The organism is Microbacterium sp. NPDC076911, from assembly GCF_040687125.1.
In the GTDB taxonomy this organism is placed as follows: domain Bacteria; phylum Actinomycetota; class Actinomycetes; order Actinomycetales; family Microbacteriaceae; genus Microbacterium.
On the sequence record NZ_JBFBMP010000005.1, the window covers coordinates 113649 to 336637 of the forward strand.

General features: G+C 63.0%; 188 protein-coding genes, 1 pseudogene and 1 riboswitch (1 of these 190 only partly in view). Of the genes and pseudogenes, 113 read left to right on the top strand and 76 right to left on the bottom strand.

All coding sequences use genetic code 11. The features are described 5' to 3' along the window. Nucleotides 1–149 carry the final stretch of a mechanosensitive ion channel domain-containing protein gene (locus AB0O81_RS09465; protein WP_363583943.1) on the top strand. Its footprint begins 559 nt before the window's first position, so the window shows 149 of its 708 coding nt (coding positions 560–708); its start codon lies off the left edge, out of view; it ends in the stop codon at nucleotides 147–149. Nucleotides 150–188: 39 nt separating this feature from the next. Here AB0O81_RS09465 and AB0O81_RS09470 read toward each other — a convergent pair whose 3' ends face one another. Then, complete coding sequence (locus AB0O81_RS09470; RefSeq protein ID WP_363583581.1) at nucleotides 189–710, bottom strand: MarR family transcriptional regulator; 522 nt, start codon at nucleotides 708–710, stop codon at nucleotides 189–191. An 87-nt stretch (nucleotides 711–797) separates the two neighbouring features. Here AB0O81_RS09470 and AB0O81_RS09475 point away from each other — a divergent pair, with 87 nt between their 5' ends. Together AB0O81_RS09475 and AB0O81_RS09480 are read left to right on the top strand one after the other, a co-directional pair. After that, on the top strand, nucleotides 798–1145 hold the full coding sequence (locus AB0O81_RS09475; protein ID WP_363583583.1) for a hypothetical protein: 348 nt from the start codon (nucleotides 798–800) through the stop codon (nucleotides 1143–1145). A 34-nt stretch (nucleotides 1146–1179) separates the two neighbouring features. Beyond that, complete coding sequence (locus AB0O81_RS09480; protein WP_363583585.1) at nucleotides 1180–1794, top strand: GyrI-like domain-containing protein; 615 nt, start codon at nucleotides 1180–1182, stop codon at nucleotides 1792–1794. A gap of 86 nt (nucleotides 1795–1880) precedes the next feature. Here the strand turns inward: AB0O81_RS09480 and AB0O81_RS09485 are convergent, their stop codons facing one another. Further along, nucleotides 1881–3206: a peptide synthetase gene (locus tag AB0O81_RS09485; RefSeq protein WP_363583587.1), complete on the bottom strand. Its 1326-nt coding sequence runs from the start codon at nucleotides 3204–3206 to the stop codon at nucleotides 1881–1883. Between the two features lie 61 nt (nucleotides 3207–3267). Between AB0O81_RS09485 and AB0O81_RS09490 the strand changes: the two genes are divergently transcribed. From AB0O81_RS09490 to AB0O81_RS09520, 7 genes are all read left to right on the top strand, one after another. Then, the gene (locus tag AB0O81_RS09490) at nucleotides 3268–4062 is read left to right on the top strand and encodes an alpha/beta hydrolase (RefSeq protein ID WP_363583589.1); all 795 of its coding nucleotides are present in this window, start codon (nucleotides 3268–3270) and stop codon (nucleotides 4060–4062) included. 15 nt (nucleotides 4063–4077) lie between these two features. Further along, on the top strand, nucleotides 4078–4770 hold the full coding sequence (locus AB0O81_RS09495) for a GNAT family N-acetyltransferase (protein WP_363583591.1): 693 nt from the start codon (nucleotides 4078–4080) through the stop codon (nucleotides 4768–4770). Beyond that, the gene (locus AB0O81_RS09500; RefSeq protein ID WP_363583593.1) at nucleotides 4770–5753 is read left to right on the top strand and encodes a hydroxyacid dehydrogenase; all 984 of its coding nucleotides are present in this window, start codon (nucleotides 4770–4772) and stop codon (nucleotides 5751–5753) included. The genes AB0O81_RS09495 and AB0O81_RS09500 overlap by 1 nt, the downstream gene beginning before the upstream one ends. 8 nt (nucleotides 5754–5761) lie before the next feature. Next, a complete protein-coding gene (locus AB0O81_RS09505; RefSeq protein WP_363583595.1) occupies nucleotides 5762–6577 on the top strand; it encodes a sugar phosphate isomerase/epimerase family protein in 816 nt (271 codons plus the stop codon). 94 nt (nucleotides 6578–6671) lie between these two features. Next, nucleotides 6672–7805, top strand: a complete 1134-nt coding sequence (gene menC / locus AB0O81_RS09510) for an o-succinylbenzoate synthase (protein WP_363583597.1) — start codon at nucleotides 6672–6674, stop codon at nucleotides 7803–7805. A gap of 50 nt (nucleotides 7806–7855) precedes the next feature. Then, a complete protein-coding gene (locus AB0O81_RS09515) occupies nucleotides 7856–8332 on the top strand; it encodes a DUF4870 domain-containing protein (protein WP_363583599.1) in 477 nt (158 codons plus the stop codon). Between the two features lie 108 nt (nucleotides 8333–8440). Next, the gene (locus AB0O81_RS09520; RefSeq protein ID WP_363583601.1) at nucleotides 8441–8911 is read left to right on the top strand and encodes a hypothetical protein; all 471 of its coding nucleotides are present in this window, start codon (nucleotides 8441–8443) and stop codon (nucleotides 8909–8911) included. Between the two features lie 10 nt (nucleotides 8912–8921). Here AB0O81_RS09520 and AB0O81_RS09525 read toward each other — a convergent pair whose 3' ends face one another. Beyond that, nucleotides 8922–11543 (bottom strand): MMPL family transporter, encoded by a 2622-nt coding sequence (locus AB0O81_RS09525; RefSeq protein ID WP_363583603.1) that lies wholly within the window; start codon nucleotides 11541–11543, stop codon nucleotides 8922–8924. Between the two features lie 165 nt (nucleotides 11544–11708). Between AB0O81_RS09525 and AB0O81_RS09530 the strand changes: the two genes are divergently transcribed. Continuing rightward, nucleotides 11709–13097, top strand: a complete 1389-nt coding sequence (locus tag AB0O81_RS09530; protein ID WP_363583605.1) for a glycine--tRNA ligase — start codon at nucleotides 11709–11711, stop codon at nucleotides 13095–13097. A gap of 96 nt (nucleotides 13098–13193) precedes the next feature. Here AB0O81_RS09530 and AB0O81_RS09535 read toward each other — a convergent pair whose 3' ends face one another. From AB0O81_RS09535 to AB0O81_RS09545, 3 genes are all read right to left on the bottom strand, one after another. Next, nucleotides 13194–14636: a flotillin family protein gene (locus AB0O81_RS09535; protein ID WP_363583607.1), complete on the bottom strand. Its 1443-nt coding sequence runs from the start codon at nucleotides 14634–14636 to the stop codon at nucleotides 13194–13196. Nucleotides 14637–14777: 141 nt separating this feature from the next. After that, nucleotides 14778–15200 carry a DUF1801 domain-containing protein gene (locus AB0O81_RS09540; protein WP_363583609.1) on the bottom strand — a complete coding sequence of 141 codons (423 nt, stop codon included), beginning with the start codon at nucleotides 15198–15200 and terminating at the stop codon, nucleotides 14778–14780. 1 nt (nucleotide 15201) lies between these two features. Further along, a complete protein-coding gene (locus AB0O81_RS09545) occupies nucleotides 15202–15795 on the bottom strand; it encodes an HhH-GPD-type base excision DNA repair protein (RefSeq protein WP_363583611.1) in 594 nt (197 codons plus the stop codon). Between the two features lie 37 nt (nucleotides 15796–15832). Between AB0O81_RS09545 and AB0O81_RS09550 the strand changes: the two genes are divergently transcribed. From AB0O81_RS09550 to AB0O81_RS09580, 7 genes are all read left to right on the top strand, one after another. Further along, nucleotides 15833–17311 carry an FAD-dependent oxidoreductase gene (locus AB0O81_RS09550; protein ID WP_363583613.1) on the top strand — a complete coding sequence of 493 codons (1479 nt, stop codon included), beginning with the start codon at nucleotides 15833–15835 and terminating at the stop codon, nucleotides 17309–17311. A 99-nt stretch (nucleotides 17312–17410) separates the two neighbouring features. After that, nucleotides 17411–17839 carry a hypothetical protein gene (locus AB0O81_RS09555; protein ID WP_363583615.1) on the top strand — a complete coding sequence of 143 codons (429 nt, stop codon included), beginning with the start codon at nucleotides 17411–17413 and terminating at the stop codon, nucleotides 17837–17839. 1 nt (nucleotide 17840) lies between these two features. Next, nucleotides 17841–18242 carry a phage holin family protein gene (locus tag AB0O81_RS09560; RefSeq protein WP_363583617.1) on the top strand — a complete coding sequence of 134 codons (402 nt, stop codon included), beginning with the start codon at nucleotides 17841–17843 and terminating at the stop codon, nucleotides 18240–18242. Beyond that, nucleotides 18232–18510 (top strand): hypothetical protein, encoded by a 279-nt coding sequence (locus tag AB0O81_RS09565; RefSeq protein ID WP_363583619.1) that lies wholly within the window; start codon nucleotides 18232–18234, stop codon nucleotides 18508–18510. The genes AB0O81_RS09560 and AB0O81_RS09565 overlap by 11 nt, the downstream gene beginning before the upstream one ends. A 183-nt stretch (nucleotides 18511–18693) precedes the next feature. Further along, nucleotides 18694–19494, top strand: coding sequence for a uroporphyrinogen-III synthase (locus tag AB0O81_RS09570; RefSeq protein ID WP_363583621.1), 801 nt, complete (start codon nucleotides 18694–18696; stop codon nucleotides 19492–19494). Beyond that, on the top strand, nucleotides 19491–20474 hold the full coding sequence (gene cofD / locus AB0O81_RS09575; protein WP_363583623.1) for a 2-phospho-L-lactate transferase: 984 nt from the start codon (nucleotides 19491–19493) through the stop codon (nucleotides 20472–20474). Before AB0O81_RS09570 ends, cofD begins: the two co-directional genes overlap by 4 nt. 1 nt (nucleotide 20475) lies before the next feature. Further along, nucleotides 20476–21222 (top strand): sulfite exporter TauE/SafE family protein, encoded by a 747-nt coding sequence (locus AB0O81_RS09580; protein ID WP_363583625.1) that lies wholly within the window; start codon nucleotides 20476–20478, stop codon nucleotides 21220–21222. Here the strand turns inward: AB0O81_RS09580 and cofC are convergent. From cofC to cofG, 4 genes are read right to left on the bottom strand one after another with little or no spacing between them, the layout of a single operon-like run. Beyond that, the gene (gene cofC, locus AB0O81_RS09585; RefSeq protein ID WP_363583627.1) at nucleotides 21201–21857 is read right to left on the bottom strand and encodes a 2-phospho-L-lactate guanylyltransferase; all 657 of its coding nucleotides are present in this window, start codon (nucleotides 21855–21857) and stop codon (nucleotides 21201–21203) included. The genes AB0O81_RS09580 and cofC overlap by 22 nt on opposite strands. Beyond that, complete coding sequence (gene fgd, locus AB0O81_RS09590; protein WP_363583629.1) at nucleotides 21854–22873, bottom strand: glucose-6-phosphate dehydrogenase (coenzyme-F420); 1020 nt, start codon at nucleotides 22871–22873, stop codon at nucleotides 21854–21856. Before fgd ends, cofC begins: the two co-directional genes overlap by 4 nt. Then, nucleotides 22870–24357 carry an NAD(P)/FAD-dependent oxidoreductase gene (locus tag AB0O81_RS09595; RefSeq protein WP_363583631.1) on the bottom strand — a complete coding sequence of 496 codons (1488 nt, stop codon included), beginning with the start codon at nucleotides 24355–24357 and terminating at the stop codon, nucleotides 22870–22872. Before AB0O81_RS09595 ends, fgd begins: the two co-directional genes overlap by 4 nt. Then, a complete protein-coding gene (cofG, locus tag AB0O81_RS09600; protein ID WP_363583633.1) occupies nucleotides 24354–26729 on the bottom strand; it encodes a 7,8-didemethyl-8-hydroxy-5-deazariboflavin synthase CofG in 2376 nt (791 codons plus the stop codon). The genes AB0O81_RS09595 and cofG overlap by 4 nt, the downstream gene beginning before the upstream one ends. A gap of 103 nt (nucleotides 26730–26832) precedes the next feature. Between cofG and AB0O81_RS09605 the strand changes: the two genes are divergently transcribed. After that, nucleotides 26833–27303, top strand: a complete 471-nt coding sequence (locus AB0O81_RS09605; RefSeq protein ID WP_363583635.1) for a hypothetical protein — start codon at nucleotides 26833–26835, stop codon at nucleotides 27301–27303. An 8-nt stretch (nucleotides 27304–27311) separates the two neighbouring features. On the opposite strand, the gene AB0O81_RS09610 is transcribed toward AB0O81_RS09605, so the two are convergent. Beyond that, nucleotides 27312–28130 (bottom strand): ABC transporter permease, encoded by an 819-nt coding sequence (locus AB0O81_RS09610; RefSeq protein WP_363583637.1) that lies wholly within the window; start codon nucleotides 28128–28130, stop codon nucleotides 27312–27314. Next, a complete protein-coding gene (locus tag AB0O81_RS09615) occupies nucleotides 28127–29365 on the bottom strand; it encodes an ABC transporter ATP-binding protein (RefSeq protein ID WP_363583639.1) in 1239 nt (412 codons plus the stop codon). The genes AB0O81_RS09610 and AB0O81_RS09615 overlap by 4 nt, the downstream gene beginning before the upstream one ends. A gap of 160 nt (nucleotides 29366–29525) precedes the next feature. Between AB0O81_RS09615 and AB0O81_RS09620 the strand changes: the two genes are divergently transcribed. Together AB0O81_RS09620 and AB0O81_RS09625 are read left to right on the top strand one after the other, a co-directional pair. Next, nucleotides 29526–30587, top strand: a complete 1062-nt coding sequence (locus tag AB0O81_RS09620; RefSeq protein WP_363583641.1) for an enoyl-CoA hydratase/isomerase family protein — start codon at nucleotides 29526–29528, stop codon at nucleotides 30585–30587. A gap of 1 nt (nucleotide 30588) precedes the next feature. After that, entirely contained in the window at nucleotides 30589–31518 is a 930-nt protein-coding gene (locus tag AB0O81_RS09625) for a DnaJ domain-containing protein (protein ID WP_363583643.1), read from the top strand. A gap of 5 nt (nucleotides 31519–31523) precedes the next feature. On the opposite strand, the gene AB0O81_RS09630 is transcribed toward AB0O81_RS09625, so the two are convergent. Next, a complete protein-coding gene (locus AB0O81_RS09630) occupies nucleotides 31524–33083 on the bottom strand; it encodes a D-alanyl-D-alanine carboxypeptidase (protein WP_363583645.1) in 1560 nt (519 codons plus the stop codon). Between the two features lie 38 nt (nucleotides 33084–33121). Beyond that, nucleotides 33122–33231: riboswitch (TPP riboswitch) on the top strand. Here AB0O81_RS09630 and AB0O81_RS09635 point away from each other — a divergent pair. From AB0O81_RS09635 to AB0O81_RS09660, 6 genes are all read left to right on the top strand, one after another. Further along, a complete protein-coding gene (locus AB0O81_RS09635; protein ID WP_363583647.1) occupies nucleotides 33225–33881 on the top strand; it encodes an ECF transporter S component in 657 nt (218 codons plus the stop codon). It overlaps the preceding riboswitch by 7 nt. A gap of 4 nt (nucleotides 33882–33885) precedes the next feature. Then, complete coding sequence (locus AB0O81_RS09640; protein WP_363583649.1) at nucleotides 33886–35352, top strand: ABC transporter ATP-binding protein; 1467 nt, start codon at nucleotides 33886–33888, stop codon at nucleotides 35350–35352. A 71-nt stretch (nucleotides 35353–35423) separates the two neighbouring features. Continuing rightward, entirely contained in the window at nucleotides 35424–36137 is a 714-nt protein-coding gene (locus tag AB0O81_RS09645; protein ID WP_363583945.1) for an energy-coupling factor transporter transmembrane component T, read from the top strand. Nucleotides 36138–36341: 204 nt separating this feature from the next. Then, nucleotides 36342–37103 (top strand): SDR family NAD(P)-dependent oxidoreductase, encoded by a 762-nt coding sequence (locus AB0O81_RS09650; protein WP_363583651.1) that lies wholly within the window; start codon nucleotides 36342–36344, stop codon nucleotides 37101–37103. A gap of 7 nt (nucleotides 37104–37110) precedes the next feature. Continuing rightward, nucleotides 37111–37908: an enoyl-CoA hydratase-related protein gene (locus tag AB0O81_RS09655; RefSeq protein WP_363583653.1), complete on the top strand. Its 798-nt coding sequence runs from the start codon at nucleotides 37111–37113 to the stop codon at nucleotides 37906–37908. Further along, nucleotides 37908–38753, top strand: a complete 846-nt coding sequence (locus AB0O81_RS09660; RefSeq protein WP_363583655.1) for an NAD(P)-dependent oxidoreductase — start codon at nucleotides 37908–37910, stop codon at nucleotides 38751–38753. Before AB0O81_RS09655 ends, AB0O81_RS09660 begins: the two co-directional genes overlap by 1 nt. An 11-nt stretch (nucleotides 38754–38764) precedes the next feature. Here AB0O81_RS09660 and AB0O81_RS09665 read toward each other — a convergent pair whose 3' ends face one another. Then, nucleotides 38765–39397 carry a LysE family translocator gene (locus AB0O81_RS09665; RefSeq protein WP_363583657.1) on the bottom strand — a complete coding sequence of 211 codons (633 nt, stop codon included), beginning with the start codon at nucleotides 39395–39397 and terminating at the stop codon, nucleotides 38765–38767. 16 nt (nucleotides 39398–39413) lie between these two features. After that, nucleotides 39414–40259: a hypothetical protein gene (locus AB0O81_RS09670; RefSeq protein ID WP_363583659.1), complete on the bottom strand. Its 846-nt coding sequence runs from the start codon at nucleotides 40257–40259 to the stop codon at nucleotides 39414–39416. A gap of 114 nt (nucleotides 40260–40373) precedes the next feature. Between AB0O81_RS09670 and rlmN the strand changes: the two genes are divergently transcribed. Continuing rightward, entirely contained in the window at nucleotides 40374–41636 is a 1263-nt protein-coding gene (rlmN, locus tag AB0O81_RS09675) for a 23S rRNA (adenine(2503)-C(2))-methyltransferase RlmN (protein WP_363583661.1), read from the top strand. 2 nt (nucleotides 41637–41638) lie between these two features. Here the strand turns inward: rlmN and AB0O81_RS09680 are convergent, their stop codons facing one another. Continuing rightward, nucleotides 41639–43273: an L-lactate permease gene (locus AB0O81_RS09680; RefSeq protein ID WP_363583663.1), complete on the bottom strand. Its 1635-nt coding sequence runs from the start codon at nucleotides 43271–43273 to the stop codon at nucleotides 41639–41641. A 90-nt stretch (nucleotides 43274–43363) separates the two neighbouring features. Between AB0O81_RS09680 and AB0O81_RS09685 the strand changes: the two genes are divergently transcribed. After that, nucleotides 43364–44374: an aldo/keto reductase family protein gene (locus AB0O81_RS09685; protein ID WP_363583665.1), complete on the top strand. Its 1011-nt coding sequence runs from the start codon at nucleotides 43364–43366 to the stop codon at nucleotides 44372–44374. Between the two features lie 63 nt (nucleotides 44375–44437). Here AB0O81_RS09685 and AB0O81_RS09690 read toward each other — a convergent pair whose 3' ends face one another. The 3 genes from AB0O81_RS09690 to AB0O81_RS09700 all read right to left on the bottom strand — a co-directional run bounded on the left by AB0O81_RS09690 (nucleotide 44438) and on the right by AB0O81_RS09700 (nucleotide 48066). Next, entirely contained in the window at nucleotides 44438–45415 is a 978-nt protein-coding gene (locus tag AB0O81_RS09690) for a zinc-binding dehydrogenase (RefSeq protein ID WP_363583667.1), read from the bottom strand. A gap of 99 nt (nucleotides 45416–45514) precedes the next feature. Continuing rightward, on the bottom strand, nucleotides 45515–47128 hold the full coding sequence (locus AB0O81_RS09695; protein ID WP_363583669.1) for a polyketide antibiotic transporter: 1614 nt from the start codon (nucleotides 47126–47128) through the stop codon (nucleotides 45515–45517). Continuing rightward, nucleotides 47125–48066 (bottom strand): ABC transporter ATP-binding protein, encoded by a 942-nt coding sequence (locus AB0O81_RS09700; RefSeq protein ID WP_363583671.1) that lies wholly within the window; start codon nucleotides 48064–48066, stop codon nucleotides 47125–47127. Before AB0O81_RS09700 ends, AB0O81_RS09695 begins: the two co-directional genes overlap by 4 nt. 157 nt (nucleotides 48067–48223) lie before the next feature. Here AB0O81_RS09700 and AB0O81_RS09705 point away from each other — a divergent pair, with 157 nt between their 5' ends. Genes AB0O81_RS09705 through AB0O81_RS09720 form a run of 4 tightly spaced genes read left to right on the top strand, consistent with a single transcriptional unit; the run spans nucleotide 48224 to nucleotide 52512 of the window. Further along, complete coding sequence (locus AB0O81_RS09705; RefSeq protein WP_363583673.1) at nucleotides 48224–48904, top strand: GntR family transcriptional regulator; 681 nt, start codon at nucleotides 48224–48226, stop codon at nucleotides 48902–48904. Further along, on the top strand, nucleotides 48901–50427 hold the full coding sequence (locus AB0O81_RS09710; RefSeq protein ID WP_363583675.1) for an MmgE/PrpD family protein: 1527 nt from the start codon (nucleotides 48901–48903) through the stop codon (nucleotides 50425–50427). The genes AB0O81_RS09705 and AB0O81_RS09710 overlap by 4 nt, the downstream gene beginning before the upstream one ends. Next, nucleotides 50427–51329 carry a methylisocitrate lyase gene (gene prpB, locus AB0O81_RS09715; protein ID WP_363583677.1) on the top strand — a complete coding sequence of 301 codons (903 nt, stop codon included), beginning with the start codon at nucleotides 50427–50429 and terminating at the stop codon, nucleotides 51327–51329. The genes AB0O81_RS09710 and prpB overlap by 1 nt, the downstream gene beginning before the upstream one ends. 1 nt (nucleotide 51330) lies before the next feature. Next, a complete protein-coding gene (locus AB0O81_RS09720) occupies nucleotides 51331–52512 on the top strand; it encodes a bifunctional 2-methylcitrate synthase/citrate synthase (protein ID WP_363583679.1) in 1182 nt (393 codons plus the stop codon). A gap of 177 nt (nucleotides 52513–52689) precedes the next feature. Here AB0O81_RS09720 and AB0O81_RS09725 read toward each other — a convergent pair whose 3' ends face one another. Further along, complete coding sequence (locus AB0O81_RS09725) at nucleotides 52690–54171, bottom strand: HNH endonuclease (protein WP_363583681.1); 1482 nt, start codon at nucleotides 54169–54171, stop codon at nucleotides 52690–52692. A 302-nt stretch (nucleotides 54172–54473) separates the two neighbouring features. Further along, the gene (map, locus tag AB0O81_RS09730; RefSeq protein WP_363583683.1) at nucleotides 54474–55250 is read right to left on the bottom strand and encodes a type I methionyl aminopeptidase; all 777 of its coding nucleotides are present in this window, start codon (nucleotides 55248–55250) and stop codon (nucleotides 54474–54476) included. Nucleotides 55251–55320: 70 nt separating this feature from the next. On the opposite strand from map, the gene AB0O81_RS09735 reads away from it, so the two are divergent. The 9 genes from AB0O81_RS09735 to AB0O81_RS09775 all read left to right on the top strand — a co-directional run bounded on the left by AB0O81_RS09735 (nucleotide 55321) and on the right by AB0O81_RS09775 (nucleotide 64643). After that, a complete protein-coding gene (locus AB0O81_RS09735) occupies nucleotides 55321–55575 on the top strand; it encodes a helix-turn-helix transcriptional regulator (protein ID WP_363583685.1) in 255 nt (84 codons plus the stop codon). Nucleotides 55576–55873: 298 nt separating this feature from the next. Next, complete coding sequence (locus AB0O81_RS09740; protein WP_363583687.1) at nucleotides 55874–56443, top strand: dihydrofolate reductase family protein; 570 nt, start codon at nucleotides 55874–55876, stop codon at nucleotides 56441–56443. Between the two features lie 83 nt (nucleotides 56444–56526). After that, complete coding sequence (locus AB0O81_RS09745; RefSeq protein WP_363583689.1) at nucleotides 56527–56922, top strand: hypothetical protein; 396 nt, start codon at nucleotides 56527–56529, stop codon at nucleotides 56920–56922. Nucleotides 56923–56963: 41 nt separating this feature from the next. Beyond that, nucleotides 56964–57518, top strand: a complete 555-nt coding sequence (locus tag AB0O81_RS09750; RefSeq protein ID WP_363583691.1) for an AAA family ATPase — start codon at nucleotides 56964–56966, stop codon at nucleotides 57516–57518. A 30-nt stretch (nucleotides 57519–57548) separates the two neighbouring features. Beyond that, nucleotides 57549–57686: a hypothetical protein gene (locus tag AB0O81_RS09755; RefSeq protein WP_363583693.1), complete on the top strand. Its 138-nt coding sequence runs from the start codon at nucleotides 57549–57551 to the stop codon at nucleotides 57684–57686. Nucleotides 57687–57729: 43 nt separating this feature from the next. Continuing rightward, nucleotides 57730–58893 carry an acetyl-CoA C-acyltransferase gene (locus AB0O81_RS09760; protein ID WP_363583695.1) on the top strand — a complete coding sequence of 388 codons (1164 nt, stop codon included), beginning with the start codon at nucleotides 57730–57732 and terminating at the stop codon, nucleotides 58891–58893. A gap of 216 nt (nucleotides 58894–59109) precedes the next feature. After that, a complete protein-coding gene (locus AB0O81_RS09765) occupies nucleotides 59110–61281 on the top strand; it encodes a YhgE/Pip domain-containing protein (RefSeq protein ID WP_363583697.1) in 2172 nt (723 codons plus the stop codon). After that, complete coding sequence (locus AB0O81_RS09770; protein WP_363583699.1) at nucleotides 61278–63452, top strand: YhgE/Pip domain-containing protein; 2175 nt, start codon at nucleotides 61278–61280, stop codon at nucleotides 63450–63452. Before AB0O81_RS09765 ends, AB0O81_RS09770 begins: the two co-directional genes overlap by 4 nt. A 102-nt stretch (nucleotides 63453–63554) precedes the next feature. Further along, nucleotides 63555–64643, top strand: a complete 1089-nt coding sequence (locus AB0O81_RS09775) for an FUSC family protein (RefSeq protein ID WP_363583701.1) — start codon at nucleotides 63555–63557, stop codon at nucleotides 64641–64643. Between the two features lie 68 nt (nucleotides 64644–64711). Here the strand turns inward: AB0O81_RS09775 and AB0O81_RS09780 are convergent, their stop codons facing one another. Next, nucleotides 64712–68398 (bottom strand): choice-of-anchor I family protein, encoded by a 3687-nt coding sequence (locus AB0O81_RS09780; protein WP_363583703.1) that lies wholly within the window; start codon nucleotides 68396–68398, stop codon nucleotides 64712–64714. Nucleotides 68399–68555: 157 nt separating this feature from the next. Between AB0O81_RS09780 and AB0O81_RS09785 the strand changes: the two are divergent. The 4 genes and pseudogenes from AB0O81_RS09785 to AB0O81_RS09800 all read left to right on the top strand — a co-directional run bounded on the left by AB0O81_RS09785 (nucleotide 68556) and on the right by AB0O81_RS09800 (nucleotide 72891). Continuing rightward, nucleotides 68556–69333, top strand: a pseudogene (locus tag AB0O81_RS09785) (enoyl-CoA hydratase). 105 nt (nucleotides 69334–69438) lie between these two features. Further along, a complete protein-coding gene (locus AB0O81_RS09790) occupies nucleotides 69439–70215 on the top strand; it encodes an electron transfer flavoprotein subunit beta/FixA family protein (RefSeq protein WP_363583705.1) in 777 nt (258 codons plus the stop codon). Between the two features lie 9 nt (nucleotides 70216–70224). After that, complete coding sequence (locus AB0O81_RS09795; RefSeq protein ID WP_363583707.1) at nucleotides 70225–71193, top strand: electron transfer flavoprotein subunit alpha/FixB family protein; 969 nt, start codon at nucleotides 70225–70227, stop codon at nucleotides 71191–71193. A gap of 6 nt (nucleotides 71194–71199) precedes the next feature. Next, nucleotides 71200–72891 (top strand): cytochrome b/b6 domain-containing protein, encoded by a 1692-nt coding sequence (locus tag AB0O81_RS09800; protein WP_363583709.1) that lies wholly within the window; start codon nucleotides 71200–71202, stop codon nucleotides 72889–72891. A gap of 62 nt (nucleotides 72892–72953) precedes the next feature. On the opposite strand, the gene cofE is transcribed toward AB0O81_RS09800, so the two are convergent. Both cofE and AB0O81_RS09810 read right to left on the bottom strand, forming a co-directional pair. Further along, nucleotides 72954–73763, bottom strand: a complete 810-nt coding sequence (gene cofE, locus AB0O81_RS09805) for a coenzyme F420-0:L-glutamate ligase (protein WP_363583711.1) — start codon at nucleotides 73761–73763, stop codon at nucleotides 72954–72956. Nucleotides 73764–73770: 7 nt separating this feature from the next. Continuing rightward, nucleotides 73771–74277 carry a GNAT family N-acetyltransferase gene (locus tag AB0O81_RS09810; protein WP_363583713.1) on the bottom strand — a complete coding sequence of 169 codons (507 nt, stop codon included), beginning with the start codon at nucleotides 74275–74277 and terminating at the stop codon, nucleotides 73771–73773. A gap of 185 nt (nucleotides 74278–74462) precedes the next feature. Here AB0O81_RS09810 and AB0O81_RS09815 point away from each other — a divergent pair, with 185 nt between their 5' ends. The 5 genes from AB0O81_RS09815 to AB0O81_RS09835 are packed head-to-tail and all read left to right on the top strand — an operon-like array spanning nucleotide 74463 to nucleotide 80649. Then, nucleotides 74463–75023, top strand: coding sequence for an acyl-CoA thioesterase (locus AB0O81_RS09815; protein WP_363583715.1), 561 nt, complete (start codon nucleotides 74463–74465; stop codon nucleotides 75021–75023). A gap of 57 nt (nucleotides 75024–75080) precedes the next feature. Then, nucleotides 75081–78899: a proline dehydrogenase family protein gene (locus AB0O81_RS09820; RefSeq protein WP_363583717.1), complete on the top strand. Its 3819-nt coding sequence runs from the start codon at nucleotides 75081–75083 to the stop codon at nucleotides 78897–78899. Nucleotides 78900–78959: 60 nt separating this feature from the next. Further along, nucleotides 78960–79427: a hypothetical protein gene (locus tag AB0O81_RS09825; protein WP_363583719.1), complete on the top strand. Its 468-nt coding sequence runs from the start codon at nucleotides 78960–78962 to the stop codon at nucleotides 79425–79427. Then, entirely contained in the window at nucleotides 79427–79651 is a 225-nt protein-coding gene (locus AB0O81_RS09830; protein ID WP_363583721.1) for a helix-turn-helix transcriptional regulator, read from the top strand. The genes AB0O81_RS09825 and AB0O81_RS09830 overlap by 1 nt, the downstream gene beginning before the upstream one ends. Then, entirely contained in the window at nucleotides 79648–80649 is a 1002-nt protein-coding gene (locus AB0O81_RS09835) for an NAD(P)-dependent alcohol dehydrogenase (RefSeq protein WP_363583723.1), read from the top strand. The genes AB0O81_RS09830 and AB0O81_RS09835 overlap by 4 nt, the downstream gene beginning before the upstream one ends. Here the strand turns inward: AB0O81_RS09835 and AB0O81_RS09840 are convergent, their stop codons facing one another. The 4 genes from AB0O81_RS09840 to AB0O81_RS09855 are packed head-to-tail and all read right to left on the bottom strand — an operon-like array spanning nucleotide 80650 to nucleotide 84975. After that, a complete protein-coding gene (locus AB0O81_RS09840) occupies nucleotides 80650–82005 on the bottom strand; it encodes a DUF6716 putative glycosyltransferase (RefSeq protein WP_363583725.1) in 1356 nt (451 codons plus the stop codon). Continuing rightward, nucleotides 82002–82874: an N-acetylneuraminate synthase family protein gene (locus AB0O81_RS09845; RefSeq protein WP_363583727.1), complete on the bottom strand. Its 873-nt coding sequence runs from the start codon at nucleotides 82872–82874 to the stop codon at nucleotides 82002–82004. The genes AB0O81_RS09840 and AB0O81_RS09845 overlap by 4 nt, the downstream gene beginning before the upstream one ends. Next, complete coding sequence (locus AB0O81_RS09850) at nucleotides 82871–84061, bottom strand: acylneuraminate cytidylyltransferase (RefSeq protein ID WP_363583729.1); 1191 nt, start codon at nucleotides 84059–84061, stop codon at nucleotides 82871–82873. The genes AB0O81_RS09845 and AB0O81_RS09850 overlap by 4 nt, the downstream gene beginning before the upstream one ends. Then, complete coding sequence (locus AB0O81_RS09855) at nucleotides 84058–84975, bottom strand: hypothetical protein (protein WP_363583731.1); 918 nt, start codon at nucleotides 84973–84975, stop codon at nucleotides 84058–84060. The genes AB0O81_RS09850 and AB0O81_RS09855 overlap by 4 nt, the downstream gene beginning before the upstream one ends. A gap of 265 nt (nucleotides 84976–85240) precedes the next feature. Here AB0O81_RS09855 and ddaH point away from each other — a divergent pair, with 265 nt between their 5' ends. Continuing rightward, nucleotides 85241–86116 carry a dimethylargininase gene (ddaH, locus tag AB0O81_RS09860; protein WP_363583733.1) on the top strand — a complete coding sequence of 292 codons (876 nt, stop codon included), beginning with the start codon at nucleotides 85241–85243 and terminating at the stop codon, nucleotides 86114–86116. 11 nt (nucleotides 86117–86127) lie between these two features. Then, nucleotides 86128–87348 (top strand): ornithine--oxo-acid transaminase, encoded by a 1221-nt coding sequence (gene rocD / locus AB0O81_RS09865; protein ID WP_363583735.1) that lies wholly within the window; start codon nucleotides 86128–86130, stop codon nucleotides 87346–87348. Nucleotides 87349–87368: 20 nt separating this feature from the next. Here the strand turns inward: rocD and AB0O81_RS09870 are convergent, their stop codons facing one another. Next, entirely contained in the window at nucleotides 87369–88982 is a 1614-nt protein-coding gene (locus AB0O81_RS09870; RefSeq protein ID WP_363583737.1) for a molybdopterin-dependent oxidoreductase, read from the bottom strand. Nucleotides 88983–89119: 137 nt separating this feature from the next. Here AB0O81_RS09870 and AB0O81_RS09875 point away from each other — a divergent pair, with 137 nt between their 5' ends. From AB0O81_RS09875 to AB0O81_RS09885, 3 genes are read left to right on the top strand one after another with little or no spacing between them, the layout of a single operon-like run. After that, nucleotides 89120–90868 carry a circularly permuted type 2 ATP-grasp protein gene (locus AB0O81_RS09875; RefSeq protein ID WP_363583739.1) on the top strand — a complete coding sequence of 583 codons (1749 nt, stop codon included), beginning with the start codon at nucleotides 89120–89122 and terminating at the stop codon, nucleotides 90866–90868. Continuing rightward, complete coding sequence (locus AB0O81_RS09880; RefSeq protein WP_363583741.1) at nucleotides 90862–91794, top strand: alpha-E domain-containing protein; 933 nt, start codon at nucleotides 90862–90864, stop codon at nucleotides 91792–91794. Before AB0O81_RS09875 ends, AB0O81_RS09880 begins: the two co-directional genes overlap by 7 nt. Continuing rightward, nucleotides 91791–92636 carry a transglutaminase family protein gene (locus AB0O81_RS09885; RefSeq protein WP_363583743.1) on the top strand — a complete coding sequence of 282 codons (846 nt, stop codon included), beginning with the start codon at nucleotides 91791–91793 and terminating at the stop codon, nucleotides 92634–92636. Before AB0O81_RS09880 ends, AB0O81_RS09885 begins: the two co-directional genes overlap by 4 nt. A 14-nt stretch (nucleotides 92637–92650) precedes the next feature. Here the strand turns inward: AB0O81_RS09885 and AB0O81_RS09890 are convergent, their stop codons facing one another. Together AB0O81_RS09890 and AB0O81_RS09895 are read right to left on the bottom strand one after the other, a co-directional pair. Then, entirely contained in the window at nucleotides 92651–92797 is a 147-nt protein-coding gene (locus AB0O81_RS09890; RefSeq protein ID WP_363583745.1) for a hypothetical protein, read from the bottom strand. A gap of 50 nt (nucleotides 92798–92847) precedes the next feature. Then, nucleotides 92848–93411: a helix-turn-helix domain-containing protein gene (locus AB0O81_RS09895; RefSeq protein ID WP_363583746.1), complete on the bottom strand. Its 564-nt coding sequence runs from the start codon at nucleotides 93409–93411 to the stop codon at nucleotides 92848–92850. An 80-nt stretch (nucleotides 93412–93491) separates the two neighbouring features. Here AB0O81_RS09895 and AB0O81_RS09900 point away from each other — a divergent pair, with 80 nt between their 5' ends. Beyond that, complete coding sequence (locus AB0O81_RS09900) at nucleotides 93492–93851, top strand: DsrE family protein (protein WP_363583748.1); 360 nt, start codon at nucleotides 93492–93494, stop codon at nucleotides 93849–93851. 91 nt (nucleotides 93852–93942) lie between these two features. On the opposite strand, the gene AB0O81_RS09905 is transcribed toward AB0O81_RS09900, so the two are convergent. The 3 genes from AB0O81_RS09905 to AB0O81_RS09915 are packed head-to-tail and all read right to left on the bottom strand — an operon-like array spanning nucleotide 93943 to nucleotide 96948. Beyond that, nucleotides 93943–95379, bottom strand: coding sequence for a rhamnulokinase family protein (locus tag AB0O81_RS09905; protein WP_363583750.1), 1437 nt, complete (start codon nucleotides 95377–95379; stop codon nucleotides 93943–93945). 7 nt (nucleotides 95380–95386) lie between these two features. Then, nucleotides 95387–96553, bottom strand: a complete 1167-nt coding sequence (gene rhaI / locus AB0O81_RS09910) for an L-rhamnose isomerase (protein WP_363583752.1) — start codon at nucleotides 96551–96553, stop codon at nucleotides 95387–95389. Continuing rightward, entirely contained in the window at nucleotides 96550–96948 is a 399-nt protein-coding gene (locus AB0O81_RS09915) for an L-rhamnose mutarotase (RefSeq protein WP_363583754.1), read from the bottom strand. The genes rhaI and AB0O81_RS09915 overlap by 4 nt, the downstream gene beginning before the upstream one ends. Before the next feature lie 170 nt (nucleotides 96949–97118). On the opposite strand from AB0O81_RS09915, the gene AB0O81_RS09920 reads away from it, so the two are divergent. From AB0O81_RS09920 to AB0O81_RS09935, 4 genes are all read left to right on the top strand, one after another. Continuing rightward, nucleotides 97119–98126 (top strand): LacI family DNA-binding transcriptional regulator, encoded by a 1008-nt coding sequence (locus AB0O81_RS09920; RefSeq protein ID WP_363583756.1) that lies wholly within the window; start codon nucleotides 97119–97121, stop codon nucleotides 98124–98126. Between the two features lie 497 nt (nucleotides 98127–98623). Continuing rightward, nucleotides 98624–99328 (top strand): ThuA domain-containing protein, encoded by a 705-nt coding sequence (locus AB0O81_RS09925; protein WP_363583947.1) that lies wholly within the window; start codon nucleotides 98624–98626, stop codon nucleotides 99326–99328. Further along, nucleotides 99307–100425, top strand: coding sequence for a Gfo/Idh/MocA family oxidoreductase (locus AB0O81_RS09930; protein ID WP_363583758.1), 1119 nt, complete (start codon nucleotides 99307–99309; stop codon nucleotides 100423–100425). Before AB0O81_RS09925 ends, AB0O81_RS09930 begins: the two co-directional genes overlap by 22 nt. 2 nt (nucleotides 100426–100427) lie before the next feature. Then, nucleotides 100428–101663 carry a D-arabinono-1,4-lactone oxidase gene (locus AB0O81_RS09935; protein WP_363583760.1) on the top strand — a complete coding sequence of 412 codons (1236 nt, stop codon included), beginning with the start codon at nucleotides 100428–100430 and terminating at the stop codon, nucleotides 101661–101663. A 42-nt stretch (nucleotides 101664–101705) separates the two neighbouring features. On the opposite strand, the gene AB0O81_RS09940 is transcribed toward AB0O81_RS09935, so the two are convergent. The 3 genes from AB0O81_RS09940 to AB0O81_RS09950 are packed head-to-tail and all read right to left on the bottom strand — an operon-like array spanning nucleotide 101706 to nucleotide 105212. Next, nucleotides 101706–103049, bottom strand: a complete 1344-nt coding sequence (locus tag AB0O81_RS09940; RefSeq protein ID WP_363583949.1) for an MFS transporter — start codon at nucleotides 103047–103049, stop codon at nucleotides 101706–101708. A gap of 44 nt (nucleotides 103050–103093) precedes the next feature. Beyond that, entirely contained in the window at nucleotides 103094–103549 is a 456-nt protein-coding gene (locus AB0O81_RS09945) for a MarR family transcriptional regulator (RefSeq protein WP_363583762.1), read from the bottom strand. A 40-nt stretch (nucleotides 103550–103589) separates the two neighbouring features. After that, nucleotides 103590–105212 (bottom strand): DHA2 family efflux MFS transporter permease subunit, encoded by a 1623-nt coding sequence (locus AB0O81_RS09950; protein WP_363583764.1) that lies wholly within the window; start codon nucleotides 105210–105212, stop codon nucleotides 103590–103592. 67 nt (nucleotides 105213–105279) lie between these two features. Between AB0O81_RS09950 and AB0O81_RS09955 the strand changes: the two genes are divergently transcribed. The 4 genes from AB0O81_RS09955 to AB0O81_RS09970 are packed head-to-tail and all read left to right on the top strand — an operon-like array spanning nucleotide 105280 to nucleotide 109126. Further along, a complete protein-coding gene (locus AB0O81_RS09955; protein WP_363583766.1) occupies nucleotides 105280–106131 on the top strand; it encodes an alpha/beta fold hydrolase in 852 nt (283 codons plus the stop codon). Between the two features lie 45 nt (nucleotides 106132–106176). Further along, nucleotides 106177–107226, top strand: coding sequence for a biotin/lipoate A/B protein ligase family protein (locus AB0O81_RS09960; protein ID WP_363583768.1), 1050 nt, complete (start codon nucleotides 106177–106179; stop codon nucleotides 107224–107226). After that, nucleotides 107223–108179 carry a DNA methyltransferase gene (locus tag AB0O81_RS09965; protein WP_363583770.1) on the top strand — a complete coding sequence of 319 codons (957 nt, stop codon included), beginning with the start codon at nucleotides 107223–107225 and terminating at the stop codon, nucleotides 108177–108179. Before AB0O81_RS09960 ends, AB0O81_RS09965 begins: the two co-directional genes overlap by 4 nt. Continuing rightward, the gene (locus AB0O81_RS09970) at nucleotides 108140–109126 is read left to right on the top strand and encodes an LLM class F420-dependent oxidoreductase (RefSeq protein WP_363583771.1); all 987 of its coding nucleotides are present in this window, start codon (nucleotides 108140–108142) and stop codon (nucleotides 109124–109126) included. The genes AB0O81_RS09965 and AB0O81_RS09970 overlap by 40 nt, the downstream gene beginning before the upstream one ends. A gap of 24 nt (nucleotides 109127–109150) precedes the next feature. Here AB0O81_RS09970 and AB0O81_RS09975 read toward each other — a convergent pair whose 3' ends face one another. Further along, the gene (locus tag AB0O81_RS09975) at nucleotides 109151–109516 is read right to left on the bottom strand and encodes a DUF2510 domain-containing protein (protein WP_363583773.1); all 366 of its coding nucleotides are present in this window, start codon (nucleotides 109514–109516) and stop codon (nucleotides 109151–109153) included. A 123-nt stretch (nucleotides 109517–109639) separates the two neighbouring features. On the opposite strand from AB0O81_RS09975, the gene AB0O81_RS09980 reads away from it, so the two are divergent. Next, entirely contained in the window at nucleotides 109640–111202 is a 1563-nt protein-coding gene (locus AB0O81_RS09980) for an SLC13 family permease (RefSeq protein WP_363583775.1), read from the top strand. Here the strand turns inward: AB0O81_RS09980 and AB0O81_RS09985 are convergent. Both AB0O81_RS09985 and AB0O81_RS09990 read right to left on the bottom strand, forming a co-directional pair. Beyond that, on the bottom strand, nucleotides 111199–112620 hold the full coding sequence (locus AB0O81_RS09985; protein ID WP_363583777.1) for a DUF2252 domain-containing protein: 1422 nt from the start codon (nucleotides 112618–112620) through the stop codon (nucleotides 111199–111201). The genes AB0O81_RS09980 and AB0O81_RS09985 overlap by 4 nt on opposite strands. A gap of 55 nt (nucleotides 112621–112675) precedes the next feature. Next, nucleotides 112676–113146, bottom strand: a complete 471-nt coding sequence (locus AB0O81_RS09990) for an Lrp/AsnC family transcriptional regulator (protein WP_363583779.1) — start codon at nucleotides 113144–113146, stop codon at nucleotides 112676–112678. Between the two features lie 153 nt (nucleotides 113147–113299). Between AB0O81_RS09990 and ald the strand changes: the two genes are divergently transcribed. Next, a complete protein-coding gene (gene ald / locus AB0O81_RS09995) occupies nucleotides 113300–114385 on the top strand; it encodes an alanine dehydrogenase (RefSeq protein ID WP_363583781.1) in 1086 nt (361 codons plus the stop codon). 59 nt (nucleotides 114386–114444) lie between these two features. Here ald and AB0O81_RS10000 read toward each other — a convergent pair whose 3' ends face one another. Then, on the bottom strand, nucleotides 114445–115848 hold the full coding sequence (locus AB0O81_RS10000; protein ID WP_363583783.1) for an aspartate aminotransferase family protein: 1404 nt from the start codon (nucleotides 115846–115848) through the stop codon (nucleotides 114445–114447). Between the two features lie 292 nt (nucleotides 115849–116140). Between AB0O81_RS10000 and AB0O81_RS10005 the strand changes: the two genes are divergently transcribed. The 4 genes from AB0O81_RS10005 (at nucleotide 116141) to AB0O81_RS10020 (ending at nucleotide 125563) form a co-directional block, all read left to right on the top strand. After that, the gene (locus AB0O81_RS10005) at nucleotides 116141–117856 is read left to right on the top strand and encodes a histidine kinase (RefSeq protein WP_363583785.1); all 1716 of its coding nucleotides are present in this window, start codon (nucleotides 116141–116143) and stop codon (nucleotides 117854–117856) included. Further along, the gene (locus AB0O81_RS10010) at nucleotides 117844–118491 is read left to right on the top strand and encodes a response regulator transcription factor (protein WP_363583787.1); all 648 of its coding nucleotides are present in this window, start codon (nucleotides 117844–117846) and stop codon (nucleotides 118489–118491) included. Before AB0O81_RS10005 ends, AB0O81_RS10010 begins: the two co-directional genes overlap by 13 nt. Nucleotides 118492–118785: 294 nt before the next feature. After that, entirely contained in the window at nucleotides 118786–124914 is a 6129-nt protein-coding gene (locus AB0O81_RS10015) for a ThuA domain-containing protein (RefSeq protein ID WP_363583789.1), read from the top strand. 79 nt (nucleotides 124915–124993) lie between these two features. Continuing rightward, entirely contained in the window at nucleotides 124994–125563 is a 570-nt protein-coding gene (locus AB0O81_RS10020; protein ID WP_363583791.1) for a hypothetical protein, read from the top strand. A 126-nt stretch (nucleotides 125564–125689) separates the two neighbouring features. Here the strand turns inward: AB0O81_RS10020 and AB0O81_RS10025 are convergent, their stop codons facing one another. Next, nucleotides 125690–126739 (bottom strand): ABC transporter permease, encoded by a 1050-nt coding sequence (locus tag AB0O81_RS10025; protein WP_363583793.1) that lies wholly within the window; start codon nucleotides 126737–126739, stop codon nucleotides 125690–125692. Next, nucleotides 126736–128253, bottom strand: coding sequence for a sugar ABC transporter ATP-binding protein (locus AB0O81_RS10030; protein ID WP_363583795.1), 1518 nt, complete (start codon nucleotides 128251–128253; stop codon nucleotides 126736–126738). Before AB0O81_RS10030 ends, AB0O81_RS10025 begins: the two co-directional genes overlap by 4 nt. Nucleotides 128254–128483: 230 nt before the next feature. Between AB0O81_RS10030 and AB0O81_RS10035 the strand changes: the two genes are divergently transcribed. The 4 genes from AB0O81_RS10035 (at nucleotide 128484) to AB0O81_RS10050 (ending at nucleotide 133132) form a co-directional block, all read left to right on the top strand. Next, nucleotides 128484–129533 (top strand): substrate-binding domain-containing protein, encoded by a 1050-nt coding sequence (locus tag AB0O81_RS10035; protein ID WP_363583797.1) that lies wholly within the window; start codon nucleotides 128484–128486, stop codon nucleotides 129531–129533. 121 nt (nucleotides 129534–129654) lie between these two features. Beyond that, nucleotides 129655–130812, top strand: coding sequence for a Gfo/Idh/MocA family oxidoreductase (locus tag AB0O81_RS10040; protein ID WP_363583951.1), 1158 nt, complete (start codon nucleotides 129655–129657; stop codon nucleotides 130810–130812). 48 nt (nucleotides 130813–130860) lie between these two features. Then, nucleotides 130861–131865, top strand: coding sequence for a sugar phosphate isomerase/epimerase (locus AB0O81_RS10045; protein ID WP_363583799.1), 1005 nt, complete (start codon nucleotides 130861–130863; stop codon nucleotides 131863–131865). 16 nt (nucleotides 131866–131881) lie between these two features. After that, complete coding sequence (locus AB0O81_RS10050; RefSeq protein ID WP_363583801.1) at nucleotides 131882–133132, top strand: ROK family transcriptional regulator; 1251 nt, start codon at nucleotides 131882–131884, stop codon at nucleotides 133130–133132. A gap of 13 nt (nucleotides 133133–133145) precedes the next feature. Here the strand turns inward: AB0O81_RS10050 and AB0O81_RS10055 are convergent, their stop codons facing one another. After that, entirely contained in the window at nucleotides 133146–134324 is a 1179-nt protein-coding gene (locus tag AB0O81_RS10055) for an ROK family protein (protein ID WP_363583803.1), read from the bottom strand. A gap of 109 nt (nucleotides 134325–134433) precedes the next feature. Between AB0O81_RS10055 and xylA the strand changes: the two genes are divergently transcribed. The 7 genes from xylA to AB0O81_RS10090 all read left to right on the top strand — a co-directional run bounded on the left by xylA (nucleotide 134434) and on the right by AB0O81_RS10090 (nucleotide 141301). Then, nucleotides 134434–135621 carry a xylose isomerase gene (gene xylA, locus AB0O81_RS10060; protein WP_363583805.1) on the top strand — a complete coding sequence of 396 codons (1188 nt, stop codon included), beginning with the start codon at nucleotides 134434–134436 and terminating at the stop codon, nucleotides 135619–135621. A 30-nt stretch (nucleotides 135622–135651) separates the two neighbouring features. Then, nucleotides 135652–136959, top strand: a complete 1308-nt coding sequence (xylB, locus tag AB0O81_RS10065) for a xylulokinase (RefSeq protein ID WP_363583807.1) — start codon at nucleotides 135652–135654, stop codon at nucleotides 136957–136959. A gap of 46 nt (nucleotides 136960–137005) precedes the next feature. Continuing rightward, nucleotides 137006–137848 carry a transposase gene (locus AB0O81_RS10070; protein ID WP_363583809.1) on the top strand — a complete coding sequence of 281 codons (843 nt, stop codon included), beginning with the start codon at nucleotides 137006–137008 and terminating at the stop codon, nucleotides 137846–137848. A gap of 42 nt (nucleotides 137849–137890) precedes the next feature. Then, complete coding sequence (locus AB0O81_RS10075; protein ID WP_363583811.1) at nucleotides 137891–138643, top strand: GTP pyrophosphokinase family protein; 753 nt, start codon at nucleotides 137891–137893, stop codon at nucleotides 138641–138643. A gap of 51 nt (nucleotides 138644–138694) precedes the next feature. Then, complete coding sequence (locus AB0O81_RS10080; protein WP_363583813.1) at nucleotides 138695–139897, top strand: cation:proton antiporter; 1203 nt, start codon at nucleotides 138695–138697, stop codon at nucleotides 139895–139897. A gap of 14 nt (nucleotides 139898–139911) precedes the next feature. Next, the gene (locus AB0O81_RS10085; RefSeq protein WP_363583815.1) at nucleotides 139912–140406 is read left to right on the top strand and encodes a glutaminase; all 495 of its coding nucleotides are present in this window, start codon (nucleotides 139912–139914) and stop codon (nucleotides 140404–140406) included. A gap of 73 nt (nucleotides 140407–140479) precedes the next feature. Further along, nucleotides 140480–141301: a tryptophan-rich sensory protein gene (locus tag AB0O81_RS10090; RefSeq protein ID WP_363583817.1), complete on the top strand. Its 822-nt coding sequence runs from the start codon at nucleotides 140480–140482 to the stop codon at nucleotides 141299–141301. Here AB0O81_RS10090 and AB0O81_RS10095 read toward each other — a convergent pair. Next, complete coding sequence (locus AB0O81_RS10095) at nucleotides 141255–142022, bottom strand: GMP synthase (RefSeq protein ID WP_363583819.1); 768 nt, start codon at nucleotides 142020–142022, stop codon at nucleotides 141255–141257. The two genes, AB0O81_RS10090 and AB0O81_RS10095, sit on opposite strands and share 47 nt — an antisense overlap. Before the next feature lie 96 nt (nucleotides 142023–142118). On the opposite strand from AB0O81_RS10095, the gene AB0O81_RS10100 reads away from it, so the two are divergent. From AB0O81_RS10100 to AB0O81_RS10115, 4 genes are read left to right on the top strand one after another with little or no spacing between them, the layout of a single operon-like run. Continuing rightward, nucleotides 142119–142736, top strand: coding sequence for a sigma-70 family RNA polymerase sigma factor (locus AB0O81_RS10100; RefSeq protein WP_363583821.1), 618 nt, complete (start codon nucleotides 142119–142121; stop codon nucleotides 142734–142736). Then, nucleotides 142726–143193, top strand: coding sequence for a hypothetical protein (locus AB0O81_RS10105; protein ID WP_363583823.1), 468 nt, complete (start codon nucleotides 142726–142728; stop codon nucleotides 143191–143193). The genes AB0O81_RS10100 and AB0O81_RS10105 overlap by 11 nt, the downstream gene beginning before the upstream one ends. Before the next feature lie 15 nt (nucleotides 143194–143208). Beyond that, nucleotides 143209–144810 (top strand): S8/S53 family peptidase, encoded by a 1602-nt coding sequence (locus AB0O81_RS10110; protein WP_363583825.1) that lies wholly within the window; start codon nucleotides 143209–143211, stop codon nucleotides 144808–144810. Nucleotides 144811–144820: 10 nt separating this feature from the next. Next, nucleotides 144821–147316: a CHAT domain-containing protein gene (locus tag AB0O81_RS10115; RefSeq protein WP_363583827.1), complete on the top strand. Its 2496-nt coding sequence runs from the start codon at nucleotides 144821–144823 to the stop codon at nucleotides 147314–147316. Between the two features lie 202 nt (nucleotides 147317–147518). Here AB0O81_RS10115 and AB0O81_RS10120 read toward each other — a convergent pair whose 3' ends face one another. Then, a complete protein-coding gene (locus tag AB0O81_RS10120; protein WP_363583829.1) occupies nucleotides 147519–148274 on the bottom strand; it encodes a LysR family substrate-binding domain-containing protein in 756 nt (251 codons plus the stop codon). Nucleotides 148275–148309: 35 nt separating this feature from the next. Here AB0O81_RS10120 and AB0O81_RS10125 point away from each other — a divergent pair, with 35 nt between their 5' ends. Continuing rightward, nucleotides 148310–148708, top strand: a complete 399-nt coding sequence (locus AB0O81_RS10125; RefSeq protein ID WP_363583831.1) for a DUF1304 domain-containing protein — start codon at nucleotides 148310–148312, stop codon at nucleotides 148706–148708. On the opposite strand, the gene AB0O81_RS10130 is transcribed toward AB0O81_RS10125, so the two are convergent. The 4 genes from AB0O81_RS10130 to AB0O81_RS10145 all read right to left on the bottom strand — a co-directional run bounded on the left by AB0O81_RS10130 (nucleotide 148705) and on the right by AB0O81_RS10145 (nucleotide 152761). Further along, entirely contained in the window at nucleotides 148705–149310 is a 606-nt protein-coding gene (locus AB0O81_RS10130) for a thermonuclease family protein (RefSeq protein ID WP_363583833.1), read from the bottom strand. The genes AB0O81_RS10125 and AB0O81_RS10130 overlap by 4 nt on opposite strands. A gap of 36 nt (nucleotides 149311–149346) precedes the next feature. Continuing rightward, nucleotides 149347–149754, bottom strand: a complete 408-nt coding sequence (locus AB0O81_RS10135; protein ID WP_363583835.1) for a transferase — start codon at nucleotides 149752–149754, stop codon at nucleotides 149347–149349. A gap of 127 nt (nucleotides 149755–149881) precedes the next feature. Beyond that, a complete protein-coding gene (locus AB0O81_RS10140; protein WP_363583837.1) occupies nucleotides 149882–151240 on the bottom strand; it encodes an aspartate aminotransferase family protein in 1359 nt (452 codons plus the stop codon). Between the two features lie 33 nt (nucleotides 151241–151273). Then, on the bottom strand, nucleotides 151274–152761 hold the full coding sequence (locus AB0O81_RS10145) for a CoA-acylating methylmalonate-semialdehyde dehydrogenase (RefSeq protein ID WP_363583838.1): 1488 nt from the start codon (nucleotides 152759–152761) through the stop codon (nucleotides 151274–151276). Between the two features lie 89 nt (nucleotides 152762–152850). On the opposite strand from AB0O81_RS10145, the gene AB0O81_RS10150 reads away from it, so the two are divergent. Continuing rightward, on the top strand, nucleotides 152851–154515 hold the full coding sequence (locus AB0O81_RS10150) for a PucR family transcriptional regulator (RefSeq protein ID WP_363583840.1): 1665 nt from the start codon (nucleotides 152851–152853) through the stop codon (nucleotides 154513–154515). A gap of 7 nt (nucleotides 154516–154522) precedes the next feature. On the opposite strand, the gene AB0O81_RS10155 is transcribed toward AB0O81_RS10150, so the two are convergent. The 11 genes from AB0O81_RS10155 to AB0O81_RS10205 all read right to left on the bottom strand — a co-directional run bounded on the left by AB0O81_RS10155 (nucleotide 154523) and on the right by AB0O81_RS10205 (nucleotide 169635). Continuing rightward, nucleotides 154523–154873: a cupin domain-containing protein gene (locus AB0O81_RS10155; protein WP_363583842.1), complete on the bottom strand. Its 351-nt coding sequence runs from the start codon at nucleotides 154871–154873 to the stop codon at nucleotides 154523–154525. Further along, a complete protein-coding gene (locus AB0O81_RS10160) occupies nucleotides 154870–156306 on the bottom strand; it encodes an FAD-dependent oxidoreductase (RefSeq protein WP_363583953.1) in 1437 nt (478 codons plus the stop codon). Before AB0O81_RS10160 ends, AB0O81_RS10155 begins: the two co-directional genes overlap by 4 nt. A 129-nt stretch (nucleotides 156307–156435) precedes the next feature. Further along, complete coding sequence (locus AB0O81_RS10165; RefSeq protein ID WP_363583844.1) at nucleotides 156436–158091, bottom strand: amidohydrolase; 1656 nt, start codon at nucleotides 158089–158091, stop codon at nucleotides 156436–156438. A gap of 78 nt (nucleotides 158092–158169) precedes the next feature. After that, nucleotides 158170–159078, bottom strand: a complete 909-nt coding sequence (locus AB0O81_RS10170) for an ABC transporter permease (protein ID WP_363583846.1) — start codon at nucleotides 159076–159078, stop codon at nucleotides 158170–158172. Further along, nucleotides 159075–160013 (bottom strand): ABC transporter permease, encoded by a 939-nt coding sequence (locus tag AB0O81_RS10175; protein WP_363583955.1) that lies wholly within the window; start codon nucleotides 160011–160013, stop codon nucleotides 159075–159077. The genes AB0O81_RS10170 and AB0O81_RS10175 overlap by 4 nt, the downstream gene beginning before the upstream one ends. After that, nucleotides 160003–161187, bottom strand: coding sequence for an extracellular solute-binding protein (locus AB0O81_RS10180; protein ID WP_363583848.1), 1185 nt, complete (start codon nucleotides 161185–161187; stop codon nucleotides 160003–160005). The genes AB0O81_RS10175 and AB0O81_RS10180 overlap by 11 nt, the downstream gene beginning before the upstream one ends. Nucleotides 161188–161238: 51 nt before the next feature. After that, nucleotides 161239–162414 (bottom strand): ABC transporter ATP-binding protein, encoded by a 1176-nt coding sequence (locus AB0O81_RS10185; protein WP_363583850.1) that lies wholly within the window; start codon nucleotides 162412–162414, stop codon nucleotides 161239–161241. A 263-nt stretch (nucleotides 162415–162677) separates the two neighbouring features. After that, nucleotides 162678–163493: a DNA-formamidopyrimidine glycosylase family protein gene (locus tag AB0O81_RS10190; protein WP_363583852.1), complete on the bottom strand. Its 816-nt coding sequence runs from the start codon at nucleotides 163491–163493 to the stop codon at nucleotides 162678–162680. Continuing rightward, a complete protein-coding gene (locus AB0O81_RS10195) occupies nucleotides 163486–168210 on the bottom strand; it encodes a crosslink repair DNA glycosylase YcaQ family protein (protein ID WP_363583854.1) in 4725 nt (1574 codons plus the stop codon). Before AB0O81_RS10195 ends, AB0O81_RS10190 begins: the two co-directional genes overlap by 8 nt. A gap of 95 nt (nucleotides 168211–168305) precedes the next feature. Continuing rightward, complete coding sequence (locus tag AB0O81_RS10200; protein ID WP_363583856.1) at nucleotides 168306–168974, bottom strand: alpha/beta hydrolase-fold protein; 669 nt, start codon at nucleotides 168972–168974, stop codon at nucleotides 168306–168308. A gap of 40 nt (nucleotides 168975–169014) precedes the next feature. Next, the gene (locus tag AB0O81_RS10205; RefSeq protein ID WP_363583858.1) at nucleotides 169015–169635 is read right to left on the bottom strand and encodes a hypothetical protein; all 621 of its coding nucleotides are present in this window, start codon (nucleotides 169633–169635) and stop codon (nucleotides 169015–169017) included. A 95-nt stretch (nucleotides 169636–169730) separates the two neighbouring features. On the opposite strand from AB0O81_RS10205, the gene AB0O81_RS10210 reads away from it, so the two are divergent. Together AB0O81_RS10210 and AB0O81_RS10215 are read left to right on the top strand one after the other, a co-directional pair. Next, complete coding sequence (locus AB0O81_RS10210) at nucleotides 169731–170315, top strand: NUDIX hydrolase family protein (protein WP_363583860.1); 585 nt, start codon at nucleotides 169731–169733, stop codon at nucleotides 170313–170315. Nucleotides 170316–170462: 147 nt separating this feature from the next. After that, a complete protein-coding gene (locus tag AB0O81_RS10215; protein ID WP_363583862.1) occupies nucleotides 170463–171995 on the top strand; it encodes a hypothetical protein in 1533 nt (510 codons plus the stop codon). Here the strand turns inward: AB0O81_RS10215 and AB0O81_RS10220 are convergent. From AB0O81_RS10220 to AB0O81_RS10230, 3 genes are all read right to left on the bottom strand, one after another. Then, nucleotides 171988–173055, bottom strand: a complete 1068-nt coding sequence (locus AB0O81_RS10220; RefSeq protein WP_363583864.1) for a low specificity L-threonine aldolase — start codon at nucleotides 173053–173055, stop codon at nucleotides 171988–171990. The genes AB0O81_RS10215 and AB0O81_RS10220 overlap by 8 nt on opposite strands. 108 nt (nucleotides 173056–173163) lie before the next feature. Then, nucleotides 173164–173832 carry an SDR family NAD(P)-dependent oxidoreductase gene (locus AB0O81_RS10225; RefSeq protein ID WP_363583866.1) on the bottom strand — a complete coding sequence of 223 codons (669 nt, stop codon included), beginning with the start codon at nucleotides 173830–173832 and terminating at the stop codon, nucleotides 173164–173166. Continuing rightward, nucleotides 173825–175237, bottom strand: coding sequence for a DUF6421 family protein (locus AB0O81_RS10230; RefSeq protein WP_363583868.1), 1413 nt, complete (start codon nucleotides 175235–175237; stop codon nucleotides 173825–173827). Before AB0O81_RS10230 ends, AB0O81_RS10225 begins: the two co-directional genes overlap by 8 nt. A gap of 104 nt (nucleotides 175238–175341) precedes the next feature. Between AB0O81_RS10230 and AB0O81_RS10235 the strand changes: the two genes are divergently transcribed. Next, nucleotides 175342–175842 (top strand): Lrp/AsnC family transcriptional regulator, encoded by a 501-nt coding sequence (locus AB0O81_RS10235; RefSeq protein ID WP_363583870.1) that lies wholly within the window; start codon nucleotides 175342–175344, stop codon nucleotides 175840–175842. A 67-nt stretch (nucleotides 175843–175909) separates the two neighbouring features. Here the strand turns inward: AB0O81_RS10235 and AB0O81_RS10240 are convergent, their stop codons facing one another. From AB0O81_RS10240 to AB0O81_RS10275, 8 genes are all read right to left on the bottom strand, one after another. Further along, nucleotides 175910–177091 (bottom strand): ABC transporter substrate-binding protein, encoded by a 1182-nt coding sequence (locus AB0O81_RS10240; protein WP_363583872.1) that lies wholly within the window; start codon nucleotides 177089–177091, stop codon nucleotides 175910–175912. 59 nt (nucleotides 177092–177150) lie between these two features. Then, nucleotides 177151–177915, bottom strand: coding sequence for an ABC transporter permease subunit (locus tag AB0O81_RS10245; protein WP_363583875.1), 765 nt, complete (start codon nucleotides 177913–177915; stop codon nucleotides 177151–177153). Between the two features lie 17 nt (nucleotides 177916–177932). Next, nucleotides 177933–178739: an ABC transporter ATP-binding protein gene (locus tag AB0O81_RS10250; RefSeq protein WP_363583877.1), complete on the bottom strand. Its 807-nt coding sequence runs from the start codon at nucleotides 178737–178739 to the stop codon at nucleotides 177933–177935. Continuing rightward, on the bottom strand, nucleotides 178736–179707 hold the full coding sequence (locus AB0O81_RS10255; RefSeq protein ID WP_363583879.1) for an ABC transporter permease subunit: 972 nt from the start codon (nucleotides 179705–179707) through the stop codon (nucleotides 178736–178738). Before AB0O81_RS10255 ends, AB0O81_RS10250 begins: the two co-directional genes overlap by 4 nt. Further along, nucleotides 179704–180720, bottom strand: a complete 1017-nt coding sequence (locus AB0O81_RS10260) for a TIGR03842 family LLM class F420-dependent oxidoreductase (protein ID WP_363583881.1) — start codon at nucleotides 180718–180720, stop codon at nucleotides 179704–179706. The genes AB0O81_RS10255 and AB0O81_RS10260 overlap by 4 nt, the downstream gene beginning before the upstream one ends. A gap of 101 nt (nucleotides 180721–180821) precedes the next feature. Next, nucleotides 180822–182258: a dihydropyrimidinase gene (hydA, locus tag AB0O81_RS10265; protein WP_363583883.1), complete on the bottom strand. Its 1437-nt coding sequence runs from the start codon at nucleotides 182256–182258 to the stop codon at nucleotides 180822–180824. An 18-nt stretch (nucleotides 182259–182276) separates the two neighbouring features. Continuing rightward, nucleotides 182277–183125 carry a nitrilase-related carbon-nitrogen hydrolase gene (locus AB0O81_RS10270; protein ID WP_363583885.1) on the bottom strand — a complete coding sequence of 283 codons (849 nt, stop codon included), beginning with the start codon at nucleotides 183123–183125 and terminating at the stop codon, nucleotides 182277–182279. 248 nt (nucleotides 183126–183373) lie between these two features. Continuing rightward, nucleotides 183374–183883: a hypothetical protein gene (locus AB0O81_RS10275; RefSeq protein WP_363583887.1), complete on the bottom strand. Its 510-nt coding sequence runs from the start codon at nucleotides 183881–183883 to the stop codon at nucleotides 183374–183376. A gap of 66 nt (nucleotides 183884–183949) precedes the next feature. Between AB0O81_RS10275 and AB0O81_RS10280 the strand changes: the two genes are divergently transcribed. After that, nucleotides 183950–184624 carry a 2-phosphosulfolactate phosphatase gene (locus AB0O81_RS10280; RefSeq protein WP_363583889.1) on the top strand — a complete coding sequence of 225 codons (675 nt, stop codon included), beginning with the start codon at nucleotides 183950–183952 and terminating at the stop codon, nucleotides 184622–184624. On the opposite strand, the gene AB0O81_RS10285 is transcribed toward AB0O81_RS10280, so the two are convergent. The 3 genes from AB0O81_RS10285 to AB0O81_RS10295 all read right to left on the bottom strand — a co-directional run bounded on the left by AB0O81_RS10285 (nucleotide 184621) and on the right by AB0O81_RS10295 (nucleotide 186655). Then, a complete protein-coding gene (locus AB0O81_RS10285) occupies nucleotides 184621–185109 on the bottom strand; it encodes a SprT-like domain-containing protein (protein WP_363583891.1) in 489 nt (162 codons plus the stop codon). The genes AB0O81_RS10280 and AB0O81_RS10285 overlap by 4 nt on opposite strands. A 59-nt stretch (nucleotides 185110–185168) precedes the next feature. Then, complete coding sequence (locus AB0O81_RS10290; protein ID WP_363583893.1) at nucleotides 185169–185696, bottom strand: hypothetical protein; 528 nt, start codon at nucleotides 185694–185696, stop codon at nucleotides 185169–185171. 92 nt (nucleotides 185697–185788) lie between these two features. Next, on the bottom strand, nucleotides 185789–186655 hold the full coding sequence (locus AB0O81_RS10295) for a fused MFS/spermidine synthase (protein WP_363583895.1): 867 nt from the start codon (nucleotides 186653–186655) through the stop codon (nucleotides 185789–185791). 61 nt (nucleotides 186656–186716) lie between these two features. Here AB0O81_RS10295 and AB0O81_RS10300 point away from each other — a divergent pair, with 61 nt between their 5' ends. The 5 genes from AB0O81_RS10300 to AB0O81_RS10320 all read left to right on the top strand — a co-directional run bounded on the left by AB0O81_RS10300 (nucleotide 186717) and on the right by AB0O81_RS10320 (nucleotide 197495). Next, nucleotides 186717–187472 (top strand): 5-oxoprolinase subunit PxpA, encoded by a 756-nt coding sequence (locus AB0O81_RS10300; protein WP_363583897.1) that lies wholly within the window; start codon nucleotides 186717–186719, stop codon nucleotides 187470–187472. A 7-nt stretch (nucleotides 187473–187479) separates the two neighbouring features. Continuing rightward, a complete protein-coding gene (locus tag AB0O81_RS10305) occupies nucleotides 187480–189027 on the top strand; it encodes a 5-oxoprolinase/urea amidolyase family protein (RefSeq protein ID WP_363583899.1) in 1548 nt (515 codons plus the stop codon). Between the two features lie 291 nt (nucleotides 189028–189318). Continuing rightward, nucleotides 189319–192813, top strand: coding sequence for a DNA-directed RNA polymerase subunit beta (locus AB0O81_RS10310; RefSeq protein WP_363583901.1), 3495 nt, complete (start codon nucleotides 189319–189321; stop codon nucleotides 192811–192813). Nucleotides 192814–192854: 41 nt separating this feature from the next. Next, nucleotides 192855–196721, top strand: a complete 3867-nt coding sequence (gene rpoC, locus AB0O81_RS10315) for a DNA-directed RNA polymerase subunit beta' (protein ID WP_363583903.1) — start codon at nucleotides 192855–192857, stop codon at nucleotides 196719–196721. Between the two features lie 138 nt (nucleotides 196722–196859). Further along, on the top strand, nucleotides 196860–197495 hold the full coding sequence (locus tag AB0O81_RS10320) for a hypothetical protein (RefSeq protein WP_363583905.1): 636 nt from the start codon (nucleotides 196860–196862) through the stop codon (nucleotides 197493–197495). 15 nt (nucleotides 197496–197510) lie between these two features. On the opposite strand, the gene AB0O81_RS10325 is transcribed toward AB0O81_RS10320, so the two are convergent. Beyond that, a complete protein-coding gene (locus AB0O81_RS10325) occupies nucleotides 197511–198122 on the bottom strand; it encodes a hypothetical protein (protein ID WP_363583907.1) in 612 nt (203 codons plus the stop codon). Nucleotides 198123–198295: 173 nt separating this feature from the next. Between AB0O81_RS10325 and AB0O81_RS10330 the strand changes: the two genes are divergently transcribed. The 16 genes from AB0O81_RS10330 (at nucleotide 198296) to AB0O81_RS10405 (ending at nucleotide 222905) form a co-directional block, all read left to right on the top strand. Further along, nucleotides 198296–199369, top strand: coding sequence for an ABC transporter (locus AB0O81_RS10330; RefSeq protein WP_363583909.1), 1074 nt, complete (start codon nucleotides 198296–198298; stop codon nucleotides 199367–199369). Between the two features lie 14 nt (nucleotides 199370–199383). Next, nucleotides 199384–199878: a hypothetical protein gene (locus tag AB0O81_RS10335; protein WP_363583911.1), complete on the top strand. Its 495-nt coding sequence runs from the start codon at nucleotides 199384–199386 to the stop codon at nucleotides 199876–199878. Nucleotides 199879–199937: 59 nt separating this feature from the next. Continuing rightward, the gene (locus tag AB0O81_RS10340) at nucleotides 199938–200594 is read left to right on the top strand and encodes a spermidine/putrescine ABC transporter substrate-binding protein (RefSeq protein ID WP_363583913.1); all 657 of its coding nucleotides are present in this window, start codon (nucleotides 199938–199940) and stop codon (nucleotides 200592–200594) included. 153 nt (nucleotides 200595–200747) lie between these two features. Further along, nucleotides 200748–201887: a serine/threonine-protein kinase gene (locus AB0O81_RS10345; RefSeq protein WP_363583915.1), complete on the top strand. Its 1140-nt coding sequence runs from the start codon at nucleotides 200748–200750 to the stop codon at nucleotides 201885–201887. Then, complete coding sequence (locus AB0O81_RS10350) at nucleotides 201887–207844, top strand: Ig-like domain-containing protein (RefSeq protein WP_363583917.1); 5958 nt, start codon at nucleotides 201887–201889, stop codon at nucleotides 207842–207844. Before AB0O81_RS10345 ends, AB0O81_RS10350 begins: the two co-directional genes overlap by 1 nt. A 32-nt stretch (nucleotides 207845–207876) precedes the next feature. Next, nucleotides 207877–208842 (top strand): MoxR family ATPase, encoded by a 966-nt coding sequence (locus AB0O81_RS10355; protein ID WP_363583919.1) that lies wholly within the window; start codon nucleotides 207877–207879, stop codon nucleotides 208840–208842. Next, on the top strand, nucleotides 208839–210212 hold the full coding sequence (locus AB0O81_RS10360; RefSeq protein ID WP_363583921.1) for a DUF58 domain-containing protein: 1374 nt from the start codon (nucleotides 208839–208841) through the stop codon (nucleotides 210210–210212). Before AB0O81_RS10355 ends, AB0O81_RS10360 begins: the two co-directional genes overlap by 4 nt. Further along, a complete protein-coding gene (locus AB0O81_RS10365) occupies nucleotides 210209–212716 on the top strand; it encodes a transglutaminase-like domain-containing protein (RefSeq protein WP_363583923.1) in 2508 nt (835 codons plus the stop codon). The genes AB0O81_RS10360 and AB0O81_RS10365 overlap by 4 nt, the downstream gene beginning before the upstream one ends. After that, nucleotides 212713–214005: a DUF5684 domain-containing protein gene (locus AB0O81_RS10370; RefSeq protein WP_363583925.1), complete on the top strand. Its 1293-nt coding sequence runs from the start codon at nucleotides 212713–212715 to the stop codon at nucleotides 214003–214005. The genes AB0O81_RS10365 and AB0O81_RS10370 overlap by 4 nt, the downstream gene beginning before the upstream one ends. Continuing rightward, nucleotides 214002–214517, top strand: a complete 516-nt coding sequence (locus AB0O81_RS10375; protein WP_363583927.1) for a hypothetical protein — start codon at nucleotides 214002–214004, stop codon at nucleotides 214515–214517. The genes AB0O81_RS10370 and AB0O81_RS10375 overlap by 4 nt, the downstream gene beginning before the upstream one ends. A gap of 326 nt (nucleotides 214518–214843) precedes the next feature. Further along, nucleotides 214844–215212: a 30S ribosomal protein S12 gene (rpsL, locus tag AB0O81_RS10380; RefSeq protein ID WP_017201609.1), complete on the top strand. Its 369-nt coding sequence runs from the start codon at nucleotides 214844–214846 to the stop codon at nucleotides 215210–215212. Between the two features lie 5 nt (nucleotides 215213–215217). Further along, nucleotides 215218–215688 carry a 30S ribosomal protein S7 gene (gene rpsG, locus AB0O81_RS10385; RefSeq protein ID WP_337339001.1) on the top strand — a complete coding sequence of 157 codons (471 nt, stop codon included), beginning with the start codon at nucleotides 215218–215220 and terminating at the stop codon, nucleotides 215686–215688. Nucleotides 215689–215795: 107 nt separating this feature from the next. Then, the gene (gene fusA / locus AB0O81_RS10390) at nucleotides 215796–217907 is read left to right on the top strand and encodes an elongation factor G (protein WP_363583929.1); all 2112 of its coding nucleotides are present in this window, start codon (nucleotides 215796–215798) and stop codon (nucleotides 217905–217907) included. A gap of 209 nt (nucleotides 217908–218116) precedes the next feature. Continuing rightward, nucleotides 218117–219310 (top strand): elongation factor Tu, encoded by a 1194-nt coding sequence (tuf, locus tag AB0O81_RS10395; RefSeq protein WP_337339003.1) that lies wholly within the window; start codon nucleotides 218117–218119, stop codon nucleotides 219308–219310. 174 nt (nucleotides 219311–219484) lie between these two features. Further along, a complete protein-coding gene (locus AB0O81_RS10400) occupies nucleotides 219485–219700 on the top strand; it encodes a hypothetical protein (RefSeq protein WP_363583932.1) in 216 nt (71 codons plus the stop codon). Between the two features lie 283 nt (nucleotides 219701–219983). After that, nucleotides 219984–222905 (top strand): vWA domain-containing protein, encoded by a 2922-nt coding sequence (locus tag AB0O81_RS10405; RefSeq protein ID WP_363583934.1) that lies wholly within the window; start codon nucleotides 219984–219986, stop codon nucleotides 222903–222905. Nucleotides 222906–222989 lie beyond the last annotated feature (84 nt).

The following is a 222989-nucleotide window of genomic DNA, read 5'->3' on the forward strand; positions in this document are numbered from 1 at the left end:
CCTACAACTGGGCGCTACACGACGCCCTCATCGCGAACGGCATTGAAATCCCGTTCCCTCAGCGAGATCTCAATGTGCGTGGCTTGTTCGGCTTGCACGACAAAGAGGCGCGTAGATCTGCGGGATTCGCTGAGGATTCTTCCCCCTGACCTCGAGTTTTTCCAGTCGGGGGGATGCTCGGGGTCGCTCTAGGCGACGCTATCCGGGTGCGAGTCGATCTCATCGACCGCCTGCGTCATGGATTCGAGAAAGCGCACGATGGCTACCGCGTCATCATCAGAGAGGCCATGAGTAGCATCCATCATCCGCTTGTGCATCTCACCGAGGGTTTTGCGGACCTCATCGTTCGTGCGTTCGGTGGGGTGAAGCACCACCCGGCGCCGGTCTGTGGGGTGAGGGCTGCGCACCACGTGACCAGAGCTTTCGAGTCGGTCCAGGAGGCTCGTCGTAGACGCCGTAGTGATGCCTAGGTAGTTGGCGACTTCGGAGGGCGTGGTGGGAGTGCCTTTGCCGTCTTGGCGCAGAATGAGCCGCAGTGCGAGAAGCTCGTTGTCGCCCATCGCCATCTCATTGCGAGTGCGCCTGCGCATGGCTACGTCAGCAGCACGACAAACACGCATCGCCTCAAGCACGCGGCGTCCTCGTTCGATCTGCTGGTCTCGACCGGTGTCGTACCAGTAGCCGGAACCGGTGGAATCATCGTTCACCATTGATTAAACATATCCCATCTGGCTTATTGCTAGTTTGTCTAGTAGCTTTCTCATCAAGACAAAATCATCCTCTGCGAGGAGTTTCACATGGGCGCGCTCTTCTATGGCAACGACATCGAGCCGATCACCATCCCCGACCACGCTCTTAGTCACCTGAAAGTTCTTTTCGCATCAAAGCTGCGGCGGGGTGAGAGTTTCTCGTTCACCTGGAAGCACACTGCCGATCAGGTGCGTGGACGATCCACGATCTGGATTCATCCGGCGATCCCCATGCGCTTCGTCTTCGAAGAAGAAGCGGCTGCACCATTGGACCAGGAGTTGCTGCAAGATTTCGCGAGACGAGCAAATTCGTCGACTGGTCTCGCGATCGACTTCAGCGAGTTTGATTCTTCAGCTGACATCGAGCGGCGAGGCGATCTCAGACGCGTGGCGTAGCTCGTAGCGCCGCTGAGCCGGTATTCTCGGGCGCGTGAAGGTCGATCTCAAGAAGAGCCTCGACTCGTACCGAGCCAAGGCGAACGTGTTTCGCGTTGTTGACGTGCCTGAGGCGCAGTACCTTGCGATCGATGGTCATGGCGCGCCGCTGAACCCCGAGTTTGCCACCGCGATCGGCGCACTTTACCCGGTGGCGTACGCGATGAAGTTCGCGAGCAAGAACGACCTCGATCGCGACTACGTCGTTATGCCGCTTGAAGGTTTGTGGTGGGCTGATGACATGTCATCGTTCACCACCAATCGCGATAAGTCGCAGTGGGAGTGGACGCTCCTGATCATGGTTCCCGATTGGACCACGCGAGAGATGTTCGATGCGGCAATCGCAAAGATCGCGCGTAAAAAAGATCGGCCGGCCAAGCTTGACGAGGTGCGACTCGAGACGTTCGCGGAATCACGTTGCGTGCAGACGCTGCATGTCGGCTCCTTCGACGACGAGGCGAGCGTGCTCGCCGAGATGCACGATCGGTTCATCCCCGAACACGGATTCGCGATGACGGGAAAGCACCACGAGATTTACCTCAGCGACTTCCGTCGAGTCGAACCCGCCAAGCTGCGCACAATTTTGCGTCAGCCGGTGCGAAACGCCTAGCTCGCTGACGCTCGCGTTGCTTTCGACTGGGGCTATTCAGGCAACGAGGGATGCCGCTCAGAGGCAGCGCGAGAATCTGCCCATCGTCACAGGCTATCTGTCACCAGGTCCCTCAGCGTCGTCGCGGGAGCGAGGCTCGCATCGTGGATGCTGGACTGAACGGCATCGATCCACGCACCCACGTTCTTGCGCGCTTCCGGCGTATCGGGATACCGACAGCGCAAGTGCAGGCCGGTGTCATTCACGATGAACCAGATCATCACGCCGTCGGTGGGGACCACGGCCGATACGTACTGCACTTCGTACTCGGGCGAGACCTGCACAGGCAACCTGCGGGTGTCGAGCCACGAGAACGCGAACATCCCGGGTGTCGCGGGCATGCCGCCGTAGGGCTCGAGGATCGGAGCGAGCGGGTAGGAGCCGAGCGTGATGGCTTCCTTGACCGCTGCCGTTGCCGACTCGGGATCAGCGCACTCGAGGATAGCGTTGGTGATAAACCACCCGACGGAGTCATGCCAGCGAACGTCATGCCTGCTGTGCACGGGAAACACCGCTCGCAACGGCGCACCGGTCATCTCTCGAGTAACCGTCGCGATCAGGCTGACAGCGAGCGAGATCAGTCGAACCCCGTTCAGCTCGGCGCGGGCGGTGAAACGCTGCACTCCTGCGCTGTCGAGCACATCGCGCACTTCAACCACCTCTTGCCGCGCGGTTGAGATATCGCCGAGCGAAAGGGGAAAGACGGGCATCAGGTCATCCCCTGCTGCCAGAAGCTCATGCCAACGCTCAGCGACGCTGGCGGGCGCCGCGGGCATCTGTTCGAGCGCTGCGGTGTGTTCAGCGAATGGCGAGGCAGCATCCATCGGCTCAGAAGATGGATCGAGCTCGATCGTAAGATCGCGCAGGAGCACGAGCAGTGACCACATGTCGACGTGTGAATGGTCGCTGGCGATGACCAGCGCCGGGCGAGGGTCGGATGCTGATTCGTCGGGTTCGATCAGGCAGATTCGGTGCGACGGCGCAGCGAACGGGCGACAATTCGCGTCGAGTATGGCGCGCACAACTTCGCGGGTGGGTGCACCTGCCGGGACGTCGTGCTCATGCCATGCGCCGCTCGTGACGGTGATGCGGTTCAGGGCAAGGGTGCTGCCGTCGAGTGAGAAAGCCGTGCGCAGCGTGTCATGGCGTGCAACGACCGCCATCCACGCCTCGCCGATTGATTGGCGTGTCACATCGGCAGGGAGTCGCGCGGCGAGTGCCATCCACGACCCTGCACGATCGCCTTCGCCGACGTGGCGGCCTTGATCGAACGACACCGGAAGGGCGCCATCGACCGCGCCGTTCGTGATGACGGCGTAGCTGTGCACCCGGCCGTGGGGGAGCACCATTTGGGCGATATTTGTCAAGCGCATTGCGCCGTAGTCTAGGTGCACCGCGTTACACAGCATTTCGCAGAGCGCTCGCTGGAGGATCATGCCCACACTCGACGTCTCGAACGCGCGAATCGACTATGACATCACCGGCGATGCGGGCCCGCTTGTCGTGCAACTTCACGGACTGACATCTTCACGTGCTCGCGACGCGCACATGGGCCTTGACCTCGGGCGTGCTCTTCGTGAACATCGGGTGTTGCGCTACGACGCACGCGGCCACGGCGGCTCTACAGGGTCGAGCGTTGAAGCAGACTACGGCTGGGACGCGCTCGCCGACGATCTGCTGACGCTGCTGGATCACGTCGCCCCTGGGGAACCCGTGCACGCCGTCGGTCCATCGATGGGAACCGGCACATTGCTGCATGCGGCGGTGCGTGATCCCGAGCGATTCAGCACGCTGACCCTCGTCGTGCCGCCCACCGCCTACAAGTCGCGCGTCGCCCAGGCCGAGCACTATCGGCTAGGCGCCTCGCTGATCGAGAGCCATGGGCTGTCAGCGTTTATCGAGTTGGGTGACACCGCTCCTGTGCCGCCGGCGCTCGCCGATGCGCCCCAGAGTGGCCCTGAGATTTCAGATGCGCTGCTGCCCATCGTGCTCCGCGGGGCAGCGGCGACAGATTTCCCTGCCCGCGAAGCCGTTGCCAGCATCGCTACGCCGACGCTGATACTCGCGTGGAGCGGCGACCCTGCGCACCCGGTGCGCACCGCGACACGCCTTCACGAACTCATCGACGGCAGTCGGATTGTGGTCGCCCGCACGCCCTACGGCGTGATGGCTTGGCCCGGCTTATTCGCCGAGCACGTCATCATGGGGGGCGTGGCGGCGCACGGGTAGGTGCACACTGGTTTCATGGGCATCCAGATTCTTCCGCTCGAAGCCGTCGACGAAGTGCACACCGCCTCGCAGGTCCTTGCCGACGTCTGGGGCGGCGACCGCGGCGGAATGCCGCCGAATCTGCTGCGGGCGCTCGCACACTCGGGCAACTACGCGGTGGGTCTCTATGACGAAGGTCGTATGATCGGCGCCTCGGTTGCCTTCTTCGCGGCTCCCGGCGAGCGTTCGATGCATTCGCACATTACCGGAGTCCTTCCCGGTCAGCAGGGGCACGGGCTTGGCCGTGCGCTCAAACAGCACCAGCGCGAGTGGGCGCTTGCCAGGCAGGTCGGCCACATCACCTGGACGTTCGACCCGCTTGTCGCTCGCAACGCGCACTTCAACTTGCGCACTCTTGGTGCACGCGTCACCGAGTATCTCGTAGATCACTACGGCCCGATGGATGACGGCGTGAACCGAGGTGACGAAACCGATCGCATCATGGTCTCGTGGGCACTGGCGTCGCCGCCGGTGCCGACGCCGAGTGACGATCGCGTTGTGACGACGATTCCGATCCCGCACGACATCGAGGAGCTTCGGCGCGTAGACCCCGGTGCTGCTGCTGACTGGCGATTCCGGGTGCGCGAGGAATTCGTCGGCTTGCTTCAGGACGGGCTCGTGATCGGCGGATTCGATGACCAGCACGGCTACCTTGTCGTGGCGCGCTGATGGCTCCGAAGCAACTCGATATCGTTCTCGACCTCTCTGCGCAACGCGAGTCTGAGTTCTTTGACGAGCACCTTCGCGACAGGCTGCGCGCGGTCGGTCAGGTGCGCCGAGTCGAAAGAAGTGAAGACCGTTGCGTCGCCGATGTCGTGATCACTGGCTGGGAATCGCAACGGCTCCCTGACCGCCGCACTGAAGGCGGCACGCTGGGCCTGGTAGCGCATACCGGGGGAACCGTGCGGTTTCTCGTACCGAAGTCGCTCATTGAAGATGGTGTGCAAGTAACGCAGACGGCCGCTGCGATGGCACCGTCGGTCGCTGAACTGTGCTTGATGCAGACCATTTCTCTGCTGCGCGGGTTCCATCTCGTGACCACGCATATGACCGACAGCCGAGACTGGGCGGCGGCGATCGCGGTCCCGACGGGAGATTCGGTCGTTGGCACGCGCATCGGGGTCGTGGGGGCGAGCAGAGTAGGCCGCATCTACATCGCCTACCTTCGAGCGCTCGGCGCCGAGGTGTTGGTGCATGACCCGTACCTATCGGCGGCGGATGCAGAGGCGCTGGGGGTGTGCGCAGCACCACTCGACGACTTGTTCGCAACGTGCAGGCTCGTCGCGCTGCATGCTCCCGTTACCGACGAGACGCGCGGCATGGTTGATGCGCGCAGACTTGCTCTGATCCCTGACGGCGGTGCGCTCATCAACACGGCCCGTGCCGCCCTCGTCGACAGCGCAGCACTTGTCAATGAGCTCCGCAGCGGCCGGATATCGGCGGCTCTCGACGTGTTCGACGAGGAGCCATTGCCGCTCGATGATCCGCTATGGGGTTTGAGCAACGTATTACTCACGCCGCACCGAGGCGCGATCACACGCCAAGCGCAGCTTGCGATGGGCGCAATGGTGGTCGATGAGATTGAGCGATTCGCGCGCGGTGATCAGCTTGTTTCGGTTGTAACCGCAGACCGATACGACACGATGGCGTAGGCGTGCGCATGATGAAACTCTCGTTCAGCACACGCGGCTCGCCCGAGTACACGATCGACCAGATCATTGAGATCGCGTCTGCCAATGGATACGACGGAGTCGAGTTGCGCGCCGCGCAGGGAACCGTAGATCTCACGACGCTCGCGGCATTCTCCGATCGCGAAGTGGCACAGACCCGCGAGAAGTTTGAGGATGCGGGCATCGCGGTGGCATGCCTCGGCTCCAGCGTGCACATCAATGGTCGTGCCGGCGACGCGCTCGACGACCAGATCGAGACGGCAAAGACCTCGTTCGACCTCGCAGCGCGGCTGGGCGCAGGTTTGGTGAGAGTGTTCGCTGGGCCGCCCCCCGAGCACCCGAGACCCGAATCCACCTACGGTGAGGTGGCAGACGGTCTCGCACAGCTCGCTCAACTGGCCGAACAGTGTGAAGTCACGGTGGCCGTTGAGACTCACGGCACGTTGTCGAAGGCGCGCGCGCTCGCCGCCGTGCTTTCCCAGGGGGTACCCGAGACCGTGCGGGTCATTTGGGATGTCATGCACACCGTGCGCGCGAGGGAGCAGCCCTCCGACTCGTACGCGCTGCTTCAGCCGCTCATCGCGCACGTGCATCTCAGGGATGCTGTTAGCGCCGGACCGGCTCATGACTATGTTCTCACCGGCGAGGGCACAATGCCCATCGCGAGCGTTGTCACTATGTTGCAATCGAGTGGCTTCGACGGATTCTTCAGTTTCGAGTGGGAGAAATTCTGGCACCCCGAGATCGCAGAACCAGAGACAGCGATCCCTCAGTTCGCCAGGTATATGCGCAAACTCGAGAGCTGAGGACTTCATTCGCGGCGCCGAGTCAGGGTGTGTCTGGTGTCTGCTGCGCATTGACCGAGGGGCTCCTGCACGCGGCGGGGCGTAGCCTGGCGATATGCCGATTGCTCACCCGTCTGTGCCAGTCACCCTCGAGTCCGTTGAGTTGCGGGTGCTTCACCTGCCGCTCGTGTCACCGTTCACGACGTCTTTCGGCACCGAACACGTGCGTGAGGTGATCGTCGTTCGCGCGGTCACGACTGATGGTGAGGGCTGGGGTGAGATCGTCACCAGCGAGGCGCCGCTGTACTCGAGCGAATACACACACGGCGGCTGGGACGTTGCCCGCCGCTGGCTCATCCCGGCGTTGCTCGCCAAGCGCACTTTCGCTCCAGAAGAGATCCCCGCCATTCTCGAACCCTTCAAAGGGCATCGGATGGTCAAAGCCGGGCTTGAGCTTTCAATACTGGATGCTGCGCTTCGCGCTGAGGGCCGTTCGTTCGGCCAGTACGTTGGGGCAGAGCGCGACATGGTTCCCTCTGGAGTGTCGGTGGGAATCCAGCGTGACCCGCAGGCGCTCGTTGACGCCGTTGCTGGTTACCTCGACGAGGGCTACGTGCGCATCAAGATCAAGATCAAGCCGGGTCGTGACATCGCCGACACGGCTGCCGTGCGCGAGGCATTCGGAACGATTCCGTTTCAGGTCGACGCGAACTCGGCGTACACGCTCGCCGATGTAGAGACCCTCGCCCAACTCGATCAGTTCGACTTGCTGCTCGTGGAGCAGCCACTGCAAGAAGACGACATCGTCGATCACGCCACCCTCGCGCGCCAGTTGAAGACACCGGTGTGCCTCGACGAATCGATCGTGTCGCACAAGGCAGCGATGGATGCGCTGGCGCTTGGCGCAGCATCCATCATCAACATCAAAGCCGGCCGAGTCGGTGGCTACCTTGAGGCCATGAAGATTCACGACCTCTGCCGAAGTGCGGGGATACCGGTCTGGTGTGGAGGAATGCTGGAAACCGGAATCGGCCGCGCCGCGAACGCAGCGCTCGCCGCCCTGCCCGGTTTCGAACTGCCGGGGGACATTTCTGCGTCGGATCGCTTCTACACGCGTGACATCGTGACCGAACCTGCTGTGCTCGAAGGCGGACACGTTCGCGTGCCGACCGGTCATGGCCTTGGCATCGAGATCGATCACTCCGCACTCGAAGACTTCACCGTGGCGCGTGAGGTCGTCACGGCTTAGCAATCGAATGCGGCGCCCGGCATCGCAGTAGTGGGAAGTAGGCTGGGCGAATGTCGACACCATCGCCGTACGTGCCGCCGCAGCCCCCACCCGGATCACCACGCGCGGGCTACACTCAGCCGGCCTACTCGCCCCCCGTACAGTCGTCTGACATGCAGTCGCCTGATGTGCAGCAACCTGCGTATGCGGCAGCGCACCCGTCGATGAGCCCCGATGACGAGAAGATGTGGGCTACTCTCACCCACCTCGGCGCCCTCTTCTTCGGCTGGATCGTTCCGCTCATCGCTTTCTTGATGATGAAAGATCGAGGACCTTTCGTACGGGAGCACACTGCAGCTGCGCTCAACTTTCAGCTCACAATGGTTATCGGCTACATCATTGGCGTGCTGCTGATCATTGCGCTTGTCGGCTTCGTCATACTGATCGCCCTGCCCGTTCTCAATCTGGTGTTCTGCATCGTTGCCGCAGTCAAAGCAAACAGAGGTGAGTGGTACACCTACCCGCTGACCATTCGTTTTGTGAGCTGAGACTCACCCGACTCCGCGGATTGTGGAGCCCCCCTTGCGGGCCGTGGCCTCCTGCGTGAGACTGCTCATGGAAACACTTTGGGGAGTGACCGACATGGGGGACAAGCGATGAGAGTTCGTCTATTCGTAGCCGCATCTGTGCTGGGGGCATCGGCGCTGGTGATCACCGGTTGCGCAAACCCGCTTGAGCAACTGGTGCAGGGCGGGATTCAAGAGGGAATCGAACAGGTCGTTGAAGAAGCAGCGGGCGGCGACGTCGACTTCGACGTCGATGCTGGTGGAGGCGCGAGCGTTCCCGATAGCTTCCCCTCAGACGTGCCGCTCCCACCCGGAGACCTGATGGCATCGTTCTCGGCTGCTGGCTCGTATCAACTGACCTACTCGATCGATAGCCTCGACCAGGTGTCGGCCTTCGCTGACTCGCTGATCGCCGACGGTTACGAAGTCGTGTCAGAGAGTGACATGGGCGAAATGAAGATCTGGGCGTTGCAGAACGACAAGTGGCTAGTCACGCTGGGTTCTTTCGACGCAGAAGGTGAATCTGGCCTCTCATACACGGTGTCGCCCGTCGAGGGCTGACCGCAAACCGCTATAAACCGCCGCGTTCTCGAAGCTGACGGCGAGTGAGAGGAGCGGTCTTCTCGTCAGTGTCAGTAGGCGCGCTTTCGTCTTCTTCCACCCAGGGTGCGTGGTGAGCGCGCTCGAGTGCCGCACCCTCGACGTCGACGTTCGGAATGATGTGATCGAGCCACTTCGGCAGCCACCATGCCGATCGGCCGAGCAGATGCATGAGCGCTGGCATCAGCAGCATCCGCACCACAAAAGCGTCAATCAGAATGCCGAACGCGAGCCCGAACCCAATCGAGCGAATCATGGTCGAGTCGGCGAAAATGAACCCGCCGAATACCGCCACCATGATGAGCCCGGCCGCGGTGACCACGGCGCGCCCCGCACGCAGGCCACGCATCACCGCGAGGCGGGCAGGCGATCCGTGCACGTAGGCCTCACGCATGCCCGTCGAAAGGAACAGCTGATAGTCCATCGCGAGCCCAAAGAGAATACCCACCAGAATGACCGGTAGGAAGCTCAGAATCGGGCCGGTGCTGTGCACGCCGATCAGCTCGGCGCCCCAGCCCCACTGGAACACTGCAACCGTTGCGCCGTAGGTGGCGAACAGCGACAGGATGAAGCCACCCGTCGCGATAATCGGCACGAGCAGAGACCGGAACACAACGATCATGATCAGCAGTGACAGGCCAACCACCACGGAGATATAAAGCGGCAATACGCTCGAGAGATTTTCGGAGATATCAATATCGATCGCTGCCTGACCGGCGACACCCAGCGGGTATTCGTCGTCGACCGGAGGCATCTCACGAAGATCTCGTACTAGCTGTTCGGTTGACTCTGAGTTCGGCCCCTCAGCGGGCAGCACCTGGAACGCGGCGAGAGTGCCGTCATCTGACACTGCGATCGGCGCGACGGCGACTACCGAGTCCACCTCTGAGATCGCGGTCGCGATGTCGAGCTGCGCCTGCAGCTGCTCTTCTTCGTCTTGGCCGGTAGGCAGCTCTGCGGTAACCAGCAACGGACCGGTTGCGCCTTCGCCGAACGCTTCGACCGTCAGCGTGTGTGCGCGATACGCGGAGGATTCTTCGGGCTCGCTTGAACCGTCTGGCAGCCCCACCCGCATTGATAGCGAAGGAATCGCGATCACCAACAGCAAGACGATGGCTCCGGTGGCAGTCAGCACAGCGCGCCAGGTCTTCATCGGCCGTGCGTTTGTGTCTTCGTGGTGGATGCGACCCACGCGTGCACGCGCGCGACGGTTGAGCACGCGCATACCCGCCAAGCTGAGCAGCGCGGGGGTGAGCGTCACTGCGATCACAACGGCGACCAGCACGGCGAACGCCCCAACCGTGCCCATCAGGCCGAGGAACGGAATGCCGGTGATGTTCAGTGCGAGCAATGCGATGATCACGGTCGACCCCGCAAATGTCACGGCGTTCCCGGCGGTGCCGTTGGCGAGGCCGATCGACTCGCTCACCTCGGCGCCCTCGAGCAGCTGCTTGCGGTGGCGGTTGATGATGAACAACGAATAGTCGATACCGACGGCGAGACCCAGCATGATGCCCAGCACGGGGGTAACCGACGACATCTCGACGACGCCTGAGAGCGAGAGAGCTGCGAGCACTGAGATCGCAACGCCGACGAGGGCGGTGACGAGCGGCATTGCGGCGGCAATCACCGTGCCGAGCATGACCAGCAGAATGACGCCGGCAAGCACAACACCGGCAATCTCGCCGGGCCCGACGAGGGAGGGCACCGATTCGGCGAGAGTGGTAGAAAACGCCACTTCGACGCCGTCAATGGGTGAGTCCTCGAAATAGTCGATGACGCTGGTCTTGGTTTCAGGCGACAGTTCGAGCTGAGGATCGTCGAACGCGACCGTCACGAGTGCCGTTGCGCCGTCATCTGAGACAACGCGGATGTCTGAGGCGAGATCAACAAGCGCAGCGCCCGTCTCGAGCTGTTCTGAGCCGTCGGTGAGCTCATCTTGCTGCCCGTCGAGGGCTAGCTGTTGCGCGGCGATCTCGGCACGGGTGGCATCAATCTCGGCCTGCTCGGCGTCGAGCTGTGCCTGCTCGGCATCAATTGCGGCGATCTCTGCGTCCGACGCGTCGCCAGCTTCAGCCTCTTCCCTGGCCGCAGCGAGTTCTGCCTGGCCTGCGTCGAGCTGCGCCTGGCCCTCGTCGAGTTGGGAAATTCCTGCTTCGAGCTGTGCCTGCCCGTCGTCGATCTGGGCCTGGCCATCTGCGATCTCAGCGCGGCCGTCATCGATCTCTTGTGCGCGGTCTGCTCGCTCTTGTTCTGAGAGGAAAGGGTCATTGACCTCAGCGACGCCGTCTACATCTGCTGCACCGGCCGCGAGCTCGCTGATCTCAGCTTGCTGTTCTGCAGTGAACGCGTCACCGCTTTCGCTGTGAAACACCACGGTCGCGCTGGCTCCAGCGAAGTCAGGAAGCTGTTCATTGAGCTGATCAATGACTTCGCCCGAAGCTGTGTCAGGAACATCGAAGCTCGTGGCGAGGCTGCTGTAGCCCACAGCAAAGGCCACACCCGCGAGGGCGAGAATGGCCACCCAGCTGACGATTACCAGCCATGCGCGCCGGGCCGAAGCTTTGCCGAGCCGGTAGAGCAGTTCTGCCATGTTGTGTGGTCCCCTCGTCGACCGCTGTCGCGGCCGTGGGCCAGCCTACGATATGCAGATGCATGCGGACAGTTCAGTCAGCTGCTCTCACCTAGAATTGATGGATGCTGATGCTCATCAGCATCCTGCGATTTCGCACTTCCCCTCCCGACCATTGGAGCCACCATGGCCGAACAGTCCCGCCTCGACAAAGTCATTGCCCTAGCCCGACACCGCGGTTTCGTGTTTCAAGCGGGTGAGATCTACGGCGGTTCGCGCTCCGCGTGGGACTACGGCCCACTCGGCACCGAACTTAAAGAGAACATCCGCCGGCAGTGGTGGCAGACGTTCGTGCGCGGGCGCGGCGACATGGTCGGTCTTGACTCGTCGATCATCCTGCCCAAGCGCGTCTGGGAGGCCTCCGGCCACGTAGCAACGTTCACCGATCCGCTCGTTGAATGCTTGCAGTGCCACAAGCGCTTTCGCGCCGACAACCTGATCGAAGACTTCGAAGCGCGCAAGGGCCGCAAGGCTGAGAATGGGCTCGCTGACATCCCATGCCCCAATTGCGGCAACAAGGGTCAGTACACCGAGCCGAAGGCCTTTTCGGGCCTGGTGAAAAGCTACCTGGGGGTCGTCGATGACGAATCGGGGCTGCACTACCTTCGCCCCGAGACCGCTCAGGGCATCTTCGTAAACTTCTCAAACGTGCTCACCGCGTCGCGCAAGAAGCCGCCCTTCGGCATTGGTCAGGTCGGAAAGGCGTTCCGAAACGAGATCACGCCGGGAAACTTCATCTTCCGCACCCGCGAGTTCGAGCAGATGGAGATCGAGTTCTTCACGCCTCCTGCCGAAGCAGATGAGTGGTTTGACCACTGGGTCGAGGCTTGTTGGAGCTGGTTCGTCGATCTCGGCGTGAACCCCGACAACATGCGCCGCTTCGACGTTCCAGAAGACGACCGCGCACATTACTCAACAGGCACGATCGACGTCGAGTATCGGTTCGGCTTCACCGGCAAAGAGTGGGGCGAGCTTATGGGCGTCGCCAACCGCACCGATTACGACCTCAGCAGTCACACCGAAGCGTCGGGCCAGAGCCTTACGTACTTCGACCAGGCTTCCGGCGAGAAGTACATTCCGTATGTCATCGAACCATCGTTCGGCCTCACTCGAGCGATGATGGCGTTCTTGGTCGATGCGTACGACGAAGAGTCTGTGCCGAACGCCAAGGGCGGTACAGACACGCGCACAGTATTGCGCCTCGACCCGCGCCTCGCGCCGGTGAAGGTTGCCGTTCTGCCGCTCAGCCGCAACGAGCGCCTGTCGCCGCTGGCACGCGAGGTCGCAGACACCCTGCGCAACCGCGGGTGGAACATCGATTTCGACGATGCCGGTGCGATTGGTCGCCGCTACCGTCGTCAAGACGAGGTCGGAACGCCATTGTGCGTCACTGTCGACTTCGATTCGCTTGACGACAATGCCGTGACCGTGCGCGATCGCGACACGATGGCGCAGGAGCGCATTCCGCTTGACGCGCTTGAGACGTACCTCGCAGATCGACTCAAGGGCGCCTAGCGCTGCAGTGACAAAAATCGCCTGCCGCAGCTTGTTGAGCTGCGGCAGGCGGTTTTTATAGGGTCGAGTTGCGGGGCCTTCGGTCGCGATGGACGACTAGGCCTGCGGTGACTTCTCGGTCGCCGTGGCGGCACCCATGTCAGCCGTGGCGGCACCCATGTCAGCCGTGGCGTCTGGTGTTCTCCTAGTGTTCTCGTCTTCGCGGAACCCCTGCGCAACGCCCCGACCTGTGGCTTGCCCCTGGATGATGTCGCGCAGGTTGATGCCCGTGGCCGCCTCGACTGCATCGAATGTTGCCCGCATCCCGGCTGCTGACTCGCCGGCGATGTGCTGCGACGCACCGGCTCCGCCGAGCACCGTGATCGAGCCGACCTTGTCGAAGCCTCGAGCGAACTCGGTCATCATGGGCACGAGAGCCTCGAGAGCGCGCTGTGCGAGGAGAGCTTCTTGGTTGCGTGAGAGCGCTTCAGCTTCGGCCTCGATCGCTTTGGCCCGTGCCTCACCGGTGACACGCACTGCATCTGCTTCTGCCTCCGCGCGAAGGCGTGTGGCCGCAGCTTCTTGCGCTGCGATCTCCGCGCGCGCTTCGGCAGCCTTGACTTCGCCATAGGCGTCAGCGTCGGCAGAGCGTTGCCGCTGGTAGAGGTTGGCGTCGGCGACCTTCTTGATATCAGCGTCGAGCTGTGCTTGCTTGTTCTCGGCACCCTGCAACAGCACCGCCTGCTCGCGTTCGGCGCGTTCGAGCGCCTCAGCCTGATCGGCCTCCGCGCGGGCTCGTCCGACTTGAGCGGCGGCGGCGGCCGTGTTGCGGTCGTAGGCGGTCTGCTCGATGAGGTTGGCTTCGTCGGTGGCGAGCTGGCGAGCCTTGACCTCACGAGCGGCGTTAATGCGCGCAACATCGGCTTCACGCCGCACACGTTCGACTTCGCTGGCGCCAAGCGCATCGATGTAGCCGTTCTTGTCGGTGATGCCCTGAATTTGGAACGAGTCGAGAATCAATCCCTGAGACAGCAGATCGTGCTTGATGCCCTCGGCGATCTGGTCAGACAGCTTCTGGCGGTCCATCATCAGCTGCTCAACGGTCAGCGTTGCCACCACACCACGCAGCGCACCTTCGAGTTGCTCGGTGGTGAACTGCTCGATAGCGGCGTCCTGCGACAGAAAGCGCTCAGCAGCGCGGCGCACAAGTTCGGGTTCGGAGCCGATCTTGACCAACGCGACGCCGTTCACGTTGACCGTGACACCCGTGGAAGACTGTGCCGTCGGCTCGATCTTGATCTGACGCGCACGAAGCGAGATCATCTCGGCACGTTGCGTGAGGGGATTCACCAGAGCGCCGCCGCCCGTGATGATCGCGATGCGCGATGACGAGCCGCCGACGCCCTTCTGCGTGCGACCCACCACTACTAGGGCTTGGTCTGCCTTGGCAACCTTGTACCACGAGCGCACGAAGATGAGCAGGATGGCCAAGACGATAGGCACCGCAACGACGATGCTGGCGATGAGCACAATGAGGCCCCCGCTGGCAATGAGATCCACTACGTTCCTTCCAGGTTGAAGCTTCGTTCTCGACGCTACCCGCTAGAGCACACCCCAGGGCGAACGTAGCGAAATCTGTCGATGAAGGCTCAGATTGGCCTACATTGCTTGGATCGCCTCACGCGCGGTGAGGGCGCAAACTCATCCCGTCACTTCGAGCGACGCGTAGGAGGTGGTGCCGTTCATCACATCGGTGTACGCGCGCTCGAGCATTGTCCTGAGCACAGACTCGTCGACCTTCTCAAGATCCTTCACGTAGAGGCACGCCACGCTCGAGGTGTGGGGCCCAAGATCAGCCATTGCGACAGCGTGTCGCTCGAGTGCGTCGAAGTAGATCGTGGATGCGGCCCTGCGAGGCGCAAACGCCAGGATGGGCATATCGCCCTGATTGCCGGTCGCGTAGCGGTAATGGCAACTGCCGAAGCCGATTATCGTTCCCCATAGTTCGGGTTCACGACCGCTGATCTCGCGCATCAGTGAGACGAGAGTCTCTGCGTCACGGCGGCGAACCGCGGGAGTGACTTTTGAAATGAACTCGTCGACGCTCCCGCCTGTCTTGTGCACTTCAGGCCTTTGCTAGTTTCGCCGCGGCCTTCATGGCCCGCTTGTGCTCGCGCACCTTCGTCAGCGACTCGGCAGAGACGATGTCGGCGACACTGCGAAACGAACCCTCGTCGCCATAGGGAGTGGATGCTTCGCGCCAGCCGGCGCCCTCATAGCCGTATTGCTTGCCAAGCAGTGCGAGAAAGATCTTCGCTTTCTGCTCCCCGAATCCCGGAAGCGCCTTCAATCGTTTGAGCACGGTCGCGCCGTTGGGCGCTGAATCGGAGCCAGGCTCCGGCCGCGTCCAGATAGCGCTGGCATCGGCATCCCACTCTTCGGTGATTGCCGCGCACAGCGATTGCACACGCCCCGCCATAGAACCGGGAAAGCGGTGCACCGCCGGGGTCTTCTTGAACTGTTCCGCAAAGGCTTCTGGCTCATAGCTGGCAATGCTGGCGGCGTCCATTGATCCGACGCGCTGCGAGATCTTGAGCGGACCGGCGAAAGCAGTTTCCATCGCAATCTGCTGGTCGAGCAGCATGCCGATCAGCAGCGCGAGTGGAACCTCGGTGAGTAGTTGGTCGGCGTCATCGTCGCCGGTGATGTGAAGGCCCATGCGCTCTAGTCTTTCATTGCGGTGGGAGGATAAGCAGGTGGCAGATTCTGAAGGTGCCTTCAACAACCTCGTTGCGCACGCGCACGACGCACATTTCGTGGTCGTGGGCGGCGGGATCGCTGGGCTGACGTTCGCCTATGAGTGCGCGAAGGTGGGAATCGCGGTAACGCTCTTCGAGAAAGACGACGAACTGGGCGGCACGATCGCTTCGGCTGAGCTAGATGGCGTGCGTATCGACACTGGCGCAACTTCATGGCAAGCCAAGAGCACTGCCATGAGTGACCTCATCGCAGGACTCGGGCTTGAAGACCGGGTCATCGCACCCGCGAAGGAACAGGTGTGGATCGCTGATCCCACTCGGGGGTGGGCGGCTCCCTTGCCCGCTGACACCGTGCTGGGCATCCCCGCGAACACCTGGGATGAGTCAGTGCGACGCGTCATCGGCTGGGGTGGCACGTGGCGTGCCTACCTCGATCGATTGCGCCCACCGCTCACCATCGGGGTTTCGCGCAATCTCGGCGCCCTGGTGCGCTCGCGGATGGGCGAGAAGGTGCGAGATCGCCTTGTGGCACCGCTCACATTCGGACGCTTCGCCATTGCCCCCGAAGACGTCGACGTTGATATCGCCGCCCCGGGTCTGAACACCGCACTCACCCGAACCGGCTCACTGGGCGGTGCTGTCTCGGATTTGCTCGTTGACCGCAGGCGGGGAGCTTCGATCGCCAGCCTGGACGGGGGAATGTCGCCGCTCGTTCACGCGCTGCGCGCACGGCTTACTGAACTTGGTGTCGTGATACACACCGGTGCGACGGTGACAGCTGTCGAACGCGCGAAAGACGCGCACTGGCAGGTACATGTTGAAACCGCCGAGGATGATGCTTCTGCATCATCCTCGCGTGTCGATACGGCCACCGTCGTGGTGCTTGCGACTCCAGAGTTGATCAGCCGCGACCTGGCAGCCCATGCGCTGGGGCGGCCCCTCGCGACCGACCCGTCAACCACGCACAGTCGCGAGGTTGTGACCCTCGTTCTCGCGGCCCCAGCGCTCGACGCCGCTCCGCGGGGCTCTGAAGTGTATGCGGTGCCCGGATCTTCTTCGGCGTCGGGAGTAGTGCACCAGACCGCGCGCTGGGACTGGCTTGAGAGTGAGACCGATGCAGGGCGCCACGTGGTGAGTGTGTCATTTGACACCGATGGCGACCCCGCGGGCATGACCGACGATGAGCGTCGCCGTAGCGCGCTAGAGGCAGCATCAGCGCTCTTGGGCGTCGCGCTCAGTGAGGCGCACGTGCGCGGGATGCATCGAGCGCGCTTCGTGCTTGATAGGCCGAGATCCACCCGCGATCACGCTGAGCGGAGCGCAGGCGTAAGGTCGGATCTCGCTCAGACGACCAACCTCGTTGCGGTGGGGGCGTGGCTATCGGGCAGCGGGCTCGCGCAGGTCGTTGCAGATGCCGTGAGTGAAGCGGATCGAATTCGAAGCGCGGTGCTGTGGGGCGACACCGGTCCTAATTAGTGGATCATCCGGTGTTCACGCAACCCCGGATGCTCCGATTGGCATATAGGGCTACTCTGGACACACCAGTAGGCGCATCACCGAGCTTAAGGAGGCCCCATGAGAGGCAAATCAGGACTCGTAATCGGCCTGGCCGTCGGATACGTACTCGGCACACGTGCCGGACACGAGCGCTACGAACAGATTAAGACTCAGTGGCTTAAGCTCTGGCAACTCGACGTTGTTCAAGACCAGGTCACAAAAGCGACCGACTTCGCAAAGTCTTCGGCAATGGCGTTGCCGAGCACCCTGTGGGATTCAGCCGTCAAGGTGGCCAAAGCGGCGTCGTCGAATGGCACCCCTGGCTCAAAGCTCGATGCGGTCATCAAGGCGAACCAGGATTCCGCCGCAGATGTCGCCAAGGCTGCCGAAACGACGGCTACCGCCGTCAAAGAAGCAGCCGAAGATGCAGCGGATGAGGTTTCAGGCGCCGCTGATGAAGTAAACCAAGCCGCCAAGAAGTCAACTCGCAAGCGCACCGGAGCCTAATATGCCCACGCCTCGTGGATACCGCGACCGTGCAGACGACAGTTTTCTGTCGCTGCTCGGCGACCTGCCCGAACTGATTCGAAACCTGGTCATCGCCGAGGTCGATGCAGCGAAAACGTGGGCGTCACGAGCCGCGCAGGATGGCAAGTGGGGTGCGATCTGGGTTTTCATCGCCCTGTTCTTCCTGTTCTGGTCTATCCCCGTTTTCGGCACGTACCTCATTGCAGGTCTGTCCTCGTGGTGGCCGGTGTGGCTGTCAGCGTTGACCATTTTTGTGGTGATGATCCTCGCCACCGTCTTGTTTGCATTGCTCGGATTCATGCGATTCCGCAACATGGTCAAACGTCAAAATCCGGTTCAGTCGATCAGCAAAGACATCAAGGAGATGAGCGATGAGCTCTGACGCGCCACAGATCCTGCCGCGCACCGCAGTGCCCAACGGGCTGGTTGATCCGGTCGAGAAGGCTCGCGCCGAGCTCAAAGCAGCCCTCGCCGCGATCGAGATCAAGGGAAATGTTCCGCGGCGACTGGCCGACCGTCTCGACGAGGCAGCGCTGAAAGTGAAGAAGGCTCAGCAGACAAACCCCGAGCGCGTCATGGCGGTGGCTGTTGCTGGTGCGGTGACCGTGGGCGTTGCGGTGTGGGCCGTGGTGAACTCGATCACCCGCTGACGTATCGTCTCGATCACGTTGTCGGGCTTTGCTGAAATGAACCGTGCACTCACGGGGTATGCTCAGGAAAGGCAGTGCAATGGTGCGAAATGCTGCCGATAGTGCGCAATCCCGATTCAGCTGCGCACGTCGGCTGCTCGAACTTATCGTGGGCGGTCGACTGCACCACGAGAGTCAAACCCCATGAAACCAGTGACACAACCGATACACACTAAGCCTCTGGCCGGCTGGCGCGTTCTCGTGCCTCGCGGCGGCCCGTGGGGCGACGGTGTTGCCGCAAACCTGCGCAAGCAGGGAGCTGTGCCCGTTATCGCCCCGCTGATCAACTTCGCTCCGGCCGACGATCAGGCTGCGCTTGAGAAATCGCTGGCTGATCTTGCAGAGGGTCGGTTCGAGTGGCTCACTGTCACGAGCGCGACCACAGTCGACGTGCTTTATGCCTATCGTGCGAAGATTCCCGCGACGACCAAGATCGCAGCGGTGGGCGAGACGACGGCGGCGGCGCTGATCGCGGTCGGGTACAACGTCACCCTGGTTCCTGACGAAGACAATTCCGCCGCCGGTATGGCTGAGCAGATCCTGGCTCTGGAGACAGAACCGCGCGAAATCCTCACGCTGCGCAGTGAAATCGCAAAGCCTGTGCTCACTCGAATGCTCAAGGCGGCTGGGCACAAAGTGCGAAGCGTTGTGGCTTATCGCACGGTCGGCGTTCCGGTGACCGATCGCATCGCCGAAGACGTTCGCTCTGGCAGAATCAACGCGATTCTGATCACTAGCGGCTCGGTAGCCACTCAGGTCTACGAGCAGTTTCCTCACGTTCCTGACTCGACGGTAATTGCCGCGATCGGGCCGCGCACCGCGAAGGATGCACGCAAGGCTGGCCTGGGAGTCGACGTCATTGCGCAGACGCAGACCGTCGACGCACTGATCGAAGCCGTCGGCAGATTTCCACTTCCCCACGCGGCGGACGAATTCGCCCCGTGACCGCGCCAGCGCGAGTGGTCGTACTTGCGGGCGGAGTGGGGGGCTCGAAATTCGTGCTCGGCGTCAGAGACGCACTTCTTACGCGCGGCATCGCAGACACGACTTCTGCACTGACAGTTGTCGCAAATACCGGCGACGACTTGTGGCTATCAGGCGTGCGCTTGCAGCCTGACGTCGATTCGTTGACCTATGCCCTTGCTGGAGTCAATGACACCAAACGAGGATGGGGTCGCGCGGGTGATACCGAACGCGTGAACGCTGAGCTTCAACAGTGGGGTGCGGGTTGGCCATGGTTCACTCTCGGTGACCTCGACCTCGGTACCCACCTCGCGCGCACTGGCTGGCTGCGCGACGGGCTCACTCCGACACAAGTGCTCGAGCGCATGTCATCGCGGTGGCAGTTGGGTGCACGATTGCTGCCCATGACGGACACCGAAGTCGACACCATCGTCGAGTTCAGCGACGCCAGCCGCATGCACTTTCAAGAGTGGTGGACGCGCCATAGAGCAAGCCTCGCCCCGGCACGGTTCAATAACCCCAATATCGACAGAGCCAGACCGGCGCCGGGAGTCGAAGCGGCGATCGCCGAGGCCGATATCGTGTTGCTCGCTCCTTCGAATCCGGTGGTATCGATCGGGCCGATTCTGGCTGTGCCCGGCATGAGTGATGCGCTACGTCAAACGTCTGCGCCGGTCGTTGGGGTGTCGCCGATCATCGGCGGTCGGGTGGTTCGCGGTATGGCTGATGTCTGTCTCAGCGCGATTGGCGTTCATACGTCTGCCGCGGCTGTCGCCGCGCTCTACGGGGCGCGATCTGAAGGCGGGGTGCTCGACGCATGGTTGATCGGTGAGGAGGACTTGGCCGAGAGCTCAGCGGTCGAAGAGCTAGGCATTAGATCGGTCGTTGCTCCGCTTTGGATGAAGGATGCTGCGACCTCAGCGGCACTCGCTGAAGCAGCCATTTCGGCTGTGAGTATCTGACGTGCCCGAGCTGTCGAGCATCGCGTGGACTCTGCTGGCAATTGCCGCAGTGACGGTGGGCGTCTCAAAGACCGCTGTTCCAGGGGCGAGCACCATCTCCATCGCGATCTTTGCGGCTGTGTTGCCCGCGAAGGCATCCACCGGTGCGCTTCTCCTCTTGCTGATCGTGGCAGACGTCTTTGCGGTTCTGATGTACCGGCGTTCGGCAAATTGGTCGGCGTTGCTTCGCCTCGCGCCGGCGGTCGTGGCTGGGCTGCTGCTGGGTGTCGGGTTTCTATATCTCGCGAACGACCTGTGGGTAAAACGAACCATCGGCATCATCCTTCTCGCAGTGATCACGATCACGCTGCTGCGCCGTCGAATGCAGACCACGGTGTCTGCCGCAAGCCCTCACCGTGTTGCGGCCGCAACGTATGGCACACTCGGTGGGTTCACGACCACCGTCGCCAATGCTGGCGGACCGGTGATGTCAATGTACTTTCTTGCGGCACGGTTCCCGGTCAAAGAGTTCCTGGGTACGGCCGCATGGTTTTTTGCCCTGGTGAACCTCGCGAAATTGCCGTTCTCCATCAGTCTTGGTCTGGTCACGCCGTCGGTGTTGCTACTTGACCTGGTGCTGGTGCCACTCGTGGTTGTCGGTGCCCTCGGCGGTCGCTGGCTCGCCAGCCGACTGAACCAGCAGGTCTTCGATCGCCTCGTGATTGGTTTCACGATAGCTGGCGCCCTCTACCTGCTGTTCTCTCCCTGAACAGCCCTCTGGGCCAGCACCGACGCGGTGCGTGGGCCAACTCCCAAGCGCTGAGCTAGTGCAAGGTGTTCGGCTGTGTCGACATCGCGGCGAAGAGATGAGTCTTCGGGCACATCGAGCGGGACGTGCCGCAGAGCAAGGTGTTTCGCGAACGAGCCCTCACCGAAAGCTGTCTTCCAGTCCGAGCCCGCTTGCATCGTCACCAGCGTTGACCCGGTGCCGTCCACATCCGCGACTACCCCTCGAGCGATGGATGCGGCACTGTTGAGCGTCCGCTCAAGATCAGGCGATTGCAGGGCCGGCAGGTCGGCGAGCAGCGCTGCGCGCAGCATCCCATCGGGAATAGTTTTTACACCACGTTCGATGGCCTGATTCAGTCCACCGGCATCGCCCTCGTCGACGAACCGCAGCTGTGGAATATCGCCAGCGTGTATGGCCAGCGTGGGGTCGTCAGTGACCACGACAATGCGCGCGACCACATCACAAGCGGCTACGGCGGAGATCGTGTCGAGCGCGATGGCACGGGCCAACGCCACGCGGTTCACGTCCGGTACGTCAAGACGCGATTTGCCACGTGTCGCAGCCTTTACGGGAATCACGACCGCCCACCCGCCCCGCGAGTGGTCACGGGTCACGAGGCGAACCGGGCGCGCAATCTCGGCAGAATCTCAGCGCCGTACATCCGCAAGAATTCTTCCTGGTCGTGCCCAGGATCGTGGAAGACGAGGTGGCGGAAGCCAAGGTCGACATACTGAGCTATACGCTCGACGTGCTCGTCAGGATCGGTCGAGACGATGAAGCGAGAGGCCGCGCGCTCGATGGGCAATTCTGAGGCGAGTCGCTGCATTTCAACGGGGTCGTGTACGCCCATCTTCTCTTCTGGAGATAGGGCGAGCGGAGCCCAGAACCTGGTCTTTTCGAGCGCGGTGGCGTGATCCGGGTGATACGAGACTTTGACTTCCATCAGCGTGTCGATCGAATCAGCGTCGCGGTCGGCCTTCGAGAGCCCGTCTTTGAGCGCGGGCAGCAACGTTTCGGAGTAAAGGGCAGGGTCTTTGCCGCTGGTCGTGATGAACCCATCGGCGATACGGCCCGCAAGGCGCGTAGCGGCCGGGCCCGCTGCACCGATGTAGATCGGCACCTTGTTCTCAGGGGAAGGGCGGTCGTAGACCGTGGCATCTTTCACCGAATAGTAGGTGCCGTCAAAGGTCACCCGCTCGTCAGCCCACAGTTTCTCGATGAGCGTGATGGCCTCTTTCAAGCGCTGAAAGCGTTCGGGCGGTTCGGGCCACTCGAGGCCGAGCGTCACTTCGTTGAGGGCCTCGCCGGTGCCGACGCCGAGCACGATGCGACCCGGGTACATCACACCGAGCGTCGCAAAGGCCTGCGCGATGACGGCCGGGTGATAGCGGAAAGTGGGGGTGAGTACTGAGGTGCCCAGCACAACTCGTGAGGTGCGCGCGCCGGCGGCGCCGAGCCAGGGAAGCGCGGCGGGCGCGTGGCCGCCATCGTGCATCCAGGGCTGAAAGTGGTCAGAGAGAAATACCGAATCAAAGCCCATCTCTTCAGCGAGAACGGTGAAGTCGACCAACTCGTTCGGGCCAAACTGCTCGGCGGAAGCTTTGTAACCGAAGCGCAGGGGAACAGTCATGATGGTCCTTTCTCGGTGCGCACATCTGCGCGTGTAGTGACATCGACGAACTCTGAGCCATCTGCGCGGGCGAGTCGCGCGCGGAACGCGTCGACGGTGCCGGGCCACAGCAACGTAAGCCGCCCTGAGCGATCGTCAACGTACCAGTTGCGGCAGCCGCCGACCATCCAGGGGGTGGATGCTGCGGCCTCGGAAATCTCTTCGGTATAGGACCGCTCGGCGGCCGGATCGACTCGAAGGACCCCCGAACGAGATCGCACCAGGCCGCGCACCGCGTAGGCGGCCTGCTCCTCGATCATCAGCACTGACGACGAGTGACCGAGCGCGGCGTTGGGGCCGTCAAGGACGAACATGTTGGGAAAACCTGCCACGACAGTCGAACCGAACGAGGTCATGCCCGTGGACCAGTGCTCGTCGAGAGTTGCCCCGTCTTCCCCCGTAACCAGCTCCGCGTATGGCTGACTGGTCGTGGCGAAGCCCGTTGCAAGCACCAGCGCATCAGCGTCGTATGCTGCACCGCTTGCTGAGACGAGAGTGTTGCCGCTGATGGATGTGAGCGCTGACGGTTCGAGCGTGACCGCATCTGAGGCGACGGCGGGATAGAACTCGTCCGAGAGCAGCACACGTTTGCAACCGAAGTCATAGCCGGGGGTAAGCGCCGCTCTCAGTGCAGGGTCTGCGACCTGTGAGGCGAGGTGGGCGGTCGCGATGGCCTGAGCGGCCGCGGCAGCCGCAGCATCCCCTGATCGAGACGCGAAACGCGCTTCGCCCTCTGCATACAGTTCCGCGCGCAGGCGGGCCAGTTCTGCCGGTCGAGACGCGAAGCGTGCGCGTTGATCGTCGGAGTAGGGCACCGCGCCGCGTGGCACGATCCACGCTGGTGAACGCTGAAACAACGTGACGTGTGCCGCTGTGCGCGCGAGTTCTGGCACCAGTTGAATCGCGCTGGCTCCCGTGCCGACGACGGCTACTCGATGTGCAGCGAGATCGGCCGAATGATCCCAGCGTGACGAATGGAAGATCGGGCCCGTGAACGAGTCGAGTCCATCGATGTCAGGGATTGATGGCTCTGTGAGCCGGCCGCAGGCCAGAACGAGAGCTTTCGCAGCGATTTCGGAAGCTTGAGTGGTGATGCGCCAAAGCTCGGCTTCAGCATCCCACTCGGCCTGCAGCATTGCCGTGCGCAGCTGCAGACGCTCACCAAGTTTCTCTGTGCGGGCGACCGATTCGAGGTAGGCGCGGATTTCGCTGCCCTGCGCATAGAGGCCCGACCAGTCGGGATTGGGATGACTGGCGAAGCCGTAGAGGTGTGCGGGCACGTCGCAGGCAACGCCAGGGTAGGTGTTGTCACGCCAGGTGCCTCCGACTGAGGCGGCGCGCTCGAGCACGACGAAATCGTCGATACCGGCGCGTCGAAGCGCAATCGCCATCCCCAGCCCTGCGAAGCCGGCGCCGATGATCGCCACATCGTGGGTGACCGTCATCGTGCCACCTCGCGGTAGTCGGTAGTGCGTTGGCGAAAAGGTCGAAAGAGGCGTGCGGTCATTGCCCGTGCCTCTTGCACGGCGAGCTCTTGACCACATTCGATGCCGGCTTCTGGCTTCACTCTTCCATCGAGCAACGTGCCGCCCAGATCGTCGCCCCCCGAGCGCAACAGGACGGCCGAAACGTCACGGCCCACGCGGGTCCACGGAATCTGAATATGCGGGATGCTGCCCGAGAGCATCAGACGAGACACCGCGACCATCGCTCGATGCTCGTCAACAGAGGCGCGATCGGCGACTAGAGACACCCCACCAGCAGGCCCCGGCAGGGGGATGGGAACGAACTCGGTGAAGCCTCGCGTATCGTCTTGAATCTCACGAAGCTGGCGCAGGTGTTCGACGCGTTCGGCCGCCGTTTCAACGTGGCCGTAGAACAGCACCGAGGTGGAATGGAATCCGGCGCGGTGTGCAGCGGTGATTCCTTCAACCCACCGGTCAATCTCGAGGTCGCCGGGTGCCACGAGTGCACGGACGCGCTCGTTCATGACCTTCACCCCGGTGCCCGGGACGGTGTTGACCCCGGCATCTTTGAGTGCGGCGAGGGCACCGTGAAGGCCTAGTCCGCCGCGGTCAGCCAGGTCGAAGACGTCTTGAGGACGATAGGCGTGCAGGTGCAGATCGGGCGCAGCGCGTCGCAGCGATCGCACGAGTGCGAGGTAGTCGTCAGGGTCGTTCTCTGTCGGCAGTAGTCCCTGCACGCAGATCTCGGTGGCGCCGAGTTGCGCGGCATCGACAGCGATCGCTGCAGCATCGTCAAGAGTGAACGTCGCCGGGTCATTCGAGGCCACCGCGCGCAACCCGCTGGAAGTGAGGTTGCGGTTGACGACGAGGCTTACTGCCTCACCCACGGTGTAGCGGCGCACATCATCGGCGGCGGCCGTCAACGAATCAAGGTCTGCGCCGGTGGCGCGAAGGAGCGTTTCCCACTCGGCGTTGTCAAGCGCCAGCGGCTCAGACGCCGCGGTTTCGGCGAGCTGGCGAACCGAGCTGCCTCCCGGGGCTCGTCTCGGTGTTCGAGGCGCTTTCGCGGCAACTGTCTGATTTCTCGTTGCATCTTGCGCGAGACCCGTGCGAGGATCCGCGAGGGCGGCCACCGGCTCTAGCATGGCCGAATCAAACCAGGTCTCGCTGTCGCGAATGAACTCGGGGTGAGCCGTCAAGCGCTCGTGCAACGCGAACCCCAACTCGGCCGTGCGCGTCGCAAGATCGTCAAGGTGCGGCCAGGGGCGCTCGGGATTGACGTGATCTGCTGTGAGCGGAGATACCCCGCCCCAATCGTCAGCCCCGGCGCGCACGAGTAGGTCGAACTCCGCGGTGTCAGAGAGGTTGGGCGGCACCTGGATGCGCATGGCCGGTCCCATCACGAGGCGCGCCGTCGCCACGGCTGCAACGTACTCAACAAGCTCCGCGTCTGGCGCTCCTTGCATGGCGGTGCGGGGCTTCGCGCGGAAGTTCTGCACGATCACTTCTTGCACATGGCCCTGACGTTTTCCATCGTCGCCGGTGACCATATGAGCTTCGTGTGCATCACGAATCGCAATCAGCGACTCCGCACGGTCGTGCAGCGTCTCGCCGATGCCGACCAGAATGCCGGTGGTGAACGGAACACGTTCGCGCCCTGCGTCTTCGATCACCGCCAAGCGCACGGCCGGGTCTTTGTCGGGAGAGCCATAATGCACCTGCCCTGGCTCTTCGAAGAGGCGGCGAGAGGTGGTCTCGAGCATCATGCCCATGGAAGGCGCGGTCGAACGCAGCTTCTTGATCTCGTCCGCGGCCATCACACCCGGATTCAGGTGCGCGAGCATTCCGGTTTCGTCAGTGATCAGGCGAGCGATGTGACCGACATAGTCAATCGTCGACGCGAAACCGTGTTCGTCGAGCCAGGCGCGCGCCTCGGGCCAGCGGTCTTCTGGGCGATCGCCCAGGGTGAGCAGGGCCTCTTTGCAGCCCAGAGCCTGCCCTTGCCGCACAACGGAGAGGACTTGTTCGGGAGACATGAACGCTGGTTTGCTCTTTTTCAGCAGTTGCCCCGGGGTGTCGACGAACACACAGTAGTGGCAGCGGTCACGGCACAGTGTGGTGAGAGGAACGAAGACCTTGCGCGAATAGGTGATGATCCCGCTTCTGCCCGCGTCACGCAGTCCTTGGTCACGAAGTGAGCCTGCGAGCTCAAGCAACACGTCGAGGCGCTCGCCGGTGGCGGCGAGGAGAAGCTCGGCCTCGACGGCGCTCAGGCGTTCGCCGTTGCGCGCGCGCTGGATCGCGTTGTGGAACGACGCGGGTAGCGCCTGCGGTGGTTCGAGCAGGGTCACCGAACCAGTCTTGCACCGCCCAAGGCGATCCGGTTCGCCAGATCGTTGTCTTCCTGAGAGAAAACGCGACAACTTTTTCGTGCGACGCTGGCAGGATAGATGCATGGTGACTCTGTTCCTTGACTCAGCGCGACTCGAAGTCGTGCTGAGCGGCGCGGAGCGACTCATGGCTTTCTACAAAGGAAACGTCGCGATCGAGCGGTCGACGATCGTCAAAGTGCAGCTGATCGACGATGCCTGGATGTGGCTTCGCGGAGTGCCGAGTCCTGGAACACATCTGCGGGGCGTCGTGGCCATGGGCACGTGGCATTCGACCACGGCAGATGACTTTGTGGTTGTCCGCCGGCACCGCCCAGGAGTGGTCATCGATCTCGAAGGGCACCCAGAGTTTCAGCGCGTCGTGCTCACAACTCGGCACGGGCTAGAGCTCGTGCAGTCGCTTCGAGTCGACGCCGGTGACGAGCGCACCGAGGTCACGGTCATCGCGGCTGAGACGGGAACGATTCCCACTGTTGCCGCAAAGAAGCCCCGTGCTCGCAAACCCAAAGCTCCGGTCGCTGATCCCGGGGCCTAGGCCGCGGGTCAGCTCACGTCACGACGCCAGCTGAACAACGCGCCAAGCGCGAGTAGCGCGGTTGCGTATCCGAGTAGAACGAGCCCGCCAGCCCACCATTCCAGGCTGCTCACCGCACTGCCAGCGGCCGCCATCGTCAAGACGCTAGCGCCGACGAGAGCATCACTGGCCGCACCCGGCAGATACTGCGTAAACGCCGTCATGCCCTCGACGAAAGCCGCGGCGGTACGCGCAATCGGCTCAATGAACTGGGTGAACACCAGAACTCCAACGATTGCACCCACCTGGTTGCGCACAAGCGAGCCGACACCGATCCCTACGAACACCCACAACAGGGTGGCCAGCATCATCCGGCCGATCATCGCCCAGGTGTCGGCCACATCGAGTTCGGTGTCGAGGCCGTATGCGGCAAGGAGCGCGGCCGACGGGCCCACGGCCGAGATCACTCCCAACGCTCCGTACAGCACACCGAGCGGCACGCTCGCGATCAGCTTCGCCCAGAGCACGCGGCCTCGGCGCGGGACCGCGAGAAAAGTGGGAGTGAGTGTCTTGTGGCGAAACTCACCGGTGACCAACAGCGTTCCGATCAGCAGCGGAAAGACATACCCCAACGAGGTCGCGGCGCTATACAGAACCTGGGCGATATCGGATTCGGGTAGCTGCGGCGCTTCACCCGGCAGCGAGCCCGACGCAGACGCCGCAAAGACGAATCCGAGGGCCCCGGCGCTTGAGCCGACATAGAGCACGAAGACGATCGCGAGGACCCACCACATCGAGGTGGAGAACTGCTTCGTGGTTTCGGAGCGAGTGGCCGCAATCAGACTCATGGTTTTGCCTCACCATCGTCTTGGCGCGAGTGTTGGCCCGCGTCGTCGAACGAGGAGAAGAAGGCATCAGCTTCTTCATCAGCGTCGGTGCGGACATAGTCTTCCCACGGGCGATCATCTTCGGGCGGTTGCGGTTGCGGTTGCGGTTGCGCTTCTGGCTCTGGCTCCGCGTGCGGGTCGAGCTGCGGGTCATGCTCTATGGCGGGGTCTGGGTGCGTATCTACGTCTGCCAGTGGCGTGCTCGGCTCGACTTGCACGTCACGTGCCGGTTCGGGTTGGGTGTCGATGCGGGGTGCCCCGGCGTCCACCCCGGCGATGATTCCGTCAGCGCTTGGGTGCGTGCGCGTGCCATTTGCGAGCTCGAGGAATACCTCTTCGAGCGCCGGACCGCGCCGGTGCAGCGACGACAGCGCGATACCCGCATTCGCGGCAATCTGGCCGACCTGGGAGCCGTCAAGTCCAGAGACTGTCAGGCCGCCGCGTAGCACGTCGAAATTCACCTTCGCCGCGCGGAGTGCGTCGGTGAGTGCGGGGCGATCCGGCGAATCGACGACTGTCGTGTATTCCGATGGGTCGGCGAGGTCGTCCAGTCGGCCCTGAAAGACGAGCCTCCCTTGCGAAATCATCACCAGCGCATCGACGGTCTGTTGCACTTCGGCCAGCAGATGTGAAGAGACGAGCACCGTGCGCCCCTCGCGCGCGAGCTGTCGCAGGAATCCTCTGATCCACTTGATCCCCTCAGGGTCGAGTCCGTTGGTCGGCTCGTCCAACACGAGCACGCCAGGATCTCCCAGCAGGGCGGTGGCGAGACCCAACCGCTGCCTCATGCCGAGGGAATAACCGCCCGCGCTGCGCCCGGCAGCATCCGAGAGTCCAACCAGGTCAAGTATCTCATCGACCCGTTTCTTGGGCAACCCTGCCGCGCGGGCGTAGACAAGAAGGTGATACGCCCCAGAACGTCCAGGGTGAAAACTTGAGGCCTCAAGCACCGCGCCGACCGTCTGCAAAGGATTCGCTAGCGATCGGTACACACTGCCGCCGATTGTGGCGGTGCCCTCGCTGGCACGGACCAGGCCGAGCAGAATGCGCAAGCTGGTGGTTTTGCCGGCGCCGTTCGGCCCGAGAAATCCGGTGACTTGGCCGGGTTCTACGCGGGCAGTCAGCCGTGAGACTGCGGCGATGGTGCCGAAGCGCTTAGTGAGCCCCGAGAATTCGAGCACCTGTCCATCCGGCATGCGAACCCTCTCGTCGTCGTGAGTGCTTCACCATATCTTTGCGGAAAGTTCGCCATCCGTGCGCGAAAATGTCGCTCGACCCGTCTTTACTGTGCGAGAGACAGGTGATTCTGAACGTACTCGTGCAAGCGACCAAGCTCCCGCGGGTAGGGTGTCGCTCGTGAGCGAAGCGTCTGAACCCAGTGTGATCACCCAGACTCGAGCCGGCGTGGGCCGTCTTACCCTCAACCGGCCGAAGGTGATCAACGCCGTCGACATCGGCATGGTGCGCGCCTTGGCGAAGGTGCTCGACGACTGGGAGAGCGACACCGACGTCGAACTGATTGTGATCGATGGCGCGGGTGATCGAGGCCTGTGCGCGGGCGGCGATATTCGCGATCTGTCTGCGCGGGTGAGCTCCGGGGCGATCGACGATGCAGCCGAGTTCTTCCGTGCTGAGTACGCGTTGAACGCCCGCATCGCCGAGTACCCGAAGCCGATCATTGCTTTCGCCGATGGAATCACGATGGGCGGGGGTGTCGGAATCGCGGGTCATGCTCGCTTGCGAATCGTCACCGAGCGCTCGAAGTTGGCAATGCCTGAAACCCGAATCGGCTTCACGCCCGACGTAGGCGGCACGTGGCTGTTGTCGAGGGCTCCCGGGCGAATCGGCGAGTTCTTGGCGCTGACGAGCGGGGTGATGGATGCTGCTGACGCCCTCTATGCCGGGTTCGCCGACCAATTGGTGCCCGCAGATCACTTGCACGCGCTCTACGACGCGTTCGAAACCCGTGCGGACCCCGCCAGCCCTGCCGAATTGGTGCTGCTCTTTGATGAAACGGCTGCGCCTTCGAAGCTCGAAGCTGCGCGCGGGTGGATTGACGAGGCATTTTCGGCTGACACTGTCGCTGACATTATCGCGCGACTGCGCGAGCGCACCGAGGATCATGCGGCCGCAACGGCTGACCTTCTGGAAGAGCTTTCGCCGACTGCGCTCACTGTGACGCTGGCGTCGGTGAGGCGTGCGCGCGAACTTGGAAGCCTGCGGCAGGCGCTCGAGGCAGAGTACGGACTCGTGCTCTGGTTCGCTTCCACGCAGCCCGACTTGGTTGAGGGAATCCGCGCGCAGGTGATCGACAAAGACCGAACCCCGCGCTGGCAACCCGCTTCGCTCGACGAGATTGACCCCGGCATGCTCGAATCCGCTCTCAACTATCGCCCGACCGCGGCGCTGTGGAGCTGACGTGTTCGATAGTCCCCTTTCGGCTTCTGCCTATGAGGTCCTGCAGGTGCAGCACGACTGCGACGAAGAGACGCTGCGCAAGGCCTACCGGCTGAGGCTTCGCCAAACGCATCCTGACACCGGCGGCGATTCGGCACAGTTTATTCAGGTGCAACGCGCCTGGGAGCTCGTGGGAACCGCAGGGGCGCGCCAAAGCTACGACCGGGGCCATGGTTTTGGCGAGACGCCCGCACCGGAGTGGTCAGGATGGCGCCCAACGCAGACCGAAACGCGCGATACGAGACCTCGCGCCCGTTCTTTCGGCCAGCCCGGCGGATGGCGCCGCGAGCGATACCTGACGTTGATCCGCGAGTGGGCGGGCAGAGGGGTCAATCTCGCTGATCCCTACGACCCGGCTCTCGTGCGTTCGGCACCGCACCACATCAGACGGTTGCTTGCTGACGCGCTCGCTGAAGAGGCAACGGCACGCATCGTTGGCGACCTGGGTATGGGGTACACCGTTTGGCACGACGTCGACGCCTCAGGGCGTGACGCGCGACCCGATGTCAAGATCGACCACATTGTTCTCGGGCCCAGCGGCCTCTACGGACTGCTGTCGGAGGACTTCGGCGGGTCGATCAGAATGCGACGCGGCGAGATCATCGGCGACGAGGTGGCGGGAGCGCCGATCGGTGACCTGCTGGCACGTATGCGCACGGCAGCTCGCGCTGCTCGAGTGAAGTTCAGCGGTGCGATCGTGGTGCTGCCTGACGACGACGTGGTGCAGGTGATCGACGAAATAGGAAAGGTGCGCGGGCTTCCGGTGGCCGTGGTCGCTCAGTCAGGTCTCTCGGCGGTGTTGCGCCGCGGAATAACCGGCGCCCGATCGATGGGTGGCAACGAGGTATTCGACGTGCGAACCCGACTGCAGCAGACCGTGCGCTTTGCTTGAGCTGATCAGTCCGTGAGCCCGAAGAGCTCGAGTGGGTGAGTGATTCTCCACCAGGCTGTGGGCTCTTCGATGTCAGACTGCAACACGAGTTCGACTGCTGTCGAATCCAGAGGACCATCGACGCTCAGCATCCCGACTGGCTCGCCCTGATTGCGTGAATCCTCGAGCGCGTAGGTCGCCTCGACAGTTCCCGAATCTCCATTCCACAAGATCACCGAGGCATCGCCGTCTGTGACGATGTCGACAGGCTCACCCCAAAGCGTGTGAACCTGCCCAGCCACGGTGCCGGCGGTGACTGATGGGACCAGCTGCAGTTCTGCCTCGGTTTGGTCGTACAGCGCGCGGGAGACGTCAAGTCGCTCATCATTGTCGGGCTGTCCGAGCACCGAGGCATACATCGTGACCAGTGTTTCGCCGACCGTGACGGTCTTGGCTGAGAGCAGGTTCCACGCGGTGAGTGTTCCAGTTTTGATGCCCAGAACGCCGGGATCTGAAAGAAGGTCGTTTGTGTTTTCTACCAATCCAGCCCCGGGCAGTTCGACCGACTGCTTGGCGACGATTTCCGCGACGACCGGATCAGAGAGAGCCTTCTCTGCGAGAGCGATGAGCGCCGCAGGGGTGGCGACATTGCCTTCGTCGATCCCGGTGGGTTCGACGATTGTTATGTCGTCAAGGCCATAGAGGTTGAGCCAACTGTTTGCCGCGCTCGCAAACACGGCGTCAGACGGCCATAGGCTGCTCGCGAGAATGTCGGCGTAGTTGTTCGCTGAGCCGATGAGCATGCCTTCAAGCAATTGATACTCGGTCAGACTGCCGTCCACGGGCACATCAAGCGCTGACTCGCCCCGGTAGCGGTATTGCCAATAGTCAGCGCTGTCGGCGTAGGTGAAATCAAACGAAGGCCCCTCTTCGCCGACGGCGAGGGGCATCTCATCGAGGACCACCAGAGCAGTCACGACCTTAGTGATGCTGGCGATCGACTCGAACCCACCGGACGATTCGAGCACGCCGGGGATTCCCGCGACCGAGATCGACGCGCTACCGTTGTCCGGCCACGCCGGCACGGCGGCGGGCGCCCCAGCGGGCTGAACCTCACTCGCGGTGATTGTCGGCGTCACCGCGTAGAGCGGCCAGAGCAAGGTGGTGGCGAGGTACCCACCGACAACGAGGAACACCGCCAGGATCGGCACGAGCACGCTTGCACGCAACGGCGAGCGGCGAGGTGCATCGGCCAATAGGTCTGCGCCCACCGGAAGGTAGCCAGAGTTGGTCCCCGTGAGATCGGCGGGTGGGTGGCCAGCGGTGATTGAAGCTTCATCGACCCATGTGAGTGCGAGAGTCGTGACGGGAGGCTCGGCGACTGGCGTCGATTCCACCAAGCCGAGCGCGTCGCCGGAGTCTGCTTCGGAGACCTCGCGCGAATCGTCGATCGCATTTGACTCGTCACCCGCTGCCGGATCGTCTAGGCGTGCCGCCAGTACCTCGTCGCGGTCGAATGACAGATTCTCGAACTCGGCGGCACGACGGGAACGCCGAGTCGAGGCCGGGGCGTCATCCAAAGTCACCCGATCAAGATACCCCGCCGCTGCACGCGTATACTCATCGACACAACCACGGGAGTCCACCGAGCTGGGCTGAGAGGGAGCGAATCGCGCTTCGACCGTCGAACCTGATCTGGGTAATGCCAGCGCAGGGAGGAGAGATAGATGGCTACGTCCACGTCCACATCAGCATCCAATTCTGCATCTCGCGGAACACCGAACAAGCCCGAGCGGGTCTTGAAATGGCGAGTCGTCGATATCGTCGTCGCCAGCGTGATCGGTGTCGCATCCGGCTTGATCTTCTTGGCCTGGAACGTGCTCTACCAGGGCCCGTCAGCGCTGCTTGAGCCATTGTTGCCGGGCTTGCAGGGGCTCTTGGACGGCCCCTGGCTATTTGCCGGCGTGCTCGGCGCGCTGATCATCCGCAAACCAGGTGCCGCGCTCTACACCGAGCTTCTCGCCGCCGCGGTGTCAGCGCTCACCCTCGTCGGCAACACCTGGGGTGCGTTTCTTACCCTCGAAGCAGGGCTCGTTCAAGGGCTCGGCGCCGAGTTGATCTTCTTGGCATTCTTCTACCGCCGCTGGTCGCTGCCAGTTGCTGTGCTCGCAGGAATGGGAGCGGCTCTGGCGGGTGGCATTAACAATGTGTTGCTTTGGTACGCCGGTGCCGACCTGCAGTTCGTCGTGGTGTACCTGATCAGCACACTCATCTCGGGTGCAGTGATCGCTGGAGCGCTGTCGTGGGTATTGGCTCGCGGACTCGCCGCCACGGGTGCGCTCGACCGTTTCGCTTCGGGCCGCGAAACCCGCGAACGCGTCTAACCGCATGAACGGGTCGGAGATTCGACCCGCCGCGGTGAGTGCACGCGGCTGGGGATGGCGTCACGCCAGTCGCGCCGCGTGGGCACTGCGTGATGTCTCGTTTCGTATCGAACCTGGTGAGCGCGTGCTGCTGCTCGGAGCGTCGGGTGCTGGAAAATCCACACTCATGCACGCGCTCGCTGGGGTTCTTGGTGGCGACGACGAGGGAGAGGCCGAAGGGGAGCTGCTGGTCGACGGCGTGCCCGCTGCTGCCGCTCGCGGTCGAGCAGGCCTCGTATTGCAAGACCCCGACTCGCAGGTGATTTTGGCGCGAGTGGGTGATGACGTCGCGTTCGGATGTGAGAACCTCGGTGTGCCGCGTGACGAGATTTGGCAGCGCGTCGAGAGCTCTCTCGATCAGGTGGGCTTGGATGTCTCGCTTGATCGCTCAACTGCGGCTCTGTCTGGCGGACAGAAGCAGCGATTGGCACTCGCGGGGGTTCTCGCGATGCGTCCGGGGCTCGTGCTTTTGGATGAGCCCACGGCGAATCTCGATCCCGCCGGCGTTGCCGAGGTGCAACGTTCCGTGGCATCCATGCTTGCCAGCTCCGATAGCACGCTCGTTGTGGTGGAGCATCGCCTCGACGTGTGGCTGCCGCTTGTGACCCGTGTGATTGTGCTGGGCGAAGCGGGAGTTGTCGCCGATGGAACCCCGGGCGAGGTACTCAGTGCCCGTGGGCAAGAACTCGCCGAGAGCGGTGTGTGGGTTCCGGGCATCCCTCCGGCTTTTCCACCGCCGCCCGCGTATGCGCCTGGCCCCGCTCTGCTCTCGGCTGACGATATGACCGTCGCGCGAGTGAAGGGACGCACGGTCGCGTCTGGCATCTCGCTTGACATCCGCGAGGGTGAGGCCGTGGCGATCACCGGGCCCAACGGCGTGGGAAAGTCGACCGTGGGACTCACGCTCGCGGGGTTGCTGGCTCCCAGCGCTGGTCGTCTCACAGCGGGATCGACACTCCGACGCGATGCTGCGCCATCTCCGATCAAATGGTCGTCGAAACAGCTGTTGACTCGTATCGGCACGGTGTTTCAGCATCCCGAGCACCAGCTTCTTGAAAAGACTGTGCACGCAGAACTTGAGGTCGGCCCCCGCGCGCTAGGCCTGCCAGAGGGTGAGATCGCCGTGCGCGTCGATGAGGTAATGGCCCGGTTGCGTCTCGAACGGCTTGCGCGCGCTAATCCGTACACGCTCTCGGGTGGCGAGAAGCGTCGCCTTACGGTTGGTGCAGCCCTGGTGACGCGCCCGCGCGTTCTGGTGTTGGACGAACCCACTTTCGGCCAGGACGCGAGAACGTGGGCTGAGCTCATCGCTCTGCTTGCGCGATTGCGCGATGAAGGCTCGGCGATCGTCACGATCACCCATGATGCGGACGTGGTCGCCGCGCTGGCCGCCACACGATTCGAGATGGCATCGGCGGTGCAGACGCTGTGACCCTGCTCGACGCCCGCGCCCGCACGAGTGCCGCGGCTCGCATAAACCCCGTGGCAAAGCTTGGCGCCGCAATGCTCATCACTGTGCCACTCGTGATGACCCTCGATGTCGTCTCGGCCACAGTCGCACTGGTTCTTGAGCTGATGCTTGCGCCGTTCGCAGGGCTCAGCTGGCGCGAGTTCTGGGCGCGCACCTGGTTGCTGTGGGTGCTCGCACCTCTTACAGGACTCACGATTGCGTTGTACGGCCGGACCGCAGGTGCGGTGTACTTCGACTGGTTCGCGATCACTGTGAGCGACGGTTCGCTCTATCTGGCATTGGCAACAACCCTTCGCGTGCTTGCCATCGCGTTGCCCTCGGTCGTGCTGTTCGCGAGTGTGGATCCGACCGATCTTGCTGACGGCCTCGCACAGATCCTCAAGCTTCCGGCCAGGTTCGTATTGGGTGCCCTCGCTGGGCTGCGCATGGTAGGCCTGTTTATCGACGATTGGCGTTCGCTCGAACTTGCGCGTCGGGCGCGCGGCGTGGCTGATCGCGGGCGGCTTCGGCGCTTCTTTGGGATGGCTTTCGCGCTGCTGGTGCTGTCCATTCGCCGTGGCGCCAAACTCGCTACGGCGATGGAGGCGCGCGGATTCGGCTCGGATATACCCCGAACCTGGGCGCGCACATCAACGTTCGGTGCGCGTGAGTGGGCGCTGATGTTCGCGGGTTTGGCGATTGCCGTCATCGCGGTGACAGCGGCGGTGTTGACCGGGGCGTGGAATTTCATCCTCGGTCCGGAGTAGGCGGCGGGACCCCTCGACGCGCCCGACGCCCGCAACTCGAGAGGCGAGGCTAGCGGCAGCAGCTCGTCTACAAGGCGCCGGGTTCCCGATTCCGAATCTGGGTGCGAAGAATGACACCACGGGCTCGCTGTGACACGCAGTGCCGCGTATGGTGGGATGCAGTCGCGGCTTGCCCGGTAGGCCGCGTGGTTCGAAGGAGAACGTATGGAGCTTTCGGGTGCTTCCGCCCTGATCACCGGCGGCGCGAGCGGGCTTGGCTTTGCCACCGCCACGCGGCTCGCCGCCGCGGGCGTTGCTGTCACAATCGTTGACCTCGCCTCGTCTGCGGGTGATGAAGCGGCAGCTCAGATCGGCGGTGCATTCGTCGCTGCAGATGTGACCGACACTGAGCAGGTCGCCGCAGCGGTAGCCACCGCCTCGTCACACGCGCCGTTGCGCATCGTCGTGAACTGCGCGGGTATCGCGCCGCCAGCGAAGGTGCTCGATCGCGAGGGAAACCCTGCGTCGTTGGCGGACTTCGAGCGCATCATTCGCATCAACCTGGTGGGCACATTCAACGTCATCTCGCAGGCCTCCGCTGTCATGGCTCGCACCGAGCCGACCGCTAGCGGCGACCGCGGTGTGATTATCAACACCGCGAGCGTTGCCGCGTTCGACGGGCAGATCGGCCAGCCCGCCTACTCAGCGAGCAAGGGCGGTGTGCACGCGATGACCCTGCCGATCGCGCGCGAGCTTGCTCGCTATGGCATCCGTGTGAACACGATCGCCCCCGGCATCATGGAGACCCCGATGCTGATGGGCTTGCCGCAGGCCGCTCAAGACTCGCTCGGCCAGCAGGTTCCGTACCCGCAGCGGCTCGGCCGACCTGACGAATACGCACGCTTGGCAGCATCCATCATCGAAAACGACTATCTCAACGGCGAAACGATCCGTCTCGACGGCGCAATTCGCATGGCACCGAAGTAGGGAACTCATGAGCGATTCGATTATCGTCCACGTCGCAGACGGGCTTGCCCGCGTGACGTTCAACCGTCCTGCGTATCTGAACGCGATGGGCTTCGAGATGGGAACTCGATGGCGCGAAGTCGCACACGAGATCACGACTGACTCATCGGTCGGCGCCGTGATCCTCGACGCAGCGGGTCCGGCGTTCTGCGCCGGCGGTGATGTGTTTGAGATGGGCACCTCAGGAGCGACTGGCGCCGACGTCACCAGGATGGCGCACACGATTCATGAGGGCATCCGCACGTTCGTGGAATCCGACAAACCCATCGTTGCCGCCGTCCAGGGCGCTGTCGCTGGTGGCGGTCTCGGTCTGATGCTCACCGCCGACTACATTGTCGCCGCAGATTCGTCGAAGTTTGTGTGCAAGTACGCCAACATCGGCCTTTCGCCCGACCTCGGTGTCTCGACGCTGCTCACCCAGGCTGTCGGGCAGCGCCGTGCGTTGCAACTGGTGTTGCAAGACCGTGCGCTGAGTGCGCCAGAGGCACTCGAGTGGGGACTCGTTGCCGAGGTGCTGCCCCACAGCGAGATCGCGGCACGCGCTGAGGCGGTTGCGCAGTTCTGGCTCGACAATGCCACCGCAGCTTTCGGCCAAGCCAAGCGTCTGGTGCGCACCAGCAGCGAACGCACATTCCGTGCGAACCTCGATGACGAAGCAGCGTCGATCGGCGCGAGCTTCGACACCCAGGAATCGAAGGTACGTGTCGCTGGTTTCGTCGCGGCCACAGCCAAGAGTGCGCAAGGAACAACGAAGGCAAGCTCTTGATGAAGGATGCTGCGGCAAAGCCCCTTGCGGGCAAGACCATTCTGATGTCGGGCGGCAGTCGTGGCATCGGCCTCGCCATTGCACTTCGTGCCGCACGCGACGGGGCGAACATCGCGCTACTCGCCAAGACGGACACCCCGCATCCGAAGCTAGAAGGCACAGTGCATTCTGCGGCTGACGCGATTCGCGTCGCCGGAGGCAACGCGCTTGCTCTCGTGGGCGATGTGCGAAACGACGACGACGTCACCGAAGCGGTGCTGAAGGCGCAGGGTGAGTTCGGCGGGATCGACATCGTGCTCAACAACGCCAGTGTTATCGACCTTTCACCGTCGCTTGAGCTGCAGGCTAAGAAGTACGACCTCATGCAAGACGTCAACGTGCGTGGCACTTTCATGCTCTCTCGAGCGGCGGCACCTATCTTGAAAGATGCCGAGAACCCGCACATTCTTTCGCTGTCGCCTCCGTTGAATCTTGACCCGAAGTGGCTTGGCGTGCACACCGGCTACACGATGGCTAAGTACGGCATGTCGATGGCGACCCTCGGTATGGCAGAGGAGTTCAAGAAGTTCGGAATTGCCGCGAACACGCTTTGGCCTGCGACCACGATCGCGACCGCAGCGGTGCAGTTTGCGCTAGGTGGCGACGAGATGATGAAAGCCAGTCGCACGCCGGAAATCTATGCCGATGCTGCGTACGAAGTCTTCACCCAGCCTGCGACGGCCTACACCGGGCAGAGCCTGATCGTTGAAGAGGTGTTGGCGGCTGCGGGCATCACCGACTTCGCGAACTATGCCGCCGTGCCAGGAACGCCCGATAGTGAGCTTCACCCTGACATTTTTCTGTAGCGGCGGTGTGTCTAGTGCGCGCTGAAGAGCAGAATCACGCCGAGCACTACCATCAAGCAGCCGCCGACAGCGGTGAGAGTTTCGATACGCTTCGGTGACTTTCCGAACCACTCGCGCGCTGCCGCGGCGGTGAGCGCCCACGCGCCGTCCGAGATCAACGCGATCACGAAGAAGACCATGCCGAGTTGCGCCATCTGCCAGGGCACCGAGCCTGCGTCGACGTCGACGAACTGGGGCAACACAGCGACGAAGAACGCGAGCGATTTCGGGTTAGTGATCCCCACGACGAAACCTTCCCCCAGCTGGCGCCAAGCAGAGCGAGGAATCGCGCCGCTGATCGTTGCTGACGCAGCCCTGGTGCGGTGCCGAAACGCCTGCACGCCAAGAAAGATCAAATAGCCAGCGCCCGCCAGCTTCACGATTGTGAAGAGGGCCTCTGATCGAGCCACTACGCCGCCCACGCCCAGAGCCACGAGCGCGATGATCGGCAGCAGGCCAAGCAGGGTGCCAAGAACGCTCAGCAAGCCACCCCGTCTGCCGAGTGCGAGAGCACGCCCGATGGTGAAAAGAACGCTGGGCCCCGGAATGATGATCAGCACGACCGACGCGAGCATAAACGCGAAGAGGTTATCGAGGGGGACCACCTAGCCACGATAGGGGCTACGGGGGAAGAAACGACCCCAACAGCACTTCGACCACGCCGTTCTCACGCCACCAGAAACGCACCCGCTGGTCGTCGGCCATCGCGCGCGGTTGTTCATCTGCGTCGATGTCGATGCCCGCGAGTGACACGCGCAGCTCACCGTGCGGCTGATCGATGACGGGAACGCAGCGGCTGCGTACATCACCACTCCGCTGAATGAGAATGCAGTGCTCGCCGTCGGGCCCGCTGCCCGCGATCCAGAGATCCCACCCGTAGTACTCGCCGAGCGGGGAGAACCACTGCAATACACTTTCGGCCGGAAACTCTGGTGTGTCGCGCCCCGAAGGAAGGTCGATGTAGTTGCCGAAAGAACCGTCGAGTCGAAGTTTCAGCAGCGTTTCGCTGTACGGGTCAGCCATGACCCGCAGCTGGGCGGCCGTGACGTGCGGCGTGTTGCGCGGCGTTGCGCTCGCTGGGGTGGTTGTCGGCTCGTCAGGTTCAGCGCGGTCGAGCCACAGCCCGACCAGCAGTACCGCCGCAACGACGGTGAGCGCAACCCACAGCCCTCGTAGGTTCTGAGTTCGCCGTCCGCGACCAGCAACCGTCTTCGCGGTCACCGCGGCGGTGGGTGGTCGCGGCGTGTGCGCTCTCTCCGCATCGGATGCTGCCTCAACCACGCGTTCTTCAGGTTGAGACACCGGGTCGGCTGGCGGGCGCGTCTTCGCGTCGAGGCTGCGGAGGCGTGCGATGGCCTGCTCATCGAGTGGCGCCGCGCCCGCCGGGCCGTACGCGCGAGCGCGCAACTCGTCGAGTTCGGCGCGCTCATCAGCATCCAGACCTTCGACGTTCGCCCCCTCGCCCACACCCTCACGATAACCCCGCCACGGCTGCCAAGGCTCGGGAGGAATCGAGGCGTTCCCGCGCCACGCGTGTGGTCTACACGAGTTCCTGCCAGCCGCGTCGCCTACCCTGAAGATATGACTGAGACCCGTCCGCCCAATCGCGGCATCCGCTCAACCGGCGCTTCCACACCCCAGGTGCGTCCCACGACCGAGGGCTGGACTCAGAAGAAGGATGCTGACGGCAAGCCGCTTCTGCAGTTCGCCTCACCCAAGCGAGGCAAACCGCCTGTGCACCTGGCCGACCTCTCACCCGAAGAGCGGGTCGCCAAAGTCAAAGAGCTCGGTCTTCCCGGCTTTCGCTCCGGACAGCTCGAGAAGCACTACTTCACGCACTACACCTCCGATGCGTCGAAGATGAGCGACCTTCCTGCAGGCATTCGCGAAGAACTCGTTCACGGCATGTTGCCGCCGCTTCTCACCGAGGTGAAGCGGCTTGAAACCGACCGCGGCGACACGATCAAATTCTTGTGGAAGCTGCACGACGGTGCCCTCGTGGAGTCCGTGCTTATGCGCTACCCCGGGCGAATCACCCTCTGCGTGTCATCGCAGGCTGGTTGCGGCATGAACTGCCCGTTCTGTGCGACAGGACAGGCCGGCCTCACACGCAACATGTCAGCCGCCGAGATCGTTGAACAGATTGTGCGCGCCAACCGCCTTATTGCCGACGGTGGACTGGGTGGCAAGAAGAGCACCGACCACAGCCTTGACCGAGTCTCGAACATCGTCTTCATGGGCATGGGGGAGCCGCTGGCCAACTATGCGCGCGTGATGCAGTCGATCCGCGTGATGACTGACAAGAAGCACGGCCTCGGGATGAGCGCGCGTGGCATCACAGTCTCGACAGTTGGGCTCGTGCCCGCCATCAACAAGCTGGCCGCTGAAGAGATTCCGGTGACGTTCGCACTTTCCCTTCACGCGCCTGACGACACGTTGCGCGACGAACTCATCCCGGTCAACTCGAAGTGGAAAGTGGATGAGGCGCTCGACGCAGCTCGCGCTTACTTCGACAAGACCGGCCGGCGTGTGTCGATCGAGTACGCGCTCATCAAGGACATGAACGATCACGCCTGGCGCGCCGACCTGCTGGCGAAGAAGCTCAATGACCGAGGGCGCGGATGGGTCCACGTGAACCCCATCCCGTTGAACCCGACCCCTGGCTCAATTTGGACGGCATCTGAGGTGCCCGTGCAGAACGAGTTCGTCCGCCGCCTCAACGAAGCTGGTATTCCGACCACGCTGCGCGACACCCGCGGCAAAGAGATCGATGGCGCATGCGGTCAGCTCGTAGCCACCGAAGACGACCAGGCCGATGCAGAGGCAACGCCGATCTCGGTCTAGCGCTAGCCGATCGCTACGCTGGCCCCGGCGGGCAGCACGAGCGACAACAGCATGACCCACACGCAGATGAAGGCCAAGATGCCGAGGCTGTACTTGATGGTCGAGCGCAGAATCTCACCCTCGCGACCGATGAGCCCCACCGCGCCGGCGGCGATAGCAATCGACTGAGGCGAGACCAGCTTCGCAGCCGTGCCACCCGCGGTGTTTGCCGCGACGAGCAGGGTGGGATCGACCCCGATCTGCTGGGCTGTGACAGCCTGCAGGTGGGCGAAGAGCGTGTTGTTGTTGACCACCGAGCCGGTGATGAACACACCGAACCAGCCGATGATCGGCGCGAAGAGCGGGAAGATGAGGCCGACTCCGGCGAGGGCATTGCCGATGCTGGCGGAACCACCCGAGTAGTTGGCAATATTGGCGACCACGAGAATCAGAGCGATCAGTACGATTGGCTTCCGCAGTTCACGGATCGTGCCGATGAACTGCTGACCAAGATCGTTCACGCTCAACTGCGGCGTGGTGAAGAAGGTGATCAAGATGGCAATCAAGATCGCCGTTCCCGTCGCATTGACGGGGGTGAACGCCCACGCAGCCGTGGTCGCTTCATCAGAGCCGGCGGGAATGATGACGCCGGTGACACCGGGGATCGGCACTGAAAACACCAGCCAGGCGAGCGGACCATCGGCCGCAAACAGCGACTTGAACCACGGGATGCTCCACACAAAGATGACCGCGGTGAGAATGTAGAACGGGCTCCACGCGACGACGACATCGCCGAAGTCTTGCTTTACCGGTGTCGGGATCTCACCGCCGCCCTCGCGGTAGATGTTGCGGGGCTTCCACGAGCGGCACACCATAAAGACGATGACCATGGCGACCAAGCCAGGCAAGATGTCAGCAAGCTCAGGGCCGAGTGTCAATAGAATGCCTGCCTGCACGGCGCTGTACCCGACACTCACGGCAAGAGTGATTGGCCAGGTTTCGCGCACACCGCGCCAACCGTCGAGAATCATCACCAGCAAGAACGGCGTCGCCAGGGCAACCAGCTGCAGCACGAGCACCATCTGTGCCGACAGCGCCATCAGCTCAACATCGCCCACCTGAGCGCCGACGATCACGGGAATGCCGATAGCGCCGTACGCGCCTGCGGCGACGTTGGCAACGAGCGACAGCATGGCGGCCTTGACGGGCTTGAAGCCAAGTTGCACGAGCAGAGCAGCACAGATAGCGATCGGCACTCCGAACCCGGCGGCACCCTCAAGGAACGCCCCAAAGCCGAAGCTGATCAGCAGCACTTGCACGCGTTGATCGGGTGAAACCCCCGAGATGCTCGTGCGAATGATGTCGAAGCGCCCGCTGGCGACGGTGAGCTTGTAGAGCCAGACCGCCATCACGATGATGTACGCGATAGGCCAGATTGCCGTCAGAACGCCGAGCAATCCCGCCCCCGCAATCGAGGGGATAGGCATGCCGAATGGCCAGATCGCCACGATGATCTCTAGCCCAACGGCAATGAGGGCAGCAGTAATACCCTTCATCTTCAGCACGACGAGGCACAGCAAGAAAACCATGATCGGAATGACAGCGATCAAAGCCGATAGCCACAGTTGGCCTACCGGATCAATGGTCTGGCTCCACATAACGTCTCCCCGTCTGTTTGCCTGCGCGCACGATCAGGCTAGTGGCCGCGGGGGAGTGATTGCGACGCACGTGCCGGATACGCTGGAGCAATGGTCAACTATCGCTATCTCGGCAACAGCGGCTTCAAAGTCACAGAGATCACCTATGGCAACTGGGTGACGCACGCATCACAGGTTGAGAACGACGCTGCGATCGCCACGGTACACAAGGCGCTCGATCTCGGCATCACGAGCTTTGACACGGCTGACGCTTATGCGAACACTGCGGCCGAGTCGATTCTTGGTGAAGCGCTCAAGGGGCAGCGCCGAGAGTCGCTTGAGATCTTCACGAAGGTCTATTGGCCGACCGGTCCAAAGGGCGCGAACGACACCGGTTTGTCACGCAAGCACATCTTTGAGAGCATCAACGGCTCACTCGATCGCCTCGGGCTGGACTACGTCGACCTTTATCAGGCGCACCGCTACGACTACGAGACGCCGATCGAAGAGACGATGCAGGCGTTCGCCGATATCGTGCGTCAGGGCAAGGCGCTCTACATTGGCGTGTCGGAGTGGACCGCTGAGCAGCTTCGTGAAGGCCACGCTCTCGCTAAGCAGATGAATTTCCAACTGGTGTCGAACCAGCCGCAGTACTCGGCGCTCTGGCGCGTCATCGAGAACAAGGTTGTACCCACTTCTGAGGGTCTTGGCATGTCGCAGATCGTCTGGTCGCCGATGGCGCAGGGCGTGCTCAGCGGCAAGTACCTTCCCGGTCAGCCCGTCCCCGCGGGATCGCGCGCCACTGACGATAAGAGCGGCGCTCAGTTCATCAAGCGCTTCTTGGGTGACGATGTGCTTGAGGCGGTGCAGAAGCTGAAGCCGCTCGCAGAGCAAGCGGGCCTCACGATGCCGCAGCTCGCCATCGCCTGGGTATTGCAGAACAAGAACGTCGCGGCCGCTCTCGTGGGTGCCTCGCGCCCGGAGCAACTCGAAGACTCGGTGAAGGCGTCGGGAGTCACCCTGGACGCCGATCTTCTTGAGGCGATGGATGCAGCGCTTGCGCCTGTCGCAGTCACCGACCCCGAAGAGACCTACTCAGTTTCGCCGAAGACCCGCGTCTGAGCGAGTGGTCGCTTCGAGAGCATCATTGGTGCATTCGAAGCGACCACCTGCTACAGATGCTCGTCAAGGGCGCAGCAACACCTTGCCCGCGCGGCCCGCGTCGCCATTTGCAGTGACAGCTTTCGCGATGTCGTCGAGAGAATAGATGGCCTCGACCGGCAACGTCAGCACCCCCGACGCGATGCGCTCGTTGAGCTCGCCGAACAGCGCCTGGCGCTTTTCGGCCGACAGCTTCGTGATAACCGTCGAGCCCCAGAAGCCACGCACGGTGAGATCGCGAAAAATAATGGGCCCTGAAGGCAGTTTCATCAGTGACGATTCCATCGCACCGAAGACAACAAGCGTGCCGCCATCGCCGAGCAACGCGAGCATCTTGCCGCTGGCCGAGCCGCCTACGGAATCGACCGCCGCGATGATTGGCGCGCCGCCGGTCACTTCGCGTGCCTGATCAGCCCAGTCGTCATTGTCTGTCGCCACGATGCGATTGATTCCCTGCGCGGCGAGCTCTGCGATTCCTGCTTCTCGACGAACGAGGCCGAGTACATTGATGCCGCGAGCTGAGGCGAGCTGCGCGACAAGGCGCCCGACCGCGCCATTCGCCGCGTTCTGAACCAGCCAATCGCCTTCGTTGAGGTTGAGGCTGTCGATCAGGCTGATTGCGCTAAATGGCATCGCCACCAACTGCGCGGCCATTTCGTCGGGCACGCCATCGGGCACCGGAATCAGACCACTCGCGCGTGCGATTACAAACTCCGCCCATACTCCGAACGTGCCCGCGACCGCTACGCGCTGCCCGACTTCGAGGCTGTGCACATCGGCACCGATGGCATCGATGATTCCGACTGCTTCGGTACCGGCGCGTGCCGGCAGCTCGGGAACGAAACCGTACTCGCCGCGCACTGTCCACAAATCATGGTTATGAATAGGCGACAGCACTATCCGCAGTCGCACTTCGCCCGATCCGGGTTCGATCTGCGGCACCTCCTCGACAGCGAGGACGTCTGCCGGGTTGCCGAACTTCTGCTGGACGATTGCACGCATCTGGAGCTCCCTAATTCGTTCTTCCGCTACTCTTTCACGCCCACAAGCGCCCGGCGCGAGAATGTACGAAACGGCGCAGTCGGCTGCTTGCTGCTTCGGCTATTCGGCCGGGGCGAGTTCTCGTTGACGCATTAGTGAGAGCGCTGCGAGTGCTCCGACGATTACGGCCCCCGCAAGCCACCAGAGCCCTCGCGCGTCAATCTCGTCGCCGCTGACGATGGGAGCGACGCCGATCGGTGAAAGGTGCACCAGCCAGTCGGGCAGACCGAATACAGGCCCGAACAGGCCCAAAACCGTAGCAAACGCGATGAGGGCCCACCCGAGAGGGATGGTCAGGCGAGGCGTGAGCGTGAAGATGAGTGCTGTGGTGACGGCGAACACGAACGCGGCGACCGCCTGGCCACTCCCGGTCACCAGAGCGTCGCGCATCAGATGCCACGATGAGTCCTGCGAAGCGATGCCCATGGCGGCGCCGACGAATGCGGCACCGACAACGATCAGCACGACAACGAACGCAACCACCAGATACCCGCTGAGCCAGCGCACGCGGGCGAGAGGGGCGGCAAGGACGATCTCGGCGGTACCGCGAGTTTCTTCTTGTCGTGCACGACAGATCACCTGAACACCGGCGCAGGCCGCAAGGACGCCCAGCATGGTGAAGAAGGTCGTCAGAGTCGCCTGGTCGACATCTCCCACCCCGGCTATTTGGTTGATCATCTCTTGCACCGATGGATTTTCGGCGCCGATCTCTTCGACGACGGTTGCGAGTGTTGTGGCCAGAACTCCCACCAAGAAACCACCGATCGCCCAGCCCAGCGCGCCGCCACGTGCGAGCCGCCATGCAAGCCCGGTCGAGGTGGAGAGTGCGGGGGTCGCCGATGCTCGACCGAGCCGCTCAGCGACGAAGCTCTCGCCGAGATCTCGTCGTGATGCCATCAGGATTGCCGTCGCCGAGAGAACACCGCCGAGCGCGAGGCAGAGCAGCAATGGCCAGAGGAGGTTGTCAGAGAATGCGCGCACGTTCTCACCCCAGCCGAATGGTGAAAGCCAGGTGAGCCACGAGCTCTCCATGCGGGTGAGGTCGTCGCTCGGGGTGCCTATGGCGTTACCGAACCCGCAGATGAGAAATGTCGTCAGCATGATCCACACCGACAACGCATTGGCGCCGCGCGACGTGCGCATCAACTGTGCTGCCAACAAACCCACTCCGAGAAAGGTGACGCCGACCGCCGCGGCAGCGCCGCCAGCGATAAGAGAACCAGCCGGGTCTAGGCCCACCGCGACGAAGGCGGCTGCAGTCAGCAAAGCGAGCGCGGAGTTGGCGATGATGCCGTGAGCCGCCGTTGCGATCACCGGCAGGGTGCGGCCGGCGGGTGTGGCAGCAACCAATTCGCCGCGCCCTTCCTCTTCGTCGCCACGGGTATGCCGCACAGCGAGAAACAAGCTCATCATTGACGCGAGGATGGCCAGCCACGGAAAAATGAGAAAGATGATGAACGTTGCTTCTTCTGCCCCCGACGGCAGGCCGCGAAACAGCAGGATGACGGGATTGGCGAGGGCTGCCGCCAGCAACGCGGCGCGTTCTTGTTCGGTCGCGAACGAGCTGACAACCCCGACGTAGCCGAGGCCTGCCATCGCGGCGGTGCCGACGACCCACATCGACAGCTGTCGACCGTCACGCCTGGCCCGCTGCGCGAGCAGTGCGCCGATCATTGGGATGCTGCTCGTGTCGCGCCGGCATGCGGGTTCGCGTCGGTAGTGGAGCCGTAGTGGCGCAAGAACAGCTCTTCCAGCGAAGGTGGCGTGACCCTGAGCCCGGTGACCTGCCACTCGGTCAAGGTGGGTAACAGAGCGGTGACGCGATCAGTGTCGACGGTGAATGTGACGCGACCCTGCTCGGCGACCACATTGTGCGCGTCAGTGAGAGCTGCTGCAGGTGCCGCATCCGAGCCTTCGAAAGAGACCTCGGTGCGCGTGAGGTGGCGCAGATCTGCGAGAGTGCCGCTTTCGACGATTCGCCCGGCGCGAATGATGCTCAGCTGATCGCAAAGCAACTCAACTTCAGAGAGGATGTGGCTCGATAGCAGCACGGTGGCGCCTTCGGCTTTTACGCGAGCGACCTCCTGGCGAAAGATCACTTCCATCAGAGGATCGAGACCACTCGTGGGTTCATCGAGGATGTAAAGATCGGCGGGCACTGCGAACGCGGCAATCAGCGCAACCTTCTGGCGGTTGCCCTTGGAATAGGCGCGCCCTTTCTTGCGGGGGTCGAAATCGAACGTGGTCATCAGTCGGTCTTTGCTCTTGAGATATGCGGCGCTCTTTCGGTGTGCCCCTCGGAGTCGCGCAAGAAAGTCGATTGCCTCGCCGCCCGAGAGATTCGGCCATACGCTTATGTCTCCAGGCACATACGCAATGCGTTTGTGGAGGGATGCTGCCTCACGCCACGGGTCTGCGCCGAACACGGTCACCTCGCCATCGGTGGCTCGTGCAAGCCCCAAGAGAACTCGGATCGCGGTCGATTTGCCAGCCCCGTTCGGACCGAGGAAGCCGTGGATCTGACCCTCCGACACCGAGAGGTCGAGGCGGTCGAGGGCGTGGACCTTTCCGTACTGCTTCGTAAGGCCACGCGTGCGGATGAGTTCGCTCATGGTGGTTGACTTTACGCTCGCTCCATGACTTTGTGAATGCATACCATCAACCCGAATCATTGCTTTGTATACGAAAAAGAGATTCGCTGCGCAAAGAGTGGCACCGAATGCGGTTTGTGTATACACTGTGGATCGATGTTGGTCGGTGGAGGTGCACATGCGGGCGAGTGATCGTGCCTACGCTGCGCTGCTCGAGGAGATCCAGTCTGGCGTTCTTGCACCGGGCACTGTGTTAGCCGAAGTGGAGCAGTCGACACGGCTCGGCGTCAGTCGCACACCATTGCGCGAAGCGCTCAGCCGCTTGGCAACCGACGGGCTGGTTGTGCAGCAGTCGCCTCGAGTCACCGTGGTCTCTGACGTGGATACCAGCGACATCCGCGAACTCTTTGAGCTTCGTCGCGCACTGGAAGAGACTGCAGCGCGCCTTGCCGCACAGCGGGGAGACGCGGCAGTTTTCGCGGAACTCGCCAGAGCGTTCAGCCAATCAACTCTTACTCGCGGCGACGGCCTCGATGCGTATTACTCGCTCATCGCCCAGTTTGATGCGCAGCTGGATGCTGCGGTGGTCAACGACTACCTCACCTCAGCATTGCGCAACGTGCGCACCCACCTCGTTCGCGTGCGCCGATTGGCGCGCGACAATCCTGAGCGGCTCGCAGCATCCGCCGCCGAGCACCGACTGATCGCGTCCGCTATCGCGGCACGTGACGCCGACTTGGCTGCTCACGCAACCCACGTGCACCTGCACAATGCGCTGAGCAGCATCCTGACCGCCCTCGATTCGCCTTCGGGCGGGTCGCCAGGCGCGGCATCGCAATCGATCCAAGGAGCAGCATGACCGTCAATCACCACCTTCGCGTCCACCGCAGTGACGAAAACCTCGCGCGCGAAGGCCAGCTTGCGTGGCGCATCGCTGAGATCGCCGTGGATCCTGTCGAGGTCGAGCAAGAAGTCGTCGACATGATCATCAACCGCGTCATCGACAATGCCGCAGTGGCCGCAGCTTCGATCTCTCGTGCACCGGTGAGCGCCGCTCGCCAGCAGGCACTCGATCACCCGGTGTCAGTGGGTGGGCAGGGCGCGAGCGTCTTCGGATGCATACTTGAGCGCCGCACCTCTCCTGAGTGGGCAGCATGGGCGAATGGTGTTGCGGTACGCGAGCTCGACTACCACGACACCTTCTTGGCGGCAGAGTACTCGCACCCCGGCGACAACATTCCTCCGATTGTGGCCGTAGCGCAGCACGTCGGTATCGACGGCCGTGCGCTGGTGCGCGGACTCGCAACCGGGTATGAGATTCAGGTCGATCTGGTGAAGGCGATCTCGTTGCACAAGCACAAAATCGACCACGTGGCGCATCTCGGACCCTCGGCTGCCGCTGGGATCGGAACCCTGCTGGGCCTCGACGCCGAGACGATCTACCAGGCTGTTGGACAGGCGCTGCACACCACTACGGCTACGCGGCAATCGCGCAAGGGTGAGATCTCGACTTGGAAGGCGCACGCCCCCGCATTCGCCGGAAAGATGGCGGTGGAGGCTGTCGACCGTGCGATGCGCGGTGAGACCTCACCGTCACCGATCTACGAAGGTGAAGACGGCGTCATTGCGTGGATGCTCGATGGCCCAGACGCCTCGTACGAGGTGCCCCTGCCCGCGACGGGCGAAGCCAAGCGCGGCATTCTGGACTCCTACACGAAAGAGCACTCCGCCGAATATCAGGCGCAGGCGTGGATTGACCTGGCACGCAAGCTTCATGGCGAAGCGCCGGCGGCAATGGACCCTGCCAACGTCGAGTCGATCGTTCTGCACACCTCACATCACACGCACTACGTGATCGGCTCGGGCGCGAACGACCCACAGAAGTACGACCCCACCGCGTCGCGCGAGACGCTTGATCACTCGATTCCATACATTTTCGCTGTGGCGTTGCAAGACGGCGGCTGGCACCACGTCGACTCATATGCGCCTTCACGCGCCAGTCGCGAAGACACCGTCGCGCTGTGGCACAAGATCACGACGGCAGAAGACGCCGAATGGACGCGTCGTTACCACTCCGAAGACCCCAACGAGAAGGCATTCGGCGGGCGAGTGGTGATCACGATGACCGACGGCACGGTGATCGAAGATGAGATCGCGGTTGCCGATGCGCACCCGCTCGGTGCACGGCCGTTCGCCCGTGAGGACTACATCCGCAAGTTTCGCCTGCTCGCAGAGCCGGTGCTCGAAGAAGCCGAAATCGAGCGGTTCCTCGACTTGGCTGAACGGTTGCCAGAACTCACTGTCGATGAGGTGCGCGCGTTGACCATCGTCGCGAAGTCGGGCGTGCTTGCAGCTGCTCCCGCCCCCAAGGGCTTGTTCTGATGCTCTATTCCACTGTTGCTGCGCACGAGAAGCGCCGGCTGTTCCGCGAACGGCTCGCGTCGGGCGAGTTGCTGCGCTTTCCGGGCGCCTTCAACCCGCTGAGCGCGCGCATGATTGAGCGCAAGGGCTTCGAGGGCGTCTACATCTCAGGTGCGCTGCTGTCTGCTGATCTCGGGCTGCCCGACATCGGACTCACGACGTTGACCGAGGTGGCGAGCCGGGGTCAACAGATCGCTCGCATGACAGACCTCCCTGCGATTATCGATGCCGACACGGGGTTCGGTGAGCCGATGAACGTCGCTCGCACGATCCAGACGCTTGAAGACGCAGGCCTTGCGGGTACGCATATCGAAGATCAGATCAACCCGAAGCGCTGTGGTCACCTCGATGGCAAAGCCGTGGTTGACGAAGACACCGCGGTGAAGCGCATTCGCGCGGCGGTCGATGCGCGGCGTGATCCGAACTTCTTGATCATGGCTCGCACCGACATCGCTGCGGTTGACGGAATCGATGCCGCCATCGACCGGGCGAAGGCTCTGGTGGATGCTGGCGCTGACGCGATCTTCCCCGAGGCGATGCGCAGCCTTGCCGAATTCGAGGCGATGCGCACCGCTCTCGACGTGCCGATCCTCGCCAATATGACCGAGTTCGGCAAGAGTGAGCTGTTCTCAAGCGAGCAGCTTCGCAGCGCCGGGGTCAATATCGTCATCTGGCCGGTGTCGCTGCTGCGCATCGCAATGGGGGCAGCATCCCGAGCGCTCGATACCCTGCTTGACGAGGGACATCTCACGAACAGGCTTGACGAGATGCAGCACCGGGCCGATCTTTACGAACTGATCGACTACGAGCAGTACAACCACTTTGACCAAGACATCTTCAACTTTGAGATTGCGAAGGACTGAGATGACAGATATCAAGAAGGGGCTTGCCGGGGTCGTCGTCGACTACACGGCAGTCTCGAAAGTGAACCCCGAGACGAACTCGCTGCTGTACCGGGGCTATCCGGTGCAAGAGCTGGCGGCGACACAGCCGTTCGAGGCAGTGGCCTACCTGCTGTGGAACGGAGAGCTGCCCACCGACGCTGCGCTCGCCGAACTTCGCGCGACGGAGCGCGAGAACCGTGCGTTGCCTGCCGATGTGAAGGCAGCGATCGATCTCGTTCCCCTCGACGCGCACCCGATGGACGAGGTGCGCACGGCGGTGAGCCTCATCGGTGCACGCGACCTCGCCGGCAACGGTTCGGTGCTTGATGCCGGTGGAAGCGCCCAAGAAAACCTTGAACGTAGCGTTCGCCTGTTCGCGGTCATCCCCGCGATCGTCGCCTACGGGCAGCGACGTCGTCGCGGCGAAGAGATCGTGGCGCCGCGTGACGATCTCGACTATGCGGCGAACTTTCTCTGGATGACGTTTGGTGAAGAAGCGGATGACCTCGTTGTCGACGCCTTCAACGAGTCGATGACTCTGTACGCAGAGCACTCGTTCAACGCATCGACGTTCACCGCTCGGGTTATCACCTCGACCACGAGCGATCTCTATTCGGCTGTGGTCGGCGCCATTGGCGCGCTCAAGGGTGCACTGCACGGCGGCGCAAACGAAGCCGTGTTGCACATCTTCGACGAGATCGGGTCGGCTGACAACGTCGTGGAGTGGCTGGATGCCGCGCTCGCCGAGAAGCGCAAGATCATGGGATTCGGTCACCGTGTCTACAAGCGCGGGGATTCACGTGTGCCGACGATGAAGGCCGCGCTCGACACGCTTGTGGCGCATTACGACCGCCCGGAGGTAGCCGCGCTATACGCCACACTCGAGAGCGAGTTTGTCTCGCGCAAGGGCATCTACCCGAACCTCGACTACCCGTCAGGCCCCGCCTACAACTTGATTGGCTTCGACACATTGACCTTCACGCCGCTGTTCGTCGCAGCGCGGGTAACGGGTTGGACCGCCCACATCATGGAGCAGGGCGCTTCGAACGCGCTGATCCGCCCTTTGTCGGAGTACAACGGGCCGGACGAGCGTCACATCGAGGGGTATGTGCCGGATGCCGCGGTGGTCGAGGCTGCGGAGCGCCCGCCCGAGGCGGAGTAGCTGAGTTGGCCCCGCTGGGGGAGGTAGCTGAGTTGGCCGCATGGGGGTGAGGTAGCTGGGTGGCCCCGCTGGGGTGAGATAGCTGAGTTGCGCGGGTGGTGGCGGCACAGCTGAGGTGGCTTCGCTGTGGCACGCACGAGCGGAGTTGCTTGGGCCGAGCTTGACTAGCTGAGTTGCCTACGCCGCGGCGAATCGCCGAGGGGACTTGGTGCGCAGGTCTATCGGGTCACCGATCGCGCCCGTCGCAGGGTCGGGTGGCGGATGGAGCCAATAGGTATCGCGATGCGACAGCGGATTTCGTTGTCGGGTGATTCGCCAGCGCTGGTTGTGGAGCCTGAGGTGGCAGTTTCGGCAGAGAGGGACGCCATCGTCGACGTCGGTTCGACCCCGTTCTTCCGCCCAGTGGTCGATGTGGTGGTACTCCGACTGTGAAACCGGAGAAATGCAAGACGGCCACATGCATCCGCCGTCACGCTCGGCGATCGCCATTCGCTGCTTCCGTGTGAACAGTCGGCTTTCACGTCCCACGTCGAGGGGGCGACCGTACTCGTCGTGGAGGATCGACACCGAACCGGCGTCGCACAGCAGCTTCTCGATCACCCCTCCCGGCAATGCCGCGCCGCCGTCTTCGACGTGTCCCACGCCTTTGACGCGGGTCGGTTCGCCGTCGTGCGCAGCCGTGATCGCGGAGGCTTCGACGATCACGCGGACGCCGGGCTGGCGGTCGCCGAACGACTGCGTCGGGTCGGCGGCTGCTCCCGTGCGGAGGACGGCCATTATCGTGTCGTACTGCAGCTGTTCGTTGGAGCGCTCGTCGTCGGCGGCGACGTCGGCCGGATCGGGTGCGGCGTCAGATTCCACGAAGCGTGGGCCACGGCGGGGACGCAGTGCTGCCTGAATCATCGCCTGCACGAAGGCGGCGGCTTCGTCGTCGAACGTGATGCGCCCGTGGTGCTGGCCGTGCTCGTCGATCCATGTGCGAAATGAGCGCGCTTCGAATCGCTCCTCGAACCGGAGCGTGACTCCAATGGGGTCGAGCCGGTCGCGCGCTGTGCGTGCGGCGTTGCGTAGCTCTTCCACCGGAAGATCGCTGGCTTCGTCGAGCAGCGTGTCGACGGCAGAAGCCCACGCGGCGGGTAGGAAGTCAGGGTCGAGGTTGGGGTATCGCTCGATGGGCGGTTCGCCGAGGCCGGTGCGGATTGCTTGGAACTGAGCCGAACTGACTCGACCTGACGCCAGTGCTTCGCGAAGGCTCGCCCGCCACGTCGAAACCTCGGGTGCGGAGGGAGTGGGGACGTCTGCGGTCGGGGCTGGTGCGGGCGGCACGAGCTCTTCGCCGGTTCGGAGGGCCCTTAATACATCGCCGCGGCTCTGTCCGGTGATCTGTTGCACGAGCGAGGTGGCGTTGCGGTGGCCCTTGCGTTGCGCGAGGCCGTCGTAGCCGTTCTCGCGGACCGAACGGCGGGCCGCTTCTGCGGTGGCTGCGGCGACGATGACGTCGAGCGCATTGCGGCTCTCTGCGGCATCCGCCAGAAGTGTAAGAAGGGCGTCGTCGTCCAGCCCGATGATCGTGATGGCGGCGTTGCCAGGCGCCGCATTCGCAACTCGCGCCGCAGCGGCAGCGAGCCGCTCGGCGGGGTTAGTTGCGGATGTCGTCATACCCACACAATATTCGGGGGGTCAGACACTGAAAGCCCTGTATGAGCGGGTTTTTCACCGGCTAGGGTAACGGGATCATAACGACTGGCGGGTATGCAATCGGCGTCGCTGTCATTCAGTTGCCGCGCCCCCATCGGGCATCTCAGCGTGCTGGCCTTGCGAGCTTCGACAGCGGGAACGCCTGTTCTCGCTTGCGCGAGCCGTCGACTCGTTCGATCGCAGCGTTTTGGTATCTCGCCGCCTCACCGCGGCGCCGCACGGTAGCCGACCCCGCTGCGAGCACGCCCGGGCGCGGGGCTGCCTCAGCGGGAAGACGGGAGGGTGAGGATCTCAGCGCCGCTGTCGGTGATCGCGATGGTGTGCTCGGTATGGGCGGTGCGGCTGCCGGTTGCGCTGCGGAGCGTCCAGCCGTCTTCGTCGACGATGAGCTTGTCGGTGTCGGCCATGATCCAGGGCTCGAGAGCGAGGAGGAGTCCGGGCCGAAGCGGGTAGCCACGGCCGGGACGCCCGGTGTTGGGTACGTGTGGATCGCCGTGCATCGTGGTTCCGATGCCGTGTCCGCCGAACTCGGTGTTGACCAGGTATCCGGCACCCTTGAGGACGGTGCCGATGGCACGTGAGATGTCGCCGACCTTCGCGCCGGGGCGGGCAGCGGCGATGCCGGCGGCGAGTGCACGCTCGGTCGCGTCGATCATCGCGAGGTCTTCCGGGCGTTGTGTCTCACCGACAGTGAAGCTGATCGCGGCGTCCGCGGCGATGCCTCCCGTCAGCACAGCGAGATCGAGCGTGAGCAGGTCGCCGTCTGCGAGGGCGTAGTCGTGCGGCATGCCGTGCAGTACCGCATCGTTGACGGCGGTGCAGATGTAGTGGCCGAAGGGTCCGTTCCCGAAAGACGGGGCGTAGTCGACGTAGCACGAGACGCCGCCAGCATCCAGGATCATCTCCTTCGCCCAGGCATCGATCTCCAGCAGGTTCGTGCCGACAGTTGCGCGCGACTTCATGGCCTGCAGAACGTCGGCGACGAGCGCACCACTCACGCGGGCTTGGTCGACCTGCGTGGGGCTCAGGATCTCGATCATCGTGTTCTCCCTCGAGTGTTGGGATAACTATACCGGTCTGGAGATTTCCGGCAGTAGTATCGGCACCGTGATGGTGCGACTTCCCCTCAGCGCTGCCGAACTCGACCGCGGCCGCAGGCTCGGAGCGGTGCTGCGCGAGACGCGGGGCGCGCGAACGATGCTGGACGTCGCGCTCGCGGCGGGAATATCACCGGAAACGCTCCGCAAGATCGAGTCGGGCCGCATCGCCACGCCGTCGTTCCAGACGGTCGCTGCGATCGCTGGCGCGGTTGGCCTCTCGCTCGACCAGTTGTGGGCCGAGGTCGAGGCGTCGACCTTGGCATGACGTTCGCCGGCGCCAGCGGCGCTACCGAGCCCGCCCGATGATATGACTTTCGACGCCCTTCGAGCCAGGTGTGTAACTCAGCGGGTGTTGATGGTGACCTGGACGACGTCGCCGATCTCTTTGCCGAGCTGCTTTCACGCTTTGGCCGGGCCATTCGTCTGCCTCTCGGGCCGGATCGCTGCGGACCCTTCGACTCAGGCCTGCCGGCGCCACCACCCAAAACTGAACCCCCGCTCGAAGCTCTGCGGTGGGAAGATCTCAGTGAACCCTGTCGACGCCGACCTCCGGGAGCAGTGAGATGAGACCGCTCAGATACTCGATCAATGTCACGCTCGATGGCTGTTGCCATCATGAAGCAGGGCTCCCGCCGGATGCAGAGTCGATGGCGTATTGGACCGCAGAGATGGAGCGCGTCGATGCCCTGCTGTTCGGCCGCCTGACCTACGAGATGATGGAGTCCGCCTGGCGGAAGCCCTCGGCAGGCACATGGCCCGACTGGATGAGCGAGTCGGACGTGCCGTTCGCGGCCGCCATCGACAAGGCCAAGAAATACGTGTTCTCTAGCAGGCTGGCCGAGGTCGACTGGAACTCCGAGCTGGTGCGCGGTGATCTGGCGCACGCGGTGCAGCAGTTGAAGCAAGTACCCGGTGAAGGGCTATGGGTGGGCGGCGTGATGCTTCCGACAGCGTTGGCGGATCTGGGCGTGATCGACGAATACGAGTTCGTCGTGCACCCCACCGTCGCCGGGCACGGGCCGACGCTGCTGGCCGGTCTGCGCGACCGCATTCAGCTGGAACTCGTGGATCGTCGGGAGTTCCGGTCAGGGGCCACCGTTTTGCGATACCGTCCCGTGCCGGGCGCAGCCTGACGCGCCGCGCGTCGGTGCCCATCTGACACCGCGCGTCGGTACCAACCTGCTGCTGCCCTCGACCGGGCGGTACGGTGAGACTCATGATCTTCGCGCTCGCGCTGACCGTCATCCTGCTGCTCCTCGCCATCTTTCAGCTGGCACTCGCCCTCGGCGCTCCGCTCGGTCGTTTCGCCTGGGGCGGCCAGCATCGCGTGCTGCCCCCGCGGCTTCGCGTCGGGAGCGTGATCGCCATCGTGATCTACGGCGTCATCGACCTCATCGCGTGGGACCGGGTGGGTGCCGTGGACCTCTTTCCCGAGCTGTTCTCCGAGATCGCGATGTGGGTGGTGTTCGCCTACTTCGCGCTCGGCGTGGTGATGAACGCGATCTCGCGGAGCAAGCCGGAGCGCTACACGATGGTTCCGATAACGCTGGCGCTCGCCGTGCTCTCGCTGTTCATCGCCATGGGGATTGGCGAACTGGCCATGCCCGCTTGACGATTCACGCAAGCGGGCATTGTTCGTTCTAGAGTCGCGGCATGCGCATCGTCATCTCGGGGACTCATGCCAGCGGAAAGAGCACCCTCGTATCTGATTTCGCGGATCGTCATCCCGAATACGCGGTGCTGCCGGATCCTTTCGAGTTGGTGGACGTGTTCTGGGATGCCACGAGTGCCGCGTCATTCGTCGCTCAGCTTGGCGTCTCGGCGGCGCGACTGCACCCGGACGAGACCGAGGGAAGCCTGATCGCCGAGCGCGGTCCCCTCGATTTCCTCGCGTATCTCCGGGCGCTGGACGACCTCGACGGCTCGACCGGCTCGCGCGAGCTCATGGAACGTCTGACCGAAGTGACCCGGGAGGCGATGCAGCATGTCGATCTGCTGGTTGTCCTGCCCCTCACCCCGTGCGACGAGATCTTCGTCTCTGACGACGAGAACCTTCCGCTTCGCGAGACGATGAACGATGCTCTGCTCGATTTCATCGCCGATGAGGACGTCATCGGCCACGACCTGAACACCGTCGAGATCGTGGGCACTCGCGCCCAGCGGCTCACCGCGCTCGAGCGAACCGTGGACGTTTTCCGCTCCGCGTGACGCGGCCCACCTGCCCGGTACCGTGAAGGCATGGCCGACGACGCGACGATCATCACCACCAGCCTGCTGACCGGTGTGCTGCTGCTGGCGGCCGGCGGGCTGCTGGTCTGGGTCATCGTCGGCGCCGCCCGCGGGCAGCGCGCCGCGCGCGAAGCTGCAGCCCCATAACCTCACCCGCCCGCAGCCCGCTCCCGCGTGCGAGGATCGAACCATGCACACCGCGGTGATCGTCGACGTCGTCCGTACCCCCGCCGGTCGCGGCAAACCCGGCGGCGCGCTGAGTTCCTGGCATCCGGTCGACCTCGCGGCCACCACCTTGCGGGCCCTGCTTGAGCGAAACGGGCTCGAATCAACGCAGATCGACGATGTGCTGTTCGGCTGCGTCAGCCAGGTGGGCGACCAGTCGATGAACATCGGCCGCCAGGCTGTGCTCGCGGCAGGCTTTGACGAGTCCGTTCCCGCCACCACTATCGACCGCCAATGCGGGTCAAGCCAGCAGGCCGCTCACTTCGCCGCGCAGGGCATCATCTCTGGCGCCTACGACATCGTGATCGCGGGTGGGGTTGAGTCGATGTCGCGCGTGCCACTCGGGTCTGCGTGGGCGGATGCTTCCCCCTCTGTTCTGATGCAAGAGCGCTACCCTGACGGGCTGGTCAATCAGGGTGTGTCGGCCGAGCTGATTGCTGCCAAGTGGGGATTCTCGCGCACTCAGCTCGACGAGTTCTCGGCCGAGTCTCACCGACGCGCCGCTGCCGCGTGGGCCGCAGGAAACTTCGCTTCGCAGGTTCTCGCCGTCGGCGACGTCACCATCGACGAGACCGTCCGCGCCACCACCACGGCAGAAAAACTCGCCGGCCTTCCCGCGGTTTTTCGCAGTGACGCACTCGCCGCGCGCTTTCCCGACATCGACTGGGCGATTACGCCCGGCAATTCGTCGCCGCTGACTGACGCAGCATCCGCTTCGCTGATCATGAGCGAAGCGAAGGCGAAAGAGCTGGGGCTTACCCCACGCGCTCGTTTCCATTCGTTCGCCGTCGTGGGGGATGACCCACTGTTTATGCTTAAGGGGCCAATCCCTGCGACGAAGCGGATTCTTGAGCGCAGCGGTCTCAGCATTGATGACATCGACACCTACGAGGTCAATGAAGCGTTTGCATCGGTGCCGCTCGCATGGTTGCAGGAGCTTCGCGCAGACCCCGCAAGGCTCAATCCCTGGGGCGGCGCGATCGCCCTCGGTCACGCTGTCGGCGCATCGGGCACCAGACTGCTTGGCACGCTCGTCGCGCACCTTGAGGCCACTGGCGGGCGCTTCGGACTGCAGACCATGTGTGAGGGTGGCGGCATGGCCAACGCGACAATCATCGAGCGCCTCTAGCCGCTGCTCACGCAACGCAACTCGCCCCGGGTGACGCGCCGGGTGCCTAAGTGTGACCTGTCGCATCTCGAGCGGGTGAACCGAGGGTGAGATTTCGCCTCTGGGGAATGATGGCAGATTCTTCCGTGCCACCATGCATATGAAGTGGGGCAGTCGTGCGCGTGCAACGACCGCTGCCGATTCATGGTTCGGAATGATCGTCGGAGGGGCGAACGAATGCGCAACGTCTGGCGAATTCTCAAACGCGATGCGAGACGTCTTCTTCACGTGCCGCTCGCGATGGTCATTATCGGTGGGGCGCTCATCACGCCGTCGCTCTACGCGTGGTTCAATATCGCAGCGTTTTGGAATCCGTTCGACAACACGAAGAACCTGAGCGTCGCGGTCGTGAACCTCGATGAAGGGGCATATAAAGAGCTCGCGGGAGAAGTGAACGTCGGCGATCAACTCGTGGCGCAGCTCAAAGACAATGACGATTTGGGCTGGCACTTCCTCTCGGAGGACGAGGGCATGGAGTCGGTGCTCAGCGGTGAAAGCTACGCCATGTTCGTCGTTCCCGAAACGTTCTCAGCGGATCTGCTGAGCATCACGTCTGGCGACTTCACGCAGCCGAAGCTGATCTACTACGTCAACGAGAAAGAGAATGGCGTCGCCCCCGAGATCACCGATACTGCGGCGACCACCCTGCAGACGCAGATTACCGACTCGTTCAATCAACAAGTTGCGCAAGCCGTTGTCACGAGCATTCAGGACGGAAGCGCCACTGTCGAAGCAGACGCGGAGGCAGCGCAGGGCGAGGTTATCGGCGACTTGGAAGAGATCGCTGAGGTCATCGCTCAAACGCGAGCTGACCTCAGCGCGCTTGAAACCGCGCTCGCTGACGCACAGGAGGGTCTACAGCAAAGCGTCGCTGCGTTCGGGGGGATCGAAGCGACCCTCGCCGCTACGAAGACAACACTGGTCGACGTCAACAGCCTCGCAGCCGAGGCGCAGACAGAGCTGCTCCGGCTGGCCGGCGAGGCAACGACAGGGCAAGTGATTGGATCCGCGGAAGTTGGCGAAGCCGTCGCTGGTGCTCTAGAGGCAGTCGGACGTGTAAGCGCGGCGAGTAGTTCGCTCCTGGCTGCGGTTGATGCACAGCAGGTCATTCTCGGACAATCTTCCGTTTTGCTGGAGGGTCTCGACGACCAACTCGAGCAGACATCGGCAGCGCTCAGCAGTCTAGACAGCAGCCTCGCTTCCCTGGAAGCAGACCTGGATGGGGCGATATCGGACCTGCAAACGATAGGCAGCGCAGCGCTGTTCCAAGACCTCGCAGCGCTCACCGGTCTGAACGCTGAACAGATCGCCCAGTTCATGGCCACACCCGTTGAGGTAGACCAGCACACGATCTTCCCGACTGCGTCATACGGCTCGCTGATGGGCGCGCTGTTCATCAACCTGTCGATGTGGATCGGCGCATTCGTGCTCGTCGTTATCTTGAAGCTCGACGTCGACGATGAAGGCATTCCCGACGCGACGGAACGGCAGAAATACCTCGGTCGGTTCTCGCTCTTCGCGTGCATCGTGTTGCTGCAGACGATCACCTTGAGCATCGGCAACCTCATCATCGGGGTTCAGCACGTCAACGTTTTCGCTTTCGTCGTGACGCCGATGCTGATCGGATTGGCCTATCTCAGCGTCATTTACGCGCTCTCGGTCACGTTCGGCTACATCGGCAAGGGACTCGCCATCATCCTTGTGATTCTGCAGATTCCCGGTGCATCCGGCATCTATCCGATCCAACTCATGCCGGAGTTCTTCCAATCGCTGTACCCGTTCTTCCCCTTCACTTATGGCATCGACGCTATGCGGGAGGTGATTAGCGGGTTTGCCGGGTTCGCCTATTGGCGCTACCTCGGCATGTTGGCCGTGTTCGCTGCGCTGTCATTCTTCCTCGGGCTTGTGCTTCGGCCCCACGTTTCGAATGTCACGCGGCTATTCACGAGCGAAGTGCGCGACACAGAGCTGTTCGCGAGCGAGGATGGCGAACCCGCTGGCCGCGGCTATCGCCTGAACCACGTGTTGCGTGCGCTGGCAGACCGCTCTGACTACAACGAGAAGCTGAGGAAACGTACCGAGCCGTTTGCGCGGTCATACCGTGGCTATCGTCGAGCGATCGTCATCGTGGGAATAGTGGGAGTGGTGGCGCTCACCGCACTCGGATTCATCTTCCCCGACGCGAAACTCGAGTTCATCGGCCTCTGGGTCGTGTGGCTCTTCATCGTCTTCATCGCGTTGATCACGTTGGAGTACATCCGATTCAGCCTTCGTCTCTCCACTGAGGTCGGCGAGATGCCCGAAGCGGGATTGCGTGAGCAACTCGCAGAATTGGAGTCGAAGCGATGAAGGGAATCTTGCTGCAGTTTCGCTCCGACGTGCGTCGCGCGACGAGTAGCGTCATGGCGGTTGTGGTGCTGTGCGGACTTATCGCCATCCCCTCGGTGTTCACCTGGTTCAACGTGGTCGGCAGCTGGGAGCCGTTCGACAACACCAAGAACCTCAAAGTTGCCGTGGCAAGTGTCGATGAGGGTTACACCAGTCCGCTGATCCCACTCCACTTGAACGTCGGAAGCCTGGTCGAATCGGCACTTCGCGAGAACGACCAGATGGACTGGATCATCACCACCAAGGAAGATGCGATCGCCGGAACTGAATCTGGGGACTACTACGCCGCGATGGTGCTGCCGGAGGACTTCAGTGAGCGGATGCTCACGTTCTACCGTGACGGCTCGCAACAAACTCACATTGACTTCTACACCAATGACAAGTCGAACCCGCTCGCGCCTCTGATCACCAGCGAAGGTGCCGACGACCTTTCGGCGAAGATCAATTCCGAGTTCACCAAGGAACTGACTGATATCGCGTTGAGTCTCGTCTCTTCAATAGTGAAGAACCTGGACAGCGCCGATTCTCAGGCTGCATTCCTGCGCATTGAGGCTCACCTGAGCGATGTGGCTACGCAACTGCGGGCTGCATCAGGCACCGCGACGATGTTCACCGGAATTCTCGAGGCGAGTGTTCCGCTGGTCGAGGGCGGCGCGAGTCTGCTCGACAAGGTGGAGTCGGAGTTGTCAGCGGCGTCCGGCAACGTGCAGGAGGGTCTCAGCGCCGCTGAGGAAGCGGACGCTGCCATCATTCGTGCCGCAGATGCACTGACTGCAGCTTTCGCCGCCAGCTCGACTCAGCTCGGCAACTTCTCCGCTGAGGTTGATCGCGTGTTCTCGGCCGGGGCAGACGCGGCTGCTGCCAGTGTCGAATCGATCAACGACGTCGTCACCGACCTCGACAGCCTTATCGAGCAGCATGTTGAGTTGCGGGATCGGTTGGTTGACGATGTTGCGCCGAACTTGCCCGAGGAAGATCTCCCTGCTCTGCAGGCAGTCATCGACGGGCTCAATGACGCGATCGAAAACGAGCAGGAACTGCGAGACGCGCTCAGCGCTGCGGCCACCGGCATCACAGCCGGCGACAGTGATCTTCAGGAGTTCCGCGCCGACATCGATTCGCGGATTGTCGCTGCGCAGTCGTCACTCGATAACGCTGGCGCGGTCTACTCAAACGATCTCAAGCCCATTCTTGATGAGCTTGCCGCATCGCTCGATACGCTGAGTGCAGGCCTCGCGGGTATCTCGGGGGACGTGTCTGGCCTAGACGCCACTGCGAACGGTGTCACAGATGTGCTTGAGAGTGCGGCGGCACAGAACACCGAGCTCGCCACCATGCTGGGTGACACCGCCGCGGAACTCGAGCTTGTGGTGGACTCGCTTTCCACCGCGATCGACACGGGTGATTTCGCTGAGGTCAGCAAAGTCATCGGCTCAGACCCAGAGCTGTTGGCCACCGCGCTGTCGGACCCCGTGGGCATTGATCGGCGGCCCCTGTATCCCATCGTGAGCTTCGGGGCTGGCATGGCGCCGCTGTACTCCACGCTTGCTTTGTGGGTCGGTGCGTTGCTGCTCAGCGTGACCTTGCGCGTTGACCCACCGTCGCGGCCGTTCGGCAGCGGGAAGGAACTCAAGCTTCACGAGAGGTTCCTTGGTCGATATGGCCTATTCGCCGTGCTCGGTCTGGCTCAGAGCACCTTGGTGTTCTTGGGGAACATTCTGATCGTGGGGCTTCAACCCGCGCACCCGTTCCTCTTCATTCTGGTCGGTTGGGTTACCTCGACCGTGTTCACGTTTATCATCTATACGCTTGTCGTGTCGTTCAGCGATGCCGGAAAAGCGCTGGCCGTCTTCCTGCTCGTCATCCAGGTCGCTGGCGCGGGTGGCGCATACCCGCTGGTGCTGCTTCCTGATTGGTTCCAGAACGTCAGTCCGTTCTTGCCTGCCACACACGCGATTGATGCCTTCCGCGCCGCGATGGCGGGCATCTACCGCGCTGGCTATTGGATCTCGCTGGGGTGGCTGCTCGCGTTCCTGCTCCCGATGCTGCTGCTCGGGTTGGTGCTGCGCAAGCCTCTCATCGGGGTGAACGAGAAGATGGAAAGCATGCTGCACTCGACGAAACTCATGTAGCGCGGCCGCAGCCCGATCGGGCGCGCTAGTCGCGCTTGCTGCTTGCGTCAAGTCGGTGTGCGAAACCACCCCGACCCACAGAATGGGTTGGGGGGTGATCGCATGGTTCAACCGACGTCGAGTGTGGCGACCTGGTGGCGACAGATGACCGATCGATCGCGACTTCTGCTCGCAGGAAAGACCGCGCTTGCTGCGGCGATCGCTTGGGTGAGCGCGCCTTACGTTCCCTTCGCAGACGCACAGTACGCGTACTACGCGCCTCTGGGCGTGCTGGTGAGCATGTACCCCACGGTGGCGGCCTCAGCGAAGTCGGGCGTTCAGGCATTGCTGGGACTGAGTCTGGGAATTGGGCTGGGTGTTGCGGGGGTGACGCTCGTGCTGTGGGGCGTGCCGGCACTGGTCGCGATGGCGCTCGTGGTTGGGATCGGCGTTGCGCTGGGTGGCGTGCGCGCGCTCGGGGCGGGGCGCGAGTGGGTGGCGGTGGCCGCGCTGTTCGTGATGTTGCTCAGCGGCCGCGACGTAGACGGCTACTCACTGTCGTACCTCGTCACCATGGCCTGGGGTGTGGTTGTGGGGGTAGTGGTCAACCTCGTTGTGATCCCGCCTCTGTATCTCAAACAGGCTGACGAGCAGCTCTCGGCCTTGCGCGATGCCTTGCATGACGCGCTTGTAGGAGTGGCTGATGAGATAGAGCAGCAATCAGTCGACGCTACTGCGCTCGCTGCCTCTGCGGAGCGGTTGAATGAACTCCTGCGCGAGGTCGATTCCGACGTCCGCAGCGCTCAAGAGAGCAGTCGAGCCAACCCCCGAGCCCGAAGACATCGTGGCGAGCAGCGCAGCAATGATCGCCGCCTCAGATCGCTTGAGCGCATGGCCTTTCATGCACAGAATCTCATTGCCGTGCTGGCTCGACTAGCTGAGTCGGGGGTGGTATTCGTCGATGCAGACGCCCGCCGTTACTGTGCAGCGTCAGTTCGGTCCAGCGCCGACCTCGTCGCCGCATTTGACGGCACGACAGCTCCTGATGAGCAGCGTCAGATCGCTGAACAGATGCTGAGCGAATACCTCGACGCACTCGCACGAGAAGAGGGCGGGCACATCACGTATCGCTCCGACAGATGGACGGTGGGGTTGTCGCTGCGACGCATCATTGACGCATCGATGCCGTTCAGCGGTCCTGAACAAACCTGATCTAGAGCGCAAACGCAAAGCGGCCCCGACCCGAAGGTCGAGGCCGCAAAGCGATCATTCAGAGGATGCTACGCAACCGGCCGACGACGAGCCATCAGCGCAATTGCACCAAAGGCCAACATCAGTGCCGCGAACAACGCGATCCCCAACGGCAACTGTGAACCAGTCACGGCGAGAGCACCCGGCGCCACCACCGTGACCGCAACTTCGATGTCGTCGAAGCCGTCGGATTCGATCACCAGCGTGTGTGCGCCAAGTTCGAGGTCAGCGGGAATGCTGACCACAAACGACACGGTGCCGTCGGTGCCGGCGGCAGGAATGCCTTCGATCACGATCGGGTCGCTGTAGAGGGTGGCGCCAATCTGCTGGCCAGCCTCAAGTCCCGAGATGTCCACCGGCAGCGAACCGCCCTGCTCGACGGAGCCCGATCCGATGTCGATCGTTGCCCAGTCGGTGCCGGAGATGTCTCCGTCGCCGTCACCCGGGTCAGTGGGATCGATGGGGTCGGTCGGGTCAACCGGATCGGTCGAACCCGCGGGCACAGCGCGGCCGAGCGGCGCGGGGTCGACAACCTCGAACTCTTCGAAGTACGCGATCGTTGCCTGAAGATCGACCTGGCCGGTGTCGGTGCGGTCGGTGCCCTCGGCGAAGGTGAAGAAGCTGTCGCCACCACCGGCGAGGAACGAGTTGGTCACCACGGTGAACTCGTCATCTGCGGCGATTGCAGCACCGTCGAGCGTCATCGAAACGATGTGCTCACCGGCAGCCGCGTCTTCGACGTACTCGTAGCTGAAGCCCTCAGAGATACCGAGGTGCAGCTTGGGTCGCTCAGCGCCCGGCTGCCACTGCTCTTCGAGGATCTGCTCGAGCTGCGCACCCGTGAGGGTGACGGTGACGAGGGTGTTGGCGAACGGCTGTACGTTGGCGATCTGACGGTAAGTCAGGGTGCCATCTTCACCGTAGAGCAGGTCGTCGCGAAGCCCACCGGGGTTCATGATGCTGATCTCAGCCGGCGTGCCCGCGTAGTCGTCGTTCGACGTTGCCCAGAGGTAGACATCGGCGACGGTGTTGCCGAGGGTTGACTCGACGCCACGGTCACTTCCCGAGGGCGTTCCGCCGCGCAGGATATCTGCGCTGATGGTGCCAGACTCCACATTTCCGAGTACGTCAGCATCGGCCTTCGCCTCAGCGACGATCGCCGCGACGGTCTCGTCAGCGGGGTAGGCGGCCGCGCCACCGACGACGAGGGGAACCAGCTCAGTGTCGATTGAGATGAGCTCCTTGGTGTCGTTGTCGACGGTGAAGTCAAGCTTGCCCAACGTCGTTCCGTACTGGTGAGCTTGGATGACCGGGCGATCGTTGCCCTCGGTGTCGGCAACCTCGCACGTGTAGGTCTGGTGAGTGTGACCCGACACGATTGCGTCGATGTCAGGCGATGCCTCACGAATCAGCTCGCCGTACTTCGAAGCGTCGCTTGCCACAGCCGAGCATTCGCTCGTCGCGGAACCGCTGTGAGTGAGCAGCACGATGACGTCGGCCATGTCGCCTTCGGCCAGTTCGTCGGCCACACGGTTGGCAGCCTCAAGCTGATCGCCGAACTCGATCGTCGCAATTCCTGTCGGGCTCACGATATTCGCGGTGTCTTCGGTCACGGTGCCGATGAAGGCTACGCGCACCCCGTCGATCGTCTCGATTGCGTACTCATCGAGCGCGGCGTCGCCGGTAGCTCGGTCGTACACGTTGGCGCCCAAGCCCTGCGCTGTAGAGCCGAAGCGAGGCAGCACACGATCAGTGATGTCGAGGTAACCCTGGTCGAATTCGTGGTTACCCACCGCTCCCAGATCAAGGCCGGCTGCGACAAGTGCGTCGATGGTCGGGGTGTCTTGTGCCACGTTCGAGGTGAACGTTGACGCGCCGATGTTGTCGCCCGCCGAGACGAACAGCGTGTTCGGGTTCTCTGCCTCGAAGGAGTCCACGGCACCGGCGAGCACAGCAGCACCGGCCTCGCCGCCATAGAGGTTCTGCTCGATGCGGCCGTGGAAGTCGTTGATCGTCAACACCGTGACCTCGGTAGTCGTCGGTGCGAGCATGTCAGTGATCTCAAACAGCGTGGTCGTTCCCGATACCTCGTTGCCGACGGCGAGCAGCGGCGTGCCCGTGGTCGACTCGGCGGCGGGAATGAACGCGATGCCCTCGGGGCCGAGGTCACCAGCGTTTGCCAGATCGCCGCCGTCTTCCACCGACTCCGCGAAGTTGCGGTTGTTGATGTAGGTGACGAAAGTGGATGCTGCCGGGTCGGTGATGTCGTACGCGGCGATGCCACCGACGCGCTCGAAGCCGACGAACGCATAGGTGCGCCCGCTCAGCTCGCCGATCGTGACGCTCTCGGCCTCGGGGCCCTTGTCTTCACTGCGTCCCTCGAGGTTCGACTCGGAGTGGTTCGAATTGAAGAAGTCGGGGGCGGCGGCGTAAGTGACTTCTTCAAACGAGGTGCCGGAGTCCCAGACGAGGTCACCCGAAGTCGTCCAGATCGAGAAGGAACGTGCGCCGAACGCGTAGAGCGAGTCGTAGCATCCTGCATCGGAGTTGAATCCGTTTTCGATCGTGACGCTCAAGCGACCGAGATCTTCGTCTTCGAGGTAGTCGGCGACGGGGGCCGTCTCGCAGACGGGGCCATAGCCGTCGTCCTCGAGATCCTTGACACGGACGGGCTCTTCGTAGTCGCCCCATTCGCGTGCGTCACCCTCATTGGCCGTCACGAGGTAAGTCGTGTCGCCAGCGGTGTACGACGAGATCGCGTCGGGCATGTACATGCCGTACAGGCCCTCATAAGTGTCGATGTTGAAGGTCGGAGCATCGCGCGGGTCGCGATCACTCGCATCGAGGCCTACAACGCTGTGGTCTTTGAAGCCCAGAGCTTCGACCGAGGTGACCGTGGCGGAAGCCAAATCGACCACCGCGATCGCGTTTGCCTCTTGCAAGGTGACGTAGGCGGTGCCACCGACGACCGTTGCATATTCAGGTTCGAGGTTGCGGCTTACGGGGTAGTCATCGCCAACCGTGGGTCCGAAGACGCGAACGTCTGCGTCGAGCGCGCCGTCAGCCTCGAAAGCGTGGAAGTCTGCTGTCTGCACGTCGCTCTGGGCAGGGGCGGTGAGCGTCGCCGGTACGGCAACCACGCTGATGCTTCCCTCAGGGTCGATCGTGAAGTCGTCGTTCGGTTCACCCTCGTTTGCCGAGACGACGTATGCGCCGTCGGGCGAGAAGGTCACCATGTCGGGCAAAGCGCCTACGGTGACGGCGCCGAGCGCTGCGGCTGCGGCATCGGCAGCGTTGGCGTCGAAGAAGAGCAGGTGGCCCGCGTCAGTCTTGGTGGGGGCCTCCATGGCAATGACACCGAGGCCGTCTTCGCGGATAGCGACCGAGTTGGCGACTCCGTCGGAGCTGAGTGAGAAGAGTAGCTCCATCGCCTCGGGGTCGGTGTAGTCGAGCACATCGACCGAGCCAGCCTCAGCGTTTACGACGAACAGCCGGTCGCCGTATGCCTGAACGATCTCAGCGGCTGATTCGTCAAAGATGCCTGTTTCGTAGCTGCCGATCGGAGCGAGCGAGAGCGCTGCGCCGTCAGCTGAGTAGGCGGGTGGAGTGGCAACGATTGCGGCTGAAGCCACGGAAGCGGTGGCGACCGCGAGTGAGCAGGTGAGCGCCGCCACAGCTGTCATCGCGACAGTACGGCGGAATGAATGCAGGGGCATCGTGATCCTCGAGTTTGGTGACGGAGGCGCGCGATTGCGCACCTGAGTAATACCTGTGCGTGGTGACCAGACGGCAAACACCGCGCAACACTCGCGTGTTGCTGTGCGGGTCTGACGCATCCTGGTGAATTGGATCAAGGAGAGGCAAGATCAAGGAATGACGAGCTACGAAACCATTCTCACCGAGACCCGCGGACGCGTCGGGTGGATCACCCTCAACCGCCCTGAAGCTCTCAACGCGCTGAATACGCAGTTGATGCACGACGTCGTTCATGCGGCTACGACCTTCGACATGAACCCCGCTATCGGTGCGATTGTCGTCACCGGGTCTGAGCGCGCGTTCGCAGCCGGCGCCGACATCAAAGAGATGGAATCGAAGTCTGGTCTCACCATGATCATGGAGGATCACTTCGGAGCGTGGGCGAAGTTCGCGGCTGTGCGCACGCCGGTGATTGCGGCGGTGTCGGGCTACGCGCTGGGCGGCGGATGTGAGCTCGCAATGATGTGCGACATCATCATCGCGGCAGACACTGCGAAGTTCGGGCAGCCGGAGATCAACCTCGGGGTCATCCCCGGCATGGGGGGGCACGCAGCGACTTCTTCGTGCGGTGGGCTACGCGAAGGCGGCGGACATCATTCTCACGGGACGAATGATGGATGCTGAAGAGGCAGAGCGTTCGGGTCTGGTGTCACGCGTCGTGGCTGCATCCGACCTTCTCGAAGAGTCAGGGAAGGTCGCCGATACGATCGCGGCCAAGTCTCTGCCCTCGGTGTACGCGGCGAAAGCCGCGCTAGACGCGGCCATGGAGACGAGTCTTGCGGAAGGGCTGCGCTTCGAGCGTCACACGTTCGCGGCGCTGTTTGATACCGCTGATCAGAAGGAAGGAATGGCTGCGTTTCGCGAAAAACGAGCTCCTGATTTCGGAAACGCATAACGGAAGCGGCCCCGAGGGGCAGGTTCATGACCTGAAGTAACAACGCGTTTCGATCGGGAATTGCTGCGCGGTTAGTATCGACAGGACGAACGGAAGCGGAGCGCCATGAAGATTGTCGTCTTGGTCAAAGAAGTCCCGGATACGTATGGTGATCGCAAGCTCAACCTTGAGACCGGCATTGCCGATCGCGAGGCGAGTGAGCGGGTCATCGATGAGATCGGCGAGCGTGCCCTTGAGGTGGCGTTGAGCTATGCCGACGCGAATTCGGGCACTGAAGTTGTGGTTTTGTCGATGACTTCTGAGGCATCGGTTGCGACGGTGCGCAAGAGCCTGGCGATGGGTGCGGGCTCGGCGGTGCAGGTTGTCGATGAGGCGTTGTTGGGTGCCGATTTGGGGCTCACTGCTGAGGTGCTGGCGGCCGCGTTGACGCGGACAGGATTTGATCTGGTGATTGCGGGCAACCAGTCGACGGATGGTTCGGGTGGTGTGTTGCCGGCGATGATCGCTGAGTTGCTCGATGTGCCGAACGCGACGTATTTGAGTTCGGTTCAGATCGCCGAGGGTTCGGTGACGGGTGAGCGTGCCGGCGATGGTGCGACCGCGCAGCTGAGCGCAGACTTTCCCGCAGTGATTTCGATCACAGAGGCGCTTCCTGACGCACGATTCCCGAACTTCAAGGGCATCATGGCGGCGAAGAAGAAGCCGTTTGAGACGTTGTCGCTTGCAGATTTGGATTTTGACGCGAATGATCCCGGGGCCTCACGGTCGATCTTGACCGCTGTCAGTGAGAAGCCGCCGCGTGAAGCTGGCGTGAAGATTGTCGACGAGGGCGATGCGGGCACACAGCTCGCGGAGTTCCTCATTCAGAACCGGCTTGCATAGGTGGATGCCATGACTTTCGCTGAAGATTCAATTCTTGTTTTGCTCGATGTGACGCCCTCGGGGGAACTCGCCAAGTCTGCAGCAGGCCTATTGGGCGCGGCGGCCTCGGTAGGAACTCCGGTCGCGCTGGTCGTGTCGGATGCTGACGGTGTTGCTACTGCGGCGGCTGAGCTCGGTGCCGCCGCGGTTCTTGTTGCCGCGCCGGGCGAGGGGCTGACCGTTCCGGTCGCCGATGCGCTGGCGGCGGCTGCTGACGTGGTGAAGCCTGATGCCGTGTTGGTGTCGCACTCGATTGAGGGTCGCGAGGCAGCCGGCCGCTTTGCGGCGCGCACACGTTCGGGTATCGCGGTTGACGCGGTCGGCGTCTCACGTGATGAGATCGGTGTGGTTGCACATCACTCCGTGTATGGCGGTGCGTACAACGTTGAGTCGGCTGTCACGTGGGGCGCTCCCGTGATCACGATTCGTCAGGGAGCTGTCGATGCTCGCGCAGCGGCGGTTTCTGACGCGGATGTGCAGAAGCTTGAGGTGGCTGCTTCGGGCCGACGGGTTGCGTCGGTGAGTAACGTTGAAGAAGCCGTGGTGTCGTCGACTCGTCCCGAGTTGCGTGGTGCGGTCAAGGTTGTGTCTGGTGGACGTGGTCTCGGTTCGGGTGACAAGTTCGAACTCGTCGAGCAACTCGCTGACGCACTCGGCGCTGCTGTCGGCGCTTCGCGCGCTGCGGTCGATGCCGGCTACGTGCCCTACGCCGCGCAGGTTGGTCAGACCGGTGTTTCGGTCTCGCCGCAGCTGTACGTGGCGCTCGGGATCTCTGGAGCAATTCAGCACAAGGCCGGTATGCAGACGGCGAAGACGATTGTTGCGATCAACAAGGATGGCGACGCACCGATCTTCGAGATCGCTGACTTCGGCGTGGTGGGCGATCTGTTCACTGTCGTGCCGCAGCTGATCGACGCGCTCAACGCGAAGAAGGCGTAGCGGCGCATGGCGACGTACGGTCAAGAGTTGCGGCGAGGACTGCCGCGCGTGGCGGGCGGCGAACCATGGCCTGCCGCGGCTGACGCGCCCGCGGCAGCCGAGGTCGCCGAGCACGTGGCGCCGAAGGCCGCAGCTGACGCACCCGCAGCTCCCGTGGCGAGCGTGGCACACGAAGCCCCTTCGCTTCCCGCGACGTCGCCCGATGTGCCCGCGGCCACATCGGCTGTTGCGGGGGTTGGCACAGCAGCAACGACTGCGAGCGTCAGCGTCCGTCGTGGCCTGCCCCGCACGCCGGGCGGCGAACCTTGGCCTCCCGCTTCCCTTGTGTCCACGGCGCCCGGCACTTCGTCAGAGTCGGCAGTGCCCAGTTCACCTGCGGATGCCGCCGTGGTCGATCCTCCGCCTGCTGCCACTGAGGCGCCCGTTTCCGCACAGCCGTCCGCACCCGTTGCCGCTACCGTTCCCGCATCAACGGCCGGCGCCGCGATTCGCCGAGGCTTGCCGCGTGTTGCTGGAGGCGAGCCCTGGCCACCCGCAGGCTTTGCGCCCTCCGCGCCCGCGCCTGCGGCTGAAGTCGCCGACGCAGCTGCTGCGCCGCGTGACGATGAGGTTATCGCTGCATCCGGCCCCCAGACGGGCGACGCAGAAGTCCCTGTTGCCACGCAACCGCGCACCGCAACGGGGTATGACCTCGCTGCTCCTCTCCCTTTCACGCGCACAGTGTGGGAAGGGCGCTACGCCCGCACGCGCTCCGCGTCGAAGCCCGAGGCGGAGCGCTTCGGACCTTTCACCAAGATGCAGTGGGCCGGTTCGGTCATCGTCGGCGGCTTCGCGCTGCTGTTCGCCGCAGCGATGGCCGTATTCGCCGTCCGATGGCTGCTGAGCCTTGAGGGCATGCAGAGCTTCATGGCGGCCTACCCCGGTGAGTACCACCTGCCCGAAGGGGCACCGGTCGGCTTCCCTGCGTGGCTTGGCTGGCAGCACTTCTTCAACGTGTTCTTGATGGTGCTGATCATTCGATCGGGTCTTACCGTTCGCACCGAGAAACGCCCGAGCGCGTTTTGGACGCCGAGAAACAACGCCAAGGGCAAGATCTCTCTCACACTTTGGTTCCATCAGTCGCTCGATATTCTGTGGCTCGTCAACGGCGCGATTTTCATCGTGCTGCTGTTCGTCTCTGGGCAGTGGATGCGCGTCATTCCCACCAGCTGGGAAGTGTTCCCCAACGCTCTGTCTGCGGCACTGCAGTACGTGTCACTGGACTGGCCGACGGAGAACGGCTGGGTCAACTACAACAGCCTGCAGCAGATTGCCTATTTTGCAACGATTTTCATCGCAGCTCCACTGGCAGCAATCTCGGGCGCGCGGATGTCGAAGCTATGGCCCGCAGACGCGAAAAGCCTCAACAAGGCGTACCCGATCGAGTGGGCGCGCGCCGTGCACTTCCCGGTAATGCTCTACTTCGTCGCGTTCATCTTCGTGCACGTCGCCCTTGTGCTCTCAACAGGGGCACTACGCAACCTGAACCACATGTACGCCGCGCAGGGTTCGGTCGATCCGAACGCATACGCAGACAACTGGCTCGGCTTCTGGCTCTTCGTCGCATCGCTCGTCGTCATTGCGGCAGCATGGGTCGCGGCACGCCCACTGGCGCTCGCGCCGATCGCACGCGTGTTCGGCAAGGTCAGCGGTCGCTAGAGGCGCGCTGTCATCGAGCACCGCTGAGGACGCGAGGTGCTGTTCGAGGCGACTGGCGGGCGCTAGTTGTTGCGCTCTGCCACAGCCGCGGCATAGCCGTCGGCGTATGCTTCGTCCGCACCTCTGCGAAACATATCCAACTCGGCGGGACGCACGATTGATCGGGCCCCGGGCAGATCGAGTTCGCCGACCAGGTCGCTTCGCCCACGAACGATGGCGACGGGGAGTGCTGACGTCTTGCCTTTGACGAGTTCCGCCGCCGCGGCGATCTCGTCGGCGACGCAAGGCTTCGTGACCATGAGAGGGCGTCCTTCGGCATCCGTGTGACCGCGAAGGTCTTCAAACACGTGCACTCCGGCCGCTCCGATCGCGTGATCGGTCTGCCCGTCGCGCCAGGCTCGCCCGAGCGTGTCGGTGATCAACACTCCGACCGTGACACCAAACCGCTCGCGCAACTGCTGGGCGATCGCTCGCGCTGACGCATCGGGGTCGACCGGCAGCAGCAGGATTGTGCCCTCGGGGGTGTTGGACGCGTCTACTCCTGCGGCGGCTGACACGATACCAAGCTTGTTCTCAACGATGCGCGTGGTGCCAGCCGGTCCGGTGCGCCAGGCAACGAGCCTGACCGTCTCTGCCGTGATGGCATCTTCGCGATCGGCGGCAACAACAAAGCGGCCCTCGGCCTTCGAGACGATCTTGGAAGTGATCACGATGATGTCACCGGTTTCGAGCGATTCACCGTCGGGAATCGAACCAGAGCCGGTGACGTCCCCCGACCCGGCTACTGCGCCAATGGCGTCACCGATCATCGCAGCGAGATCGTCACCGGGCTCAACTTCGGGCAGGCCAGCGAGCGCCCAAACCTGCAGCATCTACGAATCAGCGAACGAAGCGAACTTCGGTCAGCGTCTCTCCGAGGAACGGTTCGGTGTGGCTCGCGCCATCAAGCGTGAAGCCGTTGCGGGTATAGAAGGTATGGGCACGCGGGTTGTCTTCAGCGACCCACAGATACATTTCTTCGTCCCCCTCGGCAACAGCATCAAAGAGTTTCTTGCCGGTGCCCGTGCCGTGGTACTCGTCTAGCAGGTAGATGAAGTAAAGCTCTCGGAATCGAGGAGCATCCTTGTCGCGTGCGGGACCGGAGCCCGCGAAGCCCACAATCTCGCCGTCAGCAAGGGCGGCAACCATTTTGAAATCAGGGCCCTGAACCGCCCAGTGTGTCCAGAGTTCTGCGAGGCGCTTCGGCGATACGGCCTCAAGCGCTGCCTTACTGATGAGGTGGTCGTAGGTCTCGTGCCAGCACGTTGCGTGCACCCGTCCGAGTGCTTCAGCGTCGACGTCCCGCACAGGACGGACGACGATGTCGGTCTGCGTTTCAGCTTCCATGGCCAGACTCTACGCCGGGGCGGGCAAGACGAGAAATCGAGTGGATACCGCGTGAATATCGTGTAAAAGAGTCGGCCTTACGGCGACGGTTGCACCGACAGGGAGTGCCGCCGTTTGCCGTCGACACTGTCGAAACCCCACAACCGAATCGCGAATTCGGGCAAGCATCACTACGATCGCTCCTCGTGAATGTGATGTGGCGAACAATGCTGACCATCCTGCGAGCGAAGACGTTGCTGCGTCGTCGTGGTCCGCTGGATCCCACCACCGTGGGACGCGTCAGCTTGCGTGTCATGCCCACCGACATCGACCTGCTGCGGCATATGAACAACGGCCGCTATGCGTCGCTCTTCGACCTCGGTCGCTTCGACCTGCTCATTCGCACCGGCGTGTGGGACGTCGTGAACTCGCACAACTGGTACGCGGTGGTCGCCAGCGAGACCATCACGTTCCGCAAGTCCCTCCAACTGTGGCAGCGCTTCACCGTCGAGACGCGACTGCTTGCCCATGATGAGAAGTCCGTCTACATGGTGCACCGCGCGGTGGTGAAGGGTGAAATCTACGCAGAGATGATCGTGCGCGCACGATTCTTGCGTCGCTCGGGCGGCCTCGTGCCCCACGAGGAGTTGTTCGATGCGTTGCACCGGCCCGACACTCTGCCGCCACTTGAGCCGTGGATGATCGAGTGGGCCAAGGCCTCGGCGCTCCCGTCGACGCGCGCCGCGGCACCGAGCGTTTGGAACTGACGAAACGCTCGCTGTGATGACCCGCGCGCCACGTGGTGGCGGACGTAGGCTGTCGACATGGCGAATGATCCTGATCGGCAACACCCTGATCGGCCCGAACATGGCCACGAAGGTGCCGATACGTTAGTGCCGGCGGACGACCTTGTTCATAGCGCTGTCACTCTCGCGCGCCGATGGGTTGATGAAGCGGCAACCGCCGATGTCGATCTTGCAGCGCAGCGGCTCGCCGGGGTGTTGAAAGACCCTAAAGGTCTGCCCTTCACGCTGGGATTCGTCGATGGGGTGATGCGTCCGGAGTCGCATTTCGCGGCAGCATCCCAATTGAACCGCATCGCACCTCTGGTGCCCGACTTCTTGCCGTGGTACCTGCGCGGCGCTGTTCGGGCTGGCGGGGCAGTCGCACCGGTGATCGCCAGCCCGACAGTACCGATCGCGCGGCGGGTGCTGCGCGAGATGGTTGGACATCTCATCGTTGACGCGCGGCCCGAGAAGCTGGGTCCTGCCCTCGTGCGAATCCGCGAGTCAGGGGCGACAGTCAACTTGAACTTGCTGGGCGAAGCGGTGCTGGGCGAGTCCGAAGCGAAACGGCGGCTCGATGGAATTCACGAGCTCATTCGCCGGGATGATGTCGACTACGTCTCGGTGAAGGTCTCAGCCATCGTGAGCCATGTATCGATGTGGGCGTTCGACGAGGTCGTCAGCACCGTCATTGAGCGGCTGCTGCCGCTGTATCTCACCGCAGCCGATAACGGCACCTTCATCAATCTCGATATGGAGGAGTACCGCGACCTCGACCTGACCGTCGCTGTTTTCACCAGGCTGCTTGCTCATCCGAGGCTTAAGGCGATGGAAGCCGGCATCGTCTTGCAGGCATATCTGCCCGACGCCCAGCCAGCCCTTGCCTCGCTCACTGATTGGGCACGCGCGCGTGTCGACGCGGGCGGAGCACGTATCAAGGTGCGACTGGTGAAGGGCGCAAATCTCGCTATGGAGCGAGTGGATGCTGCTCTCCATGGCTGGCCGTTGGTTACCTTCGACTCGAAGCTCGACACCGACGCGAACTATGTGCGCTGCCTCGACTTTGCCCTGCGGCCTGAAAACACCTACGCGGTGCGGCTCGGTGTGGCGGGACATAACCTGTTTGACATCGCATATGCCTGGTTGCTCGCCGGTGAACGGCAAGTGCGAGAAGGCGTCGAGTTCGAAATGCTGCTCGGCATGGCGCAGGGGCAGGTCGCTGCGATCTCACGTGACGTCGGAGCAGTGCGACTGTATGTGCCGGTCGTGAAGCCCGACGAGTTCGATGTCGCAATCAGCTACCTCGTTCGGCGCCTCGAAGAGAACGCTTCAAGCGACAATTTTCTCTCGGCGGCGTTCGACCTGGCCGATGACCCGTCACTGTTCGATCGCGAGCGCGACCGGTTTGTCGCCTCAGTGGCTCGTCAGAATGATGACAGCCTCCCAATCGGAGCGCGCCGCGCGCAGACTCGCGCCAGCGCTTCGCATCACGCTGAAGGCCCGAAGGGCGACAGCCCGCGCCTCTTTCGCGAGACGCTCGCCCTTGACTCCGAGGGTGATCGCGAGCGGGCTGTCGATGCAGGCCTGACACAGGCGGTGCTCGGCATTGCACGATCTGCAGCCTTAGACCCTGATGAAACCGTGCCCGTTGTTCCGCTCGCCGCCGAACAGCGCTTTGGTGCAGACAGTTTCGTCGAAACTGCGGTGTTCGCCTCGCGTCAGGGAAACCAGGCGGCAGCGGGCGCGCCTGGCTTCGTCAATACCGCCGACACCGATCCTGCACTGCCGGCAAACCGCGCCTGGGGTCGCGAGATCGTGGCGCGAATCAGTGACTCCGCTGCCGGAGACGCGACGATCGCCGCCGCGCACGTCGCAGAAGCTGAGCAACTTGAACAGATCGTGGCGCACGTGAAAGAAGCAGCGGCGCAGTGGGGTTCGCTTCCCGCCGCCGATCGCGGCACCGTTCTGCTCGCCGCCGCAAGCGCGCTTGAGAGCCGCCGTGCCGAGCTCATCGAAGTGGCCGCGTCTGAAACCGGCAAGGTGCTTGCCGAAGCAGACGTCGAGATCAGCGAGGCTGTTGACTTCGCTCGCTACTATGCGGCGAATGCTCGCGAGCTCGACAGCATGGGCGGCGCAGTGTTCGTGCCTGACCGGCTCACGGTTGTCACCCCGCCGTGGAACTTTCCGATCGCAATTCCCGCCGGCGGTGTGCTCGCGTCACTCGCCGCCGGGTCTGGCGTCGTCTTCAAACCAGCGCCGCAAGCACGGCGCTGTGCTGCTGTTGTCGCCGAAGCGCTGTGGGAAGCGGGGGTGCCGCGGGATGTGCTGGCACTTGTGGACCTGGACGAAGATTCGCTCGGCAAGCAGTTGCTGTCGCATCCAGATGTTGATCGAGTCATTCTCACTGGAGGGTGGGAGACCGCCGCGCTCTTCCGCTCCTGGCGGCCCGATTTGCCTCTGCTCGCAGAGACCAGCGGCAAGAATGCGATGATCATCATGCCCAGCGCAGACATAGATCTCGCTGTTTCCGATGTGGTCAAGAGCGCTTTTGGCCACGCGGGGCAGAAGTGCTCCGCTGCCTCATTGGCGATTGTGGTCGGTTCCGTTGGCCGCTCCAAAAGATTTGCGCGACAGCTGGTCGACGCCACGAATTCGCTTCGCATCGGGGTGCCGTCCGATCCTCGCACCGAAGTGGGGCCGCTTGTGGAACCGCCGCGGGGCAAGCTCAAGTGGGCGCTGACCACTCTCGGCGCAGGGGAGAAGTGGCTTGTCGAGCCGCGAGAATTGCCGATGGATGACACCGCGGGCGACTACCAGGGTCGGGTCTGGTCTCCGGGCATTCGCACCGGTGTGCGACCGGGTTCGCGCTTTCACATGGAGGAGTTCTTTGGTCCGGTGCTCGGCATCATGCGCGTATCGTCGCTGACCCGGGCGCTCGAACTGCAGAACGCCGTGGACTACGGACTGACAGCGGGCCTGTACACCCAAGACCCTGAAGATCTTGCGATGTGGTTGAGAGAGGTTGAAGCCGGCAACCTCTACGTCAACCGGGGCATCACGGGAGCGATCGTGCAACGCCAACCATTCGGCGGGTGGAAACGTTCTTCGGTCGGCGCGGGTGCGAAAGCTGGCGGCCCCAACTATCTCCTCGGTCTGGGGTCATGGCGGGCGACGTCGGGCGCGGCGACGTCGGCAACCCTCCACTTGCGCGGGCTGGACTCTCGCATCACTTCGGTGATCGAAGCCGCTCAGGCGACGCTCGACTACGAGGCATTCGAATGGCTGCGTCGCGCCGCTCTGTCTGATGCGATCGCCTGGGATCGCGAGTTCGGTCGAGTGAAAGACGTCTCCAACCTGGGCGTTGAGCGCAACCTCTTTCGCTACCGGCCGGTTCATGACGTCGATGTGCGCGCCACGGCGGACGCATCGTGGCAGGCGTTGCTGCGCATTGCGCTGGCGGGGATCCGCGCTGGCACAAGGCTGACGATCAGTGCGCCGGTAGGTCTGCCGGCGGCGGTGCGCCGAGCGCTCAGCGATGAGGAGGTCATCGTTTTCGTGGAAACCGAGCAGCAGTGGCTTGAGCGGATGATCGCCAAGCCGAGCGGCGACGCCAATGCATCGAGCGGTATGGCGCCGCGCCCATCGCGGGTGCGCCTTGTCGGGGCTCGAGAGACCGTCTCGGTATTGCGGCGTGCATTGGCGGCCGCGATCGAAGGTGACCCAGATCTCGCGATCTACGACAACGAGGTCACCACGGCAGGACGCCTTGAGCTTCTTACTTTCCTGCGGGAGCAATCGATCACCATCACGGCGCACCGCTTCGGCAATCCCGATGACTGGTCGGCAGACGTGATCTGAGCAAATTTGCGTCGTGTCAAGTATTCTTGACACGACGCATCGCGCCCTGCTACTTTTTTGATGTCAAACATTCCTGACATTTTGGAGTCACTCGTGGTCTACGAAGAGCGCAACGTCTGGGCAGGACTCGCCGTCACTGCCATCGCTATGACGGCCTATGTGGTCGTCGTCTTTCAACAAGCTGCTGGCGGTCCGCTCGTCGAGGTCAACTGGTGGCCGATCATGGCATGGACGATCGGTGCGAGCATCGCAGCATCCATTTTCGTCAGCATTCTCTGGGGCATGTTCGCCGGAATGCGCGACCCAGACGGTGTCGGCAAATCCGACCCGCGTGATCGTGACATTGCGCACATGGGCGGCAGAGTTGGCCAAGCATTCATGGTCATCGCGGGCCTCGGAGTCATCGTGCTGAGCGCGTTTGAAGCTGATTGGTTTTGGATTGCCAACACCATGTTCTTCGGCTTCGCCCTCTCGGCCTTCGTGGGCGGGGTCGCTCAAGTCATTGCGTACCGTCGGGGACTCGCCTGATGGTCAAGCCCACCAAGGTCACCAATTCCATTCGCGCACTTCGCGAGCAATCGAGCATGACCCAGGCAGACCTGGCGCGCCAGATAGGCGTGACGCGCCAAACTCTGATCGCGATTGAGCAGGGCAAATACTCACCGACGCTCGAGCTGGCATTTCAGATCTCGCGCATGTTCGGTGTGGGACTCGACGATCTGTTTCATTACCCGGAGACGAAGGAATCATGAACTCGCTACCCACGACGATGTCGGCATGGTGTCAACAGCAGTACGGTGGCCCCGGTGTGGTGACCCGAGCCCAAGTAGACGTGCCGAACGTAGGTCGCGACGAAGTGCTGCTTCGCATTCATGCCACGTCGCTGAACGCAGGCGACATCTATGTCATGCGCGGTGAGCCTCTGATTTTGCGCGCCGCGTTCGGATTTCGTCGTCCTAAAGAGCCGGTGCGAGGAATGGATGCTGCCGCCACCGTCGTGGCAGTCGGTGAGCGAGTGACCCAGTTCAGCGTCGGTGATGAGGTGGTCGGCGAAGCCCCCGGCGGGGCGTTCGCCGAGTATGCCGTGTCGCCCGCCTCACGACTCGTGCACCGTCCGGCCGAGCTCGACGTCATCGTCGCGGCGGCGCTGCCGCTCGCTGGTGGCACCGCGTGGCAGGCTCTCGATCGTGCCGGCGTGAGCGCGGGGCAGCGAGTGCTGGTGATCGGAGCGTCGGGAGGCGTGGGGACCTTCGCAGTGCAACTGTCCGCGCAGCGCGGCGCCGAAGTGTGGGCGCTTTGCGGCGAGCGCAATCGCCCTCTGGTGGAATCCCTTGGCGCAACCACCACCTTCGACTACAAGAAGGTGCAACCCGGTGCCACCGAGCTCGGCGAGGCGGAGTTCGACGTGGTTATTGACATCGCGGGCACGACAAAATTGCGTGCGCTTCAACGTCTCGTGCGTGACGGCGGCAAAGTAGTGCTGGTGTCGGGCGAGGGCGGGCGCTTGGTGGGGCCGCTCGCGCGGTTGGCCGCAGCATCCATCCTTTCGGTGGGATCAAAACGCAAGCTCCTTCCTCTCGCAGCGGTAGCCAACCAAGACACCTTGAACAGCTTGGTTGCGCTCGCGGTGGCAGGTTCGCTCGCGCCGCCGATTGAGCGAGTGTGGTCGTTCGAAGAGGTGGATGCCGCGCTGGCGCATGCCGACAACGGTCATACCGTCGGCAAGACCGTCGTGACCGTCGCGGGTTGACTAGCGCGACGCCGCACTCGGGCGACTCTTGGCATCGGGAGTTTCGCAGTTCTGCGACTCGGCCGATACCGGCGGTGCCATCGCCCGCCGCGCCCGTTGGCCGGCGCGCACCACAGCCCGCAGCGGCACACCGATCACCATGGCGAGCGAGCCAGCAACAGACTTGTCGAACCTGCCAAGTGCGAGCTTGCGCTCCCACGCATCCCGAATGACGCCGCCTCGTCGGCGCAGCGGCGCTCGCGGTTCCAGCACGCCCTGGTGCCGCAAGGCGACGAGTTCGAGCACGCGGATGCCCCAGTCGTCATCTCGGGCGTCATGGAGGTAGTTCTCGCGAGTCCAGAGCTTGTTCGGCTGATGAAAGCGCCGGTGCACGACGTCATCATCGCTGCCGTACAGCCCGCTCTCCTCGAAGACTTCGTTGATGAGCTCGGGCGCGACGCCAAACGAATCAAGCGCGATCACCGGCACCCCGAGTGCGATCGCCTCGATTGCCGAGGTTGAACTGATGGTCACCAGCCCTTCTGCCGTGGCCAGAGCGCGACGCATAGGTTCAGTTGAGGTGACCAAGTTCTCGGGCGGCCCACCCAACTCGTCGATCAGGTCAGTAAGCGGCATGGATTCCGAGTGGGTCTGGTGTTCGCCCTGCGCGGCGCGCAGCTTGAGCACCACCCGCCGCGCAGGGTTCGCTTTTGCCGCGCGGATGAGAAGTGCGGCGACTTCAAGACGATCCTCTCGCTCGAGCGGAACGATTGCTTGGGCGGCAAAAACCAGATCTGTCCCGCGTGAGCTCGTCGTGTCATCAACTCGAGCCCGCACAGCGAACGGCAACGAAGCGAGAGCGAACCTGGGCTCGAAGCGTTGGGAGGTCGCCACGTGAGTGAAGCTGGCGATCTCGCGATGGGAGTGCAACACGAACAGATCGCATTGCGCACGAAACAGAAGCGCTTTTCGCGTCGCAGGGATAGAGATGCCGGGAAGCCCCGTCACGATCACCGGACGCGGTTCGATGTGCGCGACCAATCGTGCGATGACTCGGGCGAGGGGGCCACGCGCCGCTACGAGCACGGCATCGGGGGGATCAGCTGTGAGCTGCTCTTGAAACTCGTCGAGGGTGAGGCGAGACACCGCAAGGGCAGGCAGGCCGCTTCCCGCAAGCGCGGCGCCTTGCTGCTCGGCACTCACCGCAAGTGGGGTTTCGAGCACCACGAATCTGCTCGACCACTGCGCGGGTGCGCAGCCCAGCAGCGCCGCACCCCACTTCACGTACGAATCGGTATCGCCGACGCCGACAATGCGCAGCGTATGGCGACCGGCTCCCTGCGCCGTCACGGCCGTCACCGCCGTCACCGCTGTCACGCGGGAACGCGGCGAAGCTTTGCCATTGGGGCGGGTTCGCCGGGATAAACCCGCTTCACGCCGTCACCCAGTGCTTCTTCAATGACACGAATGTCGCGCACCAGGTGCTCGAGGCCGGTCGGTTCAAGCGATGCTGCGTGGTCCGATCCCCACATCGTGCGATCCAGAGTGATATGGCGCTCGACTGCGACAGCCCCCAGTGCCACCGCTGCCACGGAAATCTGCAGGCCGCGCTCGTGGCCCGAATAGCCCACCGGAACGCCGGGGAATCGAGCGTGCAAAGCCGGAATCATGCGCAGGTTCGCCTCGTTCGGCTCCATCGGATAGGTAGAGGTGGCGTGCATGAGGAGCAGACGACCGGTTCCGAGCACATCGACGGCGGCGTCGATCTCATCAGCCGTCGACATTCCCGTCGATAGGATCACCGTCTTGCCGGTGTCTCGCAGTGCGTTCAACAGCCCATGGTCGGTGAGGCTGGCCGAAGCCACTTTGTGCACGGCGACGCCCAAATCTTCAAGAAAGGCGACGCTCGGTTCGTCCCAGGGAGAAGCGAACCACTCGAGGCCGCGCAGCATCGCGTAGTCCGAGATCTCGATGTACTCATCGCGGCCAAACTCGACGCGGCGACGATAGTCGAGGTACGACATCGTTCCCCACGGTGTCTCCCGCTGAATGCTTCGCATGTGCTCGGGGGTTGCGAGCTCCGGGGTGCGCTTTTGAAACTTCACGGCGTCGGCGCCCGCGTTCGCGGCGACATCGATGAGCTGTTTCGCGATATCCACATCGCCGTTGTGGTTGAGGCCGATTTCGGCAATGACATAGACCGGGCGATCGCTCCCGACCACACGATTTCCAATGGTGACAGTCACGAGGTGGACCTTTCGCTGTAGGCGGATGCTGACCCATCGCGCGCTTTCAATGTGAGATCAGCAAGTTCACGTACCGCGCCGGATCCACCAGCGCTTGCGAGAATGACGCGCGCTGCTGACAACACCGCCGGGTGGGCATCGCGTACGGCAACGGGCCAGCCGACGATCTCGAGGCAGCCGAGATCGTTCACGTCATTTCCGAGGTACGCGACGCGAGACAGTTCAACTCCGGTCGACGCTGCCCAAGAGCGCAGTGCTGACACCTTGTCGTCGAGTCCCTGATGCACCTCGATCTGAAGCTTGGCCGCGCGGGCTGACACCACCGGGTTCGTCTCTGCAGACAGGATCAACACCGGAACATTCGCGCGCCGCAAGAGAGCAACGCCCATCCCGTCGGAGCGACTCACGCGCACCGACTCTTCGCCGCGGTCGTTGATCACCACGGTGTCATCGGTGTGCACACCGTCGAAATCGGTGACCAGCGCATCGACATCCATCGCTTCGTTCGTGTCGATCCGCGGGGCGAGCAGGCATGCCATCTCGAGCTCAGCAAGGGTGTCGATTTCGATGGCGGTCTGTTCGGGCACCTCGATGATGCCGATGCTTCCAAAGAACCGGTGACCGACAGCGCGGAACGCGCGTGCACGCATGACGTAGAACGCTCCGGTCTCGCGGTAGTGGGGTTCTCGATCCTGCCGCCGAGGTCGCTTGTCGACGTCGTGGCCTTCGGTGACTGCGCACCCACCGTCACCGCGGCGCCACATGAACGAGAAAGTCTGGACAGCAGAAAAAGCGACGTCGCGCCGGCGCGAGCTCACCACCCGCACGGCCTCGGTCAAAGCCGTCGAATCAATGAACGGCGAAGTGGCCTGCAAGAAGGCCAGCAGCTGCACTCCGATGCCGCGGGCCTCAAGTTCGGTGAGCGCGTGCAGCAGTGCGCTCTCAGACGATGCTTCGTCGCCGGCGATGTCGGCGGGCCGCATCACCACGTCGGCGCGCCATTCCCTAGCCACCGCGGCAATCTCTTCGCTATCGGTGGTCACGACGACGCGGTTGATCTCTGCGCATCGTTGCGCGGCAAGAATCGCTCGTGCGACGAGGGGAATGCCGCCCACCCGACGGAGGTTCTTTCGTTCGATGCCTTTCGATCCGCCGCGTGCCGGAATGATGGCGACTGTCTCGCTCACGTGCTGATGCCAATCTCTGGACTCGGGGCACTCTTGTGCACTCGTGATCCGGTGCCGCGAAGAACCAGCGGCAATGTGGTGGTCGTCGTCGACGGCTGACTGAACACATCGACGGGCGTCGGATGACCGGCCAGAATGAGTTCGATGGGCAGCGAGGTCTGCACAACTGCCACGCCCGCGATTGCCCGCACCGCTTCGAGCTGACTGGGTGTCTCGCGGCGGTGGGGGAAGTACTCCACCGCGCCCGCCGCGGCGATGTGCGCAACCCAGCGGGTGTAATGCTCAATGGGCATCCGTCCGTCGACCGGGCGCGCGCTTCCGAGCACTATGCGCCGTGCCCGAGGCTTCACCGCGACACCCTGCGCGCTCGAGCGTGTCCACTCAAACGAGTGATGGTGAACGGAAAAGCCCAAGTTGGCGAGCGCATCTTCGCGTTCAACCCCAAGATCAAAAGCGCTGTACACAGTGGCGTTGCGGGCCCGCGCCGCTCGTCTCACGTTCTCGAGAGCGAACGGACGTAGCCGAGTAGTGAGCCCGCGTTCTTCGATCCCGGGGCGCGCATACGGGCGTGAGCCAACAAGACTCTCGACGAGCGGTATGGTGTTGGACCCATCATCGAGAAACGTGATCTGTCGCGGCCGTAGCACTGCCGCAGCGAGTCGAAACTGTCCCGAGAAGCCATCGCCGATGAGCCAGTGCCCGTGCTGTGACAGCAATTTCCACGGAATGCCGAGGTATGGATCCATTCGGCCGAACCAGGCACGACGAGCGAGAAGCTCGTCGGCCGTTTCGGGCATTTGTGCCGTCAGGCGACCAGCAACCGGCACTGCACGACGGTGAGCGGCGCCCCACTCTGCGGCTCCGATGAGCTGCAGGGGCGACTCTACCCACGCCAACACTGCGTTGCGATCCATTTTTCCTCCGGTCTCTCGACGATGCGTGATCACAATGGCGCGGGGGAACCAATGAGGTGACTGATGGGCAACGAGACAGTGAACTGCCGGGTGTCATCTCGAATGCCCTGCACACTGTCTGTTTCAAGCCCGCGCAACTTCACGTGGCAGAATGAATGCGGCGTGCCCGAATCGTTCCCTTCGCTTTTGCCTTGTGACTGAGTGCAAAGAGCCGAAGGCCGTCGGGCCCCAGGACAGCGTCCGCCGCCCCTTCGCAAGGAGCACTATGTCCACGCAGAACCCCGCGTCAGCACCGGCTGTCGAAACCACCCCTCGAGTCCAACAGCGCCGCACGTACCTGATGTGCCGCCCCGAGCACTTCACCGTCACGTACTCGATCAACCCGTGGATGGAACCGTCCAACCCGACCGACACTGCGCTCGCCGTCAGCCAGTGGCAGCAGCTGCATGACACCTACGTTGCTCTTGGTCATGATGTGCACCTGATCGACCCCATCGAGTCGTTGCCCGACATGGTCTACACCGCTAACGGTGGGTTCATCATCGACGGTGTCGCGTACGGGGCCAAGTTCCGCTTCACTGAGCGCCAGCCCGAAGGACCGGCCTTCATGGAGTGGTTTGCCGCCAACGGGTTCACCGTCGCCGACCCGGTTGAGGTGAACGAGGGCGAGGGTGATTTCCTGCTCGTCGGTGACGTCATTCTTGCCGGAACCGGCTTCCGTTCGACCGGTGACAGCCACAGCGAGCTGGGTCGAGTTTTCGGCAAAGAGGTCATCTCGCTCAACCTGGTCGATCCGCGTTTCTATCACCTCGACACCGCCATCTCGGTGCTCGACCCGGTTGAAGGGGCCAACGGCGCAGCGAAGGCAAACATCGCCTATTTGCCCGGTGCATTCGATGCCGAAGGCCAGCGAATTCTCGCTGAGCGTTTTCCCGATGCGATCAAGGTGTCAGACGAAGACGGCGCGGTTTTTGGGCTCAACTCGTCGAGCGATGGTCTCAACGTCATCATCTCGCCTCGCGCGAAGGGCTTTGAGAAGCAACTTCGCGAGCGCGGCTACAACCCGGTGCTCGTCGATCTCTCAGAACTCCTGCTGGGTGGAGGAGGCATCAAGTGCTGCACCCTGGAACTGCGACGCTGAACGGAAATCCCATGACGACTCCCTCATTTCACACCGAAGCTCTTCGCGTGATCGATACCGCAGAAACTCATCTCGCCCACAACTACAACCCCCTCGAGGTTGTCGTTTCGCGCGGTGAAGGTTCGTGGGTTACTGACATCGAAGGCAAGCGTTACCTGGACCTGCTGTCGGCATATTCGGCGTTGAACTTCGGCCATGGGCATCCTGCGATTCTTGCGGTGGCGCAAGAGCAGCTGAACCGTCTGACGCTCACCAGCCGTGCTTTTCACAATGACAAGCTCGGCATCTTCGCGCAAGCGCTCGCCGCGCTGTGCGGCAAAGACCTGGTGCTGCCGATGAACACCGGTGCGGAGGCCGTCGAGTCGGGCATCAAGGTCGCGCGCGCCTGGGGCTATCGGATCAAAGGCATCACGCCGGATGCTGCGACAGTCGTCGTCGCACACGGAAACTTTCACGGGCGCACCACCACGATCGTTGGATTCAGTGATGACGCGAGCGCGCGCGACGACTTCGGTCCGTTCGCGCCGGGCTTCGTGCAGGTGCCATTCGGCGATGCTGCCGCGATTGACGCCGCCATCGACGACAACACCGCTGCGGTGCTTATCGAGCCTATTCAGGGTGAAGCGGGGGTAGTCATTCCTCCGGAGGGCTACCTTCGTGCGGTGCGCGAGATCTGTACCCGTCGCGGTGTGCTGATGATCGCGGATGAAATTCAGGCCGGACTCGGCCGGGTCGGAACCACCTTCGCGTGCGATCGCGAGCAGGTCGTTCCTGACATGTATCTGCTCGGCAAGGCGCTGGGCGGCGGCATTGTTCCGCTCTCGGCCGTTGTCGCGAACCGGGATGTGCTCGGAGTGATCCAGCCAGGTGAGCATGGGTCAACGTTCGGCGGAAATCCGCTTGCGGCGGCGGTCGGGTTGCGCGTGGTCGAGATGCTTGAGTCGGGTGAGTTCCAGGCCCGCGCGAACGCACTCGGTGAGCATCTCGAGGCTGGCCTGAACACCCTGCTCGGCGACGGAGTCACCGAGGTTCGAGTGGCTGGTCTGTGGGCGGGCATTGACATTGACCCGTCGCTGGGTACCGGTCGCGAGATCGCTGAGAAGCTTCTTGCTCGCGGCGTGCTGGTGAAAGACACGCACGGCCAGACGATTCGCATCGCGCCGCCGCTGGTGATTCGCGCGACCGAGATCGACTGGGCCATCGAGCAGTTGCGAGTCGTGCTCGCCGGCTGATCGACTGTGGTTGCCGCAGGCTAAGCGACGTTGATGCTGATCTGCTGCCAACCCGTGGCACCATCGGGCGCGGGAGGCGCGATCGCGTCGGTCTGCGTTTCTCCGTTGACGTTGGTCGCGCGGCAGCTGATCGTGTGCGAACCGCTTGTCGCCGTCCATGGCATGCTCCACTGCACCCAGGTGTCATCTGAGATCGCGGTGGCGAGAGTCGCCTCAAGCCACTCGCCGCCGTCGATCTGCACCTCGACCTTTGACACTCCCACATGAGGCTGCCAGGCGACTCCCGCGATCACGGTCTCGCCCGCAACCACACTCTGGTTGCGGCTCGGAACGTCGATGCGCGACTGCAGCTTGATTGGTCCTCGCTCTGTCCACCCACGGGTAGACCAGTACGCCTTGTCTTGTTCGAATGTGGTGACCTTCAGCTCGGTCACCCATTTGGTGGCCGAGACATAGCCGTAGAGGCCAGGAACCACCATGCGCACCGGAAATCCGTGTTCTATCGGCAACGGTTCATCGTTCATGCCGATGGCGAGAATCGAGTCGCGGTCATCGGTGAGAACACTCAGCGGGGTGGATGCGGTGAAGCCGTCGATCGATTGAGACAGCACCATGTCGGCATCCGCCGTCGGTTCTGCTCGAGCGAGCAGCTCTCGAATCGGGTAGCCGAGCCATTTGGCATTGCCGATCAGGTCGCCGCCCACCGAGTTCGAAACGCATGACAGCGTCGTGTAGCTCTCTTCAAGGGGGAGCGCGACGAGCTCGTCCCAGGTGATCGTGACTTCTTGCTTCACCATTCCATAGATGCGCAGACTCCAATCGGAGGTGTCGACCTGCGGAACGATCAGGGCGGTATCGATGCGGTAGAACTCGGCGTTGGGTGTGATGACCGGGGCCAAGCCGCTGATCCCGAGCTCTGCGCTCGCCGGAACCGCAGCGGCGGGAACCGACGCGGCAGGAAGCCCGATGGCTTGGCGCGCGGCAGTAACGGTGCGCGAACCTGCGCGCACAGCCGAGCCCGCGATGGTTGCGATCACACCACCTGCGGTGGCCACACCCGCCCAGATGAAGAAGGTGCGGCGATCAGGGTGCTGATCCCCAGTCGCGGTTGCCTTCGCGGCAGCGCTCGCTCCGGCTGGGCTGCGTTGGGAAACAACCGGGGGTGCACTCGACGCACGTGGAGGAGGAGTGAGCAGGCCGGTAAGCAGATGTAAAGCAATCGCTGCGGCAACGCCTGCCACCAGTGAGGGCAGCCAGGCGACCGGGCCAGCGTCGGCGCGGGTCATCGCGGCGACAACGCCCGTGGCGCCAAAGGCCCCGACCACCACGAGCCCCCACGGCGGAGTGCGTGACTGTAGCCAACCTGCGAGGGCGGCGAGAGCGAGGGCGACGATTGCAATGCCCACAAACAGCGCGATCTTGTCGGCGGTGCCGAACAGCGCGATGGCCGCGTCTTTTGCCCAGACGGGCGCAGCATCCACCAGAGCATCACCGACGACAGCGAAAGGCGACGACTCTGGAGCGATCACCCCTGCGGTCAACTCGCCAAGGCCTGCGCCGACCGTGATCGACGCGACCCCCGCGGCCCAGGTCAAAGGGTAGGCGGGACGATCACCAGCTTGCTCGATTGCCACGTTCACAGCGTAGGTCGGCCCGTGGGGGCCTATTTCACAATCAGCAGATCCGTAAGAGTTTCACAAGCTCTGTACCAGCTCAGATCGATACGTCAAGCGGAAACACATCTGCAACACCTTCGGACTAGGCTCGGCCCATGGGTGATCTCTTCGACGGTTACGGCTCGACTCTCGCGCCGCGCAAGACGCCCTCGGGTGTTCCCGCGTTCGATGAAATGTTTGGCGGTCCGGCGCAGCCCGGCGGCCCGCATCAATCACGCGAGGCCTACCGAGAGCTACATCAAGCGCTCGCGCAGATGACACAGGAAGAACTTCGAGGGCGAACTGACTCGCTCGCAAGTTCATATCTTGCGCAGGGGGTGACGTTCGACTTCGCTGGTGAAGAGCGCCCGTTCCCGCTCGATGCGGTGCCAAGGGTTATCGCGTACGACGAATGGAAGCGCGTCGAAGCAGGCGTAAAACAGCGCGTGCAGGCTCTCGAAGCTTTTCTTGACGATGCCTACGGTCGTCAGCACTGCGTTCGTGACGACGTGCTGCCCGCAGCGCTGATCGCTTCGTCGCAGTACTTCTATCGGCAGGCCGCGGGCATCCAATCCGCGAATGGTGTGCGCATTCACGTTTCGGGTATCGACTTGATCCGAGACGAGAACGGCGAGATGCGCGTTCTCGAAGATAACGTGCGCGTGCCGTCGGGGGTCAGCTACGTGATCTCGAACCGTCGCGTGATGGCGCAGACGCTGCCCGAATTGTTCGTCTCGATGCGGGTGCAGCCGGTGGGCGACTACCCGAACAAGCTGCTTGCCGCACTTCGTGCCTCCGCGCCGGCGGGCATCGAAGACCCGAACGTCGTCGTCCTTACCCCTGGCGTGTACAACTCCGCGTACTTCGAGCACACGCTGCTCGCCCGGTTGATGGGCGTCGAACTCGTCGAAGGCCGCGACCTCATGTGCATCGGCGGCAAGGTCTTCATGCGCACCACTCGTGGCCCCAAGCGTGTTGACGTGATCTATCGCCGCGTCGACGATGACTTCATCGATCCGTTGCAGTTCCGCGCGGATTCGATGCTCGGTGCCCCAGGCATCATGCTCGCCGCTCGCCTCGGCAACGTGACGATCGCGAACGCTGTGGGCAACGGAGTCGCCGACGACAAGCTGCTCTACACCTACGTACCCGACCTCATTCGCTACTACCTCTCAGAAGAGCCGATCCTCAAGAACGTTGATACCTGGCGGCTTGAAGACCCGCTGGCGCTCGAAGAAGTTCTCGATCGCCTGCCTGAACTCGTCGTCAAGCCTGTGGATGGCTCGGGCGGTAAGGGTCTCGTGGTCGGCCCGGATGCGTCGCCAAAAGAGCTCGATGAGTTGCGCAAGCGTCTCATCGCAGATCCGCGCGGATGGATAGCCCAGCCAGTGGTCATGCTCTCGACCATTCCGACCCTCGTCGAAGATGGGATGCGGCCGCGTCACGCCGACCTTCGTCCGTTTGCCGTCAACGACGGCGATGACGTCTGGGTTCTACCCGGTGGTCTTACCCGTGTGGCATTGCCCGAGGGTCAGTTGGTCGTCAACTCGAGCCAGGGTGGTGGCTCGAAAGACACCTGGATCGTCGGCGGCTCAGCCCCCGGAAGCGTGCAGTACGGGCAGGAAACCACTGCCCCTGACGAGGGTGCGGAACCTGCAGCAGCGACATCTGCGATTTCGATCATCTACCCGGAAGATGTGGCACAGCACACATCGTCGATCCCCGTTATCTATGACGACCAGCCTGCGGTGAGTCACTCGCCCCAGGACCCGTCGCCCTCTACTTCGCAGCAGCAGGAGCAGCAGCAAGAGCAACAGCAGCAACAGCGGCTTGACGCTCCGACAGAGAGTGGTGAATCATGCTGAGTCGCATCGCCGAAAGTCTGTTCTGGATCGGTCGCTACATTGAGCGCAGCGATGGAACAGCGCGCATCCTCGACGTACATCTGCAGCTTCTCTTGGAAGACCCGTGGATTGACGAAGACACTGCGTGCCGGTCTTTGCTTAATGTGATGGGGTCGGCGCCGCCGGAAGGTGTGCAGAAGGTGAACCGCAACGACGTGTTGCAGCGCCTCGCCGTCGACGCGGGAAATCCGGCCAGCATCGCGTATGCCCTCACGGCGTCGCGTGAGAATGCGCGCCGCGCGCGTGAGATCGTCTCGACCGACCTGTGGGAGACGCTCAACACCACGAACGCGCGCATGCCGCGCCGCCTTCAGATCGACCAGGTGCATGACTTCTTCAAGTGGGTGCGCGAGCGCTCGGCGCTCTCGGTGGGACTCGTGGATGCCTCAACCAGCCGCGACGAATCGTGGCAGTTCTTCACGCTCGGCCGAGCTATCGAGCGCACCGACATGACCGCGCGCATGCTGTCTACTCGGTCGTTGACCGAGGTGTCGGGCCCATCGTGGACGACGATTCTTCGCTCGTGCGGTGCCTACGAGGCATACTTGCGCACGTACCGCGGAATTCCGAGTGCACGCAATGCGGCCGAGTTCCTGTTGCTTGACCGGCTGTTCCCGCGCTCGATCATCTACTCGATCCAGCAAGCCGAGCAGTGTATGCACGCCATCGATCCTCGCAACGATCGAGTCGGACACTCCAACACGGTGTTGCGTGCGCTCGGACAGATCCGCAATGAGCTGGAGTATCGGCCCATCTCCGAGATCCTCGACGAGGTGCCGCATCACATGCAGCGCGTTCAAACGGTCACTCGCGAGGCATCCGAAGCTGTTCGCGATCGGTTCTTCCCCACGCAAGCTCAGCCGAGCTGGATCGGAGAAATCTCATGAAACGCCTCCGCATCGAGCACGAGACCGGTTTCACCTATCAGGGCGACGTGTCAGCGTCATACAACGAGGCACGCATGCTGCCCAGCTCCACAGACAGTCAGTTCGTGCTCACGTCTTCACTCGATATCGAACCGTCGACGTCGGTCAACCAGTACGTCGACTACTTCGGTACGCGCGTCGCGTCTTTTGACGTTCTGAACCCGCACAATACGCTCACGCTCACCGCGCGTTCTCTCGTCGAGGTGCGTCCTCGACCTCTTGAAGAGCCGGAAATGACGTGGGATGAGCTCAACCGCGAAGCGTCACGTTTGATCGAATCGGTCGAGCAGCTGGATCAGACGCCGCGCACGAAGCCTCACCCCGAGGTTGCTGAAATTGCTCGTTCGATCGCTTCGCAGCACGAGCGCCCGGGCGAAGCCGCTCGTGCGATCGCTGTCGCCATCGGCAACGCAATGAAGTACGTGGGCGGCATCACGGGGGTGCACTCGACTGCAGTTGAAGCATGGGATGCGCGCAAAGGCGTGTGCCAAGACATCGCACACATCACTCTCGGCGCTCTTCGCGAAGTGGGCATTCCCGCTCGCTACGTGTCTGGCTATCTGCACTCGCGACCCGAAGCTGAGATCGGTGTTCCGGTCGCGGGTGAATCCCATGCCTGGATCGAGTGGTTCGCGGGGGACTGGCAGGGGTTCGACCCGACCAACAACATCGAGATCAGCGATAGCCACGTGCTGGTGGGACGCGGCCGTGATTACGGCGATGTGCCACCGTTGCGCGGCGTCTACGCAGGCCCGTTCAAGGGAACCCTTCATGTGAAGGTGACCATCACCCGAGAGGCGTGATGGCGCCCGAGATGCTAGGCGGGGGAGTCGTCGGGGTCTAGCGCCGCGACGGTGGCTTCTTCGGCAGGGTTGTCGGCGTCCAGCTGGTCTTCAGTAGTGTCGTCGCCGCCCTTGGGTGAATCTCTTTCGGGGGCTCGGTCTTCATCGCGACGCTCATCCATGAACCCACCGTAGGTTGCATCGAACCGTTGCGACAGGGGCTTGCGCGAGATCACGCATCCAGATTCAATATCTGGATGCTGGCTTCGAGGGCGCGGCCAATGGTGGCTGGCCCCGCGCCTGACTTGACCGCGATCATGGCGCCGTCATAGAGCGCGAGGATGAGTTCGGCTTTCGTGTCATCGCCATCGATCATCTGGCTGATCTGATCGAGCTTCATTGCTCGGTGCGTGCGTACTTGCACCATTGCAGCCTCGCTCCGCGGCACTTCGACCGCCGCGCTGGCGAAGGGGCAGCCATGGAAACGCTCGAGTCTGACGTCGTCTGCAAGCTGCTCGAACATCGCGCTCAGCCGGCGCTGCGGGGTGGGTTCGTCTCGGTTGATTTGGGCCATGCCGGCCGTGGCAGAGGCCAGGTTCGCTGAGAGGTATGCCGCCACGAGTTCGTCTTTGCTGCGGAAGTTGTTGTACAGCGTGGCTTTAGTGACTTGCGCATGCGATGCGACGCGCTCGACTCCGGTGGCGTTGATGCCATCTTCGTAGAACAGCTCGCTCGCCGCCCGGAGCAGGCGGTCTCGGGCGGGAACGCGAGGAGCTGTTGCGGTTGTGGGCGTCATGAGTTTGATTATACCGATCGGTTCAGTTATCGTCTAGGTATACCGACCGGTATGGCAAATACTTCGAGAAATGAGTCTTCATGTCTGAGCAGAACAAGATCGCCGTCGTCATCTACGAACCCGCCTCGGGAGACACCTCCCGCATTTACCGGGGACTAAAGACTGCCGCTGAGTTCGTCAAGGCAGGCGACGATGTCGCCGTCGTTTTCGATGGATCAGGCGTCGAGGCACTTGCTGCTCTTAGCGACGCTTCCAACCCATTGCACGGATTGCTTGTGTCTCTCAAAGACGACGTGCGCGGTGCATGCGCCTATTGCGCCACCGGGCACAAGGTCAAAGACCAGCTTGTCGCTGGCGGGTGGCCGCTGCTCGATCAGGCAGCTGGCGAGGCCAGCATTCGCGAACTCGTGAACGAGGGTCGCCAGATTCTCAACTACTGAGGCGCGCCCTGGTATCAGGGCGAAGTTGGTGAGGGGTGGATGCCGCGGCATCCACCCCTCACCCTTATGTACGCGCTGCACGTGTGGGCGATCAGCCTGGGTTGCCGCCACGCGGTTCGTAGCGCGCTGGCGAAAACTCGCGGGCCACAGCGGCCCGCAGCGTTTCGAGTGTTGCATCGGGCCCGAACCACCCGTGAGCGCGTGCCTGCACCAAGACGTTGCCGATCGCGGTCGCCTCAACAGGGCCAGCCAGCACCGGAACGTTAGCGCGGTCAGCCGTCGCTTGGCACAGCAGTCGGTTTAGCGATCCGCCACCGACGATGTGTACAGCGTCGATCTCGCGCCCGGTGAGTTCACCCGCGGTGTGCAGGGCCCCAGCGAATGCTTGGGCGATGCTCTCGACGATCGTTCGTGTGAACGCTTCGCGCGTCACTGGTACTGCCTGGTCATCATCGCGAAGCACCTCGGCGATGCGCGCGGGCATGTTCCCGGGTGCCGCCAGACGCGGATCATTGGCATCGAACAGCGCGATCTTGCCCGCTACCCTCGTGGCGGCATTGAGAAGTTCAGAAAGATCTATCCTCGCGCCGTCTTCTTCTTCCCAGGCACGAACTGTCTCACTGAGCAACCACAGCCCAGTGACGTTGTGCAGAAATCGCACGCGTCCGTCGACGCCGCCTTCGTTGGTGAAGTTCGCCTCTCGGGCGGCATCGGTGGTGACAGGGTGGTCGAGTTCAACACCGACCAAGCCCCATGTGCCACATGAGATGTAGGCCGCGTTCGTTGATGCCATCGGCACTGCGACTACTGCAGAGGCGGTGTCGTGCGATCCCACCGCGATCACCTCAACAGGCGCGCCCACCTGCTTCTGCGCATCGCCACTCAGCGTCCCCACCCGAGCGCCAGGATCGGTGAGCATCGGGAGCACCGAAGGCGAGACAGAAAGGCGCGCCAGCAGTTCAGCGTCCCATTCGCCCGTCGCCACATTCACAAGACCCGTCGTGGAGGCGTTCGTGCGTTCAGCGACCTCCGCGCCGGTGAGCAGGTATGCGACAAGGTCGGGAATGAGCAGAGCTCGATCCGCGCATTGAAGCTGGTTGTCTGCGGCGAACTGATACAGCGTGTTGAACGACAGAAACTGCAGGCCGTTGTGCTGATAGAGGGTGGCGAAGGGCACGGCCGCATGCACCGCCTTGACGCCCGCGTGCGTGCGCTCGTCGCGATAGTGAAATGGCTCGGCGACGAGGCGTCCGGCGCGAAGCAGTCCATAGTCGACCGCCCAGGAGTCGATGCCGATGCTCGCGATCGCCGGCTCTCGTAGAAGCGCTTCGGCAAGCCCCGCCACGATATGACGATAGAGCGCGGTGAAGTCCCAGTGCAGCCCGTCATTGTGCGGCACCGGCCCGTTCGGAAAGCGCGCTACCTGTTCAAGTTCTAGCGCGCCGTCACGGACGCGCCCGATCATCACCCGTCCGCTAGTGGCGCCGAGGTCAACTGCCGCAACGACACCACCCGTCTCGTTCTTCATCGTTGGGCTAGGCGCCCCAGCCCGCCTGTGTTCCGCCGACACGGTCGGCAGCGATCTGTTGCTGGTAGCCCGATGCCGCGTATGCCGCCATTGGGTCAGCGCCGAGCCCACGAGATTCACGCCACTCGGCAAGAGCTGGGCGAACATCGGTGTAGAACGCGTCCATAAGCAGCGCGTTGGCCGCCAACACGTCGTTCGATCGCTGAGCCGCGTCGAGTGCTGCGCGATCGACGAGCAACGCGCGCGCCGTCATTTCTTGCACGTTGAGCACCGAGCGGATCTGGCCGGGAATCTTGTCTTCGACGTTGTGACACTGGTCGAGCATGAACGCCACGTCGGGGTTGTTGAGCCCGCCGCCGCGGACAACCTCTAGCAGAATTCGGAAGAGCTGGAACGGGTCGGCCGCGCCCACGATGAGGTCATCGTCGGCGTAGAAGCGCGAGTTGAAGTCGAACGAGCCGAGCTTGCCCAGGCGCAACAGTTGCATGACGATGAACTCGATGTTCGTCCCAGGGGCGTGGTGGCCCGTGTCGAGGCAGACCATCGCCTTCTCGCCGAGCGCTGCCACGTGCGCATACGACGTGCCCCAGTCGGGAACATCCGTGTGGTAAAAAGACGGCTCGAAGAACTTGTATTCGAGCACCAGGCGCTGCTCATCGCCGAGACGCGCGTAGATCTGCTGCAATGAGTTCTGCAGGCGATCCTGACGTGAGCGCATGTCGTTCTGGCCAGGATAGTTCGAGCCTTCGGCGAGCCAGATCTTCAGATCGCGCGAGCCGGTCGCATCCATCATGTCGATGCACTCAAGGTGGTGATCGATCGCCTTCTGGCGAATACGTGGGTCATGGTGCGTCAGTGCACCCCATTTGTAGTCCTCGTCTTGGAAGGTGTTCGAGTTGACCGTGCCGAGAGTTACGCCGAGGTCTTCGGCATAGCTGCGAAGGGCGGCATAGTCGTCGACCTTGTCCCACGGAATGTGCAAGGCGACGCTCGGCGCGAGCGCGGTGTACTTGTGCACCTGGGCGGCGTCAGCGATTTTCTCGCGTGGGTCACGCGGGGTGCCCTCGGTGGTCCACACGCGAAAGCGGGTGCCCGAGTTGCCGAATGCCCACGAGGGGAGTTCGATGCCTTGCTTTTCAAGGGTGGAAAGAACTTCAGGGGTGAGAATGCTCACGATGCATCGCTCTCTTTCGTGGCTGCGGTTAGTTGGTTTTCAAGGTTGAAGACTTCGGTGAGAGGTTGCGCTGCCTGATCAGGGCGGCCGTCGAGGTCGACGAAGAAGTGGCCCATTTGCGATTCCCATCGGGCAGCCACGGCTGAAGCGGCGAGATACGCCTGGGCAGCTGCATCGTCGTCAGTCTCGTAGTACCCGACGAGGCGGCCCGCCTCGTCGACAAAAAGCGAATAGTTCCGGCGGCCTGATGCAGCGATCTCAGCGAGCATCTCGGGCCATACCGGAGTATGGCGGGCGGTGTATTCGTCGAGTAGCTCCGGCATGATCTGCAGTTGGAAGCAGACTCGTGTCGTGCGGGGTCTTTCGGGATCCGAAAACGTCGCGGTGCTCGTCATTGAGTGTGTCCTTGGATAGCAGGATGAATCGTTTCAAGGGTAGGGGAGAACTCCAAGTTCAGCAACAGTGGAAGAGTCTGCCTCGGTGGCTAGCTGTCAGCCGTCGCCGCGCTACCCTTCTCTAAACTGGTGCGAGCGCGTCGGAGCGTCGGAGCGTCGGGGGAGACAAAATGGCAGCCAGCGTCAAAGACGTCGCAGCGCTGGCACGCGTCTCGGTCGGGACGGTGTCTAATGTTCTCAACCGGCCCGACAAAGTGTCGACCGCGACCCTCGAGCGCGTTCAGGCGGCCATCGACGAACTGGGTTTCGTTCGCAATGACGCGGCGCGGCAGCTTCGCGACGGTCGTAGTCGCAGCATCGGGCTGGTCGTTCTCGACGTCCGCAACCCATTCTTCACCGATATTGCTCGAGGCGCCGAGAGTCGAGCTGCCGAGAGCAAACTGTCGGTGCTGTTGGGCAACAGCGACGACGACCCTTCGCGTGAGGCCAACTATCTGGACCTCTTTGAACAGCAGCGGGTCCACGGCGTTCTCATCAGTCCGGTGGGTAACCCGAGAGACCGGCTAACGCGACTTCGTGACCACGGCATTGCGGCGGTTCTTGTCGATCGCCCGAGCGATGGAGCCGACTTCTCATCTGTGTCGGTCGACGACGATGCGGGCGGATACATGGCGGTGCGCCACCTGCTTGACACCGGTCGACGTCGAATTGCTTTCATTGGCGGACCAGCGACGATGCGTCAGGTCTCGGACCGTCTCACGGGTGCCACACGAGCCATCGCGGAGCATCCGGGAGCCACCCTAGAAGTCGTACCCACGACAGCGCTCACCGTGTTTGAGGGTCGGGCAGCCGGTGAGTCGCTGCGCGAGCGTGTTCCCGATGAGCGGCCCGATGCAGTCTTTGCCGCAAACGATCTTCTTGCTGTGGGCGTGCTGCAGGCGTTGGTGATGCTCGGTGAAGTCAGCGTTCCCGACGACATTGCCATCATCGGATACGACGATATCGATTTCTCGTCAGCTGCGGTCGTGCCGTTATCGTCGATTCGACAGCCAAGTGAGCTCATCGGGCTGCGAGCTGTCGAGCTGCTCATCGCCGAAGTCAGCGGTGCCGGCGTCACCGAGCAGATTGTCTTTCAGCCAGAACTCGTCGTACGTGATTCCACACGGCCGCCAGCCTGAACCCTTCGATCGACTGAGGGAAAGCACCATGCGAGCATCCGCCCCTCACCCATGCCATCCGAACTCCGCGGGTAGGATAAAGGCATGGCTGGCGAGCGATTCGAACACCAGCGAGCTAGTAGAGCCGAGGAAGGCATCCGATCAGCTGAGGCGAGGGATCGTCACGCAGACGTCTGCTACTGGTATGAACGGGGCCTCTCTCGACGTGAAATTGCTGACAAGGTTGGGTGCTCTCCGGAGGACGTAGAACGGGCCTTCGAAACCTCTTGAAATCGCAGTGGGTTTAGGTAGGGCAAGAGTGACGGATGCATGGTGTGCTCGTCACCCTGGCGAGCGGTGTCTCGCCCAGGCTCTTGCGGCTTCGGGCACAAGCAATCCCGGCTGTGCGGCTGCATGAAGATCGCGTAGCTGGCGAGCGATAGTGTGTTGGCGTCTACGTTAAGCACGAGATGAAAGCGGTGGCCGACGAGGTCGACGCCGATCCGAGGGAAAGCATCATGTCAGCGCGCTCAGCACTTATCGTCCGAGGCGGATGGGAGGGGCACCATCCCGTCGAAGCGACGAACCTCTTCATTCCGTTCCTTGAAAGCAACGGGTTTGAGGTCAGCATCGAAGACTCCACCGCCGTCTATGCCGATGACGAGGTGATGGCTGACATCGACCTCATTGTGCAGTCGGTAACGATGTCTGAGATCAGCGCAGACGAGGCCGCCGGCCTGCGCAAAGCCGTTGCTGCCGGCACCGGCATGGCCGGCTGGCATGGCGGCATCGCCGACTCATTCCGAGCAGACACCGGCTATCTGCAGCTCATCGGAGGGCAGTTCGCTGCCCACCCGAGCAAACACCCTGACGATGTCGTCGGCGGCGTAGAAGAAGATTCATATCTGCCGCACGTCATTGAGATCAGCGACCTTGGGCGCCAGCATCCCATCACCGCGGGCCTTGATGACTTTTCGCTCACCACCGAGCAGTACTGGGTGCTCAGTGACGACCTCAACGACGTGCTCGCGACAACCACTCACCCTGCGCAGCCGTGGCAGGAGTGGCATCGTCCGCACGTGTCACCCGCGGTGTGGACAAGACAGTGGGGTTCAGGCCGCGTCATGGTGGCGACGCCGGGCCACAACGTCGAGGTTCTGGAAAACCCGAACGTACGCACCATCATTGAACGGGGGATGCTGTGGGCAAGCCGCACCGCATAGGAATCGTCGGACTCGGGGTCATCTCACGTGCGTATCTAGACACGCTGCGTGATGCTCCGGCGATCGCGATCACCGCGGTCGCGGACCTCAACGAAGAGCGCGCGGCGACCGTGGCCGCGACACTGCCGAGCGCGACGGCGATGACGGTCGGTGAGCTGCTGGCCAGCGATCAGGTCGATACCGTGCTCAACTTGACGATTCCGGCAGCGCACGCCGAGATTGCGCTCGCGGCGATCGCCGCGGGTAAGAACGTCTTCGGCGAGAAGCCTCTCGCCGTCACCATGGAAGAAGCGCGCGCCATCATGGACGCCGCTCAGGCAGCGGGTGTGCACGTGGGATCAGCACCCGACACCGTGCTCGGCACGGGAGCCCAGACCGCTCGTGCGGCAATCGATGCTGGTCTCATCGGTCGCCCGATGGCGGCCACCGCGACGATGGTTACTCCGGGGCACGAGGCGTGGCATCCCCATCCGGACTTTTACTACCTGCCCGGCGGTGGACCATTGCTCGACATGGGCCCGTACTACGTGGCGGCGCTCATTCACATGCTGGGCCCCGTGCGATCTGTGGTCGGCTCGGCGAGCAAGCTGCGCGACGAGCGCACGATCGCGACTGGCCCCCGCGCTGGCGAAACTGTTGCCGTCTCGGTGTACACCCACGTCTCGGGAGTGCTCGAGCACGAGAGCGGTGTGCTCACGACGATCACCACGAGCTTCGATGCGCGCGCGACGAAGGCCGCCCATCTTGAGGTGCACGGTGATCTCGCGTCACTTGTCGCGCCCGACCCCAACCAGTTCTCGGGCGACGTGCTCGTCAACGACCCCGTGACAGAGCAGTGGAATCCGCTAGCCGCCTCGGCGGGCTACGTCGATGCCGCGCGCGGGGCAGGTCTGCTCGACTTCGCAGCCGCGATCGCCGAGGGGCGCGAACCTCGAGCGAATGGCGCCATCGCGCTTCACTCGCTCGATGTCATGACAGCGCTGTTGCAGTCCGCTGACACCGGCGCGCGGGTCGAGGTGACATCGAGTGTCGATCGACCCGCAGTCGTGCCGCTGACTGAGAAGTCGGAGTGGCGAGGAGACACCAGTAGCGTGTGAGCATGACACGCAACTGGGCAGGCACACACGATTACGCGGCCGCGCACATCATCCCTGCCGCAAGCGAAGCTGAGGTGCGCCGCGTCGTCGTGTCGACCTCGGGGCCGGTGCATGCGCTTGGCACTCGCCACTCATTCACCGATCTGCCCGACACCACAGGGATTCTGCTCGATCTGTCGGCGCTGAGTGGAAACTTCACGCTGGGCGACGGAACCGTGTGCGTCGCCGCGGGCACCCGCTACGGGGTTCTCGCTACCTGGCTCGATGAGCAGGAGTTGGCGCTGCACAACCTTGGTTCGCTGCCGCATATCTCAGTTGCCGGCGCAACGGCGACGGGAACGCACGGATCAGGCAACGGCAATGGCGTTCTGACGAGTGCTGTGCGCAGCATGCGCTTCATCACATTCGACGGCGAGGTGCGCGAAGTGCGCCGCGGCGAGGCTGACTTCGCAGCTCTCGCTGTCGGCGTCGGTGCGTTTGGTGTCATCGTGTCTTTGGAGCTTGAGACACAGCGGAGCTATCGCATGCGACAAGACATTTACACCGGCGTATCTTGGGATGCTGCGCTCGGCGCATTCGACGATCTCACTGGCGCTGGCTATAGCGTTTCGGTTTTCACCCGCTGGCTGGGCGAGTCAATCGGTGCGGTTTGGGTGAAGACGAGACTCGCCACCGACGGCGCCCCTGTCGCTGGCGCTCTGCTCGATGGGGTGTTGGATCCGCAAGCGGCGCCACTCGGAGAGTTGGCTGACGTCACCGAGATCGGGGGAGTCCCAGGACCGTGGATGCTGCGCCTGCCCCACTTTCGGTTGGATGGCACTCCTTCGTTCGGCGATGAAATCCAAAGCGAGTACTTCGTCGCTCGCGACGATGCTCCCGCGGCGCTCGCTGCCGTTCGTGAGCTCGGGCCGCTCATCGAGCCGCTGTTGTTCGTGAGCGAACTGCGCACTATGTCGGCCGACGAGCTCTGGCTGAGCCCCGCGTATGGCAGGGACAGCCTCGCGATACATTTCACGTGGCGCAATGAGCCCCGAGCCGTGCGGGAAGTCTTGCCGAAGATCGAAGCTGCGCTCGCTCCCTTCGATGCGCGTCCGCATTGGGGCAAGCTGCACGACTTCACTCGAGCAGATATCGAACGGGTTCACCCGCGCGTGGCTGATGCGCGCGCGGTTTTTGAGCGCTGCGATCCTGAAGGGCGTTTCGTCAACGATCATCTCGCTCGCGTCGGTGTGCGCTAGCTTCGCTCGGGCTCTCGCTCGCGATGATCCGTGCGCGAGGTGCTATCCGCGCCCACGGCCAATCGGGTGATCATCGTCGGCAGGCAGGCGAATAGGCGTGGTCTCGGCGATCTGGTCGCTGAACTGCTCGGGAGTGACCACACTCAACGGTCGCGTCTCATCGATCGTGAGGCGGAATCGCTTTTCGTCGTGTCGCCGTAGCCGCCCTGAGGCGAGAAGCCATGTCGCTCCGATGGTGAACGCGGTGAATGCGGCACCCGCGCCGAGAAGGATAGCCATCCGGGGCCCGTACGCATCGGCAACCCAGCCGACGATGGGTGCCCCGATCGGAGTGCCGCCCAGCAAGATCGCCATGTAGAGAGCAAGCACGCGGCCGCGAAGAGCGGGGTCTGTCGTCGTCTGCACATAGCCGTTCGCGGTCGTGAGCATTGTGACGACAGAGAAGCCGGTGAACATGAGCGTGACGGCGTACAGCCAGTACGACGGCATGAACGCCGACACGGTTGCGGCGACGGCGAACATCAGAGTCGCCCCGATCACTACCCTGATGCGAGCCCGATCACGTCGAGCGGCGAGCAGTGCGCCGAAGAGCGACCCGATCGCCAGGATGGAGCTGAGTAGCCCGTATCCGTCTGCATCCTGGCCGAACTCCAGAGCCATGGTCGAAGCGAAGATCGGAAAGTTCATTCCGAACGCACCTATAACGAACACCATGGAGAAGGTGACGATGAGGTCTGGCCGTTTGGCAACGTAGCGAAAGCCGTCTGCCAGCCGCCCTGCGCCGTCGGCACGGGCGCGAGGGATGAGTTCGTCTGCGCGGATCAGGAGTAGCGCTGCGAGCATCGCAAGGAACGTCACAGCGTTGACCATGAAGACCCAGCCCGTGCCGACCGCGACGATGACAATTCCGGCAACGGCGGGACCGATCATTCGCGCACCATTGAAAGATGCGGCGTTGAGCGCGACCGCGTTCGAGGCGTTCTCACGGGTGACGAGGTCGGAGACGAACGCTTGTCGGGCAGGATTGTCGAACGCCGCAACTACGCCGAGTGCGAGTGCGAACGCATACATCACCGGCAGAGTCATAGCGTCGTTGAGAAGCAGCAGACCGATCGTCAGCCCAAGGAGCAACAGCAGTGCCTGTGTGACCAACAGCAGGTGGCGTCGGTCAAAGCGGTCGGCCACGAAGCCAGTGACGCCGACGAGCACGAGGGGCGGGGCGAACTGCAAGCCCATCGTGATGCCCATTGCGCCGGCATCGTTTGCGGTCAGCTCAGTCAACACCACCCAACTGATGGCGGTTGCTTGCATCCACGCGCCGGTGTTCGATACCAGTGCCCCGATGAACCAGACACGGTAGTTGAAGACCGAAAACGAGCGAAACATCGCCGGAGCCTTGCGAGGGGTGGGGCCGGTGATCGGTGTGCGCGTCACCGATCCACCATCCGCTGCATCAGCACCGCAGCAGCGGCGAGCACATCGCGCTCTGTTGCGTCGAGATCATCGAGTGCTTCTTCGACCCAGGCATCTCGGCGGCGCGCAGTCTCTTTGACAACGGCGCGACCTTCGTCGGTGAGCGAAATCACAACTTTGCGGCCGTCAGACTCGTCGGCATTGCGCGAGAGATACCCAGATTTCTCAAGGCAGTTGACCGTGCGATTCATCGCGGGGGGTGAAATGCGTTCCCGCTCGGCGAGCTCGCTCAGAGCGTGATCGCCGAAGGTCCACAACACTGCCAGTACGGCAAACTGTCCGTCACTCATCGAGTCGACGGCCCGCTGGGTGCGCATCCTCCTCGCGAGCCGGAAGGTCGCGATGCGGAGGTTTGAGGCTTCGGAGGCGAGGTCGCCCGAAGCAGGGGCGTCAGGAAGAGGTGTGTGGTTCATCGGTTTACTTAACATAGGTCATTACCCATGTTAAGTAAACTCAATCCACAGGCGGAAGTTCGGTCTTGGAGCTGGTTTCAATCGCATCTTCTTCGGGGCGTTTGGTTGCACCAAGCGAAACGGTTGCGAGCAGGCCGACGGTGAGGAAACCCGCCGCGGTGAACGCGCTCAACTGGGTGCCCAACGAGAATGCGGCGGCCGCGTCTTCGCCAATCTCTTCGGTCTCAGGATCTGCTTCAAGGCCGGCGATCGCCGCACCCGCGCTATCGACGACGGTTGATACGACAGCGTCGCCCTGCTCGCTGGAGATGCCACGGTCGTCGAGTTTGGCGGCGAGTGAGTTCGCGGTGGTGGTGAATAGCACGGTGCCCAAGATCGCGATGCCGAGCGCTGCGCCGACCTGGCGCGCGGTGGACTGAGTGCCCGAGCCCTGACCCGACAGTTCTACCGGTACATCCTGCAGCACCACTCCGGTGAGCTGGGCTGTCGCAAGCCCGACGCCAAAGCCGTAGACGAAGAGCGCTGGCACAAGCCACCCCCACGCAGCATCCGGTGCCACGATGATGCCGATCCATACGATCCCGACAATCTCGGCGACAATTCCGCCTCGCACGATGATCACCGGTCGCATGCGGCCGCTCAACGCACCGGCAAAACCGCTCGCCACGAATGAGCCGCCGGCGAGCGCGAGCAGGATGAATCCCGTTTGCAACGCATCGAAGCCGAGCACGAACTGCAACCACAGCGGCAGCGAAAGAATGATGCCGAACTCGCCGAGCGACACCACCAGGGCGGCAATATTCCCGTTGCGGAATGATCCGATGGAGAAGAGCGAGAGTTCAAGAAGCGTCGACTTGCCGGAACGTGTGCGGCGCACTTCCCACGCCAGGAAGGCAACGAGTGAAAGCGCTGCGATTGCGAACGCGATTGGCACGGGAGAGAGGTCAAACGGCCACTCCACATCGCCGAAGGTGATGGTCTCGTTGGTCGTCCACCACCCATAGGTGCGTCCTTCGATCAGCCCGAACACGAGCGTTCCGAACAGCAAGACCGAGAGCGCGGCGCCAACCGCGTCGAGCTTCGTCTTCGTGGCGGAGCGTGACTCGGCCACAGTCAGCAGCACACCGAAAATGATCAGAACTCCGAGCGGAATGTTGATGCCGAACGCCCACCGCCACGAGAAGTAGGTCGTGAGCCATCCGCCGAGCAGTGGGCCGACGGCAGCCATGCCACCAATGGTCGATCCCCACACGGCAAAGGCGATGCCGCGCTCTTTGCCCCTGAAAGTGGCGTTGATGAGCGAGAGCGTCGTGGGCAGAATCATCGCCCCACCGACACCCTGAATCAGGCGCGCGAAGATCAGCAGCTCTCCCGTGGGCGCGAGGGCTGCCAGTACAGACGAGGCGGCAAAGATCACCACGCCAATGATCAGCATCCGTCTGCGCCCAATGCGGTCAGCAAGGCTGCCGAACAAGAGAAGAAGCGAGGCAAACACAAGGGTGTAGGCCTCCTGCACCCACTGCACCTGTGTCGAGGTGATGTCGAGATCTTCGACAATGGACGGGATCGCGACGTTGACGATCGTCGAATCGACGATGATCAGCGAGACAGCGATACTGATGAAGACGAGGCCGTACCAGCGGCGGGGGTTTGCTTGCGTCACAATTCGCTAGCTTATCTAGCAATATCTGCAGACGCTAGTCAGAGCAATGGTGTTTAGACTTCTCGTCATGCCTGAGTTCATTGATGCGCACGGCATCGCGATCGTTTACGACGTCTACCCCGCCGCGACCGAGCCCCGCGCGGTTGTGCAACTACTTCACGGTGTGGGCGAGCATGCCGGGCGCTATCACGGGGTGATCAACGACCTCGTGGCCAGCGGCTACACGGTGTACGTCAATGACCACCGCGGTCACGGGCGCACTGGCGTGAAGCAGTACGACGGTGACGCATCCAAGCTCGGCCGCCTCGGCGCCGGCGGAATGCCCGCGGCACTTGCCAGTGTGTGGCAGTTCACACAGCTAATTCGCGATGAGAACCCCTCGCTGCCGCTCGTGATTCTCGGGCATTCATGGGGGTCATTCATGGCGCAGATGCTCATCAATCAGCACCCCGAGGCATACGACGCCCTCGTGCTCAGCGGTTCTGCGCTGCGCACCCCCACGTCACTCAACGGCGGTGACCTCAATGCCCGGTGGAAGGCCAAGGGCGCCATGGGCACCGAGTGGTTGTCTGCCGACTTGCGTGTGGGCCAAGACTTTCTCGACGATCCGCTCACGACGAGCACTCCGCTGCTCAAATTGTTCGGTGTTGTGGATGCCGCGCGCTTGTATGGGCGCCCGCGCAAAGACTTGGGCTACGACATTCCCGCCCTGTTGATGGTCGGTCGTGACGACTCAGTCGGCGGACCCAAGAGCGTTCACAAACTCGCTGCCGAGTATCGCGAACGCTCGGGGCTCACAGACGTGACCACCCTTGTCTACCCCGATGCGCGACACGAGATCTTCAACGACTTCGCCAAGGGAGACGTCAACGCCGACTTGATCGCGTGGCTCAACATACGGTTCGTCTCACGCGAGTGATGTTCGCGTAGCGAGCTGAGCGGTCGGCATCGTTAAGCTGAATTCATGCACGGCGAATATAAAGTCCCCGGCGGCAAACTCGTCGTCGTCGATTTGGAAGAGCGCGACGGCCGAATCGCTGACTTTCGGCTCGCGGGAGACTTCTTTCTCGAACCTGATGGCGCGCTCGCAGACATCAATGCCGCGGTCAACGGGCTTAACGCAGAATCCGATGTGACCGCGATCGCGGCCGCCGTGCGCGCTGCCTTGCCCGAGGGGGCACAGCTTCTCGGTTTCACGCCCGAATCGGTGGGTACAGCGGTGCGGCGAGCGCTGGTCACGGCACCGGGGTGGAGCGACTTCGACTGGGAAGTGGTGCACGACAAGCCGGTCTCGCCACGAATGAACCTCGCGCTTGACGAGGTGCTCACCACACGCGTGGGCGCAGGCCTGCGCAAACCCACCCTGCGCATCTGGGAGTGGAACGAGAACGCGGTGGTCATCGGGTCGTTTCAGTCATTGCGCAATGAAGTCGACCCCGAGGGCGCGACGCGGCACGGCTTCGACGTGGTGCGTCGCATTTCTGGTGGTGGAGCGATGCTGATGGCGGCAAACGCCATCGTCACCTATTCGCTGTACGTGCCTGCTGCCCTCGTGCAGGGTATGACGTTCGCAGATTCTTACGCTTTTCTCGACGACTGGGTGCTGCAAGCTCTGCGATCGCTTGGCATCGAAGCCACCTACCAGCCCCTCAACGACATCGCCTCGCCTCAGGGCAAGATCGGCGGTGCTGCGCAGAAACGCCTCGCCAACGGAGGAGTGCTGCACCACGCCACGCTCAGCTACGACATGGACGGTCAGATGATGACCGAAGTGCTGCGCATCGGTCGCGAGAAGCTCAGTGACAAGGGAACGACCTCGGCGGCCAAACGGGTCGACCCATTGCGTCGACAGAGCGGATTGCCGCGCGCAGGAATCATAGACCGCTTCATCGAAACGTTCACCCGCCTCTATGGTGCTGCGCCAGGCTCGATCACAGACGACGAGTACGCCGAAGCCGAAGCGCTGGTTGAGTCGAAGTTCTCAACTGACGCGTGGCTGCGACGGGTTCCGTGAGCGAGCCAACGTCACCCCCAGAGCGTGGCGCGGTCAAGATCTATCACGGTGACAACCTCGAGGTGATCCGAGAGTTGCCCGACGCGGCTTTCACGCTGATCTACTTGGATCCGCCGTTCAACACGGGGCGGCAGCAGACCCGCGCGGTCGAGACCGCGCGCTCGGCGGTCGCAGCCGCGCCTGAGCAAGCTTCACCGCGCGGCGAGCCGCCGATCGTGCGCCGAGGATTCCACGGCCGTGAGTACGAGCGACTGCGCGGCGACCTTCGCACCTATGACGACACCTTTGACGACTACTGGAATTTTCTCGAGCCGCGCCTGATCGAAGCTTGGCGGTTGCTCGCCGATGACGGCACTCTCTACGTGCACCTTGACTACCGCGAGGTGCACTACGCGAAGGTGATGCTCGACGCGCTGTTCGGCCGCGAGAGATTTCTCAACGAGCTCATTTGGGCGTACGACTATGGCGCGAAGACCCGTAAGCGGTGGCCGACGAAACACGACACCATCCTGGTTTACGTCAAGGACCGGTCACGGTATTGGTTCAATTCCGAAGAGGTCGACCGCGAGCCGTATATGGCGCCCGGCCTCGTGACACCAGAGAAAGCTGCACGGGGAAAACTGCCCACCGACGTATGGTGGCACACGATCGTTCCCACCACCGGACGAGAGAAGACGGGCTATCCGACGCAGAAGCCCGAGGGCATCCTGCGGCGAATCGTGCAGGCGTCGACCCGACCAGGCGACAGTGTGCTCGACTTTTTCGCGGGTAGCGGTACGACGGGTGCGGTCGCGTCTGCGCTCGGGCGCAACGCCGTGCTCGTCGACGAGAACCCCGACGCGATCGCGGTGATGCGCCGGCGAATTCCGCATGCAACGGTCACATTTGGGAGCGCTCCCGATATGCTGGCGCGATGCGATTCGGAACCTTCATCCCCCAGGGCTGGCGCCTAGATCTCGTTGACATCGATCCTGCTGACCAGTGGCGGGTGATGGCGACCGTCGCGGCTCGTGCCGACGAAGGGCCGTGGGAATCACTTTGGATCTACGACCATTTCCACACGGTTCCGGTCCCGACCGAGCAAGCCACGCACGAGGCGTGGACGTTGATGGCGGCGTTCGCGGCGTCGACGCGACGGATCCGACTGGGGCAGATGTGCACCTGCGTGGCGTATCGGAACCCCGCATACCTCGCGAAGGTGGCGGCAACCGTTGACGTCATCTCGGGCGGGCGCACCGAGATGGGCATCGGCGCGGGGTGGTACGAGCACGAATGGGAAGCCTACGGCTATGGATTCCCTGCGATTTCTGAACGACTCGGGATGCTGCGCGAAGGCGTCGACATCATGTCGCAGGCGTGGGCAACCGGTCGGGCCTCGCTCGATGGCAAGTACTACCAGGTGAAGGACGCCATCGTGCAACCGACTCCGCTGCAGTCGGGCGGCGTGCCCCTATGGATCGCAGGTGGTGGCGAGAAGGTGACGCTCAAGATCGCCGCGCAATACGCCCAATACACGAACTTCACGGGAACGCTCGAGGAGTTCGACCACAAGAGTGAGGTTCTTCGTGGTCACTGCGACGCGATCAGCCGGGACTTCTCGACGATCACACGCTCCTCGAATTTCAACACGATCGTCGGTGCCACCGAGGCTGAAGCGGTCGAACGTCTGGCCGTGGTGAAAGAACGGTTGCTGCCGCACGTGGGCGAAGAACGCGCAAACGACATCGAGCGTCAGTACTTGGACTCTCCTGGGTTCGGGTCGGTGGAGCAGGTCATCGATCGTCTCGCCGAGCGTGAGCGCCGAGGCCTGGGCTATGCGATTCATTATTTTCCTGAAGCGGCCTACGACACCAGTGGAATTCAGCTGTTTGAGCGCGAGGTTATCGGCGCACTGGCGTGACAGTGTCTCGCCCCGACCTGCGGTTCAGGTCTTGCGGTTGCCGACTTTGCGCCCACGCTCGGTAGCCAGACGGGTGCGCACTTCGCGCGTCGTGGGCCCGCGTCCTCGCAGCATGTAGGCGCTGATGGCCGCAAGACCAACGGGAATCAGGACCGCGGCGAAGAGGTAGCCGACAGCGTGGGTGTCGCTGTATGCGCCCAAGCCGATCGCAACCCACATCGCGGCCATGACGAGCACGACGTAGCCCATCCAACCGGTGCCGAAAGGAGCAGCGAAGCGGCGCCGCGCTGGGCGCTTGCCGCCTGACCACCGCGAACCATCCCAGTACTTGGATCCGCCGGTGCGAGTGTCGGGATACCAGCCAGGGATCGTAGGAACGGGCTCGATCATTTTCTCCTCGTTTCGCAGAAACGCGTACGCGAAAGCCGCTGCGGGCTCACACTAGCCGAGTTGGCGTAGGCCCGGCCGGACCCGGTGCGTGCTCGTCGTGGGCCTGCCGCTACGCTGGGCCGCGTGGACCCCGTCATAACGACACTCATCATTCTCGTGATGGCGATCATCGCGTTCGTGAGCAATCGGGTGCCGCTGGAGATCGTGGCGGTCGGAGTCGCGCTTTCTTTGTGGGCCACGGGCATCCTCACCCTTCCCGAGGCCCTGTCAGGCTTCGGGGATCCCACTGTCATCTTCATCGCGACGCTTTTCATCGTCAGCGAGTCCCTGGATTCATCGGGGGCGATGGCCTGGGCAGGCCAATGGGTGATCGGGCGAGCGGGAACCCAACGCGGCAAGATCGTGGTCGTGATCAGCTTGCTGGTGGCCGTGGTCTCGGCATTCATCAGCATCAACGGTGCCGTCGCCGCGCTGTTGCCACTCGTTGTGGTCGTGGCGGCGCGTGCGGGGATCGCAGCATCCAAACTTCTGATTCCCCTCGCCTTTGCTGCGTCGGCGGGATCGATGCTTACGCTCACGGGCACGCCCGTCAACATTGTCGTGTCAGATCTCGCCGCCTCTAGTGGTGGTCGAGCATTCGGCTATTTCGAGTTTGCGCTGGTCGGCATCCCGTTGTTGATGGGCACTATCGCAATCGTGCTGTTGCTCGGCCCACGGTTGTTGCCTGATCGCCCTGCAGTCGCGGTTCCGGTCGATCTGGTTCGACATGCTCGCCTGCTTCGCAGCCACTACGAAGTCACTCTCGACACCGCAGCGATCATCAACTCCACCGATGGCGTGACCGAGATTGTGGTGCCCCCTCGTTCGCCCTTGATCGGCGAGCGGGTGGCGCCTGGCATGGCCGTTCCAGGCGAAGCTCTGGTGGTGCTGGCAGTGCGTCGCGGAGATGACGCCATCAACGACAAAGAGGTCGTGGTGCGCGCCGGTGACGCGCTGCTGATGCAGGGCACCTGGGATGAGCTCGTGCGCAATTCTGAACGGCCAGGCGTGCTCAGCGTTGACCCGCCGCGCGCTTTGCGTCGGTCGGTGCCCCTGGGTCGAGGCGCACGCCGTGCATTGGTCGTTCTCGCTGGCATGGTGGTACTGCTTGCGACGGGCTGGGTGCCGCCAGCAGTGGCGGGCCTGCTCGCGGTGGGCGTGCTGATTCTCACCCGCACCATCACGTTCCCCCAGGCATATCGCTCGGTGTCGTGGACCACCGTGGTGCTGATCGCTGGCATGATGCCACTTGCGACCGCCGTCACCGTGACCGGCACTGCGGACCTCGTCGCCGACTCGCTCATCAACTGGCTGGGCGGCGCGAACCCGTATCTTTCGCTGCTGGTGCTTTGCCTGCTGACGCTCGTGCTCGGTCAGCTCATCAGCAATATGGCGACCGTGCTGATCGTTGCGCCGATCGCGGTCGCGCTGGCTGGCATTCTCGATCTGTCGGTTATGCCCTACATGATGGCGCTCACGGTCGCGGGAGCGGCTGCGTTCTTCACACCCATCGCCACCCCCGCCAACCTCATGGTGATGGAACCCGGCGGATACCGATTTGGCGACTACTGGAAGCTAGGGCTTCCGCTCGCTGTCTTCTTCATCGCGATGGCTGTGCTCTACGTGCCACTCATCTGGCCGTTCTAGCCGAGATCTTCACCTGTCGTCGGGTCCCATGCCTGGCACGCGCTTTCGTAGTCGCGCATCGACAGGTCGGCGTATGCGCGCGACCACGCCACGATTGCTGCGCTCGCCGACTCGGGGCTGCCGATATATCCCACCACGCGCCCCGCGGTGAAGCTCTGGGCGTGTGAGCGTCCGAGTACGGCTGCGCAGCCAAGCACGTAGTCGTGAAAAGCCTCATAAGAGAGCCCCTCCAGCTCAATGGAGCCTTTCATGTCGTGGAACTGCCGCACGTAGTAGTCGCGATTCGGTCCCCCGAGGTACCCCAGGAACGGGTCGGAGACGGCCTGCAGAATGCGCTGCAGGCCGACGACGCGAAAACCGTACCCATGCTCGGCGACACCTCGCGCAAGACGTTCGGGTTGCGTCATCTTGCCGTGCAGACTCAGCACCGATTCGCCCGCTTCTTTGATCTGCAAGACAATCGCGTCATCGTCAGCGCCTGTGAGAAGCTGCAGATAACAACGGGTGCCGACACTTCCCACGCCGACCACACGGCGCGCCAGGTCTTTCGGAAGGTACTGCGACAGCACGATGTCGATGTCGATTGGCACGCTCTCGCGATACTGCCGAAAGAGGTAGCCGACTTCGTGGGTAGAGTGCGCGATGCCGCCAGCAGCCTCCGCCTCGTCGAGAGTGATTCGCTTCATCGTTGGCGGCTGTTCGCGAAATCTCAGCGTGCCATCTTCAGCATGTTCGGTGAGTCGGTCCAGCGCCCGTGATCCGGTTCGCCGTTCGGCTGCCGCGATGGCTGCTTTTGCCGCGCGTTTGCCCTGCTTGCTCATGCGCTGGTTGGCGAATTCGCTGTTGAGGTGCATGAAATAGCGTTCCAGCGCACTCATGCTGTTGCTCGCGCGCAGCGAACTGACGTAGGCGCGCACCGCGGCATCCGCCGTGACTGTGACAAGGTCTTCGTCATAGTCGGCGTGCCGACCGCCGATGACAACGCTCGTCACTAGTCGCTTCACGTCCCACTCCCACGGAGCGATCGCTGCTTCGTCGAAGTCGTTGAGATCGAAGACCAATCGGCGCTCCGGCGAGGCATAGAACCCGAAGTTGCTGATGTGCGCATCCCCGCAGGCAGCGACGGGAATGTTTGAGCTGGGCGCGTCGGCGAGGTCGGCAGCCATCAGCCCTGCCGTGCCCCGATAGAACGCAAAGGGATTCGCGAGCATGCGCTGCATGCGCAACGGGACGAGTTCCGCGACGCGGTCAGCGTTCTGCTCGCGCAGGTGAGCGACCGCATCGCGGTGGGGCACTTCCGTCAACTCGCCGAGCGAGCGTCGTGGCACCGCTTTGCGCTGTTTATGTCCGAGCGCGCGAGCGTCAGCGCGGGAGATTATCGGCAGATCCCACGCGGGACGAAGATCATGAACGGCCATGATCAGATCATGGCCGACAACGAGTGCTTCCGCCACAATTCGCCGCGGGCGCTCACTAAGAGAAGTCGGCAGCCACAGCGTTGCGGTGGTATTCGAAGATGATGCTCGTGCGAGTGGATGCGACACTCGGTCGCGCAGAAAGATGATCAACGACAAAACGACGCACCGCTGAAGAGTCTTGTACCGCGATGTGCACCAAGAAGTCATCGCTTCCGCCGACGAAGAAGAGCTGGATCACCTCGGGGAGGCTTCTCACCTCGTCGGTAAACAGCCCGATGTTCTCTTGACGAGCACCTGGGCGCAGCGTTACCCCGATCATCGCCTGCAGTCCTCTGCCCAAAGCGGCGTAGTTCTGTGCCGCGTGCACTCCGGTGATGAGCTTTCTGTCGATCAACGCGCGCACACGGGTATGGGCGGTTGACGGCGCGACGTTGAGCGATGAAGCGATATGGGCGATAGTCGCCCGCCCGTCGGCCGAGAGGATCTCAATGATGCGTTCATCCAAGTCGGTGAGCTCATTCGGCATGGCGACGATCCTTCATGCTGCACTGCCCTGCTACGGTCGGCAACGACTATTCTTTGGGAAATGGGTACATTCTGTGACGAATCTATCAATAACTGGCTAACACTCGAATGAATCTGGCAATGTGGGCGCTCTCAACACAACGAAAGAGTGTCCATGCGCATTGGCATCCCCACTGAGATCAAGAACAACGAGAACCGCGTCGGAATGACACCCGCTGGCGTAGACACACTCGTGCAGGCCGGTCACAAGCTGATCATTCAGTCGGGCGCGGGGCTCGGCAGCAATATCACTGACGAGAGTTTTCGCGCCGCGGGGGCGGAAATCGTCGACACTGCTGACGAGACGTGGGCACGCGCCGAAATGGTGGTGAAGGTCAAAGAACCCATCGCTGCCGAGTACGCCAGGCTCCGCTCAGATTTGACCCTCTTCACCTACCTGCACTTGGCGGCGGACCGACCGCTCACTGAGGCGTTGATGACGGCGGGGACGACAGCGATCGCATACGAAACAGTGCAGACGCCAGACCGGGCACTGCCCCTGCTCGCGCCGATGAGCGAGGTGGCCGGGCGACTGTCAATCGTGGTCGGCTCGCACGCTCTGCTGAAAGCGAAGGGGGGACGCGGAATGCTCATGGGCGGCGTTCCCGGCACACCGAAAGCAAAGGTGCTGGTGATCGGCGGGGGCGTTGCTGGCGAGCATGCAGCAGCAAACGCGCTAGGCCTCGGGGCAGACGTCGCGATCGTCGATGTGTCCTTGCCGCGACTGCGCCAACTCGAAACCCGTTTTGGCGGTGCGGTGCAGACTCGTGCCTCAACGCGGTACGAGATCGCTGAGCAGCTGGCCGACGCAGATCTGGTGATTGGATCGGTACTGATCCCGGGCGCGGCGGCCCCCAAGCTCGTCACGCAAGAAATGGTCAAAGCGATGAAGCCGGGTTCGGTGCTGGTAGACATCGCTATCGACCAGGGCGGATGCTTCGAGGGATCACGCCCAACGACGCACGACGACCCGACGTTCGCCGTGCATGATTCGCTGTACTACTGCGTTGCCAATATGCCCGGCGCTGTGCCGCACACTTCAACCCGTGCGCTCAGCAACGCCACGTTGCCCTACATTGCGTCGATCGCGAATCACGGATGGGACGCGGCTGCTGAACGCAACCCGGCGCTCGCACTGGGGCTCAACGTTCGAGATGGCGTCGTGACCAACGCGGGAGTGAGGGCCGCGCTGGGCCTGTAGAAACGACGAACGCGCTGGATCCGGTGAGTGAGATCCAGCGCGTTTATCGCCACGTCAGGTTACAGACGGTTCGAGGCCTCGGTGAGCACGCTGCGAAGGATCTGCTCGATTTCGGTGAACTCGGCCGGACCTATCGTCAGCGGCGGCGCCAGCTGGATCACGGGGTCGCCACGGTCGTCAGCACGGCAATAGAGTCCGGCGTCGAACAGCGCCTTGGAGAGGAATCCGCGCAGCAGTCTTTCGGACTCGTCGTCGTTGAAGGTCTCTTTCGTCGCCTTGTCTTTGACGAGTTCGATTCCGAAGAAGTAACCATCGCCGCGAACATCGCCGACGATGGGAAGATCGGTGAGCTTCTCGAGTTCAGAACGGAAGATCGGCGAGTTCTCTCGAACGCGTTCGAGCAGCCCCTCTTCTTCGAAGATGTCGAGGTTCTCCAGTGCCACAGCGGCGGAGACGGGGTGCCCGCCGAACGTGTAGCCGTGATAAAAAGCGGTGTCGCCGTGCGCGAACGGTTCGTAGATTTTGTCGCTCACTACCGTTCCGCCCAGCGGCGAGTAGCCGCTGGTGACGGCCTTCGCGAAGGTGATCATGTCGGGTTTGTAGCCGTATGCATCGCAGGCGAACATGTGGCCGACTCGTCCGAAGGCGCAGATAACTTCATCTGAGACGAGCAATACGTCGTATTTGTCGCAGATTTCGCGCACTCGTTGAAAGTAGCCGGGGGGAGGGGGGAAGCATCCACCCGAGTTCTGCACCGGCTCAAGGAACACCGCGGCAACAGTGTCGGGGCCCTCGAACTGGATCATCTCCTCGATGCGGTCGGCCGCCCAGACTCCGAACTCTTCGAGACTTTCCGTCGGGCCGCCCATCTCAGCGGCGCGATAGAAGTTCGTGTTCGGCACGCGGAACCCACCGGGGGTGACGGGCTCGAACATCGACTTCATTGCCGGAATGCCCGTGATCGCCAGTGCGCCTTGCGGGGTGCCGTGGTAAGCGACGGCGCGTGAGATGACCTTGTGCTTGGTGGGCTGGCCTTGCAGCTTCCAGTAGTACTTCGCGAGCTTGAACGCTGTTTCAACAGCTTCGCCGCCGCCGGTGGAGAAGAAGACCTTGTTCAGGTCTCCGGGGGCGTAGCTCGCGATGCGGTCAGCGAGTTCAATGGCGGCTGGATGCGCGTACGACCAGATTGGAAAGAATGCCAACTGCTCGGCTTGTTTGGCCGCGGCTTGTGCGAGGCGCTTGCGCCCGTGACCCGCGGCGACGACGAACAGACCAGAAAGGCCGTCGATGTACTTCTTGCCTTGCGAGTCCCAAATGTGGTGCCCCTCGCCCTTGGTGATGATGGGGACTCCCGGTCCCTCCGTCATCACCGACTGGCGCGCGAAGTGCATCCATAGATGGTCTTTCGCCATCTCCTGCAGTTCTGACTCGGTGCGCGCGGCGCGCTCGGACGATGTCGACATGGAAACTCCGCTCTAGGCCTTCTGATCGACATTACTCGTGAGCGGCTCCGCGAGGCCACGCCGGTTCGTCCGATTCAGAGGCCGCGAGCGGCGGACCGTCCGGCGAAGATGCGGGCGCAGGATACGTCCCCAGTTCTCGCATCCTGCGCCCGCAGGTTCAGGCGGCGCCAACCGGTGCTGTTGCGGATCACATCCACTCTGGCTGTGTTGCGAGATCGGCGCGATAGACCTAGGTCTATAGCCGAGAGAAGACTGCGCGAAGATAGTGGTCACAACGGTGAAAGCGAGGGGCATGCGAGCGCAGCAGGGGCAAGCGGCGCCGCGCGTTGCGCGTGCAGCATCCTTCGTTCGAGCTCTCTTGCTGATTGGGCTGATCGGCACGCTTGGGGGGCTCCTCGAGCTGGTGCTGGTCCTTCCCGGTTCTGAGTTTCCCGGCGTGCTGGTGCTCTACACCGTGGTGTTCTGGGTGTACCTCGCGGCTGGGCTGGTCGCGTGGTACCGGCGGCCCAGCAACCCGATGGCTGCCCTGATTCTGGCGGGTGCCCTGGTGGTGTACCTCTCCAACCTCCGCAACGCCTCGCCGCCGATATTGGTGGGGATCGGGCTGGTTTTCACCACCACGATCTTGGCGGTGATCGTTCACCTGCTACTCGCCTTTCCCTCTGGGCGACTCGGAAGCAACGCTGCACGCGTGGTTGTTGCCGGTGCCTACTTCGTTGCCGTAGTGCTGCAGGCGCCGCTGTACCTCGCGACGTCTGAGACGGTGCTCGAGACGGCCATCATTACGCAGCGCCTATGCGGGTTCACCGTGATGGGAGCAACGTCGTTGATGCTCGCATTGCGCGTGCGGGCGGCTGATCCTGCGCACCGAAGGGTGCTCTTGCCGCTGTTCTCCTACGGAATGTTTGTGGTGCTTGGCGTCCCGTTCGCGACGTTGCTGTTCGATGGGTTTGCGCCACCGACGCGCGAAGTGGTGCAACTGGTGTTGCTGACGGGCGTCCCGATTGCTTTTGTGTTCGGGATGCTGCGCGGTGGCTTCACGCACGTGGGAGAACTCGCTGATCTGGGGGTGTGGTTGAGCGTCGATGTGGCAGCAGACTCACTTCAAGACGCGCTGGCACTGACTCTCGGAGATGACACCGTGCGCCTGGGGCTTCGCGGCGGCGCCCCGGGAGAGTTCGTTGACGAGGCCGGGGAGACGGTGAACGTCGTCGGCCGTGCCCAAGGACGAGAGGTTGTTGAAGTCACTGTGGCGGGTGAGAGTGTCGCCGTCATCGAGTACGACTCCCGCATGAATGGCAACGCTGAGCATGTGCGCAGAGCGGGGCAGGTGCTCGCCGTGGCGCTCGATCGCACGCGACTCTCAGCGGAGCTTCTGAGGAGTCAACGGGAGTTGCGCGAGTCCCGAACGCGCATCGTTGAAGCGGCAGATCTGGAACGACTGCGCATAGCCCAAGACCTGCATGATGGGTTGCAGGTTCAATTGGTTTTGCTGGCTCTCGAAGCCCAACAGATTGCGGGTATTGCTGACTCATCGCCGTCGACCAAGTCTGCTGCCACCACACTGCGCAAGCGCATCGATGCCGCGGCGGCAGACCTTCGACGGCTGGTCCACGACGTCTTGCCACTGACGCTGACCGAGCGAGGTCTGAGCGATGCCGTTGAAGACCTCGTTGATCGCATGCCGATCCCCACCGCGCTTGAGGTGCACCCACCCGATCTGCATTTGTCTGAGCCGGTAAGCAACACGGCATACTTTGTGGTCGCTGAAGCCCTTGCCAATACGGTCAAGCATGCTGATGCTGCATCGGCGAGGGTGAGCCTTGTGCAGACCGCGGGCGCGCTCCACATTCACGTGAGCGACAGCGGTCGAGGTGGCGTGATTGTCGAAGGGCGTGGGCTGCGTGGGCTTGCCGATCGGGTCGACGCGCTCGGTGGAACTGTGAATCTTCGTTCACCCGATGGCGGGGGAATGGCCCTTACCGTGGAGCTGCCATGCGAGTTGTGATTGCCGAAGATGAAGCACTGCTCAGGCAGGGTCTCGACCTGGTCTTGGCGCAGGACGGCTTCGACGTCGTAGCGACCGTCGCCGACGCCGCACAGCTCGATGTTGCGGTCGCTCGGCATGAGCCTGAGCTCGTTGTCACCGACATCCGTATGCCGCCGACGTTCACCGACGAAGGGCTCGCGGCAGCGGTGCGCATCCGGACCCGCTGGCCGCAGACCGCTGTCGTTGTGCTCTCGCAGCACGTGCAACGCCGCTACGCCGAAGAGCTGCTCGGGGATGGGCGTGGCGGCGTGGGCTATTTGCTCAAACAGCGCATCGCTGACGTTGACACCTTCACCCAAGACCTGTGGCGAGTGGCAGCCGGGGGCACCGCGCTCGATCCCGATGTGGTGGAGATTCTGGTCTCTCGTGCTCGAATGCTGGGAGGCGGGGTGGATCGTCTCACGCAACGCCAGCGGGAGGTGCTCGCTCTGATGGCTGAGGGGCGCAGCAACGCATGGATCGCTGCGAGTCTCGGCTGCTCAGAGAAAGCAGTGGTGCAGCACACATCTCGTATCTACGACGCCCTCGGGCTTCCTGTCGATGCCGATGATCACCGGCGGGTGCTCGCGGTACTGCACTACCTCACCGAGTGACCATCCTCGGACTCGCGCCGCTCGGTAAAGCGCTGAACGCACTCGAGTAGCTCAGCTCCTTCGCCGCCGATCCCTCTCGATGGATAGCAGCGGTCAATTTGGTGACGCGGACGCGAAAACCGGTCCTTATCGTGAAGGCGAAGGAGTGCGTCGCGCCAACCCCTGATGCAAATAAATCTTGACAAACAACAAACAGGGTCTCTACTCTCGCAATAGCAGGCAATCGTCGCGAAGAGGTGACGGTAGCGCAATCCGAGCAAGGTCGCATCGACGCGACGCGCCGAGAGGATTAACGTGTACGAAGCAGTACGAAATGGCCGCACAAAGGCCCTCGCACTCTTGACGAGTGCAGCGATAGCACTTCCACTGGGCATGATGTCGGTCGCCCCGGCACAGGCGGCAGAAGCGACGCTCGTCGGTTCAGGTGACGCGCTCATCTCAGCAGTTGAGGAGACTCCCGAGTTCAACGCTCTGGTCTTCTCAAAGACCGCCGCCTTCCGGCATGCGAACATCCCCACTGCGGTCGCTGCGATTGAGCAACTCGGCATCGACAACGGCTTCACAGTCGACGCTACTGAAGATGCGACTGCGTTCACCGACGAGAATCTCGAGCAATACGACGTTGTTGTCTGGGTATCGACGACCGGCGACGTTCTCGATACCACCCAACAGGCAGCATTCGAGCGCTACATCCAGGCAGGTGGTGGATACGCCGGCATACACGCGGCAAGCGACACTGAGTACACCTGGGAATGGTACGAAGGCCTTGTCGGTGCATATTTCGAAGGACACCCCGCGCAGCAGAACGGTGTGATCGAGGTTGAAGATCACGCTCACGAGTCGACCTCTCACCTCGGTGACACCTGGACCCGCTTCGACGAGTGGTACGACTTCCAGACCAACCCGCGCGACGACGTTCACGTCCTGCTCTCGTTGGACGAGTCGTCGTATAGCAACGGCGGCATGGGTGAGGACCACCCGATCGCGTGGTGCAACGTATACGACGGTGGACGATCCTGGTACACCGCAGGCGGACACACCAACGAGGCCTTCGCAGAGCCCGACTTCTTGACCCACGTTCTTGAGGGCGTGCGCACCGCGGCCGGCGTCGTTGACTCCGACTGCAGTGCTTCTCAATCAGACAGCTACGAGCTCGTCACCCTCGCCGACGACACCGGCAACCCGATGTCGCTCGAGGTCGCCCAAGACGGCACCGTGTTCTATGTCGAGCGCAATGGCCGAATCCAGCGGATCGACCCCGACACGCAGCAGCGCACCACCGCGCTGAACCTCAGCGTCACGCTGGGCAACGAAGACGGTTTGCTCGGCGCGGTGCTTGACCCCGACTTCGCTGAGAACGGGTGGATGTACGTCTACTGGTCGCCGTCCACCGTGTCGGACGAAGACGGTCCACACAACCGCATTTCGCGGTTCACTTACGACCCTGCGATCGACTCGTTCGACTCTGCGTCAGAGCAGACCCTGCTCAAGATCACCACGCAGCGGGACGAATGCTGCCACGCCGGTGGTGACATGGTCTTCGACCTGGATGGCAACCTCGTGCTTGCCACGGGTGACAACACCAACCCCTTCGCATCGAACGGTTTTACGCCGATTGACGAACGCGATGGGCGCTCATCGTGGGATGCCCAGCGCAGCTCGGGCAACACAAACGACCTTCGAGGAAAGGTCATCCGCATCACCCCGCAGGATGACGGCACGTACACGATTCCGGCGGGCAACCTGTTCGATGAGTCCGCTGACGCGAACGACCAGACACGTCCCGAGGTCTACGCGATGGGCTTCCGCAACCCGTTTCGCATCGGCCTCGACCCGTACAGCGGAAGCATCCTCGTCGCCGACTATGGCCCAGACTCAGGCAGCTCGAGCGACACCCGCGGACCTGCCGCGACCACTGAATGGAACATCGTTGACGAGCCGGGAAACTACGGCTGGCCTTACTGCACTGGTGAGACCTGCTATGTCGACTACGACTTTGCGACGTCGACATCTGGTGACCGGTTCGACCCGAACGCCATCATCAACGACAGCCCTGGCAACACCGGGCTGAGCCAACTCCCGCCAGTGATCACCCCCGAGTACTGGGGTGTGCGAAATGCGAGCGACAACCCGTTCCCCGAGATCGGAGCTGCCGGCTACACGGGAGCCCCGATGGGCGGACCCGCCTACGCGTATGACCCTGACCTGGACTCCGACACCAAGTGGCCTGAGTACTGGGATGGCAAAGCGTTCTTCGGTGACTGGAACCTCGGTGAGGCGTTCAGCGTCACGATGAACGAAGACACCACCGATGCTCCTTTGCACTCTGAGATCGTGGGCGTCACGCGCATGCTTCCCGGTATTCTCGACCCCGACCAGGGCTTCTACCGAGTTATGGACGCACAGTGGGGCCCCGATGGATCGCTGTATGTGATCGACTGGGGTCAGGGCTTCGGCGGCAACAACTCGAGCTCGGGCATCTACCGAATCGACTACGTCAAGGGCAACCCATCACCGATCGCTCGTGCGAGCGCTGACAAGACCAGCGGGTCGGAAGAAACTCTGACCGTGCAGTTCACGTCGGAAGGCTCGCGCCACCCGTCGGGCGAAGCGATCACCTATCTGTGGGACTTCGGTGACGGCAGCGCCACGACTGACGAGCCGAACCCCGAACACACCTACACCGGATATGGCGAGTACACCGCGTCGCTGACGGTGTCAGACGCTGAGGGACAGTTCGCGATCGCCTCAGTCAACTTGGTTGTCGGAAACGTCGAACCGACGGTGAACATCGTGTTCCCTGAGAACGGCGGATTCTTCGAGTGGGGCGACGAGGTCGCCTACCAGATCGTTGTTGATGACCCCGACGGCACTGGCGAAATCGACTGCTCTCAGGTCGAGGTGCTGCCGGCCTTGGGCCACGACTCTCATCAGCACCCGATGGGTCAACTCAGCGGCTGCGAGGGAAGCATCCCGACAGGTCGCGATGGTGGGCACGGCATTACCGAGAAGCTCTTCTGGGTTGTCGATGTGCGCTACACCGATGACGGTGGTGCCGCGGGCGTGCCGCTGACTGGCTATGGCACAAACCTGCTGACGCCCAAGTACCTCGAAGCGGAGTTCTTCGCAGAGTCCGCCAACCTGGACGGCAGCGACGGCGTGCGTACCGAAGACACCGGAGACGAAGGCGGCGGGTCGAACCTGTCATATGTCGACGTGGGTGACTGGTGGTCGTACGAGCCGATCAACTTCAAGGGCATTGACGCCGTGCGAGCCCGCTTGGCTGTACCTAACGGTTCAGGCAGCATCTCGATGCGTTGGAACGCCCCCGATGGTGAAGAGCTGGCAACCATTCCGTTCACCTCGACAGCTGGATGGCAGAACTACCAGTACTTCGACGTCGATCTGGCAGATCTGCCGACCGAGACGGGCACGCTCTACTTTGTGCTCACCGCTGGCAAGGTGAACGTCAACTACTTCGAGTGGGTGGGCGCTGGTGTCGACGCCAACGGTCTTCCGGTTATCACGCTCGACGCGGACCAGACCACTGGCAACGCACCGTTGACAGTCAACGCGACCGCGTCTGCCGTCGATCCTGAAGGTGGCGATGTCACGCTCGAGTGGAACGCAGGACTGGGCGACGGATTCGTCGCAGGCGATGGCGAGCAGCAGTTTGTCTACACCCAGGCCGGTCAGTACGTTCTGACGGTTCGCGCAACTGATGACACGGGCGCTACCAGCGAAGAGTCCCTCACGATCACTGCAGAGCAGCCAGCATTGGGCATGTGCTTCTCAGGGCGATCAGATGACTTCCTCGGTGACGCACTCGACACTGACCGGTGGGACAGCAACGTTCGCCTCAACCAAGAAGTGGTTGTCGAAGACGGGCACTTGGTCATCCCCGCGACGAAGACCGATATCAATGGGGCCGGCGGAGATGCGCCGAACATCATCCTGCAAGAACTGCCTGACGGCGCTTGGCAGGCGACCGCCAAGGTCACCTTCGAGGCTACGGCGCAGTACCAGCAGGCTGGCCTGATCGTCTACGGCGACGATGACAACTACGCCAAGATGGTGCTTCAAGCCCGAAACACCACCGGCACGCGCATCTTCCAGTTCATTCGGGAAGAGGCGGGCGTGACCAACGAGGTCGCAGCGTCCAACACTGGCAACCTTGGTTCGGAGTTCCCCGAGACCTACTTCGTACGGTTCACAAGTGACGGAACCAGCCTGAATGCGTGGTATTCGTCCGACGGCATCGACTTCACGATGATGTCGCAGACGAAGCAGCTGGCGGGCATCGAGAATCCGCGAATCGGCCTCGCCGCATTTGCAAACTCGAACTCGCCACGCGAGGTCGTCGACGCACAGTTCGACTGGTTCCACATCACTCCTGACGACACGGCAAGTGTTGCCACACCGAATGACGAATTCGATGGCGACTCGCTTGACACTTGCCGCTGGAGCGTCGTGGACCCCGAGCCCGAGGGATATCGCGTAGCGGACGGCTACCTCGAGATCGATACCACTGCGGAGGACATCTACACCAACGCCACGGGCGCCCCGAACTTCATCGTGCAAGAGCAGCCCGGTGATGAGTGGACGATCGAGACCAAGGTAGATGCCTCGGCTCTTGACCGCCGCTATCAGCAGGCAGGGTTGATCGCGCTCGGCGATGACGACAACTACGTGAAGATCGACCTCGTGTCGACCAACGCTGGTGGTTCGGCAGTCGTACGCAACCTAGAGATGCGAAGCGAAATCGACGGTGCTATCCAGACCCCGCAAGCTACTGTCAGCGGCTTGGCCACTGACGGAAACGTGTGGCTGCGCCTGTCGAGAGATGGCGACACGTTCAGCGGTTCGTACAGTACTGACGGCGACACCTGGATCGCGATGTCGGACACGATGTCGAACGCCGCCGCTGCGGATGGACAGGTCGGGGTCTACGCACTCGGCAATTCCAGCCAGGGCACTGTGTCGCGTACCGCGCGCTTTGACTACTTCCGGGTGGTTGAAGATGCGGTAGTCGAGCCTCTTGAGATCAGCTCGACCCTCACGCCTGCTGACCCCGATGGCACCGATGACTGGTACACCGAGCCCGTGACGGTGGAGGTAGACATCACCGGAGGCGGCGAGAGCAGCGTGTACCGCGAGGTGAATGTCAATGGCGCCGGATGGGTGGAATACACCGCCCCAATCGAGGTCGCCGATGATGGCGAGCACATCGTGCAGTACCGCGCATCGAGCCCCGAAGTCGACCCGGTCGACGGCGAAGTGACGTTCAAGATCGATGCAACGCCCCCCGCAGTCGAAGATTCGACAGACCTCGATGCGCGCCCACGCACGCTTGAGCTCACGGGCGAAGATGACACCAGTGGTGTCGCCTCGATCGAATACCGCATAGGTGATGGCGAGTGGACGCAATACGAATCAACCGTTGAGCTCAGCGATGATGCTCAGACGATCACATACCGCGCGACCGACTCCGCTGGCAACGTGTCAGATGGCGGTTCTCTGGAAGTGCCTGAGGTTGTCGCAGCGGATACCGAGCGTCCGGTGGTGGTGTTGGTGTCGCCTTCGACGGCTGGTCCGTTCTCGGAGCTCGACATTCAGGTGGATGCTGCAGACAATGCCGGGTTGAACCGTGTTGTCGCGAACATCTACAAGGACGGGTTCCTGGTCAAGAGCACGCAGTCTGCGGCGGATGGGGCGGTGGAGTTGTCTCATACGGCGACCGTGTCTTTGCCGGATGGTTCGTATTCGATGAAGTACAACGCGTCGGATGTGGCGGGGAATGTCTCGTCGACGGGTGTGGTGTCGTTCACGATTGATGCGACTGTTCCGACGGTGACGGTGAAGTCTGGTGATGAGTTCACGATCGGTGATGCGGCTTCGGGGTATGAGAAGTTGAGCCTGAAGTTGTTTGATGCGGGTCTGGTTGATCGGGTGGAGATCAATGGGACGGTGAAGGATCTCACTAACGCGAAGTGGTCGGATGTGAACGGTATTGTTCCGGGCACGTTTGGTGCGGTGTTGGGTGAGAACACTGTGGTCGTGTTCGATGTGGCGGGTAACGCTACCGAGTTGATGTTCACTCTGGTGGAGCCTGCTCCGGCAGCGCCGGTGTGGGATGCGAGCGTGGTGTACAACACCGGTGATGAGGTGTCGTTTAACGGGTCCACGTATGTGGCGCAGTGGTGGACGCGTAACGCGCAGCCGGATGCATCAACGACGGGTTCGTGGATGTTGCAGGGCGACCTGGTGCCGGCAGCAGGCACGGGTGTTCGTGAGTGGACCGCATCGTGGGTGTACACCGGTGGTGAGGTTGTTGCTCATAACGGTCACGTCTGGAAAGCGAAGTGGTGGACCCGCAACGCGACCCCCGGCGCGAGCGTCTGGCAAGACCTCGGCAGCTACTAAAATCTGAAAGACGGTGTCTAGCCGTGCAGCCGCAGCGCTGCACGGCTAGCCGCATTCGAGAATTCAACGGAGAATTTCCATGACTGTATCTCTGCTCGCAAGGCGCGTCGCGCTGGTGCTTGTTGCGGCGCTCATCATTTCGCTTGCTGTGCTTCCGGCGCGAGCAGTAGCGCATGGCGGGCCGTATGAACTCACGGTGGCTCATGACGGAGCAGGTGGCTTCACCGTTTCCGCGCGATACACGCGCGATGCGCACGTCGTAGAGGCAATCATGGACGCGGTCGTCACCGCTGTCGCGTCGGACGGCACGAAGGTGGGCCCGGTTGCGCTGGTTTCATCCAGCGAAGGCATCGGGCGTTGGGTGACGGAAGGGCCGATAGTCGGTGATGGTGACTGGACAGTCACCGCGAAGACAACCACGCCCCAGGTAGAGCATGCAGTCATCGAGGTAACAGTCGAACCCCTTGCACCTCCGGTTGCGATTGAATCGAACGAGGAGACCGTCGTGAGTGAAGAGCCGGCTCTAGCGGCATCGTCCGATGGCATTGGCAACAACGCGCTGCTCATCGTCGTGGTTCTCGGGGGCCTTCTCGTCGCAGGCGTCGTCGCGGTTGTGGTGATGGTTCAGCTGCGGAACAAGCGACGCTGAACGGCGGTGCCGTGCATCCCGGTGACGCGGCAATCGCTTCGCTGGTGAGAGGGCCCGGGCATCTGAAAACGGCGCCGGCTGCGAGAAGTTGATCTCGCAGCCGGCGCCGTTTGCTATGCGCTGCAGCTAGTCTCGAGCGCTGCGAGCAGCGAAGCGCTGCTGGAGGAGAACCGCCACCACGATAATGATTCCCTTCGCGACCGCTTGGACCGACGATGACAGATTGTTCTGTACGAAAACGTTCGACAGCGTTGCGAAGATCAGCACGCCGAACACAGTGCCGACGATCGTGCCGCGGCCGCCGATCAGCAGGGTTCCACCGACAACAACGGCGGCGATAGCGTCAAGCTCGTAAAGGGTGCCATGGGTTGATGTTCCTGCCGTTGTGCGACCGAGTATCATCACCGCCGCGATGCCAGCGCTGAGTCCCGCGATCGCGTAGAGCCACACTGTGTGGCGCTTGACGTTGATTCCCGCAAGGCGTGCGGCTTCGCGGTTTCCACCGATCGCTACCGTGCGACGGCCGAATGTGGTGCGGTTGAGCACGAGCCAGCCAGCGAGCGCCACCAGCGCGAACATCCAGATGAGGATGTCGACGCCGAGAAAGTCAGCGTTCATAAAGTTGATGAAATCGCGTGAATCTACGGTCAGTGTGCGTCGCTCGGCGAGAATCTCGGCCAGGCCGCGCGCGGCAACCAACATTGCGAGCGTCGCCATGAACGCGACGACGTTGCCGTACGCAATCACGACTCCGTTGACAATTCCGGCCACGATGCCCACGGCGATCGCGACGACGACCATGAAGATCCAGTGCGTCTGGTCGACGAGGTGCTGCATCACGTCGAGCGTCGCGACCACCGATGCCAGCCCCATCACAGAACCAACCGACAGGTCGATGCCGCCGGAGATGATCACAAAGGTCATGCCGATGCTGATCACGCCGATGATAGAGGCCTGACGGAGAATCACGAGGATGTTGTTGACGCTTGTGAAGCTGTCGCCAGCGGTAATCGCGCCAGCTGCGAAGATGAGCACCAGCGCGACGATCAGCCCAATATTGCGGCCGGTAGAACTGCCGAGGAACTTTCGCCAGATCGGTGTGGCCTCAGTGGTGGTGACTGTGGTGGTGGTTGCCGTGTCGGTGGCCTCCACGCCTGGGGGGGTCTGCTGACTCACGCGGCAGTTCCTTTCATAACGAGGTCGAGCACTCCGTGCTCGTCGATCTGTGAAGCGGGGATAGTGTCCAACACGCGCCCTTCGGCGACGACTAAGACGTTGTCGGCGAGCCCGAGAACCTCATCGATCTCGCTCGAGATGATGACGATCGCATTGCCGGCGGCAGCTAGACGGCGGATGAGTGCGTAGATTTCGGTACGCGCGCCGACGTCGACGCCGCGTGTGGGTTCATCAAGCAACAGCACTTCGGTGCCGTGAACCAGCCACCGGGCGAGCAGAATCTTCTGCTGGTTTCCGCCTGAGAGAGTAATCGCGGCGCGATCAGGGTCGGCGGGACGCAGATCCAGCGCTTCGATCTGGTCGCGCGCAACTTTGCGCTCCGAGTTCTCTCGCAGCCAGCCACCCTTCGCGAACCTGCTGATAGATGACAACGTCACGTTTACATAGATTGGCTGTTCGAGGACGAGCCCCTGGCTCTTGCGTTCTTCCGGAGAAAGGCCGATTCCGGCATTGACTGCGGCGACTACCGATCCGCGCTTGAGCTGTTTGCCTGCCACGTGCACGGAGCCAGACGTTGCGCGTCTCGCTCCGTAGATGGTCTCGACGATTTCAGATCGCCCCGATCCAACGAGACCCGCGAGGCCGACGATCTCGCCCGCTCGGACGTTGAACGAGACGTCTTCGAAGCATCCTTCGAGCGCGAGGTCGCGCACTTCTAGCACGACGGGAGCGTCCGGAGCGATCGGTGTTGCTGGCGGAAAGACATTCTCGACCGTGCGCCCGGTCATCAGCCGAATGAGCTCTGTCGTCGGGGTATCTCCGACAGGGAGCGACGTAGCAGTCGTGCGCCCATCTTTGATCACGGTGATGCGATCGCCGATTTCACGGATTTCTTCGAGACGGTGCGTGATGTAGACGACAGCGATTCCGGCGGACGTGAGTTCCCTCACCACGCCGAACAGATTCTCGACCTCTTCGCTGTCGAGCACAGCTGAAGGTTCATCCATGATGATGAGTTTGACGTCGTGCGAGAGCGCGCGGGCCATGCTTACGATCTGCTTGTTGGCAGCGCTCAGCGTTCCCACTTCGGTGTTCGGAGACAGTGAGCTGTGGCCGAGCCGCTTCATCAGTTCCTTCGCCATTCGATTCGCTTGGCTGCGTTTGGTGAAACCAGCGCGTTGTAGCTCGTGACCGAGGAAGATGTTCTCGGCCACCGTCAGCCCATCGACGACGTCGAGTTCCTGATACATCGTCGCGATACCGAGGCCCAGTGCTGCCAGTGGTGATGAGATTTCAGTCTTTTCGCCCAGCCAGACAATCTCACCGCCCGAGGGCTGATGAACCCCAGCGAGAGTCTTGATGATTGTGGACTTTCCAGCGCCATTCTGGCCAAGGATGCAATGCACTTCCCCGGCCCGCACTTCGAGGTCCACATGTTTCAGAGCGCGCACGCCTGCGAAGGACTTCGATAGCCCTCGGACGTTGAGGACTACCTCGTGGTCGACTTTGATCATTCCCGCAACATAACAGATCCATGGCGCCGTTGCACCTGAATTTTGAGGTTGTTGCCGCGTCGTTACGCCGTTCTCGGCAAGATCGTGATTGCGCGGAAAATGCTGGACGGGACCGTTCGACTGGTGTTATGTTGTGGCGAACGCCAATTTGACTTGAGTTGTTCTCGACGGCTCGCTGGCGACACAGCACCATATTCATGCAACATTGCATCACCTCAAAGGAGAGATTCATGGCAATCAAGAGTTCACTCACGCGGCGAATGGTTTGGGGCGCGACTGCGTCAGTCGCTGCGATCGCGCTACTCGCGGGTTGTACCGGATCCACCACCGAAGAAGATTCGGTCGTCGATCAGGGAACGACCACCGAAGAGAATGCCGAGACCGGCGACACCGTGACGATCGGCTTCTCGGGTCCTGCCGCAGACCACGGTTGGCTCGGCGCTATCAACTCTGGTGCAATCGCAGCTGCTGACAGCTATTCGGACGTCGAGCTGCAGCTCGCAGAAGGAACCAACGACGTCACGGCTCAGATCGCCGCCGTCGAGACGTTCATCAACGATGGTGTCGACGCGATCGTGCTGCTGCCGAGTGATGGAGCAGCTTTGACAGAAGTCGCCATCAAGGCGATGCACGCCGGCATTCCGGTGATCAACGTCGATCGCGAGTTCTCGAGCCCGTTCGCCGCGCGCACCACGGTGCTCGGCGACAACTACGGCATGGGCGTCAGCGCTGGCACGTACATCTGCGAGCAGCTGGCCGACACCCCCGACGCAGTGGTCGCTGAGATCGCCGGAATCGACTCGCTTCCGCTGACGCAGGATCGTTCAGAAGGTTTCGCTGCGGCCCTCGATGACTGTGGCCTCGAGGTCTCAGCTCGCGTCGCTGCAGACTTTACGGTTCAGGGCGGCGAAACCGTCACCTCGCAGTTGCTCTCGGCCAACCCTGAGATCGATGCTATTTGGAACCACGATGACGACCAGGGCATTGGCGTTCTCGCGGCAATCAACTCTGCTGGTCGCGACGAGTTCTTCATGGTCGGCGGTGCCGGTTCGCGCGACGCGATGGAGCTCATTGAGGCTGACGACTCGGTCTTGAAGGCGACCATCATCTACCCCTCGACGCAGGCTGCTGATGGTATTGCGCTTGCCCGTCTGATCGCACAGGGTAAGACCATGAGTGACCTGATCACGCCGAGCGTGCCGAACCGTATCGTGCTCGACGCGCCTGTCGTAACCCAGGAGAACGTCGACCAGTACATCGACCTGGCGTTCGCTTCCTAACCCGATCGTGACGGGGGGCTCCGGGCGCCTGGAGCCCCCCGTCACTCAGCCCTCTCGGCATGCCGAGACAACACCCCGACCCTCAATGGAGAGAAACGTGACCGAACGACTTCGCGTCGCCATGATTGGCTATGGCTTCATGGGTGCCGCCCATTCCCAAGGATGGCGCGTCGCGCCTAAGTTCTTCGATCTGCCCGCGGAGCCCGAGATGGCCGTGCTGGTTGGACGCAACGCTGAGGCTGCCCACGAGGCCGCCGCAAAGTGGGGCTGGGGTGAAGTCGCAACTGACTGGCGTGAGGTCATCAAGCGCGAAGACATCGACATCATTGACATTGTGACTCCCGGCGATTCGCATGCGGAGATCGCGATCGCCGCGCTCGAGGCAGGCAAGCACGTGATGTGCGAAAAGCCGCTGGCGAACACGGTTGCCGAAGCAGAGGCAATGCGGGATGCCGCTGAACGCGCCGCCGCGAACGGAGTGCGCTCGATGGTCGGTTTCACCTACCGACGTGTTCCAGCCACGACATTCGCCCGTCAACTTGTCGCCGAGGGGCGTTTGGGAGAGATTCGTCAGATTCGCGCGGCCTATCGTCAAGATTGGCTGATGGATGCTGAGGGTCCTATGACGTGGCGGCTCCAAAAGGACCGCGCAGGCTCCGGCTCATTGGGAGACATTGGCGCGCACGCGGTCGACCTTGCTGAGTACATCACTGGTCTGCACCTTGAGAAGGTTTCTGGACTACTTGAAACTGTCGTGAAGGAGCGGCCACTGCTCGGTGAAGGCATCGGGTTATCTGGCACAGCGTCCAGCGAGCGCGGCATAGTCGATGTCGATGATGTTGCCCTGTTCTCTGGGCGATTCACGGCTGCCGATGGGGCCTTTTCTGCGATTGGCAGCTTTGAGGCGACCCGCTTCGCGACTGGCCGTAAGAATGCGCTCACGATTGAGGTCTCTGGCTCGCGCGGCGCGTTGGCGTTCGATCTAGAGCGACTCAACGAGCTGCAGTTTTACGATGCGACACTCCCCGCCACTGAGCAGGGGTTCCGCACGATTCTCGTCACCGAGAGTGACCACCCATATCTCGCGCCGTGGTGGCCCGCGGGCCACATGCTCGGCTATGAGCACGGCTTCTCGCACCAGGTCGTTGACTTCGTCACCGCCGTGAGCGAGCGCACTGCGCCTTCGCCGTCGTTTGCAGACGGCCTGCACGTTCAGCGCGTGCTCGATGCCGTGGAGCGCAGCTCTGATGAGTCTGGCTGTTGGACCCCGGTCGGCTGATCGCCGGCTTTACCCCTGTCACTGATTCGACGACGAAAGGCAAACGTGATGGCTCGACCGATTACTCTTCTCACCGCACAATGGGCGGATCTTCCCTTCGAGGAGGTGGCCCGGCTCGCAGGCGAATGGGGCTACGACGGCCTCGAGATTGCATGCTGGGGAGACCATCTCGATCCCTCGCGCTGGGATGATGACGAGTATGTCCAGGGCAAGCTCGACATACTCAAGCGCAATGGCCTTGCTGTGCATGCGATCGCGAACCACTTGCAAGGCCAAGCTGTCTGCGACGACCCTATCGACCAGCGTCACCGCGACATTCTGTCGGACGCGGTCTGGGGCGACGGCGATCCCGAAGGCGTGCGCCAGCGCGCGGCGGAGCAGATGAAGAACACCGCGCGGCTCGCTGCAAAGCTCGGCGCCAAGATTGTCACCGGCTTCACCGGGTCAGCCATCTGGAAGTGTGTTGCTATGTTCCCGCCAGCCTCCGACGCGATGATCGACGCAGGCTACCAAGATTTTGCCGACCGCTGGAATCCGATCCTTGACGTGTTCGATGAGGTCGGTGTGCGCTTCGCTCACGAGGTGCACCCATCCGAGATCGCATACGACTACTGGACGACGGTTCGTGCTCTTGAGGCGATCGGCCACCGCGATGCCTTCGGTCTCAACTGGGATCCGTCGCACATGGTCTGGCAGCAGATCGATCCCGTCGCATTCTTGTGGGACTTCCGCGACAAGATCATTCACGTGCACTGCAAAGACACCAAAGTGCGCCTGACCAACGGTCGTAACGGACGCCTCTCGTCGCACTTGCCGTGGGCGGACCCGCGGCGCGGGTGGGATTTCATCTCGACGGGCCATGGCGACGTGCCGTGGGAGGACTCGTTCCGCATGCTGAACGCGATCGGCTATGAGGGACCTCTCTCGGTGGAGTGGGAAGACGCAGGTATGGATCGTCTCGTGGGTGCTCCGGAGGCATTGACGTTCATGCGTCGTCTTTCGACCTATGTTCCTTCGGATGCTGCGTTCGACGCAGCATTCTCGCAGTCCTGACTTCGAGGCGCCAATAGTGGCTGAACGTGATGCGGTGCCGAAGGGAGACTCCGCTACCCACGGCACCGCATCACGCACGATGGTCGACGAGATTCGTCGACAGAACCTGCGACAAGTGCTCATCCTCGCGCATCGCTCGGGGCCGCTCTCGCGCGCGGAACTGACCCGAGCCACTGGCCTGAATCGTTCCACGATCGGTGGGCTGGTCGTGGAACTGCAAGAGCGCGGTCTGGTCCACGCGCACGCTGCCACGCCAACTCGAAAGGTAGGGCGTCCCAGCGCAACGGTGTCTGCGTCGACGCAGACTGTTGCGATCGCTGTCAATCCCGAAGTGGATGCGATCGATGTCGCACTTGTATCGCTCGGGGGCAGCGTTGTACACAGGGTTCGCTATGCCAACGATCATGTTCCGACACCCGCTGAATTCGTCAACATCGTCAGCGCGATCATAGAAGGAATGCGCCCGGATCGGCTGGGGCTGCGTTCGGTGGGAGTGGGCCTGGCGATTCCGGGCCTCGTGCGCGAGGCGGACGGGCGAGTTCTGTTGGCACCGCACCTCGACTGGCGCGACGTATCGGTGGCGACCATGCTCGCGGACAAGATCGGGTTGCCCGTGGTTGGGGCCAACGATGCGAACTGCGGCATCCTCGCCGAAGTCGCGTTCGGCGCAGCGAGCGGCACCGGAGTTATCGTCTATCTCAATGGCGGTGCGAGCGGTATCGGTGGCGGCATCGTCCTCGAAGGACAACTGATTCGTGGCAGTGGCGGTCACGCGGGCGAGTTCGGGCACACGCTTGTGAACTCGGCAGGTTCGAGCTGCCATTGCGGCGCGATTGGGTGTCTTGAAACCGAGGTTCGGCTGGATCGCTTCCTAGCGGCAGCGGGTCGTAGACCCGCGACGACCGACGAGCTCAACGCACTGGTGGCTGATGCCTGGCGTGACTCACGCTCGTCGTCGGGGCGCGAGCTGCGCCGTCAGTTGCCGTATCTTGCGACGGCGTTCCGGACCATCATCAACACTCTGAATCCGCTTCAGCTGGTGCTTGGAGGGTACCTGGCGGCAATTCTCGTTGCGGTGGGAGAGCAAGCGCTCACCGAGCAGATTGGTCCCTCCCTGCCCGGTGGACGAGAAGACATCCAACTCTCGGCCACCCATCTCGGCGACGAGTTGTTGCTCATCGGTGCTGCTGAACTCGTGTTCGCTCCGCTATTGGATGATCCTGCAAGCCAGCGCCGCGTGTCAGCATCTTTGCCGGTCGAAAACTAGACCGTCCCGAAGGTTAGCCAGCTGGGGCCATTGCGGCAGGGTCGGACAACAGCGGCGCGAAGGCAGCTTCGGCTGCGCCGATCAGTAATCGGTCCTCGCCAAGGGCAGCCACTCTGAGTTCAAAATCGTCGCCGATCTCATTCATCGCATGTGTGCGCACCATGGTGGCAAGGCCCTCGGTATCTGTCGAGGCAAGTGTGGCGAGAAAACCACCTAGCACCACGACTTCAGGGTCCAAAACGTTCACTGCGTTCGCCAACGCGGTCGCCAGGATGCGTCGCTGTCGCGCGATCTCGTGACCGGCGGCTTCGCCTAATGCATGAGTCAATACGTGCGCGAGAGTCGGTTCGTCAGCGCTACTGAGACCCGCTACGTGCAACAGCCTGGCGCGACTGACCTCGTCCTCCAGCACGCCCTTCGCCACCTGACGATCACCGTCAGCCAGAATCCCCGGGCGGTTCTGCCCAAACTCACCAGCGTATCCGCTGGCCCCTCGCACCGGCTGGCCGTGCACGACGATTCCGCCGCCGATTCCACTCGCGCCGCCGTTGAGGTAGACGACGTGGGCGATTCCCTTCGCCGCGCCGAATACATGTTCGGCGACGAGGCCGAGTGTCGCGTCATTGTCCACAATCGTTGGCAGTTGCGTGAGAGCGCTCACCATGTCGCGCAATGGAACATCACGCCAGCCAAGGTGTGGGGCGTTTCTCACCAACCCATCGCGAGTGCGCACGAGTCCAGGGACCGCGATGCCGATACCGAGGAGGTGCGCTTCTGCGAGCGGCCCCTCCTTCCATCGCTCGATCTGCTCTTTAATCATCTGAGCTGTGGCGGCGGGCGAGGGCGCTCCTGTGACTTCGATGCGCTCACGCAGCGCCACGATGCCGTTGAGAGAGACGGCACCAAAAGTCACGGCGTCGATTTCTGGATTGACGGCGATCGCCATCCAGTTTTCGCGCGGTCTAACCATCAGCGAGGGGCGGCCTACTCGGTGCGTGCCCACGGGCGCTTGTTCTTCGACGATACCTCGTCGACTCAGTTCGCCCACCAGGTCAGCGATAGTGGACCGGTTCAGGCCGGTCGCCTCGGTCAGTCGCGACCGGGATGTTGGCCCTTCGCGATGCAGCAACCGTAGTAGATGTGCCAGATTCTGGCGGCGTACTTCTTCGCCGTTCAGCCCTATCTCCCCCATCTGCTCACAGTAGACGAATCAGCTGTGGAATTTGTCTTTTGAGTCGCCAATTTGCGGGTAGTGCGATAGGTTGTATCGAACAACTTATTGCGTTCAACGAGGAGCAACCATGAATCAACCCACTCGCGCCGACAGGTTTTCCTTCGGTCTCTGGACTGTCGGCTACAACGGCACCGACCCCTTCGGCGGACCGACGCGGCCACCGCTCGATGTCGTACACGCCGTCGAGAAGCTGTCTGAATTGGGCGCCTATGGGTTGACCTTTCACGATGACGACCTCTTCGCATTCGGGTCAACCGACGCTGAGCGGCAGAAGCAGATCGATCGGCTCAAAGGCGCGCTCTCAGACACCGGGCTTGTCGTTCCGATGGTTACCACCAACCTTTTCTCCGCACCGGTGTTCAAAGACGGTGGGTTCACGTCGAACGACCGTGATGTGCGTCGGTTCGCGCTTCGCAAGGTGCTTCGCCAGCTCGACCTTGGCGCTGAGCTGGGCGCCAAGACCTTCGTCATGTGGGGCGGCCGTGAAGGTGCTGAGTACGACTCAGCGAAAGACGTTCGTCAGGCGCTTGAGCGCTACCGCGAAGCGGTCAACTTCCTCGGCGACTACGTCACTGAAAAGGGCTACGACATCCGCTTCGCAATCGAGCCCAAGCCCAACGAGCCGCGCGGCGATATCCTGCTGCCCACACTGGGGCACGCGCTCGCGTTCATCGACTCGCTCGAGCGCCCCGAGCTAGTCGGACTCAACCCCGAGGTGGGTCACGAGCAGATGGCAGGGCTCAACTTTGCTGCTGGTATCGCTCAGGCGCTCTACCACGGCAAGCTCTTCCATATTGATCTCAACGGTCAGCGTGGCATCAAGTATGACCAAGACCTCGTCTTCGGTCACGGAGATCTGTACAACGCCTTCGCGCTGGTGGACTTGCTCGAGCACGGCGGCCCCGATGGTGGACCCGCATATGACGGCCCCCGACACTTCGACTACAAGCCCAGCCGCACTGAAGACGAGAAGGGTGTGTGGGAATCAGCTGCCGCGAACATGCGCATGTACCTTCTGCTCAAGGAGCGGGCTGATGCCTTCCGTGCCGACCCTGAAGTTCAGGAAGCGCTTGAAGCCGCCAAGGTTTACGAACTGTCGACTCCGACCCTTGGTGAGGGTGAGACCTACGACGACTTCGTGGCAGACCGCTCAGCGTACGAAGACTTCGACGCTGACGCCTACGTAGGTGGCAAAGGCTTCGGCTTCGTGCGTTTGCAGCAGCTTGCGGCTGAGCACTTGCTCGGCGCTCGCTAGGAACGGCAACCCCGCAAGAAGGAGTGAGCTTTGGCGCTCGTAATGGGAGTCGACTCGTCGACACAGTCGTGCAAGGTGCTGGTCACCGATGCCACCACGGGAGCGATCGTGCGTCAGGGGCGCGCTGCGCACCCTGACGGCACCGAGGTCGACCCTGCGGCGTGGTGGCAAGCGCTGCAGGCCGCGCTCTCAGATGCGGGTGGGCTAGACGACATCGTGGCGTGGTCGGTCGGTGGTCAGCAACACGGCATGGTCGTGCTCGATGAGGACGGACGCGTCATTCGTCACGCGTTGCTGTGGAATGACACCCGATCGGCCAATGCGGCGAATGATCTGATCGCCGAGTTCGGTGCCGCTGCGCTCGCGGACCGCACGGGGCTGGTGCCGGTCGCCTCGTTCACGATTACAAAGCTTCGCTGGTTGCGCGATCACGAGCCGGAGAATGCCGCTCGGGTGGCCGCAGTGGCATTGCCGCATGACTGGCTCACCTGGCGCCTTCGGGGCTACGGTCCGACGGGCGATTCGGCGCTGGGGCCGGTGCTCGAAGAGCTCATCACCGATCGCTCTGACGCCTCGGGAACCGGCTACTGGAATCCGACCACGGGCGGATACGACCGTGAATTGCTCGCGGCGGCGCTCGGGCATGACGCGGCGCTTCCGCGGGTGCTTGGCCCACAGGATTTCGTGTTGGATGCTGACGGTCGTCGTGTTGCCCCCGGAGCGGGCGACAACGCCGGAGCCGCGCTCGGCTTGGGTGCCAACGTGGGTGATGTCGTTGTCTCGATCGGCACCAGTGGCACCGTCTTCGCGGTAAGCGAGCGGCGCACGGTCGATCCCACTGGCGCCGTCGCAGGCTTCGCTGATTGCACTGGGCACTTCCTGCCGCTGGTAGCGACGCTGAACGCTGCGCGAGTGCTCGACGCGATCGGCCGGCTGCTCGGCGTTGACCACGCCGAGCTCAGCCGTCTCGCGCTGACTGCCGAACCGGGTGCCGATGGGCTGACACTCGTGCCCTACTTCGAAGGGGAACGCACACCGAACCTTCCCGACGCGACCGCGCAACTCTCGGGCATGACGCTCGCATCGACCACCCGCGAAAACCTCGCGCGCGCCGCAGTGGAGGGCATGCTGTCAGGGCTCGCAGGTGGCATGAACGCCCTGCGCGCGCTCGGTGTGCCCCTCGAGCGCGCGCTTCTTGTCGGTGGCGGTGCACAGTCTGAGGCGGTACGTCAGATCGCTCCGCTCGTGCTGGGACTCACGGTGGAAGTGCCTGAGCCCGGCGAGTACGTGGCGCTTGGTGCTGCACGTCAAGCGGCAAATGTGCTCGCAGCGCGTTAGCCGCCACGCCCACGAAAACGACCTCTCTCGGAGAGACAATAGGGCTATGTCACCCGACCGCCGCAGCGACCTCGATGATGTCGCTGCGGAACTCTATGCACTGCGGCCAGACCAGTTCACGGCCCAGCGAAACGCGCGCGCGCAGACAGCTCCGCCAGCGCTTGCGCGCGCGATCAGGGGGCTCCGAAAGCCTTCGGTGGCCGCATGGGCCGTCAACCTGCTCGTTCGCGACGGCCAGCTTGATCAGGTATTGACGCTCGCCGTTGCGCTTCGAGAAGCCCAGGATGACCTGGACGCCGCCGAGCTGGCGTCGCTCGCTCCGCAGCGCCGCACGCTGGTGGCGACCCTGGCTCGCAGCGCGGCCGATCTGGCCGCGCAACAAGGAGTCGCGGTGAGCCCGGGCGCTTTGGCCGACATCGAAAAGACGATCAACGCCGCTGTCGTCGATGCCGCGGCCACCGATGCCGTGCGCACAGCGCGATTGGTGAAGGCTCTCGAAGCAGACGGATTCGGCGCATCGGCCGACTCCGTAGGCGGCTCACTCCCCGGCAATCACCCTCCGGTGCCATCTGCCGTCGACGACCTCGCTGAGCGACGCGCACGCAAAGCCGCCGAGAAGGCATCTCGAGACGCCGATCGTCTCGCGAACGAAGCCTCACGCACGCTCGGTCAGATTGATGCGCGCCGCGCAAAGGTGCAGCAGCGCGCCGCGCATGTTCACGAGCGGATGGACGACCTGCGCGAAGATCTCGCAAAGCTGGAAGCAGAAGCAGCCGGAATCGCCTCGACGCTCGATGCGCTCGAGCACGAGTACGCGGCGGCAGCCGAGAGCAGCCGTACGTTGAAGCGCAACGCGGAGCGGGCTCACGCATCAGCGGACAACCTTTAGCTTTCACAGCGCTCTCGTAAGGGCGTTGCCTACCGTTGCATCATGCCGACATCCTTCACGTTGCCGCAGACTCCATCTGAAGCAGACGAGATAACAGTCTCGCCCGCTGCGCTGCGAAGCCTGCGCGACGACCTGCAACGCTTCTTGCTCGAGTACCGCTTTGGAATGCAAGAGATTGAGACGAAGATCAGCATTCTGCGCGATGAGTTTCAACTGATGCACGATTACAACCCGATTGAGCACGTTTCGAGCCGGGTGAAGTCTGCCGACAGTTTGGTGGAGAAAGTGGCCCGCAAGGGCATCGAAGCTGACTTCGAGAGCATCCGTGAGCACGTCCATGACGTGGCAGGGGTACGGATCACATGCGCGTTCGTGGCCGACGTGTACCGGCTGTTCAATCTATTGACAGCGCAGGACGACCTCCGATTGCTCTCGGTGAAGGACTATATTGCGGCGCCCAAGCCGAACGGCTACAAAAGCCTGCACGCGATCATCGAGGTGCCCGTGTTCTTGTCAACGGGGCGCATTGAGGTTCCGGTCGAAGTGCAGTTTCGAACGATCGCGATGGACTTCTGGGCGAGTCTTGAGCACAAAATCTATTACAAATACGACAGCAACGTGCCCCAGGATCTTCTCGACAGTCTGCGCGACGCCGCCACCACTGCCGCTGAACTCGATGAGCGCATGGAGGGGCTTCACCACGAGATTCGAGGCGGCGGGATGCCGGCAACGGCCGAGGCGTCGCCGCCAGTGACTGCTGCGCTTCAGACGACGACCCGCACGATCAGCATCTAGACAACGGCCCGTGCGCAGGCGCGGCGCGAACTCACCGGTACGCTGAACGGCGTGGATGACGTCGATACCTCGTTTATGGTTGTAACTTTTCTCGCGGTCATGGCGCCACTGATGGCACGCGGCCTGGGGCGTTGGGTGCGCATTCCACTCGTGGTTTTCGAACTGTTGCTCGGCATTCTGATGGGACCGAGCCTGTTGGGGTGGATTCAGGAATCCGAGCTGATCTCGGCGCTGAGCAATTTCGGTCTCGCCATGCTCTTCTTTGTTGCGGGCACCGAAATACAGGCGAGCACTCTACGCGGCAGAACAGGCCGAATGGCGTGGCTCGGCTGGATCATCAGTCTCGCCGCGGGGTTCGGCCTGGGGTGGATTCTGATGCCGGGCGAGGGTGCGATGATCGTCGCGATCGCGCTGTCGACCACCGCGCTGGGCACCCTCTTGCCGATTCTGCGCGATGCTGGCGAGCTGAAGACGCCGTTTGGCATGGCAGCGAGCGCACTTGGCACGGTCGGCGAGTTCGGCCCACTGATCGCGATATCGATCTTTCTCGGTGGCCGGGAACCGGGGATTTCGACCGTAGTTCTGCTGGGCTTCGCTGTCATCGCCGCACTTGCCGTCTGGTGGGCGATGAGGGTGCCGCAGGGGAGGCTGCACGAATTCGTGAGCTCGTCGCTGCACACCTCCGGCCAGTTCGCTGTCAGGACGGTGCTGTTGATCCTCAGCGCCATGGTGGCACTGAGCATCACGCTAGACATCGACATGCTTCTCGGAGCCTTCACCGCGGGCGTGCTGTGGCGCCTCATCATGCGGGAAGCGAGTGAATCAGACCGCCATGCAGTCGAGAGCAAGATCGAAGGACTCGCCTTCGGCTTTCTGGTGCCCATCTTCTTCATCTACACAGGGGTCACGTTCGATCTGGAAGCGTTGATCGAAGACCCCACACTTGCGTTGCTTGTTCCGGTCGCGCTGGTATTGCTGTTCGCCATCCGTGGCCTGCCGTCAATGCTGGTGGCGCCGAAGGGAGCCAAGCTCCCCGAACGACTCTCGATCGCTCTGATGGGGGCGACAGGACTGCCCATCATCGTCGCTGTCACAGCCATCGGCGTCGATGCCGAAATCTTGTCGAGCGGCGCAGCGTCGGTACTGGTCGGCGCAGGCATGCTCTCCGTGCTGCTGTTCCCCCTTGTCGCCATGACGGTTCACGGCGATCGAGTGTCGCGCGACGCCGAGGCTCTCGTTGAGAACGAAGCCTGAGAGCAGACGCGGCGGTGAGTGCTCCACCTGATGACCTGCTCACAGCTGCGCGCCGCGCTCTGATCGACGTGCCGAGAGAAGCTCTCGGAGAGTTGGTCGTGCCACGGCGCATTCTGGGGATCGCACGGGCTCCCAAAGTTGTGCCACGCACAACCGCGTGGCACCTGGGGGTGCTGCTTCTGACAGACGATGCATTGCTCGCTACCGGCGAGATTGTTCGCTCGCGACACGACGCACCCCGCGGCTACACCGCGGAGTCTCAGCGGCAGCGCTCACAGCTCGCTGCAGCCGCGTACCGCGGTGGATTCAGCGAGGGCACTCCGGTGCACCTTGGGTGGAGCCCGCTTACGCTCAGCGCGCTCACGGCTGAATCAGCATCCTCTGTTCTTGCGCAGGTCGACGGTGTCATCAGCGTGCGGTGGAACCCTCGTGGCGGTTGGATGCCGCTGAGCAAATACCTCGATGAACGGATCGATTTGCTCATGAATCCGCCTGGGGGAGCGACATAGGTCGCGGATGCCACGGTTCGCTCAACGTGTCAAGCAGGTGGCGCACCGCCAGTGGCATTTGTACGGTGTAGTCATGGACAGTTCGGCGAAAGACCCTGTGGCAAAAGACCTTGTGCGGCAGATTTCGGTTATCAGCGCTGCCGTTTTCATGATCATCGCAGCCATGGTGGGCGTGGGTGTATTCGGGGGCACGCCGGTACAAGAGCTGCAAGACGGTGCGCTCGCCGCCGATGCCACCTATCTGGCTCCTGCAAGCTCAGCCTTCTCGATCTGGACAGCTGTCTACGTTGGCCTGTTCGCCTACACGCTCTGGCAGGCGCTACCCTCGCAGCGAGCGAATGAGCGCCAGCGTGTTCTCGGATGGTGGGTCGCGCTCACCATGGTGCTCAACGGGGTGTGGCTGGTGCTCGCTCAGTTCACCACGCTTGTGCTCACGGTGATCGGGATCGCCGTGCTGCTGGCCGCGCTTTCAGTGACGTTTCGACGGGCCGTCGTCTTGTCACCTTCGACGGGCTGGGTGGATCGCATTCTGATTGACGGCGTGACCGGATTGCACCTCGGGTGGGTCACGCTTGCAACAGTCGCCAACCTCACCGCGTGGCTGACGGTGAATCTTCCAGCAAGCTGGGAAGAGCACGCAGCGGTGTGGGGGATGACCGTCCTCGCCGTCGTCGCGGTGATCGGAGTGGCAATCTCATGGGCGTCGAAGCGCCTTGCCCCTTCGCTCGCGCTTGCCTGGGGGCTTTCATGGCTTGCGGTGGCCCGAATCACCGATCAGCCTGAGAGCCTCGCGATCGGTTACACCGCCGTGGTTGTTGCCGCGGTGATTCTCATCGCGGGGGTTGCTTTCACTGTTCGAGGTCTGCGTGAGCCGCGCTCGGTCCAAACCGCTTAGCGAAGGTTCGTAGCAGGCGCACCGGCTCGGTGACGGATGCTGACAGCACGCGCGTTGCGATCTCGTCGAAGGCATTGGCGTCGAAGTAGCCATCGTCGCGGTATACGGCCATGCGTTCAGTGAATGCCTTTGACGTCGGCTCAGGGTGAAACTGTGTGGTGTAGAGGCGGTCGCCGACGCGGTAGGCCTGTGCGGGGCATGCTTCGTTCTGTGCCAACAGAACTGCGCCGCGCGGAGCCGCCGATGTGCCTTCTTTGTGCGCGGTGAGGGCGGTGAAGCGGTTTGCGAGCCCACCAAACAACGGGTCGGCTCGTCCGTCTGGAGTCAACTCAATGGAGACAGGTCCGGTGTCTTCAGGAAAGGCGCGAGTGACTTCGCCGCCCAGCATGCGGGTGACAACACCGATGCCATAGCAGGTGAACAATGCGGCAGCGCCATCACCCGCGGCTGTATGTGCGGCGAGGTGTTCGAGGTCTTTCTCGAGCCGCAACTGAACTTCGGTCTTTGTCGGCTCAGGATCGGCCACATTGAAGGGGCTGCCGCCCACAACAAAGCCGCTATAGCGATCGAAGATGTCGTGCGAGAACGGTGTGCGAACAAGGTCGTGCTGGTGCAGAAGCGACGCGTCTAACTGCATCGCGCTTCGGAAAGACTCGTACTCGGCGGCAGCGGCACCCTGCTGGGGCCGAACACACACATACAGCAGCGGCGCGGACGTCATTGTTGCAGTCTAAAACGTCGATACACGATTCGTTTCCCCACTGTGTATCACGCTGCCTCTTCCATGCTCTTGCAAGGTGTGGACACAATGGGGCCTATGACTCATCACAGTGCCGACGTGCCCGTCGAGTCAACTGAGCCAGCGCGCTGGGAGCGTGCGGCTGCCCTTTTCTTGCGATGGCGCGGCGGCGACAGCCGGGCGATGGACGAATTGGTGCGGCTGATGACCCCAACCCTCTGGCATGTGGTGCGCGCCTACGGTCTTGATTTCTCCCTTGCTCAAGACGTCGTGCAGACCACGTGGATGACGCTGGTGCGCAGACACGAGTCGATTGCGGATCCGCAGGCGGTTTCGGGCTGGTTGACCATGTGCGCGCGGCGCGAGGCGTGGCGCGTTGGCAAGCAACACCGCCAGGCAGATGCGACCGATACCGATGTATTGGAATCACGTCTTCCTGCTCAAGAATCGGCAGAACAGGCGGCTGTGACCACAGACGAATCTCGCAGGTTGTGGGCTGCCGTAACGACACTCAATGAGCGCTGTCAACGATTGCTGCGAGTGGTGGCGTTCGAAGAACGACCCGACTATGCCCGCATCGCCGACGACCTATCAATGCCGGTGGGCTCAATAGGCCCCACCCGCCAACGCTGTCTTGGCAAACTCCGCGCCTTACTCGAAGGCGCTGGATGGAAAGGAGACCATGATGGCACCTGAAGACTCAGGGGCGGATGCTGCCCTTTTCGCGCGACTGCGCGTGTTGTGGGCCGAACATGATCCCGTGCCAGCCGAGCTGATTGACCGCATGGTCGCTGCTGTGGCGTCGTCGGATCTCTCGCGCGAGTACGCGATGTTGACTCTCGTTGAAGGATCACTCGCAGCTGTTCGAGGCGATACCGACACGGCGACGCTGCAATTCAGCGACGGCGTTACCAGTGTGCTCGTGCACGTCAGCACAACCGAGTCCGGTGGGCGCCGCGTTGACGGGTGGGTGGATGGCACGGTGGCAGCGATCCTGTTGATGCAGGGTGATCGTGAGTGGCGTGTCGACCCGAGCGATCAGGGTCGGTTCGCCTTCGGCGAAGTACCCGCAGGGATCTCTCATCTTCGCCTGGTGGTAGAGGATAACGGCGAACAGACTCACGAGTACCACACACCGCAATTCGAAGTGTGACCCAAGGAGGGCACGATGGCGCGAGCAATGGACCGAGACGACGCTGAGAGCAACAACGCTGACGGCGAGGCCGAATCAAGTTGGCAGCGTCGCGAGGAAGCGATCAAACCGCTGGGCGTGGTGTTGAATCCCGCAGCTGGTTCTCTTGAAAAAGAGGTCTTCCCGACGGTCTATGTGCCTGACCGAATCTTGGTCGCGGCGGGACGTGACCCACACGAGGTAGCAAAATTGCTCGGGGCAGCGCTCGGAGACGCCGGGGTGGAACTTGTGCCTCAACTCACCGGCCCGCGGTTCGAGCGCACCGCGCGCAGGCGTTCTGGCACGCAACAGCCCGCAGTCACTCGCTTGGCCATCGTGGCGAGTGGTGACGCCAAGGCTCCTGACGCATGGGCGGTGTTGCGTGCGGCGGCAGACGAAGGTGTCGACCTTGAGGGCGTAAGCCTCGATCATCTGCTCACCGTCGGCCCCATCGGAATGAATCCGTTCACGTCTACGAACCCGTTCACGTCGACGAACCCCTTCACCTCGACGAACCCATTTACGTCTACGAATCCGTTCACCTCAACGAACCCCTTCACCTCGACCAACCCCGCGAGCACCGGGCTCGGCAGCTACTCTCTTCCGGGCTACGGCGGGCGCCAGCCGGTCGCATGGGTAGGTCAACGCCCTGCTCGCACTCGTAGCCGAAAGGTCGATCGCCCGACCGTCATGGTGCTCGACACGGGCTGCGGCGAGCACGAGTGGTTCGACGGCGGCGTGGTTGAACGTCGAGTTGAGGTGGATGGAGTCGCGATCGGACGGACCGATGTCGCAGACGACCCGGAAGTGAACGCAGACCTTCTCGGTCCACTCGATGGGCAGATCGATCCCATCTCAGGGCACGGCACGTTTATTGCGGGCATCGTATTGCAGGCGTGTCCCGAAGCGACCATCCTCACGCCGCGTATTGCCGACAGTCTCGGCCGCGTGATTGAGTCCGACCTCATCGACGCGCTCGATCAGGTGGCTGAGCTGACGTTGCGCGACGCTCAGGGCATTAGCGACGGGCTGCGCATCGACGTGCTCAGCTTGTCGTTGGGGTATTACCACGAGACCCCCGCCGACGTGCTGTTCAGTGACGGATTGCGCGCGATTCTGCTGGAGATCAATGCGGCCGGGTGTGCTGTTGTCTGTAGCGCCGGCAACGATGCGACCGATCGCCCGATGTTCCCAGCAGCGTTCCCCGGTGAAACGGAACTCGCGCCGCTCGTTTCGGTGGGTGCGTGCAACCCCAACAAGCGCACCGTTGCACTCTTCAGCAACACTGCGCCGTGGGTAGACCTCTACGCGCGCGGCGCCGCGGTCATCTCAACCTTCCCCGCCTTCGACGGCGGCGCACAGGCGGTGACTCGCAAAGATGCACACGGCAGGGAGCGCGAGTGCATCGATCCCGACGACTTCACCGGTGGTTTCGCCGTGTGGAGCGGTACATCCTTCGCCGCCCCGTTAGTGGCGGGAACCTTGGCGGCGCGCCTGGACCCCGCCATGCGCGATTCTGACTGGTCGAACGATCCTGCAGACCGTGCCGCGTACGCCGTCAAGAACATCGAAGCGATAGCGATCGGCAAGCCCTTGTAGATTCAACTCCATGGGTCTGAGCGCAACTGAGCTCTACGCACGCGGCGTTGAACACGGCAACGCGGGGCGCAACGCTGCCGCACGTCGTGACTTGCTCCTCGCGCGGGCACGCACGAGTGACCCAGACCTGCGCGCACGGGCTGCGGGCACTCTCGCCTACATTGCCTCTCGCACCGGCGATCCGGCCGCCGCCGAAGTGCTCTGCCGTGAGGCGATGGCGGATCGAGGTGTGGGCGAGGAAACGCAGGCTATTCTCTATGGGCAACTCGGTGTTCTTGCGCTGATGCGCGGCGAGAACGCTGCCGCTCGCGCTCTGCTCACCACGGCGCTGGCGGGAATGCCAGCGCAGAACGCTGAAGATCATGCGCGCGTAGGGCGCATGCGCCTCAACCGAAGTGTGGCCTCGATGCTCGCGGGCGATCTGAACGCGGCGCGCGACGATCTACGACGCGCCGCGTCGATCTTCGCCGATCTCGGTGAACCGGTGGAGCGCGCAAAAGCGTTGCATAACCTCGGCTACGTAGAGCTGCTTGCGGGTGATTTGGTCGCCGCGCTCGCGCACATGGAGACAGCACGACCCACATTCGAACAGGAATCTCCCGTGGCAGCGGCTCAATCTGATTTGGACCGCGCCGAAGTGCTGCGCGATGCCGGCCTCACGACCGAGGCGGAGCAGATTCTGGCGAGGGTTGCGCGAGTGTTTGGCGCGCATCGCATGCGTCAGGCGCGCGCAGAGACCGAGCTGGGATTGGCGCGGTCTCGCCTCATGCTGGATCCTGGTGGCGCGATGAGGCTCGCCCGTGTCGCCGCCCGGCGGTTTCGTTCTTTAGGTAGCGATACATGGGCCCTGCGGGCAGAAGCGACCGAGGTGCGGGCGGCCTTGGCTCCTGGCGTCTCAGCTGCCCCGGGCGATCGCAGGACTGTGTCTCGCAGCGACGAAGCCATGGAGCGCGCGCCAGCCCTCGCGGCAGACCTTGACGGTGCAGGGCTTACCTCATCGGCGACGGCAGTCAGGCTGGCGGCAGACCTCCGCGCTGAAGACAACGCGGGTGTCGCGCCTGTCGCTCGCCGATCGATCAGGGTTCGGCGGGATGCCTCACTGGCTAACCGCCTGCTTGCCGACCAGGTGCGGGCGCGTCGAGCAGAAAACGATGGCGACTTGGCCGCAGTGCGCCGTCACGCCGCGCACGGACTCGATGAGCTGCTGCGTCGGCAATCGACGTTTGGCAGTCTCGACTTGCGCACGTCTGCGGCCGTGCATGCCAGGCCCCTCATAGTGACGGGCTTGCGTGCGGCAGTGGCCTCCGGGCGTGCAGATGTGCTCTTCGAGTGGTCTGAGCGCGCGCGGCACCTCAATCAAAGCGTCGTGCCGCTGCGTCCGCCCCCGGACGTCGAGCTTGCCGCTGACCTTGCCGAGCTACGCCAGATTCGCCAGGAAGCGTCGGGCGACAGTTGGCTCAGCAACCCGAGAGCGGAAGTACTGAGAGATCGTGTTCGCGAACGTCAATGGCGAGATATGCGCGGCACAGAAGTCGAGAGGCACACCACGCTGAGCGCGCTGCGCGCGGATCTTGACGCCGACACAGCGGTGCTCGCGTACGTATGGAGCGGTGAGGCTCTCACATGCGTCGTGGTGACCGCAGTGGGTACGCGCATCATCCATGTATCGGAATGGCCGAACGCGCGTGCGCTGATGGCAGGATTGCGAGCTGACCTCGATGTGTCGGCGACTCTGGTTCCGGGCCCGATGGCAAGCATCGTTCACCGATCACTGCATGAGAGGCTCGAGGCCCTGTCACGGGCCCTGCTTGATGCTGCGGTGCACGCAGCGGGCACACGGCGCTTGGTGATCACGGCCCCGGGCGTTCTCAGCGGTATTCCGTGGGGCATGTTGCCCGGTTTGCGCGGTCGGGCATTCACGCTCGCCACGTCAGCAACAAGTTGGCTGAATTGCAGGCGCAAGGTCATACGGCCCGGGGTTGGGTTTGTTGCCGGGCCGCGGGTGCCGCGAGCGCGTGAAGAGGTAGAGCGCTCACGTGCAGTTCGGGGCGGAGCGCACTTGCTCATGGGTGACGACGCGACGGTCGACGCCGTCACGGCGCTCGCCGCTCGAACCGGCACACTGCACGTTGCCGCCCACGGCCGCCATGCGATCGACAACCCCATGTTCTCGGGTCTCGAACTGGCCGACGGAGCACTGTTCGGCTACGACATCGACCTTATTCCCGTGGTGCCTGACCTTGTCGTGCTCTCGGCCTGCGAGGTGGGTCGTTCATCGGTGCGTTGGGGTGAGGAGGCGATCGGCATGACGCGAATCTGGTTGCACGCGGGTGCCCGGTGCGTCATCGCAACGCCCGTTATCGTCGCGGATGATGACGCGTGTGAGCTGTTGGGCTCGATGCACGAGCAGCTCGCCGCCGGGTTGCCGCCCGCGGAGGCGCTCGCCGCTGCATCCGACAAGAGTGGAATCATCGCGCCATTCCAAGCCCATGGTGCGGGTCTGTAAGGAACTTTCAAGAAAACTTCGTTTCGATGTATCAGCGCGCACATAGCGCGCTCTTGATCATCGGAACGGATGGCGACCAGACGGGCTGGGGGGTTGGAAGCCATTGCGAAGACGATTCGGGCACGCTTGGGGGCGTGGTCTTCGCAACCGGACCACGGGGGATGTCGCAGAGACCCAGGTCGGCGACATCCCCCGCTTTCCGCTACGAGCGTGACGAATGAGCCGTGCGGCCACGGACGATACCGATGAACACATCGATCGCAGGGTTGGTAGAGTCAGCGATCCATGCGATGCCGACGGGGGAGACAGGGCCGTCGCTGAGAACGCGGTAGGCGGTGTCTTTTCGGCGGTGCGCCCGCGCGATCGACATTGGAACGATGATGATTCCGACACCGGCGGCTACTATCTTGATCGCCTCTTCAGCATCGGCGGGGGCCGTGAAAGATGGAGAGACTGCACCAGGCACGGCGAGGTTCAACACATCGTCTTCCGCCACGATCACTACTTCGTCAGTGAGATCAGCGAGCATGAGCGTCTCAGCCGCAGTCAAGTGAGAATCGATGGAAGCGACGACGACGGGCTCTTCGCTGTAGAGCTCGATCACGTGAAGGCCGTCTTTGTTGATCGGCAACCGCACGATCGCAGCGTCTACTTCGCCCCTCATCAAGGCATGATGCTGTTCTGCGGCCGAGAGCTGAACGAGATCGAGTGAGGTGCGTGGCATGCGGGCATTCCAGGCATCGATCCACTTTCCCGGGGTGGCACCGGGAATCACGCCGAGGGTGAAGCGCGGCGGCATTTCGACCTCGGGTGTTGCCTCCACTGAAGACTTTTTGCCCTTCGCCGTGTGCGCCGTTCTTGCAGATGCTGACTTCGGAGCCGACTTGCCCGTTCTTCGAAGCGCAGTATCTCGCCCGCTCTTGCGCGGACGTCCGCGCGACCCGCCGCCCTTAACCATGCCGCCAAGCGTAGCCGTGGCGCTAAGGTTCGAGGATGCTCGCCATTATCGCCACACTCCTCGCGGCACTCGCCGCGCTGCTTCACGTCTACATCTTCGTCATGGAAAGTGTGCAGTGGACACAACCGCGGGTATGGAAGATCTTCGCCATTCCCTCGCAGGAAGCCGCTGAGACGACGAAACCGATGGCGTACAACCAGGGGTTCTACAACCTGTTTCTTGCCATCGGCGCGATTCTAGGACTCGCACTGTTTTGGGCGGGTGGCCCCGACACCACCGCAGATGTCGCCGGACGTACTCTTGTGCTGTTCAGCCTCGGCTCAATGGCTGCAGCCGCGATGGTGTTGATCACCACAGGATCGAAGTACCTGCGCCCTGCGCTCATTCAGGGAACGTTTCCGCTGATCGGATTCGTGCTCTTCCTCTTCGCCTAGAACTCACACTCGCCCCACTGGCCGGAATCGGTCGCCCGCGCCTGAGCTTCGGTGAGCGCGAAGAGCTCTGCGTATCGATCATTCGGCTGCACCACGAGTGAACGCGCATCGCCGGCAGCCATCAACTCATAGTTGATGAAATCGCCTGATTCCGTCCACAGGTACATGAGGGCACGGTCGTAGTGGTCGTACCATTCCTGGTCAGGGGCCGCCCAGACGATAGAACCCTCGGGCAGTAACGCGCTGAGGTGCTCCGTAGCCTCTTCTGACCAGCACTCTGGTTCGGGACGCAGTTCTGGAGTGTCGATCCCAATCAGTCGCACCGAGATGGGTGCGGCAGAGGTAATCACCTCATTCGAGTGATTTGCCCGTGCCTTGATGGTGTCGCCGTCGGTCACGTATTCGACTGTCATAGCGAAGGCATCGTCGGGCCGCTCCAGGATGCTTCCCGCCGAGGTCGATGCGCTTGACTCGTCGCTTGAATCTGCGGCGCCGAGTTCGCCTAAAGAGTCTGACAACGCGAGCAAACCCAGCGCCAGAACCATGGTGATGGCCAAGGCAAAAAGGCCCCAACGCGCGTTTCGTCGAGAACGGTTGATCACTGCGACAGGCTAGCGCCAACCTCCGACCGGGTCTTGCTAAGCGGCGAGACGAAGTCCACGCTGGTCGGTAGCGACGCGTTCGCCGTCGTTGATGGTCTCATCGTCGCCGATCAACGAGCCGATGGCCACACGTGCACCAGTTCCGACTTGAGTGCGTACGCCAATCTTTGCGCCCGCACCGATTGCGGCTCCGGAACCAATGTGAGCGTGCGGCTCAATGCGCGCTTCTGGTCCGATGACAGCATCTGTCTCAACCCATACGCCGCGGCCCACGTGCGCGCCTGCGGCGATCTGAACTCCGGGTTCGACATACGCTCCAGCTTCAACCACGGCGCTCGGGTGCACTTTTGCCCCGTGCGCGATCAGCCCTCGACCGTTGACGTGCTTGCGGTAACGCAGTGTTTCGCCAAGATCGTTCTCGATGTCGATGTAGTTCTTACCCACGAGCCCCTCCTACGGCAATTTGCCGACTATCGACACCAACTACTCGGTGGGATCATTCATTCCCAAACCCAGATGTTTGTGTCTCAGGAGTTGTTCGTAGCCCGATTCGGAACGGATTGCTGCGCGTTCAGTTCAGGTATGCGTCGGCCTCAGCCAGGGCACGGTCGACGATGCCAAGACCGCGCACCAGGTCATCTTCGTCGATCACGAGCGGCGGCGCGACGTGCACTCGGTTGAAATGCACGAATGGCCATAGCCCGTCTCGTTTGCAGGCCGCAGCGACCGCTGACACGGGTGCCGCGTCGGGTCCTGCCGCATTGAACGGAACAAGTGGTTCGCGCGTGTCGCGGTCTTTGACCAGTTCAATGGCCCAGAACATGCCGATCCCGCGCACGTCGCCTACGGATGGGTGACGCGATGCGATCTCGTGCAAGCGCGGCTCGATGACGCGTGCGCCAAGATCGCGCACCCGTTCGAGAATTCCGTCGCGCTCGAACACTTCAAACGTCGCGAGACCCGCTGCGCATGCCAGCGGGTGTCCCGAGTAGGTCAGACCGCCCGGGAACATCACGGTGTCGAAGTGCGCGGCAATCCGCTCAGAAATCACGACGCCGCCGAGAGGCACGTAGCCGGAGTTGATTCCCTTTGCGAAGGTGATCAGATCGGGAACGACGTCAAACTCTTGGAATGCGAACCACTGGCCGATGCGCCCGAACCCGACCATGACTTCGTCGGCGATGTACATGATGCCGTAGCGGTCGCAGAGTTCGCGCACGCCCTTGAGATAGCCGGGCGGTGGGATGAGTACGCCGTTGGTTCCGACAACCGTTTCGATGATGATCGCTGCGATGGTCGACGCGCCTTCAAGCACGATGGTCTGCTCAAGGTGCTCCAAGGCCCGCTGGGTCTCTTCTTCGGGTGAAGAAGAGTGAAACGGCGAGCGATAGGTGTACGGACCGAAGAACTTCGCCACCGAGCCGTCGCCGGGCTCATTCGCCCAGCGGCGAGGGTCGCCAGTGAGCGAGATCGCTGTGGCGGTGTTGCCGTGATAGCTGCGGTACATCGACAGCACCTTGCGCTTGCCTGTTACCAGTCGAGCCATGCGCACGGCATTCTCGTTGGCGTCGGCCCCGCCGTTCGTGAAGAACACCTTCTCAAAGCCATCTGGCGCGACCTCTGAAATGCGCCGAGCCAGCTCGCCACGAACGTCGTTGGCCATTGCAGGCGCGATCGTCGATAGGCGGCCTGCCTGCTCTTGAATGGCGGCGACGAGGTCAGGATGCTGGTGGCCCAGGTTCAGATTGACCAGCTGCGAGCCGAAATCCAAAAACGAGTTGCCCTGGTAGTCCCAGAATGTCGCACCGCTCCCTCCGGCGACTGGCATCGGGTCAATCAGCGCCTGCGCGCTCCACGAGTGGAACACGTGGCCGCGATCATCAGCACGTACCCGCGCTTCAGTGTCGAGATCGATCGAAACGTCAGTCATCGGTGTGTCCTTTCGGGTGCGCAGCGGCGAAGCTCAGTGGTTGCTCGGAAAGCCGAGGTTGACCTTGGTGGGAGTGTGGTCGGGCCAGCGGGTCGTGACGGCCTTGGAGCGCGTGTAGAAGTGGATCGACTCGGGGCCGTAGATGTGCGAGTCGCCGAACAGCGAGTTCTTCCATCCGCCGAACGAGTAGGCACCTACGGGCACTGGAATCGGAACATTGATGCCGACCATGCCGACTTCGATGTCGACCTCGAACTGGCGGGCCGTGCCGCCGTCGCGGGTGAACATCGCCACCCCGTTGGCGAACTGGTTTGCGTTGATCAGGTCGACAGCTTCTGCATAGGTTTCAACGCGGACGACCGACAGCACGGGGCCGAAGATTTCGTCGTCGTAGACCTTCATGCCGGGCTTGACGTTGTCGATGAGGCTGACGCCGGTGAAGAAGCCGTCACCGGTGAACTCCTGCTGTGTGCCGTCGACGACAACGGTCGCTCCTTCGGCAGCAGCCCCCGTCACGTACGACTCGACCTTGTCGCGGTGCGCGCGAGTGATGAGCGGGCCCATCTCTGACGCGGCGTCGGTGCCATCGCCGATGGTGAGCGACTTCATGCGCGAGGCCACCTTCTCGACGAGTGCATCGGCGACATCGTTGCCGACCGCGACAAGCACCGAGACAGCCATGCAACGTTCGCCGGCAGAGCCGTAGGCAGCGGAAACCGCAGCGTCTGCCGCGCCGTCGAGGTCAGCATCCGGCATAACGACCATGTGGTTCTTGGCACCGCCCAGTGCCTGCACGCGCTTGCCCTGTTCGCTGGAACGCTGGTAGATCGACCGCGCAATAGGGGTCGAGCCGACGAAGCTCACGGCGCGCACATCGGGGGAGTCGATGATCGTGTCAACAGCAACCTTGTCGCCGTGCACGACGTTCAGCACCCCTGCGGGCAACCCTGCTTCTTCGAACAGCTTCGCGAGGAAGACCGACGCGCTCGGGTCTTTCTCACTGGGCTTGAGGACGACCGTGTTCCCGCATGCAATTGCTGAAGCAGTCATCCACAACGGCACCATGACGGGAAAGTTGAACGGTGTGATGGCGCCGACGACGCCGACAGGTTGCTTGGTGGAATGGATATCCACCCCGCGGGCAACCTGCTCGCTGCGCTCTCCTTTGAGCAGGTGAACGAGCCCGGCAGCGAACTCGACGTTCTCAAGACCGCGGCTGATCTCGCCTTTCGCGTCTGAGAGCACCTTGCCGTGCTCGCTCGTGAGAATCGCGGCCAGCTCGTCCTGGCGCTCAAGCAACAGCGAACGCAAGCGGAAGAACACGTCGGCGCGCTTGATGAGGCCGGTGGCACGCCAGCCCGGCAGCGCGGCCTTTGCCGCGGCGATCGCCTCTTCGACCTCGACGACGCTGGCGAATGCCACTTCGTGCTGCACGGCTCCGGTAGCGGGGTTGTACACATTGCCGGTGCGCTCCGCGGTGCCGGTCGCCTGACCGTTGATGTGGTGCTGGATGAGGCTCATGAGATCTCCTTGCGTTGGTCGGACAAATCGACCGGGCATCATCTATGGTGGATTTGTCCCAGTTTGTCAGAGGAATAGAGGCGGCAAGAGTGGCCGAACGTCGCGAAGATCATTCCATTCGCACGGATCGTCCGACAAACCGTTCCGCGAGTGAGACACTTCCCACCGTGCGTGACGTGCTTGCTCTTGACGTGCTTGCACAGGGCGTGCCCGAAGTCCTCGTGGGCGATAGCGCTCTCGACAAACGGGTTCGCTGGGTCTATGCGTCTGATAGCGGTGACGTGGCACGGCTGCTCAACGGTGGCGAACTGCTGTTGTCGACGGGGTCGTCATGGCCGACCGATCCTGTCGACATGCGTCGGTTCATCGACGCGCTCGCCGACGCTGAAATCGCGGGGCTGGTGCTCGAGCTTGGTATTCACTATCGCTACACCCCAGCGGTGGTGGCGCAGGCTGCACAGGCGCGCGGCCTGGCGCTGATCGTTCTTCATCGCGAAGTGAAGTTTGTCGCGGTCACCGAAACTGTTCACAGCATGATCATCACCGGTCAGCACGACGCGCTTCGCGCGCGAGACGAGGTGCGAGAGCGGTTTACTTCGCTGGTGCTGCGTGGCTCGCCGGCCGACTTCATCGTGAAGCAACTGGCCCAGACGCTAAGCGCGCCGATCGTGCTCGAAAACCTCGCCCATGAGGTTGTCGCGGCCGAGGTGCCGCCCGCGATTGAAGAGGAGCTCTTCGTCGAATGGGAGCTTCAGTCGAGGGCAGCACAGCGTCGCTCGGAGCATCGGTCACAGCGTGGCGCGGCCCCGGCTCTCGACGATTGGCTGGTCGTGCCGATCGAGGCACGTGGAATCCGCTGGGGGAGCCTCATCGCGCTTCCCGGCCCCGAACATCCCGCGGGGCGATCTGCGGTGTTGGAGCAGGGGGCAATCGCTCTCGCGGTCGGCCGTCTCGCAGACGGTGACTCTGACGAGTGGGGGCGCATTGGACGCCGCCGACTCATCGACGGGTTGCTCACCGGCAGGTTCGCGGGCGCAAGCGGCGCAGCTGCCAGGCTTGAGGCCGCAGGACTGCCGGTGCACTCCGCGTCGGTGTACGGGGTCGTGTTCTCGGGGGCGCCCGTGACACCAGAGCGGGTGGATGCTGCAGCCCGCACGGTGCGCGGCAAGGTGCTCATGGGCTCGGCACCCGAGGGGGCAGCTGGTCCCGCGGCGCTCATGTTGCTTTCGTTGCCAGCGGGTGCGGTGTTCGACGATGAAACCGCGCGCGTCTTCGCTCGCGACGCGGCAGACTCGCCGGTAGACGCTGAAAGGCTCGTCGTCTCGATCGGGCGTGCCGCGGCAGGTCTCGACGAGGCGCTGTCATCGCTACACGATGCGGTTGACCTGTCTCGGGGTCGCCGTCGACGGGCGTTGAAGGGGTTGCAGATTCGCCGTGCAGAAGACCGGCCACTCGTGCATCTGGTCACGTCGCTCCGCGACGACCGGCGTGTACTCGAACATGGCGAGCGCATGTTGGCGCCGTTGATCGACTACGACCTCGCGCGCGGTGGTGATCTGCTCGATGTCCTCGAAGCTATGCTCGCGCACCCGGGAAACCGCACGGCCGCGGCATCCGCTTCTCATCTATCGCGTTCGGTGTTCTACCAGCGCATCGCTCTTATCGAAGAGCTACTGGGTCTCGACCTTGATGATGGTGAGACGCAGACCGCACTGCACCTGGCGTTGCTGGTTCGACGCAGCGCCGGTCGTTGAGGCGCTTCTAGGTCGCGAAGTAGATCTTGCGCAACGGTTCGCGGACAGTCCACACGGTCTTCATTCCCGCTACCAGCTTGACCACGGATCCTGGCGCCAGCGCGATGGTCGGAAGCGGCGGATCGACAAACTCTACGGTTGCTGCTCCTGCTATCACCACGAAAGTTTCGTCAACTTCTACGTCGCTCATGGCGCCGACAGACATTTCCCACACACCGATCTCCGACGCGTCTGATTCGTCAATCGTCGCGTAGCCGGTGGTGGGCGCGCCTGCAACGACCTGCTCAGGCGGCACTGCTTCGTGGGCGAGAGACAGCGCCGCGGCGTCGACCAAAACGCCAGCGGTCAGCGCGCTCACGAGTCGAACCCCAGTCCTAGCGAGTCGAGCGTCTTCAGCAACAGGTTGCGCTTGCCGTTGTTATGGTCGGCTCGATTGAGAGACCAGCGGGTGGCGTTGATGCCGATTGCCGCGGCAGGCTCTGGGGGGAAGGGCAACGGGCGCTTTCGCACCATCTCAAGCTCGGTGCGTTCGGTCGCTTCGCCCGAGAGCAGATCGAGCATGACGTCACCAGCGAACCGTGTCGCCGTGACACCCAGACCAGTGAAACCGGCGGCGTATGCCACACGACCGCGGCGAGCGGTGCCGAAGAACGCCGAGAACTGGGTGGACGTGTCGATCGCACCGGCCCACTTGTGAGTGAACTTCAGCTCTTCAAGTTGGGGGAAGGTCGTGTAGAAGTGGCTGGCCAGCGACTCCCAGGTTTCGGGGCGATTCTCATATTGCGAGCGCACCTTTCGCCCATAGTGGTAGACCGCGTCGTAGCCGCCGAACAGAATCCGGTTGTCTTTGCTCATGCGGTAGTAGTGGAACTGGTTCGCGAGGTCACCGATTCCTTGGCGGTCGTTCCAGCCGATTGCCTTCAGCTGTTCGCTCGATAGTGGTTCTGTCATCAAGACGTAGTCGTAGACCGGCACAGTCATCAGACGGGTGCGCTTGAGCAGCGACGGGAAGACGTTGGTGGCGAGAGCTACCTGAGAAGCAACGACTCGTCCCGCGGCGGTCAATACCGCGACAGAGTCGTCGGCCGCATCGAGCGATCTGACTGGCGAGGACTCGTAAATCACCACGCCCGCTTCTTCCGCGGCGCGTGCCAGTCCGCTCGCGAGCTTTCCAGGGTGAACGAGAGCGGTCGTGTGGGTTTCCCACACCGCACCCAAATACGTCGGCGAGGCAACCGACGCCTGTATTTGGGCTTCGTCGAGCCGCACGAGCGATTCGTCGCCGCGTGAGCGCGCGTCTTGTTCCCACTCGTCGAGCCACTCAAGCTGGTGTGGCTCGGTCGCCACCGAGAGCGAGCCAACGCGTTCCCAATCGGCGTCGATGCCGTGCGAGGCAATGTCTTCCCCCATGCCGTCGAGGTTCGCAAGCCCCAACTCATCGAGTTGGTCGATCTCGTCAGGCCAACGGCTCACGCCGTTGTCGCGACCGTGTGTGAGGCTGGCCTCGCAGAAACCGCCGTTTCGGCCGGAGGCTGCCCACCCGACGGTGCGCGCTTCGACGACTACGACGCGCAACGACGGATCGCGGCGCTTTGCCAGGAGCGCGGTCCATAGTCCGGTGTAGCCGGCACCGACGATCGCGAGGTCAGCGTGAACCACCCCTGTCAGCGACGGGCGGGTGGGGGCATCTGGCAGGTCGTCAAGCCAGAACACGCTGTGCTGCGCATCTGCAAGGCCGCGCTGAATTGCCGCGGCCGGTGGCCGACGTCGTTCGAAGACAGTCGTTCCCACGGGTATCACCCTTTCAGGGGTTTCGTTCATTCAATCTTCGTGTCGTGGCGGTGCGCTCGCCACTTCTTGGTGTCATGACTCTGAGCGTGCTCGTACGGGTTGTCCGAGGAGTCGCGGCAACGAGGGTGATTAGGCGTCGGAGGCCGCGTACACGCGTTCACCTTCGACGAAGGTCTGCAGCACTGTGGTGTGCCCGATCTCGTCGCTGGGGGCATCGAAGGGATCGCGATCGAGCACGGCGAGGTCTGCGTACTTGCCGACTTCGATGGTTCCGGTGTCAGCATCGAGATGGTTCACCCAGGCAGATCCCGCCGTGTAGGCAGTGAGCGAGGTCGCCAAGTCGATGGCTTGTTCCGGCAGGAACGGCTCGTAGTCGCCTTCTTCGTAACCGGGGCCGGCAAGGCGGTTAACCGCCGTGTGGATTGCGGCGAGAGGGTCAGGCGACGACACCGACCAGTCGCTACCAGCCGCTAACACGGCGCCTGAACGCAGCAGGTCGCCGAACGGGTATTGCCACGCGCTGCGGGTCGAGCCGAGGAAGGGCAGGGTGAGATCCACCATCTGCGGTTCAAGCGTTGCCCACAGTGACTGCATATTCGCGGCAACGTCGAGGCGCCGGAAGCGCGGGATGTCTTCGGGATGCACGACCTGTATATGGGCGATGTGGTGTCTGTTGGGGCCACGCCCGTTGCGGCTTATCGAGTGCTCAACAGCATCCAAGCACTCGCGCACGGCACGGTCTCCGATGGCGTGAAAATGAACTTGAAAACCGGCCGCATCGAGCAGTGGCACTGCTTCGTTGAGGATCTCGGGCGCAACAAAAGAGATCCCAGAGTTGTCGGTGAAATGGCCGTGGCCGTCGCAGTACGGTTCGATCATGGCGGCCGTGAAGTTTTCTGCGACCCCGTCTTGCATCACCTTGATGCTGGTCGCAGCGAAGCGGCCGGCGCGAAAGCGTTCGCGGCGCTCAATGAGAGACGGAATCTGGTCGAGGCCTTTGGCTCGGTCCCACCAGAGCGCGCCAATCACTCGGGCAGTCAGAGTGCCGTCGGCGGCAGCTTTCATATAGGCCGGTGCCGGATCCCCAGCGTCTCCGTAGCTGCCGACGATGGCATCTTGCCACGCGGTGATTCCGTATGAATGCAGGTATCGCTGGCCGACGAGAAGAGCTTCGGTGAGGCGATCAAGTGGCTCTTCGGGCAACAGCCGGTTCACCAGGCCCATGGCGCCTTCGTGCAGGGTGCCGGTCGGGGTGCCATCGGGGTCACGCTCGATGCGTCCGTCCGGTGGATCCGGCGTATGGCGGTCAATACCCGCGAGTCGCAGCGCCGCTGAGTTCACCCATGCACCATGACCATCGCGGTTCGGTAGAAAAGCAGGGCGATTGGCCACTACCGAATCGAGAGCGGTCGCGGTCGGCGTTCCACCGGCGAAGGCCGACATCTGCCACCCGCCGCCCAGCACCCACTCGTCATCGGGATTTGCCGACGCAAAACGAGAGATCGCATCGAGGTAGTCGGTCGCCGTGCTGTACTCGGCGAGATCGCACCGCAACATGTCGAGGCCACCCCACACCGGGTGCACATGCGCGTCTTGAAAACCGGGTGTCAGCATGCGTCCTGAAAGGTCGACCACCTCTGTCTTCGCGCCGATGAGTTCGCGCACTTCATCACCGCCGACCGCAACAATCCGGCCGCCCGAAACGGCGACAGAGCGTGCGCGCGAGCGAACGGTGTTGGCAGTGAAAACGGCACCACCGGTAAACACGATCTCTGCGGAGGGCATGGGGGTCCTTTTGGTGGAGCGGATGCTGACAGGCGCCGGTGTGGATGCTGCGCCAGTGCGCAGCATCCACCCCCAGAATCAGCCGCCAGTCATGGTGCGGGCGATCTCGGTAGCCGAGTCGCCGGCGCGCTTGAGCACGAGTGCGACGAGCGCGAGTGCCACGAGGGTGAGTAGCAGCATGATCGTCGAAACTGCAGCGATTTCAGGGCGAAGGCCAGATCTCACCGCACTGAGCACATACACCGGCCATGGCGTTGAACCCGAGACCTGGACGAACGCTGCCACGATGGTGTTGTCGAGGCTCAGCGTGAACGCCAGCAGGAAGCCCGCGAGCACCGCCGGCATCGCCAAGGCGAGGGTGACCTTGCGGAAGGTGGTGAACGGCTTGGCATACAGGTCGCTCGACGCCTCTTCGAGATTGGCGTCCTGGCCAATCAATCGTGCACGCACGATGTAAGACACCACAGCAGTCGCGAACAGCGAGGAGCCGACCGACAGGCGCACCAGACCGTTGTTGAACATTCCAATGCCCATGTCTTGGCCAAGCCAGACGAACCACGGCAGCAGAGCAACGGCGTCGACAATCTCGGGGGTCACCGAGACCATCAGCAGCAACCCCAGGAACCACCAGGTCCATTTGCCGGGGTGGCGGGCCATTGCGATGCCAGCCAGCGTGCCGAGTGCGGTCGCGATCACCGCCGCGAACAACGCCGTCTGCAATGAGACGATCACTGCGCTCTGAATCGCCGGCTTCACCAGAATCGTGGCGAACGCGTCGAAGCCAAATCCGTCCCACGATACGAGCAAGCGCCCGGTGTTGAACGAATAGATGACGATCACGATGATCGGCGCGAACAAGAAGAGCATCACGAGGACACCCCACACGTTGAACGCGACGTCGGACCACGTCTTCTTCAGCTTGCGCTCACGAGGGGCGTCGGGCGCCGGCAGCGCACGCAGCATGGTTTCAGTAACGGTCTGGGTCACGTCAGCACCTCCGTGCGCTCAGCGGGGGCGGCATCCGTCTTCGCATCATCGACCGGGCCCAGCACTAACCGCGTGCGGTGACGGTACGGCAGGGTGACCAGCCAGATGAGAGCGGCGCCAGCAGCGATCGTCAACGTGATGACGAGCATCAGCAGCACGGCCATGGCTGAGCCGAGCGCCCAGTTCTGTGCGGTCTGGAACTGGCTTGCGACCAGCTGCCCGATCATGTTGCCCTTGGCGCCACCCAGCACTGTGGCGGTGATGTAGTCACCCATCAGCGGAATGAACACCAGCAGCACGCCCGCGATGATGCCGGGCTGCGCGAGGGGAAGGGTGACGCGTGCGAACGTGCTCACCTTGCCCGCGCCGAGATCCTTCGATGCCTCTCGCAACGCCGGTCCGACGCGGTCGAACGCGACGAACAGCGGCAGGATCATCAGTGGCAGGTAGTTGTAGACCACACCGATGACCACTGCCGTGCGCGTGTAGAGCAAATCAAGGGGGCCATCGAGCAACCCGACTGTCTGAAGGCCCGTCGACATCCAACCTTCCGGCGACAGGATGATCTGCCAACCGATCGTGCGCACGAGGAAGTTCGTCCAGAACGGCACCAGTACCAGGGCGATCAGCAGACCACGACGTGACGGCTTTACCTTGAACGCCATCCAATACGCGACAGGAGCGCCGATCAGGAAGCACAGCACCGTTCCCACGACGCCCACCCACAGGGTGTTCATGAACGTTGCCAGAAACGTCGGAGTCAGCGCTTCGACGTAACGGTCGAACGACAGGATGTCATTCGCGTGTGTGCCGAAGATGCCCGGTTTGTAGCCGAAGCTGAACCAGATGACCATCCCGACTGGGGCCACGAAGAAGACGAGGAACCACGCCCACGCAGGAACCGCGAGCGCGGCACCAGAGGTTTTACGCACCAGCGGCGGCCTTCATTTCGTTCCAGATCTCCACGCGAACGGTCTGCGAGTCGTTGAGGACCTGCTCCTTCATGGTGGCGAGTTGCTCTTCGCTGAAGAAGATGAAGTCGGTCAGCTCGATGCCACCGTCGATCGCTTCTTGTTCCATGTCTTTTCCACCGACGTTGTAGCCGATGTAGTCGAGGTTCAAGAAGAGGTTCTCGGGTGTCATCGAGTCGTTGATGAACGCGTGGGCAGCCTCGGGATTCGGCGCACCCTCAGCGATCGCCCAGTTGTCCATCCACAGCTCGGTGATCGGGCCGGGAAGAACCCACTGCCAGCGGTCGGGCTCGCTTGACTCCATCAGGCCCAGGCGAGCGTCGCCGTTCCATGCCTGCATGAGCGCTTGAGTACCCTGGGGAATCGCATTGGTGCCGGGGTACGAGTCGAATGCCGAGATGTGCGGCGCGATGGTGTTCACGAGGTACTCACGGCAGGCTTCAAGCTGTTCGGGGTCTTCGGTGTTCCAGTCGGTGTCGTTCGCCCAGAAGTAGGAGCCAACCACACCGGCGGGGTCATCAGACATCGTCGTCTTTCCGCTGGCCTCGTTCTGTGCAGCGTCGAAGAAGTCGGCCCAGGTCGTGAGCTCGCGCGTGATGATGTTCTTGTCGTACACGAAGCCTGTGGTGCCCCATGCCTTGCAGATCGAGTAGTCGTTGTTCGGGTCCCAGGCGCGGCCCAGGTAGGCCGCGTCCATGTTGGAGATGTTGGGCAACAGGTCTTTGTTGAACTTCGTCAGCAGACCGTTCTCAATCATCTGCGGAATGAATACGCCCGTAGGCACGACGATGTCGTAGCCGGACGTTCCCTTTGCCGCGATCAGCTTCGCGATGAGCTCTTCATTCGACGAGTAGGAGTCCAGTGTGACTGACGGGCCCAGATTGGCGGTGAATGAAGCGATCACATCAGGGGAGTCGTAGTCACCCCAGGTGTACACCGACAGGCTGGATTCGAGTTCGCCGCCGGTCGCCGCGGTCGAGGGTGTGCTGTCGCCGCCGGGCGAGCACGCAGCGAGCACAGCTGCGCCGCCGGTGATCGCCGCAACGCTGAGGAATCGGCGACGCGAGATCTCGCGTGCGATCGTGGGAACGGCTTCTTGCGGGGCAAGAATGCGGAGGGGGTTGCTGGATTCGGTCATCGGAGACTCCTGGTTCGGGTTTGGCGCCGGTGGCTGTGGTGTGGCGACGGATCAGGCTGTAGGTGGTGCGACGTAGCCGCCCTCGGCGGCAGAGTCATCGGCAGGGAAGAGCAGAACGTGGCGGGCTTCCCAGGTGCAAAGCACCGAGTCGCCGATGCGGAGCGAGGGAGCGTCGGGCGTGGGCCGGCGAACGACCAAACTCTGGTCATCTCCGAGGCTCACCAAGAACTGCATCGTGTCACCAAGGTGCGAGACGCCGAGTAGCGTGCCGCGCGTGGTGTTTGCGTCGTCGGCGGTGCCAGCGGTAGTGCCGTCTTTTTCGATCTTGATGAACTCGGGTCGCACTGCCGCCTCGCCCTGCGAAGCATCTGCCAGCGACGCTGTCGCGCCTCGAACCAGCGCGTGGGGAGACACCACCGCCGCGCCAGATTCGGTCACATCGCCGCGGAAGAAGTTCTGCTGCCCGACGAATGCGGCGACGTAGGCCGAGGCGGGGTGCGCGTAGACGGTGTCTGAGTCTGCGAGCTGTTCGATGCGTCCCGCGCGCATGATCGCGATGCGGTCACTCATCGAGAGGGCTTCGCCCTGGTCGTGGGTGACGAAGACAAAGGTGATGCCGAGGCGCGCCTGCAGAAGCTTCAGCTCCATCTGCATTTCTTCACGCAGCTGCCGGTCCAGTGCACCGAGCGGCTCGTCGAGTAGCAACACGGCGGGCCGGTTCACGAGGGCGCGGGCAAGCGCAATGCGCTGCTGCTGACCACCAGAGAGCTGAGTGGGGCGGCGGTCGCCGAACGAGCGCATCTGCACCATGTCGAGTGCCGCGGTGACGCGGTCGCGCACGTCTGACTTCGAGGTGCGCCGCTGGTGCAGCCCGTAGGCAACGTTCTCGGCGACCGACAGGTGCGGAAACAGCGCATAGGCCTGAAACACCGTGTTGACATCGCGGCGGTACGGCGGTGCATTGAGCACCGAGGTGCCTGAGATCAGGATGTCGCCAGCATTGGGCGTTTCGAATCCAGCGATCATGCGCAGGGTGGTTGTCTTGCCGCAGCCCGAGGGGCCGAGGAATGAGATGAACTCACCAGGCTCGATGGTCAACGAGAGGTTGTCGACGGCGGTCTGATCGCCGTACCGCTTCGTGATGCCCTCAAGGCGGACGCCACCGCGGCCGTCAGCCGCGCCAGAGTTTGTCGTTGCGGTCGAGTCCGCATCCGTCACCGTTGTCACCTGGTGGAGTCCTTCTGGTCGAGGGCTGCGCAACGTTGCGGAGCCGGTGTGATGTTTTCAGAATTACATATCGCGGAGCACAGCCGTGCAACGCACCGCGGCGCGAACCGGACGATTAGAGACGAGAGGCAACGATGCCAAACAGAATGTCCGGAGTTATGTAACAGGCAGAAAAACGCGGGTTTCCTAAGGGTAGCGGTCGGCGCCTATCCCGGCAATGGCCGGGGATGCCTACAGAACGTCCGTGTGGGCAACGATTTGGGCTAGCGCTCGCGCGCGCCGCTCTGGCTTTGGGGCTGGCAGCGCGGACACCAGAACACCAGACGTTCACTCGTCGCCGCGGCGCCCAAGGCTCCGCGCTGAACCGTCTGGCCGCAACGTCGGCACGGCGTGCCCTCGCGCCGGTAGACCCAGGTGGTGTGACCAGGGCGACTGTCTCCGGTGAAGGTGCGATCGCGACGATCGCGGTTTGCGCGGATCATGCGCGCGCCCAGATCTACGATCGCGGTGACATCGGTCACCGTGGCGGGGGTCTCGGGATGCACGCCGCGCACGAACAGAATCTCGTTCACGTACTCATTCCCGAAGCCTGCGATGTTTCGCTGATCTTGCAAGGCCACGTGGATGCTGCGTGTGTCGGCGCTCAACCGAGTCGCCGCCTCTGCCGGGTTCCAGTCTGCGCCAAGCGGATCTGGCCCCAGATAGTCCACGAGAGTGTGTTCGTCACGCGTAGGCACGAGAGAGATATCGGCGAGGTCGAATCCGACGCTCTCCCAGTCGGCCTCATCCCTTCCGGTGACTCCGATCACGGCGCGAGCAGTGTAGCCAGGCTTTCGCCAGCGTTCACCTCGCCGATAGACGTGCCACTGCCCCTCCATCTTCAGATGCGAATGCAAGGTGAAGGCGCCGATGCGATGCAAGATGTGTTTGCCCCGGGAAGTGACTTCGTGCACCGTCTCGCCGCGTAGGTCCGCGGTCGCCACCTGGGGCACACGAAGCTCGAAGCGATTAACCGTGCCGCCAGCGAGCGCATTGTGGAGGCGACGCGCAGCGCGAAAGACGGTGTCGCCCTCAGGCACGAACGCTCGCCTTTCGCAGTGTCAGCCCCTTGGGGGACTCGACAAATCCGGCCGCCCGCAGCGCGCGACCGACAGAAGTCGTATAGACAAAAACACCGTTCACTTGCTCGATGGTGAGGGTGTCGAGTCGGTGACGCTGGCTGGTTTCAGCCAGGCTTGCGGTCGCGGCAGCAAGCGTCGGATCATCGTCGGTGAACGCCAGCGCCGACTTGCCACCGCGTTCGAGGTAGAGGATCAGTTCGCCATCGACGAGCACCACCAGCGCCCCGGCCTTGCGCCCGGGTCGGTGTCCGACGCCTTCGAGCGGTGGCCACGCCAGGGCTGCCCCGTAGGGGTTAGCGGGATCGGTTGCTGCGAGCGTTACCGCTCGCAGGGGTGGGGTATCGGGTACCGTAGCGAACTCGCGCAGGCGGTCGACCGTGGCTGAAGCAGCGAACTGCGCGGCACCGAGCTTTTCTACAACGTAGCCACGTCGGCAATGGCCGGCATCTTCGAACCCTGCGAGCACGCGGTAGGTCTGAGCGAATCCACCTGGGACGCCCTCGGCCTGCACCGATCCACGGGTCACGACGCCGTATCGGTCGAGCAGCAGGCTCGCGGCAGCGGTCGCGCGCATGGTGGGATCGGGCTCTGCAGGCGGGAGCAGCGACCAGCGCCCTCCCACCGAGGGGGAGCGCGGCGGAATCGACGACGCAACAGTGCGAGCTGCGGCACCACGGTACATCCGAGCTCGGGGGGCCTTGCGGGCTACTCGATGTGCTTGCGATCCACCGCTGACCAGGGTGCGGACGGGAGCGAAGGTGTCATTCGTTACTCGGCCCGACCAGGTCAGTCGCCACAGCGCCTCAACGAGTGTTTGCTCGTTTTCTGCGCCGGTGAGTCCTCGAAGTTGCGCGGAGAAGTACGCGCCGCCACCCTCGAGCGTCGCGAGTAATTGGGCGTCGAGGCTTCCCGCCGCGACCTCGTCGTCGGCGATCGGCAACGACAGGCTGACGGTGTCTGCCGGGTGCAACGCTATCCACCCGTCTCGCCCCGCGAGGCTGCCGTGCCCCGACCAGACGATCTCGCCGGTTGAGCTGAGCTCGTCGAGCATGCTTGGACTGTAATCAGACACTCGCGAGGGCAGAATCAGCGATTCCCACGCGCTTGCCGGGATGGGCACGCCAGCAAGCTGATCGATGACGGTCGCGACGCCATCGATGCCCTCAAGCGGGCGAGCAACGTGTTGCCACACCGGCAGAAAGCGCGCGAAGGCGTCTTGGGGAACGGGTTCGACGCTGCCGCGGATTGCCGCGAGTGAGCGCATGCGCAACCGTCGCAGCACCTCGGTGTCGCACCACTCCAGGTCTTCGCCGCGCGCGCCCGTGCCTTCCGGCAAGAAGTAGCCGCTGGTGACCCGGCCTTGTGAGTCGAGTCGTTGCAACGTCAACCGTGCAACGGCAATGCCGATGCCGAACCGCTGTGCGACAGCATCTGAGGTGAACGGGGAGTGCGTGCGGGCAAAGCGGGCAACGAGGTCGCCCAACGGGTCGGCGAAGGGCTCAAGGAAGGCGTTCGGGATGCCGATCGGCAGTGCGACTCCCACGGCATCGCGCAGTCGCCCCGCGTCTTCGATCGCGGCGACCCGGCGCACGCCCGCTATCGTCACTTCGATAGCGCGTCTCGCTCGCACCAGCGCAGCGAGATGTGACGTAGCGGCCGCGCTGTCTGCCGCGGTGGTTGCGTCATCGGCTGCCTGCAGGCGTGCTGCCACCTCTGCAGCGTCAAGTGGGCCGAGCACGCGCAGCAGATCCGCCACACCCTCGATTCCTTTTGCGCGGCGGTCTGGGTCGAGCCGTTGCGCTTCGCGCTCGAACTGCGCGATGACCTCAGGGTCGAGCAGCTCTCGCATCTCGATCTTGCCGAGAAGCTCGCTGAGCAACGCAGGATCGACCGCGAGCGCTGCAGCCCGACGCTCGGCGAGCGGCGAGTCGCCCTCGTACATAAAGGCGCCGACATAGCCGAAAAGCAGATCACGCGCGAACGGAGATGGCTGCGCGGGAGCCGTCTCGACCAGGCGGATGCGGCGATCGGCGATCGATCGAGAGACCCGCAGCAGCGCGGGCACGTCATAGACGTCTTGCAGCACCTCTCGCAGCGTTTCAAGGATGATCGGGAAGGTCGGGTGACGGCGCGCGACCTCGAGCAATTGCGCCGATCGCTGGCGCTGCTGCCATAGCGGGCTCCGCTTGCCGGGGTTTAAACGGGGCATGAGCAGTGCGCGCGCCGCGCACTCGCGAAAGCGCGAAGCGAACAGGGCTGAGCCGCCTACCTCTTCGGTGACGATCTGGTCGAGCTCATCCGCGTCGAAGATGAAAAGGTCTGCGCCGGGCGGCTCAGCGGCAGCATCGGGAATCCTGGCAATGATTCCGTCATCGCTCGCGACCGCCGAGCCTTCGACGCCGAGCCTTTCACGAATGCGGGCATTCACCGCCAGCGCCCAGGGCGCATGCACCTTCATGCCGTACGGGGAATGAAGGATGATGCGCCAGTCGCCGACCTCATCTCGACCACGTTCCACGGTGAGTTGGCGATCGGTAGGCAAGGTGCCAGTGGCTTCGCGCTGCTCGGCGAGATACGCGAGCAGATTGTCACGGGCGTAGTCATCGAGGCCCGCATCGCGGAGCCGCTGATCTGCCTGCTCGGGTTGCGCCGCAGCCAGTTCGCGCGAGAACTTGCCAAGGGCTTCGCCGAGTTCTGCTGGCCTGCCGAGGCCGTCACCATGCCAGAACGGCACCTTGCCAGGCTGCCCGAAAGCGGGAGTGACGTTGACCCGGTCGTGAGTGATCTCGACGATGCGCCAGCTCGTGGTGCCGAGGGTGAAGACGTCATTGACGCGCGACTCGTAGACCATCTCTTCGTCGAGCTCACCGACGCGAGCATTTTGCGATTCGCCCGCGATGAACACGCCGAACAAGCCGCGGTCTGGGATCGTGCCGCCGCTGGTAACCGCGATGCGCTGCGAGCCGGGCCGACCCGTCAGGGTGCCCGCGTCGCGGTCCCAGATCAGACGGGGGCGGAGCTCTGCGAACTCATCGGAGGGAAAGCGACCGGCGAGCAGATCCAGAGTCGCTTCATAGGCTGAGCGAGGCAGTGAGCGAAACGGCGCGCTGCGCTTGAGCGTTTCAAACCAACGTTCCACGTCGATAGCACCGAGCGCTGAGGCAGCGACGGTCTGCTGAGCAAGAATATCGAGTGGGTTCTGGGGCACTTTGATCGCTTCGATCTGGCCGGCCAACATGCGCTCCGTGACGATTGCGGTGTGAAGAACATCGCCCCGATGCTTGGGAAACAGCGCGGCGCGGCTCACTTCACCCACTTGGTGACCAGCGCGACCGATGCGCTGCAGTCCAGACGCGGCGCTAGGCGGTGCTTCGACCTGGATCACAAGGTCGACGGCGCCCATGTCGATTCCTAGCTCGAGGCTACTCGTGGCAACCACGCAACGCAGCGAGCCTGACTTCAGTTCTTCTTCAACCTGCGCGCGCTGCTCTTTCGACACCGAGCCGTGGTGCGCTTTGGCGAGCACCGGTTCGGCACCGCTGGTGGCTCCTGCCTGCGCCATCATGGCTGCGGGGGGCGCTTGCACCTCGAGCGTTTCTAGACCGAGCCGCTCTGAATAGATCTCGTTCAGCCGTCCGGTGAGCCTCTCCGCCAACCGTCGGGAATTGCAGAAGACGATCGTCGATCGATGCTGCACGATGCGATCGACGATCGCTTCTTCGACGTGGGGCCAGACTGAGCCTGTGATCTCTGCCGAGCCGTCGCTGTGAGGTTGATTTGAGCCGTCGGCGAACCAGTCTTCGTCGATCGCGGGTTCTTCGTCGTGCGTGGCGGGAGTTGCTTTCGACGCGCTCGCATAGGCGCTCGGTGCTGCGGGCGGGTTCATCATGTCGTCGATCGGCACGACCACATGCATATCGAACGCCTTGGTCGCGCGCGGCGCGACGATTTCGACGGGCAGCGCTCCGCCCAAGAAACGAGCGACCTCGTCGATCGGCCGCACCGTGGCCGACAGCCCGATTCGCTGCGCGGGCTTTGCGGTGGGCTCCAGCGTCGCGCGTAGCTCGTCGAGCCGCTCCAGGCTCACCGCGAGGTGCGCGCCGCGCTTGGTGGCGGCAACGGCATGTACCTCGTCGATGATCACCGTGTGCACATCGCGCAGTGTTTCACCGGCTTGGCTGGTGAGCATCAGATAGAGCGACTCAGGAGTGGTGATGAGAATGTCGGGCGGTGCCGACACGAGCTTTCGCCGATCGCTTGAGGTGGTGTCTCCCGATCGCACGCCCACCGTCACTTCGGGCAGAGCGATTCCGAGCCTGCGCGCAGACTGACCGATGCCGATCAGCGGCGAGCGAAGGTTGCGTTCGACGTCGACGCCCAGGGCCTTCAGCGGCGAGATGTAGAGGATGCGGGTGGTCGAGGTCTGCGCTCGACGCGTGCGTTTCGGCGCGGGGATGGCAGTGGGCTCGGGCAGCTTCTTTTCTCGAAACACCCGGTCGATCGCCCAGAGAAAAGCTGACAGCGTTTTTCCCGACCCAGTCGGGGCCACGACGAGCGCGTGTTTGCCTGCCGAGATCGCGTCCCACGCACCCATTTGCGCTGTTGTGGCGGCCTCGAACGCGCCACGAAACCAGTCCTGCGTCGCAGGACCGAATCGCTCAAGCACATCGGCCACCACTCCATCTTGGTGTGTGCCGGCGACATTGGCGCTGTTGATCGGCGCCTATTGACACGGTGCGAGCATGCGGTATCGGCACGCGCGCGAGCGGGCTAGCTACCCTGTTCTGCGAGACGCTCGCGCTGCTTGTCGATGAAGACGCGCAGATCAGCAAGCTCTGCCTCTGACACGCTGTGAGCCATGTCCTGGTAGACGCGGCCGCTCAGCTCGGCTCGTTCGGGGAGCCACTGGGTCGTGTGCAAGACGAGCGCAGCAGGAATCACTTCGTCGTGAGAGCCGCGTCCCCAGAACACGGGTGGCTTGAGTTCTGCGAGTTCTTCGTCTTTGGGGAGCGCAGCGGGGGTCACATAGCCGCTGAGGTTGACGACGTAGTCGATGCGTTCCGGCGCGAGTCGCAATGTTTGCAATGACACAGCGGCGCCCTGAGAAAAGCCCAACAGTCCAATGGATGCTGCGCCCTGCGCGTGCTCATCGAGCCACGCCAGCACGGCTTCGGCTGCGGCAGTGATGCCGGCAGCATCCCGAGTATTGAGTCCTTCAATCGCATACCAGGAGCGACCGGGCGCCGGCCAAGGCGGGGTCAGCGGTGCAGCGAGCGCGGCGACCACAAGATCTGGTGGAAAGTACCCCCGAAGCGCGAACAGGTCATGCTCATCAGAACCATATCCATGCAACACCACCAGAAGGTCCTGGCCGTCAACGGTGGTGGGCTCTGCAGACCACAGCACGGCTTCTGCATCAAGAATCAGTGACTCAGGCATCTTCTTATCCTGCCACCGTGCACCGACGGATCCGCGGCGATCAGATACGAACCGGGAAGGTCACCAGAATGCCGATGCCCACGACCGCTACGACGATGGCCATGCTCAGGAACGCTCGTCCGATCCAGGTCTTCACGTCGCGCTGCGACATCGCGGTCAGGAACAGCACGAGGGCGAACAGCACCGTCAAGAGCGAATAGTTGTCACCGCGCTGGTTGTTCTCGAGAGCCTCGGCGAACTTCTGATCTGCTCTTGCTGAGAGGTCTGCCGCTTCGAGTGCGGCAGGCAGAACATATGCCTCGTTGCCGAAAGGTCCATTCTCGGCCATGCCATCGGCTTGCCACGCTTCGAACGCGACGGCGAACTCCGGTGCGAAGCGCTCTTCAATGTAGACAGCCAACTGATCGTTACCGTCGGCCACGGCCACTACCCACTGGCTGTAGATCGTGAGGTCGAACTGGCGCTGATCGCGCGCTTCGCCCTCAGCCGCCACCGACTGGATACGCGCCGAGGAGGCCTCGCTGAAAGCGATGGACATCTCTCCGCCCCACTTTGATGACTCGAAACCACACCATGCGGTGAGAACGGCCGTGATTGAGAGCACGAAGACGGCGACGACGTCTTGAATCTTGCTGATGCGGCTCTGTTCGGTTTCGGTCATGTCGAGGCCTTTCTGCGCTGAGATGAGGATACTTACTTCTGCGCACACAGTCAGCCAGTCGGGCAGCGGCTCGTCCGAGAGGGTATACAGGAAGCATGTCCGTTCGCACTCCAGACCCAGAGCCCACCGGTGACGAGCCATTCGGCCAGCCCGCAGGAAACTCGAACCCGGGTTGGCTCAGCGAAGTAGAACTGGCTGAAACGCGACGTCGCATGCCGATGCTGTACGTCGAAGGCATACCGGTGCGAGTTGACGGGATGGGTCAGGTCACCGAGGTCGGCATCCTGTTGCGAGCAACTCCCATGGGTGAGATGACCCGCACCATCGTGTCGGGGCGGGTTCGCTACGGCGAAACCGTGCGCGACGCTCTGTTTCGCCACCTCGAGAACGACCTCGGGCCCATGGCCTTTCCGCTGCTGCCCCCGCAACCGAGCCCGTTCACCGTCGCCGAGTACTTTCCCATTCCCGGGGTGAGCGCGTTTCACGACGACCGCCAGCACGCGGTGTCGCTTGCCTTCGTCGTGCCCGTCACCGGCACGTGCGAGCCACGACAGGATGCGCTCGAGGTGACATGGATGACCCCCGAGGAAGCAGCGACCGACGCGCTCGCCGATGAGATGGAAGGTGGTCGCGGAACACTGATCCGTTTGGCCCTCGCGAGCGTTGGTGCGCTTCGCTGATCCAGCGCGAGCATCATTGCGTAAAAGCGGCGTTTCGCTGCTGTGAATATCGGCTGAATCCGGGCGTCTTCACATAGTGAGCCCGGGTAGTGTCGGGGTACCGATGCGCAGTTCTTTCGCTGCGCCTACCTCCGTGAAAGAGGCGCCATGGCTGATCATGCCGATTCTGACAGCTCGAACGTCGACGAGAACGCAAAGTCGTTCGACGAACTGATTGTTGCGCCGATGCGCACGGGCAATGGGCCGACGTTCACGACCGCTTTCCGTGGCTACGACAAAGACGAAGTCGACACCAATGTGACCGAACTCAACGAGCGACTGCGCGTGCAGGCAGAGCAGGTCGAGGTGCTCAAAGAGCGCCAGCGCCGGGCCGGTGCGATGAATGCGCAGAGCGAGTCTGAAATCGAGCGTCTGCAGGCAGAATTGGATGCCGCGAATGAAGAGAACCGCACGGTCGCTGAGCGCGCCAAGCAAGAGACCGATGACGCAATAGCTGAAACTCGCGACCGTGTCGCCCAGCTTGAGGCGGAGTTGACCGCCGCCCAAGCTCAGGTGACGGATGCAGAGAATCGCATCCAAGCGCTGAGCGACGAACTCGTCTCTGCGCCCGAAGAGACCTCTAATCGGCACCAGTTCGAAGAAGTGCTTCGAGTCGCCGAAGACCAAGCCAGCGTGCTGTTGCGCAACGCTACGGTGCAAGGTGAGCGTCTGATCGCGGCAGCCCGCGAAGAGATCGAGAACCGCCAGAAAGAAACCAAGGCTGAGGCCGAGGCAATCCTCTCGCACGCGCAGCACGATGCACAGCAGGTGCGGTTGCGCATCGATACGGAGTTCACCGCGCACCAGACGCGCATCGAACGAGAAGCCGCTCGGGCAGCTGAACAGGTGTCGCAGGCCGAGCAGGAGGCGGCAGTCATTCGCACCGAGGCAGAGAAGGGCGCGGCAGCGTTGCGCTCAATGGTGGCTCGAGAGACCGCAGAGGCTCGCGCTGAGGCCGAAGACGCGGTGCGCGAGTTGCGAGTGCGGGCCCTCGAATTCGAAGAGTCACTCACCCGGCGCCAAGACGACGCGCAGCAAGAGTTTCTGCTGCTGCACAATCAAGCAGTAGCCCACGCCGATCGCATCACCCAAGACGCTAACGAGCAGGTCGCTGCCTCGCTCGAGCACTCTCAGCGCGTCGCCTTGAAGGCGGATGATTTCGAACGATTGATGCGTGCGCAGGCTCAGCAGATCGAAGCGGACGCGCAAGTGCGAGCCCACGCGACACTGGAACGAGCGCACACGAAGGCGCAGAGCATCATCGATACGGTGACGGAGCACTCGCAGTCGGTGCTTCGTGACGCAGAGGATCGCACGCGTCAGCTGCGCTGGCAGCAGCACCAACTCACGAGCTTCATGTCAGAAGTGAAAGAGTTGATTCGCCCGGACGGAGCCTTCGGTGGCGCCGGCGACTCCGAGCCAGCGACCGACAAGGCGACCGACTCGGAGAACGCCGAGGCGACCGACTCGGAGAACGCCGATGGCGTTGAGCACGCTGATGGCGCCGAGGTCACCGAAACCGACGGCTCAGACGAGCAGCCCGAGGTCGTCGAGCACGAGGAGCACACGGAGGTGGAAGCCACCGAAGAGCACGGCGGCGACGAAGCTGACGGCGGCGACGAGACGTCGCCCGCTAACTAGTCGTTTCGCGGGCGATCGCGGTGATAAACGCGTCGATGTCGTCTTCGGTGGTGTCGAACGAGCACATCCAGCGCACTTCGTTGCGAGCAGCATCCCAGTCATAGAAGCGGAACGACTCGCGCAGGCGGTCGGCGACCCCGTCGGGGAGCGTCGCGAATACGCCGTTGGCCTGTGTTTGTTGGGTGAAGCCGACGCCGCGAATCTTGCCTTCGGCGAGCCCCGCCTCGACGCCAGAGCGCAGCCGCTGTGCCATGGCGTTCGCGTGCGAGGCGTTGCGCAGCCACAGATCGCCCTCGAGCAGGGCAATCAGCTGCGCGGAGACGAATCGCATTTTGCTTGCGAGCTGCATGTTCAGCTTGCGAAGAAAACGCAGCCCCTCGGAGGCTGCCGGATCAAGCACCACAACTGCTTCGCCGAGCATGGCCCCGTTCTTCGTGCCGCCGAAGCTCAGCACGTCGACGCCAGCATCACGGGTGAACTCACGCACCGGAACCGCGAGTGCCGCTGCCGCGTTCGCAATACGCGCTCCGTCCATGTGCAGACGCATTCCGCGCGCGTGTGCGTGATCGGCGATAGTTCGCACTTCGTCGGGCGTATAGAGGGTGCCCAACTCGCTCGACTGTGTAATTGACACCACGAGCGGTTGCGCACGGTGCTCGTCGCCCCACCCCCAGGCCTCACGGTCGATGAGATCGGTGGTGAGCTTGCCATCGTCGGTCGGCACAGTCAGCAGCTTGATACCGGCGACGCGCTCGGGGGCACCGCCCTCGTCGACGTTGATGTGGGCGGTGGATGCTGCGATGACCGCGCCCCACCGGGGGAGCATCGACTGCAGGCCGATCACGTTCGCACCGGTGCCGTTGAAAACGGGAAACGCCTCGACGCCTTCGCCGAAGTGGTGCGTGAAGACCTCTTGTAGCCGAGCGGTATAGACGTCTTCGCCGTAGGCGACCTGGTGTCCCTGATTTGCCGCGGCGATAGCCGCGAGCACCTCGGGGTGGATGCCGGAGTAGTTATCGGAAGCGAATCCGCGGATGTTGGTGTCGTGCAACGTGCTCACAAGGTTCCAATCTAGTGCTGAAGGTGCGCAACTCAGTCTGGGCGCATGGGCGCCGCCCGGCGAACCTGCGCGATCGTGAAACTGCCCGTTTCCGCCGTGCAGATTGAGTTAGTTACGCTCAAGGGCGACAACGGTGTCGTTGATGTCGGTTGCTGGGGCATTCCACAATTCGACGATTGCGTCGGCAAGATCCTGCTCGAAGCCGGCGAGTGACGTGACCCGAAAAACCACGGATGCTGCCGCGAGCGGCGTGTGTCCGTCTCGTGCTGCTTTTGCAAAGCCCTGCGCAACGGCGCGCGCCCACGCCTCACTTGCAGCCTTGACAGCCGCGTAGTTCGCTCCACCCGCGAGCGGGCGCGACGTAGCGGTGGAAGACACGATTGCCATTCGTCCAGCCGTCGAGGCGCGCAGGTCGCCGTCAAATGCGCGACTGACATGGCGCAGGGAGGTGAATCCGGCTTCGAGAAATCGATAGTCTGCTTCGTTCTGTCCGTCAAGACCGCCGCCGCCGCGCCACCCGCCGACGAGATGAATGACGCCGTCGACTGGTCCGACTCGCTGCGCCAAGGCGAGCACTGCCGCCTCGTCGGTGAGATCGCATGCCTCTGTTGCGACGCCGGGTATTTCATCGGCCACCTGATCTAGTCGAGCCTGATCGCGCCCCACAACGATCACGCGAGCATCGCAGCGAAGCAGGGCGCGCGCCACGGCACGCCCTGCTTCGCTCGTGCCCCCAGCGAGGATGACCGTGCGACTGGCTACGCCGGATTCAGGCATCCGACGCCCTGATGCCCGCCGTGGATTCGATCACAGGGCGCATCTTCTTCTCAAGCGCCTCGAAGAACATCGACAGCGGGAATTCATCGTCAAGCACGGCATCCGTGTAGCCCTTGGGCGGCCCCGCGAGCACGTCGATTGGCAGGCCCCGAGCCCACGCAGACGCGGGGTTCGGCGCGAGCGTGGCACTGACGAGCTCGTACGCGGCAAGCCAATGGGCAACCTTGGGGCGATCGATCGACTTCCAGTAGAGCTCGTCGATCGCGTCGCCGAGCGCCACGACTGCGGCGGGTACGTCTGCCCAGTCGAACGTGAGTGCGGTGTCGGTCCAATGCAGCACGTCACGCTGGTGCAGCCAGGCGAAGAGCAGCTGACCGCCGACAGCGTCGTAGTTACGCACGCGAGTGCCGGTGATCGCGAAGCGGAAGATGCGGTCGAAGATGACGGCGTACTGCACAAGCACGGCCTGCTCGAGTGTCTCAGTCTCGGCAGCATCCAACTCTTCGCCCGCCTCAACCCGTGCTCGCAAACGCTGCGTGATTGCGACGCACTCCCGGAATGCGGTGAGGTCGCAACGCAACTCTTCGAGCGAATACAAGAAGTACGGCATGCGCTGTTTGATCATGAACGGATCGAACGGCAGGTCGCCACGCATGTGGGTGCGATCGTGAATGATGTCCCACATCACGAAGGTGCGTTCGGCGAGCTGCTGATCGCCGAGCATGCGTGCGGCATCGGCGGGCAAGTCGAGCTTTGTGATGTCGGCAGCAGCGCGCACCACGCGACGGTAGCGCGCGGCCTCGCGGTCTTGGAAGATCGCCCCCCACGTGAACGTGGGAATCTCACGCATCGCGACGGTTTCAGGGAACAACACCGCCGAGTTGGTCTCATAGCCGGGGGTGAAATCGATCAGTCGCAGTGAGACGAACAGGCGGTTGGTGTATTCGATTTCGAGTTGCGCGATGAATTCGGGCCAGATGACTTCGACCAGCAGCGCTTCAACGAAACGGTTGCGTGAGCCGTTCTGGGTGTACATCGGAAAGATGACCAGGTGGCGCAGTCCGTCGATGCGGTGCTGTTGCGGTTGAAAGGCGTTGAGTGAGTCCAAGAAGTCAGGCACACCAAATGAGCTGTCAGTCCAGCGCTGAAAGTCAGCAATGGAGGCTGCCAGATAGTCGGCATCGTGGGGGAACCGCGGACTCAGCGTGCCAATTGCCTCGACGATGGTGTCGACGTGCGCACGTGCGCTGGGGTGGTTCGCAGCATCCGGGATCGAGCCGTCCTGCACCTGCAGAGACTGTAGGGCGGTGGCGGCGGCCTTGAGGTTCAGCCAGGCGGCCGAGTCTTCGACGACCTCGGGTTCGCCGACGATCTCTTGCGTAGTGAGGGCAGTGGTGATGGGCATGTTGAACCTCCGTTCGTCTGAGTTGGAGGAAGTCTACGGGAAGTTATCTCGCTACAACACCAAAAGACAGGAAAGTATCCGGCCACGACTGATAGCCTCGGTACATGACGTCGATCGAGCAATCAGGCACATCCCGTCTTGAAGACCAGACAGACCTGCGCATAGTGCGAGAGGTGTCTAGCAACGGCCGTGCGACGCTCGCCGAACTCTCGGAGGCGACGGGGCTCTCGACCTCGGCGGTGCAAGCGCGGCTGCGTCGGTTGGAGTCCCGCGGAGTGATCACCGGCTATCGCGCCACGGTCGATGCCGAGGCAGTAGGGCGTCCGCTGTCGGCATTCATTGAGATCACGCCGCTTGACCCGGCACAGCCCGACAACGCGCCCGAGCTGCTTGAGCACCTCTCGGCCATCGAGGCATGTCACTCGACGGCGGGTGACGCAAGCTACATGCTGTTCGTGAGGGTGCCCACACCGCGCGACCTCGAAGTGCTGATCCGTGATATCCGTGTCGCGGCGTCGGTCAACACCCGCACCACCGTCGTGCTGCAAACGTTCTACGAGAACCGCCCCATTCTGGCCGGGCGAGCCGCACGGGCGACGAGGTGATCTCGCTCCACCAAGCACACGGCGGGCCGGGCGACCAAAAGGTGCCCGGCCCGCCGAATGGATGCTGCTACTGGCCGCCCTCGGTGAGAGTGACCTCGATCGGGGTGAAGTCAGCACCCTCGACGTCTACGCCGTCAGCGGAGAGCGCTTCAAGCGCTGCTTCGATGTACGTGTTGTCGTACGCCGATGCGGGCGGGTCGGCGGTGATCAGGTTGAGGCCGTCCTGGTTAGTCGCGGCCAGTGCACCGGCGACTGTCTGATCCCAAGCGGCCGAGTCAACAATGCCGATTCCGGCGGATGAAGGCCAGATCAGCTTGTTGGTCTCGTTGGTCTGCCACAGCTGGTGTGTCGGGCCCACCGGGAAGGCGGCTTCTGCGTTCGAGGCTACGTCCCAGACGAGCTCTGCGGCGGCTTCGGTGTTGTCGCGGGCGTAGACCCAACCCTTGACGACGGCCTTCAAGAAGCGCTCGGCAGCGTCGGCGTATGCCGGGTCGCTTTCGAGACGCTCGGTGTCAGCCCAGATGGCGTCTTGAAGCATGGCGCCCGCAGTGTCTTCGTACGACACGATCGACAGGTCGTCCATCGTGTAGAGCTCGCCGGTCTCGGGGTCAATCGTCTCGAGCACCTGCGCAAGCTCGTTGTAGGTCATTGCCTGCGCTGCATCCACGTCTCCATCAAGGAGCGCGTTCATGGAGAAGTCCTGTGTCGTGATCGACACGCTCTGCGAGTCGAGTCCCTCGTCAGCCATAGCCGCGAAGATCTCCCACTCGTTGCCGAAGCCCCACGAGCCGATGCGCTTGCCCTCGAAGTCAGCGACCGATGTGATGTCGTCGTCTGCCCACGAAACCTGAAGCGTGCCGGAGCGCTCGAAGATCTGCGCGATATTCGTCAGCTCAACACCCGTTGCCTCGATGGTGCCGAGAACCTTCGGCACCCATGCCACGGCGAAGTCGACGTCGCCCGCGATGAGAGCATCCTGCGGCACGATGTCGCCACCAGAGGGGATGATCTCGACCGAGTCGAAACCCTCTTCCTCGAAGTAGCCAAGCTCTTGGGCGGCGTAGTAGCCGGCGAACTGTGCCTGCGGCAACCACTGCAGCTGTAGCGAGAGGTCGGTGATCGGCTCGAAGTCACCCGAATCGGTGGAGTCGGTCGACTCGGATGTTGATGCACTGCACGCTGAAAGCGCGAGGACGGTTGCTGTTGCTGCTGAAGCGAGCAGGAGCCCGCGCCGTTTGCTGTGTCGCATGGTGTTTCCCTTCGTGATGGTGGGTGGTGCAAGGTGCTACCGCTGTTACCGCTTCCGGGTTAGCCCGGGATCCGCCTGGCCGTAAGGCGCTCGAGTAGCACCGTGGCGAGGAAGAAGATGAGGCCGATCACTATGCCGGCGAAAACGTAGGCCCACGCGAGCGCGGCATTGCCGCTCTTGGCCATGGTCGCGATCGCCGTGCCAATACCGTCGGCGGGGCCGCCGAAGTACTCGGCGACGAGCGCCGAGATGACGGCGAGCGAGCTCGCGATGCGAATGCCGATGGTCAGATACGGCAGTGACGTCGGCAGGGTGAGCTTGCGAAACGATTGCGATCCGCTCGCCGCATACGCGCGAAACAGGTCGCGCTGCACAGGGCGTGCCTGGCGTAGTCCGCGCAGCATGTTCAGGTACACCGGCACGAAGGCTGCGATTCCCGCGATGGCCTGGCGGCCGAACTGGCTGGATGCTCCGAACATCGTGTTGAACAGGGGAGTGAGGGCAACGATGGGCACCACCGCGATCGCCGCGACAACAGGGGCCGCCATCGCATCGATCGGCCGCGCCCACGCGGCAATGCCCGCCGCGATGATCGCCAGGATGCTGCCGCACACCAGACCGACGAGCGCGTTGCCGCCGGTGATGATCGCGTCTTCCAAAATGATGCCCCAGTGCGTGATGAGCGCATCGACGATCGCCGTGGGGCTGGGAAGCATGCGTGGGGTCACCTGAGCGACTTCGACCAGCAGCTGCCAGAGGATGAGCACCAGCGCGCCGAAGGTGATGGGCGCAGCGATGCGCAGCACCTGATCTCGTGTGCGCATGGGCGCTTGCTGCATGCTCACCGTTCGTTCGCCCGTTCGGTGGGGGCGCCGTGCAGCGCTTCGCGCACCGCGGTGACTCGCTCAAAGAACTCGGGCGCTTCGCGCAGCGATTCAGTGCGCGCTTCGCCGAGTGGCACCTCGACGATCTCGGCGATGCGACCGGGTCGCGCCGACATGACCACGACACGCTCAGAGAGAAACACTGCCTCGGGAATGGAGTGCGTGACGAAGACCACAGCAGCACCGGTGTCGGCGGCAATGCGGGCAAGCTCCGTTTGCATGCGCTCGCGTGTCATCTCGTCGAGTGCGCCGAAAGGCTCATCCATCAGCAGCAGCTTCGCGTCTTCGGCAAGGGCACGAGCAATCGCGACGCGCTGCTGCATTCCGCCCGAGAGTTGGTCGGGGTAGTGCTCGGTGAAGTCCGAGAGTCCGACCATCGCGGCAAGGTCTGCGACCCGCGCCTTGCGCTTTGCCGGAGCGATTCCGTGCAACTCAAGTGGCAGTGCCATATTGGCTTCAACAGTGCGCCACGGCAGCAGGCCCGCCTGCTGAAAGGCGATGCCATAGTCCTGATCGAGCCGTGCGCGGGCGGCAGGTTTTCCGAATACCTCGATCGTGCCAGCGGTGGGCTGATCAAGGTCGGCGATCAATCGCATCAGCGTTGACTTGCCGCATCCAGACGGACCAATGAGTGAGATGAACTCACCCGCCGCGACATCGAGGTCGACGCCGGCGAGAGCGTGCACCGTGGTGGTCTTGGTGGCGAACTCACGTGTGACGCCCGCGACGTGAACAGCGGGTGCGTTAGCGGTGGGGGAGGTCATATGGTGGCTTCTCCTCTGCGGTATGGCGTCAGGCTCGCGCCGAGCAGGGCGACGGAACCGGCGGCGATGAGTCCGAGAAGGACGGCGCCGAAAATGGGGGCCCACGGAATTGCGGGATCGCTCGAGGCTTGGCCGGCGAACTGAATGAGCATGCGACCAAGGCCTCCGCGCATGCCGATGGAGACTTCTGCCACCACGGCGCCGACGACCGCATTGGCAGCGGCAAGACGCAGGGCGGGCAAGAGATAGGGAACGGATGCGGGCAGGCGCAGTGACCTCAATGTCGCGCGATACCCCGCGCCATAGCTGCGCATCAGGTCGAGGTGAATCGCGTCGGGTGAGGTGAGACCGCGCAGAGCGCCAATGGCTACCGGGAAGAATGCCAGATACGAGGCGATCACTGCGATCGAAAGCCATTGCGGCCAAGGAAAACCGCCACGGTCTATCTGTGTTCCGATACTTGCCACCAGTGGCGCGAAGGCGATGAGTGGCACGGTCTGCGACACGATGATCCAGGGCAGCAGTCCCCATTCGGCGAGACGCCAGCGCTGCATGACAAGTGCGAGGGCGAGACCGACCACGACGCCCATGAGCCAACCGACCGCCGCGATTCCCAGGGTGACGAGAGCCGCGCCCGCGACAGCGAACCACAGCGGTGGGGTATCGGTACCGCCGGTCGGCTCAAAGAGGCGCTCCCACATCGTCCAGATATGGGGCATCGCCCGATCGTGGGTACGGGGAAGAATGCGCAGACCGCTTTGGTCGTCACCGGCGACGCCGAAGATGATCACGCCGTCTTCGGGGCCGAGCCATTTGTACAACTCCCAGATCGCCATGACGGCGATGATGCCGAGTGCACCCCACGCCCATCTCGACGCGGGAAAAGAACGCTTGGGTTTCGCCGGGCGCGCGACTGCCGTCGCGGTTTCGGCGAAAACCGCGGTATCGCCCGGGGGGCCCGCCGTCATGCCTTCGCCGTCACGTGGCTCGAAAGAGCCGGAATCACGGTTTCGCCGTAGACCCGCATGGTCTCTTCTTTGTTGTCGTGCTGCAGATAGCCCGCGAACTGGGTGACCCCGAGCGCCTTGAGCTGCTCGAGTTTGGCGATGTGCTCTTCGGCAGTGCCGAGAACGCAGAAACGGTCGATGATTTCGTCTGGCACGAAGTCCGTGTGCTCGTTGCCCGATTTGCCGTGCGAGTTGTAGTCATAGCCGGTGCGGCCAGCGATGTAGTTCGTCAGCGCTTCGGGGACGTCGCCGTGCATGCCGTACTTCGCGACGATGTCAGCAACGTGATTGCCGACCATTCCGCCGAACCAGCGACACTGCTCGCGCATGTGCTCGCGATCGTCGCCGATGTACATGGGGGCGGCAACGCAGAAGGCGATCGATTCGGGGTCGCGTCCAGCGGCAGCCGCAGCATCTTTGACCGTCTTGATCATCCACGCGGCGATGTCGACGTCTGCCAGCTGCAGAATGAAGCCGTCGCCGACTTCACCGGTGAGCTTGAGCGCCATCGGACCATACGCGGCAACCCACACCTCGAGTTCGGAACCGCGGCTCCAAGGAAATTGCAGCGTCGCGCCCTTGTATTCCACGGCGCGCGAGTTGGCTAGCTCGCGAATGACGTGGATTGACTCCCGCAGTTCGCTCATAGTCACCGGCTTGCCGTTGGTGACGCGCACGGCCGAGTCGCCACGGCCGATGCCACATACGGTGCGGTTGCCGTACATCTCGTTGAGGGTGGCGAAGATCGAGGCGGTAACGGTCCAGTCACGTGTGGCAGGGTTCGTGACGAATGGACCGACGGTGACGCGGTTCGTCTCGGCGAGGATTGCCGAGTAGATCACGTAAGGCTCCTGCCAGAGCAGATGCGAGTCGAACGTCCAGACGTGGCTGAATCCGTGTGCTTCGGCGAGCTTCGCCAGCTGCACCGTGCGTGCGGCGGGCGGGTTGGTTTGGAGGACGACTCCGAAATCCATGGTGTGTTCCTTAAAGGTCTTCAATGCGGATGCTGCAAGTGCCGCCTGTGTGACGTGCACCGCCGGTCGAGTAGCGCTGACGGCGCGCAAGCGATGCAGGTTTACGTCAGGTACTGCGACAAGCCCCGCTTGAGGAACTGGCCATCACCCTTCTGGCCCAGGTACTGGCCATCGTTGACGACAACTTTGCCTCGTGAGATGACCGTGTCGACGTGACCGTCTACCTCATAGCCCTCCCACGCGGAGTGATCCATGTTCATGTGGTGCGTCTTGTCGTAGCCGATTGAGGTGTGACCGTTCGGGTCGTAGACGACCACGTCACCGTCGGCGCCCGGGGCGATGACGCCCTTCTTCCCGTAGAGACCGAACATGCGCGCGGGCGTCGTCGAGGTGAGCTCCACCCAACGCTCGAGCGTGATCTTTCCGGTGACAACGCCTTGATACATCAGGTCCATGCGGTGTTCGACCGAGCCGATGCCATTGGGGATCTTGCGGAAGTCGCCGAGACCGAGTTCCTTCTGATCCTTCATGCAGAACGGGCAGTGATCGGTGGAGACCATCTGAAGGTCGTTCGTGCGCAGCGCCTGCCACATGGCGTCTTGGTGGCCCTCTTCGTGTGAGCGCAGCGGGGTCGAGCAGACGAACTTGGCACCCTCAAAGTGTCCGTACTTCTCGCTCGTCGCGCCGAGCTGGTCTTCCAATGACATGTACAGGTATTGCGGGCAGGTCTCAGCGAAGACGTTTTGACCGGCGTCGCGAGCCCATGCCACCTGGCCGACCGCTTGCTTCGCGCTCACGTGCACGATGTACAGCGGTGCCCCGGTGAGCTTGGCCAGCATGATGGCGCGGTGGGTGGCTTCTTCTTCCATCTCCCAGGCGCGTGCGACCCCGTGGTAGAACGGGTCGGATTTGCCTTGTTCGATGAGCTGGGCGGCGAGCACGTCGATGGCGGGACCATTTTCCGCGTGCATCATCGTCATCATGCCGGTGTCGCGCGACAGCTGCATCGCCTTGAGGATCTGCGCGTCGTCGGAGTAGAACACTCCGGGGTAGGCCATGAAGAGTTTGAAGCTCGAGATGCCTTCGTCAACGAGCGAGCGCATCGCCAGCAGCGACTCGTCGTTGACGTCGCCGACGATCTGGTGAAAGCCATAGTCGATAGCGCAGTTGCCCGCGGCCTTTTCATGCCACGCGGCAAGGCCGTCTTGGATCTTCTGCCCATACGTCTGCACGGCGAAGTCGATGATGCTCGTCGTGCCGCCCCACGCCGCAGCACGGGTGCCGCTCTCGAAGGTGTCTGATGCCTCGGTGCCGCCGAACGGCAACTGCATATGCGTGTGTGCGTCGATGCCGCCGGGGATCACGTACTTTCCGGTGGCGTCGACGACCGTGTCGACTGCCGCAGAAATGTCGGTGCCGAGCAGGGCTGAGCCTGGCTGCAGTACCGCGATGATGGTTTCGCCGTCGATCAGAACGTCGGCTTTGCCGCGACCTGTCGCCGACACGACCGTGCCGCCTTTGATGAGTGTGGTTGCCATGGTGTCTGCTCCCTTGTTTTACAGCGCGCTGATTTCGCCATAGCCATCGGGCCGGCGATCACGGTAGAACTGCCAGTCGTCGCGCATCTGGCGAACGAGGTCCATCTCAAGATCGCGAATGAGCAGCTCTTCGTGCTCACCCGAACCCATCTCTCCGACGTAGTTTCCTCGGGGGTCAACGATCTGGCTCTTGCCATAGAAATTGACTGCCTCGTCGCCGTACTCGTTGTCTTCGAGGCCGACGCGGTTGGGTGCGAGCACGAAGTAGCCGTTTGCGACGGCAGCGGCGGGCTGTTCGACCTCCCACAGACGGTTTGATAGACCGGGCTTGGTCGCGTTCGGGTTGAACGCGAGGTGGGCGCCGTTGAGTCCGAGCATTCGCCACGCCTCAGGAAAGTGGCGGTCGTAGCAAATGATGACGCCGACCTTGCCGACAGCGGTGTCGAAGACGGGGTAGCCGAGGTTGCCGGGCTTGAAGTAAAACTTCTCGTAGAACTTCTCCACCTGCGGAATGTGCTGCTTGCGATAGCTGCCAAGCACGGTGCCGTCAGCATCCACCACAACAGCGGTGTTGTAGTACACGCCGGTCTGCTGCTCTTCATAGATCGGCAGCACCATCACCATATTGAGTTCTTTGGCGAGTGCCGCAAAGCGGGTGACGGTTGGACCATCGACGGGCTCGGCGTACTCGTAGTACTTCTTGTCTTGGGTGATACCGAAGTACGGCCCATAGAAGAGTTCCTGAAAGCAGATGACCTGTGCGCCTTCGGCGGCAGCATCCCGAGCGAATTGCTCGTGTTTGTCGAGCATCGACTCCTTGTCGCCAGTCCACTTTGTCTGCGTAATCGCCGCACGTACCGTCGTCATTGTCTCTCCGTCCATGCTCGAGCGAGCATTTGTATCTGCCGCCGAGAGGGAGGGTCGGGGTGGCCTCCCTGCATACCCGATCAAACAGCCCCCACATTTCTCAGCGGTTTCGGCCTGTGTCGTGACAGTAAAGCCTGCAAGCGATGCAGGGCAAGACCCCGGGGGTGATCGATACGCGAATGGATGCTGCGCCCGAAGCGCAGCCGCCGGGGGCTCTCACCGCACCGATCTCAGCGGCGGGGGAAGAGTTAGTCCTGTGATGCGGGCGCGGGGTCATGCGCCCAACTCGGCGCAAGAGCACGAATGCGCGCGGCGCGCCACTGCCATGTTGTCCACAGCACCGGCCACAGCACAGGCGCAGATGCCCCACCGATAACGAGACGATCGCGCCATAGCGTTTTGGAGGGGTCGCCCGGAGCGGGAGAGATTGCCATCTGGTGGTCCCACACATCGAGTGAGGCAAGCGGACCGGTGAGGGGAATGCCGGTGTCGCGGAAGATGCGCACTCTGCCGGCAGGTTCATCGACGAAGCGCTCGCTCACGCTGATGAACTGGCGCCCCATCGGGATCTGGCCGAACGCGGCGAGTTGCACGGCGACGTCGGCACCTGGTTCCCAGGTCGTCGGGAGCCCCTTGGTCTCAAGCGGCGACATGTCAACCATCGGGCCATAGAGCTCAGCCACTGCCCGCGGAGAGTGAAGTGCGCGCCACGCGGCATCCGCATCGCAGTCGATGACGAGCTTGAGCATGATCCGCATGCGTTCCAGTGTTGCACTTAGTTTGCTGTCTTCGATCGCACGCACTCGAGAGATTAGGCTCGGTGGGTGCAAGATTCTGCGACGCCAGGGGGCGCTACCGACGACTCCTTCTTCGATCAACACCGCTACCAAGTGCGGTGTGAATGGGGCGTCGAGGGGCTCGCTCACCTCGAGCCGGCGCACATCGTCATTGTGGTCGACGTGTTGCGTTTCTCGACCACAACTACTCGAGCCGTCGAGGCTGGCGAGACGGTCTCGCTCTCCGCAGCACGTGCGCGCGCAATGAATGGTGTGGCGGTGGCCGACTTGGCGGCGGCGACCGGTTCTCTCGTCGTCATTGGTTGCCTTCGGAATGCATCGACTGTCGCGCGCGAGGTTGCGGCCGAACAACTTCGTCGTGGTTCTCGCACGAGCGTTGCGGTCATTGCTGCGGGTGAAAGAGTTGCTGGCGAAACCGGCTTGCGTTTCGCCGTCGAAGATCACCTCGGCGCGGGGGCGATCATCGATGCACTTACTGAACTCGGCATCGACCACACCTCACCTGAGGCGGCGTGCGCTGCCGAGGCGTTTCGAGGCATGCGAGGGGCGACGCGGCACCTGCTTTCCGCATCAGGGTCGGGTCAGCAGCTCATCGCGAGTGGCTTGCGTGACGAGGTACTGGCTGCGGCAGAGGTCGACGCGTCGACGGCGGTGCCAGTGCTGCGCGAGGGCGTTTTCGTCGACGGCGAGGTCGCTGGCTAGCGGGGTAGCTGCGCCGCCAATTTTGTTGCGGGAGTGATTTCTCGGCGCACCCAAGCGAACAGGTAACGCTCGTCATAGCGCGGCGCGCACTTCACGCACGACGCGGCCCGAGTGGGTTTGCGGTGGCGGTAGGCGACGTGCCCCGCCGGACAGGTGCCTACCCACGGGGCCAGATCGGTCGCCGTTTCACCGTTGTGGGTGGTGCCACCTACGTAGCCCAAATCTCGGGCGACTCGCTTCCAGACGGTGCCATGCCCGGCGCTCGGCCCAGCCAATGCATGAGCGACCTCGTGCAGCAGCGTCTGGTGATTGGTGTCGTCGTCATAGCGCGCCGTGAGGTAGCGAGACACACTGATGCGTTTTCGTGTGTAGTCGCAGAGCCCGGCACGCCGCTTTGCGTTGTCGAAACTGAACGACCATGAGTCGTCCAGGTGGAGGGTGATCAGCGCCTCAGCCCAGTGGCGCACGCGGTTTAGATCCGACATGGCGCGAGACTAGAACATACCTACGACACTCTGGGCGATCAATAGGTGCAAGCGTCGACTCAGCTGGCGACCGACTCAGCGGCGCGGCGGCGCTCTACTGTGTCGATGGCGAGCAACGTCGATTCAAGTTGATCGTCGGGGGCGCCAGCGTCCTGGCGCAAGAAAAGTGCGCGCTTGAAGTCGCGGCGCGCTGACTCGAGGCTTCCCTCGTCGAAGTGAACCTTGCCGCGGTGCTGATAGGCAAACGCGGCGATGCCTGCCCAGCCATGACCTTCGGCTTCTTCTGCGCAGGTGCCGAGCTCTTGTTCGGCAGCGGCATACGCCCCACGCACCTGCTGCACCGAGGCGTGCAGAATACGTGCCCGCAGCAGATCTTTGCGGGTGCCAGCCATGCGTGCCACGCGAACAGATTGCTCAGAGATCACGAGAGCATCGTCTGCTCGGCCGAGAACCTTCAGCAGCCATACCCGCTCAAGGAGGGCGGGCAGCGAGCGCTGTTCGCCGATTTCGTCAAGGCGTTCCTGGCACTGAGCGGGATTGACCTTCTCACGCAGGGTCTCTGGGTCGTACCCGAGGATGTAGCTCACCCTGACCTCCTTTGCAGTGCTGTGGGTCGCCATTCAAGTGTGACCGGTGGGTCAGAAATCGTGGGCTCGGCACGCCGATCTGCAGCATCCGATCATCGCTCGAACAGCGTCGACGAGGGCTTCGGCGAGTCGGTCGCATCGCCGTCGCTGGCAATGCGTGCACCGCGTGCAAACTCATCGACCTCGCGGCCTTCGGCGACCTTGGCAGGGTGGGGCCCCGCAGCCATGAGTCGCGGCAGCCACGCCGTGGGCAGCGCCGCGTGGGACGCGGCAACGACGAGGTTTCCAAACCGGCGCCCCTTGAGCGTCTGAACCTCGGCGAGGATGATCACGTGCTCAAGTACGCGTGAGACGGTCGCCACCTGGCGCCGTGCGAATGCGAGACCCGCTCCGTCGGCGATGTTGATGAGCAGCACTCCGTCGGGCGCAAGAAAGCGCGCGGCTTCTGTGTAGAACTCCACGGTGGTCAAGTGCGCGGGTGTCTGGGCCCCCGAGTACACGTCAGACACAACGAGATCGGCGGCGCCGACCATGCCCGGCGGAAGCCGCCCGAGCCCATCTCTCGCGTCGCCGATCCGCACCCGGATTGACGCGCCACGGGGGAGAGGAAGGTTTTCGCGCACGAGGTCCCACAGGGCGGGTTCGAGCTCGATGACCTGCTGGCGTGACCCGGGGCGGGTGGTCTCGATGTACCGCGGAATGGTGAGTGCCCCGGCGCCGAGGTGCACCGCGGTGATCGGCTGGCGTGGCATGCGCAGCTGATCGATCACCGCGCCCATACGAGCGACGTATTCGAAGTGCAGGTGCGTGGGGTCATCGAGGTCAACGTGTGATTGTGGGGTGCCGTTGACATCGAGTTCCCACCCGCCGGCGTATTGCGAAGGGATCACCCGCGCGATGGTGCCGTCGAGAAGCCGAGCCTCTGGCGGAGGAGGGGCGTTGTTTCTCGAGCGGGCCATGACTCAACGGTAGCTGTGGCGTACCCACCCGCAGCGCGCCTGATCCGGCTAGCGTGGAGTCATGAGCGCGATCGATCTCAACGCCGACCTGGGTGAGACGGTCGACGGCCAACCGACCGCCGATGACGAGTCGATGTTCGCTGTCATCTCGAGCGCGAACATCGCGTGCGGCGGTCACGCCGGTGATGGCGCGTCGATGCGCGAAGCCGTCGAGCGGGCTGCGCGATTTGGGGTTGCCGTTGGCGCCCACCCCTCGTTTCCCGACCGCGCCAACTTCGGGCGCAGCGCCCTGGCGATCGAGTCCGACGCGCTCGCCGCGAGCGTGGCGCACCAGCTGGCCGACCTCGTCGCCGTGGGAGCCGAGATTCGCTACGTCAAACCACATGGAGCCCTCTATCACGCGGTGATCTCAGATAAGAAGCTGGCGGATGCTGTCGCCCGCGCGATCAGCGAGCTGTCATCCATGCTCGGGCGTGCCCTGCCGGTGCTCGGTCTCGACGGCGAGATCCGCGTCGCGGCAGAGGCCGCGGGGCTGCCGTTCGTGCGTGAAGCTTTTCTCGACCGCGGGTACCGCGCCGACGGCTCGCTCGTACCGCGCGGCGAGCCCGGAGCGCTGCTTGACGATCCCGCGCACGTCGCGGCGCGAGCGGTGAGACTCGCTCGAGAGGGCGTTGTCGAGACGGCCGATGGCGCCCTCATCGACGCTGATGCGGCATCGCTCTGCGTTCACGGCGATTCGCCTGCGGCGGTGTCGATGGCACGTGCGGTGCGGGCGGCCCTTGATGCCGACGGCCTTGCCGTGCGCGCGCCGTGGTGACCGTGCCATGGTGACCGTGCGCGCCCTGCCGATGGGCGAGAGCGCTTTTCTGCTTGAAGTTTCAACGCTCGACGAGGTGCTCGCCACGCACGCGGCGCTCGCTGCCTCGCGCGCCGCGGGTGTCATTGACCTCGTTCCCGCGGCGCGCACCGTGCTCGTGCGGGTAGACCCGCGCACGCTGAGCGTTGCGGCCGCACGCGCCTGGGCGCTCGACGCCGCCTCGACGGCAGACACAGCCGCGCAGCAGCAAGGCGAATTGCAGCAAGTTGACATCGTCTACAACGGCGCGGACCTGGCCGACACCGCCGCGCTGCTGGGCGTCACAGCGGAGCGCTTGATCGACGATCATTTGAGCGCCGAGTGGACGGTGGCATTCACCGGCTTCGCGCCAGGGTTTGGGTACTTGGTGAGTGCTGATTGGCCCCACGATGTGGCGCGCCTCGACGCGCCGCGCACCCGAGTGCCGGTAGGGGCAGTCGGCTTGGCAGGCGGTTTCTCAGGTGCTTACCCGCGTGAGACTCCCGGCGGGTGGCGGCTCATCGGTGCCACCGACGCGCCCCTGTTCGTACCCGAGGCCGAGCGCCCCGCGCTGCTGAATCCCGGCATGCGAGTGCGCTTTCGCAGGGTCGATGCGCTCGCGCCCACGACCCCCGTTACTCCGGCAACTGGCGGCACGGCGCTCGACGATCCCACGGCCATCCGCGTCGTCGAACCGGGATTGCTCGCGACTCTGCAGGATCTCGGTCGCCCCGGCGCGGCGTCCCTCGGAGTGGCTCCGTCAGGAGCGCTCGACCGACGCGCGTTGTCCACGGCCAACCGGCTGCTCGGCAATGCTGAGACGGCTGCCGCAATCGAGGTCACGATGGGCGGGTTTCGCGCGAGAGCCGAGCGCGACCTGTGGATCGCGTTCGCCGGCGCATCGGGCGCGGCGACACTCGACGGACACCCTGTCGACCCCTACCGACCCGTGCAGTGGCTCCGGGGTCAGCAACTCCATCTCGACTGGTTCACGCGCGGCGCTCGCGCCTATCTTGCCGTTCGTGGCGGGTGGGGCGGCCCCACCGTTCTCGGCTCACGCGCGAGCGATGTGCTTGCTGGCCTTGGCGAACCGCCGTTGCGCTCCGGCGATCAGCTGTCGTTGAGCCAGGCGGATGCCAGCCCGATTCCACCGGTTGATCTCAGTCCGTGGGAGGCGCCGCACGACGGTGATCTCGACATCGAGCTTGCGGAGGGGCCGCGCGCAGACTGGTTCGACGAGCGTGCGCGCGCAACGTTCTTTGACACCGTGTGGGTCGTGTCGAACAATGCCGACCGAGTGGGCATCCGCCTTGATGGCCCACCGCTGGCGCGCGAGCGCGTTGGTGAGCTGCCGAGCGAGGGAATGATGCCCGGCGCGATTCAGGTGCCTCCGAGCGGACAGCCCACGGTGCTGATGGCTGATGGCCCGGTCACGGGCGGTTATCCGGTGATCGCTGTGGTGACGGATGCTGCACTCTCGCTGCTCGGCCAAGCGCGCCCAGGCACCCGGGTGCGGTTTCGGCACGCGCCGCGCTGAGGCGTGAGATGCCCGGTTGTGTGCGGCGAAACGCGCGTCTTGCGCGTAGTTATACCGCAGCATCCAACCCTCGTCAAGAATCGGGCTGGACATGGCGCGTCTTCCCGCATATAGTTGGTAGTTGCGCTCTTGGAATCCCCCTGCCCTCATATGGTGGTCGGCTGTGTCTGCGCGCCCCCCGCTTGATTTTCGGATCTGTTGCGGAGTGGGGCGAGTTGATTTTGGGGAAGAAGAGCCTTCACCTGACGACAAGGAAACGAGCCCTTACCCGGGCCCACGGAGGTAATCCCCTTGGCTGCTGCGCGTAACGCATCCACCACCACCCTCAAGAACGGCCGCGGAGTATCCCGGCTCTCGTTCGCCAAGATCTCTGACACGCTGACGGTCCCTGACCTGCTCGCGTTGCAGACTGAGTCATTCGATTGGCTCGTCGGTAACGAAGCATGGGCGGCACGTGTCGCGGAGGCCAAGCAGGCGGGACGTACCGACGTCCCCGAGATCAGCGGTCTGGAGGAGATCTTCGAAGAGATCTCACCGATCGAGGATCTGAGCGAGACGATGCAACTCTCGTTCACCAACCCCTACCTTGAGCCCGAGAAGTACTCGATCGAAGAGTGCAAGGAGCGCGGCAAGACGTACGCCGCCCCCCTCTACGTCGAGGCCGAGTTCATGAACCACCAGACCGGTGAGATCAAGACTCAGACCGTCTTCATGGGCGACTTCCCCCTGCAGACCGGCAAGGGCACGTTCATCATCAACGGCACCGAGCGTGTCGTCGTTTCGCAGCTGGTGCGTTCGCCCGGTGTGTACTTCGACAAGACGCCCGACAAGACGAGTGACAAAGACATCGTCTCGGCGCGTGTGATCCCCAGCCGCGGTGCATGGCTTGAGTTCGAGATCGACAAGCGCGACCAGGTCGGCGTTCGTATCGACCGCAAGCGCAAGCAGTCGGTCACCGTCTTCCTCAAGGCTCTCGGCCTGACCACCGAAGACATCCTCGCTGAGTTCGCCGGCTTCGACTCGATCGAAGAGACGCTCTCGAAAGACACCATCCTCACGAAGGAAGATGCGCTTCGCGACATCTACCGCAAGCTTCGTCCGGGCGAGCAGGTTGCCGCTGAGGCAGCGCGTGCGCTCCTCGACAACTTCTACTTCAACTCGAAGCGCTACGACCTGGCAAAGGTTGGTCGCTACAAGATCAACCACAAGCTGGGCATCGACAAGCAGCTGAGCGACTCGGTTCTGAGCGTCGAAGACATCATCGCCACGATCAAGTACATGGTTCGCCTGCACCGCGGCGACTTCGCGTACGACGGCATCCGCAGCGGCAAGCCCGCCGAGATCCGTCTCGCCACCGACGACATCGACAACTTCGGCAACCGCCGTATCCGCGCTGTCGGCGAGCTCATCCAGAACCAGGTTCGCACCGGTCTTTCCCGCATGGAGCGCGTCGTTCGCGAGCGCATGACCACGCAGGACATCGAAGCGATCACCCCGCAGACCCTGATCAACGTGCGCCCCGTCGTCGCGGCGATCAAGGAGTTCTTCGGCACCTCGCAGCTGTCGCAGTTCATGGACCAGAACAACCCGCTCGCGGGTTTGACGCACAAGCGTCGCCTTTCGGCGCTTGGACCCGGCGGTCTGTCACGTGAGCGTGCCGGTGTCGAGGTTCGTGACGTTCACCCCTCGCACTACGGCCGTATGTGCCCGATTGAGACGCCTGAAGGACCGAACATTGGTCTGATCGGCTCGCTCGCATCGTTCGCGCGCATCAACTCGTTTGGTTTCATTGAGACGCCGTACCGCAAGGTCATCGACGGCAAGGTCAGCGAGCAGATTGACTACCTCACCGCCAGCGAAGAGAGCGACTTCATCGTTGCTCAGGCCGGTGTTGAGCTGAAGGCTGACGGCGCATTCGTCGACGAGCGCGTACTTGCCCGTCGCGGTCAGGGTGGCGAGGTCGACCTCTTCCACGCCAGCGAAATCGGCTACATGGACGTTTCGCCCCGCCAGATGGTCTCGGTTGCTACGTCGCTGATCCCCTTCCTCGAGCACGACGACGCGAACCGTGCACTCATGGGTGCCAACATGCAGCGTCAGGCTGTGCCGCTGCTTCGCAGCGAGTCGCCTGTCGTCGGAACCGGTATGGAGGGCTACGCAGCCATCGATGCGGGTGACGTCATCACCGCAGAAAAGGCCGGTGTGGTCATGGAGGTGTCGGCAGATGTCGTCACCGTTCAGCTCGACGAGGGCGGCACGCAGGAGTACTACCTGCGCAAGTTCGACCGCTCCAACCAGGGCACCAGCTACAACCAGCGTGTGATCGTTTCCGCGGGTGACCGCGTCGACGTTGGTGAAGTTCTCGCCGATGGTCCTGCGACAGAGAATGGCGAGCTCGCGCTCGGCAAGAACCTGCTCGTGGCGTTCATGACGTGGGAAGGTCACAACTTCGAGGACGCGATCATCCTCAGCCAGAACCTCGTGAAGGACGACACCCTCTCTTCGATTCACATCGAGGAGTATGAGGTTGACGCTCGTGACACGAAGCTCGGCAAGGAAGAGATCACGCGCGACCTGCCCAACGTCAGCCCCGACCTGCTGAAGGACCTCGACGAGCGAGGCATCATCCGCATCGGTGCCGAGGTTCGCCCCGGTGACATCCTCGTCGGCAAGGTCACGCCTAAGGGTGAGACCGAGCTCAGTGCTGAAGAGCGTCTGCTCCGTGCCATCTTCAACGAGAAGAGCCGCGAAGTTCGTGACACCTCGCTGAAGGTTCCCCACGGTGAGCAGGGCACGATCATCGCCGTCAAGGAGTTCAACGCTGAAGACGGTGACGACGAGCTCGGCTCGGGTGTCAACCGCCGCGTTGTTGTCTACATCGCCCAGAAGCGCAAGATCACCGAAGGTGACAAGCTCGCTGGTCGTCACGGCAACAAGGGCGTCATCGCGAAGATCCTTCCGATCGAAGACATGCCCTTCCTGCCCGACGGCACGCCCGTCGACGTCGTTCTCAACCCGCTCGGTATTCCGGGTCGAATGAACTTCGGCCAGGTGCTCGAGCTTCACCTCGGCTGGATCGCCAAGCAGGGCTGGAAGGTCGAAGGCACCCCCGAGTGGGCAGCCAAGCTTCCGGAAGAGGCTCGTGAAGCTGCACCGAACACGAAGGTCGCCACCCCGGTGTTCGACGGCGCGTTCGAGCAGGAGATCGCCGGTCTTTTGGATTCGACCACGCTTACGCGTGACGGCGAGCGTCTGGTGGACTCCTCGGGTAAGACGATGCTGTTCGACGGCCGCTCCGGCGACCCGTTCCCGGCACCTGTCTCGGTGGGTTACATGTACATCCTGAAGCTGCACCACCTTGTCGACGACAAGATTCACGCACGCTCGACGGGCCCGTACTCGATGATCACCCAGCAGCCGCTCGGTGGTAAGGCTCAGTTCGGCGGACAGCGCTTCGGTGAGATGGAAGTGTGGGCGCTTGAGGCTTACGGTGCCGCATACGCGCTGCAGGAGCTCCTCACGATCAAGTCCGACGACATCCTCGGCCGCGTCAAGGTGTACGAGGCCATCGTCAAGGGCGAGAACATTCAGGAGCCCGGCATTCCCGAGTCCTTCAAGGTTCTCCTCAAGGAGATGCAGTCGCTGTGCTTGAACGTTGAAGCACTCTCAGCGGACGGCACCCCTGTCAACCTGCGTGACACCGACGACGAGGCCTTCCGCGCTGCGGAAGAGCTCGGCATCAACATCTCGAGCCGCTTCGAATCCTCGTCAATCGACGAGATCTGATCCGGCCAGGCAACGAACGAATTTCCGACACAGGAGAACTAGTGCTCGAATCAAACTCTTTCGACCAGCTTCGCATTGGCCTGGCCACCGCCGACGACATTCGTCGTTGGTCATTCGGTGAGGTCAAGAAGCCCGAAACAATCAACTACCGCACGCTCAAGCCCGAGAAGGACGGTCTCTTCGGAGAGCAGATCTTCGGACCCTCGCGTGACTGGGAGTGCGCGTGTGGCAAGTACAAGCGCGTGCGCTTCAAGGGAATCGTCTGTGAGCGTTGCGGCGTCGAGGTCACCAAGTCCTCGGTTCGTCGTGAGCGCATGGGCCACATTGAGCTCGCGGCTCCCGTCACCCACATCTGGTACTTCAAGGGCGTTCCCTCGCGCTTGGGCTACCTGCTCGACATGGCGCCGAAGGACCTTGAGAAGGTCATCTACTTCGCCGCCTACATGGTCATCTCGGTTGACGAAGATGCTCGTCACCGCGACCTGGCTACGCAGGAGAACAACATTCGCCTCGAGCTGAAGACTCTCGGCGAGCGTCGCGACACCCGCGTTGCGAACCGCCTGCAGAAGCTGGAAGACGAGCTTGCTGCTCTCGAAGCTGAAGGCGCCAAGGCTGACCAGAAGAAGAAGCTCAAGGATGCTGCCGAGAAAGAGATGGCAGCAACCCGCAAGAACTTCGACGAGCAGATCATCCGTCTTGAGAAGGTGTGGGAAGACTTCCGCACGCTCGAGGTCGGCCAGCTCAAGGGTGAAGACGAGATCTTCCACGAGCTTCAGGACCGTTTCGGCCAGTACTTCGAAGCCCACATGGGTGCGGAGTCGATCAAGCGTCGTTTGCAGACGTTCGATCTCGCAGCGGAAGCCGACAGCCTGCACCTGCAGATCTCTGAGGGCAAGGGCCAGCGCAAGATCCGTGCGATCAAGCGACTGAAGGTCGTCAACTCGTTCCTGTCGACCGGTGCTTCGCCCGCGTCGATGGTGCTCGATGTCGTTCCGGTCATTCCGCCGGAGCTTCGCCCGATGGTGCAGCTCGACGGTGGCCGTTTCGCAACAAGCGACCTCAACGACCTGTACCGCCGCGTGATCAACCGCAACAACCGCCTTCGCCGTCTGATCGACCTCGGTGCGCCTGAGATCATCGTGAACAACGAGAAGCGCATGCTGCAGGAGGCCGTCGACGCACTGTTCGACAACGGTCGCCGTGGTCGCCCCGTCACCGGTACTGGCAACCGTGCCCTCAAGTCCCTCAGCGACATGCTGAAGGGTAAGCAGGGTCGATTCCGCCAGAACCTGCTCGGAAAGCGCGTTGACTACTCGGGTCGTTCGGTCATCATCGTCGGTCCTCAGCTGAAGCTGCACCAGTGTGGTCTGCCCAAGCAGATGGCACTCGAGTTGTTCAAGCCGTTCGTGATCAAGCGTCTTATCGACCTTGGCCACTCGCAGAACATCAAGGCAGCCAAGCGTGCCGTGGAGCGTACGCGCCCCGAGGTGTGGGACGTTCTCGAAGAGATCATCCGCGAGCGTCCGGTGCTGCTCAACCGTGCACCCACGCTTCACCGTCTCGGCATCCAGGCGTTCGAGCCTCAGCTTGTTGAGGGCAAGGCGATCCAGCTTCACCCGCTCGTATGTGCAGCGTTCAACGCTGACTTCGATGGTGACCAGATGGCCGTGCACCTGCCGCTGTCGGTCGAGGCTCAGGCTGAAGCGCGCATTCTGATGCTCGCTTCGAACAACATCCTGAAGCCTTCGGACGGCCGTCCGGTCACCCTGCCTTCGCAGGACATGATCATCGGTCTGCACCACCTGACCACGGTCAAGGAAGGCGCAGCGGGCGAGGGTCGTGCATTCGGCTCCGTCAGTGAAGCGATCATGGCCAAGGACGAGGGTTCTCTTGACCTGCAGGCCAAGGTGCGCATCCGCGTTCCAGGCCTCACGTTCCTCGAGGGCGAAGCGCCTGAGGGCTACGAGAAGCACGGCCTGCTTGACGCATCTCTCGGTCAGGCGATCTTCAACGACACCCTCCCTAAGGGCTACCCGTTCGTTCGCGAGCAGGCAGACAAGGGCAAGCTGTCGCAGATCGTCAACAAGCTGGCCGAGGAATACCCCAAGGTTGAGGTTGCAGCATCGCTCGACCGAATCAAGGACGCGGGCTTCTACTGGGCGACGCGTTCTGGTGTGACCGTTGCGCTCAGCGACATCCTCACCCCGCCGAACAAGGCTGAGATCGTTGGCGGCTACGAGAAGCAGGCTGCGAAGGTTCAGGCACAGTTCGAGAAGGGCCTCACGACCGACGCAGAGCGTCGTCAGGAGCTCATCAAGATCTGGACCGAGGCCACCGACGAGGTTCAGAAGGCGATGCGCGCCAACTTCCCGGCAGACAACACCATCAACCGCATGGTGTCGTCGGGTGCTCGTGGTAACTGGCTCCAGATCCGCAACATCGCGGGTATGCGTGGCCTGGTGAACAACCCGAAGGGTGAGATCATCCCTCGCCCGATCATCTCGTCATACCGTGAAGGTCTGTCGGTTGCGGAGTACTTCATCGCCACCCACGGTGCTCGTAAGGGTCTGGCCGACACCGCCCTTCGTACGGCTGACTCGGGTTACCTCACGCGTCGTCTCGTGGACGTGTCTCAGGACGTCATCATCCGCGAAGAAGACTGTGGCACTCGCAAGGGTCTCGACTTCACGATCGCTGAAGTTGTTGACGGCGCGCTCGTCAAGGACGCCAACGTCGAGAACTCCGTGTTCGCACGTACCCTCGCGGCTGATGTTGTGGACAGCAAGGGCGAAGTTCTCGCTGCTGCTGGCGATGACGTGGGCGACATCCTCATCAACAAGCTCGTCGAGGGCGGCATCGAGACCATCAAGGTCCGTTCGGTGCTTACCTGTGACTCGGCTGTCGGTGTGTGTGCGCGCTGCTACGGTCGTTCGCTCGCGACAGGCAAGATCGTTGACATCGGTGAGGCCGTTGGCATCATCGCTGCGCAGTCGATCGGTGAGCCCGGTACTCAGCTGACGATGCGTACCTTCCACACGGGTGGTTCGGCTTCGGCGGATGACATCACCCAGGGTCTTCCCCGTGTGCAAGAGCTCTTCGAGGCACGTACCCCCAAGGGTGCGTCGCCCATCGCCGAGTCGGCTGGTCGTATCACGATCGATGAAACCGACAAGGCGAAGAAGGTCATCCTCACGCCCGACAACGGCGACGAGCCGCACGTCTACCCCGTACTCAAGCGAGCAACCTTGCTCGTTGAGGATGGCGACCGCGTTGAGGTCGGGCAGCCCCTTCTGGTCGGCACGCTCGACCCCAAGGAGGTCATGCGTGTCATGGGTGCCCGCGAGGTGCAGCAGTACCTCGTGAACGGTGTGCAGAACGTATACCGCTCGCAGGGTGTGCCGATTCACGACAAGCACATCGAGGTCATCGTCCGCCAGATGCTGCGCAAGGTCACCGTGGTCGACCACGGCGAGACCACGTTGCTGCCGGGCGAGCTCGTTGACTTCAAGCGCTACCAGCTGATCAACCGCGAAGCGGTCGGTTCCGGCAAGCGCCCGGCTTCGGGTCGCCCCGAGCTGATGGGTATCACGAAGGCGTCGCTCGCGACCGAATCGTGGCTCTCGGCCGCATCCTTCCAGGAGACGACGCGAGTCCTCACCCAGGCAGCGATGGACGGCAAGAGCGACCCGTTGATGGGCCTCAAAGAGAACGTCATCATCGGAAAGCTCATCCCTGCCGGAACGGGACTCACCAAGTACCGCAACGTCACGGTCGAGGCAACCGAAGAAGCAAAGAGCGAGCGCTACCCGCACCGCATCTTCGCTTCGGACGGCGCCTACACCGATGCTGACCTGAGCTACGTCGATTTCGACAGCTTCACGACCGACGACTTCACGAGCTACAACTAGTCACACGTCTGAAGTGAACGAAGTGCCCCGGGGTTTCCCGGGGCACTTCGTCGTTTTCGCTGGCACTATCGAATCCGATGCCGTGCCGATGCAGGGCATTTGCGAGATGCGATTAGCGTGGAGCTTGGAGGAATGACGATGGCACGAGTCGGTGGGCGCAACGCCTGGCTTGCCGTGCCTATCGGTCTGATCTGCGCGGCGATCGTGGCAGTCCTGGTCTGGCTTGCCGTGCCCATGGCACCCATTCTCGGCCAGTGGGGTGGCGCAATGCTCCGCGAAGCTTCTGCGGCAGAGCCCGAGCCTGCCGAAGGGCCCAGCCCGACTGAACTCGCGGCAGAAGAAGGCGATTTCGACTGTCGTGCGCTATACCCTGACTCGCTATGGGCCGTGATGGCGTGGCAAGCGGGCGCCTTGCTCTCTCAGACAACAGCGTCGCCCGCCAGCGAGGCCACCGCGCTCACCGATGCCCTGCAACCTGTGGTTCGGGTCACCTGTGATTGGCGATGGCACGAGGGTCGCACCGTGGTGTCGACGCTCTCTCAAGTGGGCGAAGACGCCGTCATCATCGCTGAGGCGTCGCTTGAGAGCGAGGGCTTCACGTGCACGAGCGTCGATGCGGGCGTGTACTGCACACGCACCAGCGGCGACGTGCTCGAAACGCAGACGGTTCGTGATGGCTGGTGGCTCTCAAGCGTCGAGTCGGCGTGGCACCCCGAAGCGTACGGCTCGCGCCTTAGCGCATTCGTATGGGGCGAAGAAGAGCCAGTCGAATAACGCCGCGAAGAGCCGCTATCCGTAGACGCTGGCGACCAGGGCGTCGGTGTAGCCGCTCGGGGCGAGATTCGAATAGCGAGTATCGATCAGCACGCCGTCGCGCCAGAACACAGTGCGCCCGTCGATAACGGGATAGGTGGCGTTCTCCCACGTCTTCTCGCATCGCGTTCCACCGCTCGGTGTGTAGCAGGTGAAGTCTTGGTCATCGACGAGCTCGTTGAGCATGTCGAGGGCGGGGCCACGCGACATGTACGAGATCGTGGTTGTGAGGTTTGTCGTATCTGCTGCGGAATCGCCCCAGATGCAGATCAAGCTCCCGTCGGGTTGCGACCCTGAAGGGCCGAACGCCGCGTCGTTGAGGGGAACACCGTCGAGCTCCTGTGCCACGGCTGCCGTGAGAAGCCCGCCGCAGTCCTCCGGAATCTCGGCCTGCGCCTCTGCGGACGCACTCGGTGTCGCATCCGGGGTGATGGTGGCGATAGGAGTCGGGCTCGGCACCAGCGTCGCGGACGCTGAGTCGGTGGGCGAGGGAGTGGATTGAGACTCCGACGCGCACCCTGCGAAAACGGCCACAGTGGCCAGAATGGATGCTGCTAGCGCGACCCGCGGCAAAGAGTGTCGTCTCATGCGGTAACCCTAATCGCCTTTGCCGAAAGCGAGTAGGGGCTCTCGGCGCACTTGCGGTCACAAAAACGCCACGACGCGCCCGCGCTAAACCACGGCACGCCTACGGGGAACATCGGTCTCAGGACGTTATTGTCGGCAGGGCGGGGAAGAGCCCTGCGTGAGGAGTGCCTTCGATGAGTGATCCCAAGTCTTCATACGGCGAGCCGGTAGACGAACCGACGTCTGTCGACGATGTCGTCGGGCGCGCCAACGAGGGTCTTGCCGACGCGGAAGCCGCTCGCGGCGATGCCGTGAACGACGCGACCAGTGCCCCGAATGAGGCCCCGGCCTACGACGGCTCGCCGTCCGCCGCTGACGAGGCGTCAGCCGGCGAAACACCAATTGACCCTGATGCCAATGTAGAAAAGGCGTGGGCAGACGAGTACTCGTCGCTCGGTGGCGACCCCATTGCCGAGGCAACGCCCGTTGCCGCAGCGCCGGCGACTGAGAATGTCGGGTCGGCTGAGACGGCCGGCAACACTCCGGCCGCAGCGGAACCCGTCACCACTGCCTACGCGCCGTCTGACGACGCAGTCACCACCGCCTACGCACCCGCGGATGCCCCGACGGAGGTTGCTCCCGTCACACCGAGCGAGCCAGCGATTGAATACGTCGCTCCCGCCGCCACGGGTTACGCGCAGCAGCCAATCTTCGTTCAGGCTCCCGAGGCACCTCGCCCACGAGGCAATCGAGCCGCTGCAGGCGCGATCGGTCTGCTGGCGGCGATCGCCTTCGGTGTGCTGTATCTCGGAGCGTGGCTGGGCTTCGGCGCGATCACCGGCGCCGTGACCATTGACAACGTCGGCACGGCCGCGTTGGACGCACTGGCTACCTGGTCGCTGTGGGTCCCGGTTGTCGTTTTCTACGTTGCATTCTGGTTGCTCGGAGCCATCATCAACCGCGGACGTTGGGGAGCATGGGTCATCTTCGGCCTACTCGTCGGCGTCGCATCCTATGCCGGTCACATTCTTGGCGCACTCTTCCAGGCGCCGTTTTGGACCCTCACCGCAAGTGAAGGCGCCGCGCTGGTTGAAGCCGAGATGCTCGCACCACTTGCCATTGCGGCGTTCGTGATCGGACGCGAGCTCACCATCTGGTTCGGTGCGTGGGTTGCCGCTCGCGGCAAGCGAGTGACCGAGCTCAACGTGGAGGCGCAGCGGGAGTACGAGCGCACACTTGAGGCGGGCCCTCAGCTCACCCAGCAATAACCTCGGCAACACACATGACGTCTGAACGCGGCGGTCAGGGCGGGTCCAACCGCCCGGCCGCCGCGTTGGCGTTTGCGTCGATTGGCTATGTCGCGCTCGTCATCTTCGGCCTCGGCATGACCAGCCTGGTGCTCGACCAGGACGTCATCGCGGTGCCAGGTCTCGGACAGGCGCCCGCTGTCGTAGGGCTCTTGGCGTCGCTGGGCGCGTTCGCCCTGGTGCTGTCGGGAGCCGTACGTCAACAGCATCCCTCGTATTGGGCCTCGGCGACGACAACGGTGGCCGCGTATGTCAGCTACCTCGTTGCGCTCTGGCTCACGGCACTCTTCACTAGTTCAGATATCGCACGCGCCACGAGCGCGGCCGTATCGATTGCGACCACGTGGTTTGGGGCCGCGATCGCGGCTTCAGCGTTCGTATGTGCATGGGCGGGTATTGCCGTGATGCGCACTCACGCCTCGCAGCCGCGCTGGCCGTGGGAACGAGAAGAGCGCGAAGACGACGAATAGTGCCGCGCGAAGGGCACGCCCACCAACGATTTCGGCAATGCGGCGCTACCGTGGGGAGGGTGGAGCGGTCAATCGAGACCCAGGTGAGCCAGGCAGTCGACGCCTGGCTACTTTGGTTGCCTCGATGGGAGCCAGCCACGCATCGTGGCCGCGTCGCTCCGTGTCGACGTTGCTTCGGGTCTCCAGTGCTGTCAGCAGCCGGGCTCGGGGCGGATGTGCCGCATGGGGTGCAACATGGACTTTCCACTCGCATCAAGACGATCGTGGATCGTGCGGTTGCCGTGTACACCTCGGTGAACCTGCCGATGCTTCAAACCGAGCTCGACCAGCAAGCCGCGCGCAACAGGGCGCGCAGCTATCGACCCGCTGAGGGGCTCGAGCCAGAATTTGAAGGGCTGCCGTTGGACCCCGACCCGGTGCCCGGAGCGCCATTCCTCTTCACCATCTCCGGCCTTGCCGAAGAGGTCGACTCGGCCGTGCCCGATCTTCCCCCGCTGAGCGCGGAGGCGAAAGCCGCGTTGCGGCAGGAGGTGGGCCTGGCCGACGACTACGCGAATATGGTCGGACGTGAAATCTGTGCGGTGCTGCTGCATCATCGCCTTCGAATTCAGACTGCCATTCACGAGTTCGTCGAACCGCAGATCGAGGCGATGCTCGAGGAACTCACGCGGTCACTCGACGCCCCGTTCGACCCGAATGATCCGTTGAACGACTGAGCTCAGCATCCACTGTGTGTGATGGCTTTACACAGCGGAGTCGAGAGGGTGAGGAACCCTCGTGGGAATTTGTTAGCATGACCGAGTTTGCGGTGCTCAGGCGGCGCTCACACATCACGAAGCGAACAGCGGAAAATTGCGGGGGGTCGGCGCATGGCAAGTCGTCTTCCTTCAGCGCCCCCGATCCTGCCTGGCCTCGCCTACATTCGGCCGCTCGGTTCGGGTGGGTTTGCTGATGTGTTTCTGTACGAGCAGGACATGCCCCGACGAAGTGTCGCGGTGAAGGTGCTGCCGAGCGACGTGCGCGACGCAGACCTGCGTCGCATGTTCAACGCCGAAGCCGATGTGCTGGCACATCTGTCTGCGCACCCGTCAATCGTCACCGTCTACCAGGCGAGCATCTCTGCGGACGGTCGCCCTTACATCGTGATGGAGTACTGCCCGGGGTCGCTCGCGCAACGCTACCGACTGGAACGGATTCCCGTCGAAGAAGTGCTCGTGACCGGCATTCGAATCGCCAGTGCGCTGGAATCGGCGCACCGGGCAGGTCTCGTGCACCGGGATGTCAAGCCCAGCAACATCCTGATCACCACCTTCGGTACGCCCGTGCTTGCTGACTTCGGCATCTCGTCGTCGTTGATGAGCCGAAGCGCCGACGAGATGCTTGCGATGTCTATTCCCTGGAGCGCGCCCGAGGTGATCTCGGAGTCTTCCGCTGGCACCATTGCGAGCGAGGTGTGGAGTCTCGGCGCGACGGTCTATTCACTGTTGGCTGGCCACAGCCCGTTCGAGCGGCGCGAGCGCGGGCAGAACACCAAAGAGCTGTTGCGTCGCCGCATCGCTCGGGCGAGCTACACCGAGATAGCGCGCGATGATGTGCCCCCCTCGCTTCACACCGCGCTTGCTAAAGCGATGTCTCGAGACCCCGAGCGCAGATACGCTTCCGCGCTGGAGTTTGCCAACGCTTTACGAGGTGTGCAGACCGAGATGCACCTCTCGCCCACGCCGGTAGAGGTTCCCGACGCAGAGTGGCTGCCGTCTTCTGCGCCGGTTGATTTCTCTGACGCTGAGCTGCGCGGACCGGCGCGGTCGCGAATTGAGCGAGACGTGACTCGTAAGCCCCGCAGTGACACGGGCATGTCAACGCTCGCTCGTGATGAAGACACCGAGTTCTCGGCGCCGTCGGGCGCGACGCGCCCACGCTGGCACTGGTTGGCGGGCGGTGTCGTGGGTGCGATCTTCGCGGTGGCCATCGGCGTCGTCGCCACCCTGTTTGCAACAGGCGCACTCTGATGCGCCGCAGCACGACCACCGGAATCGTCGCAGCGTCAGCGGTGGCGGCAGTGGTCATCGGCATCAGCGTGGTCTGGCCGGGCTTGGACGCCCAGGACACCCCCGAGATCGACGATGCGGTGTGGGCGTTGCAAACCGGTGAGGGGCGACGCTATGCGCGCGTGAACACCGTCATCGACGAACTCGACACCGTGCGTGACATCAGCAACCCGGATCGGGTGGTGCAGGCACCTGACGCGGCATATCTGTTCAGCGACAGCCTGAGCAAAGTCACACGAATCGACGAAGCGCAGCCAATCGACCTTGACGAAGCCGCTCTCGCGAGTGCTACCTCAACCCCCGCGGGCACGGTTTTTGTCGTCACGGCGGGTGACTATGTGGCCTACCGCACCGATTCGGGCAACGTATTTGTCGGAACGCTCTCGAGCGGCACCACAACCCAACTCGATCCGTTTCTCACCGACGACGAGACTGCTCCCCAGTACGCGGCCGACGCGATCGCGGTCGATGAGCGAGGCCTGCTGTTCTCCTATTCGAGCGCCGACGCCGCGGTGCTGCTGTATGACATCGCCGCCGATGATGTGCGAGCGCGCGATGAGTTGACGGTTGAGGGGCTCGGTGCCCCGTTGATCACGGCGGCGGGCGATCAGTGGGCACTGGTTGACGCTGAAGACGGCGAAGTGTGGCTGAGCGGCGGTGAGCGCGCGGTCGCAGCCACCACCGGAACCGTTGTCGTTGCCGCTCCGGATGCCGGGGCCGATGCCATCTACCTCGCCGACGAGACCTCACTCATCGCCGTGCCGACGGACGGATCGGAGGTCACCACGCTGGTGGGTGACGGCACCACAGTGAGGGGCATCCCCGCGACCCCCGTCAGCCGGGACGGTGCGCTGTACGCCGCGTGGCTGGGGCAGGCCGATACCGGAGGCGTGCTGTGGACGCGGGGAGTCGGCGACGTTTTGCTCGACTACGGCGGCGAAAGTCTGCCCGATCAGCGCCGACCAGTCTTCGTGCTCGGCGAACGCACGGCCATCCTCAACGACACTCGCTCGGGCTGGGCGTGGAACGTGTTTACCGGTGAGTTGCTGGCATCGAGCCAGGATTGGTCGCTCGATGACCGGACAGATCCAGAGGCAGTGCCCAGCGACGAAGAGCGTGAAGTGGTTCTCGACCCCAAGCCACCCATCGCTGAGCCAGACGCATTCGGCGTGCGCACTGGCCGTTTGGTGACGTTGCCCGTGCTGATGAACGACCATGACCCGAACGAAGACGTGCTGACGATCGTTCCTGATTCGATCATTGGGCTCGATGAGACCTTCGGCACGGTGCGCATCACAGACGATGGTCAGCGGCTCGTTGTCAGCGTCGCCCCCGGGGCGAACGGCAGTGCTGATTTCACCTACGCGGTGCAAGACGGCACGGCACCAGACGGGCTTCGCTCCGAGCCGACAGCCGTCACGCTCACCGTGCACAGCGAGAGCGAGAACACCGCCCCGCAGTGGTGCGGCGTCGAGGGCTGCTTGCTCGAGTGGCCACAGCCCGAGGTCGCGCGCGGCGGCACGGTGACAGTGCCAGTGTTGCCGGGCTGGGTTGACCCCGATGGAGATCCGCTGCTGCTGCTCGCTGTAGAAAACCCCTCGCAAGTCGGCAGCGTTGCGGCCACGCCAGCGGGCGACGTGGTCTACCAACACAGTGACAGCGGTGGCGGCAGCGAAGAGCTTGTCGAGCTCACGGTGACGGTCGCCGACACTGCTGGTGAGCAGACCGAACGCGCGCTGGCCATCAGGGTGTCGCCGCAACCACAACTCACCGTGCAGTCTTTCTCGACCATCGATCTCGCGGGCGGCCGCACCACGATAGATGTCGCCGCGCACGTCACTGGCACCACCGGTGCGCTGTCGCTCGAGTCGGTGCGCGTGCTCGATGACGCGAACGCTACTGCCACCGCTGTGGGCGGCACGACGCAGTTCGATTTCACGGCGGCTGATCCTGGCACATACCGCGTCGACTTCACCGTGACTGATGGCCAAAGCGACGAGACGGGCACCGCACTCATCACGCTGGTGCCGGCTGACGCCCCCGCCGAGTTGTCGACGTCGCCCGTTGTTGCGTTTGTCTATCCCCAAGAAGACGCCACACTCGACGTGTTCACCGCTGTTTCGAATCCGACGCGACGCGTTCTGCTGCTGAGCGATGCGGTTGCCACCGCAGAGCCGGGAGCGCAGTTGTCGGTGGATGCCGTGGGGCAGAACAATCTGCGCGTTTCGGGCACGACAGCAACGGGTGCCGCAGGGCGTCTGGGCACGGTGTCGTACGTTGTGAGCGACGGAACCGAAGACGCTGGCGCGCGAATCGAAGGCGAAGCGACGGTCTACTTGCTGCCGCCGGCGCCTGAACTCGCGCCCATTGCGGTGGATGATTCTGTCGTTGTGCGTGCGGGTGGCCAGATAGACATCCCAGTGCTCGAGAACGATATTGCCCCTTCGGGTGGTGCGCCCACGCTGAATCCGGCTTCGGTCGTGTCATCAGCCTCTGATGCGCTTGCCTTCGCTTCGGGAGAGACCCTGCGATATCTGGCGCCAACGACGCCCGGCGACTACACCATTGACTATGAGGCGTTCTCGACGGGAGCGCCCTCGCTGGCCGACACCGCGACCGTGCGCGTGCGGGTGCTTTCAGCAGACACCAACCGGGCACCAGTGCCAGAGACCCTCGAAGGTCGGGTGCTCAGCGGCCAGACCGTGGCGATTGACTTTGACGACTTCGGTATGGATCCAGATGGCGATACCGTCACGCTGGAACGAATCGTGACTCAGCCTGAGCGAGGCGCGGCGACGATAGCCGCTGACGGGCGCTCCATTCTTTACAGCAGTGTCACCGGGGACCGCGGACAGGCGACTTTCCGCTATCAAGTGGTTGATGAATTCGGAGAGCAAGCCGAGGGCACAGCGCGCATCGGCGTGCTCGATGCTCAATCGAACCCGAGCCCGGTTACCTTCTCGGACTACGTGCAAGTGCAGGCAGGTGAGGGCAATCAGATCAGGATCAGTCCCCTCGCCAACGACATCGACCCGACCAACGGCACCCTGACGTTGACCGCGGTACGCCCCGATCTTCCCGCGCAGTTCGCCGATGGCACCGACAACCCGGAGTACGCGCGCCTCGATGGCCTTGTCGAATCGATGGATGATTCTACGATCGTGCTCAATGCAGGCACTGACCCTGGCACGAAGTCCTACCTGTACGACCTCGAGTCTGACTCGGGCAATACCGCGCGCGGACTCATTGTGGTGCGAGTAGTGCGTGAAAGCGTCCCCGACTTTCCGGTCGTGGACGACACCGTGTTGACAGTGGAAACTCGCGAGGATTTTGAGTCGGGAGTCGATGTCCTCAGCGGGAAGGTTGCGTGGTCGGGCGGCGACATCGGTGACCTTGAACTGTCGCTGTGGCAAGACCCGACCGATGTCGATGTGAACGGGCGGATGCTGAGCGGAGACCTTCCTGCGCGAAGCCGCCTCATTCCCTTCGCCGTCACGGGAGAGGGCACGTCAGGCGAGATGACGACGTACGCCTTCCTGCGCGTACCCGGGGATGAAGACTTGGCGCTCTCGTTGCGGGCTGGCACACCGCCGCTCGAGGTCACAGAGCTGGAATCGCTCACCTTTGATATGGCCGAACTCGTCGCTGTTCCTCGTGGCGCAACGTTGCAGGTGTCACCCTCCGTCACCGTGTCGGGCGCGCGCGGCGAGGCCAGCTGTGCCCACGGCGGCGCGACGAGTGTCACTTATGACGCGGGCGTAGGCGCGCCGTGGACTGACGCTTGTGTGGTTCCGGTGCGGCTTGAGGGGCAAGAAGACTGGACCTACCTCTCGGTGCCCGTTGTCATTCAGGCCCTTGACCCTCAGCCGGTGCTCAAGGCAGGCTCGATGACCGTCGGGCCCGGCGAGACCGCAAGCTTTGATCTTCGCGATCTGACGTCGTGGCAGCTGCGTGAAGACTGGAACAGCATCGAGTATTCGGTTGACTACTCAGGTGCCGCGTTCGTGGTGACGCAAAGCGGCTCGGAGGTCTTCGTCACCGGTCGAGATGCGGCGGTGCCCGGAACCGAAGAGGCAGCAGCCGTAGCCGTCGTGAGCCACCCGTCAGTGAGCGCAGTGCGGCTCATCATGCGCGTTGGGGCAGCGCCGTCGACGCTTCCGCAGGGCGGATCAGTCACCCAACAGTGCTCTCAGTCGAACGGATCGTCGTGCACATTCGATGTCATCGGTGCCTCCGGTGAGGTCAATCCGTTGCCGGGTACACCACTCGAGGTCGAGGCTGTGCGTGGCACGGGTGCGTGCGTGGGGGTGACTTTCACCGTGGCTAGTCTGACCTCGGTGACAGCGAGTTGGACCGACGAGGCGCCGGGCGCCACCTGCGCCGCGACGTTTTCTGTGAGCGACGCACAGGGGCGAGTGACCAGCGCTCAACGTGACGGGCGGCTGCTACTCGATCTTCTCGGCTTTCCCAAGGCTCCCGCCAGCGTCGTGCAGAGCGCCTACGAGAGTGGCAGCGTGACGCTGCGCGTCGACCCCGGTGACGCTCGATTGGCGTATCCGGCGTTGACCGGCTTCATTGTGCGCGTTGATGGCGAGACGGTCGCGCGGTGTGCGGCCAACGGAACCTGTGGTGCCATCCCTGCTGTAAACGGGCAGAAGCGCACGTATGTAGCGACAGCGGTGAGCGATGTGGGCGAGTCGCATTCCAGTGTGCGCACAATTGCGTGGGCATATGACCCGCCGGCCGCGCCGACCAAGGTCACGGGCACTCCGGTGGTAACCGCGGGCGAGGGCGGAGCCGTGTCGCTGGTGATCGATGGCATCGACTCCGATCAGACCGGCAGCCTCGAGATCACGAGCGCCACGGGTGAAACCGTGCGCGTGCCGGTCGCCCGCAACCAGTCGACGGTCGAGGTGAGCTCCTACCGAGTTGCGACCAACGTGGCTACCTCCGTCACCGTTACCCCGTTCTCTCGGTTTGAGATCCCGAATGGCTTGCCTGGCAGCTCCTCAGGATTGTCGGCCAGGGTGACGACCAATGGCATCGGCGCACCGCGCAATGTGCAGCTCGCGCTGACGGCAACGTCTCAGTCAGACGGCACCGCCACTATCGAGGCTCGGGTGTCTGCAACGGCAAACGGTACCGGCTCGACGCTTCGCTACGGCGTCGTTCCCCAGGGCCAGACTTGCACGGTCGGCACTGCCGGACCGGTCGTCGTCTTCACGGGAGTCGCGACCGGTGACTCTCACTCTTTCACCGCGTGTGTGGAGTCGTACCGCAACGAGATCTCATACGGACGAACTGAGGCGCAGCAGACAGTGCGTGCGTACCAAGATCGCACGGCGCCGCAGAATTGGAGTTTCGTTGTTGATGCGACCCCCAACGTCGCATCGCAGCGCGCCGAGTGGATTATCCGCGACCAGCCCACGACTACCGAGGATATTCCGCGCCGCACGCACGCCGAGTTCAGCGGCGGCCCATCGACGAGCATCTTCGGGCAAGACCCCGGAATGCGGGTGAGGTACGTGCACGACGACTGGCAAGACTGGTCGACACCGTGGGCCACGGTCAGCCCGCGTGCTGGCAGCGCTCCCTATCAGCTACAAGTGAGCTGGAATATCACCTCCTGTGTGGGTGGATCAGAATTGCGCACCGCCTGGGATTCGTCGAAGGCGCCCAATGGCTCGGAGGCCAACGTGACCTTCGGCAACAGCACGGTGCGCTATTACGATGCCTCCGGCGCGTTGCTCGCCCACGCGGCAAACACGTGGACCGTTCCAGTTGGCGCGGTCTTGGTAGAGGGTGTCAGCGTGTCCGCGGGCTGGAGCGCGCAGGGGTGGGGGCTTTCCCCCGCGTCGAGCACACTCTCGGCTACGTGCGACCCCAACCTGCCGATCACACCTGAACCGACACCCTGAACCGGTGCGGCACCTATGACGAAGGAATCACAATGACGCTCACCCAAGAGCAGGCGACCTGGTTTGCGCAGACGTTCGATCAGATCGCCGACAACGTCGAGCGCGCGGTCCTGGGCAAACGACACGTGGTGGACCTTGTGCTCACTGCCATGCTCAGCGACGGCCATGTGCTTCTCGAAGACGTTCCAGGTACCGGAAAGACCTCTCTCGCCCGAGCGGTTGCGCAGTCGGTCAAGGGTACGAACACCCGCATTCAGTTCACCCCGGACCTCCTTCCCAGTGACATCACAGGCGTGAGCGTCTACGACCAGAAAGAGGGCGTATTCGAGTTTCACTCGGGGCCGATCTTCGCCAACATTGTGCTCGCCGATGAGATCAACCGTGCGAGCCCTAAAACGCAAGCGGCGCTGCTAGAGGTCATGGAAGAGGGCAGCGTCACGATCGACGGCGTCTCCCGCCAGGTTGGCGTGCCCTTCTTGGTGCTTGCAACGCAGAACCCCGTGGAGCAAGCCGGCACCTACCGCCTCCCTGAGGCCCAGCTCGACCGATTCATGATGCGCACGTCGCTCGGGTATCCCGACCACGCGGCGACAGTTCGCATTCTTGATGGAGCTGCCGTGGCAACTGCCCAGCTCCCTCCGATCATCACCCCCGAAGCCCTCGTCGGTATGGCTGATCTTGCTGCGATGGCCTATGTCGATGCACTCGTGCTGGACTACATAGCCCGACTGGTCGAGGCCACGCGCAACGCGGATGAGGTACGTCTGGGCGTAAGCATCCGTGGCGCGCTCGCGCTCACCAGAGCATCCCGGGCGAGGGCTGTGTCGCAGGGGCGCACATACGCCACCCCCGACGACGTGAAGTCCCTCGCCGTGCCGGTGCTGTCGCACCGCCTGATTCTGCATCCCGAAGCCGAGTTCGACGGCGTCACTCAAGAAGCCGTGATTTCGCAGGTGCTACTGGACGTTGCGCCGCCCAGCAAACCCGAGTCCGCATGAGCACGACCGAGTCTCGCCTCACCCGCACCTCCGCCGCCACGAGCGCCGGGGGAGCGACCCATGTCACGTCGACGTCGGTGACTTCGTCTGGGCCTGGCCGCGCGGTGGTGCGCGTTGTGGTGTGGTGGTCTCGGGTCTGGAGAAACGCGGGAATGGCGATTCGCCGCGCAGCGCTGTGGAGTGCACGAACTGTACGGCCCGCCGGCGTTCTCGTGGCGGCGGCAGCATCCATCGGTCTTGTGCTCGGTATCGCCTTCGGGTGGGTTGAGTGGATGGTCGCTGGCGTGGTTGCGCTGCTGCTGTTGCTTGCCAGCATTCCGTTTCTCTTCGGCGGGCGTTCGTACGAGGTCGACCTGAGGCTCGAGCACGAGCGCATCGTTGCGGGCGACGGCCTGGTGGGCGAAATTCAGGTGCGCAACGACGGCAGACGAACGGCACTGCCTGGCCGGATCGATATTCCCGTGGGCGCTGGTTTGGTGGAGTTCGGGGTGCCGCTACTCCGACCCGGTCACTCGATTGGGCACCCCCTCGAGATTCCCGGGCTGCGTCGAGGAATCGTGACAGTGGGCCCGGTCACTACCGTGCGCAGCGATCCGGTCGGCCTGCTGCGGCGTGAACACGCATTCCGTGACGTGCATGAGGTGTACGTGCACCCTCGCACAGTAGCCCTTCCCTCTACGAGTGCAGGCTTGATCCGTGATTTGGAAGGTGCTGCCACCAAGCGGGTTGTCGATGCCGACATCACCTTCCATGCCATTCGCGAGTACGTTCCGGGCGACTCGCGGCGTCAGATCCACTGGCGTTCCACGGCTAAGACCGGTCGCCTGATGGTGCGTCAATACGAAGAGTCTCGCCGCTCGCGCATGGCCATCGTGTTGGCCTCGGCAGAGCGGGAGTTCATCGACGTCGACGAGTTCGAGCTAGCCGTGGCGTGTGCGGCATCGTTGGGGCTGCGTGCCGTGCGTGACGCTCGCGATGTGGTGATCGCAACCGGTTCGGAGGTTCCCCGCGCCGTGCGAGGTCGACTGCGTGCCATCACCCGAATACCCGCTACGTCGCCTCGTATGCTGCTTGATGGCTTCAGTGGGGTGGAGCGGCGCGAGAACACCATGCCGCTCGCCGACACGTGCCGCCTCGCGGCAGAATCGGGCGATCAGCTGTCGGTTGCGGTGATCGTCGCCGGCTCCTCAGTTCCGCTGGTGCAACTGCAACAAGCGGCGCTTGCATTCTCGGTTGAGACCGCGGTGATCGCGGTGCGCTGCGATGAGCGCGCCCACCCTCGAATTCAACCAATTTCGGGCGTCACTGTGCTCACGGTAGGCACGCTCGATGATCTGGCAGGCCTGCTGTTGCGGGGTGCGACCGAATGAAGACTCTTCGAGACGACGCTGCCCGGCGCTCGCCGTGGCTCACCCCGCGCGTCGTGGCGGGCTCGCTGTTTGCTCTCGGCATCGTGCTGATCTCGGCGGTGGCGGCGTGGCCGATCTACCGTTCGACGCAGTTTGTCTTGCTGGTGGCCGTGGCTGTCGCCACAGCCACCCTGCTCGCCGCAGTATCTTGGCGTCGGCAGTGGCGCGGCTGGGTGGTTGCGGCGGTGCTGGTTGCCGCACTGCTCGTGCTCGGCGTGACGCTCGCGGTTCCCGCACAGTTCGGCGCGCTCGCTGGGTGGGGCGAAAGCCTGCGACAGGTGGTGGCAGGGTTCTTCCTCGCGTGGAAAGATCTGGTCACCGTCGAGCTGCCCGTCGGCTCGTATCGCAACCTGCTGGTTCCGCCGCTGGTGTTGTTTCTCGCTGGTACATGTGTGCTGTTGCGGCTGTCGTGGCGGCCCGACCGTCTGGCCTACCTGGCCGTTCCGCTGGCGATCGCGATGGCGTCTTTCGGCCTCTTCTTCGGGCGCACCTCGGTGAGTGCACCGCTCGATCTGCCGCCGATGGTGCTCTATGCACCTGTCGAGACCACGATCGGCGTGGGCATTCTGGTGGTGTGTCTCGCGTGGCTTGCGTGGCGCACGGGCAACGAGCGTGTGCGCGCGCTGCAACGGGCCGCCGACTCCAGCGGCATTCGCGCGCCGCACCGTTTCTCGCAGGCAGATCGACGCCGTGCTTCGCTGGGAGCTGGCATGGTTGCCGTTGCGGTGCTGATCGGCGTCGTGGTGGTGCCGCTGAGTACCCAGGATGCGGACCGCGAGGTGCTGCGATCCTCGGTCGGGCCCGACATCGATTTGGCTCAAGCCGCTAGTCCACTTTCGCAGTACCGTGCCCTATTCGCCGACGAGCGAGCGAGCGACGTCATCTTCACGGTTACGTCGGATGGGGCGCTCCCCTCAAGCGTTCGCATTGCCACTCTCGACGCGTATGACGGAGAGGTGTATCGAAGCGGTGGAGCTCAGCAACTGGCTGAAGCCGCGCAGTTCGTGCGGGTGCCATCGACGCTCGATGCCGGAGACGGCGTTCCCATAGAGGCCGAGATCACTATCGGTGCGCTCGGCGGTATCTGGATGCCCACCTTGAGCGGGCTGGAAGCGGTCGATTTCGCCGGGGCGCGAAGCGCTGATCTCGAGGATGGCTTCTATTACAGCGTGGATGCGGCGGCGGGAGTGCAGACTGCCGGAGGTGGCCTCAGTCCGGGCGACAGCTATGCGCTGCGGGCGATAGAGCAGCCGATGCCCGCACTCGCTGAGATCGAAGCGTCAGGCGCTGTCAACGACGGTGTCGCCGTTCCTGAAAATCTGACGAGGTGGGTGCAAGAACACGCGCAAGGCACTGACGGTGCCGCTCTGGAATCACTCGTTGGTTTGCTGCGCGAGCGCGGCTACCTGAGTCACGGCTTGCTTCTCGCCGACCAAGAGCAACCCGCCTGGGCGAGCGCGCTGGTCGACTACACGGTTCAGCCGAGTGCCTCTGGCCACTCCCTCGCGCGGATCGACACGCTCTTCGCGCGATTGCTCGAGCGAGAAAGCGACCCGCGCGCGCAGCAGGCGGACAACTACGTCGCCGCGATCGGTGACGATGAGCAGTTCGCGGTGGCCGCCGCGCTGATTGCGCGTGAGCTGGGATTCTCATCGCGTGTCGTCATGGGTGTGCGAATCGGCGATGCGCCGGCGGGCGCTGCGGCGTGCGACAACGGCATCTGTGAGGCACAGGATGTTTCGGTGTGGACCGAGGTAGCGTCGGCGGACGGTGAGTGGGTCGCCATCGACGTCACCCCGCAGTACGCCAACACACCCAGCCTCGACGTGACCGAATTGCGCGACCCCGAAAATGTCACCGAGGTTCGCCCCGACGCTGCCGAACCGGTGCTGCCCCCAGATCCTGTGCAACAGGATGCCGCGCTACCCGATGACGACAACGATTCGAGCGGCATCGATCTGGCTTGGCTATGGTCGGCACTGCGGATCACGGCAATTGTCTTGCTGGTGCTGTTGATCGCGTTTGGTCCTTTTTTGATGGTCGTCACGGCCAAAGCGGTGCGGCGACGCTCGCGCCAGCGCGCTACTGCGCCCGCCGAGCGCATCGCGGGTGCGTGGGATGAATACGTTGATACAGCGATTGATGTCGGGTTTGACGCTCCGGTCAGACTCACCCGCCGTGAGCTCGCTGCTACATTCCATACCCCTGCTGCGGTGAGTATCGCCGACGCAGCAGACCGCGCCGTGTTCTCAGGAACAGCGGTCACCGACAGCGACGTTGACGTGGTCTGGACGCGAGTTGCTCGGCAGAGCGCCGCGCTTCGCGCTGAGCTGCCTGCTCTACGGCGGCTTCTGGCATCCGTATCGTTGAGATCGTTCATTCATCGGCTCGAGCCCACCAGAGGCGCTCGCTCCCCGATCGTCCAGAAGGGACGGCGCGCAACACCCGCGCGCCCCACACTATGACCCTCGAAGTACTCACGCCCGTGCTCTTCGGACCGATACCGGTCGTTGTTGCGATCGGCATCTACGTGTGGACAGCGCTCGCCCTGGGCGCAGTGTTTCGCAAGTCTGGCGACGAGGCCTGGAATGCATGGGTGCCGGTCTACAACCAGGTGATCCTGCTTCGGCTCGGGGGCCTGTCACCCTGGCTGCTCTTGTTCTGGCTGATACCTGGCCTCGGCTGGCTGGCGGTGTGGATTGCACAGGTGATCGCGTGCCATCACATCAATCTCGCCTTCGGCGTGAACGCTGCGATGACGGCGCTGGCGGCGTTGCTCTTTCCGGTGTGGGCAGCAGTGCTGGGTTTTGGCAGTGCCCGTTGGCTCGGTGCAGGTGAGCGTCGAGCCCTGGATGCGAGCGTGCCGCGACCCGCATACGCTCGACAGAGCTATGTCGATCACGAAGAAGTATCGAGTCAGCCCAATTCAGTTGACAAATCCTCTACCGATGCCCACAGTTCAGTAGACCCACCCCCTACTCTCAGTTGGGCGCCCGAACCAGAGGGCGCAAAGGAGGAACCCGTGATTGAAGACGAATCGGACTGGCTAGACACCGATACGCCGTCGGACGCGCCAGCCCCGATGCCAGCGATGAAGTTCGCCCCGACTGATCCAGCGTCTCTTCCCGAGGGCGTTCTTCGAGGTCGGGGGGGAGCAATTCTGCCCACGGGAGACACCAGCGACGACCTGATGCAACCGCCTGTCACGAGAGTGCCAGCGGCGAGCGCGGCCCAGACGGAGCGCGACCCGTGGGCGCCGAGTGACCCCGAAGCGTTTCCCGAGACGTCGGGGCCGGTCTCAGCAGTCGTGGGAGCACCGGCCGCTGGCTTGCCGCGCGCTGCCAGAACCTCCGTCTCGGCGTCTCATACCCGCCCCGAGATCCCCGAAGACGTGCTCGACGAGACGATCATTGCGCGGCGCAGACGCACAAACTGGTCAATCGTGCTGCCAACGGGTGAGCCGGTCGCGCTCGGCTCTACGACGGTGCTGCTCGGCCGCAGGCCTGCCGCTGACCCTCAGTACCCGACTGCTCAGCTCGTCTCGATCGACGATGGCACGGTTTCGAAGACTCATGCGCGGCTGGAACTGAAAAATGATCGCTGGTTCATCACCGATCTTGCGTCCACCAACGGTGTGGTGTTTGCCACGCTGGTGGGGACCGAGGTTGAGGCCAGCCCGGGCGAAGAAACCGAAGCGGGCGACCGTTTCATGCTCGGGGATGCTGAGGTGCGGTTGGTGCGGAGTGATTGGTGAGCCAGTTCGTCGACCCCGCCGAGCCTCCTGACGAGAGCACCCTGCCTTCGCGCCGCCAAAGCACCAGCGAACAGGCCGCCGCCTCGGAGACCGCCATTAGTGCGCGGCGCAGGGCGGGCACCGCGGCCCCAGCGAGCGTCGACCCTGACGACGGGTCGACGATTGTCGTGCGGCGCGGCGTGCAGCGCGCCGTGCGTGAGCCAGCGCCGGTCGCCGATTTCGCCACCGAACATTCGAACCTCGCACAGACTCCGAACCCGGCGGAGGCTTCGAACAGCCGAACAGCGGAGTCGAACGATGTGCAGACCTACGCCGTGCGAAAGGCAGCTCCCGCCCGCGTCGCGCGGGCCGCGCCCGAGTCACGAGAGCATCAGGCGGCCCTTGACAGTGGTGCTGCAATCGCCTCGCGTCGCCGACGCCGCATTCGTGCCGCACTCGTGATCGTCGCAGCATCCCTCGGTCTTGTGCTCGCGGTTGCCGCCCTTGCCGTTCTGCTCTCGCTGAACGCTTGAGGCGCTCGTTTGCCGCGACAGCCAATCCCGCGTATCATTGATCGGGTGTGTGCTAATGCACGCCGTCTGCCGTGCCTCGGTGCGGACTCGGTGTGTCGCAACACACTTCAGGGAGAGGCCTGCGAACAGGTCGCCCCCACGGCATACCCACCACACAAATCGCGATGACTTTTGTTGCGCCGGTGGGTTTGTGGTGAAACCACGAAGCTGTCACCGTGCAGCACCTGTGCGGAACCAACAACACCGTGCAGCACCTGTGCGGAACCAACAACACCGTGCAGTACCTGTGCGGAACTAAAGAACCGCGCAGCCAACAAGGAGAGAACGTGCCAACCATTCAGCAGTTGGTTCGCAAGGGTCGCTCGCCCAAGGTCACCAAGACCAAAGCGCCAGCACTTAAGTCGAACCCCCAGCAGGCAGGCGTCTGCACTCGCGTGTACACGACCACGCCTAAGAAGCCGAACTCGGCGATGCGCAAGGTCGCCCGTGTCAAGCTCCGCAACGGCACCGAGGTCACCGCGTACATCCCGGGTGAGGGTCACAACCTTCAGGAGCACTCTTTGGTGCTCGTCCGTGGTGGTCGTGTTAAGGACCTTCCCGGTGTTCGTTACAAGATCGTCCGTGGTGCACTTGACACCCAGGCCGTGAAGAACCGTAAGCAGGCTCGTAGCCGCTACGGCGCAAAGAAGGGTTGAGTTAGATGCCTCGTAAAGGACCAGCCCCGAAGCGCCCCGTCGTCAACGACCCGGTATACGGCGCACCTATCGTCACCCAGCTCGTCAACAAGATTCTTGTTGACGGCAAGAAGTCCATCGCCGAGTCGATCGTCTACACCGCTCTTCGTGGCGTTGAGGCGAAGAACGGCCAGGACGCAGTTTCGACCCTCAAGAAGGCACTCGACAACGTGCGCCCCACCCTTGAGGTCAAGAGCCGCCGCGTTGGTGGCTCGACCTACCAGGTGCCGATTGAGGTCAAGCCTCACCGCGCCAACACGCTCGCTCTTCGCTGGCTCGTGAGCTACGCCAAGGGCCGTCGTGAAAAGACAATGACTGAGCGCCTCCAGAACGAAATCCTGGATGCCTCGAACGGCCTGGGTGCCGCGGTCAAGCGCCGCGAAGACACTCACAAGATGGCTGAGTCGAACCGCGCCTTCGCGCACTACCGCTGGTAAACAGCGGCGGTGGCGGCTTCACTGCTCGCGCAGCGAAGTCGCCACCTCCCACACACGTCTGATCGACATAATCGATTTACCTGGATTCCAAAAGTAAGGAACACCCCGTGGCACAAGAAGTGCTCACCGACCTCACCAAGGTCCGCAACATCGGCATCATGGCGCACATCGATGCCGGCAAGACGACGACAACCGAGCGCATCCTGTTCTACACGGGTGTCAACCACAAAATCGGTGAAACGCACGACGGTGCGGCGACCACCGACTGGATGGAGCAGGAGCAGGAGCGTGGCATCACGATCACCTCTGCTGCTGTGACCTGCTTCTGGGACAAGAACCAGATCAACATCATCGACACTCCCGGTCACGTTGACTTCACGGTCGAGGTGGAGCGCTCGCTCCGCGTGCTCGACGGTGCTGTTGCCGTCTTCGACGGCAAAGAGGGCGTTGAGCCCCAGTCCGAGACCGTGTGGCGTCAGGCTGACAAGTACGACGTGCCCCGTATCTGCTTCGTCAACAAGATGGACAAGCTCGGCGCGGACTTCTACTTCACCGTCGACACCATCATCAACAAGCTCAAGGCCAAGCCGCTCGTTCTGCAGCTGCCCATCGGTTCTGAGAGCGAGTTCGTCGGGGTCGTTGACCTCATCGAAATGCGCGCACTTGTATGGCCCGGTGACTCCAAGGGTGACGTCACGATGGGTGCCAAGTATGAAGTTCAGGAGATTCCTGCTGACCTCGTCGACAAGGCTGCAGAATACCGCGAAATGCTGCTCGAGACGGTTGCTGAGTCCGACGAGGCGCTTCTTGAGAAGCACTTCAGTGGCGAAGGCCTGACGGTTGCCGAGATCAAGGGCGCCATCCGCAAGATGACGATCAACTCGGAGCTGTACCCCGTGCTCTGTGGCTCGGCGTTCAAGAACCGCGGCGTTCAGCCCATGCTTGACGCTGTTGTCGACTTCCTTCCCTCGCCCCTGGACGTGGCCGCTATCGAAGCGCACGACCCCAAGGACGAAGAGATTCTCATTCCTCGTCACGCTGACCGCGAAGAGCCGTTCGCTGCCCTCGCGTTCAAGATCGTGACGCACCCGTTCTTCGGTCGTCTGACCTACATCCGCGTCTACTCGGGTCACCTCGACTCGGGTGCTCAGGTGATCAACTCCACCAAGGGCAAGAAGGAGCGCATCGGAAAGATCTTCCAGATGCACGCCAACAAGGAGATGCCCGTCGAGGCGGTTACGGCAGGTCACATCTACGCCGTTATCGGCCTCAAGGACACGACCACGGGCGACACCCTCTGCGACTCGCAGCACCAGGTCGTGCTTGAGTCGATGACCTTCCCCGAGCCGGTTATCGAGGTTGCGATCGAGCCCAAGACCAAGGCTGACCAGGAGAAGCTGGGTCTCGCGATCCAGAAGCTCGCCGAAGAAGACCCGACGTTCCGCGTCGAGCAGAACGGCGAGACCGGTCAGACTGTCATCAAGGGAATGGGTGAGCTTCACCTCGACATCCTCGTTGACCGCATGAAGCGTGAGTTCCGCGTTGAGGCCAACGTGGGTAAGCCCCAGGTGGCTTACCGCGAGACCATCAAGCGTGCCGTTGACCGTCACGACTACACGCACAAGAAGCAGACCGGTGGTTCGGGTCAGTTCGCAAAGATCCAGTTTGCCATTGAGCCGCTCGAGGTCACGCCTGACAAGATCTACGAATTTGTCAACAAGGTGACCGGTGGTCGTATCCCGCGCGAGTACATCGCTCCGGTCGACCAGGGCTTCCAGGACGCCATGAATGTCGGCGTGCTCGCCGGCTACCCCATGGTGGGTGTGAAGGCCACCCTCATGGATGGCGCTTCGCACGATGTTGACTCGTCTGAAATGGCGTTCAAGATCGCTGGCTCGATCGGTTTCAAGGAAGCGATCCGCAAGGCACAGCCCATCATCCTCGAGCCGATCATGGCCGTCGAGGTGCGTACTCCTGAGGAGTACATGGGCGATGTCATCGGCGACCTGAACTCGCGTCGTGGACAGATCCAGTCGATGGAAGACGCTGCCGGCGTCAAGGTGGTTCGCGCGAGCGTTCCGCTTTCCGAGATGTTCGGATACATTGGCGACCTGCGCTCGAAGACTTCGGGCCGTGCCGTCTACTCGATGGAATTCGACAGCTACGCCGAGGTTCCCAAGGCCGTCGCTGAAGAGATCGTCCAGAAAAAGGGCGAGTAATACTTCGGATGCCACACCCCGAGCAGCAGCGGAGGGTGTGGCATCCGGTCACAACTGCATATTGTGTGTGGAAGCTTGGTCGAAGGTGGCGTGAGCAGACACACAGTTTCATCTAACGCGTCTCTACTAAGGTGGAGACAATCCCTCGTAGAGAGCCGGTCGCAAACCAGCGCCCGGAACTTCTACACGACAGTCCTGAGGAGGACCCAGTGGCTAAGGCCAAGTTCGAGCGGACCAAGCCGCACGTAAACATCGGAACGATCGGTCACGTTGACCACGGTAAGACCACGCTTACCGCTGCTATCTCGAAGGTGCTCGCCGACAAGTACCCGTCGGCCACCAACGTGCAGCGCGACTTCTCGTCGATTGACTCGGCTCCTGAAGAGCGTCAGCGCGGCATCACGATCAACATCTCGCACGTCGAGTACGAGACCCCCAAGCGTCACTACGCACACGTTGACGCCCCGGGTCACGCCGACTACATCAAGAACATGATCACCGGTGCTGCCCAGATGGACGGCGCAATCCTCGTGGTTGCTGCCACCGACGGCCCGATGGCACAGACTCGCGAGCACGTTCTGCTCGCAAAGCAGGTTGGCGTTCCCTACCTGCTCGTCGCACTGAACAAGAGCGACATGGTTGACGACGAAGAGATCCTTGAGCTCGTTGAGCTCGAGGTTCGCGAACTTCTTTCGTCGCAGGACTTCGACGGTGACAACGCACCTGTCGTCCAGGTCTCGGGCCTCAAGGCTCTCGAGGGTGACGAGAAGTGGGTTGAGAAGATCGTCGAGCTCATGGACGCCGTTGACGAGTCGATTCCTGACCCGGTACGCGACAAGGACAAGCCGTTCCTGATGCCCGTTGAGGACGTCTTCACGATCACCGGTCGTGGAACCGTTGTCACGGGTCGCGCCGAGCGTGGCACCCTTGCTATCAACTCCGAGGTTGAGATCGTCGGCATCCGCCCGACGCAGAAGACCATCGTGACTGGTATCGAGATGTTCCACAAGCAGCTCGACGAGGCATGGGCCGGCGAGAACTGTGGTCTGCTTCTTCGCGGCACCAAGCGCGACGACGTTGAGCGTGGCCAGGTTGTTGTCAAGCCCGGTTCGGTTACCCCTCACACCAACTTCGAGGGCACCGCGTACATCCTTTCCAAGGAAGAGGGCGGCCGTCACAACCCGTTCTTCACGAACTACCGCCCGCAGTTCTACTTCCGCACCACCGACGTCACCGGCGTCATCACGCTGCCCGAGGGCACCGAGATGGTTATGCCTGGCGACACCACCGACATGTCGGTTGAGCTGATTCAGCCCATCGCCATGGAAGAGGGCCTCGGCTACGCGATCCGTGAGGGTGGCCGCACCGTCGGCGCCGGCACGGTCACGAAGGTGCTCAAGTAGCATCTGCCGCTTCAATAAAGGCCTCCGGGGATTCCCGGGGGCCTTTGTTGCGTGCTCACGAGCGGTCCACGTGCAAGGAATCGCCCAAGATTCACCGAAGCCACTGTGAGAGCAACGGGTGCGCCGCCAGAATGGCTGTGGCACGTCGTATCGGGCGTCCAGAGGGGAAGAACCATGGGTTTCGGTGATCTCGTCAACCAGGGCAAGGGCCTGTATGAGCAGAATAAAGAACAGGTGGATGGGTTTGTGAAGTCTGAGCAAGCCGAAGACATCAGCGACGAAGTTTTGGATGCCGCATCGGACGCTGCCAAGAAGGTTGCGCCCGAAGGCCACCACGACACCGTCGACGATGTGCGGGCAAACCTCGACAAGTCGGTCGGCGAAGAGTAAGAAGTCGTCTAGAGAGCCCCGGGTGGTATCCACCCGGGGCTCTCTGCGTGTGGGTGATGCCGGCAACATATCGATAACGGTTCCCTAAGGTTTGGCTCAGTTCGGCCAGAGGCCTCCCAGATTCGATTGATCTGCCAGCCGCTGCGGGTTACGTTCTGGGGAGGACGAGATGTCCGCGACGATCACCTTGGGGAAGCGTGATGACTGCGGACTCTCGGACTGGGGAGTCCCAAAACTGGGGGGCACCTGTCGATGATGACAGAGGTGAAAAGCGGTGTTTGGCGTGCGCAAATTTGGGGAAAACGGCCGGTCGGAAACGCGACGCAATCTGCGGGCAAAGCGGGAGAATGAGCGCAAGCTCGTCACACGCCATCGCTGGTACGCGGGCGCCGTTGCGACGGTCGTGTCAGCCGCCCTTGTCTTCACGGGCATGACGCCCGCGCTTGCGAACGAGACAATGCCCACCGCAACTCCGTCGCCGACAGCGACGAGTGAGGCGGCGCCGACACCGACTGCCGAGAGTCTCGCCGCGTCAACGCCTGCGGCTGCGCCGAGCGAGACCCCGAAGTCGGAAGAGAAGCCTGCTGTCACCGTTTCACCATCGTCGGCACCCGAGGTGACGGACGCCCTACTCGCCCCTAGCGAAGTCGAAAAGATTGCGATCGAACCGTTCGCGTTGATCGCCGAAGACTGCACATCAAGCTGCGCCGAGCTGACTCTGAGAGTTGTCGTTTCGGGCGGCAGCGCCACGCCCGCAGACTGGTCGCTCCTGGCAGTGCGAGATAACAACGCTGGCGATGAGTATGCGTTCACCTCGGGCCAGGAGCGCGATGTGCCGCGCAACTCTACGTACACGCTCTCTGCCACGCCCTCCGGCGGCGTCACAGACGGCTATGAAACAACGTTCACCTGCACGCGAAGCAACAACAACATCGATATCACGGGGCTTCCGAACCCTTCTGTGGAGTTCCCCCAAAGCAATAACAGGTCTGCCACATGCACATTCACGCAGACGAAGGCTGAGCCTGGCGTGATCACGGTGCAAAAGGGCGGGTTTCGTACCGGCAACCAGGCGGTAGCGGGGCTCGGCGGGGCTACGTTCGAGATATACAGCGGCGGCACGAACACTGCCCCCGACACGGCGCCTGCCAATCTCGTCGGCAGTTGCCAGACAGCCCCCGCGAACGGACGTTGCTCGGTGGACGTGCCTTCAGGGCAACGGTATTGGATCGTTGAGAAGACTGCCCCGACGGGCTGGGCCCCCGTCGTGCAACTGAGCGCTGGTGACCCGGCATCCAACATCGTCTACAGCTTCCGCACTGAAGAAGTCGAGTCGGGTTCCAACACCACCTATCCACGGGTCGGTACCGGAGACGGCGCGAAAACATCCTCGGGGTACTGGGCAGACGTATTCGACAACCCAGCGGCGTTGCAGGCGTGTGGCATCCGTGTCGGTCTGCTGATCGATCTGTCGAATTCGATCAGCTCCGACGAGCTTGTGGAGCTGAAGATCGCGGCGAATGGCTTTGTAGATGCGCTCGAAGGCACCCCCTCGACGCTGGCGCTGTGGACGTTCGCAACGAGCGCGCCGGCGCTCGGCGCAAGCAACGGTGCACTTGGTTTGACATCGGTCGCGACGGGCGCCGGCGCAACCACAGTGCGCGACAAGATTGACGGCCTGACGCGCCCCGGCGGCGAAAACGGTGGCACAAACTGGGACCAGGGACTTTGGCAGGTTGCTGAAGACGCTGCGAATCAGGTTGACGTGCTGCTGATGCTTACCGATGGCACTCCGACCTTCTACGGTCCGAGCGCCGACGGCCCCGGAGACTACTCACGATTCCGCGAGGTTGAGGCCGCCGTGTTCTCTGCGAACGCGGTGAAGAATCTCGGCACGCGCGTCATCCCCGTCGGCATCGGTGTGGACAACGCGGTTGCCAACATTCAGGCGATTTCAGGCACGACTGTCAATAGCGACTACTTCCTGGTCAACAACTACGAGGCGCTCGCCCTTTTCTTGGAGAACCTCGCGAAGGGCCAGTGCGAGAGCACGATCAACGTGACAAAGCTGACCATCCCCGTGGGGGGAGACGCTTCTGACGCCGTCGCCACACCAGGCTGGGGCTTCGACGCGGAAAGTGCTCACACGGTGACGCCGGGCAGCGGCGAAACGAATGACTCTGGAGCAATAAGCTTCAAGGTCGATGGTCTGGCGGGTGGCGAATCGGCCGAGGTCGCGATCACGGAAGAAGATCGCACCGGATACACACTGGTGCAACAGAACGGCAAGAACGCTGTCTGCGAGAACAACCGCGGCGACGCCGTGAGCGTCACCAATGACGGCGCCTTGGGGTTTAGAGCGAACGCGACGGGCGGGCAGATCGTCACGTGCTCGGTGTACAACCAGGCGCCAAACCCGCAGGTCACATTGCAGGTGGTCAAGAAGTGGGTGATCAACGGCGAGAACTATGAGAACGACGACTCCAGTCGTCCATTCGGCTCGGCAACGCTGAAGCTCGATGGCAGCAACGCCGTCTTCGGAAACGAGTACACCTACAACACGGGCGAAACCGTGGCCATCACTGAGACGGTGACCGGCCTTCCGACGTTCTGCACCAACGTTGCTACGGGCACAGGGTCGCACACCATGACTGCAGACCCGGACCCCAATGTCGTGACGATTACGAACACGGTGACGTGCACCACGAAGCTGCAACTGTCGAAGAACGTGCTGGGTAATGCGCCTGCTAGCTCGTGGACACTCACTGGAACCGGTCCCGAGAGTGCGCTGAGCGGACCGACCGGCTCGGCTCCCACCTCGCTGATAGATGTCACGCCTGGTGCTCGCTACGTGCTCGCCGAGAGTGACGGTAGTCCGCTGTACACGCAGGAGGTTGTTGACGGGGCGAATCCGGTGACGGGTTCAACCGGTTCATGGCATTGCTACATCCTCAACGAAGATGGCACTCGCGGCAGCGAAGGAGCGGGCGGACTGAACGGCTGGGTCGAGGTGCAGCTAGGCCAGCACGTCGACTGCGAAGCCATCAACGAAACAGCCGCGCTGGTGTTGCGCAAGCACGTCGTCAACGACAATGGCGGCGAGCTTACCGCCAGCGCGTGGCAGCTGACTGCAGACCCCGGCAACGACGTCGCGGGGCTGACCGCCACGACCGTCGTCGGCGATGAGAACATGGGGGTCTGCTGAAGGTTTGGTTGACTCGGGTTTCTTGTCTACGCGACCAGGTCGACCGCGGTTCTCATTATGGTCTCGAACTCGACCGGTGTGAGC

Excerpts from the sequence above, each read along its gene's own strand:
- AB0O81_RS09470 (WP_363583581.1), bottom strand. The coding sequence starts at position 710 with ATGGTGAACGATGATTCCACCGGTTCCGGCTACTGGTACGACACCGGT.
- AB0O81_RS09475 (WP_363583583.1), top strand. The coding sequence starts at position 798 with ATGGGCGCGCTCTTCTATGGCAACGACATCGAGCCGATCACCATCCCC.
- AB0O81_RS09485 (WP_363583587.1), bottom strand. The coding sequence starts at position 3,206 with ATGCGCTTGACAAATATCGCCCAAATGGTGCTCCCCCACGGCCGGGTG.
- AB0O81_RS09490 (WP_363583589.1), top strand. The coding sequence starts at position 3,268 with ATGCCCACACTCGACGTCTCGAACGCGCGAATCGACTATGACATCACC.
- AB0O81_RS09495 (WP_363583591.1), top strand. The coding sequence starts at position 4,078 with ATGGGCATCCAGATTCTTCCGCTCGAAGCCGTCGACGAAGTGCACACC.
- AB0O81_RS09500 (WP_363583593.1), top strand. The coding sequence starts at position 4,770 with ATGGCTCCGAAGCAACTCGATATCGTTCTCGACCTCTCTGCGCAACGC.
- AB0O81_RS09505 (WP_363583595.1), top strand. The coding sequence starts at position 5,762 with ATGATGAAACTCTCGTTCAGCACACGCGGCTCGCCCGAGTACACGATC.
- menC (WP_363583597.1), top strand. The coding sequence starts at position 6,672 with ATGCCGATTGCTCACCCGTCTGTGCCAGTCACCCTCGAGTCCGTTGAG.
- AB0O81_RS09515 (WP_363583599.1), top strand. The coding sequence starts at position 7,856 with ATGTCGACACCATCGCCGTACGTGCCGCCGCAGCCCCCACCCGGATCA.
- AB0O81_RS09520 (WP_363583601.1), top strand. The coding sequence starts at position 8,441 with ATGAGAGTTCGTCTATTCGTAGCCGCATCTGTGCTGGGGGCATCGGCG.
- AB0O81_RS09525 (WP_363583603.1), bottom strand. The coding sequence starts at position 11,543 with ATGGCAGAACTGCTCTACCGGCTCGGCAAAGCTTCGGCCCGGCGCGCA.
- AB0O81_RS09530 (WP_363583605.1), top strand. The coding sequence starts at position 11,709 with ATGGCCGAACAGTCCCGCCTCGACAAAGTCATTGCCCTAGCCCGACAC.
- AB0O81_RS09545 (WP_363583611.1), bottom strand. The coding sequence starts at position 15,795 with ATGGGCCTTCACATCACCGGCGACGATGACGCCGACCAACTACTCACC.
- AB0O81_RS09555 (WP_363583615.1), top strand. The coding sequence starts at position 17,411 with ATGAGAGGCAAATCAGGACTCGTAATCGGCCTGGCCGTCGGATACGTA.
- AB0O81_RS09560 (WP_363583617.1), top strand. The coding sequence starts at position 17,841 with ATGCCCACGCCTCGTGGATACCGCGACCGTGCAGACGACAGTTTTCTG.
- AB0O81_RS09565 (WP_363583619.1), top strand. The coding sequence starts at position 18,232 with ATGAGCTCTGACGCGCCACAGATCCTGCCGCGCACCGCAGTGCCCAAC.
- AB0O81_RS09570 (WP_363583621.1), top strand. The coding sequence starts at position 18,694 with ATGAAACCAGTGACACAACCGATACACACTAAGCCTCTGGCCGGCTGG.
- fgd (WP_363583629.1), bottom strand. The coding sequence starts at position 22,873 with ATGACTGTTCCCCTGCGCTTCGGTTACAAAGCTTCCGCCGAGCAGTTT.
- AB0O81_RS09595 (WP_363583631.1), bottom strand. The coding sequence starts at position 24,357 with ATGACGGTCACCCACGATGTGGCGATCATCGGCGCCGGCTTCGCAGGG.
- AB0O81_RS09605 (WP_363583635.1), top strand. The coding sequence starts at position 26,833 with ATGGTGACTCTGTTCCTTGACTCAGCGCGACTCGAAGTCGTGCTGAGC.
- AB0O81_RS09610 (WP_363583637.1), bottom strand. The coding sequence starts at position 28,130 with ATGAGTCTGATTGCGGCCACTCGCTCCGAAACCACGAAGCAGTTCTCC.
- AB0O81_RS09615 (WP_363583639.1), bottom strand. The coding sequence starts at position 29,365 with ATGCCGGATGGACAGGTGCTCGAATTCTCGGGGCTCACTAAGCGCTTC.
- AB0O81_RS09635 (WP_363583647.1), top strand. The coding sequence starts at position 33,225 with ATGGCTACGTCCACGTCCACATCAGCATCCAATTCTGCATCTCGCGGA.
- AB0O81_RS09640 (WP_363583649.1), top strand. The coding sequence starts at position 33,886 with ATGAACGGGTCGGAGATTCGACCCGCCGCGGTGAGTGCACGCGGCTGG.
- AB0O81_RS09645 (WP_363583945.1), top strand. The coding sequence starts at position 35,424 with ATGCTCATCACTGTGCCACTCGTGATGACCCTCGATGTCGTCTCGGCC.
- AB0O81_RS09650 (WP_363583651.1), top strand. The coding sequence starts at position 36,342 with ATGGAGCTTTCGGGTGCTTCCGCCCTGATCACCGGCGGCGCGAGCGGG.
- AB0O81_RS09655 (WP_363583653.1), top strand. The coding sequence starts at position 37,111 with ATGAGCGATTCGATTATCGTCCACGTCGCAGACGGGCTTGCCCGCGTG.
- AB0O81_RS09660 (WP_363583655.1), top strand. The coding sequence starts at position 37,908 with ATGAAGGATGCTGCGGCAAAGCCCCTTGCGGGCAAGACCATTCTGATG.
- rlmN (WP_363583661.1), top strand. The coding sequence starts at position 40,374 with ATGACTGAGACCCGTCCGCCCAATCGCGGCATCCGCTCAACCGGCGCT.
- AB0O81_RS09680 (WP_363583663.1), bottom strand. The coding sequence starts at position 43,273 with ATGTGGAGCCAGACCATTGATCCGGTAGGCCAACTGTGGCTATCGGCT.
- AB0O81_RS09685 (WP_363583665.1), top strand. The coding sequence starts at position 43,364 with ATGGTCAACTATCGCTATCTCGGCAACAGCGGCTTCAAAGTCACAGAG.
- AB0O81_RS09690 (WP_363583667.1), bottom strand. The coding sequence starts at position 45,415 with ATGCGTGCAATCGTCCAGCAGAAGTTCGGCAACCCGGCAGACGTCCTC.
- AB0O81_RS09695 (WP_363583669.1), bottom strand. The coding sequence starts at position 47,128 with ATGATCGGCGCACTGCTCGCGCAGCGGGCCAGGCGTGACGGTCGACAG.
- AB0O81_RS09700 (WP_363583671.1), bottom strand. The coding sequence starts at position 48,066 with ATGAGCGAACTCATCCGCACGCGTGGCCTTACGAAGCAGTACGGAAAG.
- AB0O81_RS09705 (WP_363583673.1), top strand. The coding sequence starts at position 48,224 with ATGCGGGCGAGTGATCGTGCCTACGCTGCGCTGCTCGAGGAGATCCAG.
- AB0O81_RS09710 (WP_363583675.1), top strand. The coding sequence starts at position 48,901 with ATGACCGTCAATCACCACCTTCGCGTCCACCGCAGTGACGAAAACCTC.
- prpB (WP_363583677.1), top strand. The coding sequence starts at position 50,427 with ATGCTCTATTCCACTGTTGCTGCGCACGAGAAGCGCCGGCTGTTCCGC.
- AB0O81_RS09720 (WP_363583679.1), top strand. The coding sequence starts at position 51,331 with ATGACAGATATCAAGAAGGGGCTTGCCGGGGTCGTCGTCGACTACACG.
- AB0O81_RS09725 (WP_363583681.1), bottom strand. The coding sequence starts at position 54,171 with ATGACGACATCCGCAACTAACCCCGCCGAGCGGCTCGCTGCCGCTGCG.
- map (WP_363583683.1), bottom strand. The coding sequence starts at position 55,250 with ATGATCGAGATCCTGAGCCCCACGCAGGTCGACCAAGCCCGCGTGAGT.
- AB0O81_RS09735 (WP_363583685.1), top strand. The coding sequence starts at position 55,321 with ATGGTGCGACTTCCCCTCAGCGCTGCCGAACTCGACCGCGGCCGCAGG.
- AB0O81_RS09740 (WP_363583687.1), top strand. The coding sequence starts at position 55,874 with ATGAGACCGCTCAGATACTCGATCAATGTCACGCTCGATGGCTGTTGC.
- AB0O81_RS09745 (WP_363583689.1), top strand. The coding sequence starts at position 56,527 with ATGATCTTCGCGCTCGCGCTGACCGTCATCCTGCTGCTCCTCGCCATC.
- AB0O81_RS09750 (WP_363583691.1), top strand. The coding sequence starts at position 56,964 with ATGCGCATCGTCATCTCGGGGACTCATGCCAGCGGAAAGAGCACCCTC.
- AB0O81_RS09755 (WP_363583693.1), top strand. The coding sequence starts at position 57,549 with ATGGCCGACGACGCGACGATCATCACCACCAGCCTGCTGACCGGTGTG.
- AB0O81_RS09760 (WP_363583695.1), top strand. The coding sequence starts at position 57,730 with ATGCACACCGCGGTGATCGTCGACGTCGTCCGTACCCCCGCCGGTCGC.
- AB0O81_RS09765 (WP_363583697.1), top strand. The coding sequence starts at position 59,110 with ATGCGCAACGTCTGGCGAATTCTCAAACGCGATGCGAGACGTCTTCTT.
- AB0O81_RS09770 (WP_363583699.1), top strand. The coding sequence starts at position 61,278 with ATGAAGGGAATCTTGCTGCAGTTTCGCTCCGACGTGCGTCGCGCGACG.
- AB0O81_RS09775 (WP_363583701.1), top strand. The coding sequence starts at position 63,555 with ATGGTTCAACCGACGTCGAGTGTGGCGACCTGGTGGCGACAGATGACC.
- AB0O81_RS09780 (WP_363583703.1), bottom strand. The coding sequence starts at position 68,398 with ATGCCCCTGCATTCATTCCGCCGTACTGTCGCGATGACAGCTGTGGCG.
- AB0O81_RS09790 (WP_363583705.1), top strand. The coding sequence starts at position 69,439 with ATGAAGATTGTCGTCTTGGTCAAAGAAGTCCCGGATACGTATGGTGAT.
- AB0O81_RS09795 (WP_363583707.1), top strand. The coding sequence starts at position 70,225 with ATGACTTTCGCTGAAGATTCAATTCTTGTTTTGCTCGATGTGACGCCC.
- AB0O81_RS09800 (WP_363583709.1), top strand. The coding sequence starts at position 71,200 with ATGGCGACGTACGGTCAAGAGTTGCGGCGAGGACTGCCGCGCGTGGCG.
- cofE (WP_363583711.1), bottom strand. The coding sequence starts at position 73,763 with ATGCTGCAGGTTTGGGCGCTCGCTGGCCTGCCCGAAGTTGAGCCCGGT.
- AB0O81_RS09810 (WP_363583713.1), bottom strand. The coding sequence starts at position 74,277 with ATGGAAGCTGAAACGCAGACCGACATCGTCGTCCGTCCTGTGCGGGAC.
- AB0O81_RS09820 (WP_363583717.1), top strand. The coding sequence starts at position 75,081 with ATGGCGAATGATCCTGATCGGCAACACCCTGATCGGCCCGAACATGGC.
- AB0O81_RS09825 (WP_363583719.1), top strand. The coding sequence starts at position 78,960 with ATGTCAAACATTCCTGACATTTTGGAGTCACTCGTGGTCTACGAAGAG.
- AB0O81_RS09830 (WP_363583721.1), top strand. The coding sequence starts at position 79,427 with ATGGTCAAGCCCACCAAGGTCACCAATTCCATTCGCGCACTTCGCGAG.
- AB0O81_RS09835 (WP_363583723.1), top strand. The coding sequence starts at position 79,648 with ATGAACTCGCTACCCACGACGATGTCGGCATGGTGTCAACAGCAGTAC.
- AB0O81_RS09855 (WP_363583731.1), bottom strand. The coding sequence starts at position 84,975 with ATGGATCGCAACGCAGTGTTGGCGTGGGTAGAGTCGCCCCTGCAGCTC.
- ddaH (WP_363583733.1), top strand. The coding sequence starts at position 85,241 with ATGTCCACGCAGAACCCCGCGTCAGCACCGGCTGTCGAAACCACCCCT.
- rocD (WP_363583735.1), top strand. The coding sequence starts at position 86,128 with ATGACGACTCCCTCATTTCACACCGAAGCTCTTCGCGTGATCGATACC.
- AB0O81_RS09875 (WP_363583739.1), top strand. The coding sequence starts at position 89,120 with ATGGGTGATCTCTTCGACGGTTACGGCTCGACTCTCGCGCCGCGCAAG.
- AB0O81_RS09880 (WP_363583741.1), top strand. The coding sequence starts at position 90,862 with ATGCTGAGTCGCATCGCCGAAAGTCTGTTCTGGATCGGTCGCTACATT.
- AB0O81_RS09885 (WP_363583743.1), top strand. The coding sequence starts at position 91,791 with ATGAAACGCCTCCGCATCGAGCACGAGACCGGTTTCACCTATCAGGGC.
- AB0O81_RS09890 (WP_363583745.1), bottom strand. The coding sequence starts at position 92,797 with ATGGATGAGCGTCGCGATGAAGACCGAGCCCCCGAAAGAGATTCACCC.
- AB0O81_RS09895 (WP_363583746.1), bottom strand. The coding sequence starts at position 93,411 with ATGACGCCCACAACCGCAACAGCTCCTCGCGTTCCCGCCCGAGACCGC.
- AB0O81_RS09900 (WP_363583748.1), top strand. The coding sequence starts at position 93,492 with ATGTCTGAGCAGAACAAGATCGCCGTCGTCATCTACGAACCCGCCTCG.
- AB0O81_RS09905 (WP_363583750.1), bottom strand. The coding sequence starts at position 95,379 with ATGAAGAACGAGACGGGTGGTGTCGTTGCGGCAGTTGACCTCGGCGCC.
- AB0O81_RS09915 (WP_363583754.1), bottom strand. The coding sequence starts at position 96,948 with ATGACGAGCACCGCGACGTTTTCGGATCCCGAAAGACCCCGCACGACA.
- AB0O81_RS09920 (WP_363583756.1), top strand. The coding sequence starts at position 97,119 with ATGGCAGCCAGCGTCAAAGACGTCGCAGCGCTGGCACGCGTCTCGGTC.
- AB0O81_RS09925 (WP_363583947.1), top strand. The coding sequence starts at position 98,624 with ATGTCAGCGCGCTCAGCACTTATCGTCCGAGGCGGATGGGAGGGGCAC.
- AB0O81_RS09935 (WP_363583760.1), top strand. The coding sequence starts at position 100,428 with ATGACACGCAACTGGGCAGGCACACACGATTACGCGGCCGCGCACATC.
- AB0O81_RS09940 (WP_363583949.1), bottom strand. The coding sequence starts at position 103,049 with ATGTTTCGCTCGTTTTCGGTCTTCAACTACCGTGTCTGGTTCATCGGG.
- AB0O81_RS09945 (WP_363583762.1), bottom strand. The coding sequence starts at position 103,549 with ATGAACCACACACCTCTTCCTGACGCCCCTGCTTCGGGCGACCTCGCC.
- AB0O81_RS09955 (WP_363583766.1), top strand. The coding sequence starts at position 105,280 with ATGCCTGAGTTCATTGATGCGCACGGCATCGCGATCGTTTACGACGTC.
- AB0O81_RS09960 (WP_363583768.1), top strand. The coding sequence starts at position 106,177 with ATGCACGGCGAATATAAAGTCCCCGGCGGCAAACTCGTCGTCGTCGAT.
- AB0O81_RS09970 (WP_363583771.1), top strand. The coding sequence starts at position 108,140 with ATGCGATTCGGAACCTTCATCCCCCAGGGCTGGCGCCTAGATCTCGTT.
- AB0O81_RS09975 (WP_363583773.1), bottom strand. The coding sequence starts at position 109,516 with ATGATCGAGCCCGTTCCTACGATCCCTGGCTGGTATCCCGACACTCGC.
- AB0O81_RS09985 (WP_363583777.1), bottom strand. The coding sequence starts at position 112,620 with ATGGCCGTTCATGATCTTCGTCCCGCGTGGGATCTGCCGATAATCTCC.
- AB0O81_RS09990 (WP_363583779.1), bottom strand. The coding sequence starts at position 113,146 with ATGCCGAATGAGCTCACCGACTTGGATGAACGCATCATTGAGATCCTC.
- ald (WP_363583781.1), top strand. The coding sequence starts at position 113,300 with ATGCGCATTGGCATCCCCACTGAGATCAAGAACAACGAGAACCGCGTC.
- AB0O81_RS10000 (WP_363583783.1), bottom strand. The coding sequence starts at position 115,848 with ATGTCGACATCGTCCGAGCGCGCCGCGCGCACCGAGTCAGAACTGCAG.
- AB0O81_RS10005 (WP_363583785.1), top strand. The coding sequence starts at position 116,141 with ATGCGAGCGCAGCAGGGGCAAGCGGCGCCGCGCGTTGCGCGTGCAGCA.
- AB0O81_RS10010 (WP_363583787.1), top strand. The coding sequence starts at position 117,844 with ATGCGAGTTGTGATTGCCGAAGATGAAGCACTGCTCAGGCAGGGTCTC.
- AB0O81_RS10020 (WP_363583791.1), top strand. The coding sequence starts at position 124,994 with ATGACTGTATCTCTGCTCGCAAGGCGCGTCGCGCTGGTGCTTGTTGCG.
- AB0O81_RS10030 (WP_363583795.1), bottom strand. The coding sequence starts at position 128,253 with ATGATCAAAGTCGACCACGAGGTAGTCCTCAACGTCCGAGGGCTATCG.
- AB0O81_RS10035 (WP_363583797.1), top strand. The coding sequence starts at position 128,484 with ATGGCAATCAAGAGTTCACTCACGCGGCGAATGGTTTGGGGCGCGACT.
- AB0O81_RS10040 (WP_363583951.1), top strand. The coding sequence starts at position 129,655 with ATGATTGGCTATGGCTTCATGGGTGCCGCCCATTCCCAAGGATGGCGC.
- AB0O81_RS10045 (WP_363583799.1), top strand. The coding sequence starts at position 130,861 with ATGGCTCGACCGATTACTCTTCTCACCGCACAATGGGCGGATCTTCCC.
- AB0O81_RS10055 (WP_363583803.1), bottom strand. The coding sequence starts at position 134,324 with ATGGGGGAGATAGGGCTGAACGGCGAAGAAGTACGCCGCCAGAATCTG.
- xylA (WP_363583805.1), top strand. The coding sequence starts at position 134,434 with ATGAATCAACCCACTCGCGCCGACAGGTTTTCCTTCGGTCTCTGGACT.
- AB0O81_RS10070 (WP_363583809.1), top strand. The coding sequence starts at position 137,006 with ATGTCACCCGACCGCCGCAGCGACCTCGATGATGTCGCTGCGGAACTC.
- AB0O81_RS10075 (WP_363583811.1), top strand. The coding sequence starts at position 137,891 with ATGCCGACATCCTTCACGTTGCCGCAGACTCCATCTGAAGCAGACGAG.
- AB0O81_RS10090 (WP_363583817.1), top strand. The coding sequence starts at position 140,480 with ATGGACAGTTCGGCGAAAGACCCTGTGGCAAAAGACCTTGTGCGGCAG.
- AB0O81_RS10095 (WP_363583819.1), bottom strand. The coding sequence starts at position 142,022 with ATGACGTCCGCGCCGCTGCTGTATGTGTGTGTTCGGCCCCAGCAGGGT.
- AB0O81_RS10100 (WP_363583821.1), top strand. The coding sequence starts at position 142,119 with ATGACTCATCACAGTGCCGACGTGCCCGTCGAGTCAACTGAGCCAGCG.
- AB0O81_RS10105 (WP_363583823.1), top strand. The coding sequence starts at position 142,726 with ATGGCACCTGAAGACTCAGGGGCGGATGCTGCCCTTTTCGCGCGACTG.
- AB0O81_RS10110 (WP_363583825.1), top strand. The coding sequence starts at position 143,209 with ATGGCGCGAGCAATGGACCGAGACGACGCTGAGAGCAACAACGCTGAC.
- AB0O81_RS10115 (WP_363583827.1), top strand. The coding sequence starts at position 144,821 with ATGGGTCTGAGCGCAACTGAGCTCTACGCACGCGGCGTTGAACACGGC.
- AB0O81_RS10120 (WP_363583829.1), bottom strand. The coding sequence starts at position 148,274 with ATGGTTAAGGGCGGCGGGTCGCGCGGACGTCCGCGCAAGAGCGGGCGA.
- AB0O81_RS10125 (WP_363583831.1), top strand. The coding sequence starts at position 148,310 with ATGCTCGCCATTATCGCCACACTCCTCGCGGCACTCGCCGCGCTGCTT.
- AB0O81_RS10140 (WP_363583837.1), bottom strand. The coding sequence starts at position 151,240 with ATGACTGACGTTTCGATCGATCTCGACACTGAAGCGCGGGTACGTGCT.
- AB0O81_RS10145 (WP_363583838.1), bottom strand. The coding sequence starts at position 152,761 with ATGAGCCTCATCCAGCACCACATCAACGGTCAGGCGACCGGCACCGCG.
- AB0O81_RS10165 (WP_363583844.1), bottom strand. The coding sequence starts at position 158,091 with ATGCCCTCCGCAGAGATCGTGTTTACCGGTGGTGCCGTTTTCACTGCC.
- AB0O81_RS10180 (WP_363583848.1), bottom strand. The coding sequence starts at position 161,187 with ATGACCGAATCCAGCAACCCCCTCCGCATTCTTGCCCCGCAAGAAGCC.
- AB0O81_RS10200 (WP_363583856.1), bottom strand. The coding sequence starts at position 168,974 with ATGCCTGAGTCACTGATTCTTGATGCAGAAGCCGTGCTGTGGTCTGCA.
- AB0O81_RS10205 (WP_363583858.1), bottom strand. The coding sequence starts at position 169,635 with ATGACCGAAACCGAACAGAGCCGCATCAGCAAGATTCAAGACGTCGTC.
- AB0O81_RS10210 (WP_363583860.1), top strand. The coding sequence starts at position 169,731 with ATGTCCGTTCGCACTCCAGACCCAGAGCCCACCGGTGACGAGCCATTC.
- AB0O81_RS10215 (WP_363583862.1), top strand. The coding sequence starts at position 170,463 with ATGGCTGATCATGCCGATTCTGACAGCTCGAACGTCGACGAGAACGCA.
- AB0O81_RS10225 (WP_363583866.1), bottom strand. The coding sequence starts at position 173,832 with ATGCCTGAATCCGGCGTAGCCAGTCGCACGGTCATCCTCGCTGGGGGC.
- AB0O81_RS10230 (WP_363583868.1), bottom strand. The coding sequence starts at position 175,237 with ATGCCCATCACCACTGCCCTCACTACGCAAGAGATCGTCGGCGAACCC.
- AB0O81_RS10235 (WP_363583870.1), top strand. The coding sequence starts at position 175,342 with ATGACGTCGATCGAGCAATCAGGCACATCCCGTCTTGAAGACCAGACA.
- AB0O81_RS10240 (WP_363583872.1), bottom strand. The coding sequence starts at position 177,091 with ATGCGACACAGCAAACGGCGCGGGCTCCTGCTCGCTTCAGCAGCAACA.
- AB0O81_RS10245 (WP_363583875.1), bottom strand. The coding sequence starts at position 177,915 with ATGCGCACACGAGATCAGGTGCTGCGCATCGCTGCGCCCATCACCTTC.
- AB0O81_RS10250 (WP_363583877.1), bottom strand. The coding sequence starts at position 178,739 with ATGACCTCCCCCACCGCTAACGCACCCGCTGTTCACGTCGCGGGCGTC.
- AB0O81_RS10255 (WP_363583879.1), bottom strand. The coding sequence starts at position 179,707 with ATGACGGCGGGCCCCCCGGGCGATACCGCGGTTTTCGCCGAAACCGCG.
- AB0O81_RS10260 (WP_363583881.1), bottom strand. The coding sequence starts at position 180,720 with ATGGATTTCGGAGTCGTCCTCCAAACCAACCCGCCCGCCGCACGCACG.
- hydA (WP_363583883.1), bottom strand. The coding sequence starts at position 182,258 with ATGGCAACCACACTCATCAAAGGCGGCACGGTCGTGTCGGCGACAGGT.
- AB0O81_RS10270 (WP_363583885.1), bottom strand. The coding sequence starts at position 183,125 with ATGACGACGGTACGTGCGGCGATTACGCAGACAAAGTGGACTGGCGAC.
- AB0O81_RS10275 (WP_363583887.1), bottom strand. The coding sequence starts at position 183,883 with ATGCGGATCATGCTCAAGCTCGTCATCGACTGCGATGCGGATGCCGCG.
- AB0O81_RS10285 (WP_363583891.1), bottom strand. The coding sequence starts at position 185,109 with ATGTCGGATCTAAACCGCGTGCGCCACTGGGCTGAGGCGCTGATCACC.
- AB0O81_RS10295 (WP_363583895.1), bottom strand. The coding sequence starts at position 186,655 with ATGGCCCGCTCGAGAAACAACGCCCCTCCTCCGCCAGAGGCTCGGCTT.
- AB0O81_RS10300 (WP_363583897.1), top strand. The coding sequence starts at position 186,717 with ATGAGCGCGATCGATCTCAACGCCGACCTGGGTGAGACGGTCGACGGC.
- AB0O81_RS10305 (WP_363583899.1), top strand. The coding sequence starts at position 187,480 with ATGGTGACCGTGCGCGCCCTGCCGATGGGCGAGAGCGCTTTTCTGCTT.
- AB0O81_RS10320 (WP_363583905.1), top strand. The coding sequence starts at position 196,860 with ATGGCACGAGTCGGTGGGCGCAACGCCTGGCTTGCCGTGCCTATCGGT.
- AB0O81_RS10325 (WP_363583907.1), bottom strand. The coding sequence starts at position 198,122 with ATGAGACGACACTCTTTGCCGCGGGTCGCGCTAGCAGCATCCATTCTG.
- AB0O81_RS10330 (WP_363583909.1), top strand. The coding sequence starts at position 198,296 with ATGAGTGATCCCAAGTCTTCATACGGCGAGCCGGTAGACGAACCGACG.
- AB0O81_RS10335 (WP_363583911.1), top strand. The coding sequence starts at position 199,384 with ATGACGTCTGAACGCGGCGGTCAGGGCGGGTCCAACCGCCCGGCCGCC.
- AB0O81_RS10345 (WP_363583915.1), top strand. The coding sequence starts at position 200,748 with ATGGCAAGTCGTCTTCCTTCAGCGCCCCCGATCCTGCCTGGCCTCGCC.
- AB0O81_RS10350 (WP_363583917.1), top strand. The coding sequence starts at position 201,887 with ATGCGCCGCAGCACGACCACCGGAATCGTCGCAGCGTCAGCGGTGGCG.
- AB0O81_RS10355 (WP_363583919.1), top strand. The coding sequence starts at position 207,877 with ATGACGCTCACCCAAGAGCAGGCGACCTGGTTTGCGCAGACGTTCGAT.
- AB0O81_RS10360 (WP_363583921.1), top strand. The coding sequence starts at position 208,839 with ATGAGCACGACCGAGTCTCGCCTCACCCGCACCTCCGCCGCCACGAGC.
- AB0O81_RS10365 (WP_363583923.1), top strand. The coding sequence starts at position 210,209 with ATGAAGACTCTTCGAGACGACGCTGCCCGGCGCTCGCCGTGGCTCACC.
- AB0O81_RS10370 (WP_363583925.1), top strand. The coding sequence starts at position 212,713 with ATGACCCTCGAAGTACTCACGCCCGTGCTCTTCGGACCGATACCGGTC.
- rpsG (WP_337339001.1), top strand. The coding sequence starts at position 215,218 with ATGCCTCGTAAAGGACCAGCCCCGAAGCGCCCCGTCGTCAACGACCCG.
- AB0O81_RS10400 (WP_363583932.1), top strand. The coding sequence starts at position 219,485 with ATGGGTTTCGGTGATCTCGTCAACCAGGGCAAGGGCCTGTATGAGCAG.